Raw genomic sequence first — 226,438 nt, 5'->3', positions numbered from 1 at the left:
CATCGGCCAGGAGGCGCACCACAGCAAGGAGCACAAGGCGCTGAATGGCTTCCTCGAAGACCGCGGCATCGGCCTGGGTCGTCTGGAGCATGAAATCGCGATGTTCATGGACCGCCTGCGCAAGCTCAGCCCGGAACGCCAGCTGGCGCATACCGTCGCCGTGGAACACTTCACCGCGATGATGGCCGAGGAGTTCCTCTTGAAGTTCAATGCGCTGGAGGAAATGGACCCGCGCATGGCCCCGATCTGGGCCTGGCACGCCATCGAGGAAGCCGAGCACAAGGCGGTGGCCTTCGATGTCTACAAGGCCATCGGCGGCAGCGAATTCGTGCGTGTCACCGAGATGATGGCGGTGAGCGTGCTGTTCCCGCTGTTCTCCACCATCCATCTGGTGCAGCTGATGAAGGAAGCCGGGGAGCTGGGCAACCTGAAGGCGTGGGCGCAGGGCCTGAATTATTTCTACGGCACACCCGGCGTGTTCCGCAAGCTGCTGCCTGCCTACTTCAAGTTCTACAGCCCGAACTTCCACCCGTGGCACACCGATTCACGCGGGCTGCTGGCCAAGGCCAAGGCGAAGTGGCTGAGCCGTTTGCCGCTGTAAGGGCCGAAGAAGGCGGGGAGCATCAGGCGTCCCCGCCTACAACCGCTTCATGAACCCCGGCCCCACCAGTTCATCCCCCAGATCACGCCCCACCTCGGTCGCCACCAGCGCATTCAGCCGTGCGTTCAGGTCCAGCAGCAGCGGCTTCACGGCTTCCGGTTGATGCGCCAGATTGTTCAGTTCTCCCGGATCGGCGTGCGTGTCGTACAACTCCAGCTGGTTGTGGCGGGTCAGCGTTTCCCAGTCGGTCGGGACATGGTGTTCCGACGGCTTGAAATAGCGCGCGAACTTGTAGCGGCCGTCATGGAGGCCGCGAAACAGCGCCGGATGGTCGGTGCGCGGCATCGGCCACATGCCCTTCAGCAGCGCCCGGACCGGCAGGAAACGGTCAGCCAGCACTTCATGGTCAATCAGCGCGCCGATGAAGTCGTTGTCGATGTGGTGGGTGGTGTTGTAGTTGAACAGGTGGCCGCGCCGGTCGCGCTCCGAACGTCCTTCCGCCCGGCCGATCGACGACGCCAGGCTCACCCCGGCCAGTTGCGGATACAGCTCCGGCAGCCGTTTGCCCTCCACACCGGCCAGCTCCAGCAGCGTCGGCGTCAGGTCGATGGCGCTTCCCAGCGCGGTGCTCGTCACGCCTTTCGGGCCGTCCGGGTGGACGACGATCAGCGGCACGCGCACATTCTCCTGATACATGAACGGTCCCTTCTGGCGCAGGCCGTGCGCGCCCGCCATCTCGCCGTGGTCGGCGGTGAAAACCACGATGGTCCGGTCGGCCTGTCCGCTGGCTTCCAGCGCGTCCAGCACCGTCAGCAGGTGGCGGTCAGCATCGCGGATGCAATTGAAATAGTAATTGCGGTAGGCGCGCCAGCTGTCGTCGCCGTCGGGCAGGCGGCCGTAAGCCATGTCGCAGAATTTCACGTAGCTGGCGTGGGCTTCCGGCTTGCCGCGCAGGTCGTCCACGCGATTGGCGGGCAGCGGCAGCTCCCACAGGGCACGATAGAGCGGGTCATCCGGGGCTTGCGCCAGCGGAGCCAGATAGTCGCGCATGCGCCGCGAGGCGGTCTGGCGCTCGCCGGTGGTGAAATACATGATGTCGTGCGGATTGACGAAATTCACCGCCAGCAGCCACGGCTTGCCGTTGCCGGACGCCGCCCGGTCGCGCAGCCATTGCGAGGCCTCGGCGGCAATCGGGCCGTCGTATTTGAAGCCGGTCCAGGTGGAGCCGTGCGGGTCGCCGTCGGCATTGAAGTCCGAGAAGCCGAAGGGTTCCAGCGCATCGCGGGTGCTGGGGTAACGGCCGTAGGTCAGCTGGTGTCCCTCCGGCACGCCGCCCAGATGCCACTTGCCCTTGTAGGCGGTGTCGTAGCCGTTGGCGCGCAGGTAGTCGCCCAGGCTGGGCATGTCATCGGGGATGGAGGGTTCGGGGAAGACGCCGTAGTTCACCACCATCCGCGTTTTCTGCGTGTGCTGGCCGAAGTAGAGGTTGGAGCGCGAGGGCGAGCAGGGCGTGGTGTTGACGTGGAAGCGGGTGAAGGCGATGCCGCGTTCCCGCAGCCGTTCATGGCCGGGTAGCGGCAGGCCCGGCGGCAGGTCGGCATGTTCCTGGTCGGTGACCACCAGCAGGATGTTCAGCGGTCGCGCGCCGGGTTTGATGCCCGCAGGCAATGGAGAAACGTTCCGGGGCTCGGGTACGCGGGTGCGCATCAGCCGGGCGGTCAGGGTTGCGCCGCCGATGGCGCCGGTCAGTCCGGCAGCCAGCAGGGCTCTGCGATTCAGGGTCATGACGCCGTGTCCGTTCAGGAATGACCGGTTTTTACCGGTCAGGATATCCGTTCAGGGATAGCATGAATTCATGCCCGCCGGGAGCCCGGCGATCGGGAACCGGCGTAACGGCGGCGCTCAATCGTGCAGACGCGCCCGGGCCTCGGTGAAATCGACGTTGCAATCCCATACGACCGCCACCCCTTGTTTCAGGGCGATGCCCACCGCGCCGTAGCCGAATTCCACCCGCGCGCTGCCGGTCACCGCCAGCCCGGTCAGGTTGAAGCTGGCCGCGCAATTCTGCGCCGTCAGCCCCGGAAAATCGCGTTGCAGCCCCGCCAGCAGATCCTGCGTGATCACGCCCTTGGCGGCGGCGTCCAGCACCGGCAGCTGCGCGACCAGGCCGGCGGCGAAGGCCAGCGCTTCGTCCATCGACCCCTCGCCGCGATGGACCGTCAGTTCCACCCGCTGTTTTTCGTAGTCGATCCCGGTCACCAGCATATCCGGCAAGGAATCATGAACGCTCAACGCTCCCAGCGCCGGATGATGAATGACGGCCGGTTCCGTTACGGCGGCGTCGGCCACCGGGGCAGGGCGCGCCAGCAGCACATAGAGCCCGTAGAGGGTGATGCCCAGCAGTAGCGCGAAGACGGCCAGCAAGGCGACCAGCACCGGGCCGGACAGGGGTTCTCCCGACGGGGCCAGCAGGTCGGGCAGCACCGACAGCACCGCCCAGGCCGTGCAAACGCTGAGGAACAGGAACAACGGGGAGGCTTTGCCGGATTGCATGAGGAAGGCTCGCGTCAGGAAGGGGGCTATCGTACGCTATCCGGCGTCGCCGCGTGGTCATCCCACGGTTTTTGACCGACCACCAGCACATTAAAACTGCGGCCGTCCCATTCCCGCAGGCGGGTGAAGTCCCGTTCCAGCAAGGTTGTCGTGAAGCCGGATTCACGCATCAGCGTGTCCAGCCCGCTCCGCGAGATGGCGGTCATGCGGTGGCGGTCCTCCCAGTTGCGCACGCCGTCGGCATCCTCACGGCGGATCGCTACCTGCAATTCCAGGGTCTCGCTGTCGCCGTCATGGCGCCAGCCCGAGCGGAAGGTGAAATCCGCGCCGTCGCGGGTCAGCCGCGTCACCGCATCGCGGTTCTGGATACCGTCTTTATCGACCATGTCAAAAATGAAGAGGCCGCCCGGTTTCAGGGCGCGATAGGCGCGGCGCAGGGTTTCGGCCAGCGCCGCGACCGGGTGGCTGTAGTGCACGGAATAGAGCAGGCAGCTGATCAGGTCGAGGCGGCTGTCGATCTCGAAGGCGGCCAGATCGCTCAGGATCAGCGCGGCTTGCGGGCAGCGTTGCGCCGTGGCGGCCAGCATCTGCGGGCTGTTGTCCAGTCCGGCTACGCTAAAGCCTTTGCGCTGCATGACTTCCAGTAACTGTCCGGTGCCGCAGGCCAGATCCAGGTAATCCCGCCCGCCCGATGCGCCCAGACAGTCAAAGGCGCGTTGCAGGAAATCCGCCTGTCCGGCGTAGTCCACCTCATGGCAGAAACCGTCGTAGTAGGCGGACAGGTCGGTGTACAGGTTGCCGGGGGTGGGTGCGGGCATGGGGACGGTCCGGTGGTGATGTAGCGCAAGCCTCCCGCAAAATGGCCGGGAAGGAAAGGATTTCCTGCCCGGACTCAGGGCGCGGCCGGGCCGCAGGTTCCGACCGGTTGCCCGGCGGGCAGGTCGCAATGCTTGGCTGTACTCTCGCCGGGACACTCCGAGTCCTGCTGACAGTAATCCACCGGTCCGGTATGGCAGATGACCGGAATGTCGGTCTTGCGCGTGCGCTGGCCCTTGGCGGAATCTTTCAGGCGAACGGTACCGGTGGACGTGGTGGAGCCGTCGGTCAGCGGAAGGGTTTTCACCGACCCGACGCCCAGCCGGTACGTATGGCCGGCCTGAAAATCGGCCGTGAACGCGCAGGACAGATTGCCCTTGGGGGCGATCACGCCGCCGCCGCCATACCCGGCCAGGATGACGGCGGTGCCGGGAGTAAACGTCAGGCGGTGCCGTCCGGGTTCAAACAGGATCGTGGTCCCTTTCAGCGGCTTGTCGTCCAGTTGCTTCAGGCCGTAGCCGCTAATAAAGTTGACCAACAGCAACGGAATGACCCGTAAGGACGTCTTGGCGACGGCGATCTCGCGTTCCGGGCGTGCTTGGCCGTCATAGGCCTGAAAGGTGGAGCAGCCCGTGAGGAGGGCAATCGGTATTCCGGTCAAGACAAGGCGGCTGAGGCGCATGACGGCGGCTCTTGGGATGGGGGTATCTTTCTATCATACGCCCGGGAGGCGTGCTTCCGGCACGATCCTGAATGGGGATGACAAAGACGCCGTCGCGGCCGCCATTGACATCCCGCCAAGCGCTTGCTTTAGTCAGCCTCCCCTGCAATCACGTCCTGGCGAGGCCCATGTCCCCTGTTTTGCCCCCTGAAATCGTCACGCCCCGCCGTCGTCCGGCGCAACTGCGTCCCGCCGCGCCGTGGTGGCGCAACCTCGATCCGGAATTTCCCGCCTGGAAGGTGGTGAACCATATGGACCGCTTCACGCGGCTGCGCCTGCAGACCTCGTCGCTGACCGATCTGGGCCTGCGCGCGGGCATCATCGCCGCCACCACCGCCCTGTCGCTGCCGTGGAGCCTGCGGCCGGACACGCTGCTGCGCGACCGCAAGGAACGCGGCTTCTACCACGACCTCGCCACCGCCGGCGATGCCCACGCCTTCTTCCAGAAACCGAAGCCGGGCATCCGCGTGCGCGTGCGTCATTCCGGGCCGCTGGCGCATCAGCCCAAGGACGGCCAGTCCTACCTGCTCAGCTTCAGGAGCCCGTTCGAGGCGGTGAACCCGCGGGTGCGCGAGGACTACCACCGCCACGACAACAACGAAATCGCCTGGGCGCAGTACTGGAAGCACGGCGACAAGCCGCGCCCCACCATCGCCGTCATCCACGGCTTCATCATGGACAGCTACTGGGTCAACAGCAAATTCTTCGCGCTGGAATGGTTCTACGAACAGGGCTATGACGTGCTGCTCTACACCCTGCCGTTCCACGGTTACCGGCAGGGGCTGCTGTCGCCGTTTTCGGGGCACGGCTATTTCTCGCACGGGCCGCTGCACATGAACGAGGTGCACGCCCACGCCATCCACGATTTCCGGGTGTTCCTCGACTGGCTGCTGTCGCACGGGGTGCCGTCGGTGGGGGTGACCGGCATTTCGATGGGCGGCTACGCCACGGCGCTGCTGGCCAGTGTCGAGGAGCGGCTGGCCTTCGCCATTCCGGTGGTGCCGCCCGCCAGCCTGGTGGACATGGTCTTCGAATGGCCGGTGCTGGGGCACCTGATCCGCTCGGCGCTGGCCACGGCGGGCATCAGCATCCAGGAGGCGCGGCACACGCTGGCGGTGAACTCGCCGCTGACCTGGCAGCTGGCCATTCCCAAGGAGCGGGTGCTGCTGATCGGCGGCATGGACGACCGCATCACCTTCACCAAGCACACGATGCTGTTGTGGGAACACTGGGACCGGCCCGCCGTGCACTGGTTCCCCGGCGGCCATGTGCTGCACTGGGGGCAGGGCGATTACCTGAAGGCGATGCGCCGCTTTCTGGACGGCATCGGCTTCAAGCCCTGAGCGGACTCAGGCGCGCGCGGGCGGAATGGCGTAAGTGCCCGTCGCGTGCGCCACCGGCTCGTCCTGACCCTCCGAATACAGCCAGACTTCCCCCACCGCCAGCAGCTTGCCCAGCTTCATCAACCGGCACTCGCCAATGATGTCGCGGTCGGCCGCCGGCTTGCGCATGAAGTTGATGTTCAGGCTGGTGGTCACCGCCAGCGGCACCATGCCGATTTCACCGAGGATGGCGGCATAGAGCGCCAGATCGGCCGTGGTCATCAGCACCGGCCCCGACACCGTGCCGCCCGGCCGCAACTCGGCGTGTCCCACCGGATGCCGCACCGTCGCCGCGCGGTTGCCCACCGCCTCCACCACGCACTTGTTCTGCGGGAATTCCCCGGCCAGGAAGGTCATCAGGGCTTCTGCCGTTACCATGCGGTTGCTCCCGCCATGTTCAAAAAGACCCGCATCATGCCTGCACCGACGACAGCCGGTCCAGCACCGCCAAATATCCCGGCGGTTCATCCACCATCCCGCGCGCCCGCAGCAGCGCATGCGCCTCCGGCAGGCGGTAATAGGGCACCGACGCCATGGCGTGGTGCTCGATGTGGAAATTGACATGGCAGGGCGCGACGAAAGTCCGGGCGATCAGCCCGGCGCGGGTGGTGCGGGTGTTGCGGAACATGTCGGCGGATTTCTCGGTGCCCGCGTGCTCGGCCATGGCGCGGATGCGGATGAACAGCGGGTAGGGAATCAGGTAGGCCAGCACCCAGGCCAGATACAGTTCGCCATGCCCGGCCGCCGCCAGCGCCCCGAAGAGCAGCGCGTTCATCACCACCGCCTTCCAGGTGTTGCCTGCAAAGGTCTTCACCACATCCCACGCCGTGCGGCCGTCCTGCGGCAGCTTTTCCACCTGCGAGGCCACCGTCCACTTCAGGTAACCCGCGTCCATCAGCACCCGTCCCAGCAGGAATTTCAGCCCGGTGAGGCCGCTCAGGTCGCGGGCGAATTTGCGCAGCAGCGAGACGCGCGAGCAGGGCAGGCCCGCCACCAGCGAGATGTCGGTATCTTCCGGCGTACCGGTCTTGGTGTGGTGGATGAGGTGGTGCACCCGGTACTTGGCCAGGTCCAGCCCCAGCGGCCGCGCGCACAGCCAGTCGGCCAGCACGTCGTTGGCCCAGCCGGAGGCGAACAGCGTCTTGTGCGAGGCCTCGTGCGTCAGGATGGCCAGCGCCAGCTGCCGTCCGCCCAGCAGCGCCAGACCCAGCATCCCCACCGGAATCATCGCCGCCACCGGCAGCGTCAGCGCCCAGCCGCACAGCGCGAAGCCCGCGCCGACCAGTGCCCAGGTGGAGGCGATGCCCCACGCGCCCCACGCATCGGAGCGGGCGGTGAGGCGCTGGATTTCCTCGCGGCTGAACAGGTCGGTGACCTTGCGGCGGGTGACCGGGCTGTGTTCGTAGACGGCGTCGCTGGAAATGCCGTCGGTGAGCGGGGCGGTGGTGTTCATCAGGATTACCCGAAATGATATTGATTGGCGATAACGGTAATGTTACACATGATTTCGATCAATGCAAATTTCTGTATTGAATGGAGCGAGCATGGAAACCTTCAAGACCCTCACCTACCACATCACCGGCCGTATCGCCCGCATCACGCTGAACCGGCCCGAGCGCGGCAACGGCATCACCCTCGACCTGCCGCGCGAGCTGGCCGCCTGCGTCGAGCGCGCCAACCTCGATCCGGCCATCCACGTCATCGCCCTGTCCGGCAACGGCAGCGGCTTTTGCGGCGGCTATGACCTGGTGGAAAACGCCGAAGGGCTGCTGACCGGGCAGGAAAACCCCGATCGCCCGAAGGGATCGCCGCTCGATCCGCTGGTGCAGATGCAGAACCATATTCCGAATACGGCCTGGGACCCGATGGTTGACTACGCAATGATGAGCCGCAACGTGAAGGGCTTCATGAGCCTGTTCCACAGCGACAAGCCGGTGGTGTGCAAGGTGCACGGTTTCTGCGTCGCGGGCGGCACCGACATGGCGCTCTGTTCCGACCTGCTGGTGATCGCCGACAACGCCAAGATCGGCTATCCGCCGGCGCGGTTGTGGGGCTCGCCCACCACCTCGTTGTGGTTTTACCGTATCGGGCTGGAGAAGGCGAAGCGGCTGCTGTTTACCGGCGACTGCCTGTCGGGGAAGGAGGCCAAAGAGTGGGGGCTGGCGATCGAATCCGCGCCGCCGGAGCAGTTGGACGAACGTTTCGAGGTCCTGCTGGAGCGCATCGCGCGCATGCCGGTCAACCAGCTGGTGATGATGAAACTGTTGCTGAACCAGTCGGTGATGGCGCAGGGACTGCACTCGACGCAGGTGATCGGGACGATGCTGGACGGGATGACGCGGCATACCAAGGAGGGTTATGAATTCCAGCAGCGGGCGATGGCGGCGGGGTTCCGGCAGGCGGTGCGCGAGCGGGATGAGCCGTTCGGCGATGCGGGGTTGTCGACGTTCAAGGGGTGAGGCGCTAAGCTGGTGCCTACCGCCACCCAAGGATGAATGCCATGAGCCAGGGTTCCCGCTTCAAGGACTCCGCCCTCTACCTGTTCCTGCTCAGCCTGTTCTGTTTCTGGTGGGCCTACCAGACCGGCGTTATGCACGACTGTCATGACGGGCGCCGGTTGGTATCGCACTTGATGAGTGGCATCTGCGGTAGAGTGGGGAAGGGGGTGGCCGCGCTGGTCCCGCTCAGCCTGGGATTGTATCTGCTGTACGCGGCGTTTACGGCGCGAGAGGAAGACTGAGCAGCTCCCCCAACTCCCGCGCCACCAGCCCCGGATCCGACATCGGGAAGAAGTGATCCTGCTCCGGCAGCTGCCGGTCCGTCGCCTGCGGCAGCTTTGACGCCAGTTCCGCCCAGGTCGGCGACGGCCGGAAGTCATGCAGCCGGTCATCCGGCCGCCGACCGCGCGCGCGGATGATGCGCACCGGCACGGTCACGCGCGGCAGCAGTTCATATACCGTCTGCGCGCCGATGTTGCCATAGACCGCCGCCTCGCAATCCGGCGGGCAGGCCAGCCGGTAATGTTCTGCGCCTTCCTCTTTCACCAAGCCATATTGGCAATAGTCGCGCAGCACCGCCGCGTCCCAGGTGTCGTAGGGGATGCGCGTACGGAACGCCTCGGCCATCTCTTCCGGCGAGGCCCAGGCATTGCGGCGGCGCGACACCGGCTCGAAGGAACCGGCGGCCTGCCACAACGGCAGGAATTCGGGCGGCGGGATCACCGGGTCCAGCAGCAGCAGGCTGCGGAAGCGGGCGGTTTCGCGCGCCGCCGTCTGCACCAGGATATGACCGCCAAAGGAATGCCCTGCCGCCGTGATGTTCCGCAAATCCAGCTGCCGCACCACCTCGGTGATCATCTCGCTGGTCTCGTCCCAGCCGGGCGGCGGCCGTACGGCGTCACTGCCGCCGTGGCAGGGCAGGTCGACCGCGAACACCGGCCGTCCGGGCAGGCGGCGCACGATTTCATCCCAGCAGCGGGCGTGGAAGCCGGTGGCGTGCAGCAGCAGCAACGGATCGCCGTCGCCGGGCCAGAAGGCGACGTGCAGGTGCAGGCCGCGAATGTTCAGGTAGAGATGGGTGGGGGGCGTGCGTTCGCTCATCGGCAGGCTCAAGTCGGAATCGGGGGAGAAGAGGATCAGGTCGCCTTGACCTTGCGTTCACCGCAGCGCTCGCAGCGCCAGACGGTAACCAGCTTCCCCTGCTGCACGTCAAACTGCTTTTCCTGGAGGATCCGCCAGCGGTGGAAACCGTGCTGGCACATGCCCTTGGCCGGGGCGGCGGGTTTGCGGAAGGGCAGCACGTTCGACATGGCGGCAAGCCTCGCGGCGGAAAACGGAAAGTGGCGGCTATCTTAGCCCGGTTCTGGCTTCAGGTCATGGCCACGCGCAAGCGTTTTGCGCCCCAGTCGCCCGCCTGCGCCTCGAACACCCCGGGAAGGGCGGTTCCACAACGGCCGCAGGCCCCGTGCGCATCCAGTCCCCAGCGGCCCAGCCGGTACCCGTCGCGTTCGATCAGCAACTCCCCGCAATGATGACAGAAAGTGCTGCCGCCCCCGGTGTCCTGGATATTGCCGGTATAGGCATGACGAATGCCGTTCTCCCGGGCGATGCGCCGCGCCCGTTGCAGCGTCGCGGCGGGGGTGGCCGGAATGTCGCGCAGCTTGTGGTCCGGATGGAAGGCGGTGAAGTGCATCGGCACGTCCGGCCCCAGGTTTTCCCTCACCCATTGCGTCATCGCGTGCAGCTCGGCGTCGCTGTCGTTCAGGCCGGGAATCAGCAGGGTGGTCAGCTCCAGCCAGACCTGCGTTTCCTGTTTCAGCCACATCAGCGTGTCCAGCACCGGTTGCAGGTGCGCGCCGGTGGTCCGGTAATAGAAATCCTCGCTGAAGCCTTTCAGGTCGACGTTGGCGGCATCCATGTGGCGGAAGAATTCCTCGCGCGGCCCAGCACAAATATAGCCCGCCGTGACCGCCACGTTCTTGATGCCGCGTTCGCGGCAGGCCTGCGCGACATCGATGGCGTACTCGTGGAAAATGACGGGGTCGTTGTAGGTATAGGCCACGCTTTTCGCGCCGCTGCGCACGGCGGCGTCGGCAATGGCGCGCGGGCCGGCGCTTGCCATCAGTGTGTCCATGTCCCGCGATTTCGAGATGTCCCAGTTCTGGCAGAACTTGCAGGCCAGGTTGCAGCCCGCCGTGCCGAAGGACAGCACCGGCGTGCCGGGCAGGAAGTGGTTCAGCGGTTTTTTCTCGATGGGGTCGAGGGCGAAGCCGCTGGACCGGCCCCAGGTGGTCAGCACCACGGCGTCGTCCAGCCGGCCGCGCACGAAACACAGGCCGCGCTGGCCTTCCGCCAGCGTGCAGGCGCGCGGACACAGGTCGCATTGCACGCGGCCGTCGGGCAGGGCATGCCACCAGCGCGTCGGCGCCAGGCCGGGGTCACCGCGTTGGATCGGAGCATGGCGGCGGTCGGACATGGCACACCGGAGTTGAGTGAATTATGAACAATATGGGGCGCTGTAACCGCCTTTCAAGGCGGGCTTTACGTCCGGCGGACGATTCCCGTACATGACCGGTCTCGTCAGTTCGTCTTCTAAGGACTAAGCTGAAGGCCAGAATTTACCGTGATTGAGGATGTCATGTTGCGTATCCGGGAACCGGCGGTCGCCGGCCGGTTCTACCCTGCCGATCCCGCCGAACTGCGGGCGGCGCTGCAGGCCTGTTTTGAACGCGCCGGCCCGGTCCGCCCCGGCGCACCCTGTCCGCGCGCGCTGATCGTTCCGCATGCCGGGTATGCGTATTCCGGAGTGGCGGCCGCGACCGCGTTCGCCACCCTGCGTGAGCACCGGGCGCTGATCTGGCGGGTGGTGCTGCTGGGGCCGTCGCATCAGACGGCCTTCAAGGGCTTGGCGCTCAGCCGCGCCGAATCCTATCGCACGCCGTTGGGCGACATCCATCTGGATACCAGCTCCACCCGCCGCCTGCAGACGCTGCCGGGCGTCCACCTGCTGGAGGCGGCCCATCTCTACGAACACAGTCTGGAAGTGCAGCTGCCGTTCCTGCAAACCGTGCTGGGCGAATTCACCTTGCTGCCGATCGTGGTCGGCGATGCCGATCCGGCGGAGGTCGCGGCGGTGCTGGATGCCTTTGGGGATGATGAAGGGACCTTGTTCGTGATCAGTTCCGACCTGTCGCATTATCTGGATGATGCGGCGGCCAAAATCCTGGACCGCCTGACGTGCGACGCCGTCGAGCAGCTGGACGCCGCCGCCATTGGCGACAGGCAGGCCTGCGGCCGCATTGCCGTGAAGGGCCTGCTGCTGCATGCCGAACGCCGTCACTGGAAGCCGGTGACGCTGGCGCTGTGCAATTCCGGCGACAGCAGCGGCGACCACGACCGGGTGGTCGGTTACGGCGCGTGGGCGTTTTACCCCGAAACCTCGAAGCCGGACCGACTGTCCACCAGCGACCGCGATACACTGAAATCCATCGCCTGGGCGTCCATCCGGCAGGGACTGGACGGGGGCGGCCCGCTGCTGGTGCGGCCGGAGGTCTACCCGCCGCGCCTGTCGGCTAACGGGGCGGTTTTCGTGACGCTGCTGAAGGACGGCGACCTGCGCGGCTGCATCGGTTCGCTGGAAGCCCGCCGCCCGCTGGTGGAGGACGTATCGCACCACGCCTGGGACGCCGCCTTCAACGATACACGCTTTGCGCCGTTGCAGCCGCAGGAGCTGGAAGGCCTGACCATGCAGATCTCGATGCTGGTGCCGCCCGAGGTGCTGGAGGTGCATTCCGAGGAAGATCTGGTCAACCGGCTGCGGCCCGGCATTGACGGTCTCATTCTGGAGGAAGGCCATCGCCGCGCCACTTACCTGCCGTCGGTGTGGTCGCAGATTCCCGACCCGGTGCGCTTTGTGCGTTACCTGAAACGCAAGGGCGGTTGGCCGGAACGCTACTGGAGCCCGGACTTGCGGGTGTGGCGTTATGAGGTTGAAGAATTCTGACATTCGCGCTTGACCGCCTGTACGGTTCCCGGCAGTATCGGGTCATTATGACCTTCCAATCCGTTGTCTCCGTCCGTCGAGTCCATGCCCTGCGCAAAGCGGCAGCATGGCGCTCGTCCCTGTCCCGGCGGCCAGACAAGGACTGATCCAGCACCCTGTTCCCCCTGAAAAAGGCCGCTCTCCCAGCGGCCTTTTTTGTTTTTCCATCCCCCCAAAACCCTGAAGAAAAGGAGCCGATCATGGAACCCGAACCCCCGCAGATGCAGGTCGCCAGTCGTTACGCCCTGCTGGTTTTCATCTGGTCCACCACGCCGCTGGCGGTGGTCCTGAGCATTCGCGAGCTGCACCCGGTCTGGGCGCTGGCCTTGCGATTCGCCCTGGCGGCGCCGCTGGCGGCCCTGTGTCTGTGGATGTTGGGAGAACGCCTGCCGTTCCACCGTGAGGCTGTGAAAAGTTACGCGGCGGGCATGCTCAGCCTGCTGGGCGCGATGCTGTTCACCTACCTGGGGGCGGCCTACCTGCCCTCGGGGTTGATCTCGTTGCTGTTCGGGCTGGCGCCGCTGTTCGTCGGCCTGCTGGCGCACGGCGTCTTCCGCACCCAGCTGCTGCGCGCCGAGCAGTGGGTGGGCATGGGCATGGCCTTCGGCGGGCTGGTGCTGATCATGCAGGGCGGGCCGCACGTGGCGGCGCAGGGCAAGGGCGTTTTCCTGGTGCTGATGGGCGTGTTCTGTTACGTGGCGTCGGTCTTCCTGCTCAAGCATGACAAGGCGAAGCTGCATCCGCTGGCGCAGACCACCGGCTCGCTGCTGTTCTCGACCGCCGGCATGCTGCTGGTGCTGCCGTTCTTCATGGCCTCGATGCCGCGCGCCATGCCCGGCTGGGTGACGCTGACGGCGCTGGCCTACAGCGTGGTGATGGCGTCGGTGGTGGCGATGCTGTGCTACTTCTTCCTGGTGAAGGCGCTGCCGCCCGCGACGGTGTCGCTGACCACCTTCCTGACGCCCGCGTTCGCGCTGGTGTGGGGGGCGTGGATCAACGGTGAGCGCTTCACCACCGTGACGGTGGCGGGCATGGCGGTGATCATCGCCGGGTTGGGCACGTATTTCCTGCGCGACCTGCGGGCGATGCGCGTGGCCTGAGCGTTTATCCCGCCGGGATGACAGGTTGTCTTAATCCCGGGTCGCCGCCTTGCATTTGGGCGGCGGCCTTGATTTACTCCAGAAAGAGAGCAGGAGTTTTCTAATCATCAGCCTGTAAGTCAACAGTCATCATGTCCAAGGAAACGGAGCCCATGGAAGCATTCATCACAGCGGTCGGCCGTCTGGCCGTTTTGGCCGGTCTGGTTTTCCCGATCATGTTGCTGGCCCCCGCCGCCCGTGCGGAAAGCGGCAAGCAGTTCTATCAGCACATTTGCGCCACCTGCCATGCCGATGGCGGGCAGCTGGGCGCTCCCGTCATCGGCGATCGCCAGGCATGGGCGCCGCGTATCGCGCGTGGCAAGTCGGCGCTGTACGCCACGGCGCTGAAGGGCGGTCATGCCGCTGCCAAATCGGCGGCCATGCCGGGGAAGGACGACCTGGAGGGGCGGTATAGCGATCGGCAGATCAAGGCGGCGGTGGATTACATGATCCGCCGGTCGCAATAGCCGTGACCGGTCCGGCGGCCGCCAGATGAAACTGAAAGCCCTGGGTTTGCGCATCGCCTGGGCGCAGGCCTGCGTGCTGGCGGTCACGGGCGTGCTGATCCTGCTGACGTTCGCCGCCTCCCATCAGCGTCGCGATGTTCTGGTGCAACTGCATCAGGCCAGCGACGACCTCAGTCAGCTAAGCCTTGGCAATGACCTGCTCACCGATGCCGTCCGTTCCTATGCCGTGACGGGCGATGAGCGCTACCGGCAGACTTTCCTGGAGGAAAGGGATCACATACGTCATCGCGATCATGCCGTGGAAAGCCTGTTGATGATGGAGCTGGAGCCCGACGAGGCTGCCCTGATCCGCGCCGCCAAAAGCCGTTCCGACGCCATGCAGGACCTGGAGCGCCGCATGCTGGAAGCCGTGGCGGCGGGTAACCGCGAGCAGGCCCAGGCTCTGGCGTTCGGCCAGCCTTACCAGTCCGCCAAGAGCGATATCCGTCGCGATATCAGCCTGGCCGATGAATATATACACCAGCGGCTGATGCTCTCCACCGCCCGCCTGGATACGCGTGTCGACCGGTTGATGATGATGGCGGCGATCACCATGGCGCTGACCATCCTGATGATTGCGCTGATACAGCTGCGCTTCTATCACCGCCGCCTGTTGATGCCGCTGGCCGATCTGACCGAGACAACCAGCCGGCTACTGGCGGGCGAGCGCAAGGTGGTCATTCCGCATGCGGCCGAAGCCACCGAAATCGGGGATTTGTCGCGGGTGCTGGTGAACTATCAGCAGGCCATGGCGGATCTGGATCACCAGCGTCAGGCGCTGGCCATGGCCGAGTCCTGGTACCGCCACATCATCGAGAGCGCGCCGGACGCCATTCTGGTCACCAACCCCCAGGGCATGATCGTCCAGTCCAACCCGCAGGCGGATGAAACCTTTGGCCACGTCCGCGGCGGCATGGTCGGCTTGCCGGTCTCCGCACTGCTGCCCGACGGCGTCATCCCCGCCGGTTCCGGCGTGGAACGCCTCCCGGCCGAAGGTGCGGTGACGCACGAATATCCGGGCCTGACCCGGGATGGCCAGACGCTGCCGCTGGAAATCAGCTATACGCCGATGCCGTGGCATGAACATTACGGGATCTGCCTGTGCATCGTGGTGCGCAACCTGACCCAGCGCAAGCAGTACGAGCAGGCGATGGCGGATCAGCTGGCGTTCCGGCAGGTGCTGCTGGAGGCGCTGCCATACCCGGTCTTTTTCAAGGATGCGGCGGGGCGCTATCTCGGGTTCAACCGGGCGTTTCTGACCGCCTTCGGCATTGACCGCGAGGAGCTTCTGGGCAAGTCGGTCATGGACTTTTCCGCGTTGCCGGAAGAGGACCGGCTGGTTTACCAGCAGGCCAATCGGCGGATTCTCGCGGAAGGGGGCGTGTTTACCACCGAGATGACAGTGACCTTCGCGGACGGACGCAAACATCCCGTGCTGTACACCTTGGGCGGATTCGGCACGCCCGGTCGGCCGCAGGCGGGTTGTGTCGGCAGCCTGATCGACATTTCCATCCAGAAGGAATCGGAGCTGGTCATGCAGCACGCCAAGGCGCTGGCGGAAGAGGCGACGCGCTTGAAGTCCGATTTTCTCGCCAACATGAGCCATGAAATCCGGACGCCGATGAACGTCATTATCGGCATGTCGCAGCTGGCCCTGGAAAGCGGATTGAACGAGAAGCAGGGTAACTATATCCGGAAGGTCAACGCCGCTGCCCGCAACCTGCTGGTATTGATCAACGACATTCTCGATTTTTCCAAGATCGAGGCGGGCAAGATGACCTTCGAGCAAACCGGCTTCAGCCTGGACGAGGTCATGGACGCCCTCTCGGATCAGGAGGCCCTGAAGGCGAGGGAAAAAGGACTGGACCTCCGTTTTGCGATTGACGCGGATGTGCCCCGGCATCTGGTCGGCGATCCCTTCCGATTGGGGCAGGTGCTGGGCAACCTCGTCAACAACGCCATCAAATTCACCGAGTCCGGCTCCGTGACCCTGGCCGTGCATCCGGCCGGTGACGAAGACGAGGGGGTCTGGCTGCGTTTCGAGGTGCGCGATACGGGCATCGGATTGACCCGGGAGCAGAGCGGCAAGCTGTTCCAGCCTTTTACCCAGGCCGACTCGTCGACATCCCGCAAATACGGCGGCACTGGGCTGGGGTTGGTGATCTGCCAGCGTCTGGTTGAGTTGATGTCAGGCGAGATCGGCGTGGAGTCCGAGCCCGGCGTCGGCAGCCTGTTCTATTTTACCGCGCGCTTCAGCCGCGCGCCGGCCGCCGGCGCCGCTGATCCGGTTATCAGTGATGGACGGGTGTCGTCACAGCGGGATACGCGGGAGCGGCAGGCGCGCGCCTCGCTGGCGGGGGCATGGCTGCTGCTGGCCGAGGATAACGCCGATAATCAGGAAATGGCGGTTGAAATCCTGCAGCAGGCGGGCATTCGGGTGGATGTGGCCAATAACGGCGAGGAAGCCGTCGCCAAGGCGGCGCAGGCCACCTATGACGGGGTGCTGATGGATTGCCAGATGCCGGTCATGGACGGCTTCGAGGCGACCCGGCGCCTGCGCCGCCTGCCGGGCATGGCGGATTTGCCCATTTTGGCGATGACGGCCAATACCATGAGCGGCGACAAGGAAAAATGTCTGGCGGCCGGGATGAACGACTATATCGCCAAGCCGATCGATGTGGCGGAGCTGTTCCTCACGCTCAGCCGCTGGGTCCATCCTTCCGGTGCGGCGCCCGCCGAGACCGCCCGCCGTCCGGCGTCCGCGCCGTCGCCGCTGCCGGTCATCGAGGGGTTGCGCCTGGACTTCGCCCTGCGGCGGCTGGACGGAAATACCGCACTGCTTTTCCAGCTGCTGACCCGTTTCCGCGAGCATCAGGCGGATGCGGTTAGCCGCATCCGTCAGGCCATGGCGGCCGGGGATATGGAGTCCGCCATCCGCGCCGCCCATACCTTGAAAGGATTGGCCGCCAATATCGGGGCCGACGCGGTGGCTGCGCGGGCGGTGGAGGTTGAAACCGGATTGCGGCGGGCGGACGCGGGCGGTCAGGCGTCGGCCCTGGCGCTGCTGGATCGGGAGATGCAAGGCCTGCTGGCGCGGTTGACCCGCGCCCTGCCGTCCGGCGCGGGGGAGGCACGCACCGCTGCTGCCGCCGCGCCGGTGGACCGTCGGGCGTTGCTCGAAGAGCTGGGGCGTCTTGCCGAACTGCTGCGGGTCAATGACGCCCGCACCACCCGTCTGGCGCCCGCCCTGTGCGGTTTGCTGGAACAGCTGGGGCATGTCGCCCCGGCCGCCGAATTGCGCAAGTATACGGCCCTGTACGACTTCGACCGCGCCCAGGCCACGGTCGAGGCGCTGATCCGCCAACTGGAACCGGCCGCCCGTCACGGTGCTGACGCCGCCCCCTCTGTCCCTTCTTCGCCAGGAAATGCCGCATCATGACCGAACCGTCACTGCAACATACCGTGCTGATCGTCGATGACATGCCCGACAACATTGATATTCTCGTCAATGTGCTGTCGCCCTATTACCGGGTGCTTGCCGCCGCCGGCGGCGACAAGGCCTTGCAGATCGCCGCCGGCCCGGCGCGGCCGGATCTGATATTGCTGGATATCATGATGCCTGGCCTCAATGGCTATCAAGTGTGCGAGCGACTGAAGGCGGACCCGGAAACCCGGGGGATTCCGGTCATTTTTGTCACGGCCATGGGGGAGGTGGAGGATGAACGGCTGGGGCTGGAGCTGGGGGCGGTAGACTATCTGGTGAAGCCCGTCAGTCCGGCGCTGGTGCTGGCGCGGGTCAGGACGCATCTGGCGCTGTATGACCAGCATCGCGAGCTGGCGCGGCTGGTGGAGCAGCGCACCGCGGAATTGAACAAGACCCGCCACCTGCTGATCCGCCGTCTGGCCCGGGCCGCCGAATACCGCGACACGGAAACCGGCAACCATATTGTCCGTATCAGCCATTACGCGCGGCTGCTCGGCCGAACGCTGGGCATGAGCCCCGAGTCAGTGGATACCCTGTTTCACGCCGCGCCGCTGCACGATGTCGGCAAGATCGGCGTGCCCGACAGCATCATGCTCAAGCATGGCCCGCTGGACCCGGCCGAGCAGGAAATCCTCAACCAGCACACGACATTCGGCGCGGACATTATCGGCGAACAGCAGGATGAACTGTTGCGCGCGGCGCGCCTTATCGCCTTGTCGCACCACGAGCATTGGGACGGCAGCGGTTATCCGCACGGCCTGAAGGGGGTCGCCATTCCGTTGATGGCGCGTATCGTGGCGCTGGCGGACGCCTTTGACGACCTCACCTCCGATCGCCCTTTCCACAAGAGCATTCCCGTGGCGGAGGCGGTGCGGCGCATTGATCAGCAGGCCGGTTCGCATTTCGACCCCGGTCTGATGGAGGCCTTCCACAAGGCCCTGCCGCAACTGAAGCAGATCCGCGAGGAGTTTGCCGACGGTTACGGCCTGGTGGTCATCGACAGCGACCTGACCTGACAGCGGTACGTCTCACGAGACTGTCACCAGCGTCAGGCTGACCGGAGGTTGTGAGGTATCGCAGTCGCGCCGCAACGGGCAGTCCGCGCCCAGCGCCAGCCCGTCGAGGCGTTCGCGCAGGTTCTGCAATTCGGCGATCCGCCGGTCGATCACCGCGATTTTCTCCTGCACGAAGGCCTGCACCTGCTCCGGCGGCAGGCCGCCCTGCGTCAGCAGCGGCGCGATGCCGCGGATTTCCGCCAGCGAAAATCCCAGTTCCTGCGCCAGCTTCACGAATTGCAGCATTTCCACGGCGGCGGGCGGATAATCGCGATAGCCGTTGTCCAACCGCCGCCCCTGCAACAGTCCCAGCCGCTCGTAGAAGCGCACGGTGTCGCTGCTGACGCCGACCGTTTTCGCCAGTTGTCCGATTTTCATGAATACCGCCCCCGAAAGCGCTTGACCTTGGAGTATACTCCAGGGTTTAGGCTGCTTGAAACCTTCATTCATCGGGATAACGGACATGACACGCGTATTGGTGACCGGGGCCAGCGGCTATATCGGCCGTTATCTGGTCAAGGAATTGCTGGACAAGGGTGACGGTGTGACAGTGCTGCTGCGCCGTCCGGCGGCGCAATTGCCGGTCTTGCAGGACTGGCTGCGCGGCCAGGGGGCGGACATCAGCGCCCTGCAGGCGGTGGCGGGCGATCTGGCGCGGCCGGAGGCCGGGATTGACGCTGACGGCTGGCGCGCGCTGGCGGCGGTGACGGTCGTCTATCACAGCGGCGCGCTGTTCGGCTGGAACCTGCCGGAGGCGCAGGTGCGGGCGGTGAACGTGACCGGCGCGACGGGCCTGCTGGAGGCGGCGGCGTCACGACTGGCGCTGCACCGCTTTGTGCAGGTATCGGGCTACATGCTGACTTTCCCCGGTCATCTGGCGTCATTGGGCATTCACGGCGATGGTGGCGGTGTCGATTGGCCCGCCGTTTACCGGCGCACCGGATCCTATGAGGCGTCGAAGCTGGAAGGCCATTTTGCCGTCAAGCGCGCCGCCGCGCGGCTGGGCGTGCCGCTGACGGTGATCCATCCGGCGACGCTGGCCGGTCATGCCGGTACCGGCGAACTGCCGGACACGCAGGAAATGGCGCGCAGTCTCGATGACCTGCTGGCGGGCCGCCTGCCTGCTGTGCCGGGCGGCGGCGGTTACCGGCTGCCCTTGGTCAGCCTGGATTATCTGGCGGCGTTCATGGCGCGGGTGGCGGATTATCCGGAAGCGGTAGGGCGGGAATACCTGCTGGCCGATCCGGCCACGCCCGACCTGAAGACGGTGATGACGGCCTGCGCGCGCGAGGCCGGGGTCAAGCCGCCGAGGCTGACGGTGCCGGTGCCGGTGTTGCGACGGCTGGCCGGTTGCTCATGGCTGTCCGACCGCACCGGCCTGACCCGCGAGAAGCTGGATTTCCTGCGGCGGGAACCGCTGCTGACCGGGGAAACGGAGCAGTTGGGGCGGCGCATGGGCCTGACGCCGCCGCCGCTGGCGACGGTGCTGGCGGCGGCTAGCCGTTATCGTCTTCAGCAGCGGCTTCGTCCGGCGGGTGGCGCGGACCGCGTTTGACCACCTGCTGGCGGATGGCGCACGGGTCGAGCCGGTCCACCAGCACCTCCACGGCGAATTCGGGGGTCTGGCCGCCGGTCATGAACAGGTCGATGGCGGCGTAGCCAGAGTCCGGCCAGGTATGGATGCCCAGCCGCGAGTCGCCTTGCAGCAGGATGCCGATGACGCCGCCGTGTTCCCCGGCCGGTTCAAACCGCACGAAGCGGACTTCGATCCCGGCGGCCTGCGCGGCTTCCCGCAGCACCGCCTCCAGATGCGCCGCGTCGGCGAGCAGCGCCGGATCGACATCGTTGAAATCCAGCAGCAGGTGCATGCCGCGCGGGTTCATGGACGACGGCTCCGCAGGATGCGGTCGGTGTGGACCGGCGAGGCTTGTATCGGCGCGGGCGCAACGGGCGGGATGGCGGCGGCCATGGGCGGGTCCTGGAAAATGACGGCGGATAATGCCCCTGATTTTAGCATGGGATTTTCCCGCCGTCGCAATTTGGCCTCTTTACCCCTGTCATCCAAGCAGGAGTTGTGGGATTGTCCGACAAAGAAGACAGGCCTGACCGGGCCTGAATCGATTCCTTGGGTAATGCGGAGGCAAGCAACATGAATTTCCGGAACCGTGTGGTGTTTGTGGCGGGCGGCAGCAGCGGCATCAACCTGGGCATCGCCGAAGCCTTTGCCGAAGCGGGAGCGCAGGTGGCGATCTTCAGCCGGTCGGCGGAGAAGCTGGCGGCGGCGGCGGTGCAGTTGGCGCGGCACGGCGGCCGGGTGCTGTCGTTCAGCGGTGATGTCCGTGACTTCGAGGCCGTCAGCCAGGCGCTGGCGCAAACGGCGGCCGAACTCGGTCCGCTGGATGTGCTGGTGTCCGGGGCGGCGGGCAATTTCATCTGTCCGGCGGCGTCGTTGTCCGCCAACGGTTTCAAAACGGTGGTCGACATCGACCTGCTGGGCACCTTCAACGTGATGCGGGCCGCCTGGCCGCACCTGCGCAAGCCGGGCGCCAGCATCATCAACATCACCGCCGCGCAAAGCTGGCTGGCGGTGCCGGGTCAGGTGCATGTCTGCGCCGCCAAGGCGGGTATTGACCAGATCACGCGCACGCTGGCGCTGGAGTGGGGCGGGTCGGGGGTACGCATCAATTCGATTGCGCCGGGTCCGATCGCCGGTACCGAGGGCATGGCGCGGCTGGCGCCGTCGCCGGAGTCGGTGGATGCCTGGACGCGGGCGGTGCCCTTGCAGCGTTTCGGTCAGTTGAAGGACATCAGTGATGCGGCGCTGTGGCTGTGCTCGGAGCAGGCGGCCTTCATCACCGGCGTGGTGTTGCCGGTGGATGGCGGCCTGTCGTTGTCCGGCTCGGGGGCGATCGGGCGGGCGATGGTCGGTTGAATCTGTGATGCACCGGACAGAATGGGCTCACTGTCCTTGCCGCCGCCGGATTCAGCTGCTTTACTGCTAAAAGCCTGATGCTGGAGTTATCAGGAATCTTGTGGTTAGCAGGGAGGCATTCGCCATGCGCGTCAGTATTCCGTTTTTCTGTCGGACCGTGTCGGTGTTGTTCGTGATGGTGTTGGCGACGGCCGCTGCACCGGCCCGGGCCAGCAGCGGCAAGGCGTTCTACAACCAGATCTGCTCGCTGTGCCATGACGACGGCGGCGACTTGGGCGCGCCGGTGCTGGGCGATCGCCAGGCTTGGGCGCCGCGACTGGCCAAGGGCCGCCAACCGCTTTACCGCGCGGCCATTCTGGGCATGCCGGGATCACCGCGCATCATGCCGGGCAAGAATGATTACGAAGGGGTGTACAGCGACCGCCAGGTCAAGGCGGCCGTCGATTACATGATCCGGCAGTCGCGTTGAACGGGACGGGCGGGATCAGAGCCCCAGCGTCGCCCGGAACAGGATCTTCATCGATTCTTTCAGCTGCCCGATAATCCGGATGCGCTGGGATTCGGGCAGCGACAACGTCAGCTTGGTGATGGAGCTGGCCGCCTCGGTCAGCATCAGCGTCAGCCCTTCCATGCGCTCCCGGTCGGCTTCCGGACGAATGGCCATAACCGCTTCGGCGATCAGGGCCGCGCTGTTCAGCGTGTCCTGGTCGTTCAATACCCGCAGCTCCGGTGTGGCGGCGATGCAGCCCCACACTTCCACATAGGCCGGACTGGATAATTGCAGTTCGGTGATCAGGTCCACCATCCGCTCGATCAGTTCCTCTCCGCCCTCCAGCCGCCGCGCTTCCACAAACCGTTGCAGGTCTTCTGCCAGCGCCGCGCGCACGGCCTGACTGTAGCGCACCCAGATTTCCTTGACGATGGCCTGCTTGGTCGGAAAGTACTGATACACCGAAGCGATCGGGCACTCGGCCTCGCGTGCGATTTCCCGCATCGACACCGCCTCGTAACCGTGTTCCCCGAACAGCCGCAAGGCCACGGCGACAATCGTTTCAAAACGCTGCTGGCTGCGCTCCTGTCGCGGGACGCGCTTCAGGTGGGCATGCTGGACTTCCGGCTCGCTTGACAAGATGACTCTTCCCGGTTAAAAAGAATACAGATATGAGCGATGCTCATGTTGCTGGCGAATCCCGCCGCTGCAAGTTTACCCGCGCCGGACGGCTTGCGGGAGAGCAGGCGGGCGGAAAGCGCCATTTTCGCGACAGAACACCATCAGCATAACAACAACTGTTTCCAGGGGGAGAGCCCATGAATCGTACAAGGATATCCGCACCGTTATTGACCCGCCTGCTGGCGCTGGCCGCCCTGGGCGGCGCGCTGGCCGGTTGCGACGAATGGTCGAACGTGATGCAGACCGAGAAGGTGACGCCGCAATACCGCGCCCAGCCCGACAGCGCCAAGCAGCTGATGAGCTACATCAGCACCGCGTCCAGCAACGGCAAGCGCGTGCGCATGACCGGCTCCGGCCACTCGGCGTCGGACATCGCCATCACCAACGAGGTGCTGTTCACCCCGGAAAAGCTGAACCAGCCGCTGAACCTGGACCGCGCCCGCCTGAAAAACCCGGCGGATGACAAGCTGGTACGGGTGATGAGCGGCATGCGCATCCGCGAAATGAACACCTTCCTGGACAGCAAGGGGCTGGCCTTCACCAACCTGGGCGGTTATGACGGCCAGACCATCGCCGGGGTGATGATGACCGCCACCCATGGTTCCGGCCTGGCCTACGGCCCCATCGCCGACCAGGTGCAGAGCATCCAGATGGTGGTGGAGGGCGGCCGCATGGTGCAGATCGAGCCGACCAACGGCATCACCAACCCGCTGACCTTCCCGCGCAAGCTGGAGGAAGACTCCACCATTCCGGTCGAGCTGATCCAGGATGACAACGCCTTCAACGCCGCGCGGGTCTCGTTCGGTTCTATGGGCGTGATCTATTCGGTAGTGCTGAAAGCCGACACCAAATTCTGGCTGCGCGAAGTGCGCACCAAGGTGAAGTGGTCCGACATCAAGAAGCCGGGCGGCCCGCTGGAGCGCCTGCTGCAAGGCCTGCCGGTCAATGCGACCGGACCGTCGCCCGAGCACTGGGAGCTGCAATACACGCCCTATGCCGATGACAACGGCGACCATACCTTCCTGATCACCGAGCGCTTCCGTTCCTACACGCCGCTGCCCGAGCAGCCCGCCAGCGAGCGCGGCCAGCCCGGCACCGATTTCGTGTCCGGCCTGATCACGGTGATGGAAATGCCGCTGGCCGGCATCATCGATACCTTCCCGTCGCTGAGCAAGGTGATCCTGGAACAGACCATGACCTCGCAGGCCGACGACAACTACACCAACGTCAGCTATAAGGTATTCCATATCGGCGTGGTCAACGACACGCCGGCCATCGCCATCGAGGCGGCGTTTGATTACAACCAGACCGTGGCGGCCATCGAGCGCTCGTTCGCGTTGTCGGACAGCCTGTTCAGCCAGAACATCGTCCACACCTCGCCGATCGCGATCCGCTTCGTCAAGAAGACCGATGCCCTGGTGGCGATGCAGAACGGCCGCAACAGCATGTTCATGGAAGTGATCGGGCTGAAGGACAGCAAGAGCACCCAGCCGCTGCTGAAGACGTACCAGCGCACCATGTATCAGGAGCTCGGCGCCCGCCCGCACTGGGGTCTGGACCTGAACCTGCTGACCAGCGAGTCGCAACTGCGCGGCCTGTATCCGAAGTGGGATCTGTGGAAGACGCAACAGCGCCGCTTCAACGGCGGCACCTTTGACGGCAAGGTCACCGACCGGCTGGGGATTTCGGTGCGTCCCCGCTAAGCGATGACCCTCGCGCCCTCCCGGTCTGCCGGGAGGGCGTTTCCTATGGAGACAGCAACATGCAAGCCATGAATTTCACCAGCCGCCGCATCCTCATTACCGGCGCGTCATCCGGGCTGGGGCTGGCGATGGCGAAACTGCTGGCCAACCGCGACCAGGCTGATCTGGTGCTGGTGGCGCGGCGGCTGGACCGCCTCAATGAACTGAAGGCGGAGCTGGAAGGCAGCACCGGCATTTCCTGCCAGGTGATCGCCGCCGACCTGGCGAAGCCCCAGGATGTGGAACGCGTCTTCACCGAGGCCACGGCCGCCGGGGAGATCTTCGGCGTCATCCTCAATGCCGGGGTCACCCACTTTGGCAACCATCTGGACATGGAGTGGTCCGCCTTCGAGGCGATGCTGGCCACCAATGTCACCAGCGTCGTTCGTCTGGTCAGCCTGTTCACGCCCTACCTGCTGGAGAAGGGGCAGGGCGGCGGCGTCATGCTGGTCAGCAGCATGGCTGGCCTGCTGCCGGTGCCGTTCCAGTCGGCGTATGCAGGGACCAAGGCCTTCATCACCAATTTCGCGCAAAGCCTGGCGGAAGAGTTGCGCGGCCAGCCGGTGTCGATCACGGTGTTCTCGCCGGGGGGCATCGACACCGCCATGACCCGCGACAGCCAGTTGCGCTATTTCGAGAACACCGCGCTGTTGCAGGATGTGGACAGCTGCGCCCGTGACGGGCTGGAAGCGATGCGCCGTCGCGACGGCATCGCCGTGCCGGGCCTGCTGAACCGCGCGCAACTGTTCGCCACCCGGCTTGCCCCGCGCAAGCTGATCACCTTCATTACCGGGACCACCTACCGCAAGGCGTTGAAGGCCGGAAACGGCCAGGAGAAAACCGCATGAACAAGCGCAGGCAGGCCATCCTGGCCGTAGTGCTGGCCGTTCCCCTGATCGGCGGCGTGTTGTGGCTGGGCGCGTCCGGCGAGGGCGGGCACTGGTCGCTGGTCAGGGAAAATCCCGATTTCGGTCGTCAGATGGCGCAGGTCGCCACCCCGTCGGCCCCGGTCAGCGTCGATGCCGCCGCTCCGGCCGCCAAGCCGGCCGAACCTGCGGCCGCCCCCGCGCCGGTGCCGCTGACGCCCGAGCGTCGCCGTTTCATCCTGGGCGAATTCGTCAAGGCGGCGGAAAAGGATATCGCCCGCGTCGAGAGCGACCTGACGGCGGCGCGCAACGACGGCGCGCCGGCGGATCAGATCGCGGGCAAGGAGGAACAGCTGCGCAACATGAAACAGATCCTGCAACGCACGCTGGAACGCAACGCCGGGGTCTAAGCCGGTCAGTGCGAGGGCTGCACGAACCGGGCCTCGTGGTCCGGTGTCGGCAGCAGACAGACGTCAAAGCGCCCGAAGATCCGGTAGCGGTTTTGCGCCACCCGGTCATACAGCCAGTCGCGCAGCGCGCGCGGCAGCAGCCAACCCAGCGCCGCGAGACGGAACGGGTAATTCATGTGGCCGATCACCTTCAGGAACGCATCCGACTTGGTGTAGATGCGGCCATCCTCGATGTAAACCATGGTGTCGAACTGATCGGTGGGCAAAGCGGCCCAGCGCAGCAGGTCCTGTCCGGCCGGGGACTGCACCGTGCACAGGCGGAACTGGCGCTGGCGGTCGAAGCGGATCAGGAAGCGCGACCAGCCGTGGCAAAGCTTGCAGACGCCGTCGAACATGACGATGCGGTGTCGGGCGTCAACATGGGGCGGGAGGGACATGGACAACCTCCGGGTCAAAAGGGATTGTCTCCAGCATACGCCTGGCAGTTGCGGCCGCCAAGGTGTCAGGCGGTGGCCGCCGATCCCCCGTCCAGCCATTCCACCCGGTTGCGGCCGCTTTCCTTGGCGCGGTAGAGCCGCTCGTCCGCCAGTTTCAGCAGGGCTTCGCGGCCCTCGCGTTCATGCGGAATTTCCCCGGCCACGCCGATGCTCACCGTCAGTGTCACTTCGCGCTGGCCGTCGCTGACCACCGTCTCGGCAAAGGTGCGGTGGATCAGCCGTGCGACGGTCATCGCCCCTTCAGTGTCGGTATTGGGCAGCATGACGATGAATTCCTCGCCGCCGTAACGTGCCGCCAGGTCGGGCGGGCGTTTGATCGCCGACATGATGATGCCCGCCGCCTTTTGCAGGCAGAGGTCGCCGAAGGGGTGGCCGTAGGTGTCGTTGATACGCTTGAAGAAGTCGATGTCGATCATCAGGAACGACAGGCAGGTTTTCTCGCGGTAGGCGCGCTGGTATTCGGCGTGGCTGCTTTCATCAAAGAAGCGGCGGTTCTTCAAGCCGGTCAGGCCGTCGGTAATGCTGACCATCTGCAGGCGGCGGTTGGCCTCTTCCAGCGCCTCGGTGCGTTCGCGCACCTTGCGGTCGAGGTCGGCGTTGGTTTGCATCTGGATCTGCAACAACTCGTTCTGCGCGGTCAGGCGCTTGTCCTTTTCCTCGTTCATCTTGTCGGCAAAGGCGATCGAGAGCAGCGCCAGCTCCAGCGTCGCGCCTATCGCCAGTGCGTTGCGGGTGAACAGGTTCGAGGGCAGGCGACCGGACAGTTCCAGCAGGTAGACCAGGATGAACACCAGGTAGCTGAACCAGGCCAGTGCGAAGATCCGCGCCGACTTCACGCCCTTCAGCCAGTATTTCACGCCGATGTAGAAGCCGGTCAGCACGCAGGCGAAGGTCAGCACCTTGGTGCCGGTGAAGGCGACGTGATAGGGCAGGGTCAGCCCGGCGGCCAGCAGCGCGGCGCAGGCGGCGAAGATGCCCTTGGCGATCCATTGTTCCCAGCGCGCGCCGTGGCGCTTCAGGTCGATGAAGCTGAAGACGAAGGCGATGGCGGTGGCCAGCGTCAGCGCGGGCAGCGTCATGGTCAGGGTGTTGTTGAGCGTCACCGACGTCGGCCACAGGTAACGGAAGCCCAGCCCGAACAGTACGAACTGCAAGGCCGCGCAGCTCAGTACGTACAGCACGTAGTAGAGATAGGCGGTCTGGCGCACGATCAGCAGGATGAAGGCGTTGTACAGCACCATGATGGCGATGATGCCGAAATAGAGGCCGATCCACAGCATCATTTCCTGTTCGTCGCGGTCGGCCTGATGGGCGTTGACCAGCGCCAGCGGTGCTTCCAGCGGTCCCTGTGATTCAACGCGCAGGTAGGCTTCCACCGGCCCGGCCACGGCGGGCACCGGGAACAGGTAATTGCGCTGGTCCACCGGCCGGGTCCGGAACGGCCGCCGGTCGCCGCCCTGATAGTGGGCCAGCACCCGGCCGTCACGCACGTACCAGAGGTCTAGGTAATCGGTATTGGGGTAGTCGTAGCGCACGAACAGTGGTTGCGACGTGTCCTGGCGATCCAGCCGGAAACGCAGCCACAGCGCGTGGTCGGCTGCGTAGCCGAAACTGTTCAGGCGACGGCTGTTGGCTTGCCAGGCACCGACGTTGTCGCCAATGATCACAGGCAAACCGGTGTCCAGCGGCGTCAGCCGCGTATCCAGGCTGGCGGCCAACGGCACGGCGGCGGTATCGGCGGTGATGCTGACGGGAGGAGAGGAGGCATACAGCGGCAGTGGCGACAGCAGCCCGGCCAGACACAGCAGGAAACGCAGGAAAACCAGAGCAGGCCTGATGACGACGTTGTGCATGGGCGCCGGTCCTTGTGGCTGCGGGGCAGTCACTTTGATGTTTTTGTAGACAACCGTACTCATCATAGCACGACGTTCCGGGGTGTGTAATACAGGATGCCGGCGTGGCCGTGGCCGGGTAGAATGCGCTCACCCCGAGATTCAGGAATGTTCCTCCATGAAAAAAGACGCTCCTTGCGCCTGCGGCTCCGGTTTGGGCTATCGCGACTGCTGCGGCCCGCGCCACTCCGGTCTGAAACCCGCTGAAACGGCCGAGCAACTGATGCGTTCCCGCTATTGCGCCTATGCGTTGGGGAACGCCAACTATCTGGTCGCCACCCGCCATCCCGAATGCCGCGAGGCCAATGAGCTGAACGGCATCAAGATGTCCTTGCGCGGCCTGCGCTGGAAGCAGCTCGAGATTGTCGCCACCGAGCAGGGCGGTGCTGAAGACAGCGAAGGCGTGGTCGAGTTCCGCGCCCGCTATACCGCCAACCTGGTCCTGCATGTGCTGCACGAGCGTTCAACGTTCCGCCGCGAAAACGGCCGCTGGTATTACTGCGACGGGCAGATACTGCCCGCCGCCTGACACCCCGCCCGTCGTCAACGGGCGCTCAGCACCTGGAAAGGCAGGTTGCCGCGCGGGCTGTTGTCGCGGGCATACTCCGGATTCAGCATCATCCGCTGCAGGCCCAGCATGATGCTGTACGGCGCGGAACGCTGGATGTAGTTGATCGCCCAGTTCGGCACATTGCCGCCCGGATCGACATAGCCTTCCGCTTCCAGCTGCACCTTGTTGCCGGGCAGCGGCGTCACCTTCACCGTCATGTCCTCGGCGGGCATGCGCACCAGCTTCGGTTTTTCCGGCAGATAGCCGGGTGCGGCATTGACGCGCATCACCAAAGTTTTGTTCTGGCCCGATTGCGGTTCGAAGACCGCATGCAGGATGACATCGCGGTTAGGCTGGCCAATGGGCGCGCGGTGTTTCAGGTAGATGTAGTATTCGGTGGCCGACACCCGTTTCAGCATCTTCGATTCCAGCACTTCCCAGTACCATTTCGAAAAGTTATCAGCGTCCAGCATGACCCGGGTGTAGGTTTCCACATCGCCATTCAGCGTGGCCTCTACCCGGAATGAGCGATACTGCTTGTCATCTTCCTGTTTGATCCAGGTCTTGATGCTGCGCAAGCGGTCATTCTTCAGCAGCACCCACTGGTTGCCCAGTTTGTCGCGCAATTCGTCCAGATCATCGTCGCCGGTGGCGGCCGCATGGGCCAGGCCGAGGGAAAAGCAGAGTGTCAGGCAAACGCCCAGCAGTCGTTGCAAGAATCGCATGAGGTACTCCCGGCATCCGGAGGAGGCCACAAGGCTGTTTTTGGAATTCTGTGCCGGTCAAGCCGGTGGCGGCTGTTATAGCAAATGCGGAGTGTTCAAAAAAGAAGCAGAATAAGAATCCGGCCTGTTTGGCTGGAATTGCAAAAGAAATGACCGTTTGCGGTTTTCGCGGAAAGGGAAGAGGTGATGCCTGGCATCAGTCGGCCGGCTGTAGCCGTTGGTCGGAAAAACCGCCCCGGAAACGGGGCGGCCGAGTTCCAGCGTGATTACGGGGCGGGGTGGCGGACGATGGCGGTGATCCGGCCCTGCTCGTCATGGTGCACGGTGCAGACGGATGCATCGTGGCCGCGCAAGACGTCGGCGACATCCAGTCCGAAGTGGCGGGCGTAATCCGACAAGCTGTTCCGGCGATGCGGGCGGGCCTGGCGGTGGCTGGGCAGCAGCGACCACAGCAGCAGCGTGGTCGCGGTGCCCAACAGCACGGTCGCCACGTGCTCGGCGGAAATGGCGGTGGCGCCGTCGACCAGGCGCACGGCGGCCAGGCTGTAGCTGCCGCAGCACTGCACCAGATAATGGTAGTTGTGGATGATGGGCAGCCATAGGGCGCACCACAGGCACCACAAGCCGAAGGTCACCATCCCGGAAAGGATTCGCCGCGGCATGCCCAGATGCTGCGGCACATTGATAATCAGACTGCTGGTCATGGTTGCATCACTCTCGCTTCTGGATTGTTACAGGCATCCTGCGAAGTCAGTGTTTCCAAATTGATCATATTTTAGCATCCGGCGGGCGAATTCCGCGATCCGGACTGACCCAACGCGCCCTTTTTCCCTCGTCGCGCCGAAGCACCCGCGGAAAGGCGGCTATAGTACACCCGATATTGATTACCCAGAAGATCAATGGGTACCAGATCATCCAGTAATAATTACGGCCCAGGCCCTGGTCATAGCGGCTGTCCAGCCATTTGCTGACGCCGAACTGCAGCAGGCAGGTGGCGCCGATCACCACGCCGCTCCATTGCGGGATCAGCGGCGAACTCACCACCGGCAGCCATCCGGCCGGGGTAACGTATCCCGCCAGCCAGACCAGCACCAGGATCAGCATGGCATAGGACCACAGCAGGCTGAGGCACAGTTCCAGCAGCAGCGGCCACAGGTGGTTCTGGCCGGGCTTGATGACGATATCGATATTCTTGAGCAGCACCTGCGCGCCGCCCATGGCCCAGCGCAACCGCTGCTTCCACAGGCCGCGCAGGGTTTCCGGCATCAGGATCCACACCAACGCGTTCGGCTCGAAACGGACATCCCAGCCGTGGCGCTGCAGCTTCCAGGTAATGTCGATGTCCTCGGTCAGCATGTCCGGACTCCAGTAGCCCACTTCATGCACCGCCGACTTGCGGAAGGCGGTAATGACGCCCGACACCGTGAACAGGCGGCCGAAGCTGCGCTGCGCGCGCTTGATCATGCCGACAATCGATGAAAACTCGCCGACCTGGATGCGGCCGAGCAGGGTGGAGCGGTTACGGATGCGCGGATTACCGGTCACCGCCGCCACTTCGGCGTCTTCCACGAAATGGCGCACCATCCAGTGCGCGGCGTTCGGATCCAGCAGCGCGTCGCCGTCAATGCACAGCAGGATTTCATGCTTGGCCAGCAGGCTGCCCGCCTGCAGCGCCATCGCCTTGCCCTGATTCTGCGCCAGGTGCACCACGCGCAGCCGGGGGTGCTTCGCCGCCAGGCGGTCCAGCACTTCCGCCGTGTTGTCGCGGCTGCCGTCGTTGATGGCGATCACTTCGAAATCCGGATAATCCAGGCCCAGTGCGTGGCCCAGGGTTTCCTCGGCGTTGTCGCCCTCGTTGAAGCAGGGGATCAGCACGCTGACCGGCGGTGTGGGCGACAGTTTCGGCGGGCGGCGGAAATCCTTGAATTGCCGTTCATGTCGCGCGAAGAACAGGATGGCCCCGGTCATCCACAGATAGGACATGAACAGCGGGTAGTAGAATGCAAACCCGAGGATCATCTGCCAGAACGCATGGAAAGACATGGACAGGTCTCCGGCTCAGGGCTGCGGACTGACGGGCGGAAGGTTGGGCTTGCTGTCCAGCACCGGGCGCAGCACGCTCGGGTCCGGATTGTTCACGAACAGGTTGTCCGGATAGTAAGCCACATTCTGGGCGCCCCAGCCGTAGAGCGCGCGCACGGCGTCCGCCAGCTCCTTGGTCGGAATCGGTTCGTCATCCTTGCGCCAGTTCACCGACTGCAATTCGAAGACGGTCTTGCTCAGGCCGTTCGGATACTGGCTGACCCTGTCCACCAGTTCATGCAGGAAGGCGACCGGGTCGGCGGCCTGTTCCATGTAAGGCATGGCCATGATGGCGGTGTAGTCGTAGTTGTTCAGCGAATTTTCCAGCGACTGCGAGTACCACACTTCCGAGCGCGGATTCAGCGCCACCTGCGCATACAGGTTGCGGGCGGTGCGCACATCCGGCTGTTCTTCGCGCACCACCTTGATCAGGTCGGCGGCGAAGTTGTCGAGGGCGTTGATCTTGAGGATGGTCCAGCGGCCCAGCAGATCGTCGCTGTCGTGGATGGTCTTCACTGACGGCGGCAGGCCCCATTCCTTGTAGGTGCGCAGCGCCATCGGGCTGGCGTCTTCGTAGTCGGACAGGGTGACGTCGTCGTGGAACAGGATGCCGTCCAGCGGCGTGGAGCGGGCCAGGTCCTGATACAGGTCACGGATCACCTGACGGACGCGCGGTGAAAACAGCGACAGGCGCGGGTAACCCATGCTGACGTGATCGGGATTGCCGTCGCTGGGCAGCGTGACGACCTTGTCGGCGGCGGCGGGATTATCCGCCGGCAGTTCCCAGGCCAGCATGGGCATCCAGGCATAGACGCGCTTGACCTGGGTTCGGGTGGAAATCTGCCAGGACACGCGGTTGAACAGGTCGGCCCGCATCGGCATGTGGCGGTTGGGGAAATAGACCGCATCGGCGGCGCCGTTGGCGTCCGGGTCGGCAAAGGCCTGCAGGTAAACCGTGTTCACGCCCATCGCCACGATGCGGTCCAGCAGGCGGCCCAGGTTCTTTTCCTGCTGGGCGGGATCGGGGTCATAGATGTAGTCAAGATCGACATGCATGATCTTGCCGGGCCGGCCGTCATCGAGCAGGTTGGCGTTGCGGCTTTCGATCTCGCGGTTCAGATCCCACAGCGCCATCGAGCGTTCGACGAGGATGCGGCGCAGGGCGTGCAAGGGCGTGTTCAGGGTGTTGGAGCCATCATCCAGCGTGAGGCTGATCGGCATGCCCAGTTTCTCGGCGATGGCGGTGGTTTCGACGTTGTAACGGCCATAGGGCCAGACGATGATGCGGGGCGCGCGGCCCAGTTGCTGCTTCAGCAGGTCGTTGTTGCGCTTCAGGTCGGCGGTCACGCGCTGGCGGTACGAGGCTTCATCTTCGTAGCGTTTCTGGTCCGGCAGCCAGCGGCGCGCGGTGGCGGCGGGCTGCATGTTGCCTTGGGGATTCGACAGGATGCCCTCATGCAGGGCGTAGCTGTGGCTGGCGACCTCGATCAGGCCGCTGCGGGTCATTTCCCGGATTTCATCCCAGGACAGCAGGTCGGAGCGGGGGATGCTCTTGCCGTCGAAGTTGACCTTGCCATCAGGCTTCTCCAGCCATCCGCCCACCAGCGCCACCACGGCGGGCGCATTGAACATCTTCAGGATCGGATAGGCGTGGGTATAAACCGAGTGATAGCCGTCATCAAAGGTGATCAGCACGGCTTTGTCCGGCAGCGGTTTCTTGCCGGCGCGCTCCGCCAGCAGATCGTTGACGCTGACAAAGTGGTAGCCGTTATTCTTCAACCAGTCCATCTGGCGAACGAAATTGGTGGGCGTGACAGTATATTCGGGCACCAGCGCGTCATTGCGTTCGGCGATTTCGTGATAGCTGAGAATGGTCAGCTCGGCCGTGGGGGCATCCGCCCGGACAGGCAGGGAGAACAGGGCGGTCAGGCCCAACAGGATAACCGGTAATAATCTGCGCATGGGGTTGCTCATGATGAGCCGTATCAACCAATGAAAAGGGGCTGGATAACATCATTGACGTTCGCCGAGTAAACGCCAATGCAATATTATAACATTATTTGTATCGGGTCGGTATCGTATCGTCTGACAAGCGGGCGATGATTGCCAGATGGGCGGCGACGATGCTATCAGTGTCATCTTTCAATCGTCCCCGCCGCCGGGCGTCGGGTATAGCCGGAATCCAGTCGTGACCCAGAATTGTAATGCGCTTTACGCCCAAGCCGGCGGCGTTACCGCCGTCATCAACAGCACCGCCGCCGGCCTGATCGCCGCCTGGCGACAGCAGGCGCCGGCCGGCGCCAGGCTGTTTGGCGCTCGCGACGGAATTGTCGGCTTGCTGGAAGAGCGCCTGGTGGATCTGTCGGCGCTGCACGAACCCGAGCTGGACATGCTGGGCTACAGCCCGTCGGCGGCGCTGGGCACCTGCCGTCATGTGCTGCAGCCGGAGGAGCATGCCCGTCTGGTGGCGGTGCTGCAGCGTCATCGCATCGGCACGGTGTTCTATAACGGCGGCGGCGGCGCGGCCCGCGCCTGCGGCGATATCCTGGCGATCGCCCAGGCTGCGGGCTATCCGCTCAACGTGGTGCATGTGCCCAAGACCATCGACAACGACATTCCCGATACCGATGCCTGTCCCGGCTTCGGGTCCGCCGCCAAGTACCTGGCCACGTCCCTGCGGGAGGCCAGCCTGGATCTGGCGGCGATGGCGGGTAGTTCCAGCAAGGTGTTCATCCTGGAAACCATGGGCCGCTACAGCGGCTGGCTGACCGCCGCCTGCGGTCTGGCGGCGCGGCATCCTGGCGAAGGGCCGCATATCCTGTTGCTGCCGGAGCGCCCGTTTGATGAGGAGAGATTCCTGCGGCGGGTCCGGGAAACGGTTGATCGTTATGGTCATTGCGCCGTGGCCGCTTCGGAAGGGTTGACCGGGGCGAATGGTGAACTGTTGCATGCCACGGGGCAGCGTGACGCAGCGGGAGACCGGCAGCTGGGCGGCGTCGCGCCCTGGCTGGCGGCGCGGGTGACGGCGCGTCTGGGCTATAAATGTCACTGGTCGGTGGCGGATTACCTGCAGCGGTCCGCCCGGCATCTGGTGTCCGCGACCGATGTCGCCCAGGCCCGCGCCACCGGGCAGGCCGCCGTGATGATCGCCTTGGCGGGTGAACGTCATTTCAGCCCGGTGATCCGCCGCCTGGCTGACGATCCCTATCGCTGGGATATTGTCGCCGCGCCGCTGGCGGTGGTGACCGCCCCGGAGCGCCGCGTTCCGGCGGATTTCCTGACGGCTGACGGCTATCAACTGAGCGCCGCCGGTCGCCGCTATCTGGCGCCGCTGATTGTCGGCGAGGATTACCCGCCGTTCAGGGACGGACTGCCGGATTACCGGATACCCGCGTTCACGGATATTTCCCTTAGCCCCTGATGCCTCATGGCCGTGCGCTGGGCGGAAGCATGATCCGGCCGTCGCGCATGGGCGGGCACCAGAAATAGCCGCCGGTGACCGGACGCGTGAACCGGAACAGGGCGTCGGCGATTCCGTCTTCCACGCCCGCCATGCGCCGCAATTGCGCGGCGAACGCCTGCGCCGTGTGTCCGAAGGCTACGAATACCAGACCCGCCTCCTGACCTTCCGCCCACGGCATCGACCGGCGCAGCACAAAGGCTTCCGGCGAGAAGCTTTCCTGGGCGGTGCGTTTCACATGCGCGGATTCCGGGGCGTCCGCCAGCTCCTCGTTGTCGCTGCGCCGCCGTCCGATCATGGCGTCCTGGGCCGCGCCGCTCATGGCGCGGAAGGCTGCCATGTCATGCCGCCAGTGCTGCACCGCCACCACGCTGCCCCCGTCCAATCCTTCACCCTGACCACGGACAATGGCCGCGGCTTCAGCATCCGCGCCCTCGGGATTTTCCGTGCCGTCTTCGTAGCCGGTCAGGTCCCGACCCTCCTGATGGCGGAATGCGTCGGTCACTTGCGTCAGTTCGAATCCGGGCGCCAGCGCCTCTTCCAGTAATTGCGCCAGCAACAGCAGCTCGCCGCGGTCCTCGCCGCGCAGCCAGCACCACAGATCGGCCGGGGTGGCGGGGATGCTGACGGCAGCCGTGGTATAGGCGGGAAATCCCGGCAGGGCGGGTCGTTCCACCCCCAGTTGCAGCAGCAGGGACTTGCCCAATCCGACCACAATGCGATCGCCGTCGGCCAGCGTTTGCAAGGCGTCCAGGGCGGCGCTCAGGTCAGGTTGATGGCGGATGCGGAAGGTGAGGTAGCGGGCGAGCGGCGGCACAGGGGCGAGAATGCCCGGTTGGGACAGGGACATGGCAATACCGGTGTCTGAATGCGGATGGGCCGATATTGCCTGTCCCCGTCGGGCGGCGCAATCAGTCCGCCGCGCCGGATTTGAACTGTTTCAGGGACTCGCGCACGCTCAGTCGCGCCTGGCGCCGCACTTCGGCGGCGGCAAAGCGTTTGCACTCGGTATCGGTTTCCGGCAGCAGGGCGGGCACGGGCAGCGGTTTGCCGTTTTCGTCCACCGCCACAAAAGTGAAGTAGGCCGACACGATGTGCTTGCGCGAGTTTTCATAGCTGTTTTCGGCATCGACACGCACGCCGATTTCCATCGACGATGTCCAGGCGCGGTTCACCGACACCGAGAACACCAGCGTATCGTTTTCCTTCGCCGGTGCGACAAAGTGCCAGGAGTCGACGCTGGCGGTGACGCAGACCGAGCCGCTATGACGCTCCGCCGCCACCACGGCGACGCGGTCGGCGATGCTCATGATCATGCCGCCGAAAGCCGTTTTGCGGGCATTCAGGTCGTTGGGGAAGATCTTGTAGACGTGGTTGTCGATGCGGGAAGCCGAGACGGGTTTGGCGTTCAGGGTCATGGTGGAGGCCGGTGATGGGAAACAGCTTGGAGACTAGCAGGTCAGGCCCCGGCGATGAAAGGGTGAAAACCGGAGAACCCGCTTGCGCGGGTTCTCCGGGGTGGGGTGGGGCGTCATACGGTTTAGGGTGAAGTCACGATGGTGTTGTTGCGTCCGACCACCAGGAACTGGTTTCCGGACCAAGTGACGCCGTTCAGGTCCTGCGTGGAGCCGGGTGCGCCGGCGGACCAGGTGACTCCCTTGCCGGAGGTGATCAGGGTTGCGCCGATCCCCACCGCCACAAACTGCGAGCCGGACCAGGACACACTATTCAGGGTGCTGGTGGTGCCCGAGGTTCGCGCCGTCCAGCTGACGCCGTCCGGTGAGGTCAGCACGGTGCCGCTGCCGCCCACCGCGACGTACAAATCGCTGGAGCGGGCCACGCTGCTCAGTTGCACCGTGGTTCCGGAGGTCCGAGCCGTCCAGTCCACGCCATTGGGGGAAGTCAGGATCGTGCCGCCGGCGCCGGTGGCGACAAACTGGTTGCCTGCCCAGGCCACCCCGGCCAGGTAACTGGTGGTTCCCGAGGTTCGCGGGGTCCAGGTCACACCGTCCGGGGAGGTCAGGATCAGGCCCTTGTCGCCCACCACCACAAACAGCGAGCCGGACGAGGCCGCCGATGACAGGTAGTTGGCGGTGCCGGAGCTTTGCAGCGTCCAGGCTGCGCCATCCGCTGACGTGCGGATACCGCCGGCGCTGTCAACAGCGACAATCAGGGAGCTTGTTCCGGCAACCCCGTTCAGCGCCGTGGTGGTGCCTGAGGAACGGAACGTCCACACCGCGCCGGTCGGTGAGGTATAAATCCTGCCGCCGCCGCCAATCGCGACAAACCGATCGCCCGTCCAGGTGACGCCCAGGAAATGGACGCTGGAGACCAGCCCGATATGATTGGTCCAGGTCATCGGCGTGGCGGCGCTGACTTCGGCGGACGCCGTCGTCACGGTTGCCGCATCCACCACGGCCAGCACTTTGTAATAATAGGTTGTGGAGCCGGTCAGGCCGCTGTCGGTCAGGCTGGTGGCGGTTCCGCCCGAGGCGATTTTGGTCATCGCATTCACGGACAATCCCGGGGTGGTGGCGCGATAGACGTCGTAACCGGCGGCGCCGCTGACGGCGTTCCAGGACACGGTAATGCTGTTGCCGGAAGCGAGGGCCGAGACGCCATCCGGGGCGGGCAGGGTTGCGACGACGGCTGCGGACGGCTCGTCATGCAGCACGAACAGCGCTTTCGATGCGGGGGTGACGTACATGCCGGAGATGGCGAACTGTCCCGTCACCACCGTGCGCTTCAAGGTCGGCGAATAGGCCAGGGAGGCATTCACCAACTGGATGCCGTTGGGCAGGGGCAGCGTCTTCTCCACCCAGTGCAAGCCGTCCGTGGAGGTGTGGATTTTCGTGTTGCTGGCTCCGGCGGTCACGTTTTCCAGCCCGATGAACTGGGTGCCCGTCCAGAGGATTTGCGACAGGACCGGGGCGGCGATGGGGGATTTGATCCAGGTGTTCCGGTCGACGGATGTCTGGATGCCGGTAGCCGTGCTGGCCACGTATTTCGTGCCGTTCCAGGCGTAGACATCCGACGGCGGTACGCCGGCAGCTTCCGTGGCCCAGGTGATGCCGTCTGTTGAGGTACACATGCTGACCGGGGCAAAACTGGTGCCCTGCATCCGGAACTGGTATTTCAAGCCGGTCCAGAGAATGTTGGCGGCGTTACCCGCATACAACGGACTGGAGGACGCGCCCCCGCACAGTCCACGTGCGGTTTCGGTCCAGCTCAGGCCGTCGGTCGAGGTCAGGAAATTGCCGTTGTTGGTGCTGACAAAGAAGCGACCGTTGGCGACATGAATATCGGTCAATTCGCCCGGGTTCGACAGGGTGAAATTCGTGGTGTTCCAGGCGGTGGGCGTGGTGTCAGTGGATGAAATCAGCCGGATGGTCGAGGTATTGGTCTTGATGCCGACCCAGCGCACGCCATTGAAGGCGATCCGGTCCACTACCGTTCCGGTATCGGTCCAGAGGTAGCCGTCGCTGGAACTCTTGGTGACGCCGCCGCCAACCGCCACATAGCTGTTGTTCAGCCAGACAACTTTTTGCCCGTCGGGTGCCTGCTTGGTGCAGTCAGAGAAGCTGGTTGCTGCCGCGCCTGTGACCGGCAACGGGGTTTCCGTATTGCTGTATGAAATGCACCTGGAAGCCAGCACCGGCAGCACAATGTCGAAATCGGAGGTCGCCGAGGCATTGGTGCGGGTATTCTTGACGGTGATCTTGCCGCTTTGCGCACCGATGGGGATGACGACAGTAATGGTATTGGCGGTCGTCTGCGTGGTATTCGCGGTGGCGCCCCCGGCAAACGTGACGGTGACCGGATCGCCGGTGACGCCCAGGTTGGCGCCCAGGATGTACAACTCGTTGCCGATACCGATGACGCCGCCAAAGCCATTGGCGGAACTGAGGGTGAACCCCGAGGTGCCGCTGGTCGTCGCCGTGTAGGCTTGCGTCCACGCGGCCGCGAGGCCGGACGGCGCGGTAAAGGCCGATCCGAGGGCGGTATGCGCGGCGGCAACGAGATCGGCCTGGGTGACTCCGGCATCGGTCATGGCGGTTTTCAGCGCTGACAGCGTATCGTCCATCAGGTTGCCGCTGGTGGGCGTGAACGCGCCGGTCAGCGGATTGATCGCATTCAGCGTGGTCAGCCCCAGTGCGGCCCGCACATTATTGATGGCGGTAGTGACGTTGGCGGCGGCAATCGCCGATAGCGCGGTTCCGTTCAGGCCGTTGAAGTCGGTCGCGGTCAGGTTGGCCATCACCAGATCGGTCACGGGCGTCACGTTGACGGTTCCCGCACTGGTGGCGATGGATTCATAGGCGTTGGGATTGGCGACGCCGTTGATCGTTCCGCCACTGGCCTGTACGGCGCAGGGCAGGGTTTGTCCGGTCGCCGTCATGGTCCAGGATCCATCCGTACCGGTCGTGACCGGTAATACGGCGGGCCCGGCGGCGCATTTGGTGTTGATGCTGCCGCCAACAATCGGCGCACCGACCGCCGCCGTGCCGCTGAGCGTCAGTGACGTTGTTGCCGTCCCTGCGCCGCCGCCATTTCCACCGCCGCCACAGGCCGCCAGTACAGACGCTGCCAGGGTGGTCAGACAAAGTTTTTTCATGATGGATGCCCGCCGCCAGTCCGTGAGAGTAAGACGTCACGCTAGCATGCGCCCGGCGGTCAAAATAACCCTCCCGTGGTGGGGTAGGCACAAAAAAATTATGGTCTTTACGGCAAAAGAAAGCCCCTGATGGCGCATGTCATCAGGGGCTTTTATGGGGAGCAAGCCGGAAAGGGGTTTACTTTTTCATCCCGGCCTTCAGCAACAAGTCGCCCAGCGTGCCGCCCTTCACCGGGGCCGAGCCCTGGATCTTCGCGGCCGGGGTCTTGCCGCCACCGGAGCCGCCGCGTCCCTGACCCGGGCCGCGTGTTTCCGGCTTACCGCCCGCGCCCGCCGGGGCGGGTTTCTCGTTCAGGCGGCGGGAGAGGGCGATGCGCTTGCGCGCCACATCCACCTCCAGCACCTTGACCTTGACGATGTCCCCGGCCTTGACCACGGCGTGCGGGTCCTTGACGAAGGTGTCGGCCAGCATCGAGATGTGCACCAGGCCGTCCTGATGCACGCCGATGTCGACAAAGGCGCCGAAGTTGGTGACGTTGGTGACGACGCCTTCCAGCACCATGCCTTCCTTCAGGTCCTTGATCTCGGTAACGCCGTCCAGGAACTGCGGCGCGACAAAGGCCGGGCGCGGGTCGCGGCCAGGCTTTTCCAGCTCGGCGAGGATGTCCTGCACCGTCGGCAGGCCGAAGCGTTCATCGGTGAATTCGGCGGGTTTGACGCCGCGCAGTTTTTCGCCGTTGCCCATCAGTTCCTTCAGGCTCAGGGCCTTGGCGCGCAGGATTTTCTCCACCACCGGATAGGCTTCCGGGTGCACGCCGGAAGCATCCAGCGGGTTGTCGCCGTTCGGCACGCGCAGGAAGCCCGCTGCCTGCTCGAAAGTCTTGGCTCCCAGCCGCGGCACCTTCTTCAGGTCGTCGCGGCTGCGGAACGCGCCGTGTTCATTGCGGAAATTGACCAGATTCTGGGCGATGGTCTTGTTCAGGCCGGCGATGTGCGTCAGCAGCGCCACCGAAGCGGTATTGGCGTCAACACCCACGGCGTTGACGCAATCTTCGACCACGCCTTCCAGCGCCCGCACCAACTGCGCCTGGTTGACATCATGCTGGTACTGGCCGACGCCGATCGCCTTCGGCTCGATCTTCACCAGTTCGGCCAACGGGTCCTGCAAACGGCGGGCGATCGACACCGCGCCGCGATAGGACACATCCAGGTCGGGGAATTCTTCCGCCGCCAGCGCCGAGGCGGAATAGACCGATGCCCCGGCTTCGCTGACCACGATCTTGGTCATGTTCAGCTCGGGGTGCTTCTTGATCAGCTCCCCGGCCAGCTTGTCGGTCTCGCGGGAGGCGGTGCCGTTGCCGATGGCGATCAGCTCGACATTATGCGCGGCGCACAGCTTGGCCAGCGTCGCCAGCGAACTGTCCCAGTCGCGGCGCGGTTCGTGCGGGAAGATGGCGGTATGCGCCACCAGCTTGCCGGTGTGGTCGACCACCGCCACCTTGACGCCGGTACGCAGGCCGGGGTCCAGGCCCATGGTGGCGCGCAGCCCGGCGGGGGCGGCCATCAGCAGGCTCTTCAGGTTCTGGCCGAAGACACGAATCGCTTCCTCGTCCGCCTTCTGCTTCAACTCGGTCAGCACATTGCTTTCCAGGTGCGGCTGCAGCTTGATGCGCCAGGTCCAGCGCACTACTTCCTGCAGCCACTTGTCGGCGGGACGGCCCTGATCGCTGATGCCGTTGTGTCCGGCCACCATGCCTTCACCGGGATGTGAGGTCCCCGGCTCGATGTCCGGCAGGTTTGCGCCGATGGATAGAATGCCTTCATTACGGCCGCGGAACATGGCCAGCGCCCGGTGCGAGGGCAGGTCGAGGATGTTCTCGTGGCTCTCAAAATAGTCGCGGAACTTCGCCCCTTCTGCTTCCTTGCCTTCCACCACCTTGCTGAACAGGTGCGATTCCTGCTGGAACCACGGCCGCACTTTGCCCAGCAGGTCGGGGTCTTCGGCGAAACGCTCCATCAGGATGTATTTCGCGCCGTCCAGCACCGCCTTGGCGTCGGCATAGCCTTCGCAGACAAAGCCGGCGGCCAGTTCTTCCGGCGATTTTGTCGGGTCGGCCAGCAGGCTGTCGGCCAGCGGCTGGATGCCGGCGGCGATGGCCAGCTGGCCCTTGGTGGTGCGTTTCGGCTTGTAGGGCAGGTAGAGGTCTTCCAGCACCGCCTTGGTGTCAGCGGCCTGGATTTTCTTTTTCAGGTCGTCGGTCAGCTTGCCCTGCTCGCCGATGCTGTCGAGGATGGTGGCGCGGCGGTCTTCCAGCTCGCGCAGGTAGAGCAGGCGCTCCTGCAGGTTGCGCAGCTGGGTGTCGTCCAGCCCTTGCGTCACTTCCTTGCGGTATCGTGCGATGAAGGGCACCGTGGCGCCGCCGTCCAGCAGGTCGACCGCCGCCTGTACCTGTTCGGGGCGGACGGTCAGTTCGCGGGCAATCTGTTGTGTCAGCATATTCATGGTTGTGATCCGGCGGAGCCTGAAATGGCGGGCATTATAGCCATCCCGGCATGATTTTCTATGTCATTGCGGACCTGCCGCGCCGGGCCGGTTCAGGTTTTCCCGCAAAAGTGGTAGCTTAGGCTGAAAAGACGCCCCCGACGGCCGAGAGAATCCCATGGAAAAAAGCCCCGAAACCGCCGAACACAAAGATGCGCACAAGATTCTGGTCGTGGATGACGACATCCGCCTGCGCACCCTGCTGCAGCGTTTTCTTGAAGAACAGGGATTCGTGGTCAAGGCGGTGCCGGATGCCTCGCAAATGGACCGCCTGCTGGCGCGCGAGCTGTTCTCGCTGATGGTGCTCGACTTCATGCTGCCCGGCGAGGACGGTCTGGCCATCTGCCGCCGCCTGCGCAACGGCAACAACCAGGTGCCGATCATCATGCTGACCGCGCGCGGCGCCGATTCCGACCGCATCAGCGGTCTGGAAGCGGGCGCGGACGATTACCTGCCCAAACCCTTCAACCCGCAGGAACTGCTGGCCCGCATCAAGGCGGTGCTGCGCCGCCAGGTGCGCGAGCTGCCCGGCGCGCCGTCACAGCAGGTGGAAGTGGTGCGCTTCGGCCCGTGGGAGCTGGACCTGTCCACCCGCGAATTCCGCAAGGACGGCCAGGCTGTGTCGCTGACCACCGGCGAATTCGCTGTGCTGAAGGCGCTGGTGCAGCACCCGCGCGAACCGCTGACCCGCGACAAGCTGATGAACCTGGCGCGCGGCCGCGAGTGGGGGGCGATGGAGCGGTCGATCGACGTGCAGGTGTCGCGCCTGCGCCGCCTGATCGAGGAAAACCCGACTAAGGCCCGCTACATCCAGACCGTTTGGGGTGTCGGCTATGTGTTTGTTCCGGATGGCAAGGCCGGCTGATTTCATGCGCCGCTTATGGCATCGCCTGAAGCCCAAAAGCTCGGTATGGCGCACGACCCTGGTCATCAGTGTGGTGCTGGTGGTCAGCCAGTACCTGTCGCTGGCCTTCTTCTGGTGGAACCTCTATCTGCCGGAAATGCGCCAGCATGCCCATTATGCGGCGGTGAACCTGTCCCTGCTGCGCGACGCCGAGCAGCAGCTGGTGCGCAACCCGCAAGCCCAGGAAATGCATGACTGGATCATGAAATCCACCGGCATCGAAGTGGTGCGCAATCCCGAGGACTTTCCGTTCATCAAGGACAAGCCGTTGGCCGAGGTCTTTACCCAGGAACTTGCGCAGCAGCTTTCGGTGGAGCTGAACGAACCGATTGACGTGTATTTCGAGTTCAAGCCAAAACCGGTGCTGTGGGTTTACATCCCGTCCATGAAGGATGTCTGGGTCCGCGAGCCGTTGCTGTTCTTCGGCCAGTACAATGCCTTCATCATCATCGCCTGGGTCATTGGCGTGCCCTTGCTGGCGATGACGGCGATCGTCATTCTGGTCAAGCAGCTGAACCGTCCGCTGAAACGGTTGCAGTATGCGGCATTACAGGTGGCGCAGGGCAGTTATGATACCCGGCTGGAAACCGGCCGCGGTCCGTCCGAGATTCGCGCCGTCAATGGCGCCTTCAACCAGATGAGCCAGGACATCCAGCAAGCCGCCAGGGATCGCACGGTTATGCTGGCCGGCATTTCCCATGACTTGCGCACACCGCTGACGCGGCTGCGCTTGACGGCTGAAATCATGTCCGACAAGGAGCTGGCGGAAGGCATGATCCTGGATATCGAAGACATGGACGCCATCCTGGACCAGTTCATCAGCTTCATGCGCGACGGCTCCGAGGAGCATTTCGAATCGGCCGACGTCAACCAGATCCTGTCCGAGGTCGCCGCACAATTCGCCAGCCAGACAACCATCGTCTTTGATCCGTCCCCACTGCCGGAGATTCCGCTGAAACGGCTCGCCATCAAGCGTCTGGTTGGCAATCTGGTGAATAACGCCCTGCGTTACGGGCAGCCGCCGGTCGAGTTGTCGGCGGTGGAAGGGCGCAACGAGGTGCGCATCCTGGTGCGCGACCATGGGGCGGGCATTGATGAAAGCCGTATTCCGGATCTGCTCCAGCCGTTCGTGCGAGGCGAGAGCGCCAGGACCTCGCAGGGGTCGGGGCTGGGTCTGGCGATCGTGGCGCGGATTGTCACCCTGCACCACGGCGCGCTGGAGTTGCGCAATCATCCCGACGGAGGCTTGGAGGCCACGGTCCGCCTGCCGATGCGCGGCCGCCTGGAAGCGGCGGCCGGTTCAGTGCAGTGATTGCCGGAAGAGGGCGCGCACATCCTGCGGGGTGAACAGGTATTCGGTCTGGCAGAACTGGCAGATCAGCCTGATTTCACCCTGTTCGGCCAGAATGTCTTCCGCCTCGGCCAAGCCGATGCTGGCCAGTCCTTCCGCCGTCCGCTCCCGCGAGCAGGAGCACGCAAAGCGGACTTCTTCCGACGGCGGCAACGTCACTTCTTCTTCATGATAAAGCCGGTAGAGCACCTCTTCCGGGGACAATTCCAGCAATTCGCCGGACCGCAGGGTGTCGGCCAGGCCGGTGGCGCGCGGCCAGAGATCATCGTCATCGCCGCCGGCGCCCGGCATCACCTGCAGCAACAGGCCGGCGGCATTCCCGGCGGATGACTGCAACCACAGCCGTGTCGGAATCTGTTCCGAGCGGGCGAAGTACTCTTCCAGGCATTCCGCCAGGCTGGCTTTTTCCAGCGGCACGATGCCTTGGTAACGCTCGCCGACTTCGGGTTCCAGGGTAATGGCCAGCGTGCCCTGTCCCAGCAGTTCCTTCAGCGAGGCCGTATCGGGCCATGCCTCGGATGATTCATCAAGTTGCGCCAGGGCGCGGATATCGTGGTTATGGGTGCATTCCGCCATGATCATGCGCAGGCGCCCGTTGCCGCGCGCCAGCAGCGAAACCCGGCCTTCGATCTTCAGTGTCGCGGTCAGCAGCACGCTGGCCGCCGCCAGTTGCGCCAGCAGGCGACGGATCACGTCCGGATAGTCGTGGCGGCTGAATACGTCGGTCAGGGACTGTTCCAGATGCACGATTTCACCGCGGACGGCGCCTTCCTGGAAATAGAAACGTTGTCGGAGATCGGTCATGGTTTTCGGGGTCGGGATTTCAGTTGATGAGCGCATTTTACCTGCCGTCGGCGGGCAAGGTTGCAGCATTCACGGGTTTTTACGAAATTTCGGTGTTTATGGTGTAACTGTCTGACATATGGCTTGACCTTGGCGTGATGCTGTCGTTATGGTTGCGATAACAGGGAAGAACCGTCTCGTCTCCATTTCCCGCTTTTGTTGTTTTTTGCCAATCTTGCTTGGCGCATTTGTGAACTGCATCTAGAATAGGTGCCAGCAAATGACATCCGAATCCCAGGAGGACCTCGATGAAACTGAACCGGACTGCTCTCGCTGTCATTCTGGCAGCCCCCATGGCCATGGCCCATGCTGCTGCTTTAACCGTCACCCCGCTGGTTGGCATGTACACTGCTGACGAACCCTCCGGCGCGAAGATTGATGATGGCGTCTATGCCGGTCTGGCTGCCGGTGTCAAGTTCACCGACTCCCTGGCGCTGGAAGCCGAATATGGCAAAAGCGGCGATACCAAGCTTCTCGGCGGCCATGTGCTGTTCTCGCCCGAGAGCTTTCAGGGCGCCACGCTGTCCCCGTACGTTCTGGGCGGTTTTTCGCGTAGCAAAATCAGCTCCACGCCTTATGTTTCCCAAGATACCACCATGGATCTTGGCGCCGGCGCCTTCTACAGCCTGACCGACAGACTCTCCCTGCGCGGAGAGCTGCGCGCGGTGCACAACTCTGACAAGAGCCTGACCAATTACCTGGCTGTGGTGGGTCTGCAACTGGCGTTCGGTGAAATCAACGAGCCCACGTACGCCCCCGAGCAGCCCGCGCCGGTGAAGCCGGAAGCCTACATTCCCGCCGATACCGACGGTGACGGCGTGGTCGATGCCAACGATCGTTGCGTCAATACCCCGGCCGGCTGGGAAGTCGGTACCGACGGTTGCCCGCTCGACTCTGACAAGGACAAGGTGCCGAACAGCATTGATGAATGCCCGAACACTCCGCTGGGTCAACCGGTCGGCGCCAATGGCTGCCCGATGGATGATGACAAGGATGGCGTGATCAACGTCAACGACAAGTGCCCGGCTACCCCGGCGAACGAAGTGGTTGATGACAAGGGCTGCACCAAGACCGTGACCATCGCCAAGACCGAGAAGATTGAAGAGAAGATCAATATCGTCTTCGATTCCGGCCAGGCCGTGATCAAGCCCGCCTTCGAGAAGGAAGTGGCCAAGATCGCCGATATGGCCAAGGCCAACGGCAATGCCTTCATCACCATCGAGGGTCATACCGATTCTTCAGGCAACCCGGCGAAGAACAAGCAACTGTCGCAACAACGCGCTGACGCTGTACGCATGAAGCTGATCAATGACTTCAAGGTTGATCCGGCCCGTGTTACCGCGATTGGTTTCGGTTCCTCCAAGCCTGTGGCCGACAACAAGACGGCTGAAGGCAAGGCGCAGAACCGCCGCGTGATCGCCGTCCTGACCGCCGAGAAGCAAACCTCGGAAGTCCAGAAGGTGACCAAGCCGGCTGCCAAGAAGGCCGCGGTGAAAGGCAAGAAGAAAGGCAAGAAAGCTGCCAAGAAGAAGTAATTCTTCGCGGTGACTGAAGCCTGCAACGGCCACCCAAGGGTGGCCGTTGCGCTTTTTGTCAGCAATTCATCCCGTCGTCATGCGTCTTGCGCTATACTGCGCGCCCTTTCCTCTCCGCAAGTGCTTCGTGACTGTTATGTCTATCCAGAATCTCCGCAACATCGCCATCATCGCCCACGTTGACCACGGTAAAACGACCCTGGTGGACAAGCTGCTGCAGCAATCCGGAACTTTCGGCGAGCGTGCGGGTGAAATCGAACGCGTCATGGACTCGAATGCACTGGAAAAGGAACGCGGGATCACCATTCTGGCCAAGAATACCGCCATCAAGTGGCGCGACTACCGCATCAATATCGTGGATACCCCGGGTCACGCCGACTTCGGCGGTGAAGTCGAGCGCGTGCTGAGCATGGTCGACTCCGTGCTGCTGCTGGTGGACGCCGTGGACGGCCCGATGCCGCAAACCCGCTTCGTGACCATGAAGGCGTTTGCCCAAGGCCTGAAGCCGATCGTCGTCATCAACAAGGTTGACCGCCCGGGCGCCCGTCCCGACTGGGTCATCGACCAGGTCTTCGACCTGTTCGACAAGCTGGGCGCCACCGAAGAGCAGCTGGACTTCCCGATTGTCTACGCCTCGGCCCTGAACGGCGTTGCCGGTCTGTCGCTGGACACCATGGCCGAAGACATGACGCCGCTGTTCCAGTCGATCATCGACCGCGTCAACCCGCCGGAAGTGGATGCCGAAGGCCCGTTCCGCATGCAGATTTCCTCGCTGGATTATTCCAGCTATGTCGGTGTTATCGGCATCGGCCGCATCCAGCGCGGCAAGGTCAAGACCAACACCAACGTCGTCATCGTCGACAAGGACGGCAAGCGCCGTAACGGCCGCATCCTGCAAATCATGGGTCACCACGGCCTGCAGCGCGTGGAAGTTCCCGAAGCCCAGGCCGGCGACATCATTTGCGTCACCGGCATGGAAGGCCTGAACATTTCCGACACCCTGTGCGATCCGATGAATGTCGAAGCGCTGCCGGCGCTGAGCGTGGACGAACCGACGGTGTCCATGACCTTCCAGGTCAACACCTCGCCGTTCGCCGGAAAGGAAGGCAAGTACGTGACTTCCCGCGTCATCCGCGACCGTCTGGACCGCGAGCTGATCCACAACGTCGCCCTGCGTGTCGAAAACACCGACAGCGCCGACCGCTTCAAGGTCTCCGGCCGTGGCGAACTACACCTGTCGGTGCTGATCGAAAACATGCGCCGCGAAGGTTTCGAGCTGGGCGTGTCGCGTCCGGAAGTGATCATGAAGGAAATCGACGGCGTGATTAACGAGCCGTACGAAACCGTCATGTTCGACGTCGAAGAGCAGCATCAGGGCGCGGTGATGGAGCAACTGGGCCTGCGCAAGGGCGAGATGACCGACATGGTCGTCGACGGCAAGGGCCGTATCCGCATCGAGGCCACCGTGCCGTCGCGCGGTCTGATCGGCTTCCGTTCCGAGTTCCTGACCATGACCTCCGGCACCGGCATCATGACATCGAGCTTCTCGCACTATGCCCCGGCCAAGCCGGGCGCGGTCGCCAAGCGCCAGAACGGCGTGCTGGTGTCGATGGTGCAGGGCACGGTATTGGGCTACGCCTTGTTCACCTTGCAGGAACGCGGCCGCCTGTTTGCCTATCCCGGCCTGGAAGTGTATGAAGGCATGGTCGTCGGTATCAACTCGCGCGGCGACGACATGGTGGTGAACCCCACCAAGGCCAAGCAGCTGACCAACATCCGCGCCGCCGGCACCGATGAAAACATCATCCTGACCCCGCCGATCCGCTTCACGCTGGAACAGGCGCTGGAGTTCATCGAGGATGACGAACTGGTTGAAGTGACGCCGAAGTCGATCCGCGTGCGCAAGAAGTACCTGACCGAAAACGAGCGCAAGCGCGCCGGTCGCGGTGGCTAACCGCCTGTCTGGCGTTTGATACCGTTTACCCCGTCAAATCGCCCGGAAATCTGGGCGATTTGCGTTTTGTGGGGTATACCACTATTGTTGAAATATTTATGACCGCCGCTAAAACCATTCCGATGGTGAGGAGAGGTGCGGTATAAACCCACGTTAAGGATGCTGTCCATGCCCACCCATAATTTTGCCATCGCCATGATTGCCGAAGAGCACCAGAAAGCTCTGGTCAAGTCCTTGCTGGTTTCATTCGGGGATCGGGGCGATAACCAGTGGCGTTTTACCGAAAATGAAGCGGAAGCGGATGTGGTGGTGGTCGACCTGGATTTGTATGCGCAGCGTCTGCCGCTGAAGAACGCGAAGTTCGGCAGTCTGGTGGTCAGTTATGCCGCCCAGATGCCGCCCAGCCCGCCGTCGCCGTTCCTGATGACCAAACCGGTTCGCGGCCGTGAGTTCGTCAAGTTGCTGGAGCGTCTGGAAGACGTGTTCAAGGCGGATGATGAAGATGAATTCGCCCAGACCCAGCGCCGGATCGTGCTGTAAGCGCTGCGAAAACCCAATGAAAAAGGGCTGCCAATGGCAGCCCTTTTTCATATGTACCGATCCTGAAGCGTTTGGTCAGGGTTGTGCGGCGGTATCGGTCGCGCCAGCCGGGGCGGGTTCAGCGGCCGGTTTTTTCTTGAACATGCCGCCCAACCCCTTCACCAGTCCTCCCGCTACATTTCCCGCCACCCCGGCGCCGGGAACGCCGCTTTTCGCCAGGGCGTTGGTGGTGGCTTGCGAGGCAGCGTCGGAGGCGACCTCGGTAACGACGCCGCCTGCGGTAGCCGGAGCTGCCTCGGACGGTGTGCCGGTTGCGGCCGGAGCTTTGTTGCCGCCGTTCACCGCATTCGTGACGGTGGTTTCGGCTCCCTTGCGCAAGATTTGGCCGCCGATATCACCCAAACCCCAGGCCAAGGCCTGACTTGATGCGGCTCCGGTGATCAGGGCCGCCAAAATCCAGCGTTTCATGATGGTTCTCCATACGTGAGGCAAAGCATCAGTGAGACCCGGCAGCCGCCGCGGCGTCATCCGGTCGAAACCGACCGTGGCGGCTTTGGAGTCTTGATGGATATTTGCACTGGCTGTATGGGGCGACAACCCTACCGTGGTGGGGGATCAGCGGCTGAGGAAGGACGCCAGCACGGCGTTCAGGTGGTTGTAGCCGATGCCGGAGCAGGCCCAGCGGTTCCCGTCGCGGGTCAGCAGTCCGCGCGCCTGCAGGTCGCAAATGACAGGCTCCACCCGTTCCAGCGCCAGCCCGGTGCGCTCGTGGAACAGGCGGCTGTCGACGCCATGTTTCAGGCGCAGCGCGTTCATCATGAACTCAAAGGCCAGCTCATCCTCGGCCACGCGATCCGGCCCCACCCGCGCCAGCCCCTGCGGGGCAGCGGCCAGATAGTCCTTGGGCAACCGCGTCTTGCGATAGCGCAGGATGCCGTCCGCTGTCGTCACCTTGCCGTGCGCGCCCGCGCCGATGCCCAGATAGTCGCCAAATTCCCAGTAATTGAGGTTGTGGCGCGACGGCCGCTCGGCGCTGTAGGCGGAAACTTCGTACTGCGCCAGCCCGTGCGCCGCCAGCAGCGCCTGCCCTGCCTCCTGGATGGCCCAGAGTGCGTCGTCTTCCGGCAGCACCGGCGGCTGGCGGTAGAAGGCGGTGTTCGGTTCGATGGTCAGTTGGTACCACGACAGGTGCGGCGGCGCGAACGCCAGCGCCTGGCGCAGGTCGTCCAGCGCGCCTTCCACGGTCTGGCCGGGCAGGCCGTGCATCAGGTCAAGGTTGAAGTTGTCGAAACCGGCATCCTTCACGGCCTGGATGGCGCGATGGGCTTCGTCGCGGCCGTGGATGCGGCCCAGCTTCCGCAACTGTTCCGGATCAAAACTCTGGATGCCCAGCGAGATGCGGTTGATGCCCGCCTCGCGGTAGCCCTCGAAACGGCCGTGTTCCACCGTGCCGGGGTTGGCTTCCAGCGTGATCTCGACGTCGGGGGCGAATGCCAGGCGTGCCTTCAGCCCAGCCATCAACGTCTGATAGGCTTCCGGCGAAAACAGCGACGGCGTGCCGCCGCCGACAAACATCGAGCGGATTGGCCGGTCCGCCACCCAACACAGGTCTTCGTCCAGATCGCGCAGCAGTGCCGAAACGTACTCGGCTTCGGGTAAACTCGCCGGGCTGGCGTGCGAGTTGAAGTCGCAGTAGGGGCATTTGCGCACGCACCAGGGCACATGCACATACAGACTGAGCGGCGGAAGCGGGAGAGGCATAAATGGCGTACTGGCTGATGAAATCGGAACCGTCGGTGTTCGGGATCGACCACCTGATCGATCGCAAGGTGGCGCTGTGGGACGGGGTGCGCAATTATCAGGCACGCAACTTCCTGCGGCAAATGCAAAAGGGCGATCTGGCCTTTTTTTATCACTCCAATTGCGAGGTGCCGGGCATTGTCGGGTTGATGCGCATTGCGAAGGAGGGCTATCCCGACCCGACGCAGTTCGATCCGGAGCACAAATACTTCGACCCCAAGTCGCCCGCCGACAACCCGCGCTGGACCGGCGTCGATGTCGAATTCGTGGAGAAGTTCAGCGGCACGCTGTCGCTGGCCGACCTGAAAACCCTGCCGGAACTGGCCGAGCTGGCGTTGGTGCGCAAGGGTAACCGGCTGTCGCTGATGCCGGTCAGCGAGGAACAGTGGCAGGTGATGCTGGCGTTGTGCCAACGCGCGTAATCGCGATTCCGCCGGGCGGCGCGTTTCGTTGCCCGGCGGTAACGCTCTGTCGCCGTCGTAAGCGGCTTCTGTAAAGACATGTCATCCTTAAGGTTATTTTAAGGTTCACCGGCCACTGGCCCGCTAGGCTCGCCCCCAATCCGGATTTCCCCCGATAGAACGGGAAACCGGCAACCTACTGGTGGCCGCCATGACGCATGTTCCTCCCCGTCGTTCCCCGATTTCCATCCTGTTGCACTGGCTGACCCTGTTGCTGCTGGCGGTGCTGGTCGCGGCCATCCTGGTTCGCGACGATATGGAAGGTAAGCCCCTCAAGCTGTTGTTGCTCAATGCTCACCGTTCGCTGGGCCTGCTGGTGCTGGGCGTACTGATTCCCCGTTTCCTGTTATGGCTGAACCATGAAATACGCCATGGCAAGTCGGCCGAACCCAACCTCTGGCTGCGCCTGTCCGCCTTCGGGGCGCATTTCGCCATTTTCGGCTTCCTGTTTGTATTACCCGTGCTGGGCTGGATGGCCTCCAGCGCCCGTGGCCAGACCGTATCGGTGTTTGGCCTGATTCCGCTGCCGCCGCTCACGGGCATGGACACGGATTACGCGGACGACCTGGTGCACTACCACGAAGTCGGCGCCTGGATACTGGGCGGGCTGGTAACCCTGCATGTCGCCGCCGCGCTCTGGCACCACTTCATTCGCGGGGATCATGTCCTGGTCAACATGTTGCCCAAGCGCTTCGTCAAGACTTCAAAACAAGAACTTTCCCAACTCTCTCAAGGAGAATCCTGATGTCCCTGTTCCCTGCGGGCAAGCACTTGCTTGCCCGGCTGGCCTGTGTTGCCCTGCCGGTGCTGGCTGCCGCCAATGCTCATGCCCTGCCGTCCTTCGCCCGCCAGACCGGTGAAGAGTGCGCTGCCTGCCATATCGGCGCGTATGGCCCGCAACTCACCCCGCACGGTATCGCCTTCAAGCTGAACGGTTACACGGACGGGAATGGCAAGGCTTCCCTGCCGTTCTCGGGCATGGTGGTGGCGTCGTTAGCGCATACTTCCAAGGATCTGTCCGCTCCCCCGACCGATCATACCTCGCTGAACGACAATGCCTTGCTGCAGGAAATTTCCGGCTTCGCCGCCGGCAAGCTCAGCGATCATGTCGGCGGTTTTGCCCAAGTGACCTACTCGGGCGCCGAGCACAAGGTCTCGATGGATAATCTGGATGTGCGCTATGCCACAACGCTGCAAAATAATGCGATTGTGGGCGTCAGCGTCAACAACAACCCCGGTTTGCAGGACCCGTTCAACACGTTGCCGGCCTGGCGATTTCCCTATACCTCGACGGAGCTGGTTCCGGGTGCGGCCGGGACGATTCTGGACGGCGGTCTGGCGCAGCAGGTGGTGGGTGCGACGGCTTATGGCCTGTTCGCCAACCATATTTATGCGGAAGCCGGTTTGTACAAGTCGATGTCGCGGAATGTGCTCGACAAGCTGATGAACATCCAGCCGGAGGGCAAGCTGGCCAGCGCCGCGCCCTATGCGCGACTGGCCTATTACCGTGACATGCACAAACAGGCGTTCTCCGCCGGAGTGGTGGCTTTCAACGCCAATATCCAGCCTGATCCGGCTTCGGACCTGACCAACAAGTATCGTGATCTGGGTGTGGATGCGGCCTGGCAGTTCCTCGGCACCCGCCGTCATATCTGCACCATCAGCGGCAGTTATATCCACGAAAAGCAGACGCTGGACGCCAGCTTCGCCGCCGGGGATTCCGCCAATCCGACGGCGACCCTCAACCAGCTCAACATCAATACTTCGTACACCTTTGACCAGACCTATGGCCTGACGCTGGGCGCATTCCGCACCACCGGCAGCGAGGATACCGGCCTGTATGCTCCCGCCGCTGATACCGGCAGCAACAACGGCAAGCCGGACACGCAGGGCTATACCGTCCAGACTGACTGGACGCCGTGGGGCAAGGAGTCGTCCTGGGGGTCGCCGTGGGCCAATGTCCGGGTCGGCCTGCAATACACCAACTACACCAAGTTCAATGGCGGCAGCACCAACTATGACGGTTCCGGTCGCGACGCCAAGGACAACAACACCCTGTTCGGTTTTGTCTGGACATCATTTTGAGGAATGCGCCGATGAAGGCTGACAACGTTTTTCACCAAGGCTTGCTGGCGTTGGGCGTGCTGCTGGCGTTTACCGCGCCGGTGCATGCGGCCAACAACCCGGCCAACGGCCAGAAGGTTTTTGCCGAAGAATGCTCCGAGTGTCACAGCGCCAAGCAGGGCAAGAACAAGAAGGGACCGTCATTGTTCGGCGTTGCCGGGCTGGCGGCGGCGCGGACGCCCGATTTCGAGTATTCGGACGCGATGAAGAAGAGCGGCCTCGTCTGGAGCAGCGACAAGCTGGACCGGTATCTGACTAATCCGAAGTCGCTGGTGCCGGGCGGAAAGATGAAGTATGACGGTCTGGACAACGCGGATAGCCGCAGCGACCTGATCGCTTATCTGCTGACCCTCAAGTAACTTTGGGAGAACAAAAACGGCCCCGCTTGGGGCCGTTTTTGTTGAGTCGCCGATCAGGGACTGCCCAGCAGGTTGGCCAATTCATCGGCGGCTTCCGACCACTCGGCGTCGTCGGCCAGCGCTTCGCGCAGGAAAGCGGCTTGCGACGGGTTCCAGAAGCCCGCATCCGCCAGGGAGGTGTCGGGCGGCAAGCAGTGTGTCCCGGTAAACCGGGCAATCGACGATGCGTCAGCCGGCAGGCCCAATTGGGCGAAGAGGGCGGGCAGGGTATGTTTTCCGGTGTCCATGATCAGTGCTCCGGTGGAGTGGGCCTGAGGTCAGTATAGGCCCCGCCCGTCATTTTTCCTGTCGGGAGCACGCGGTTCTCAGTTTTCCCGCAACACATCCATCGGCGATACTGTCCACACCCGGCGCATGCCCGCCAACCCCACCGCCAGCGTCAGCATGGCGCTGGTCCCCGGCACCGCCAGCCACCACAACGGATGCATGGTCGGCGTGCCTTCCAGCAGTTGCACGGTCAGCACCGCCAGCAGGATTTCATTGAGCAGCACGGCCAATAATCCCGCCATGCCGCCCAGCACCAGCAACTCCATACCGGCGCGGCGCTGCAACTGCCCCCGCTTCGCCCCCAGCGCCCGCAACAGCGCCGCCTCCTGCCGCCGCCCGTCCAGCCCGGCGGCGATGCCGGTCAGCAGCACCAGCACGCCCGCCAGCACCACGAACACCAGTACCGCCTGCACCGCGTCCGCCAGCTGGTCCATCAGCTTCTGCAGTTCCGCCATGATCTGGCCGATATCCGCGAACACCACGGTGGGGAAGCCGCGCACCAGGGTGCTCATCGCCGTCTTGTCGGCGTCCGGGACATGAAAGCTGGCCAGATAGCTGGCCGGATAGCTTTCCAGCAACTGCCGGGGAAAGACCAGATAGAAGTTGGGGCGGAAGTTGTTCCAGTCGACCGTGCGCAGGCTGGTGATACGCGCCTCGACACTGCCTTCCGCCATTTGCAGGCGCAGGCTGTCGCCCAGCTTCAGGTCGAGGCGTTTCGCCAGTTCGGCCTCCACCGAGACTTCGGCGGCGTCGGGCTTGAACCATGCGCCTTCGGTCAGGGTGTTTTCCTCGGGCAGGATGTCGCTCCAGGTCAGGTTCAGCTCGCGGTCCAAGGCATTGTCGCGGTTGCCGGAATCCGGTTCAGCCTCGGCCGGTTTCTGCACCGCCTTGCCGTTGATCGCCACCAGCCGTCCGCGCACCACCGGATAGAAGGGGGAGGATCGCCAGTGATGTTGTTGAATGACCGCCTGTAACGGCTGCACCTGATCGGCGGGAATGGCGATGGCGAACTGGTTGGGGGTGTCGGCGGGCAGGTCGGCGCGCCATTGCGCCAGCAGCTCGCTGCGCAGGCTGAAGACCAGCAGCATGGCGGTGAGGCCCAGACCCAGCGCCAGCACCTGGCTGATGGTGGCCGCTGGTTGGCGCGCCAGTCCGTCCAGCGCCTGCGCCAGCCGGGACTGACCGCCGCCGCGCTGCCGCCAGCGCCGCAGCGCCAGCCACAACAGGCCGCCGCAGAGGGCCGCCAGCCCCAGGCCGCCCAGCAGCACCAGCGAGGTCAGCCAGAGTTTGCCGGTTTCCAGCGTCATAAGCAGGAACAGGGCGGCCAGCGCCAGCGCGGTCAGGCGCAGCGTCGACCAGTCCGCCGGTTGCAGTTCGCGGCGCATCACCCGCAGCGGCGGCACCTGTGCCAGCTTGAGGAAGGCGGGCAGGGCAAACCCGGCCAGCGTCAGCGTGGCGGTGGCGACGCCGGTCAGCAGCGGCCGGGCAATGGCGAATTCCAGCGTGGTTACCGGCAGCAGTCCGGCCAGCAGCCGGTGCAGCCCCTGCGCGGCGAGAAAACCGGCCAGGCCACCCGCCAGCATCGCCGTCAGCCACAGGAACAGCAGCTGCCAGCCGAACAGCGTCAGCAGTTGCCGGCGGGTGCCGCCCAGACAGCGCATCAGCGCCAACGCATCCAGATGGCGGTCGGCATAGCGGCGGGTGGCCAGGGCGACGGCAATGCCCGACAGCAGCACGGCGGCGATGGCGGCCAGGCTGAGATAGCTGCCCGCGTTATTGATCGGGTCGCTGACGCGCTTGTTACCGCTGCTCACGTCCCGCAGGCGTTCGTGCGGCTCGAGCCGCGGTTTGCCCCAGGCCTGGTAGGTTTGCAGGGCGGAAGGCGGTCCGGCCAGCAGCAGCCGGTAGTTGACGCGACTGCCCGGTTGCAGGATGCCGGTGGCGGGTACATCGGCCAGGTTCATGATCAGGCGGGGCGACAGGGCGGCGAAGCCGTTGCTGCGGTCGGCGTCGCGATCGAGGATGGCGGTGATGCGCAGCGTCGATTCGCCGATTTGCAGGGTATCCCCGTCTTGCGCCTGCAACAGGCCCAGCAGGCGTTCCTCCACCCAGACCGTCCCGGCTGCCGGAATACCGGTCAGGCCGTTGCGCAGCTTCAGTTCGCCGCGCAGGGGGTAGCCGGGGCTGACGGCTTTCACGGTCACCAGCTGGAACTGCTCGCCATGCTGCGCCATGCTGCCGAATTCCAGTGTTTGAGCCTGACGCAGCTGCAGGCGCTGCGCTTCGTCCACCCACATCGGCCGGAGGCCGCGCGTGCTGCTCAGCACCAGATCCGCGCCCAGCAGTTGCGCGGCCTGCTGGCGCATCGCCTGTTCCAGGCTGGTGCTGAAGAAACGCAGGCTGGTGGTGGCGGCGACGGCTAGCGCCAGCGCCGCCAGCAGCAGCGTCAGTTCCCCGGCGCGCCAGTCGCGGCGCAGCAGCCGCCAGGCCAGCGCCCTCATGCTTCCGGCTCCCGCAGGCGGCCGCTGTCCAGGCGCAGGCTGCGGCCGCAGCGTTGCGCCAGCGCCGGGTCGTGCGTCACCAGCACCAGCGTCGCGCCCTGTTCGCGGTTCATGGCGAACAGCAGCTCGATGATCTGCTGGCCGGTGCGGGCGTCAAGGTTGCCGGTAGGTTCGTCAGCAAAGAGGATTTGCGGGCGGCAGGCAAAGGCGCGGGCGATGGCCACCCGTTGCTGTTCGCCGCCGGAGAGCTGGCGCGGCGTGTGTTGCAGCCGTTCGCCCAGTCCCACCCGTTGCAGGCAGTCGATGGCCAGCGCCCGGTCCTCGCGCCCCGCCAGCGGCAGCAGCACGTTTTCCAGCGCCGACAGGTGCGGCAGCAGGTGGAAGGACTGGAAGACGAAGCCGACATGCCGCTGGCGCACTGCCGCGCGGCCGTCTTCATCCAGCCGGCTCAGGTCGTGGCCCAGCAGCGTCACCGAGCCGCCGGACGGCGTATCCAGCCCGGCCAGCAGGCCCAGCAGCGTCGATTTGCCGGAGCCGGACGCACCGACAATGGCGACACTTTCCCCGGCGCGCACCGTGAAATCGGTCTGTTGCAGAATGGTGAGCGGGCCGTCCGGACCGGCGACGCTTTTGCTAAGGTGGCTGACAACCAGAGCATTTTCGGGAACTGTAGTCATGATGCGAGTGAAGGCTGTCCTGCTGGCGGGGCTGCTGGCGTCGACCCTGTCGGCGCAGGCGGCCACGGTGGTGGTTTTCGGCGATAGTATCAGCGCCGCCTATGGTCTGGAGGTCAACAAAGGCTGGGTTGCAAAACTGCAACAGAGGCTGGACCGCGAGCAGCCGGGCAAGCACCAGGTGATCAACGCCAGCGTCAGCGGCGAAACAACGCAGGGCGGGCTGCTGCGCCTGCCCAAGGTCCTGAAGCAATACCAACCCGATGTGCTGGTGCTGGAACTGGGCGGCAACGACGGCCTGCGCGGCCAGCCGCTGCCGCTGATGGCCAAGAACCTGACGGCGATGATCACCCAGGCGCGGCAGCAGCACAGCCGGGTGCTGCTGGTCGGCATGCGTATTCCGCCCAATTACGGCAAGGCCTACACCGAAGCCTTTGCCGCCACCTTCCCCCAAGTCGCCAAGGCGACGAAGACGCCGTTGCTGCCCTTCCTGCTGGAGGGCGTCGGCGGCCGTCCGGAACTGATGCAGGACGACGGCATCCATCCCAATGCGCAGGCGCAGGACCGGCTGGCGGACAACGTCTGGCCGTACCTGAAGCCGCTGCTCAAGCCCTGAAGTGACCGTCGGGTTTCGTTTTCCGCTTCCCCTGCGGCCTCCGGCTTGCTAAATTGATAGTTCCAAAAAAGAACTTGAGTAAAGGCGATGTCGTTTGCAACGATGATGGCTGACGCGAAGGCGTCGGCGCAGGTGGAAATCGAGGCGGGCTGGGGACAGGGACGCGCCAGTTTCGGCGGGCTGGTGGCGGCGGTGCTGCTGGCGCGCCTGTCAGCGGAAGTGCCGTCGGACCGGCGGCTGCGCTCGCTGTCGGTTTCCTTTGTCGGGCCGGTGGCGCCGGGTCCGGCAACGCTGGAAGCGACCGTGTTCCGCAGCGGCAAGTCGGTGACGCAGGCCGAGGCGCGCCTGTTGCAGAACGGTGAAGTGCAGGCGGTGCTGCTGGCCAGTTACGGCACGCACCGCGAATCAACCGTGCGCGTTCCCTCCGTGGAGTTGACGGACATTCCGATCCCGGCGAACGGCCGCACCATGCCCTTCCTGCCGGGCCGCATGCCGGACTTCCTGCAGCAGTTCGAGATGGCCTGGGCGGAAGGCGGCTTCCCGTTCACGGGTCAGGACAAGCCTGACTTCAGCGGCAGTGTCCGTTTTCGCGACACCTCCGCCCCGTTTACGCTCGAACATTTCGTGGCCTTGGTGGACGCCTGGCCGCCGTCGGTGTTGCCGATGCTGAGCACGTTGGCCCCCGCCAGCACGCTGTGCTGGACGCTGGAACTGCTGGAGGAGGCGCTGGACCCGGACCCGACGGCCTGGTGGCATTACCGTGTCCGTACCGACCTCGCCGCTGACGGCTACGGCCACGCCGAGGCGCGGCTGTGGGCGGCCGACGGGCGTCTGGTCGCCGTCAGCCGCCAGACGGTCACGGTGTTTGCCTGACCCTTACTGCAAGGTTGTCCCGGCGGGAACGACGGTCTGGCGGCGTTGCTCCAGCTGCCGCTCCAGCCGGTTGTAGGCCTGCTGCATCTGGCTGTCGCGGGTCTGCTGCTTCTTGGCCTGCAAGGCCTGGTTGAAGGCCTCGTACGGCATCTTCAGCAGGATGTAGGTCTGGAAACGGCCGTTGATGGCCACGGTTTCCCGCTTCACTTCCTCGCAGCCCACCACCGACACGTAATCCACCAGCGAGGTGATGACGCTGTCGTACTGGCCGCTGGCGCTGCCGTTGTTGTCCTGCTGGATCATGCGCTCGTTCCCGGCCAGTTCCTGCTGCAGGTTCTTGGCCAGCGCGTATTCCGCCTGCAATTGCGCCTTCTTCAATGCCAGCGGCAGCTTGTCGCTTTCGCCGATGCCCAGCGCGAAGATGCCGGTGCTGTCCGGGCGGGGCGTCGCCTGCGCCCAGGCGGGCATGGCGTCGATGGCCTTTTCGGCCTGAAGCTGGGCGGACTCGCGACGTTTCTGGTCGAGATGGGCTTCTGCCTTGGCCAGTCCGGCGGCGCTGGGGGAGGAGCTGCAACCTTGCAGCAGGACGATGCTGAATGCCGAGGCGGCGAAAAGGGGTTTGAGCAGCGTGTTCATGGTCTTTTTTCCTGGGTCAGGCATCGGATGATGCTGTCAGGGGAAAAGCAAGGGGAGTGCCAGAACGGGAATTGGTGATAAACCCTTTTAAAACAACGATATTTCAGGTGGTGTGAATCGTTCAAGCGGGAGTGATCCGGCATTTTCCGGCAGGTCACCTGCAAAAAATGCCGGTCAAGTTCAGCCCGAATGCGCCAGCCACTCCCGCAGTTCCTGCTCGAAACAGGCGGTAAACACCTCCGGATGCGGAATCATGCCCTTGTCGGCGGAAATGCCCATCGTCAGCGTGTCCTGATAGCTGAACACGCTCAGGCCGACGCCCATCTTGCCCGACTGCGGCCCGAAGAACACCATGTTGCGGATCGCTTCCCCGGCGAAAAACAGCTGCTCGCGCGGGCCGGGCACGTTGGTCATGGTCGAGGAGGCGTTGTCGTTGAAAGCGTCCATCAGTGCGTGCTGCACGCCGCGCGGCAGCGTGCCCATCACCGACAGCGAGAAATAGGCCAGCACCGCTTCCTTACCGCTCTTGATTGCGTCCATGCCCGCCTTCACCGCGCGCAGGCGGCCGACCGGATCGGCGACGCCCACCGGCAGCGGCAGGTAGATGAACCCGACCTGGTTGCCCAGCACGATCGGTCCGTCCAGCGGCCGCACGTTCACCGGCACCAGCACGCGGAAGGTAATGCCGTCCACCGGCTCGTTGCTCTGCTGGAAGTAGCGGCGCACCGCTCCGGCAGTGGCGGCCAGCACCACGTCGTTGATCTTGCCGCCGTGGGCGTGCGCCAACTTCTTGATGTCCTGCAAGGGCAATTGTCCAGACCAGGCGGTGCCGCGCTGCCCGGTCAGCGGGTGTTTGAAGCTGGTGCGGCTGTCGGGCAGCATCAGCATGCGCGGAAAGGCGACGATCAACTCCCACAACAGTTTCAGTGGGTGATGCTTGGGACGGGAAGCACGCGGGGCCTCGGTGGTATTCTCGACGGCGGCCGCAGCCTTGTCGGTCAGCGACAGCAGTACCCGTACCAGCGCGATGCCGTCGGCGTTGCAGTGATGGATGCGGACGATGATCGCCGCGCCGTCCGGGTGGTTCGGCACCACTTCCAGATCCCACAGCGGATGCTCGAAGTCCAGCTTCTGCCCGGACAGCGTGTCCACGTGCGCCTGAAAGGTTTGCAGCGACGGCTCGGGCAGCGGACGGAAATGCAGGTGGCGATCCAGTTGGAAGTCTTCGTCATCTTCCCAATAGCGGTGGCCGTTGCGCAGGCGCGGCACCTGGCGGAAGCGGTCGAATTTCAGCAGCCGCTCCGTAATCAGCTGTTCCAGCGCCGCCTTTTCCGGCGCGCGGTCGAAGAACAGGATGCCGACCACGATCATGTGGTTCACGTCCCGCTCCATGCTGTACCAGCAGTTGTCGCCCGCCGTCATCGCGTCAGGGGTGTTTTCCGGGCGGAAGGTCAGCCAGGTGCTGGTGATGAACGGCAGGATCAAGGCACCCAGTCCCCAGCCGGGCACCGAGCGCTTCAGGTGGAAAGCGAGCAGCAGCGTCCCCAGCGTCGCGGTCAGGTGGCAGGCCAGGAAGCCGGGCAGGGCGTGCGGCAGGTTCATGAACAGGCCGAGCAGGCCCAGCCCGTTGGCGGCGCGGATGGCGAACTTCAGCGTGGCCACGATTCCGGTTGTTGTCATTATCGGCGGTCCCTGAGGATGGGCTTTGACTCAGTATATCGGGGGCGGGTGGGGAGTAAAGCGGGATTCAATCGTCGTCGCCGGAACGCGGGGCGACAAGCCGCGCCACCGCTTCGCCGATGGCCGCATAACCTTCCGCCGAGGGGTGATAGCCGTCCGCCGCCAGATAGCGCGGGTGCATGTCCATGCCGTAGTCCAGCACCCGGCATCCGGGCAGTCCGGCCAGCGCCCGGCGCAGATGGTGATCCATCAGTCCGGCGCGATGACCGATCACGCCGCGCAGCGGTTGCGGCAGGGCGGTGAAGTGGTGCATCGGCGGCAAGGCCAGGAAGGCGACCGGCGCGGGCGTCTGTCGCCGGATGTCGGCGACCAGATGCCGTAGTTGTTCCCGCCAGTGGCGCGGCGAACTGAAGCCGGTGGTGTCGTTGACGCCGATGCTGACCAGCACCAGATCCGCCGCCTGCAGGTCATCCGGCAGCAGGTCGCGGCGCACGTCGCGGATGCGCGCGCCGTTGCGGCCATGCGCCCGCCAGTGCGCCGGGCGGCCGGTCCGGGCGGCAAAGGCTCTGGCGACGGCCAGTCCGTCCGCCTGGTGCGCCACGCCGACTCCGGCCACCGTCGATTCACCGATCACCACCAGCCGCCACGGCGCGCCTTCACCGGCAAAGGCCCCGTGCTGCGGCCCTGCCGCCTCCGGCAGTCGCAGCGCCGTGCGCCGGGTATGCAGCGCCTGCGGCACCGCCACCGGCATCAGCGCGCCGAAATGCAGCCAGAACCGCAGCGAGCGCCACATGGTTCAGCCCAGTTTCCGGGCGTCTTCACTTAGCACCAGGTCGCCGGGCCGCACGTTCATGGTGATTTTTGCGCTGAAGACTTTGACGCCGTGGGTGTCGAACACGTCCACCGGCACCTCGATGTCGCCGCCCGCCGCCCAGTCCAGGCCTTCGCCGCTGGAGACGGCGCGCAGGTCGGTCTTGGCCTTGGCCAGGTATTGCACGCTCATCGCCTTGGGAATCCAGCGGCAACCGGCGGGAATCGAGGCGTCGGTCATGGTTCCGGCCACCAGCTCCGCCATGTTGCACATGGCGATGGCGTGCACGGTGCCGAGGTGGTTGGTGACCTCGCGGCGGAAGGGCATGGTAATTTCGGCGAAATTGGGACGAAGTTCGGTGAACTGGGCGTTAATGGTGCTGAAGAAAGGGGCGATCTGGCCGATCATGCCGCTGAACGCGGCATTGCCGACACTGTTGTACATGGTGAGCAGCTGACTCATGACACATACCTCACGGGACGGAAAAACGTAAGGCCGGATCAACCGGCCTTACGTGTATACGGCAATTCCTGCTTGTTTGCCCCGCGCGGGCGTGAACGGTCAGTTCACTTCTTTTCCGGCGTCCAGCCCTTGGGGCGTTCGTAGTCCGCGTTGCTCAGGAATTTTTCACGCTGCTCGGACAGGAAGGTTTGCGCCTCGGGCTGCATCACGTTGAGATGGTTCTCGTTGATCAGCATCGTCTGGTGCTTCAGCCATTCTTGCCAGGCCTGCTTCGACACGGTGTCGAACAGCGCCTGCCCCTTGGGGCCGGGGAAGGGCGGGAATGCCAGGCCTTCCAGTTCCTGCTGGTATTTGCGGCACATCACGGTACGGGTCATGGTTTTCCTCCTCAGCCGATACGGACGCGGGCGCGCGCCACGGCGGCCAGCACCTGGTTCGGGGCGGTACCGCCGATATGGTTGCGGGCGTTGACCGAACCTTCCAGCGACAGCACGTCAAACACGTCCTGTTGAATGGTATCGCTGAACTGGCGCAGTTCGTCCAGCGTCATCGCGCCGAGATCCTTGCCGGTCTGCACGCCATAGGCCACGGCCTTGCCGACGATTTCATGGGCGTCGCGGAAGGCGGTGCCACGCTTCACCAGATAATCGGCCAGGTCGGTGGCGGTGGCGAAACCGCGCAGTGCCGCTTCGCGCATCGATTCGCGGTTCGGCTTCAGCGCCGGCACCATGTCGGCGAAGGCGCGCAGGCAACCCTTCAGCGTGTCGATGGCGTCGAACAGCGGCTCCTTGTCTTCCTGGTTGTCCTTGTTGTAGGCCAGCGGCTGGCCCTTCATCAGCGTCAGCAGGCTGATCAGGTGGCCGTTGACGCGGCCGCTCTTGCCGCGCACCAGTTCCGGCACGTCCGGGTTCTTCTTCTGCGGCATGATGCTGGATCCGGTGCAGAAGCGGTCGGGAATGTCGACGAACTTGAACTGCTGCGAATTCCACAGGATCAGCTCTTCGCTCATGCGCGACAGGTGGGTGACGGTCAGTGCGGCGGCGGCGCAGAACTCGATGGCGAAATCACGGTCGGACACGGCGTCCAGCGAGTTCTCGCACACGGCCTCGAAGCCCAGCAGCTCGGCGGTATAGGCGCGGTCGATGGGGTAGGTGGTTCCGGCCAGCGCGGCCGAGCCCAGCGGCAGGCGGTTGACGCGCTTGCGGCAGTCGGCCAGGCGCTCGCCGTCGCGCACCATCATCTCGAACCAGGCCAGCAGGTGGTGGCCGAAGGTCACGGGCTGGGCGGTTTGCAAATGGGTGAAACCGGGCATGATGGTGTGGGCCTCGCGTTCGGCAAGGTCGAGCAGGCCGGTCTGCAGGCGGCGGACTTCGCCGAGCAGGAAGTCGATTTCATCGCGCAGGTAGAGGCGGATGTCGGTGGCGACCTGGTCGTTGCGGCTGCGGCCGGTGTGCAGTTTCTTGCCGGTGATGCCGATACGGTCGGTCAGGCGCGACTCGATGTTCATGTGCACGTCTTCCAGGTCGACGCGCCATTCGAAGTTGCCGGATTCGATGTCCGCGCGGATGGCGGTCAGCCCTTCGATGATGGCATCGCGCTCGGCTTCGGTCAGCACGCCGGCGCGGGCCAGCATGGTGGCGTGGGCGATGGAGCCCTGGATATCGTGACGGTACAGTCGCTTGTCAAAATTGACAGACGCGGTGAATTCGGCCACAAAGGCGTCTGTGGCTTCACTGAAGCGACCGCCCCACATGGAAGATGACGTAGTGCTCATAGGGAAATGGAGTCAGGGTGAAAAAATAACGATAACGAGTATATCAGGAATCATGTCCGAAACCCCCCGACCCGCGCCGGACGCCAATACCCCGGCCGGGGATGATTTTTTCCTGCCCGATTTCTGCAATATGGAGGCGGTGCTGAAGCTGCTGGTGGTCAGCCAGTTGCTGGCGGTTTTCCTGCTGATGACGGAAATGGTGACCTTGAGCCCCTTTCCGTGGGTGGCGCTGGGGCTGAAGTCGCTGCTGCTGTCCTGGGTGGCGATGAGTTCGGCCGGCCTGTTCTGCGCTTTGCGCCCGCAATTGATGAAAATGCGTCGCTCCTATGCCGCGTTCGTGATTTTTTTCCTGTTTCTGGCGCTGGTGGCGTTTTTTACCTTTCTGGCCGAAGGCGTGCTGCTGTTCCTGAACATCCGCCAGCCGGGCGAGGTCAAGTTGTTGCTGGCGCTGGTGCGTAATCTGGTCATGGGCGGCATTATCGCCGGGCTGGTGCTGCGGTACTTTTTCTTACAGGAACAGCTGCTGCGCCGTCAGCGCACGGAGCTGACCGCGCGCCTGCAGGCCTTGCAGGCGCGCATACGGCCGCATTTCCTGTTCAACTCGATGAATATTATCGCCAGCCTGATTTCGGTTGACCCGGATCTGGCGGAAGAGGTTGTGGAAGACCTCTCGACCCTGTTCCGCGCCAGCCTCAAGGCCGAAGGCGAGGTGCCGCTGGCGGATGAGCTGTCGTTGTGCGAGCGCTACCTGAATATCGAGAAACTGCGGCTGGGCAGCCGCCTGAACCTCGATTGGCGGGTGGAAAATTTGCCGTTGGGTCTCAGAATTCCCGCGTTGACCTTGCAACCGCTGCTGGAAAATGCCATTTATCACGGAGTGGAACCGGCATCGGGGCCCGCGACCGTAACCATTCTGGTGACATGGACCGGCCAGGAGGTGACGATCGTCATCACAAACCCGTATTATCCGGACAGGCGTAGTCAGCACAAAGGGAACCGTATGGCGCTGGGCAATATCCGGGAACGCTTGCGCGCGCATTACGGGGAAAAGGCTAAACTGCAATCACAAGCAACTGAAAACCTGTACACCACCTACCTGAGTTATCCCTTTGCTCTGGTGCCGCAGGTCGCGAAACCTCTCCAAGAATAGAGATAACAGTGGAGGCCCTATGAAAGTTCTGGTTTGTGACGACGAGGCGTTGGCCCGGGATCGTCTGGTGCGCATGTTGCGCGACGCCGCCAACTGCGAAGTGGTCGGCGAGGCCGAGAACGGCCTGGACGCCCTCAGCAAGGTGGCGACCCTGACCCCCGACCTCGTGCTGCTGGATATCCGCATGCCGGTCATGGACGGCATCGCCTGCGCCGAGGAGCTGGCCCGCTTGCCCAATCCGCCCGCCGTGATTTTCATCACCGCATTTGATGAGCATGCGCTGGCCGCCTTTCAGGTGGAGGCCATTGGCTACCTGTTGAAACCGGTGCGCCGCGACCAGTTGAACGAAGCCCTGTCCCGCGCCACCCGCGTCAACCGCGCCCAGCTGCAGCATATTCGCGAGCAGGCCAACGATGACGGCAAGCCCGGCGCCACCCGTAACCACATCACCGCCCGCACCCACCGCGGCCTGGAACTGGTGCCGCTGGACGAAATCTACTATTTTCTGGCCGACCAGAAGTATGTCACCGTGCGCCATACCAAGGGGCAGGTGCTGATCGACGAAACCCTCAAGGAGCTGGAAACCGAATTCGGCGACCGCTTCATCCGCGTCCACCGCAACGCCCTGATGTCCGCCACCTATCTGGAAGGGTTGGAGCTGCTGCCTTCGGGCCAATACCAGGTCCGGCTCAAGGGGATTCCTGACAAGCTGCTGGTCAGCCGGCGTCATTTGGCGGATATCCGCGATAAAATGCATAATTTGTGATAAAAAGGGTGGCTGCCGCCACCGCCCGCGGACGGCAAACAGAATAACGTCATCACAAAAAGAAGAGCCGCATGCCTTGCGGCTGGGGTTGTTTTATGGGTAAGTGGATGTTTTTCCGCCACATTTTCGCGCTGTTTGCCCTTGTTGTGACCTTGGCCGGTTGTAGCAGCCTGTCCACCATCAAATCCGATGAGCCCGAAAAATACGTCCTCGCGCCCAGCGCCAACGAGGCGCGGCATTTCTTTACGCGCAGCGGCCTGCATCTGTTCGGGCAATGGTGGATGCCCTCCGGCAGCCCCAAGGCCATCGTGCTGCTGGTGCATGGCACGGCGGTTCATTCCGGTTTCTATGATCCTTGGGCGAAAGACCTGACCTCGCGCGGCTATGCCGTTTTCGGGATTGACCTGCGCGGTTGGGGGCAATCCCAGGGCTATGGCGCCCGTCGCGGCTCCGTCGGCAAGATTGATGAATATGTCGAGGATGTGGAAATCGCCCGCCGCGAGGTCCGCCGCCGCTTCCCCGGCAAGCCGGTCTATCTTCAGGGCGAGTCCCTGGGCGGCGCGGTGGTGCTGATGGCCAGCATCTCCGGCCGTGTGGCGAGTGACGGCCTGATCCTGAATGCTCCGGCGATCCAGCTGAATCCCGGACACATCCTGCCCGCCAGCGTCGGTAATTTCGGGTTGTGGACCGCGGCGCAAAGCGCCCGCCATATGGCGCAGACGCCGCTGTTGCCGGTCTGGAAGAGCCTGACCTGGACCATCGTCAAGGATCCCGCGGTCAAGCAGCGTTACTGGGAAGATCCGTTCACCGCCCACAAGGCCCTGCCGGGCAGCTTTCTGGTGGCGATGCAGGATGTGACCCAGCGGCTCCAGCTCAACATCAATAACGTACGCGTGCCGTTCCTGGTGATGCACGGCACCCGTGATGCCCTGGTGGCGAAGGAAGGCAGCGAGTTGCTGATGGCCAAGGCGGTCAGCACCGACAAAACGATCAAGATCTACGAAGGCATGCGTCACGCCACCCTGCACGATGTCGACAAGGACAAGGTATGGAGCGACGTGACCTCCTGGCTGGACACCCACGCGGATAAAGCGATCGCCGCCAAGGCATTGAACCCGGATCCCACCGAGATTTCCGATTCCGGAGAGGACGACGACAGTCAGAAGACCGCCTTCCGTTCCCGTTACCAACAACTGACCATGACCACGAGGAATTGATCCATGAAGAAACTGATCGGTGCGGCGCTGCTGGCAGCGGCCCTGACAGGATGTGCCACGGGGATGAGCCCGGTCAACGGCACCTTCTACACCAACGTGACCGGCCCGCTGGCTGCGACGGATAACCCCGAGAAGCCGACCAAGATCGGTCGTTCGACCGCGCGTTCCATCCTGGGCGTTTATGCCGTGGGTAACGCCAGCATCGAGCAGGCGGCGAAGAATGCCGGCATCACCCGCATTCACCATGTGGATTATGAAACCCAGAGCATCATGGGTGTCATCGCCGACGTGACTATCGTCGTTTACGGCAACTGATCGTCCTGTCGCACCCGGGCGGAAGCTATCCGCCCGGGTGCCGTGCTCTGGTGTTTCCCCTTTCTCTTGCTTCTTCCAGCCTTCATAATCCGCTTCAGTTCTTTCCCATTTTCAGGCGTCATTCATGAAAACCCTCCGCATCGCCACCCGCAAGAGCCCGCTCGCCCTGTGGCAGGCCGAATATGTCCGTTCCTTGCTGATGCACCACCACCCCGGCCTGACGGTAGAGCTGGTGACCTTCACGACGCAGGGCGACCGTATCCTGGATGCGCCGCTGGCCAAGATCGGCGGCAAGGGCCTGTTCGTGAAGGAACTGGAAACCGCGATGCTGGAAGGGCAGGCCGATATCGCCGTCCATTCGATGAAGGATGTGCCGATGGAGTGCCCGGGCGGTCTGGGCATTGTCACCATCTGCCCGCGTGAAAATCCGCTGGACGCGCTGGTATCCAATCGTTACGCCTCGCTGGAGCAGTTGCCGCAAGGCGCGGTTGTCGGCACCTCCAGCCTGCGTCGCCAGTGCCAGTTGCGCGCGCTGCGTCCGGATCTGGTGCTTAAGGATCTGCGCGGCAATGTCGGTACGCGCCTGGGCAAGCTGGATGCCGGGGAGTATGACGCGATCGTTTTGGCCAGCGCCGGGTTGCTGCGGCTGGGTATGCCGGAGCGGATCACCCAGTATCTGGGCGATGAATTGCTGCTGCCGGCCGTGGGCCAGGGCGCGGTGGGCATTGAGGCGCGTCAGGACGATGCTGAAACCCTGAAACTGCTGGCGCCGCTGCATCATGCCGCCACCGCCACCTGCGTGCTGGCCGAGCGGGCCATGAACCGCCGCCTGCATGGCGGTTGCCAGGTGCCGATCGCCGGTCATGCCGTATTGCGCGGCGACCAGCTCAGCCTGCGCGGGCTGGTCGGCAGTCTGGACGGCAAGACCCTGTTGCGTTCGGCAGCCGACGCGGCGACACCCGCCGAAGCGGAGGCGCTGGGTATTGAAGTGGCGGAAGCCCTGTTGGTGCAGGGCGCGGCCGAGCTGCTGGCGGCGCCGGCTTTGCACGGATGACAATCCCCGAGGCGGCCGACCGGCCATTGACTGGCCTGAGCGTCGTCAATACCCGGCCTGCCGGCCGCGCCACGGTGCTCGATGCGGCCCTGCGTGCAGTCGGTGCGACTGTTCACGCCTTGCCCCTGCTGGAAACTGAGCCGTTACCGTTATCTCCCGTTCAGCGGCAGATGGTTCAGGATCTGGACCGGTATCGCGTCGTGTTCGTCGTGAGTCCCACGGCGGCGGCGCTGGGTCTGGACTCCTTGCGGGATTACTGGCCGCAATGGCCGGTCGGTCAGGTCTGGATCGCGGTCGGAGCCGCGACCGCCCGTGAATTGGCCGGGGCCGGGCTGTCGCCGCTGACTCCGACGATTGAAACCAGTGAAGGCGTGCTTTCCCTGCCGCCGATACAGACGTTACAGCCTGGCGACCGCGTACTGGTGCTGCGCGGCGAGGGCGGCCGCAATCTGGTGCGCGATTGGCTGCAGGCCAAGGCCGTGCAGGTGGACTATCTGGATCTCTATCGCCGCCGCCTGCCCGCCGCTGCCGCCGGGCAGTGGCGATCGTTGCGCCAGGACCGGAAGCCGGATGCCATCGTCCTCACCAGCGGGGAGTCGCTCCGTCACTGGCTGGCGCTGGGTGGGGATGAAGCCCGCCTGCTGCCGGCCGTGGTGATCAGCGAGCGTCTGGGCGCCGAGGCCATGCGGCTGGGTGTCGCGGTGGTGCTGGTTGCGGCCAGTACGCGTCCGGAAGACGTGATTGCCGCGCTCCGGGCTTGGCGGGAGGCGTCAGCGCGTGGTATTGATTAGCCCTTCCATTTTTCAGCCGCAGCAGGGTTACTTGCCATGACAGACATCCGCCGGTCCCTGGGCTATGCCGCCCCGGTCAAGACGCGATTCCGTCAGGCATTCATCCGGGTGCTGCTGCTGGCAGCAGTCATTGCGGCCGGTTTCATGGCGTGGCAGCTCCGGCAACAGGATCTGGCGGCGCAACAGCAGCGTCAACAGGCGCTGGAACACCAGCTGGCCCAGTTGCAGCAATCCCGGGATCTGCTGTCCGGCGAACTGGCCGCCGTGCGTCGCCAGCAGGGAGATCTGGCCGCCCGTCTGGACGCCATGACCAAGACCTTGTCGCCGGAACAGCGCCGCCAGTGGCTGACGGACGAAGTGGCGTACTACCTGGATATGGCGGAACAGCACTTGCAGCTGCAGCAGGATGTGACTCCCGCCTTGCGCCTGGTAGAGCTGGCGGACAGCCTGTTGTCCCGGCAAGCCGATCCGGGGCTGGCCTTGCTGCGTGAAGGCCTGGCGGCTGACCGCCTGAGCCTGCTGGCCGCGCAACAGGTCGATCGCGCCGGATTATCCGTACGGCTTGATGCGCTCAAGCAACAGGCGGCGCGCATGGCCCTGCCGATGCATGTCGGCAGCCCGCAAGCCAGCCGTGTCGACCCGGCCCGCGTTGCGGCGTCTTCAGTCTGGGAAAAGGGTTGGCAATCTTTCCGTCAGTTGATCACCATCCGGCGTTACGATGCCCCGGTGCGACCCCTCTTGGGTGATGACCAGCGCTGGCTGTTGCAGCAGTCCGTCTATCTGGAGCTGACGCAGGCGCAGTTGGCGCTCTGGCGGAACCAGAATGCCCGCTATCACCAAAGCCTGGAGGATGTGCGCGTCCTGTTGAAGGATTACACCGCGCTCAGTCCCGGCATTGCCGTCGTCCAGCAGGAGCTGTCGGCCTTGTCGGCGGAAACCCTGCCCGATATTCCCTTAGCACTGACGCAATCGCGCCACGCCTTGTCGGCCTTGCGTGAGCTCCATCCCGCCATCGCCATTCCGGCTGAAGGGACCCGTTCATGACCCTGTTCCTGGCGCTGATTGCCGCCCTGGTTCTGGGGGGCGGGCTTGGCTGGCTGTTCCTGAACGATCCCGGTTATGTCCTGATCGCCTGGCACCAGACGTCCGTCGAGGTGTCGTTATCCCTGGCGGTGCTGATGCTGGTGCTGGTATCCGTGGTCGGTCTGGTAGGGCTGGAGTTGCTGTTGGGTGTGTTCGGCCTGCGCCGCATCATCCTGCAATGGTCCGACCAGCGCAAGGTTCGCCGCGCCGGGGCGTTGCTGGCCGAAGGCGTCGGCTTGTTGCAGCGCGGCGAAGCTGCTCGTGGTGAAAAGCGTCTGATGCAGGCGGTCAAATTGTCGCCTCACCCCTTCGCCGCGGCATCGATAGCCAGCGACTCCGCCCGCCGCCGCCATGAATTCCGTCTGGCCGAAGATTATCTCGATATGGCGACAGGCGCCGCCGATCATCTGCCCTTGGAACTGGCGCGTGTACGCATCTGGATTGACGGCGGCCAGTGGGAGGCCGCCGCCGCGCGCCTGAAGAGCCTGCACAGCCATTACCGTAGGGAACCGGCGCTGGCCGAATTACTGGTGGATGTCCTGATCCGTCTGCAGGCCTGGGAGGATCTGGCGGGCTGGATGCCAAAGCTGTCCGGGATGCTGGGCCATGAACGGGCAGTGGCATTGGCGGTGGATGCGCACCGGCAGATTATGGGCTGGATGGCACAGACCGGGAGCCGGGTGGAGCGTGCCGCGTCGCTCAGGCGGCTCAAGGCCTATTGGGAGGCCGTGCCCGCCGCCCTGAAGCAACAGCCCGATCTGGTGGAGGCCTATGCCGAAGCCATGGTGCGGCAGGGCTTTGATGATGAGGCCGAGCCGGTGGTGCGGGAAGCTCTCGGACATCACTGGCATAACGGCCTGATCGCCCTGTACGGCCGCATTCGTTCGTCCTATCCGGATGAAGCATTGCAGCAGGCGCGCGCCTGGCAGTCGAAACGCCCGCAAAGCCCCTTGCTGCTGTTGACCCTGGGGCGGCTGTACCTGCAAAACCGCGATTGGGATGCCGCCCGCGCCAGCTTTGAGCAAAGCCTCAGCCTGGGCAAAAGCACCGAAACCTATGCCGAGTATGTCCGCCTGCTGCAACATCTCAATGATCCCGAGTCCGCCCACTACCTGGTAGCCGGGTTGCAGCAACTGACGCAGCGCCCCTTGCCTCACTTTCCGATGCCCTAAGGTTCCGTGATGTCCCAGTCCCCGCTCCAAGATTTTCCGATGATCCAGAAGCAGGTGGTTGCTTGGGGCGATATGGACGCCTTCGGACACGTCAATAACGCCAATTACTACCGTTATTTTGAAAGCGTCCGCATCAGCTACCTGCAAGCCATCGGCGCGTTGGATCAGTTGGAAGCCTGCAATCCGGTGGTATCGGCGAACAGTTGCCGTTTCCTGAAGCCGGTCACGTATCCGGATACCCTGGAACTGGGCGCGCGGGTCGTTGAATTGCGAGGCTCGGGTTTCCGCATGGAGTATGTGCTGGTCAGCAGTCGTCAGCAGGCTGTGGTTGCGACAGGCGAAGCGGTAGTGGTCATGGTGGCGGCCGGAGGCGGTAAGCTGGCGCTGTCCGATGTTCTGCGCCAGTCCATTTTCCGCCTGGAGGCGACCGTCGGCCACACCCCGGCCAGTTGAACGACGCGCCTTAGCGGTCTGCGGACGGTTTCAGGGTCGCCGTATCAAGCTTTCGCAAAAAGCCGGGATTGCCGCGCCAGATGCGGTTGAAGCGGAAATCGAACATTTCTGCAATGGCCTGATCCGCCGTCCAGCCCTCCATCACCATCCGGTATGCCGCTACCGAATAGCCGGTTCGATCCCTCCCTTGCTGACAGTGCACGAAAACGGCCCCATGCCCTTGACGGCGGACATTCTCCACTTCCTGCAGGAACTGTTTCAGCTGCCCGGCATCCGGACTCCAGGCCTTCATCGGGATCTGGATATAGCGAAGCCCCGTTCCCGCCAGCAGCGGTTCATCGCTATTGTCCTCGCCGATCCGGAGATTGATGACGGTCGTTACACCGGCTTTTTCCAGGGCTTGAAAACCTTCACGGCTGGGCTGGGCGCCACGCCACAGCGTCGGCGAGACCTTGGCAAAGTTGATGACGCCCGGAAGGCAGGTGTCGCACGGGTGTGTGGTGGCCGGTCGGGGCAGGGGAGGCGGAGCGGTTGCGCAACCGGCCGCGGTCAGGGCGGCCAACGTCAGACCAATGTCCCGCAGGTGTCGCATCCCAATATGCCTGAGAGAGCCTGGAACAAATTTCTGCACAAAAAATATCCGATAAACGGTTCTTCCAGAAAATACTGTAAGACTTGCCAAGCCAGAACGCAATCTATACAATTCGCGGCGCTGAAAGTGGCAATCCCCGCATTGCCGCTCATTGTCACCTGCGTGGAACCATTGTGAGCCGACCCCAGCCGCTCGTCGATGCGACACCAGCCTGGCGCCTTCTGAAGGGGCAGGTGGTGGTTGCAATTGTACTGACCTTGCTGGTCATGTTGTCGGGTGTTCACTCCGGGATGTCCGCAGGTATCGGCGCGGGAATCGCAGTCGCCGGCAGCGCCTATTTCGCTGTGCAGGCCTTTCGTCATGCCGGCGCAGCATCGGCCAGGCAGATCGTGAAAAGTTTCTACAAGGGAGCGGCAGGCAAGTTTGCCTTGACTGTCCTCCTCTTCGCCGCCGCCTTTGGCATGGTTCCGAACCTGCAGGCGGGCTGGGTGCTGACCGGTTTCTTTTTGGTGCAGCTTGTGGCGTGGCTGAGTCCCTTGCGGGACGCGTTGCGCGACAGGTCCTAACGGGTGCAGTTATGGCTGGAAATTCCGCAGAATATATTAAGCATCACCTTACCAATCTGACCTACGGCGAATTGCCGGCAGGCTATGTGCGTCATGGCGAGCATGGTGAGGAAGTCCTCTCGGCGGCAACCTGGACTATCGCGCACAATGGTGACGAAGCTCATGCCATGGGGTTCAAGGCGATTCATCTGGATTCCATGGGCTGGTCCATTGGTCTGGGCCTGATTTTCTGCCTGATTTTCCGCATGGTCGCCAAGAGCGCCACCAGTGGCGTGCCCGGCGGTCTGCAGAATTTCATTGAAACGATCGTCGAATTTGTCGACACGAACGTCCGTGATACTTTTCACGGCAAGTCTTCACTGATCGCCCCGCTGGCCCTGACGATTTTCTGCTGGATCTTCCTGATGAATTTCATGGACTTGATTCCGGTTGACTTTATTCCGTCCGCCGCGCAGGCGTTGGGTTTCCATTACATGAAAGTGGTGCCGTCCACCGACCCCAACATTACGCTGGGCATGTCGATCTCGGTATTCCTGCTGGTCCTGTTCTACAGCATCAAGATGAAGGGTGTGAGCGGTTTTGCCGGTGAGCTGGCACTGAATCCGTTCAATCCGAGCAATCCCGTGCTCAAGGCGTTTTTCATTCCCATCAACCTGATTCTGGAAGGTGTGACCCTGATTGCCAAGCCGGTATCCCTGGGCCTGCGACTGTTCGGCAACATGTATGCCGGCGAGCTGATCTTCATCCTGATTGCGCTGCTGCCGTTCGGTTTGCAGTGGATGCTGTCGGTGCCCTGGGCCATCTTCCACATTCTGGTCATCACGCTGCAGGCATTCATCTTCATGATGCTGACCATCGTGTACCTGAGTATGGCCAGTGAGCATCACTGATAACCCTTTTTCCCTTTAAACACTACGACGCAGAGGTAATTACAATGGAAACCGTGATTGGCTTGACCGCTATCGCCGCCGCTATCCTGATCGCTTTCGGTGCCCTGGGTACCGCCGTTGGCTTCGGCCTGCTGGGTGGCAAGTTCCTGGAAGGCGTTGCCCGTCAGCCCGAACTGGCTCCGCAATTGCAGGTCAAGATGTTCATCGTCGCCGGTCTGCTCGATGCCGTCCCCATGATCGGCGTGGGTATTGGTCTGTTCTTCGTGTTCGCCAACCCGTTCATCGGCATGCTGAAGTAATTCGTCAGACGCAATTTTTCCCGCAACTGCCGAATGAGGTGTTAGTGTGAACATTAATCTGACCCTGTTGGGGCAGGCCATTTCGTTTGCGCTCTTCGTGTTCTTCTGCATGAAGTTCGTCTGGCCGCCGCTGACGGCTGCCTTGGCTGAACGGCAGAAGCGCATTGCAGACGGCCTCAGCGCCGCTGACAAGGCGCAACGTGATCTGGCTTCCGCCCAAGACCAGGTGGCTAATGAGATGAAGGCCGTGAAGGATCAGGCAGCCCAGCTGCTCGATCAGGCTCACCGCCGTGCCACTCAGATGGTCGAAGAAGCCCGCGCCCAGGCCCAGGCTGAAGGCGAGCGCATCAAGGCCCAAGCCCGCGAAGAGATCGAGCAGGAAATCAACCGCGCCCGTGACGCGCTGCGCGCCCAGGTGGCGGCGCTGGCTATCGCTGGCGCCGAGAAGATCCTGCAAGCCCAGGTTGACGCCCAGGCCCATGCAGCAATGCTCAACCAGTTGGCGACTGAGCTCTAAACAGTAGGCGGTGAAACATGGCTGAACTAACCACTGTGGCGCGCCCCTACGCCAAGGCTGCCTTTGCCCATGCACAGGAAAAGGGCCAGCTGGCCGAGTGGTCCGCCCAACTCGCTCTCGCTGCAGCGCTGGCCGGGGATGCCGAATTTACGGCCTACCTGACCCGTCCCAGCATGACGGTGGAGCAGCAAACCGGCGCATTCTTTACTGCTGCCGGTGACCAGTTGAGCGCAGACGGTCGTAATTTCGTGGCTTTCGTCGCCCAGAACAAGCGTTTGGCCGCCCTGCCTGCCATTGCCGAGATTTTCGAGCAAATGAAGGCGGATGCCGAGCGTACCGCCGATGTCCAGGTGACCAGTGCTTTCGAGATGACGGATGTCCAGCAGCAGGCCCTTGCCGGCCAGCTTGCCGCCCGTCTCGGCCGCAAGGTGACCGTCAATGCGCAGGTGGATTCGTCGTTGATCGGCGGCGCCATCATTCGCACCGGCGATCTGGTGATTGATGCCTCCGTGCGCGGCAAACTGGCGAAACTGAGCGCCACCCTGAATTCATAATTTTTGAGGAACTGCGCATCATGCAGCAACTGAATCCTTCCGAGATCAGTGCGCTGATCAAACAGCGTATCAGCGATCTCAACGCCACCTCCGAGGCCCGTAATGAAGGCACGGTGGTGAAGGTGTCTGACGGTATCGTCCGCATTCACGGCCTCGCCGATGTCATGTACGGCGAAATGATCGAGTTCGAAGGCGGCCTCTTCGGCATGGCCCTGAACCTGGAACAGGATTCAGTCGGTGCTGTGGTGCTGGGTGGCTACCTCGACCTGCAGGAAGGCCAGAAGGTGCGTTGCACCGGCCGCATCCTGGAAGTGCCGGTGGGTCCGGAAATGCTGGGTCGCGTCGTTGACGCCCTCGGCAAGCCGATCGACGGCAAGGGCCCGATCAACGCCAAGATGACCGACGCGGTCGAAAAAGTGGCCCCGGGCGTGATCTGGCGTAAGTCGGTCGACCAGCCGGTGCAAACCGGCTACAAGGCCGTCGACTCCATGATCCCCATCGGCCGTGGCCAGCGCGAGCTGATCATTGGCGACCGTCAGACCGGCAAGACCGCGATGGCGATCGACACGATCATTGCGCAGAAGGGTTCCGGCATCAAGTGCGTGTACGTCGCCGTGGGTCAGAAGCAATCGACCATCGCCAACGTTGTGCGCAAGCTGGAAGAATACGGTGCGATGGAATACACCACCGTGGTTGCCGCCGCCGCCGCCGATCCTGCTTCCATGCAGTTCCTGGCGCCGTACTCCGGTTGCACCATGGGCGAATACTTCCGTGACCGCGGCGAAGACGCCCTGATCATTTATGATGATCTGTCCAAGCAGGCCGTGGCTTATCGCCAGATCTCGCTGCTGCTGCGCCGTCCGCCCGGACGTGAAGCTTACCCCGGCGACGTGTTCTATCTCCACAGCCGTCTGCTGGAGCGCGCTTCCCGCGTGTCCGAAGAGTATGTCGAGAAGTTCACCAACGGTGAAGTGAAGGGCAAGACCGGCTCGCTGACCGCGCTGCCGATCATCGAAACGCAAGCCGGCGACGTGTCCGCTTTCGTTCCGACCAACGTGATCTCGATCACCGACGGCCAGATCTTCCTCGAAACCTCGCTGTTCAACTCGGGTATCCGTCCGGCCGTCAACGCCGGTATCTCGGTGTCCCGCGTCGGTGGCGCCGCCCAGACCAAGATCATCAAGAAGCTGTCCGGCGGTATCCGTACCGCGCTGGCCCAGTATCGTGAACTGGCGGCATTCGCCCAGTTCGCGTCCGATCTGGACGAAGCGACCCGCAAACAGCTGGAACATGGTCAGCGTGTGACAGAACTGATGAAGCAGAAGCAGTTCGCACCGCTGAACATCGCCGACATGTCCGTTTCCATCTTTGCCGCTAACGAAGGTTATCTGCAGGATGTGGCGGTCGCCAAGGTCGGGGCTTTCGAAGCCGGTCTGCACAGCTATATGAACAGTCAGCACAAGGCCTTGATGGACAACATCAACGCCACCGCTAACTACAACGGCGAGATCGAAGCCGAGCTGTGCAAGGGTATCGAAACCTTCAAGGCTACCCAGACCTGGTAAGTCGTAACTTGCCGGTCGGACCTTGTCCGATCGGCATAACAACTCGGTGAGACTATGGCCGGCTTAAAAGAGATTCGCAGCAAGGTCGCCAGCATCAAGAGCACGCAGAAGATTACGAAAGCGATGCAATTGGTGGCAGCCTCCAAAATGCGCAAGGCGCAAGAGCGCATGGTATCGGGTCGCCCCTATGCCCAGAAGATGCGCCGTGTGATCGCCCATCTGGTACAGGCCAATCCGGAATACAAGCACCCCTACATGGTGGAGCGTCCGGTCAAGCGTGTCGGATATATTGTCGTGTCTTCGGATCGCGGCCTGTGCGGCGGCCTGAACATCAACGTGTTCAAGCGGGTTGTACAGTCGGTGAAGTCCTGGCGCGAGCAGGGCGTGGAAGTGGAATTCTGCCTGATCGGGCAAAAGGCCACCACCTTCTTCAAGTCGGTGGGCGGCAAGGTTGTGGCGGTGAAGACCCATATGGGTGATGCACCGGCCATTGATCAACTGATCGGCACAGTCAAGGTCATGCTGGACTCCTTCAATGAAGGCCATCTTGACCGGATTTACCTGGTGCACAACCAGTTTGTGAACACCATGACCCAGAAGCCTGTCATGGAACAACTGGTGCCGCTGCCCACGGATGAAAACAGCAACCTGAAGCGCGAACACGGCTGGGATTACCTGTATGAGCCGGAAGCAGCGCCGCTGCTGGACGCCCTGATGGTGCGTTTCATTGAATCCCAGGTGTATCAAGGGGTTGTGGAGAACATCGCCTGCGAGCAGGCCGCCCGTATGGTTGCCATGAAGGCGGCGACCGATAATGCCGGCAGTCTGATCAAGAGTTTGCAGCTGGTGTACAACAAGCTGCGTCAGGCAGCCATTACCCGCGAAATTTCCGAAATCGTCGGCGGCGCCGCCGCGGTTTAAGCGCAGTATTCAGTTTAAGAGGAAAATCCGATGAGCAGCGGTCAAATCGTTCAGATTATCGGTGCAGTTATCGACGTCGAGTTTCCGCGTGACAGCGTGCCGAAGGTCTATGACGCCCTGAAAGTGGATGGCACCGCCACCACTCTCGAAGTGCAACAACAGCTGGGCGACGGTGTGGTTCGCACCATCGCCATGGGTTCCACCGAAGGCCTGAAGCGTGGTCTGCCGGTCAGCAACACCAATGCCCCCATCTCCGTGCCGGTCGGCGTCAAGACCCTCGGCCGCATCATGGACGTGTTGGGTGCTCCGATTGACGAAGCCGGCCCGATCGGCGAAGAAATCCAGTGGTCGATCCACCGCAAGGCGCCGTCTTATGACGAACAGTCCGGCGGCACCGAGCTGCTGGAAACCGGCATCAAGGTTATCGACCTGCTGTGCCCGTTCGCCAAGGGCGGTAAAGTCGGCCTGTTCGGCGGTGCCGGTGTCGGCAAGACCGTGAACATGATGGAACTGATCAACAACATCGCCAAGGCGCACAGCGGTCTGTCCGTGTTCGCCGGCGTGGGTGAGCGTACCCGTGAAGGGAACGACTTCTACCACGAAATGAAGGATTCCGGTGTGGTTGACAAGGTCGCGATGGTATACGGCCAGATGAACGAGCCTCCCGGAAACCGTCTGCGCGTGGCGCTGACCGGCCTGACCATGGCGGAATACTTCCGTGATGAAAAGGACGAAAGCGGCAAGGGTCGTGACGTGCTGTTGTTCGTGGACAACATCTACCGTTACACGCTGGCCGGTACCGAAGTGTCCGCGCTGCTGGGCCGTATGCCCTCCGCCGTGGGTTACCAGCCGACGCTGGCCGAGGAAATGGGCGTGTTGCAAGAGCGCATCACCTCCACCAAGTCCGGTTCCATCACCTCCGTGCAGGCCGTTTACGTCCCTGCCGATGACTTGACCGACCCGTCCCCGGCGACCACCTTCGCCCACTTGGACGCCACCGTCGTGCTGAGCCGTGACATCGCCTCGCTGGGTATTTACCCAGCCGTGGACCCGCTGGATTCCACCAGCCGTCAGCTGGACCCGCTGGTTGTCGGTGAAGAGCACTACAACGTGGCTCGCGGCGTGCAGACCGTGCTGCAGCGCTACAAGGAACTCAAGGACATCATCGCGATTCTGGGTATGGACGAACTGTCTGAAGAAGACAAGCTCGTGGTGTACCGTGCGCGTAAGATCCAGCGTTTCCTGTCGCAGCCCTTCCATGTGGCCGAAGTGTTCACCGGTTCTCCCGGCAAGTACGTTCCGCTGAAGGAAACCATTCGCGGCTTCAAGGGCATTCTCGCCGGTGAGTATGACCACATGCCCGAACAGGCTTTCTACATGGTTGGCGGCATCGAAGAAGCCATCGAAAAAGCCAAGAAACTGTAATCCAGCAGGGGACAAGGCGTCCGGGCCTTTAAGCGTCCGGGCGGCCTCCAGAGGTGAATATTATGGCGAACAGTTTGCACTGCGACATCGTAAGCGTGAAGGAATCTATCTTTACCGGTAGCGTCCAGATGCTGATTGCGCACGGCAAGGTGGGCGACCTGGGCATCCTGCCCGGCCACGCTCCGCTGCTGACCCAGTTGCATCCCGGCCCCGTGCGTGTCATCAAGGAAAACGGCGAAGAGGAACTCTTCTACGTCTCCGGCGGCGTGCTGGAAGTTCAGCCTCATGTGGTCACCGTGCTGGCGGATACCGCCGTTCGTGCGGCTGACATTGACGAGGCTGCTGCGATTGAGGCCCGCAACGCCGCCATGGCGGCCCTGCAGAACCAGAAGTCCGAAATGGACACGGGCGCTGCATTGGCAGCGCTGGCGGAAGTCGCCGGCCAGTTGCGAACTCTGCAGAAGCTCAAAAACCGCGCGTGATTCCGTGGTTGGTCAAGCTCAAGATGCAGTCAAAAAGGGTAGCTTATGCTACCCTTTCTGCTTTTCCACACCCGATAATTCTTAACAGACAGGTACCAATCAGATGGAGTTGAGCGTCCTCATCCTTGCTGCCGGCAAAGGCACCCGCATGAAGTCGGTTCTGCCCAAGGTCATGCAGCCGTTGGCCAGTCGCCCCTTGTTGGCGCATGTCCTGAAAACCGCCCATGATCTGGAGTCCGCCAATACGCTGGTGGTCTACGGCCATGGCGGTGATGTTGTGCGTAATCATTTCGCCGGTGAAAACCTGGGATGGGTTTTGCAAGCAGAGCAGAAGGGAACCGGGCATGCCGTCCAGGTGGCTCTCCCGCAGTTGCCCGCGACCGGGAAAACCCTGATTCTCTATGGCGATGTGCCATTGACCTCGGTTCAAACCTTGCAGTTGTTGATGGACCAGGTTCGTGACGACAACTCGCTGGGGCTGCTTTCCGTGCATCTGGATAACCCGACGGGGTACGGACGCATTGTCCGGGATGCCGCCGGAAAGGTGCAGCGTATTGTCGAGCAGAAAGATGCGAGCGATACGGAAAAGTTGATCCGGGAAGTCAATACCGGGATTCTGTGCGTGCCAAACCGCCATCTGCATGACTGGCTGCCCAATCTGGGGAATAGCAATGCCCAAGGGGAGTATTACCTGACGGATATCATCGCCATGGCTGTCGCGGCCGGAGTTGCTGTTCGTACGACCCATCCAGCGCATGCCTGGGAGGTTGAGGGCGTCAATGACAAGTTGCAGCTGGCGACATTGGAGCGCGTATACCAGCGTCAGCAAGCCGAGACACTGATGCGCGCCGGTGTCACGTTGCTGGACCCGGCAAGGCTGGATGTCCGCGGGGTATTGTCTTGCGGGCTGGATGTCGAGATTGACGTCAATTCGGTTTTTGAGGGCACGGTCACTCTGGGTGATAATGTCCGTATCGGGCCCAATTGTGTCCTGAAAGACTGTACGATCGGAGCAGGCAGCGTTATCCGCGCCAATTCCGTTATCGAGGAGTCCGTGATTGGACAGCGCGTCCAGGCAGGGCCTTTTGCCCGTATTCGTCCGGGCAGCACGCTTGCCGACGATGTGCATATCGGTAATTTTGTGGAAGTCAAGAATAGCCGGTTTGATCAGGGCGCCAAGGCGAATCATTTGGCATACATCGGAGATGCCGATATCGGTGCGCGGGCCAATATCGGAGCCGGCACCATTACCTGCAATTATGATGGCGCCTTCAAGCATCGCACCGTGGTTGGCGAGGACGCCTTTATAGGCTCCAACTCATCGTTGATCGCGCCGGTGAAAATCGGTCAAGGCGCGACAACCGGCGCTGGATCCGCCATCAGCAAGGATGTGCCTCCGGCGGCCTTGGCGGTCGCTCGGGGATTGCAGCGTAATATTGAAAACTGGGATCGCCCGCGTAAGCCGGGCAAGTAAATTAGTGGCAGTCGGGTGACCGGCGCTGGTGGAACGAAGACGGGAGTGGGTTTATGTGCGGGATTGTTGGCGCGATTGCTGAACGCAATGTGACGGGTATTCTGGTGGAGGGCTTGAAGCGACTGGAATATCGCGGCTATGACTCGTCCGGTATAGCGGTCTTGGACAGTGGCGCGATTCATCGAGTCCGCCGGGTAGGCCGTGTTGCGGCCATGGAAGAGGCGGCTTTGGCTGAAAACACCAATGGTCAGTTGGGTATCGGCCACACCCGTTGGGCGACTCATGGCGGCGTAACCGAACCGAATGCTCACCCGCATGTGTCGGGTGAGCTGATCGCCGTCGTCCATAACGGCATCATTGAAAATCATGATCACAAGCGCGATGAGCTGAAAGGACAGGGTTATGCCTTCACCTCGCAAACCGATACCGAAGTCATCGCGCATCTGGTGCACCGTCACTATGTCCAGGATCAGGACCTGTTTGCCGCCGTGCAGCGGGCGGTGAAAGAGCTGGAAGGCGCCTATGCCATTGCCGTTATTGCCCGCGACAATCCGGATCTGCTGGTCGTGGCCCGAATGGGTTGCCCGCTGTTGATCGGGGTCGGCGAGGGTGAGAATTTTGTCGCCTCGGATGTCTCGGCGGTGCTGTCCTCCACCCGTCGTGTCATGTACCTCGAAGAAGGGGATGTCGCCCGGATTACCCGCGAGTCCGTCCAGGTATTTGACGGCACCGGCGCCGCCGTGGAGCGCAAGCTGCACCTCTCCGATGTATCCCTGGCCTCGCTGGAGCTCGGTCCTTACAGTCATTTCATGCAGAAGGAAATCCACGAGCAGCCGCGCGCCCTGTCCGATACCATCGAACAGATTCTGGCCCAAGGGTTTGGCGCCAGCTTGTTTGACGGAGACGCCTCCATTCTTCAAGGTGTCAAAAGTGTACAGATCATCGCCTGCGGCACCAGTTTCTACGCCGGCTCCGTGGCGCGTTACTGGGTTGAAAGCCTGACCGGATTGCCTTGTGCGGTCGAAATCGCCAGCGAATACCGTTACCGCGAGGCCGTGGCATCGCCGGACAACCTGATCGTGACCATTTCCCAGTCCGGTGAAACCCTTGACACCATGGAGGCACTGAAATACGCCAAATCCCTGGGTCAAAACCGAACCCTGTCCATTTGCAATGTGCGTGAATCCGCGCTGCCGCGTTTCTCGGCCGCCGTCTTCTACACCAAGGCGGGCGCGGAAATCGGAGTGGCCTCGACCAAGGCCTTCACGACGCAGCTGGTAGCGCTGTTTGCCCTGACGGTGACGCTGGCCAAGCTGAACGGACGCCTGACGCCCGAGGCTGAGGCCGGCTATCTCGATGCTTTGCGTCACCTGCCTGGCAGTGTGCAGCATGCGTTGAATCTGGAGCCGCAGATCAAGGCCTGGTCTGATCGTTTCGCCGCAAAGGATCATGCCCTGTTCCTGGGTCGCGGCGTCCACTACCCGATCGCTATGGAAGGGGCCTTGAAGCTCAAGGAAATCACCTATATCCATGCCGAGGCCTATCCGGCCGGCGAGTTGAAGCATGGCCCGCTGGCGCTGGTGGATGAGAACATGCCGGTAGTGGTGATCGCCCCGAACGATGCCCTGCTGGAGAAGGTGAAGTCGAACATGCAGGAAGTCAGGGCTCGCGGCGGTGAAATCTTTGTCTTTGCCGATCTGGATTCCCATTTCCATGATTCGGAAGGCGTTCATGTGATTCGCACACCGCGTCATGTCGGCATCCTGTCCCCGATCGTGCATGCGGTGCCGGTGCAGTTGCTGGCCTACCATACGGCGCTGTCGCGCGGTACGGATGTGGACAAGCCTCGTAATCTGGCGAAATCGGTGACGGTGGAGTAATCCGCCGCCCATAAAAAAGCCCGCGATCGCGGGCTTTTTTATGGGCGGCTTTCAGCCCGCCGAAGCGGATAGCGGCTGGGCTTGGCGTTGGCGCTCCAGCAGCAGGTTGATATCCTCGGCGGGCACCGGACGGCTGATGTAGAAGCCCTGGACCAGATCGCACGATTCAGCGCGCAGGAACTCCATGTGCTCCTCGGTCTCCACCCCTTCGGCCACAACCTTCAGCCCCAGGCTTTGCGCCATCGCGAAAATGGCGCGGACAATGGCTTCATCGTTCTCGTTATGGCCGATTTCATAAATGAAGGATTGGTCGATCTTGAGGATGTCGATCGGGAAGCGTTTCAGGTAGGACAAGGATGAATAACCGGTGCCGAAATCGTCCAGGGCGATCTTGATGCCGCGCTGGCGGACATCCTCCAGCATCTGCTTGACGTGTTCCCGGTCTTCCATCAGTGAAGATTCGGTGATTTCCAGTTCCAGCAGGGTAGGGTCAAGGCCGGTGTTGACCAGCACCCGGTCGAGGATTTCCAGCAGGTTGCCGCGATGCAATTGCTGGGCGACGACATTGACCGAGGTGGATATCCGGCCAAGGCCCATATCCTGCCAGATGCGGGTCTGGCGGCAGGCCTTGTCCAGCACGATCTCGCCAATGGCGGAGATCAGGCCGGCCTCTTCGGCAAGCGGGATGAACTGACCCGGCCCCAGCAGGCCCATGGAGGGATGCATCCAGCGCACCAGCGCCTCCATTCCCACAATCAGGCCGGTCGCGAGGCATACCTTCGGTTGGTAGTACACGACAAATTCGTCGCGGAAGATGGCCTTGCGCAGCGCGCTTTCGAGGTTGACCTGTTCCACGGACACAACATGCACATCTTCGCTGAAGAAGCGCATGGAATTACCGCCCATGCGCTTGGCCTGGTGCAAGGCGAGGTCGGCGTGGTTCATCAGGACTTGCAGCTCGCGGCCGTGCTCCGGGAACAGGCTGACGCCGATGGAGACGCCCAGCAGCAACTCATGCTCGCCAATCCGGAAGGGACGGCGAAGCTCATCGATAATGCGCTCGCAATAGCTCTCAAGATTGTGGCGGGTGACCTGCTGGTCGAGGATGACCGTGAATTCGTCACTGCCAAGGCGCGCCAGCGTATCCGCCGAGACAGCGGTATTGATCAGGCGTTCCGCCACCTTCTTCAGCAATTCGTCGCCCAGTTCGTGGCCCAGGCTGTCGTTGATGGTGCGGAAGCGATCCATGTCGATGTACAGCACCGCCAGCCCCTTGTTGTGGTCGCGGGCGCGCAGGATGGCGGCGTGCAGGCGGTCGCGGAAGAGGTTGCGGTTGGCCAGTCCGGTCAGGCGGTCGTAGTTGGACAGATAGCGCAGCTTTTCCTCGGCCTCCTTGCGCTGGCTGAGATCGGAAATGATGCCGACATAATGGGTCAGGTCATTGTGTCCGTCATGCACGGCAGCGATATGCAGCCACTCCGGGAAAGATTGTCCGTTTTTGCGTGTTTCGGTGATTTCGCCCTGCCATTCCCCTTCGTGATTCAGGCCCTGCATGATGGTGGGGTAGTGCAGTTGCTTGCCGGGCTGGGATTGGCCTTCATCAAAAATATGACGACCGTGCAGCTCCGCATCGGTATAGCCGGTGATCTGCGTGAAGCGCGGGTTGACCGACAGGTAGCGCATTTCATTGTCGAGGATATAAATGCCCTCGGCGGCGTGTTCGAATACCGAGGCGGAAAGGCGCAGCTTTTCTTCGGTTTCGCGTTCCGGCGTAATATCGCGGCGGGTTCCGATCAGGCGGATCGGGAGGCCTTTTTCGTTCCAGGCGACCACCCGCCCGCTGTCCTCCACCCAGATCCAGTGGCCCAGGCGGTGGCGGATGCGGTAGGAGGCCTCGTACAGCGGACGGCGTTTGCGCAGGTGGTTGAGCAATGCCCGGCGTACTTGCGCGTAATCGTCCGGGTGGATGATCTTTTGCATCTGCCCCATGAAGCCTTTCAGCTCCAGGCGGGAGTAGCCCAGCAATTGCTCGAAATTGGAGTGATAAATCTCGTTGGTGACGAGATTCCAGTCCCACAAGCCGATACCCGAGGCGTCAATGGCCAGGGTCAAGCGCTCCTGGCTGCTGCGCAGGGCGCGGTTGATGTCGGACAACGCCAGCGTGCGCTCCCGCACCTTTTGTTCCAGGTTGAGATTGATCTCCTGCAATTGCGCTTCCGCATTGCGGCGCTCCTGGATTTCCGCGCCCAGTTGACGATTGACATCCTCGACGGTGTTTTTCGAGCTTTCGAGGAAGCGGATCAGGTCCTCGTTACGCAACTGGAGCCATTGTGAGCGGAAACTGATTTCGCCCAGCCGTCGCCCGGCCAGCACCAGAAAACAGTAGAACAGGCTGCCCACGCCGGCCATGCTGTTATTGATGAGTGAGGGGGTCATGGCCAGATAGAGCAGGCCGGGAGCGAAGGCGAAGCTGACAAAAAGCAGGAAGCTCTTGAAGCGGGTGATATAGGTGGACAAGGCGGTAATCGCCTGCCAGCTGATCAGGACGGCGAAGAGCGTCGGGCGATAGAATTCGGAAAAGGCCTGACGGACATCCGGAATGGCCTTGACGAAAAGGATGCCGGCGAAGCCCCAGATGCTGCCCAGCAGGGCGGCGCTCAGGGGAATGATCCACGGGCGCAGTTTCACCGGAATCTGTTCGGGGTGATGACCCAACTGGCGTATGCCTGTCAGGCTGGCGGTGACGGCGGTCAGCGCCCATCCCAACCAGCCATAGACGGCCAGGGGGCGTTCATCCAGCTCACTGGAATAGAGAAAGGCCACGGCGATGATGGCAACGAGGGAAACCAGTCCGAAAAAAGGCATTTGCTGGATGACCTGCTGAACCTGCAAGTTATCCATGCGATCGCATATCGGTCCGGACGCCGTCATCTCCCGGGGCGGCTCTCCGGAATGCGGAAGGTCCTGATCGGTCATACTATGCAAGCTCCAGTTCACCCAACCGGTTCAGGGAGGCTGAAGGCCGGGTGCTGAGTGCGGATTAGTCGTTGTTCTTGTCAGCCCGAAACGGGTTCGCGGCCTGATTTTTCTGGGGGTGACCGGAGGCGTGCGCCATGGCTGACGACCGGTTATCCCATTGACTCTTTTGAAAGTATAACACCAACCCGCGAAATGAAAATGCCTGCAGCAACAGGCTTTCGCCGGTTATTGGGAGGCGGGTGCGACCGGCAGCGGGCGGGTGCGTCCCTGGCCGTCAATCGCGACAAAGGTAAAGCGGCCCTCCGTCAGTTTGCTGGTCTGCCCAGCGACCGGATGCAGCCAGACCTCCACCTGGATACTGACCGAGCTGGACCCGGTTTGCAGCACTTCCGTATGAAAGCTCATCAGGTCGCCAACGCGGACAGGGCGCAGGAAGACCATGCTGTCGATAGCGACCGTGGCGACGCGGCCCTGCGCCAGCCGGCGGGCGGTGATGCTGCCGGCGATATCCATCTGCATGACCAGCCAGCCGCCGAACATGTCTCCTTGCACATTGGTGTCGCCCGGCTGCGCCTGCAGTTGCAGGACCGCGGCATTACGGGGGTGGGGGGCGGAATCCTGACGGTAGGGAGGCATGGGAGTGATGTCATCATGGGTTCAAGCCATGATAAGTGCATTGCCGGGAATTGCAAGAATCGGCGATTGTGACAGGCTGTCATAATTCTGTCATGGAGCGTCCCTACTATGCGCAACATGCAAAAAGACATGCGTGATCCCTCGGAGACGACTATGAAGATGCTGCAACTGGTGCTGGCCATGGGCCTGACCGTCGGTATGACCGCGGCGAATGCTGCTGTGGATGCCGGTATCCCCGCGTACCAAAAGACCTCCGGAATCTCCGGCAACCTGTCCAGCGTCGGTTCTGACACGCTGGCCAATGTCATGACTTTCTGGGCGGAAGATTTCAAGAAGCAGTATCCGAACGTCAATATCCAGATCCAGGCGGCCGGTTCCTCCACCGCACCTCCCGCGCTGACCCAGGGTACCTCCAACTTCGGTCCGATGTCCCGTACCATGAAGGACAATGAAATCGCCGATTTCGAAAAGAAATACGGTTACAAGCCGACCGCTGTCCCCGTGGCCGTGGATGCGCTGGCTGTTTTCGTGCACAAGGACAACCCGATCAAGGGCCTGTCCATGCCGGTTGTCGACGCCATCTTCTCCAGCACCCGCAAGTGCGGCTTTGAGAAGGAAGTGAAGAAGTGGGGCGACGCTGGCCTGACCGGCGCCTGGGCTGGTCGTGATTTCCAGTTGTTCGGCCGTAACTCGGTTTCGGGCACCTACGGTTACTTCAAGGAACACGCCCTGTGCAAGGGTGACTTCAAGACCAACGTGAACGAGCAACCGGGTTCCGCGTCGGTGGTGCAATCGGTTTCCAACTCGATCAATGGCATTGGTTACTCCGGCATTGGCTACGTGACCTCCGGCGTCAAGGCTGTGCCGCTGAAGAATGATAACGGCGAATTCGTGCAGCCGACCGCGCAGAACGCCCTGAGCGGCAAGTACCCGCTGGCTCGTTACCTGTACGTCTACGTCAACAAGAACCCGAAGAAGCCGCTGTCGCCGCTGGAAGCGGAGTTCATCAAGCTGGTGCTGTCAAAGCAGGGTCAGGAACTGGTCGAGAAGGATGGTTACATCCCGCTGCCGGCCGCTGACGTCAAGAAGGCGCGCGCCAAGCTCGGCCTGTAAGGACGACGACAGGTCAGGAAATGAGAAAGGGGCTGAAAGGCCCCTTTTGCGTCGATACGTCGGACAGGCGACGTAGGTTTCCGTTGCAAACTCGACGATAATGCCGCCCCCTCCGGAGCTCCGAGAGAACCATGAGTCAATCAGAACGCGCCCAACCTGATGCCGCCTATCTGGCGTCGCTGGATCGCCGCCGCCGCATCAAGGATCGCTTCGCCAATGTGACGATCGCTTTTGGCGGTGTCTTCGTCATCGTGGCTATCGCCTTGATTTTCTTCTATCTGCTGTTTGAAAGCTGGCCTTTGTTCCGTAAAACGGAGCTGGCCCCGGCCCATCAGTATTCCGCCATGACGCCAGCCAGCTGGGTCGATATGGATGAATATAATGAAACCGGCATCCGTCTGCAGCCGAACGGAGAAATCCGCTTCTTCCGGGTCAGTGACGGGCAGGTGACGGGAACGCGATCATTGAACCTGCCGGAAGGCGTGACGGTCTCGGCGGTGATGCCGGGCCCGGTGCTGCAGGGCGTCGTGGGCGTCGGCTTGTCCAACGGACAGCTGGTGGTGCTGAAACCGGATTATACGGTCGATCATCAGGGTGAAACCCGTGTGGTGACGCCCAACGTGGCGTTCCCGTTTGGCGAGGCGCCGTTGACGGTGATGCCGTCGCCGCAGGCCTTGACCAATTTTTCGGTGCGCGATGACGACGGCCGGCTGGAAGTGCTGGCGGTTGCCGGCAACCAGCTGCTCTGGGAGGAGTTTACGGAGCAGAAGCCCGCGACGGCCGGAGCCGCCGAAGGCGAGGGGTTCAGCCTGGGCGGTCTGCATGATGACACGGACCAGTCCGGCGCCGACCAGCCCAAGACCTATGCCCTGGGCAAGAGCGAAGCGTTGCCGCTGCCGGCCGCCGGTATCCGCCAGGTGCTGATCGGTCAGGGTTCCCGCTGGCTGTATGCCTTTACCGCGGATGACAAGGTCGCCGTGTTCAAGCGCGGTGATGAGGGTGTTTCCCTGTATCAGGAGGCCGCGCTGGGTCTGAATAACGCCCATGTCACCAGCGTGTCCGCCCTTCAGGGCGAAATTTCCTTGTTGATCGGCGACAGCGCCGGTGAAATCAGCCAGTGGTTCCTGGTTCGCGATACCAAGAGCGCGGAAGACAAATTCAGCCTGCAGCGCATCCGCAGCTTCCGTCTGGGGGATGCCCCGGTGACGGCGATTACGCCGGAGTTGAAGCGCAAGGGATTTGTCGCCGGCGACGCCAAGGGCCGCGTCGGGTATTTCTATACAACCTCGGAACGGACCCTGAGCATCCAGCAGGCGGCCAAGTCCGCCGTGACGTCATTGAGCCTGTCGCAGCGCTCCGACGGCGTGTTTGTGCAGGCAGGCGACTCTTCCAGCTTCTGGCGGCTGCACAGCGAACATCCTGATATTTCCATGAGCTCGATGTGGGGCAAGGTCTGGTACGAGTCCTACCCCGAACCGACCTATACCTGGCAGTCCTCTTCCGGCAATGCCGATTTCGAATCGAAGCTGTCGCTGGTGCCGCTGGCCTTCGGGACGCTGAAGGCCGCCTTCTTCGCCATGCTGCTCGCTGCGCCGCTGGCTATCTGCGGCGCCATGTATACCGCCGTCTTCATGTCGCCCGGTCTGCGCACCAAGGTCAAGCCGGCAGTGGAGCTGATGCAGGCGCTGCCGACAGTGATTCTGGGCTTCCTGGCCGGGTTGTGGCTGGCGCCGCTGGTGGAGGCAAGTTTACCGGGGATTGTCACCCTGTTGATCGTGACACCGATCGTGATCCTGCTCTGCGGTTTCGCCTGGGTGCAGATCCCGCTGGAAAAGCGTAGCCGGATTCCTGACGGCTGGGCGCCGGTGCTGCTGATTCTGCCGGTGGTGCTGGCGGGCGGCCTGTCGATGCATTTCTCGCAGTCGATGGAGCTGGCGCTCTTCAATGGTGATGTCCGTCACTGGATGTCCGAGCATGTCGGCCTGAAATTCGACCAGCGTAACGCCCTGATTGTCGGACTGGTGATGGGCTTTGCCGTGATCGCGCCGATCTTCTCGATCGCCGAGGATGCCCTGTTCGCGGTCCCGCGCCATCTGACCAACGGTTCGCTGGCGCTGGGCGCCACGCAATGGCAGACGCTGGTGCGCGTGGTGCTGCCGACGGCGTCGCCGGGTATCTTCTCGGCGGTGATGATCGGTTTTGGCCGCGCGATCGGTGAAACGATGATCGTGCTGATGGCGACCGGCAACACGGCGGTGATGAACTGGAACATGTTCGAGGGCATGCGCACGCTGTCCGCCAACGTCGCGGTGGAAATGGCCGAGGCTGAAGTCGGGTCAACCCACTTCCGGGTGCTGTTCCTGTCGGCGCTGGTGCTGTTCGTGCTGACCTTCGTGCTGAATACGGTGGCGGAAGTGGTGCGTACGCGCCTCCGCAAGAAATACGGTTCCCTGTGAGGCCATGTCGATGAAAGTGCGTGAGTATTTCAAGTCCGGCGAAGCCTGGGTGTGGATGAATGCCGGGGCGGTCACCATTTGTCTGATCATGGTTGTCGGCCTGCTGGGATTGGTGGCGGTGCGTGGCCTGGGGCATTTCTGGCCCGCCAACATCCTGCAGGCCCAGTACACCGACAACGGTGCGGTGCAGACGGTGATCGGCGAGGTTTATGACGAGAAGGTGGATACCGCCCAGCGCTTGCGTGAGGCGGGTGTCGCCATTCCGGAAGGGCAGGAGACGGTGACCCGTTACTCCATCAAGCAGGGTAACCGTGACCTGACCGGCCAAGACTTTCGCTGGGTCATGGCGACCGGTCTCAGCAAGCAGGAATACCCGGCCGATCTGGTGCGCCTGGAACGGTATGAGTGGGGCAATCTTTATGGCCGTCTGAAATCGGTCAAGGAAAGCGGCGCCGAAGTCGCCAGCGGCCCGGCGGCGTGGGCGGAATTGCAGAAGCGTCTGGAGCGCAGCAACGGCATCCATGAGCAGGTGATCGCGATTGAGAAGGGCGATATCGGCCGGATCAATTACGCGCTGGAGAACCTGCGTCTGGATGAGCGGCGGCTGGAGCTTAAGGGGAAATTGACCGATCAGGCGCGCGCCGATCTGACGGCCCGCCGCGATGCGCTGAACAAGCAATATGAAGTGCTGAACCAGAAGTTGCAGACCCTGAATCAGGATGTGTCCCGTGACAGCGCGGTCTTTACCGTCGCCGACGGCAGCGAGAAGGAGTTGCCGCTGGGCAAGATTGTCAGCGCCCTGCGCCCCAATGAAATGGGCGTCCTGGCCAAGGCAGCCGCATACTGCCGCAATGTCTGGGCTTTCCTGACGGACGATCCGCGTGAAGCCAATACCGAAGGCGGCGTGTTTCCGGCCATTTTCGGCACCGTATTGATGGTGTTGCTGATGACCGTGCTGGTAACGCCGCTGGGCGTGATTGCCGCCGTTTACCTGCGCGAATACGCCAGCCAAGGCATCGTGACGCAGACGGTGCGTATCGCCGTGAACAATCTGGCCGGCGTGCCGTCGATTGTCTACGGGGTCTTCGGTCTGGGCTTCTTTGTGTACTTCCTGGGCGGCAGTATTGACCGCCTGTTCTATCCGGAAGCCGCGCCTGCGCCGGTCTTCGGAACCCCGGGGCTGCTCTGGGCCTCGATTACCCTGGCGCTGTTGACGTTGCCGGTGGTGATTGTCTCGACGGAAGAGGGCTTGTCCCGCATTCCCCGCGCCCTGAAGGAAGGTTCGCTGGCGTTGGGCGCTACCAAGGCTGAAACCCTGTGGCGTGTGGTGCTGCCGATGGCCACCCCCAGCATCATGACCGGTGTGATCCTGGCGATCGCCCGCGCCGCCGGTGAAGTGGCGCCGCTGATGCTGGTCGGCGTGGTCAAGCTGGCTCCAACCCTGCCGCTGGACGGGAACGCCCCGTTCCTGCACATGGAGCGGAAGTTCATGCACCTCGGCTTTCATATTTATGATGTGGGCTTCCAGAGCCCCAACGTCGAAGCGGCGCGGCCCCTGGTCTACGCGACGGCGTTCCTGCTGGTGCTGGTGGTGGCGGCGCTGAACCTGTCCGCCGTCGCGCTGCGCAACCGGTTGCGCGAAAAATACAAGGCGCTGGAAAGCTGATTTCCGCGCCCTGCTGTACACTTTCGAGGCATAGCACATGAATCACGTAGTGGAAAATACCGCCATGAATGCGAACACCAACGCCGGCAGCGCTGTCACCATGGATCTGGAAGCCATGGGCCGGGAAAGCCGCAGCCTGAGCCTGAGCAATGAAGACATCTGCCTGGAAGCCAAGGGACTGAACCTGTTCTATGGCCAGAAGCAGGCGTTGTTCGATATCAACATGCTGGTGCCGCGCAAGCGCGTGACCGCCTTCATCGGCCCGTCCGGCTGCGGCAAGTCGACGCTGCTGCGCACCTTCAACCGCATGAACGATCTGGTGGACGGCTGCCGCATTGACGGCAAGATCCTGCTGGACGGCAACGACATCTTCGATCGCGGCATGGATATCACCAGCTTGCGCCGCCGCGTCGGCATGGTCTTCCAGAAGCCGAACCCTTTCCCCAAGTCCATTTACGAGAACGTCGCTTACGGCTTGCGCTTGCAAGGCATCAACAAGAAGCGTGTGCTGGACGAAGTGGTGGAGAAGTCGCTGAAGGGCGCGGCGTTGTGGGATGAAGTGAAGGACCGCCTGCACGATTCCGCCCTGGGCCTGTCCGGCGGCCAGCAGCAGCGTCTGGTCATTGCACGCGCCATCGCCATCGAGCCGGAAGTGCTGTTGCTGGACGAACCGGCCTCGGCGCTGGACCCGATTTCGACCCTGAAGATCGAAGAGCTGATCCACGAGCTGAAGGATCGCTTCACCATCCTGATCGTGACCCACAACATGCAGCAGGCGGCCCGTGTCTCCGACTACACCGCCTTCATGTACCTGGGCAAGCTGATCGAGCATGGCGACACCGATACGCTGTTCACCAACCCGTCGAACAAGCAGACGGAAGATTACATCACCGGCCGTTACGGCTAAGCACGGGAGTATGCCGCCATGAACAAAGAAGACTACGGCCACCATATTTCGCAGCAGTTCAATGCCGAGCTGGAAGAGGTTCGCACCCGCTTCCTCGCCATGGGCGGACTGGTGGAAAAGCAGGTAGGCGACGCTATCCACGCCTTGCTGGACGCCGATTCGGCGCTGGCGGTGGCGGTGATGGACAACGACCAGAAAATCAACCTGATGGAAACCCGCATCGATGAAGAGTTGGTGCGGATTCTGGCCCGTCGCCAGCCGGCAGCCTCGGACTTGCGGATGATCATCGCCGTCAGCAAGTCGATCACCGATCTGGAGCGCATTGGTGATGAGGCGGCCAAGATCGCCCGTTACGCCAAGGCCTTGTGCGAGGAAGGGGAGTCGCCGCGCGGGTATGTCGAAACCCGCCACATCGGCAACCAGGTGCGGTTGATGATCCACGAAACGCTAGACGCCTTCGCGCGCATGGATGCCGACCAGGCCTTCAAGGTGATGCGCGAGGACAGCAATATCGATGTCGAATACAAGACCGCGACGCGCGCGCTGATGACCTACATGATGGAAGATCCGCGTTACATCACGCGGGTGCTGAACGTGTTGTGGGTGCTGCGCTGCCTGGAGCGGATCGGCGATCACGCCCGCAATATTTCCGAACAGCTGATCTACATGGTGAAGGGGGCGGATGTGCGCCATACCAGCTATGAAGTGATCGAGAAAAAGCTGAGCGGATCGGCCTGAGCCGGTTGCGTCGTGCGCATAAAAAAACCTCCCGTGTGGAGGTTTTTTTATGCGCACATGCTGGGGAAGGGGAGGCCTAGTGCGGGCCGGCTTTCGGAAAAACACAACTGAAGGTGGAACCCTTGCCCGGCGCGGAGTCGATGTTCAGGGTAGCGCCGTGCTGCAGCAGCACGTGCTTGACGATGGCCAGCCCCAGGCCGGTGCCGCCGGTAGCCGAGCTGCGGGCGGCGTCAACACGGTAAAAGCGTTCGGTGAGGCGGGGAATGTGGCGAGCCTCGATGCCGATGCCGCTGTCCTTGACGCTGAAATAGAGGTTGCGTTCATCTTCGTACCAGCGGATCACCACCTCGCCGCGCGGCGGGGTGTACTTGATGGCGTTGGTGACCAGGTTGCTGAAGGCGCTGCGCAGGTCGGCTTCGGTTCCGACGAGATTGGCCTCGGTTTCGGCCTGCACCACGATGCGGTGCTCCTTGTCGGGATCGTAGGCCTGGGCTTCGGTGCGCAGCTGTTCCAGCAAGGGGGGCATGGCCACCGTTTTGGGTTCGGCTTTGTGACTGTCGCCTTCCAGTCGTGACAGTAACAGCAGGTCGTTGACCAGATTGGTCATCCGCGTAGCCTGCTGTTGCATCTGCTTCAGGGCGCGTCCCCAGCGCGGCGGAATGTCTTCCTGATGATCCGACAGCGTTTCCAGGTAGCCGCTGAGCACCGTCAGCGGTGTGCGCAGTTCGTGGGACACGTTGGCGACGAAATCGGTGCGGATCTGTTCCAGCTGTTGCAGCCGGGTGATGTCGTAGGCGATCAGCAGGCGGTCATTGTGGCCGAAACGCGTCAGCTCGAATTGCAGGAAGCGGTTGGCGTGTACCCAGGACGGCAGTTTCAGGCCATCCGGGGTCGGGTTCTGGTATTGGCGGATGAACGCCGGGTCCCGGATCAGGTTGACCACCGGCTTGCCCGCGTCAATATCCTTGAAGCCCAGCAGGCGTTCGGCGGCGGGATTCCACCATTCCAGGTTGCCCTGGCTGTCGATCATCACTACCGCTTCATCCAGTGCGGAGATGGACGTGCGGGCGCGGGCGATGATGCCCAGCAGGTTGGCGCGGGCGGTATCTTCGTTGCGGCGCAGGCGATAGACCGTGTCGGCGATATCTTCCCAAATACCGGTCAGGTCTTCGGGCGGCGGCTCGCCCGGTGGCTGCTTCAGCCAGACGTGCAGGTGATGCAGGCCTTGCAGGTGGATGACCACGAACACCAGCAGGCCGATGAACAGGCCGACGCCGGTCTGGTGCATGAAATAGGCGGGAACGGCAAAGACGGTCAGCAGTTGCAGCAAACGGAAGAGTTGTCGGCGCAGAAGCAGGGTCATGGAGTAACTTTTCCGGGGTCGGCCTTTACCGAGAATCGGTATCCGGTGCCGCGCACGGTCTGGATGAAACGTTCAAAGCCGAAAGGTTCCAGCGCCTTGCGCAAGCGGCGTATATGCACATCAATTGTACGGTCTTCCACATAGACATTGCCACCCCAGACCTGATCCAGCATCTGGGCGCGGGTGTAGGCGCGTTCCTGATGGCTCATGAAGAAGGCCAGCAAACGGTACTCCGTGGGACCCATTTCCACCGGTTCGCCGTTGGCGGTGATGCGGTGGCTGACGGGGTCGAGCTTTAGGCCTTCCACTTCGATCGCCTTTTCCGCGCTGAGGGCGGAGGACCGGCGCAGCACGGCGCGGATGCGGGATACCAGCTCACGGGTGGAGAAAGGCTTGGTGATGTAATCGTCCGCGCCGGCGTCCAGGCCCTGGACCATGTTGTCCTCTTCGCCCCGGGCGGTCAGCATGATCACCGGAATCTCGCTCAGGCTTTCGTCGCGCTTGAGCCGACGGCACAGTTCGATCCCGGTCATGCCGGGCAGCATCCAGTCCAGCAGCACCAGCGACGGGCGTTCATCAACGATCTTGTGATGGGCCTGCAGGGCATCTTCGGCTTCCAGACAGTCGAAACCGGCCAGGTCCAGGGCGATGCCGATCATCTCCCGGATGGCGGCTTCATCGTCAACAATCAAGATGCGTTCATTCTTCACGACCGGCTCCTGCGCCATAGTTCTGCAATATCCCTATTAGATGTCAATGATATTGCAGAATTATTGCAGGACATAGCTTATCGCCAATCCGGCGAACAAGGCCATGCCGACACTATGGTTGTTGAGGAAGGCCTCGGTGCAATGTACCGGCACGCGGTCGCGGCAATGCCGGTACTGCCACACAAACAGTCCGCCGGTAACCCCCAGGGCCACCGGCCAGACCGGGCCCAGATGCAGCATCAGTCCCAGCACGGTCATCATCGCCAGAAAAACCGCCTGCAAGGCCGCAATGACGCCCAGTTCGTGATGCCCGAACAGGATGGCGGTGGACTTGATGCCCGCCATCAGGTCGTCGTCACGGTCCGCCATGGCGTACTGGGTGTCATAGGCCACGGTCCAGACCAGATTGGCGGTATAGAGCAGCCAGCACTCCGCGTCGGGCATTTGTCCCTGCGCGACATAGGCCATCGGAATGGCCCACGAGAAGGCCGCGCCCAGCACTACCTGTGGCAGGTAGGTGAAGCGCTTCATGAAAGGATAAAGGCTGGCCAGCGCCAGCGCCCCGAAGGACCAGAAAAAGGTTTGCAGATTCAGGAAGGGGAGCAGCGCAGCGGAACAGGCGATCAGGAACAGGAACAGGTATAGCGCCTCCCGCGAGGGCAGGCGGCCGTCGGCAATCGGGCGACCTTTGGTGCGGCTGACCTGGCCGTCAAAGTCACGGTCGGCCCAGTCGTTGATGACGCAGCCCGCCGAGCGCATCAGCACCACGCCGAGCGTAAAGATCAGCACGATAGGCCACGCCGGGCGGCCGTTGCCGGCGATCCACACCGCCCACCAGGTCGGCCACATCAAAAGCCAGATGCCGATCGGGCGGTGCAGGCGCATGACTTCGGCGTACAGGGGCAAGCGCTGGCGCAGGGAAAATGATGTCATGGGCGGCTGGAGGGGTAATCGGGGAAGTGCGCCGATTCTAGCGCAACTTGGCGGCCTGCGCCGCTGCAAACAGGGCAGGCAGGAAGCGTTCCTGCACCAGCAGCGGGCGGCCGTGGAAGCGGAAGCAGGAGCGTCGCTGCCAGCCGCCATCCTGTTGCCGGATGTCCAGGGGCTCGCGGCGGGCGCGCTCCCTGAACAGTACCGTGCCCAGTGATCGCGACCCGAGGTAACGCAGGCGGCGTCCGCGTCCGTGCAGGGTGGTTTGCGGAATGATGCTGCGGGCGGTGACCCAGACCTGATCGTGGCCCAGCAATTCGACCTCGCGGATGCGGGCGAAATGGCGTGGTGACAGCCGCAGCGCCTGCCGCTCGTCCGGGCGGGGACGGTGCCAGCCTTCATGCGTTACCCGCACGCGGAACGCGCCGTGGCTGAGCGCCACCAGCGCGGCGGTCAGCGAGCCCTCGCACAACAGCCAGTCACGTTGCGCGCGCGGCGGACGGGCTTGCCAGTAGCGTTGCGGCGGTAACCAGGGTGAAGGTTTGGGCATGGGGTCGGACTGTGGGTTGGTGCGCAGAAGGATGCCGAGAGCTCCGGGGGAATGCAAGACTTCAATCCATAGCAAAAAACTATTGAAGATCATGAAGTGTTTAATTGGATTGAAGTTCGGCAGGGCCGTAATCTGGCGTCAACAGGGCGCACCGCCCGATGCCTGACCCAAGGAGACATCCATGAACACCCACAATTCCAAGACCGTCACCGCCCAGAACCTGGAAGGCGCATTCGCCGGGGAGTCGATGGCCTTCATGAAGTACAGCTACTTCGCCAAGCTGGCCCGCGCCATGGGCGACGAGGAAACCGCCAGGGCTTTCGAGGCCACCGCCGCCCAGGAAGTCCAGCACGCCTTCGGCCACCTCGATCTGCTGTATCCCGCCGCCGGCCTGACCCCGGCGAAGATGCTGGAGATTGCGATCGCCGGGGAAACCTACGAATACACCGAGATGTACCCGAAATTCCGCGACACGGCTGTGGCAGAATCGCAGCCCGACGCCGTCCGCGAATTCGACGAACAGATTGCCGAATCGAAGGAACATGCCGAGGCGTTCCGCCTGGTGCTGGAGAAGGCCGCCAAGCGCTTCGCCGCGCTGGCCAAGGTGGAAGAGCGGCATGCCAACCACTATCGCCAGCGTCTGGAAGCGGTGCAGGCCCGCTAAAGCGGAGGATGGCAACGGATTGCCGGACAATCAAAACATCGCGCAATGTGACAGTGTGATAAATTAATCTTGTCTGACAGGATGAAACTTGCCAAGATTCCGCCCCATGCCGGAAGCTGGCGCCAACCCCTTTATTCCTGAGGTGCAACATGAAGAAGTGGCAATGTATCGTGTGTGGTTTTGTGTATGACGAAGCGGTGGGCATTCCCCACGAAGGCATTCCCGCCGGCACCAAGTGGGAAGACGTGCCTGACGACTGGGTTTGCCCGGACTGCGGCGTCGGCAAGGAAGACTTCGAGATGGTCGCGCTGTAATCATCGGCTTCAACCCTCTCCCCGCGGGAGAGGGTGTTTCTCCCCCTCCACAGGTAATTCCCATGTCGCTCGTCATCATCGGCACCGGTCTGGCCGGTTACAACCTCGCCCGCGAATGGCGGAAACTCAATCCCGACGCGCCGCTGGTCATCCTGACCCGGGACGACGGCCGCAACTATTCCAAGCCGATGCTGTCCACCGGCTACACCAAGGGCAAGACCGCCGACCAGCTGGCGATGCAGACCGCCGCGCAAATGGCCGAGCAGCTGAAGGCGGACATCCGCACCCAGGTCAGCGTCACCGCGATTGATCCGGTGGCGAAGACCGTGACGGTCGATGGCGAAACCGTGGCCTATGACAAGCTCGTGCTGGCGCAGGGAGCCGATCCCTTCCAGCCGCCGATGGGCGGCGATGGCCTGGACCGCGTGCTGACCGTCAATGACCTGGAAGACTATGCCCGTTTCCAGGCGGCGGCGACCGGCAAGAAGCACGTGATTGTCATCGGCGGCGGCCTGATCGGCAGCGAATACGCCAACGACCTGAGCAACGGCGGTTATGCCGTGCAGCTGGTGGAGCCGGTGGGGCGGGTGCTGCCCGCGCTGTTGCCGCCGGTGGCGTCGGAAGCGGTGGGCGCGGCGCTGGCCGGGCTGGGCGTGACCTTCCATTTCGGCGTCAGCGTGCAGGCGGTGCATCAGGATGGCGAGGGCGTGCGCGCCACCTTGTCCGACGGTCGTGAGATCCAGGGCGATCTGGTGCTGTCCGCGATCGGCCTGCGGCCGCGCGTGGCGCTGGCGAAGGACGCCGGACTGGCGGTGAATCGCGGCATTGTCGTCAACCGTGAGCTGCAAACCAGCCATCCGGACATTTACGCGCTGGGTGACTGCGCGGAAGTGGAGGGGCTGGTGCTGCCCTACGTGCTGCCGCTGATGGCGGGTGCGCGGGCGCTGGCCAAGACGCTCAGCGGCCAGCCGACCGCCGTGGTCTATCCGGCGATGCCGGTGCAGGTGAAGACCCCGGTTTGTCCGGTGGTGGTGTCGCCGGTGGCGCCGGGCGTGGCCGGTGCGTGGACGGTGGACGCGCAGGACGGCCCCAATGTCCGCGCCTCGTTCCGGAATGGCGATGGTCAATTGCTGGGCTTTGCCCTGACCGGCAGTTTTGCCGGGGATGCGGCGCTGAAGGCGCAGCTGGCCAAGGAAGTGCCGGCGATGCTGGCCTGATGGCTCGCGCCCGGCCATAAAAAAACGCTCCCCCGGGAGCGTTTTTTATGGCGCTGTTTCAGGCCTTGCGGAGGGCGGGGACGCTGAAACCAGGACCGATCACCGGCATCACCTGCCGGGGCGACAGTGGTTCGCCGCATTCGGAACAGACGGTCACCGGCCTGAATTTGTGACCGCAGGGCTGGTGGACAAACTCCAGCGGCGCGCCCTGACCTTCATCCAGCCATTTGTCCCCCCACGACACCAGCGCCAGCAGCACCGGATAGAGGTCGCGGCCCTTGTCGGTCAGGCGGTATTCGAAGCGCTCCGGCTTTTGCTGGTAGGGCACCTTTTGCAGCACGCCGGCGTCCACCAGCCGCAGCAGGCGCTCGGCCAGCACGTGGCGGGTGACGCCCAGATTGGTCTGGAAATCGTCAAAGCGCTTGATGCCGAGGAAGCAGTTGCGCAGCACCATCAAGGTCCAGCGGTCACCCAGCACCGCCAGGCTGCGCGCGATGGAGCAGGGGATATCCCCGATGTCTTGCCACTTCATGGGCATCTACCGTTGTACGTGATTTGAACCATTATACGCCGTCGCCGCGACCCCCGCACCGCCGCAGTTCTCTTTCGGAACGGATAATGGCGTCAAAGGTCCAATGCCGGTTCCAGCACTTCCACCGCCTTGCCGAAACCGCGCAGCCACCACAGCAGTTGCGCGGTGTTGCGCACCGTGGCTTCCACCAGCAGGCGGCCGTCTTCCTGCTCGGTGATGGCCTGGTCGGTGCTGAGCTGGCATTCGTAGAGGTGCTCGCCCGCCTTGGCTTCGAACAGGGCGCGCAGCCGTACCGGTTCGCCCTGGCCGAAACCCATCGCGCCGCTGTCGAGGTAGTCGTCGACATGGAAGCCGGGCGGGCTGATTGCGGCGGTTTTCAGCACCTCGGCGCGCACGAAACGGTGCAGCGCAAACAGGCGGATCTTTTCCAGGCTGTCGGCGCGCGTGGCGACCAGATAGATGACCGGTCCGCGCTGGACGATGGCCAGCGGGTTCAGCACGTATTCGGCGGCGGTCTTGTCATAGCGGCGCTGGTAACTGGCCTGCAACTGCCGGGTGGCCAGCAGCGCCTCGTAGACCGCCTGTTGCGCGTCGCGCGGCACGGCGGGGGGAATCAGCGGCTGCGTCGGCGGCATGATGCGCACGCAGTCCAGCCAGTGGCGGCCCTGGTTGCCGTCGCTGAGGTTGATGGTGCGCCGCGCCATGTCGAACCACGGCCGCAGCTCATCCAGCAGGCTGGGCGGCAGCAGGTGCCGCAGGTGGTCTTCCACCATCAGGAAGGTGACGGCCTGGCTGGTGGTGATGTGCGGCAGGCTGGAAATCTGCGCGTCGGCACGCCAGCGCCAGCCCTGCGGCGAGGCGTTGTTGTGTTCCAGCGGGAAACGCTCGGCCAGCTGGTTGAGGTCGCGCTGGACAGTGCGCAGGGTGACCTCGACGCCGTCCTGCACCAGCCCCTTCATCAGGTCGGTGGTGCCGATCCACTTGCCTTGGGGGAGTCGTTGCAGAATCAGCCACTGGCGGTGCAGGCTGCTGGCTTTTTCCTTGCTCATCATGATGTCGGTCTTCAATAAAACGCGTGAAAGTGGCTGGAAATTACCCTGCCCGCCGGCCGAACTCAAGGGATTATCCGGCTGACGCGACAATTCATGACGCTCAAAATCCGCGCGACACAGACGGTCGCTGAACGGGTTTTGAGCCCTGCCGCCGCCTGTCATCGTTTTGCATAATGAAATTGCTCAAATACGAAGCAGGAGAAAAGCTCATGTTGCTGACGATGATGATTCTGGGAAGCTCCCTGATGCTGATGTCGCGCTACCGCGTCTGGCTGGTCTTTGCCGCCGGGGGCGTGGTCTTTACGGCCGCAATCTGGGCGATGATGCAGTTGGTTGTGCAGATTTTGCCCGACGAACTGACGGTTTTGGCGGGTGTGCTGTCTTTCCTGATTGTGACGGGTTTCATATTCTCGCTGGTATCGGAACCGGAAACGTTGACGGTTCGTTAATGCGCAAATGCGCAAGCCAGTGTTTCAGGGAGAAGCAAGATGACCGGTGCCGGTGAAGTGATTCTGGTGGAAGAGGACGCGGTTTGTTTTACCCAGGCCGATCCCTGTCCGCGCAGCTGGAATGCCTTGCGCCCCACGGCGGATGACACCGTGCGCATCTGCGGCACCTGCGGCCGTACCGTCCATTTCTGCAGCACGCCGGAAGAGGCGCTGGCCAAGGCTTCCGACCAGCAGGCTGTGGCCACCCCGTTGTTCCGCGCGGCTGCCGCCCCCGCCCCCCGTTTCCGCGCTGCCTGATTCGATTGCCTTGGTAACGGGCCGGACTTCCGGCCTGTCACGTCGCTGCTCCGCCCGGTTCTGACATGGGCTTTTGGCCGGGCTTCGCTATAATCGCCGACTGACTCCCTGCCTGCGGATTTATCCCTTCATGAAACGGCTTTCCCTGCTGTTGCTTGCCCTTGCCTGTTGCCAGCCCGTGATGGCGGCCGAGCGTCCGAAGGTGGCGCTGGTGCTGTCGGGCGGCGGTGCGCGCGGCATCGCCCATATCGGCGTGCTGAAGGTGCTGGAGGAGGCGCGGGTGCCGGTGGACTGCGTGGTCGGCACCAGCATGGGCGCCATTGTCGGCGGCGCGGCGGCCACCGGCATGCAGGCGGAGGAAATGCAGCGCCGCGTGGAAGGCGCGGACTGGGACTACCTGTTCGGCGACAAGCCGCACCGCCGCGACATGCCCTATATCCGCAAGCGCGATGACGGCCAGGATTACTTCGACTTTACCCTGACGTTGCGCAACTACTGGCCGGTGCCGCCGCGCAACCTGGTCGGCGTGCATTACATCACCCAGTTCTTCCGCGAGCTGACCGGCGGGCTGGAAGTCGACCGCTTCGACCAGCTGCCGATTCCTTACCGCGCCATCGCCGCCAACATCGAGAACGGCCAGACCGTGATCATGGACCAGGGCGACCTGCCGCTGGTGATGCGCGCCAGCATGAGTGTTCCCGGCGTTTTTCCGCCAGTCTCCTACAAGGAGCAGATGGTGGTGGACGGCGGCATCGTCAAGAACATGGGCATTGATGAAGGCCGCAAGCTGTGCGGTGATGCAGTAGTGGCGGTGAACGTGTCGTCGCCCAACGCCGCCCGCGACAAGCTGGAGTCCTTGTTCGCAGTCAGCGAGCAGACCATCAATATCGCCGTGCAGAAGGACATGCAGGCGCAGATCGCTACGCTGGGCCAGCGCGATGTGCTGATCACTCCGGACCTGACCGGCCTCACTTCTACCGATTTCAATGAATCGCGCCGCATGATAGCTGCCGGGGAACAAGCGGCCCGCGCGGCCTTGCCGGGACTGCGCGCGCTGTCGCTGTCGCCCGAGGATTATGCCGCGTGGCGCAGCGGCGTCGAGGCGCGGCGGCCGAAGCACCGGCAGATTGGCCGGGTGGAAATCACGCCGACGCGCTGGGTCAGCCGCGACGTGCTGAAGTCCCTGCTGGATGTGCGCAAGGGGCAGCCGCTGGATCAGGCCGAATTGCACCGCAATATCGACCGCATCTATGCGCGCGGCGATTTTGTGCGCCTGACTTACCAGTTGCTGCCGGAACCGGACGGCTCGTTGCTGCGCATTATTCCCATCGAAAAGGATGGCCGCGATTTCCTGCGGGTCGGCCTGAAACTGAACAGCGATTTCTCCGGCGATTCGTCGTTCGGCTTGCAGGCAGGCCTGCGCCGCACCTGGCTCAACCGTCTGGGTGCGGAGTGGCTGACGCAGGCCGAAATCGGTGAAACCCGGGCGCTGCGCACGGAATTCTTCCAGCCGACGGTGTTGAACGGCGCTTTCTTCGTCGCGCCCTGGGCCGAACTGCGCGATGATCCGCGCGACGTGGTGATCAACCATGAAAAGGTAGTCGGAAACCGGGTGAAGCGGATAGGCGGCGGTCTCGACTTCGGTTCCGAACTGGACAAGTGGGGCGAGGTGCGCGCCTATCTGCGCGGCGAGCACGTGAAATGGTCTTCCGCCCTGCAAACCGCGGTGCCGCAGGTGGGTGAAAGCTACACCCAGGCCGGATACGGTCTGAAGCTGATCTATGACCAGCTCGACAATCCCCGTTTTCCGCGTCGCGGCGACTGGGTGAAACTGGACGCCTTCGCCACGACCGATGCGCTGGGCAGCGAGCGTGACTACCGCAAGGCGCTGCTCGACTGGCGGCATGCCTATACCCGGGGGCCCTATACGCTGTTCCTGACCGGTCGCGGCGGCAGCGCGCTGGGCACCACCTTGCCGTATGCCGAGCAATTCCAGCTGGGCGGTCCGATGAACCTGTCCGCCTACCGTCCTTCCGAACTGGCGGGCAATACCTTCTTCCTGACGCGCGTGCTGGGTTACCGGCAGGTGAAGGAAATGCCGCCGGCGCTGGGCGGCGGCGTCTATCTGGGTCTGCTGGCGGAAGCGGGGCAGGCCTCGATGGACACGGAGTGGCGTAACGCCCTGTTCAGTCATCCGGCCTGGAGCGTCGGCGGCGTGCTGGCGGCCGATACCCGGCTGGGGCCGCTGTACCTGACGCTGGCGCAGGGCGACGGCAACCGGCGTACCGCCAGCCTGACGCTGGGCATCAGTTATTAATGGCCCGCGCGGCCCCTTGGGCTTCGGCGCGCGACCTGCTACATTCGGGAATTCCTGATCCTCGCGACGATAAGTAGAAAGGTCCCGGCATGAACCAGTTCCAATTGATGTTGCTTTTTATGGCGGCGCGCATGCGCTTCCTCGCCACCCATCATTCCGGTTTCATGGCGTTGCTGCACAACCGCAAATTCGTGATCCAGATGCAGACCATGGACGGCCAGACCGTCCGTTATTTCTCGATCAAGAACCGCCGCGTCTATTCCCGCGCCAAGGCGCACGCCAAGCCGGACTTCCTGCTGACGTTCAAGGATGCCGAATACGCCGTCAAGACGCTGGCCAAGGCCTCGCCAATGGCCTTCATGAAGGGCATGCAGGCGGGCGACATCAAGATGGAAGGCGATTTCAGCCTGCTGATGTGGTTCAACAGCGCCGCCAAATTCCTGCAGCCGAAGCTGCCCAAGCCGGTGCGGCAGGTGGTGAAGTGGGTGAAGGTGCAGCAGAAGCGGGGCAAGGAACCGCGCAAGGCGGCCTGACGATTTCCGGTCCCCCGGCGGGCGCGTGCCGCCGGGGAACCGGGTTTCAGTGGCTTTCTTTTCCCCCGTTGGCGATGCGGTCCATCACCGCAAACAGTACGCCCGAAATCAGGAACATGCCATGCAGCCCCATCAGCCAGGCAATTTCCTCGTGGCTGGTGGACTTGATGTTGACGAAGGCCTTCAGCAATTCAATGGCCGAAATGGCAACAATGGAACCGATCAGTTTCAGTTTCAGGTCGGAGTAGGTCACCTTGCCCATCCAGCTGGGCTTGTCTTCGGATTCGTGCGCCACGTCCAGTCGCGACACAAAATTCTCGTAGCCGCTGAAAATCACGATGACCATCAGGTTGGCGACCATGGTGACATCGACCACATTCAGCACCCCGATGATCAGGTTTCCTTCTCCCGCCATCAGGTGGTGAAAAATTTCCCCGATTTCCTGAAAAAGGCCGACCAGCAGGATCAGGATGCAGCCGATCAGGCTCAGATAGAAGGGCGCCAGCAACCAGCGGCTGTGGAACATCACATTTTCCAGCAGAGTTTCAAGTTTTCCGGACATGGACAGCTTCCTGGGAACAGGGGTTGGACAAACACATGGAGGGCTGACTATGCACAGCCCGCGCCGGGGATACAAGTCCTGTCCGGGCGGTACGATCGTTCCATGGTCGCGCGCGCGTTTTCTTGCGCCGCCGTTGGACTTTTCGCCCGTCTTTGCGTAAAATCCGCGGCATTTGCAAGCGAGAAGATTCAGGGACAGCGGCGATCACCATCACCGTTGAGTCTAGGTCTGTCTCGCTTTTTTGCAGGCGTCGCCCGACACGGCCCTGCAAACGCCTGCGTCTGTCCCAGTTCCGTGCGGAGGTTCTTTTGCGTAAGCCCGCCATTCTCGCCCTTGCCGATGGCAGCATCTTCCGGGGTATTTCCATTGGTGCCGATAGCAGCACCAGCGGTGAAGTGGTTTTCAACACGGCCCTGACCGGCTATCAGGAAATTCTCACCGACCCCTCCTATTGCCAGCAAATCGTCACCCTGACGTATCCCCATATCGGCAACACCGGCATCAACAGCGAAGATGAGGAAGCCGCCAAGCTCTGGGCGGCCGGTCTGATCATCCGCGATCTGTCGATGATTCCCAGCAGCTTCCGCAACGAGGAATCGCTCAGCGATTACCTGCGCCGCCACGGCATTGTCGGCATCGCCGATATCGACACCCGCCGCCTGACCCGCATCTTGCGTGAAAAGGGCGCGCAGAACGGCTGCATCATGGCCGGTGACGACCTCAGCGAGGAAGCCGCGCTGGCCAAGGCCCGTGAGTTCCCCGGCCTGAAGGGCGCTGATCTGGCCAAGGTGGTGTCCGTGAGCGAAAGCTACCGTTGGACCGAAGGCAGCTGGCAGCTGGGCAAGGGCCATGTTACCCCGGCCGCCGCTCCAAAATTCAAGGTTGTCGCCTATGACTTCGGCGTCAAGCGCAACATCCTGCGCATGCTGGTCGATCGCGGCTGCGACGTGACCGTGGTGCCTGCCCAGACCCCGGCCAAGGACGTGCTGGCGCTGAACCCGGACGGCATCTTCCTGTCCAACGGCCCCGGCGACCCCGAGCCCTGCACCTACGCCATCGAGGCGATCCGCGCTTTCCTGGAAACCGACATCCCCGTCTTTGGCATCTGCCTGGGCCACCAGCTGCTGGCGCTGGCCTCCGGCGCCAAGACGCTGAAGATGAAGTTCGGCCACCACGGCGCCAACCATCCGGTGCAGGACCTGGAAACTGGCCGCGTGATGATCACCAGCCAGAACCACGGTTTTGCCGCCGATGAGGCGACCTTGCCCGCCAACCTGCGCGCCACGCACAAGTCGCTGTTCGACGGTTCGCTGCAGGGCATCCACCGCACCGACAAGCCGGCGTTCAGTTTCCAGGGTCACCCCGAAGCCAGCCCCGGCCCGCACGATGCGGACGGCCTGTTCGATCACTTCATCGAACTGATGCAGGCGCGGAAGTAAAGTTTATACCCCTCTCCCCAGCCCTCTCCCACACCGGGGGAGGGAGTTCCCGGCGAGAGGGTGGCGTTAAAAAATCTTAGGGCGGAATCATGCCAAAGCGTACCGATCTCAAAAGCATCCTCATCATTGGCGCGGGCCCGATCGTCATCGGCCAGGCCTGTGAATTCGACTACTCCGGCGCACAGGCCTGCAAGGCGCTGCGCGAGGAAGGCTACCGCGTCATCCTGGTGAACTCGAACCCGGCCACCATCATGACCGACCCGGCGATGGCCGATTCGACCTACATCGAGCCGATCACCTGGCAGACCGTCGCCAAGATCATCGAGAAGGAACGTCCGGATGCGGTGCTGCCGACCATGGGCGGCCAGACCGCGCTCAACTGCGCGCTCGACCTTGACAAGCACGGCGTGCTGGAAAAATTCGGCGTCGAGCTGATCGGCGCGTCCAAGGACGCGATCAAGAAGGCGGAAGACCGCAAGCTGTTCGATCAGGCGATGCGCAAGATCGGCCTGGAGTGCCCGCGCGCTGCCGTCGCCGGCAATATGGAAGAGGCTTTCAGCATCCAGGCCCAGGTCGGCTTCCCCTGCATCATCCGTCCGTCCTTCACCATGGGCGGCTCGGGCGGCGGCATCGCCTACAACCGCGAAGAGTTCGTGGAGATCTGCGAGCGCGGTTTCGACCTGTCGCCGACCAAGGAACTGCTGATCGACGAATCGCTGATCGGCTGGAAGGAATACGAGATGGAAGTCGTTCGTGACAAGAACGACAACTGCATCATCGTCTGCTCCATCGAAAACTTCGACGCCATGGGCGTGCACACCGGCGACTCCATCACCGTTGCCCCGGCGCAGACCCTGACCGACAAGGAATACCAGATCATGCGCAACGCCAGCATCGCGGTGCTGCGCGAGATCGGCGTCGAGACCGGCGGTTCCAACGTCCAGTTCGGCATCAGCCCGACCACCGGCCGCATGGTGGTGATCGAGATGAACCCGCGCGTGTCGCGTTCGTCGGCGCTGGCCTCCAAGGCCACCGGTTTCCCGATCGCCAAGGTCGCCGCCAAGCTGGCCGTCGGCTACACGCTGGACGAACTGAAGAACGACATCACCGGCGGCAAGACCCCGGCTTCGTTCGAACCGTCGATCGACTATGTCGTCACCAAGATTCCCCGTTTCAACTTCGAGAAGTTCCCGCAGGCCGACGCCCGCCTCACCACCCAGATGAAGTCGGTGGGTGAAGTGATGGCCATCGGCCGCACCTTCCAGGAATCGGTGCAGAAGGCGCTGCGCGGCCTGGAAGTCGGTTCCGACGGCTTCAACCCGAAGATCCAGCCCGGCCAGAAGGACGCCATCGACAAGCTGCGCCACGAGCTGAAGAACCCCGGCCCCGAACGTATCTGGTACATCGGCGACGCCTTCCGCATGGGCCTCAGCGTCGAGCAGGTGTATGAGTACACTGCCGTCGACCGCTGGTTCCTGGTGCAGATCGAGGACATCATCAAGGCCGAGGACAAGGTCAAGCAGCTCGGCTTTGCCGGTTGCACCCGCGACGTGCTGTGGCAGCTGAAGCGCAAGGGCTTCGCCGACAGCCGCCTGGCCGGCCTGCTGGGCGTCAGCGAGAAGCAGCTGCGGAAGAAGCGCTGGGAGCTGGGTGTCTACCCGGTCTACAAGCGTGTTGACACTTGCGCCGCCGAGTTCGCCACCGGCACCGCCTACATGTACTCCACCTACGAGGAAGAGTGCGAAGCCAACCCGAGCGGCCGTGACAAGATCATGGTGCTGGGCGGTGGTCCGAACCGCATCGGCCAGGGCATCGAATTCGACTATTGCTGCGTCCATGCCGCCCTCGCCATGCGCGAAGACGGTTATGAAACCATCATGGTCAACTGCAACCCGGAAACGGTTTCCACCGATTACGACACCTCCGACCGCCTGTTCTTCGAACCGGTGACGCTGGAAGACGTGCTGGAAATCGTCCGTGTCGAGAAGCCGAAGGGCGTGATCGTGCAGTACGGCGGCCAGACCCCGCTGAAGCTGGCGCGCGACCTCGAAGCCGCCGGCGTGCCGATCATCGGCACCAGCCCGGACGCCATTGACCGCGCCGAAGACCGCGAGCGTTTCCAGCAGATGGTGGAACGCCTGAACCTGAAGCAGCCCCCCAACCGTACCGCCCGCAACGCGGAAGACGGCGTGCGCCTGGCCGCCGAGATCGGTTACCCGCTGGTGGTGCGCCCGTCCTACGTGCTGGGCGGCCGCGCCATGGAAATCGTCTTCAACGAAGACGAGCTGCGCCACTACATGCGCACCGCAGTGCAGGTCTCCAACGATTCGCCGGTGCTGTTGGACCGTTTCCTCGATGATGCCATCGAAGTCGACGTCGACTGCGTCTCCGACGGCCAGGAAGTGGTGATCGGCGGCATCATGCAGCATATCGAACAGGCCGGCATCCACTCCGGCGATTCCGCCTGCTCGCTGCCGCCGTATGCGCTGGGCCAGGACGTGCAGGACGTGATGCGCGCCCAGACCGTTGCGATGGCGCTGGAGCTGGGTGTGGTCGGTCTGATGAACGTGCAGTTCGCGGTCAAGGCCAACGAAGTCTATGTGCTGGAAGTGAACCCGCGCGCCTCGCGTACCGTGCCCTTCGTGTCGAAGTGCATCGGCGCGTCGCTGGCCAAGGTCGCCGCCCGCTGCATGGCCGGCCAGACACTGGCCAGCCAGCAGTTCCAGACGGAAATCATTCCCCCGTACTACAGTGTCAAGGAAGCGGTGTTCCCCTTCGCCAAGTTCCCGGGCGTCGACCCGATCCTGTCGCCGGAAATGAAGTCCACCGGCGAAGTGATGGGCGTGGGCGTCACCTTCGGCGAAGCCTTCCACAAGGCGGTGCTCGGCTCCAACGAAAAGCTGCCCACCGGCGGCCGCGCCTTCATCTCGGTGCGCGATTCCGACAAGGCCCTGCTGCCGCAGATTGGTCGCGACCTGATCGAACTGGGTTTCGAGCTGGTGGCCACCGGCGGTTCGCAGCGCGTGCTGGAAGAGGCCGGGGTGCCGTGCCGCCGCGTCAACAAGGTGACCGAAGGCCGTCCGCACATTGTCGACATGTTGAAGAACGGTGAAATCAGCCTGATCATCAACACCACCGAAGGCAAGCAGGCGCAGCAGGATTCGTTCTCGATCCGCCGCAGCGCGCTGCAAGGCAAGGTCTATTACACCACCACCATCAGCGGCGCCAACGCGGTCTGCCAGGCCTTGAAGTCCGGCACCGACCTGTCGGTGTGCCGTCTGCAGGATCTGCACAAGGAGCTGGCATAATGGTACGCGTCCCGATGACGGTTGGCGGGGCGGAAGCCCTGCGCAAGGAGCTGGATAACCTGAAGAACGTGGTGCGTCCGCGCATCACGGCAGCCATTGCCGAGGCGCGCGCCCACGGCGATCTCAAGGAAAACGCCGAGTACCATGCCGCCCGCGAGCAGCAGAGCTTTGCCGAAGGCCGTATCCAGGAAATCGAGGGCAAGCTGTCCAATGCCCAGATCATTGATATTTCCAAGATGCCGCAAACCGGCAAGGTGATCTTCGGCGTCACCGTCGACATCGAGAATGTCGCCAACGGTGAAACCAAGACCTACCAGATCGTCGGCGATGACGAGGCGGACCTGAAGATCGGCAAGATCTCGGTGAATTCACCGATTGCGCGCGGTCTGATCGGCAAGGAGGAAGGCGATACCGTCGTCATCCAGACGCCCGCCGGCCAGGTGGAGTACGAGATCGCGGAAGTGCGTTACGAGTAATTCCGCAATCGCGTGTCAATCCGGCAAAGGGCAGGGCGGCAATCCTGCCCTTTGGCTTTTTTGCTACCGTCATAGGGGCGGCGTATAGTAGCCGGACCCCTGAAACCGAGGATGACGCCCCCGGCGTTGCATGCTCCCATGAGCCTCTTCCAGAACCTGCTGGTGATCGCCTTCCTGGTCATTGTCAGCGCCTTCTTCTCTTTCGCCGAAATCGGCCTGGCTTCCGCCCGCCGCATCCGCCTGCAGCAAATGATCGAGGCGGGAGATGCCCGGGCAGGAAGGGTGCTGGCCTTGCAGGAACAGCCGGGCATCTTTTTCACGGTGGTGCAGGTGGCGCTGAACGCCATCGCCATTCTGGGCGGTATCGTCGGCGAACAGGCGCTGTCGCCGTTCCTGGCGTCGGGATTGCACAGCCTGTTCGGCCCCGCGCCGTGGATAGATACCGCCGGGTTGTTGCTGTCCTTCCTGCTGGTGACCTCGCTGTTCATCATCTTTGCCGACCTGATGCCGAAGCGGCTGGCGATGACCTGGCCGGAGCAGGTGGCGGTGCTGGTGGTGAAGCCGATCGGCTTCTGCCTGGCGGTGCTGAAGCCGGTGGTGTTGATGTATGACGGCATCGCCACCGGCTTGTTCGGGTTGCTGGGTATCCAGATCAATCGCGAGGACCGCATCACCTTTGATGATGTTTCGGCGATGGTGGATGCCGGAACCGCGTCCGGAGCGCTGCACAAACAGGAACAGCACCTGATCGAGAATGTGTTCGAACTGGACACCCGCACCGTTACTTTTGCCATGACCCCGCGCGACAGCGTGGTGTTCCTGCGCTTGCAGGATGATGATCAGCAGCTGAAAGCCAAGATTTCTGACCACCCGCACTCCAAATTCCTGGTCTGCGATGACCATATTGATTCAGTGGTGGGCTTCGTGGAGTCGAAAGATATCCTGAAGCGCACCCTGAACCAGCAGGCGATTTCCCTTAACCGCGAACTGGTGGTGAAGAATATTCTCGCCATTCCTGACACCCTGACGCTGTCCGAACTGCTGGAGCGTTTCAAGGTCACCAACCAGGATCTGGCGCTCATCCTGAATGAATATGCGCTGGTGGTGGGCATTGTCACGCTCAACGATGTGATGAAGACGCTGATGGGCGATCTGGTCAGTCCGTTTACCGAAGAGCAGATTGTGCGACGCGATGAGCATTCCTGGCTGGTTGACGGCGTGACGCCGGTGGAGGACCTGAAACGGGCGTTGGATCTTGATGCGTTGCCGCATGAGGAGCAGTACCAGACCGTAGCGGGGTTCCTGATGTTCCAGCTGAAGAAAATTCCCAAGCGCACCGACAGCGTCGAATTTGCGGGGTACAAATTCGAAGTGGTGGATATCGACAACTACCGGATTGATCAGGTGCTGGTGACCCGCTTGAGTGGTCAGTCTGATTAAATCGGAAAAATTCATGATTATTTTGAGGGAAAACTTTGATGTCGCGCTCTCCACGGATTACTTCGTTTACAACGGCAATGGTTTTGACAGTGATGGCTGGATATGGTGTTTGGGAACTTTGGCGGTATTACGTGGCGAGGACTGTGTATTTGCCGCGAATTCAAGCAGCTTATGATTCGCTTCTTTCGGATAACTTTTTCGTATGTGTCAGCGCAGGCGATTTCCCCGCCGGCAATCGAATTCCTGTAACTCATTGGGTCAAGCAAACCAATGGCTTGTCGTCCTGTGAGCGCTCTGAGGCTGATAGCGAGTGTATCCATTGCGATGCATTCAAGGCGGCCGGATTAATCACGGAAAATGAAGAATACCGATTTGATACTGGTCAGCGAACGACCGTCTATCATCTTTCCGAACTGGGTAAAAAGCTTTATTTTGCTAACTATCTGGATCGTACACCCGGACATGAAATTGGTTGTTTCCCAGGACAGGTAAGATATATATCGTCTGACTCCGAGTCTGATAATTCTCACCGGCCGGGCTTCTGTCTGGCCAAGGGTGTACGGGTATTGCCAATTAAGGAGTTTGCAGGTCCAGGTTATCTCGATGGGATGCAACAGATAACGGTCAGGATTCAGTTGGAGCCCATTGATCCGGAGCCACCATTATTCCATCCGGAAATCATCAAGTTGCTGCCCCGTCCACTGACCTCGATAAATCCTCCGCTATTTAAGCCAGGATTGACGACAGCCGCATTTTCATCGGATATGAAGTCCATCGAGGGCTTTAATGATGATTTACGTTATGGTTACTGGCCTCCCGAGCAACAATGACGCTGCTTGTCAATTTAGCACCCGGCGGAGCAGAATCCGTCATTTTCGATTTCCGGAGTCCGACATGCATTGCCCCTTTTGCCGCGCCGCGGATACCAAGGTGATTGACTCCCGTCTGGTTGCCGAAGGCGAGCAAGTGCGCCGCCGCCGCGAGTGCCCGGTCTGCAATGAACGCTTCACCACCTTTGAAACCGCCGAGCTGGTCACGCCGCGCGTGATCAAGTCCGATGGCAGCCGCGTGCCCTTTGATGAAGAGAAGCTGCGCCGCAGCATGCTGCACGCCTTGCAGAAACGCCCGGTCAGCATCGAGCAGATCGACAGCGCCATCCAGCACATCCTGCACCAGCTGCGCGCGACCGGCGAGCGGGAAGTGAAGTCCCGGCTGATCGGGGAGCTGGTCATGGAGGCCCTGCGCCGTCTGGATCAGGTGGCCTATGTCCGCTTTGCGTCGGTCTATCGCGACTTTCAGGATGTGGCGGCATTCAAGGCGGAAATCGACCGTTTGAATGCGCCGGACGGGGACAAGTCCCGTGACTGACCACCGCTGGATGGCGCGCGCGCTGCAACTGGCGCGCGAAGGGCTGTATACCACCCAGCCGAATCCCCGGGTCGGGTGTGTCATCGTGCGCGACGGAGAGGTCGTGGGCGAGGGCTTTCACCCCCGCACCGGGCAGCCGCATGCCGAGGTGTTTGCGCTCCGGCAGGCCGGAGAGCGGGCGCGCGGAGCCACGGCCTTTGTCACGCTGGAGCCCTGCGCGCATTTTGGCCGCACCCCGCCGTGCGCGGAGGCGCTGATCGCTGCCGGAGTTGCGCGGGTGGTCATGGCCGGTCTGGATTCCAATCCCCTCGTCGGCGGCAAGGGACGGCAAATGCTGGAGGCGGCGGGCATCGCTACCGCGACCGGAGTTCTGGAGGCGGAAGCACAGGTGCTCAACCCCGGTTTCTTGCGCCGTATGGCCGGGGGCATACCCTGGGTGCGGTTGAAAATGGCGGGGAGCCTGGATGGCCGCACCGGCATGCCCTCCGGGGAGTCGAAATGGATTACCGGCCCGGACGCGCGTCGCGATGTCCAGAAATGGCGGGCGATGAGCAGCGCCATCATTACCGGCATTGGCACAGTGCTGGCCGACGATCCGGCGCTTGATATTCGCCCGGAGGAGTGGACCGGGTGGCATTACGGAGAGCCGGTGCAGCCTTGGCGGGTCATTCTGGATTCGCGGTTACGGACTCCGTTGACCGCAAAAGTACTGAAGGCAAACACCAAGGTCATCGTCGTGGCGTCTCCGGACGCGGATGACGGCCGGGCGCAGGCGCTGACGGCGTTGGGTGCGGAAGTCTGGCGATTACCCCACGGAGATCTTCCGGGACTGTTGCAGCGGCTGGCGGCGCAGGGGGCCAATGAGGTGCTGGTGGAAGCCGGAGCGACCCTGGCCGGGGCATTCCTGCAGGCGGGAGTGGTGGACGAACTGGTGCTTTATCTGGCGCCGACGTTGCTGGGCAGTCTGGGCAGGCCGCTGATGGCCTTGCCGATTGAACACATGGCGGGACAAAAACGCCTGGATATCCGCGATGTCCGAAATATCGGCGCGGATATCCGTATATTGGCGCGTCCCGCCGCGCAAGCATGAAGGGGGGCTGCCCCTTCGGCTAGCAGGTCAGTCGCGATCGTGGTGGTGATGCTTGTGGTGTCCGCGATGGCGGCCATTGTCATGATGATCATCGTCATAATAATCACGATCCCGCCCGTCGCGGACATAAACCACGGTCTTTTGCGGAACCTGATCGTGAACCACGACAGTGCGGGTGGAGCTTTGCTTTGGCTTGCTGTTGGAGCCTAATGCCGCGCCGGTCGCGCCGCCAATGGCTCCGCCGATGACGGCGCCGTCCTTGCCGCCGGTTTGCTGGCCGATGGCCGCGCCGACCGCACCGCCGACCGCCGCACCGACGATGGCGCCGTTGTCACCGGCCAGGGCGGCCTGGGATGCCAGCAGTGCGGTCAGGGCCAGCAGGGGAAAAGTTCGGTTGTTCATGGCTTTCATCCTTTGTTCAGGGAAACGTGTGTTGCATGATAATTATGCATCCTGTTTCCAAATGTTTCCGTGACGTCGTCGTTGGCTAACGATATCCCAACTGTGTTTGCCCGTATGAGTTTTGTAGAACTGTGAAGCGCCGGACATACCGTCCCGAAAGTGCCGGGACGGCATGCCGGTTTCGGCTCACAGCACGGGCGTGAGCAATTGCTGCGGGCTGCCGGCCTTGTAGCCGTAAACCTGCAGGGCGATCTGGGTGGCCGGTCCCTGGAAATATTCAATCCGCAAGGTATGCACGCCCTTGCTCAGGGCGATGGTGTTGACGCCGGATGAGCTTGGCGCATGCTGCCCGTCATTGTTGATGATCAACTGGTCATCAATGTAGAGCTTGGAGCCGTCGTCGCTAAGGGTGCTGAAACTGTAATCCCCGGTGGCCTGGATCGTCAGCGGCCCCTGGTAGCGTACGCCGAACCATTCGAAGCGATTGCTGGGGACGCCGGGGAAAGGGTCGGTAAACGAACGCGGCGTGATATTGATCTCGCTGGTATAGAGCGCGCCGATCGGGGTGAGCAGCGAAAAATCCGGCAGTTGCGGGGTTCCGATGGGCAGCAGATAGATTTCGCCCTTCCACTTGCCCGCATTGCTGCCGAAGTCGGTGTCATCGGTTACGACCGGTCCGGTCGTGACATCCTGGACCTCGGCGGCGTCGACCACATCCGTGCGCAGCTGATTCTTCAGATCACCTTCAGGCATGGCGTCAAGGGCGTCTTCCATGCCGAATTTCCACGCTTCCGCAAACACCAGGGGTAAGGTCGGGTAGGGCGGGCTGGCGATGACGGCAGCTCCCGCCTTACCGTCCACCTGGCCGTCGCTGAGGTCTTTGGCCAGGGAATTGACCAGCTCCAGGGCCGGTGTCAGCGATGCGGTGTGCTCCGCAGCGGCTTTGACCAGCCCGGCCAGTTGCAACGCGTACTGGTCCGCCGGGGTGTTTTTCAATGCGGCGTAGTCGCTGTCGGCGCTGATCGGCGTTGGCGGCAGGTTGATGTTGTCGATGCCGACGGCCTTGCCCACCTTGTCCAGCGCGCTGTCGATGTTGGCCGGTTTGGTCAGGCCGTCCGGCAAGGCTTCGGCCAGTTGCACGGCGGCTTCGGTCAGTACGGTTACGCCCAGCGGGGTATTGCCGTTGATGCGGCCCGCGGTACGCATACGGAAGTCGGCGGGCAACGGCTGGATGCCCTTGGCTTCGTCGAAATACTGACTGCCGGTATCCGTCTTGATTTCCACAACAACGGCATCCACCGATTTGGGAATCTGCATTTGCACCGAGCCGTTGCTTCCAAGCAGGCGATTGGCCAGTTCGACGCCGGTGCGGGCATTCCGGATGATTGCCCGGGCGTTCTGGATGCGGCCCAGCGACGGGGTAATGGTGACCGTGTTGACGGCGAGGGCGGTCGGAGTCGGGGAGGCTCCGGCGATGTCGTGGTCATTGCCGTTGCAACCGGCCAGCATGATGGCCATGGTCAGGACGGTGAGTGATCCAAAGCGGCGTACTGTAACCATGACAGCCTCCGGAATGCCGATTGATGCTCAGGAATTGTCTGAATTCTAGCTGGTCGTGGCCGTTCAGCCAGTTGGAATGCGGTTTTGGCCGGGGCTTCCGACAGGCGGCGAGGCTGGCTGATTGCCCCTGCGATTGGGTATGCTTGCCGCCTCACTACCGGAGTCCTTTCCATGTTTACCGGCATTATCGAAGCGGTTGGCGTTGTCCAGCAGATCATCCCCCGCAACGGCGACGTGCGCCTGGTCATCCGCAGCGGCGGTCTGGACCTGGCGGATGTGAAGCTGGGTGACTCCATCGCCACCAACGGCATCTGCCTGACCGTCATTGAGCTGACCGGGCAGGGCTATGCCGCCGACGTCTCCAACGAGACGCTGCGCCACACCACGCTGGGCGGCTGGAAGACCGGCACCCGCGTCAACCTGGAAAAGGCGTTGATGCCGACCAGCCGTCTGGGCGGCCATATCGTCAGCGGTCATGTCGACGGCGTCGGCGAAATCGTGGAGTTCAAGCGCGACGCCCGTTCGCTGCAATACCGGGTGCGCGCGCCCGCCGAACTGGCGAAGTACATCGCCCACAAGGGCTCGATCACCGTTGACGGCACCAGCCTGACCGTCAATGCCGTGGATGGCGATGCGTTTGACCTGAACATTGTGCCGCACACCGCCGACCACACCAACGTCGGTGACTGGCAGCCCGGCGTGCGCGTCAACCTGGAGGTGGATGTGCTGGCCCGTTATCTGGAAAGGCTGATGCTGGGCGAGAAGGCCGCGCAAGGCTCCGGCGGCGGCATCAGCATGGCCTTCCTGGCGGAAAATGGCTTCCTGAAGCGCTAGATTTTTGTCGGCTTCCCGGGCGGGGGCGGGTGCAGCCCCGGCCCCTGTGCTATTATCCGCGGTTAATTTTGTACGCATCCCGTGCGGTCCCGCGTCAGCTGAGAGCTCCCCATGCCCCTGAATACCGTTGAAGAACTCATTAACGACATCCGCCTCGGCAAGATGGTCATCCTGATGGACGACGAAGACCGCGAGAACGAAGGCGATATCGTGATGGCGGCCAGCCATGTCCGCCCCGAAGACATCAACTTCATGGCCAAGCATGCGCGCGGCCTGATCTGCCTGACGCTGAGCCCGGAACGCTGCCGCCAGCTGGACCTGCCGCTGATGGTCAACCGTAACGGCTCCAGCCACGGCACCAATTTCACGCTGTCGATCGAGGCCGCCGCCGGCGTCACCACCGGCATTTCCGCGCATGACCGCGCCCACACCGTGCAAGTGGCCGTGGCCCGCGACGCCAAGCCCGCCGACATTGTCCAGCCCGGTCACATCTTTCCGCTGATGGCCAAGCCCGGCGGCGTGCTGCACCGCGCCGGCCACACCGAAGCCGGTTGCGACCTGGCCCGACTGGCCGGTCTGGAAGCCGCTTCCGTCATTGTCGAGATCATGAACGAGGACGGCACCATGGCCCGCCGTCCCGACCTGGAAAAGTTCGCCGCCGAGCACAACCTGAAGATCGGCACCATCGCCGACCTGATCCATTACCGCATGGTCAACGAGCAGACCGTCAAGCGCACCAGCGAGAACATGCTGGAAACCGAATACGGCAATTTCAAGCTGATGACCTATCAGGAGCATGCCAGCACCGAGACGCATCTGGCGCTGGTCAAGGGCGATGTCACCCGCGATACCCCGGTGGTGCGCGTGCATGCGCTGAACCCGCTGCGCGACCTGCTGCACGCCAAGTACCAGGGCCGCATCGGCTGGAACCTGCAAAAGAGCCTGGCCGAAATCGCCCGCCACGACGCCGGAGTGCTGGTGCTGCTGGGGCAGGATTTCGCCTCGGAAGAGCTGGTCGACCATATCCAGGGCTTCTTCAACCAGCGTCCGCGCGCGACGGTGGACGGCGCGGGCATGTACCGCACCATCGGCGCCGGTTCGCAGATCCTGCGTGACCTGGGCATTACCCGCATGAAACTGCTCAGCTCGCCGATGCGCTTCAATGCGCTGTCCGGTTTCGGGCTGGAAATCGTGGAATACCTGGGCACGGAATGACCCGATAGGTGTGGCCGGGCGCCAGCCCGACACCGTCTGCCGCCAGAAATGTAACCGTATATCGAACAACCGTGATTGTCGGGCTGAAGCCCGACCTACAGACAAGTTGGAGAGATTCATGAAAGTGATCGAAGGCGATTTCCGCAATGCCGATGGCAAGTACGCCATCCTCGTCGGCCGTTTCAACAGCTTCGTGGTCGAAGCCCTGCTGGACGGCGCGCTGGACACGCTGAAGCGTCACGGCGTCAGCGACGACAACATCACCCTCGTCCGCGCTCCGGGCGCGTGGGAACTGCCGCTGGCCGCCAAGAAGCTGGTCGAAAAGAAGCAGTATGACGCCGTCATCGCCCTGGGTGCGGTCATCCGCGGCGGCACCCCGCATTTCGACTTCGTGGCCGGTGAATGTGCCAAGGGTCTGGGCGTGGTCGGTCTGGAAGCCGGTATTCCGGTGGTGTTCGGCGTGCTGACCACCGACAGCATCGAACAAGCGATCGAGCGCTCCGGCACCAAGGCCGGCAACAAGGGTTCGGACGCCGCCATGACCGCCATCGAGATGGTTTCGCTGCTGAAGGCCCTCTAATGCACCAGCAACAAGCCAACACCCCCGCCGCGCGCCGCAAGGCGCGCCGTTTCGCCATGCAGGGCCTCTACGAGTGGCAGCTGTCGGGCAATGCGCCTTTCGAGATCGAGGCCCGCTATCGCGTCGAGAATGCGATGCACAAGGTCGACCTGGCCTATTTCCACGAGCTGCTGCATCAGGTGGTGCGCCGCGTCGACGAACTGGACGAGGCCTACAAGCCTTTCCTGGATCGCCAGATGAGCCAGATCGATCCGGTCGAGCGCAGCATCCTGCGCCTGGGCAGCTACGAGCTGCTGCACCATCCGGAAGTGCCCTACAAGGTGGTGCTGAACGAGGCCGTGGAACTGGCCAAGGATTTCGGCGCGACCGACTCCTACAAGTACGTCAACGGCGTGCTGGACGAACTGTCCAAGACCGCGCGCCAGGCAGAACGGCAGGCGGGCTGATGCCCTCCGAGTTCGGCCTGATCCGGCAGTATTTCACGCGTCCGTCCGCGGACAGCGGTGTGCTGCTGGGCGTGGGGGACGATGCGGCGCTGCTGGCGCCTCCCGTCGGGGAGGTGCTGGCGGCGACCGTCGACACCCTGGTCGCCGGACGCCATTTTCCCGAAGCCACCTCGCCTGCCGCCATCGCCCACAAGGCGTTGGCCGTCAACCTGTCCGATCTGGCCGCCATGGGCGCGACGCCGCGCTGGTTCCTGCTGGCGTTGACCCTGCCTGAAGCCTCCGAGGCCTTCCTGAGCGAATTCGCGGCCGCGCTGTTCGCGCTGGCCGATGCCGCCGGTATCGCGCTGGTTGGCGGCGACACCACGCGCGGACCCCTCGCCATCAGCATTACCGCCCTGGGCAGCGTGCCGCCCGCACAGGCGCTGCGCCGCAGCGGCGCGCGGCCGGGCGACGGCATCTATGTCTCGGGGACGGTCGGCGATGCCGGGCTGGGGTTGCGCGAGGCGCTGACGCCGGGTGAAACCGGGTTGTCGGCGGCACAGGCCGCGTATGTCCGCAATCGCCTGGATTATCCGCAGCCGCGTTTGGCGCTGGGGACGGCGCTGCGCGGCCGGGCGACGGCCTGTCTGGACATCTCCGACGGGCTGGCGCAGGATCTGGGTCATATCCTGACCGCGTCCGGCGTCGGGGCCGTGCTGGATCTGGAGGCGCTGCCGCTGTCGCCCGCCCTGCGCGCCTTGCCCGAGCGCGAGGCCTGGCGGCTGGCGCTGACGGCTGGTGACGACTACGAATTGTGTTTCACCCTGCCGGACGGCCTGACGCCGCCGGTATCGCCCGACGGGGTTGCCGTCACCCGCATCGGCACGGTCACGGCCGCGCCGGGGCTGGCGCTGCGCTGCCGTGGCGAACGGGTGGAGGAAGAACTGTCCGGCTACCGGCATTTTTGAGTAAACCGATGTCCCCTTATCCCATTCGCCATCCGGTGATCTTCCTGGCCTTCGGTCTGGGTTCCGGCCTGTCGCCCAAGGCTCCCGGTACCGCCGGGTCGGCGCTGGCGTTGCTGTTCTTCCCGGTGCTGGTGGCGCTGGGCCTGTGGGGCAGCGTTGCCCTGATCGCCGTCGCCGGAGTTTTCGGCATCTGGCTATGCGGCCGCGCGGCGGAAATCCTGAAGGTCCATGACCATTCCGGCATAGTCTGGGATGAATTCGTCGGGCAGTGGCTGACACTGCTGCCGTTGCTGGGCGGCGCGGTCTGGGATTTGGCGACCGTATTGAATGTGCTGGTCGGTTTTGTGCTGTTCCGGATTTTTGATATCGCCAAGCCCTGGCCAATCTCCTGGTGCGACAAGCATCTGGAAGGCGGCCTGGGCATCATGATTGATGATGTGCTGGCCGGAGCGGCCGCTGGAGGGGTGCTATGGTTGCTGGTCGCCAATCACTGGCTGTTCTGACACTGTTGCTGGCGGCCACGGCTGTCCATGCCCGGGATATCGTGGTGGTCGGCCTGATGGCCGATCGGGCGATTCTGAAAGTGGACGGGGAAACCCGCTTGATCCGCTTGGGCGAAACACTGGATGACATGACGCTGGTGGGGGTGAACGCCAGCGAAGCCAAGCTGCGTATCGGCAAACGCGAGGAGCGCTTTACGCTGGGGCAGGACCGTGGCGGCGTTCGCGCCGATACCAGCGCGGCGGCGACCGTCATTATCAGCTCCAATGCCATGGGCCAATTCCTGACGACCGGCATGATCAATGGCCGTACTGTGGAAATGCTGGTCGATACCGGCGCCAATCAGGTGTCCATGACGCGAGGCCAGGCCAACAAGCTGGGCATTGACTACCGCACGCGCGGCCAACCCTGCACCAGCCAGACCGCCAACGGTTCGGTGGCCTGCTGGATTGTGTTGTTGCCGAGGGTCAAGGTGGGCGGCATTGTGGTCGAAGGCGTGGACGCCACGGTGCGGGACGTTGATGACGGTGCGCCGGTGCTGCTGGGCATGTCCTTCCTGGGCCGCCTGCGCATGGAGCATGAAGACAACCGCTTGAAGCTGATGACCCGGCAGTAGCGGTTGCGGATTTCCCCAAAGCCGCCCTGACTTGCTACAATCGCCCACCTCCGGTTTTCCCAGCGAGATCCAGCGCGTGTCCGTCGATTTTGTTGCGTCCTCCCGGTTGCCCACCCGCCACGGGCAATTCACCATCCATGCCTTTGAAGAACCGCAGACCCGTCAGGAGCATGTGGCGCTAAGCATGGGCGATGTCGGCAATGGCGAGCCGGTGCTGATGCGTATCCATTCCGAATGCCTGACTGGTGACGGTTTTGGTTCCCTGCGCTGTGATTGCGGCCCGCAACTGGAGGCGGCCATGGCCAAGGTGGCCGCCGAAGGCCGTGGCGTCATCCTGTACCTGCGTCAGGAAGGCCGGGGTATCGGTCTGGTCAACAAGGTGCGCGCCTACCAGTTGCAGGACCAGGGCGCCGATACCGTCGAAGCCAACGAGCAATTGGGTTTCGCGCCGGACCTTCGCGAATACTCGATGTGTGAAGACATGCTGCGCCATCTGGGCGTCAGCTGTGTCCGCCTGATGACGAACAATCCGCTCAAGGTCGAGGCGCTGGAAAAACACGGCATCCGCGTCGTGGAGCGGGTGCCGCTGATGACCGGCCGCAATCCCCATAACGACCAGTACCTGGATACCAAGCAGGAAAAGATGGGGCATCTGCTCTAGACGCCCCTGGCGGGTCAGCGCATGGCGACCCGCTGCATTTCCACCTCATACAGCTTGGTGATCGCCTGCATCTGTTTCAGCAGGTTTTCGGTAGCGCCGCAGATCGCGGTCGGCACATACAGTTCGTCTTTCGACAAGGCGAATCCCGCCCGCGAAAACTTCCAGACGCCCTGCACCCGGATCAGCCCTTGCGTGATTTCGGCGGTGTTTTGCGGGTTTTCGCTCAGCGTTTTCAGTCCGGCATCGTATTCCGCCAGGGCGGTGCTGAAGTCCTTGTCCAGCCCCTCATAATCCAGTCCCCAGCTTTTGGTCAGGTACAGTCGCGCAATGCGCTGGCTGAGCATGCGTTGCCGTCCGGAGACATTGACCATCCGCGCCGAGGCCACGCCGGAGTGATCCTGGATCTGCTTGACGGCGGCTTCGCTCAGTTTCAGCAGTTCGTCGCTCTGGCGCAGCAGCTTCAGGGCTTCCGCCTTGTCCGGCGCGGCCATGATCCGGTTGCGGTAGCCGGTCCAGACCGCTTCAACCTTGGCCAAGGCCTCGCGGATTTCCGGGGTGGGCGCATACGTTTTCAGGGCTTGCAGATTGCTGTCGAACAGGGCCACGCTCTTGGCGCGCTGTTCACGCGCCTCGAGAACCTTCACTCCTTGGCCAAGCATCAGCCAGCTCTTGGCGGTGCGCTGGCTGAGCATGCGCTGCAGGCCGGACATGTTGACGGCTTCGGCGTCCGTCAGCGCGAAAACGGGGGAGCAGACGATCAGCGCCAACAGGGTGATCAGGCTGTTGCGGAACAGGATGGGGATGCGCATGGGCGTTCTCCGAACGTGGACTTTTGACGTCGTTGTCAAAATGGCGGTGGCGGGCTCGCACGCGGGGGCCGGGTCTCGGCATTGAGCGCACCGGCAGGCGATGCCTGAATCAAGGCAAGAATTGCGCCATGCGGTATGAAAGGCGTCAGAAATGTGATGCAGTTGGGGAAATGCGGAGAATAACGGCGCGGGACGGCCAGATCAGGGGCGGGACGGGCGCAGGATCAGGCCCATCCCGGTGCAGCGCGGCGGCTTAGACGCCCATATTGCCCAGCAGACGGACCAGATTGCCCAGCACGCCGGCCAGCAGCGGATGCTCGGCTTCCACCCGCGCTTCCAGCCCGCGCAGGGTGTCCAGGAATTCCTCGGTCTTGGCGGGTTCCGGCACTTGCAGGTGCAGTTCCATGTCCGCCAGGGTGCGGGTCAGCTCGTCCTGGTGGGCGGGCGGCAGGGGTTGCTGCTGCAGGTGGCTGCGGGCGCGGGCGATTTCGTCGCCGATCAGTTGCTTGCTCATGATGTTCTCCGGTAATCAGGACAGGGCGGCCAGGCGTCGACGGACCGCCTGTTCGATGCCCGCGGCGTCCAGGCCGCAGGCGGCCAGCATTTCACCGTGGGCGGCATGTTCGATGAAGGCATCGGGGATGCCCAGGTTCAGCACGGGCCGGGTGATGCCTGCCTGCGCCAGCCATTCGTTGACCGCACTGCCCGCACCACCCATGACGGCGTGTTCCTCAAGGGTCACCAGCAGATCGTGCGTGGCGGCCAGTTCACGCACCAGTTCCCCGTCCAGCGGTTTTACCCAGCGCATGTTGGCGACGGTGGCGTCCAGGGCGTCAGCCGCTTTTAACGCCGCAGCCAGCAGGCTGCCGAAGCTGAGCAAGGCCACGCGTTGTCCCTGACGGCGGACTTCCCCCCGACCGAAGGGCAGGGCGGTCATGGCGTTCTCGATGGCGACGCCGGGGCCGGTGCCGCGCGGGTAGCGCACAGCGGCGGGGCCGGGATGCTGGTAAGCGGTGTAGAGCATCTGCCGGCATTCGTTTTCGTCGGCGGGCGCCAGGATCACCATGTTCGGGATGGTGCGCATGTAAGCGTAGTCATAGGCGCCGGCATGCGTGGGGCCGTCCTCGCCCACCAATCCGGCGCGGTCGATGCCGAAGGTGACATCCAGGTTCTGCAGCGCGACATCATGCACCAACTGGTCGTAACCGCGCTGCAGGAACGTGGAGTAGATGGCCACTACCGGTTTCAGGCCTTCACAGGCCATGCCCGCCGCCAGCGTCACCGCATGTTGTTCGGCGATGGCGACATCGTGGTAGCGGTCGGGAAACTGGCGGGCGAAACGGACCATGCCCGAGCCTTCGCACATGGCGGGGGTGATGCCGATCAGACGGTGGTCGGCGGCGGCCATGTCGCACAGCCAGTCGCCGAAGATATCCGAATATTTGGGCAGCTTTGGCGCCGGACTTTGGCCGCGCTGGTTGGCCGGGGCGATCTTGGTGATGGCGTGATAGCCGATCGGGTCGGCTTCCGCCGGGGAAAAGCCCTTGCCCTTGGTGGTGTAGACATGCAGCAATTGCGGGCCGGGAGCGTGCTTCAGGTTGCGGATCACCTGCACCAGCTCTTCCAGGTTGTGGCCGTCAATGGGGCCGACATAGTTGAAGCCGATGGCCTCGAACAGCGCTCCTGGCGAGGAGACCAGGTGTTTCATGCTCTCTTCGGTGCGGCGGGCGAAGTTCCAGGCGGAGGGCATCGAGGCCAGGACTTTCTTGCCGCCTTCGCGCAGGGCGATGTAGCTGCGGCTGGACCAGATGCGGGCCAGGTAGTTCGAGAGCCCGCCGACATTGTGCGAGATCGACATGGCGTTGTCGTTGAGGATTACCAGCATGTCGGCGGCATGGTGCGCCGCATCGTTGAGCGCCTCGAAAGCCATGCCCGCAGTCATGGCGCCGTCGCCGATGACGGCGGCGACCTTGCGGCCGGACAACTGGCGGCGGGCGGCCAGCGCCATGCCCAGCGCCGCCGAGATCGAGGTCGAGGAGTGGCCGACGCCGAAGGTGTCGTAGGGCGATTCTTCACGCCGGGGGAAGGCGGCCAGCCCGTCCTTGTGGCGCATGGTCAGCATCTGCTCCTTGCGCCCGGTCAGGATCTTGTGCGGGTAGGCCTGATGGCCGACGTCCCAGACCAGCCGGTCTTCCGGCGTGTTGTAGACGTAGTGCAGCGCAATGGTCAGTTCGATCACGCCGAGCCCGGCGCCGAAGTGCCCGCCGGTCTGCCCGGTGCACCACAGCAGGTACTCGCGCAGCTCGCGCGCCAGCGCCGGCAACGCCGTCTCCGGCAGTCGACGCAACTGGTCGGGCGTCCCGGCCTGGTCGAGCAGCGGGGTCAGGGGGCGGGTCAGGGGAATGCTGTGGAACATTGTCAGCGGACATCCTCGGCGGCAGTCGGGCGATTATAGCCCAAACCGTGTCATCGTCTGGTCATACAATTCGTCAGTGGTCGCGGTCGACCAGAAAATCGGCCAGCCAGCGCAATGCCTCGGCCCGCGCACCCAGCGGCGCGAGCGCCGCCACGGCCTCGTCATGCAGGCGCGAGGCGAGATCGCGGGCGGCGTCGAGGCCCAGCAGCGCCGGATAGGTGGCCTTTTCATGCTCGGCATCCGCTCCGGCTTTCTTGCCCAGCGTCGAGGTGTCGCCAATCACATCCAGCACGTCATCATGCACCTGGAAAGCCAGGCCCAGCCTGTCCGCATAGGTTTCCAGCGCGGCCAGGGTCTGTTCATCCTCGCAGCCGGCGGCAACCGCGCCCAGGAAAACCGCGGCGCGGATCAGCGCCCCGGTCTTGTGACGATGCACCGCTTCCAGTTCGGCCAGCGACAGGGCCTTGCCCTCGGCGGCAAGATCCAGCGCCTGTCCCACCGCCATGTCGGCGCTGGCGTGCGCCAGCCGTTGCACCTGCCGCGCCAGTTGCGCGCCGGACAGACGCCCGTCGGTCAGCGCCACGAACGCCAGCGTTTGCAAGGTGTCGCCCGCCAGCAGCGCCGTGGCTTCGCCATAAACCTTGTGGCAGGTCGGGACGCCGCGCCGCAGGTCGTCGTCGTCCATGCAGGGCAGGTCGTCATGCACCAGCGAATAGCAATGCACCAGTTCCACCGCGCCTGCTGCGGCATCAGCCTGTTCCGGCAGGCCGCCGCAGGCTTGGGCGGCGGCATAGGCCAGCGCCGGGCGCACGCGCTTGCCGCCATTCAGCACCGCATGACGCATGGCGGCGGTCAAGGGCGCGGAAAGCGAATTCTGCTGCTCCAGGAAACGGGACAGCCAGTCCTGGATGCGGTGCTGGCTGAGCGTGAGGAAATTGTCGGCGGACATGGAGGATCCAACGGGCGAAAGCCTTGCGGCGGGCGTGGCAAGGCTATGCCGGAGCGAAGGCAGGGTCAAGCCGGACGGTCGGTTTCCGGCGGGAATTCCCCGTATGGCGTCCGGACGAGAGGGTTAGCGGTGAACCAGGGCGTGACCGCCGCGCAGCAGGACCGCCATCGCGAGCAATACGGCAACCTGCACCGGTGCAAACGGCTGGTCATAGTGCAGTGACAGCACGAACGCGCCCAGATAGCTGCAAACGCCGACCACGGCCGCCGCCGCCAGCGCCCAGCGCCAGCTGTGCACCCACACAAAGACTGACCAGGCAGGCAACACCACCAGCGCAAAGCTGGCCATCAGGCCGAGGGAAGCGGTGCCGAAGGCCAGCAGCACGGCGGCGATCAGGTCGAAGGACAAGTGCCAGCGCCAGGCCGGCAGCCCGTTGGCCTGCTCAAAACCGGGGAAGAAGCGCGCCCGCAGCAAGCGGTGCGCCAGCCAGGGCAAAGCGATCAGGAACGGGATGCCGGCCGCCAGCAGCATGATCAGCTGGTCCTTGCCGACCAGGAAAATCTGGCCCTCGCTCATGGCGTGCGCCAGTGACTCGCCCAGCGTGCTGTTGGCGGCCACCAGATAAAGCGCGGCCCAACCGGCAAACATCAGCAGCGCATAGCCCAGATTGCCCTGTTGCGTCACGAATTGCTTGGCGATCACCGCCACGACCGCGCCCAGCGCGCCGCTGGCGGCGAGCGGCAGGCCCAGCGCGGCACCAGCCAGCTGGGCGGCGGCGGTGACGTGGGCCACGCCCAGCGCCGCCAGCCATTCCTCGCGGGCGTGGAGCAAGGCGCCCAGCAGCGGTAGCAGCAGGCTGGCGACCAGCCCGGTGTAAAGGGGAATACGGAAAAGCGGGTCGAGGAGCTGGTCCATGGTCAGAATTCAGGTCGGTGCAGGGTGGAGACATCCAGCTGGCGCGTGGTGACGCCGGCCATAAAGTCCTGTTCGTGACTGACCAGCACCACGGCCTGGTCGTGTCGGCGGTTGACCAGCAGTTCCAGCAACAGTTGTACCCCGGCGGGGTCCAGATTGTTGGTGGGTTCGTCCAGCAGCACCAGCTGCGCGGGCGAGGCCAGGCAGGCCCAGATGCTCAGCAGCTGGAACTGGCCGCCCGACAGGCTGTCCACCCGCTGGCGGCGCAGGCTTTGCAGCCGGGCGGGCAGGCCGGTGTTGTCGGCGCCGGTCAGGCGGAGATATTCCTCGGTGGAGAGCGGAAAGCCGAACAGCCGCGCCGGGTGCTGTTTCTGCAGGCCGATTTGCAGGCCCGGGGCCTTGCGCAGGCTGCCGCTGAACAGCCGGGATTCGCCGCTCAGCGATTTCAGCAGGGTGCTCTTGCCGCAACCGTTGCTGCCGCTAAGCCCCAGCACTTCACCGGCGTGAACCTTCAACGACACGGGCCCGAGCACCGGCTTGCGGTATCCGACCGTCACCTCGTCCAGCGTCAGCAGCGGCGTCATGGCCAGGCTCCTAGTACTTGTTCTGGGCGACGGCGGCGACCCACTGGTCGATCAGCGCGAACCAGCCATCCTGGGTGCTGTTGGCGGGCGGATCCAGCGGCAGCGCCATCTCCTTCCAGCCCAGTTGCGAGGCCAGCTGGGCAATTCCGGCGTTGCCCTGATACACCGTGTGCAGGATGACGCCCTTGCGGCCGCGCAGTTCCTGCACCAGTTTCAGGATATGGCTGGCGGACGGCGGAATGCCCGGCAGCGGTTCAATGTAGCCCAGCGAGGGGATGTTGAAGCGCGCCAGCAGGTAATTGGCGTCATGGTGATAGAGCAGCACGCCGGGACTGCCCGCCGTCGCCTGCTGCCAGCGCGTCATGCGTTGCGTCGTGGCCTGCTTGAAGGCGATGGCGGCGGCCAGATAACCGGGCGCATTGGTGCTGTCGAGCTTGCCCATGCGGTTGGCCAGCGCGATGGCCACATCGCCCATGCGCACCGGGTCCAGTTGCACGTGCGGGTTGCCCATGGGATGGACATCGCCCTGGCTGCGGTCCGCGCCCGCCGCGCCGCGCACGTCCAGCAGCGGCACCTGGGCGGCGGCCTCGAAATAGCCGCTGCCGCCGGGCTGGATACGGGGGTTGGCCGCGCCATCGATCGCGGCGGGCAGCCAGCCCTGTTCCAGTTCCGCGCCGACCGACACCACCAGGTTGGCCTGACGCAGCGACTGCATCATCGACGGCCGCACCTGCAGGGTATGGGCGTCGCGGTCCGGCAGCGCCAGTTCGGTCACTTTCACATGCGCGCCGCCGACGGTGCGCGCCAGCATGCCCATGCTGCTGGTGGTGGCGACGATGTTGATGTCCGCCAGGGCCAGCGACTGCATCAGGCAGAGGCCGAGGGCCAGGGTAAGGCGTTTGATCATGGAGGCTCTCCGTTAGAAGCTGTGGGCGCCGTGCGGGCCCAGGCTGTGCGTATATTGCAGGAAGACCTGATTCAGACGGGTCGTATTTCCTGCGGCGGCGGCAATCTCGCCTTGCGAAACTTGCAGGCGCACGCGGGAGAATTCGCTGGGCAGGAAGGCCAGCGACAGGCTCTGCCGGTGCGAGGACGTCAGGGAGATGTCCGCTCCCGCCTCGGTGAGGCGATTGACGCCGCCGTTGACGTCGTAGCGCGCCGCCAGTTGCCAGCGCGGGGCGATGCCGTAGGCCGCCTGCAGGTAATACCCGTCCTGCACGCCCGTCACACTGTCGCCGGTTTGCAGCGGCGCGGCGGCATCGCGCGCCGCCACGGTCATGTGCTTGCGCAGCCGCAGGTATTCGCCGCTGATCTTGACGTCGCCCGCGCCGTACTCGCCGGTGCTGTCCCATTTGTAGACCCAGTCCAGGCCATAGAGTTGCTGGTTGCCGTCGAGGGCGTATTCATCATGGCTCAGCGCCGCGCCGTCCGGGTCGATCAGTTGTTGGTACTGGCTGGCCCGCGCCCAGGAGAGACCCAGTTGCAACGCCTGCGCGTCGCCCAGGTCCGGCGCGAATTTCGCGAAGAGCGTGGTCAGCCGGGGGCCGGAGCGGGTATCGGGAAACGGCGTGGCGATGCTGGTGACGGCGGCGGCGTCCGCGTTGCTGACCAGTGCGCCGAATTTTTCCTGATCATTGCCCTGCAAGGCTTCCGCACCCAGTTGCAGGTAATAGGGGGTCGGCGCGATCCACGTCAGCTGCACGCCGGTATCCTTCAGGCTTTCCCCGCCCAAGGCGCCCAGATAGGCCAGATTCTGGTCGGCAAAGTCCCAGGCGTGCTTGTGGCGGCTGTTCTGGTAGCCGATCCCGCTGAGGAATTTGCCCATTTTCAGTTTCAGGCCGTTCGGCAGCAACCGGGTCTGCAGCCACGACTCTTCCAGCGAAGTATTGCCATTGACGCCGATGGCCAGCGTCACCTGGCCGTCAAAATAGGGGTCGACGATCGCCGACATCACCAGCTCGCTCTCGCCGAGGTTGAAGCCGTTCTGTAATCCGTCCCCGCCCGGACCGGTGGGGGCCGAGTTGCCGATCGACGCCATGTCTTCCAGCAGCGCACTGCCGCCGCCGTGGCGGATGTTGTCGTGGTAAAGATTGCCGTCCAGGATCAGCGAGATGCGCGGATTGAACGCCCCGGCGGAGGATACGGCCTGGCTGGAGTCCTCGGCGTGCGCCCACGGCATCAGGGTGGCGGAGGTGAGGGCCAGCAGGGTCATTTTCCGGATCATGAACGAGGCTCCGTGGTGGGTATTGTTATAATATAACATAACGGATTTACCGCAGACTTGACCTTGCCCGTCTGTTTTGTTGTTGATTCGTGCTTTTTGGCGTTCTTTCGGGTAGTTTTGAATTTCCCTTCAGAAACAGGAGTCCCGACCATGGCCAGCCGTCATCCCGAACTGGATCGTATCCGCGCCGACTGCGAGGCGCTGGTGCGGCGTCGGGCGCTGGTCTCGGCCGGGGCAGCCGTGGTGCCCGTGCCGTTCCTGGACGTGGTGGTGGATGCCAGCATCCTCACCGCACTGATCCCCGAGATCAGCCGCCGCTTCGGGCTGGCTCCGGAGCAGATCGCCGCCTTCGACCCGGAAACCCGCGAGGTGGCCTGGGGGGAGATCGCCCGGCGCGGCTCGCAGTTCCTGGGGCTGGTCGTCACCCGGACGCTGGTGCGCCAGAGTATCCAGGGCATGGCCACCAAGATCATTTCCCGGCAGGTGGCGAAGTTCGTGCCGCTGGGCGGGCAGATGGTCGCCGCCGGTTTGGGTTATTTCGTGATGCGCAAGATCGCCTACAACCACATCGACGATTGCTACGCCGTCGCCAAGGTCACTCTTCGCTAGGCCGGTACTGCTGCAGCAGCTTGTACAGCACATCCTGCTTCAGCGGCTTGGCCAGGAAATCGCTCATCCCCGAGGCGATGCACTGCTCGCGGTCCCCTTCCAGCGCATTGGCGGTCAGGGCGATGATCGGCAGTTTCGGGTCGTTGACGCCGCTCTCGCAGGCGCGCATGGCGCGGGTGGCGTCGTAACCGTCCATTTCTGGCATCTGGCAATCCATCAGCACCAGATCGTACTTGCGCAGGCCGAACAGGCGCACCGCCTCCTTGCCGTTGGGCGCGACATCCACCGCCGCACCGGCCTTTTCCAGCATCTTCACCGCGACCTTCTGATTCACGGCATTGTCTTCGGCCAGCAGCACGCGCAGGCCGCCGGATTTGCTGCGTGAGGACGAGTCCGACTTGGGATTCAGCATCGGGATGACCGGCAGCTCCTTCTGGTATTCGTGCGGCTGGATGATGGTTTTCTTGCCCGCAAAGATGGAGGCGATCTCGTTGATCACGGCGTAGAAGCGCAGCGGTTTGTTGATGTAGCCGTTGAAGGGCAGGTAGAAGCCGGGATCCATTTGCCGCAGCGGCGTCTGGCTCATCAGGATCAGGTGGCTGTCCGCCAGTTGCGGGTTTTGCCGCACCGACTGGGCGAAGCTGGCGCCGCCTGCAGTCTTCACCAGCGTACTGTCGATCAGCACGAAGGGGATGCGGTGCGTGCTCTGGCGGATGGTCTTCAGGTGCGCCAGTCCTTCCTCAGCGGTGGCGGCCAGTTCAACGCGCATGCCGTAGCGCTGCAGGCTTTCGTTCAGGTACTGGCGGTTGATTTCCAGCGCGTCGATCACAATGATCGGCGAGAAATACAGTTCCGGGTAGTGGGGGAGGGTGCGTTCGACCGCCGTCTGCCGGTGCAACGGCACCTCGACGCGGAAAGAAGATCCCTCCTGCTGGCTGCTCTTCAGCTCGATGCTGCCGCCCATCAGTTCGGCCAGGCCCTTACAGATGGCCAGTCCCAGGCCGGTGCCGCCAAAGCGCCGGGTAGTCGAGGCGTCCGCCTGCGAGAACAGCTGGAACAGCTTTCCCTGTTTTTCCTGTGGGATGCCGATTCCGGTGTCGATCACTTCCAGCGCGATGTTGACCGTGGCCGGGGTAATCACCGGCGCGGTGATGCGCAGGGCGATGTAGCCGGTGTGGGTGAACTTGATGGCGTTGCCCAGCAGGTTCAGCAGGATCTGGCGGATGCGGTTGGGGTCGCCGATCAGCAGGCGCGGGCAGTTGATGTGGTAGCACAGCACCATCTCCAGCCCCTTGGCCTGGATCTGCGCCTGCAACAGGTCGCAGACTTCTTCCGCCAGCCGCTGCAGGTTGAAGGGAATGCGCTCGATGCCCAGCTTGCCCGCCTCGATCTTCGAGAAGTCGAGGATGTCGTTGATGATGGTGAGCAGCGCCTGGCCCGAATGGTAGAGGGTGCTGGCGTATTCCTTCTGCTCGTTGTTCATCGGCGTTTCCAGCAGCAGCTGCGCCATGCCCAGCACGCCGTTCATGGGCGTGCGGATCTCGTGGCTCATCGTCGCCAGGAATTCGCTCTTGGCGCGGGTGGCGGCTTCGGCGGCCTCCTTGGCGGAGATCAGCGCGCCTTCGGTCTGCTTGCGGATGGTGATGTCGTTGATGGTGCCGGTGGTGCCGTTCATGATGTGGTTTTCGTCGTACAGCAGGCTGATCCACAAGTGCACCCAGCGGAAATCATGGTCCGAGGTCAGCAGCCGCGTATCGCAGCGCACCTGTTCGGCTTCGCCCAGAAACAGCTTTTGCAGGGAGCGGTACAGTTCTTCCTGGTCGTCCGGGTGGATGAAGTCGGTCATCAGCTTGCCCAGCGTCGCTTCGGCGGGCAGGCCGGTCACTTCATGCCATGCCGGGTTCAGGAAGGTAAAGGCGGTCTGGTTATCGGTCTGGAAGATGACTTCGTGCACGTGGTTGACGACGTGACGGTAGCGCGCTTCCGACTGGATCACCTGCTGGCTCTGTTCGTAGAGGCGGATGGCGGACTGGTTCAGCGCGGAATTCAGGTCGCGGATTTCGTCGAGATGCGAGGTGATGTGGATCTGGCGGCTGCCGCGATACACGTCCAGCTCCTTGGCGAAGCGGATCAGCTGGTGCAAGTCGTGCACCGGGCTGCGCAGCACATAGAAGAACGCCAGCGAGGCCAGGATGGCCAGCACGATGCCGCTGATCAGCGACTTGACCAGCACCTGCTGCTGGTCGTGAGACTGGGCGGAATAGTCATAGACGATGTAGACCCAGCCGTTGTTGTCGATGGGCTGCCAGACCTCGACCGTGTCATTGGTGTTGCTGCGGTAATACTGGCCCTGCGAAGCGCCGGAAGGCGGCGGTTCCAGCCGCTTGCGGTTTTCCACCTCCTGCGGGTCCGCGTCCGGGGCATGCGCCAGCGCCACCAGCACATTGCCGTTCCAGTCGGTCACCACCAGTTCCCGTACCTCCGGGAAAATGGCAGTACTGGCCATCAGGCTGCGAATGCCTTTGCGGTCGGATGCCAGGACATCCTGGGCCACGACCGTGCCGAGGTTGCGCACAATCAGCGCCGCCTGGCCAATGGCGTTCTGCTGGTTGATGTGTCGTTGCTGCTGGTAGACGCTGAGGGCGAACAGGCCCAGGGCGGCCAGCAGCGAGGCGGCGGAAAGCACGGCCAGCAGCCGCACCAGACTTCGCGGCAGCAACGAGCGTAACCATTGGGGCAGTTGCGGCTTTCCGGCCATGTCCTGTGTTAATCCAGTTTGTTATTTATTAAGGGTGTCCGCCAATGCCATATCCAGCGCCCAGAGCCTGTCCGCGCCGCATAAGGCGATTCCCGCACCGCTATTCAGCACCAGCCCCGGCAGGGAGGGAAGCTCCAGGCTTTGCCAGGCCGCGCCGTGGCGCTCCACAATATTCGCCGGCAATGAGGTCAGCACATTGTCCGGATCAGTCTTGTCAAAACCGGCTTCCCGGAGCGCGGCCAGCAGGTGCGGCCGGTAACTCAGGTCGCGTCCGCGCGCCCAGATGCTGGCCAGCAGGCTTTCGGCCATTTCACGGTCGCGCCCCAAGCGCTCGGCATGCGCCATCAGGGCATGACAATAGCGCAATCCGGCCGCGTCGGGCAGGCATACATCACCGAACTCCCGTTGCCTGAGGGAGGCATGCCGCGCGCTTTGCCAAAGCAGGCCTGCCGGCGGTAATGGCCGCGCCGCCACCCGGCCGGTGCGCGGAATCGTGACCGGGAACAGCCGCAGGCGCAGGGAGTAATGATCCGCCAGGGCGAACAAGCCTTCCAGGTTCAGGTAAGAGTATGGATCACAGAAGCAGAAATAGAAATCCAGGCGGTATCGTTGCGCCCGCACCGTCGCCAGCATCTCGGAGTCGGTGATCAGGAAGCCGGTATCCGGGAAAACAGCCGGGCCGACCCCGGGCGTGTGTTCCAGCCGGTTGAGGTTGGCGGCTTCAAGCCTGGAAACCAGTTCCGGCAGGTCGTCCAACCCCTGGAAATACTCATTTCCGAAAGCGAGGGCGCCGCTGGCGACGCCCGGTGTCCGGCTGCATTCTTCCTGTTCGGCCGCCATGCGCTCCAGCGCCGACTCTTCATCTTCCGGGGGGAAGCGTAATGCCAACGTCGCCAGCTTGCTGTGCTGGTGTTCCCAGACGCAGGCAAATAATTGGCGAAGCAGGACCAGTCGTTCTTCCTGCGACAGGTTTGTCGTCGCCAGGAGGATGCGGCAACCCAGCCAGCAGTCTTCGGGAGCGGGCGGCGTCAGCGAGTGGAAGCGTAACTGGTAGAACTGGGCCAGATGCCAAGCATCGATGGTGGCGTGCGGGTCGTGCTCGCTCAGCGGGGGCAGCACCCGCAGATCCAGTTCCAGCGGATAGTGGTCCAGCAGTTGCGGCAGCATTTGCGCCAGCAGTGCGCATTGCGGGTCATCCAGCCGCAGCCAGACGGTCAGGCGCAACGGACGGCGGGATATCCGGCCCAGCCAGTCCTGCATGGAACGCCATGCGCGGCGGGTGGCGGGGCTGGTCAGAACGCGCGAGTAGAGTGGTTGTAATAGGCGGCGTTGCAGGGGCATAGATGTACCTCAATGCATGCCACACTATAGCGTCATGTTTTTCATCCGCCTAGATGAGCGTTGCCATCAACGCGCCCGCCCCAGACCGGTTGTGACGCCAAAAGATGATGTAAGCCTTTAAAATATTACAAATATATTTAGTTGTGATTTGTATCACAATACGGATCGAAATTTTTGACGAATATGGTGGCTGTGCCATGCTGTAGTCATGTTTGCGTCGATGCTTGGCGCTTCCCTCGTGGCGGAAGCGGATGTCTGGATCGGGGAGGGATAAAGGCCATGGATGCGGCGACCGGAAACCGTTGCTGTCAGGTATTGCTGGTCAAGGTTCAGGGGCGGAGTTTTGCGATGGATCTGTCCTGTATCGAGCGGGTATTCCTGCTGATGGATTTGCAAACCGTGCCGGCCTGCCCTGACTACATGGCGGGATTGATGAATTATCACGGGCAGGGTCTGGCGGTTATCGATCTGGGGTTATGGCTGGGCTTGCCGGATGCCTCGTTCTATGACGAGACCACCCCGGTCGTTCTCTGCCGGCACGACAACCGTCGTGCGGCTTTCGTCGTCGGTGACGTGGTGGGTGTCGAAAGCGCCCCTGCCGCCGCCATGCAGACCGGGGGTGGTCTGGATACCGGTCGGATGCCCTTTTGCGGGGTGCTGGATCTGGCTGGCGGCATGGCGTTATGCCTCGACATGGAGCGGATTCTGGAATCGGTGTCCAGAGTGGGACAGGGAGTGGCAAATGGACATGCGGCTTGATGAGTCGGCCAGGATCAGCTTGGTGAGCCCGGAGCACTCCGGGAGTCTTGAACGCAATATTTGCCGTCTGCTGGTCTCCCGCGCCGGCATTTGTTTGATGGATCACCAGATTGCCGGTATTCGGGAAATCTGCGCGGAGGCTGCCAGGGCACTGGGTTACCCCTCCATTGACTATTACTGGCAGTCCCTTTCCAGCGGCGGGCGTCCGCGCGATTTTGACTTTCTGGTGGCAGGCCTGACCGTGGGCGAGAGCTATTTCTTCCGCGATACCGCCCAGATGGAGTGGCTCCGCGACAGCCTACTTCCCGACTTGATCGAAGCCCGCCGATCCCTGGGCAAGCTCGAATTACGCATCTGGAGCGCCGGCTGCGCGGGCGGTCAGGAAATATACAGCCTGGCGATGATGTTGAGGGAAATGCTGCCGGATTACAGCGATTGGCATGTTCATCTGCTGGCGACGGATATCAATACGGTTGCGCTTGAGACGGCCGGCAAGGGTTTTTATCGGAAATGGTCTTTCCGGGTCACGCCGCCCTCCATGATCGCCAAATATTTCAGCGCGACCGGCGACGGATTCGTCTTGAACGACGCCATACGCCAGTCGGTCCGGTGGGGCAATCTGAATCTGGCGGATGAGGTCTATCCCTCGGCAGCGAACGGTACCGCCAATCTGGACATCATTCTCTGCCGCAATGTGCTGCTTTATATCGAGCCGGGCATTGCGCTGGGCATGTTATGCCGGTTGGCGGGTTGTCTGGCGCCCGAGGGCGTCTTGCTGACCGGTTTGTCCGATCCCAGCCCCATCCGGGCGGGTTTTCAGCGCGGGGAGGCCGGCGATGCGGTCTATTGGCGTCGTCCCTCGCGGGTTCCGGCGCTGTCGGGACAGGGCGGCAGGGTTCCGGAGGGTCTCGGCGATGGACGATGGTTCGGATAATGCCGGCGGAACGGCTTCGCACGGCCGGATTCAAGCGTCAACGCTGATGCCGGAGGGACGTCGGCGGGAAATCCTGCGGGAAAGAGCCCGCTTGCTGGCCCGCCGTCCCGAGCCGCTTCGGGAAGAGATGGAGTCCGAATCCTTTATCGCCGTGCGTATCGGACCGGCCGGCCGCTATGGCGTGCCCTATCGCTGCATCGAGGAAATCGTGGTCATGCCGGAGGTGACGCCGGTTCCCTGCACCCCGCCGGCGTTTGCGGGCGTCGTGAACTACCGGGGGGAACTGTTGAGCGTGCTCAATCTCAAGGCGTTTTTTCACCGGGATCCGGAACCGCCCGGCCGGAATATCGGGATTGTGGTGCTGCGAAGCGGCCGGGGAATGGCGGGGCTTTGGGTCGACGAGGTATTGGGCAACGACACCTTTGAGCCGGGAAGGCTGGCGTCATTTCAGGCGGGACCGGGGCACGCCGGTCATCATCTGATTCTGGGCGTTCATGCCGGACATGTCTGCATGCTGAATGTGGTCGCCATGCTGGAGTCACCGTTGTTGCAGGTGAATGAGGTGCTGGAGAGTTGAGCGGCAGGATGGCGCATTTCAGAAAAAACAGGAATGGAATGGTGAAGGTAAATGGGTAATGCCAATGAGGGCGGTGTGCGGGCCGGCCGTAGCGCGCAGATAGAAGAAGGCGACATACTGGCTATCAAGCGATTCGCCTCGTTCAGCGAGGAGGACGCGGCGGCGCTGAAAGCGCTGTTGCCGATCGTGACGCGCCATATAGACCAGGTCGTGGACATGGTGGTTGCCCGGATCAAGCTGCAACCCGGCCTGCTGGATGCGGTTTGCCGCTCGGAAGGAGGAGCGGAGCAGATCCGGGAATACCAGAAGCAATGCGTCCTGCAATGTTTCCAGGGCGACTATGGCCCCGCCTATTTCAACGACCGTCTCCGCTGCGGAGAGGTCCATCATCGCCTGGGCATGCCGCCATATTGGTATGTGGCCTGTTTCGGGGCTTATGTCGAGGCGGTCACGCCGCTGATCCTGGCGCATTACCCGTTCAACTGGCGTCAGCGCGAGCGGGCGTTGCAGGCGTTCAACCGTATTGCCTCCATTGACCTGCAACTGGCGGTGCGCTCCTTCCAGCGCACCGGCCTGGAGGAAAAATTCGCCGATTACCAGGGGCAGATCGAAGCGATCAGCATGTCGCAGGCGGTCATCGAATTCAACCTTGACGGCATCATCCTCACCGCCAACGCCAATGCCCTCGGCATGTTCGGCTACAGCCTCGATGAAATTTGCGGTCGCCACCATCGCGCGCTGGTGGATTCCGAATATTCGGGCAGCACGGATTACCGGATTTTCTGGGAACGGCTCAACCGCGGTGAATTCGATGCCGGTGAGTACCGGCTGACCGCCAAAGGCGGCAAGGATGTCTGGAGCCAGGCGACTTACAACCCGATCCTCGACAGTCACGGCAAGCCGTTCAAGGTCGTGATGTATGCCAACGACATCACCAGCCAGAAAACCCAGAACACCGTCTACCAGTCGCGGGTGAAGAGCTACAGCGCCTTCATCGACGAAGTGGCGCACGGCAACCTGCGGCAACGGGTCAACGCGGTCGGTACGGATGAGCTCAGTCTCATCGGCGGCAACCTCAACGCCATGACCGAGAGCCTGGCGCGGATGGCCGGGGAGGTCGGCGAGGCCAGCAATGAAATCTTCAGCACCCTGTCGCAGTTGCAGGTGGCGGTCGAGGCGCAGTCCAACGGCGCATCCGAACAGGCGGCGGCGGTCAACGAGACCACCGTGACGCTGGAGGAAATCATGGCCACCTCGGTGCAGACCCTCAGCAAGGCGCAGCATCTGGGCGAATCAGCCGAACGCACGCGCCGGGAGGGCGAGCAGGGCCTGCTGACGGTCAAGGAAACCGTGCGCGGCATGGAGGCGATCCGGGCGCGGGTGGAGAACATCGCACATACCATCCTGGCGTTATCGGAGCAGACCCAGCAGATCGGGGAAATCACGGCCGTGGTCACCAATCTGGCGCAGCAGTCGAAAATGCTGGCGTTCAATGCCTCGATCGAGGCCGCCAAGGCCGGGGATGCCGGTCGCGGTTTTGCCGTGGTGGCGGCCGAGGTCAAGGATCTGGCCGAGCAGTCGCAGCAGTCCACCGCGCAGGTTCAGAAGATTCTGCAGGACATCCGCCGTGCCACCGATCGGGCGGTGATGGCCACCGAGGAAGGCAGCAAGGGCGTGGATGCCGGGGTGTTGCTCGTCCAGAAGAGCGGCGAGGTCATGAAGCAGCTGAGCGAGGTGATTCACGAAACCGCCCTAGGCAGCCAGCAGATCGTGGCGGCGGTGCGCCAGGAGGTAACCGGTATCAAGCAGGTGACAACGGCCATGAGCGAGATCAACAAGGTGACCACCCAGTTCGTGGCGGGCACCCATGAGGTCAAGCGGGCCTCCACCCGGCTGGGTGATGTGGCGGGCAAGCTTCGGGACAGTGTCAGCGTTTACAAGATCTAGCGGCGGAAGATCCCGGCATTGGTGGATGGCATGGCGGCAGGAGCTGGCAAATGGCGGAAGCGCTGAACCCGGAGTTCATGAAGCAACTGGTGCTGATGTTCCAGGCCGAGCTGGATGAGCACATGCAGGTCATGACGGGCGAGCTGTTGCGGCTGGAAAGCCTGCCGCCCGGTAACGACCGCGATGACTGCCTGAATACCCTGTTCCGCAGCGCCCACAACATCAAAGGCGCGGCCCGGGGTGTGGATGCGCGGGATATTGAACGCATCGCGCACGGCCTCGAATCCCTGTTGGCCGCCGTCAGGACAATGGCGTACGGGTCGGGTGCGCGGGTGGTGGATCTGTGCCTGTCGGCTCTGGACGGCATGAAGTTGTCCGTGGAGTCGCTGGAGGATCCGGACAGTCCCGCTGTCAATGTCAGCGGGTTACTGCAACGGCTGGAACATTGGCAAGAGGAGGAAAGCCCGGTCGTCGCGCCGGACCCGTCCGCATCGCGGATCGTGACGGAGCCGCCCGTTGCGGCCCCGGCCGACGGTTCCCGCGAGCCGGCGCTGACCCGGATCGCCTTGCATCGTTTGGAGACGGTGACGGCCCTGGTCGAGGAGCTGATGGCTTCCCGTATTGAAATGGAAGACCAATTGCAGGAATTGCAAGCGCAGCAGGGCCTCTATTCTCCCGCCGGGCGATTGGTCAAGGGTTTGCGCGGCTGCGGTAACCGGATCGGGTTGATGGCCGGCAAGTTGCAGGACCAGATCCGGCTGATGCGCATGATGCCGGTGTCCACCCTGCTGTTGCCGCTGGCCCGATCGGTTCGGGATATCGCCCAGGAGTTGGGAAAAAAAGTCGACTACGAAGTGATTGGCGATGATCTCGAGGTTGATCGGCCGGTGCTGGAGGGCATCAAGGATCCGTTGGTGCACTTGCTGCGTAACGCCATAGACCACGGCATCGAGCCGCCCGACGAGCGTCTGGCCAAGGGCAAGCCCGCCACCGGTCATATCACGGTGACCGTCAAGGCGTCCGGCTCGCGCATACAGGTGATCGTGCGGGATGACGGGCGCGGCATCAGTCCCGGCCGGATTGTCGAGGCGGCGCTGCGCAAGCGCCTGCTGACGCAGGAAGAAGCCCAAGGGTTGACGCCCGAAGAGGCCATGGATTTGATCTTCCGCCCCGGATTTTCCAGCCATGAGATCATCACGCATGTGTCAGGCCGGGGGGTCGGGCTGGATGTGGTCCTGTCCGTCATCCGGAAAATGAAAGGGGATGTCCTGGTTGACTCGGTGGAGGGTAAAGGGGCGGTTTTCACCCTGGACCTGCCCCTGACATTGTCGGTGGAGCGGGGGCTGGTCGTCCGCTCGGGCGGCGGTCTGTATGTGATTCCCAGCACCGCGATCGTGCGGGTTCTGGAATTGTCCTCGGCGGACCTGGTCGAGATTGGCGGCGGTCAGGCCATCAACTTTCAGGGCCGGGCCATTCCGGTATGCGAGCTGGCTTTGGTGCTGGAGCTGGCGGCAACCGCCGTCGCGGACAAGCCGGACAAATGGCTGATCGTTGTCGTGGAAAAGGGGTGGCAGCGCGTCGCATTTCTGGTGGAAGACATTCTCGGGGAGCGCGAGATTGTGATCAAGCGCCTGCGGCCGCCACTTCTGGCGGTGCGTAATGTGATTGGCGGCACCCTGTTGGGCAGCGGGCGGATATTGATGGTGCTGAATCCGGCGGATCTGGTGCTGTCGGCGGTGCGCGGAGGAGCCCGGCGCACCGTCGGCCTGAACGGGCATGCTGAAAAAACCGTACCGCATGTGCTGGTGGTTGACGACTCGATCACCACGCGCTCCCTGGAAAAAAGCCTGCTGGAGAGTCAGGGGTATCGCGTCACTACCGCCACGGATGGGAGCCTGGCGTGGGAGGCCCTGCAGTCAGCCGCGTTCGATCTGGTCGTCACCGATGTCGAGATGCCGGTCATGGATGGTTTTGAACTGGTCCGCCGCATCAAGTCGGATGAACGTTTTTCACGAATTCCGGTCGTCATGGTGACCTCGCTGGCCGGGGAAGCGGATCGATGGCGGGGAGTTGCCGTGGGGGCGGATGCCTATGTGGTCAAGAGCCGTTTTGAAAGTGAAGCCCTGTTGAAAGTCATTAACCACCTGATTTGAACGAACGTTACAACGGCTAGGAGCGGAAGCAGATGATAAGAATTCTGATTGCAGAGGATTCCCGGGTTGTCAGCGTATTGCTGAAGACCATTTTCGAGCAGGAGCCGGACATGCAGGTCGTTGGACAGGCCATGAACGGTGAAGAAGCGGTCCGGATGGCCCGTGAGCTGAAGCCTGATATTGTCACCATGGACATCCGCATGCCGGTCATGGACGGATTCGAGGCCACGCACCATATCATGCGGGAAACACCGCTGCCGATCGTGGTGATCAGCATCAGCATCAATGACGAGGAAATGAACACCACCTTCCGGGCGTTGGAGGAAGGGGCTCTGGCGGTCATCGAGAAGCCGGTCGGCATTTCTCACCCGGACTTCGAGGACAACCGTCGCGATCTGGTCAACACCGTTCGCGCCATGTCGGAAATCCGTGTCGTCCGGCGTCGTCCTGACACGGACGGCCACTCGCCGTCGTTCCGGTCAGGACTGGCGGGCCGTCGCCCGGAAGTGATTGCGATCGGCTGCTCCACCGGCGGTCCGCAGGCCTTGCTGGCCGTGCTGAAGGGGTTGCGCGCCGATTTTCCGGTTCCGATCGTGGTCACCCAACACATGACGAAGGGATTTGTGGGCGGGCTGATCGCCTGGCTGCAAAAGCATACCCCGCTGACGCTCCGTCTGGCCGGCGACCGGCAACTGCTGGAGGCCGGCGCGGTCTATTTTGCGCCGGATGAGCACCACCTGCTGGTCGAGCGCGGCGCGGACGGCTGGCTTTACACCCGGTTGGACCAGGGCGCCCCGACGAATGCCCTGCGCCCCTCGGTCACCCGTCTGTTTCATTCTGTCGCCCACGCGGCTCATGGAGCCGCCGTCGGTGTTCTGCTGACGGGGATGGGGGAAGACGGCGCCGAAGGCTTGCTGGCGATGCGCAAGGCCGGATGCCACACCATCGTTCAGGATAACGCCAGTTCGGTCGTCTACGGGATGCCGGGGGCTGCCCTGGCGATAGAGGCGGTCGATGAGGTTGTCGGGCTTGGCAAAATGGCGGCCTACCTTACGGACGCGGTTTTGCGGCCGATACCGGTGTAAGGCGTTTCAGGGTTGACGGCGGCGTGAGGAACGCCGCCCCTGCAAAGAAGCGGACAAAACAAAACCCCCACGCCAGGAATGGATGGAGGTGGGCAAGGCTGCCGGTCACAAAATCAGTTCCAAGCAGGCCTTTGGGGGAAGCCGTATAAAACGCATCTGCTTCCGTACAGCCCTAGCCCAATATCGAGAAGGAGAACTCTTCCTTGTCCGACATAAACAGCATACGAATTATTAAAATACGAATCAATCGAACCGTATCACTCAATTGTACAATCTTGTTGAAATGTGATCTGTTTCTCAATACGGCTAATTTGTATACTCACTATACACGTTAACGCCTGATGCATCCTGTGAAGTAATTCACAGATGTGTTATCGGCCAAATAATGTACAAAAATAACATGCCGGCGCCATGCGCAAACGTTTCTGCCTGCGTGGGTCGTCCGCAAAAACCGGGTGGCGCCGATGAGCGAGCCTAGCGATCAATCCGGCGATACCGGATCTGCCGAGTTCTTCTCCATTCAGGATGTGGAGCGTGAAACCGGCATCACCAAAGAGCTGTTGCGGATGTGGGAGCGGCGATATGGATTTCCCGCCCCGTCGCGGAACAGCAAGGGTGATCGTGTGTATCCGCGCGATCAGGTCGCCAAGCTCCGACTGATGCGGCGGTTGGTGAATAACGGCTATCGTCCCGCCAAGCTGTCGGCATTGGAGCCTTCCGCGCTGGAAGCCCTGTGTGTGGTGGGCGGGGCGGGTTCTCGCCACGTTCGTGTGGATGAACTGGCGAGCGGATTACTGGCGGCCCTGCGACCGGACTCCGCCGTGGTGCTGGAAAACTATCTTGCTGAGCTGTTATCACAGCGCGGTCTGTATTCCTTCATCATGGATTTCATGTCTTTCGCCAATGTCATTGTCGGCGATGCCTGGATGAAGGGGGAAATCACCATCGCTCAGGAGCATCGTTATTCCGATGCGGTCATCCGGTTGGTTGGTCAGAGTCTGAAGACGGTGCAATCCGGTGTTCACAAACCGCGGATCCTGCTGGCCACCCTGCCCGAAGAGCAACATACCCTGGGTTTGCTGATGGTCGAGGCCTTGCTGCGCCTGGATGGCATGGACGTGCTCAATCTGGGGGCCGAGGTTCCGGTCCAGAGTCTGGTCGATGCGGTCTCCCGGTGTGATGCGGACGTGGTGGCGTTGTCCTTCAGCGCCTCGTTTCCGGGGAGTAAAGCGGTACAACAGCTGGAAAACCTGCGTTTCCGGCTACCGCGGGAGGTTGATATCTGGGTTGGCGGGGAAGGGATTGTCTCAACGCGGCGGTCGGTGGAGAACGTCGATGTCATCAAGGAACTGGATGGTATCCGGCTGCACACGGTGCGCTGGCGGCAGGGACGCAGTCGGCCATAACAGTGCGGCCCGGGTCCGGAGGGGAAACCCTGCGGACACGGGCCGTACGGATGGCGCTCAGATCTTCTTGCTGTAGACCTGCGAATTCCGCTGATAGTTGTACATGTTCTTGCGTTCCTTGGGCAGGTCGTCCACCGAGGCGGGCTCGAAGCCTTGCTCGATGAACCACAGACCGGTGCGCGTCGTCAGCACAAACAGCTTCTTCAGGCCCTTGTTGCGGGCGCGGGCTTCCAGATAGTCCAGCAGCTCGGAACCGCGATCGGAATTGCGGTAGCTGGGATGCACCGCCACACAGGCGATTTCCCCGGCCGGATCCGTTCCGGCATCCACCTGCAGCGGGTACAGCGCCGCGCAGCCGACAATCATGCCGTCGCGCTCGATCACGCAGAACTGGCTGATTTCCGTTTCCAGGCGCTCGCGCGAGCGGCGCACCAGGATGCCTTCCTCTTCCAGCGGCCGCATCAGCTCCAGCATGCCCGCCACATCTTCAATTTCGGCGGTGCGGATTTCTTCGTACGGGTCCTGGGTAATCAGCGTGCCGGAGCCGTCGCGGGTGAACAGTTCCTGCAGCAGCGCGCCGTCGCGGGCGTAAGAAATCATGTGCACGCGGCGCACGCCGCCGCGACAGGCTTCGCGGGCCGCGTTCATGTAGCGCAGGATTTCGGTGTCGAAGGTCTTGCCGCGCAGGTACTGGTCCACTTCGTTGGGAATCAGCTCGCGCAGCAGCCGGTCGTCGGTATCGGCAATGCCTTCCTTCTCGCCCAGCAGAATCAGCTTGTCGGCCTTCAGCGCCATCGCCGTGCGTACCGCCACGTCTTCCGCGCGCAGGTTGAACACTTCGCCGGTGGTGGAGTAGCCGGTGGGGCCGAGGATGACGATGTGGCGGTTGACCAGGTTCTTGTTGATGGCCTCGGTGTCGATCGAGCGCACTTCGCCGGTCAGCTGGTAATCGACGCCGTCGCGGATGCCGTAGGGCTTGGCGGTGACGAAGTTGCCGGAGACGGCGTCGATGCGCGCGCCGTACATCGGCGAGTTCGCCAGGCCCATGCTCAGCAGCGCCTCGATTTCCAGACGGATGGAGCCGACGGCGTCCATCACGCAACGCAGCGATTCGCGCGTGGTGACGCGGATGCCTTGATGGAAAGGCGTGGTCAGGCCGTATTCCACCAGGTTCTCGTCAATTTGCGGGCGAGCGCCGTGCACCAGCACCAGGCTGATGCCCAGGCTGTGCAGCAGGGCGATGTCATGGATGATGTTGCGGAAGTTGTCGTGATTGACCGCCTCGCCGCCAAACATCAGTACAAAGGTCTTGCCCCGGTGGGCATTGATATACGGAGCCGAATTCCGGAACCAGTGCACATACTGTTCCGTCATCGCGTCCGGAGAGAGAAATTCGTCGGTCACGCTGGGTTTCCTGGATCAAAGGGCCGCATGGCCCTGTACGCAGTAATGATGTATCAATTGCTTAAGCCACAACAAGAGCGGGGAGATATTTTTGATCTCCAGGTATTCGTCGGGCTGATGGGCGGTCTCGATGCTGCCGGCGCCAAGAATGACCGTGTCCATGCCCAGTTGGCGGAAATACGGGGCCTCGGTGCCAAACGCGACTGACCCGGCCTCACTCTGGGTCAGCTTTTCGACCATCTGCACCAGCGGCGAGTCCGCCGGCGTTTCGGCGGCGGGGGTGCCTTCAAAAATCGGTTCGTACAGCAGCGTCACGCCGAATTGCTCCGGAATGTCGCGGATACGGTCGCGGATGCGGCGGCGCAGGTCGTCGGTATCCATGCCCGGCAGCGGCCGCAGGTCGAACTGCATTTCACACTGGCCGCAGATGCGGTTGGGATTGTCGCCGCCGTGGATGCAGCCCAGGTTCAGGGTGGGGGAGGGGATGCCAAAGGCCGGGTTGCGGTACTGCGCCGCCAGTTCGCGACGGAATTCCATCAGCCGCGCCATGACCACGGTCATGGCGTCCAGCGCATTGTTGCCCAGCGAGGGATCGCTGGAGTGCCCGGAATGCCCGGTAATGCGCACCCGCTCCATCATCACGCCCTTGTGCAGGCGGATCGGTTTCAGGCTGGTCGGCTCGCCGATCACCGCAAAGCGGCCGTGCGGCCGTCCGGCTTCCACCAGCGCTTTCGCGCCGGCCATCGACGATTCTTCATCGCAGGTGGCGACGATGATTAGCGGCGCTTTCAGCGGTGTCTTGCTGTAGGCGCGTGCGGCGTTGATGGCGGCGGGAAAGAAGCCTTTCATGTCGGCGATGCCCAGCCCGTAAAGTTTTCCCTGGCGTTCGGTGACGGTAAAAGGATCGCTTTTCCAAAGCTGACGGTCATAGGGGACCGTATCGGTGTGGCCGGCCAGCACCAGTCCGCCCGCGCCCTGGCCCAGCGTGGCCACCACATTGGCCTTTCCCGGCGCTATGGGCATGATTTCACAGGAAAAACCGGCATCCTCCAGCCATTCGGCCAGCAGGGAGACCACCGGCAGATTGCCCTGGTCCAGCGCTGCGTCGGTGCAGGAAACGCTGGGCTGGGCCACCAGTTGGCTCAGTTGCTGGAAAAAAGTTTTATCCATGGTTGGCAGATGTCGGTAAAGGTCTGATGGCAAAGGATACGCAAGCCCTTGAGAGGATGCAAAATATCCCCGTTGTCAACGTTCGTTTTTCGTTGAAATGCGTACTTCGTCGCAAAATTTCCGCCGTCCGTCCATACCGTCAATTTTATGCCAAGCAGGTCACAAAAAATCCTGATAGTATTTTTTCCAAGTGGACTCAAGCGCTCGCTATACCGACCGTGGATACATAGCAAACCAAGGATAAGGAGACTAATCGTAAAACTTAACATTTCCTGAACATGACCTCGGTTAGCCTACGTGTAGAGACAGGCAAAAGCGGTAAGTCGCCCGGTCCCGAACTTAACTGGTTACAGAGGTTTCTATGCGTCTAGGTATTGCTCTGGTGGAACTGATGCTTGGCGGCGTGCTGTTGGTTGGCATGCAGGCACAAGCCGCTCCGTCTGCGGATCCCGTCAAGGTCAGCCTGCAGGCGTTCAAGGTGACCGTGGTGAACGGCGCGGAATCACTGGCGGAGAGCAAAACGGCCAAGCCGGGTGAAACACTGGAGTACCGCGCGACCTACACCAATGTCAGCAAGAAGAACATTTCCAATCTGGCGGCGACCCTGCCGGTGCCCAAGGGCATGGAGTATGTGGCGCAGTCTGTCAAGCCGGCTTCCGCGGAGGCCTCGGTGGATGGCAAGGCTTTCGGAGCCTTGCCGTTAATGCGCAAGAAGGCCGGCGGCGTGGGTGAAGAGCCTGTGCCGGTCACGGAATACCGGGCTTTGCGCTGGAAGGCGGTTGAGTTGCCGCCGGGCAAATCCTACGAAGTCTCAGCCCGCATGCGGGTCAGCGCCTCGAATTAACTGTTTTTCACGGATGGGTTTGGGCTGGTTGCGAAGGGAGATCGCAAATAACCGGTCTTTTGGCATGTTCGCGACGCGGGTGAAAACCTGCTCCGGGCCTGCCGGTAATGTCAAAAAGAACATCCAAGCAAACTCTTTGGGGGAGTTTCATGATGAATAGCCATTTCATGAGAGGGGGGACGGCCTTGACGCCGCCACCCTGGCATCCTAGGCCGGCGTACTGCGCCGGCATCCCTGACGGCCTGACCGGTCCCATGCGACAGACCGGGTAAGCGCCATCCATCAGAGCCTGTCGGCTCAATTATCAAGAATTGCTGATGTGGCCCAAAGCCGCATCACAGTGGGGTTTTGTCTGCGTTTTGCGGGCAAGGCCTGTTACAGGGGCAGGACGCCCACTGTTTTCTGGCACAGGGAAACTGTGGGCGATGCCGGTTCCTGTCGGGCTGGCACAGTTAACGAAATAATCCAAGCAAACTCTTTGGGGGAGTTATCCTATGAGCAACACTACTACTCGCCGGGCCGGGCCTACGCGGTCACCCTGGCGCTTCAATCAACTGGCGCTGTCTGTCGCCATGGTGCTGGGCGGCGTCGCTGCCCTGCCGGGAACGGCTTTTGCGGCCGCGCCCAACGCCGGCCAGTCAATCAGCAACATCGCAACCGCGTCGTACAACGACGGTTCCGGTACGCCCCGCAGCGCCACCTCCAACCCGGTCAGCACGACGGTGCTGCAAGTGGCCAGCTTCACGCTGGACGCCACGCAGTCCAAGTATGTGACCTTGGGCGGCCAGGTCGTCTATCCGCATACCCTGACCAACACCGGTAACGGCACCGATACCTTCCTGCTGAATGCAACGAACCAGGCGGGCGACAACTTCAACCTGGGTACGCTGGCGATCTATGCCGATGCGGACGGCAACGGCGTCGCGGATAATGCGACCAACCTCGCCGGCACCACGGTCAGCTTGCCCCGTAATGGCGTGTTCACCTTCGTGGTGGTGGGTTATGCCCCGGCCAGCGGCCTGCTGGACGGCAACACGGCCGTCGTTCACGTGACCGCCGATTCGCAGGTTTTCAACGCTGTTCCGGCAGACGATCCCGCGGTTCAAACCAATGTGGATACGGCGATCGTGACGGCTGATGCGGTCATCAACGTGACCAAGTCCGCCAACGTGACCCAGGGCCCCACCGGCACCCAGATCACCTACACCCTGACCTATACCAACGTCGGCAGCAACACCGCCACCGGCGTGACCCTGACGGACGCCATTCCGGCGGGCGCCACCTACGTGGGCGGTACCGGTCTGTGGAACGGCGCGGGCCAGACCGATGGCGTTGACGGCGACGTCTTCTCCATCACCGGCTCCACCGTGACCGCCAGCGTCGGCTCCGTGGCTCCCAACGTCACCGGCCAGATCAAGTTCACCGTGCAGGTGGATGCGACCACTCCGCCGAGCATCCTGACCAACACCGCCAAGTGGACCTATGATCCGGACGGCGCCGGCGTGAAGACGCCGATCGGCCCCGCCGATACCAACGATGTCCAGTTCCAGGTCCTGCAGACCCGTAACGTCGGCGCCAACGACAGCTCCACCATCAACACCGATACCGGTGTGAATGACATCGTTGAGCACGGCGCTGTCAATCAGGGCTCCACCTTCACCTTCGCCAACGAAATCTGGAACCAGGGCAACGGTACCGATTCGTTCAATATCGACTACTCCAACCTGAACTTCCCGGCCGGCACCTCCATCCGCCTGCTGAAGTCGGACGGCGTGAACCAGCTGGTCGATACCAACGGCGACTTCATCGTCGATACCGGTCCGGTGGCTGCCGGCGCCCGTTACACCGTTTACCTGGAAGTGACCCTGCCGGGCACCGCCAGCGGTAACAACGGCGGCCTGGGCTACGACATCCTGGTGACCGCGACTTCGACCGCAAGCGGCACGATCGTGACCGCAGGCGATCAGGACGATACCGTCACCGATCACCTCGATGCGATCACCGGCAGCACGGTTGACTTGAGCAACGGTCCCGGCCTGGGCGTGGGCACCGGCGTCGTCAACGAAACCAACGGCGGCGCGGCGTTCACCACCAAGACCGTGAATCCGGGCAGCTCGGCGACCTTCCGTCTGGACGTGAACAACACCTCCCCGACGGCGGACAGCTACAACTTCCTGGCGGACAAGGACGGCACCTTCGGCGCGACCGACGACCTGCCTTCCGGCTGGACTGTGGCCTACTATGCTGACGGCGGCGCAGGCAACTGCTCCACCTTGGGCGCGTCTTCCTCCAACACCGGCACCCTGAACGCGGGCGCTTCGGCCACCTATTGCGCCGTGGTTTCCGTTCCTGCCGGCAATGCCCCGGTGACCTCGCAGGCGATCTGGTTCAAGACCACCTCGCCGACCACCCTGGCCACCGACCGCAAGCTGGACGCCGTAACCGTGAACACGGTTCGCAGCCTGCAAATCACCTCCAACAACAGCAACACGGTTTATCCGGGTGGTACGGTGGATTATGTCCACATCATCACCAACAACGGTAACGTGACTGAAGGCGATGCCGTGGGTGAAGTGGTGCTGTCCGCCGCCAACTCGACCGGTGCTCCGAATCCCTGGGCTACCCAGCTGTTCTATGACGCCAACAACAACGGCGTGCTGGATGTCAGTGAAGCCGCGACACCGATCACCGACCTCAGCACCTTTGTTTCCGGCGCTTCCGCCGGTCTGGATGCCGGTGAGTCGATCCGCATCTTCGCCCGTGTGCTGTCCAACGCCAGCGCCAACCCGGGTGATACCGATGTGGCGACGGTGACCCTGACCACCACCGGCACGGTGAACTCCGTGGCGGCTCCGGCAGCGGTCTTCAACACCGACACCACCAGCGTCATCGGCGGTCAGGTGCGTCTGACCAAGACCCAGGCCCTGGATGCCAACTGCGACGGTACGGAAGACGGCGGCGGCTTTGTGCTGACCACCCTGTCGGCCAAGCCGGGCGCTTGCATCATCTACCGCATCAGCGTGCAGAACCAGGGCGTGTCCCCGGCGACCGGCGTGGTGGTCAGTGACGCCACCCCGTCCTTCACGTCCCTGAGCGTGGCCGGCGGCCGTCCGAGCGTCAGCGGTGCGGGTAATACCATTACTACCCCGGCAGCTCCCGCCAACGGCTACACCGGTAACGTGCAGGCGACGATCCCCACCCTGAACGGCGGTGCTTCCGAAACCGTCGAAATCGGTGTGAAGATCGACAACTAAGCCGTTTGATGGATCAGACCAGGGATGGTCATTGCAGCACCGGAGCCGGCTTAGGCCGGCTCCTTTCTGTATCACTCAGAATTCTTAATAATTACGGTACTTTCCATGCATGTATCCCTCCTTGGCCGCCTCGCACATCACACCGTCATGGTGTGGGTGTGCCTGTTGGCCATGGCGGGGTCGGCCCTGGCCGCGCTTCCGCCGGCCGGCACCCGTATCCTGAATACGGCAACGGCCGAATACGATAATCCCATCAACGCAACGCAAAAGAAGAAGACAGCATCCAATACCACGGTCGTTGAAATCACGGCGGCTTTCCTGACGGCTGACCAGCTCGTCACCACCTCGCCCGGCAGCACGGTAACCTGGCAGCATGTGCTTTCCAACAATGGCAGCGCAGCGGACAACTACACGCTGAGCGTGTCGGATCTGGGCGGCGACAGCGGGGTCTTGTCCGGCCTGCATCTGGTGTTCGACGCCAACGGCAATGGTCAGGAGGACCCGGGTGAGGCCCTGCCGGATGGAACGGTCATCACCCTGAATTCCGGAGCGACCGCCAGTCTCCTGATCCGGGGGATCGTTCCGGTCAACGCGGACGAGGGCTTTCACTACAAAACGCGGCTGACGGTCGCTTCCAAGCTGGACCCGGCCGGGACGATGGTGCGGGATGATGATTCCGTGGTCTCCGGGCCGTTGATCCAGTTGACCAAGACCGTCAGCACCGCCGCCGCCAAGCGCGGCGACTCCCTGGTTTATACCCTGTCGATGATCAACCGCAACGCGTATCCGGCCTTGCCCGCCCTGGTCAGCATCAACGGCGCCATTGTGCCCCGGATGGTGGTGGATGATCCCATTCCGGCCAATGTCCGGCTCAAGGAAGCCCCGGTATACGCAGGGCCCGGTCAGGTGATCTACCATCTGGCCGAGTCCTCGGCCGGTTTGTACGTCACCACGCCGCCGACTGATTTCGCGCGGGTCGACCGCATCGGTCTGGCCTATACCAGCTTCAACGGGAATCAGTCGGACGAATTGCGTTTTACGGCGATCGTTCCCGACGATGTGGTCCAGAATACGGTCGCCAACCAGTTTACGTTCCTGCACCGCCTGGCCGACATTGACCGCACGGTCTTTTCCAATCCGGTGACGACGCTGGTGGAGTCCGGGCTGTCTCCCCGGATTGTCAACAAGGAAAAGCAGTATCTGGACCTGGCGCTGCGTATCCGGCAGGGCGATGACCTGTATCTGGAGGCAACCTGCTCGGCGTGTAATACCCAGTCCGGGCGACGCGATTACCTGGTGATTCAGGTTACTTCGGGCAATAACCCGAAAAATGACGGGGTGCTGAACAGCCCGTTGCCTGCATTCTATGACGCGCAAGGCAAGGATGCCGTGACGGTCACGGCGCTGGAAACCGGCCCGAACACGGGGGTTTTCCGGGTGGTGCACTTCGGCGAATGGACCGCCGCGCCCGGCGTCGATCCGGCCACCATCCCGACGATCGGTATCCCGACGCATGTGTATGGCGGCGGCGCCATTGATACGGCGGATGAATCCCTCGAAACGATCCGTCACGATATCCTGCAGGCGAAGATCCTCTTTTGCCTCAATCCCGATCTGAGCCACGGCCAAACCGTGAAAATCAGCAGTCAGGTACTGGTTGATCCGTTCGGCGTTGTTTTCGACAGCCAGACCAATCAGGAAATCAGCGGCGCGCAGGTCCGTCTTGTTTATGTGGATGGAGCCGGCAATGTGCTTCCCGATGCGGTCGATGTCTGGGATGACAACGGTGTTGCCTGTACTCCCGGCACCGCCAATCTTCCCGGAACGCCTGTCCCCGCGCCGGCCAAGGATCCTGATTGTGTCGGTAATGTCCTGACGACCACCGCCCAGGCCGGTAAAGAGGGGCAGTACCGCTTCCCCTTGGTCCAGCCCAGTATCCCGGGCGTGAAAGAGTATGCATTGCAGGTGACGCCGCCCGCCGGCTATGCCTTCCCCAGCACCTTCACCATCCCCGCCGGCTTCATGCGGGTGGTGGTCGCCGGTTCGCGCGGCGAGCGTTTTCAGGTAACGCCGGGATTGGGCCCGGTCGAAATCGACATCCCGCTTGATCCCCAGGCCTTGAAGGCCAGCCTTTTTGTCCGCAAGTCCAGCGACCGTACGGCCGTGGAGTTGGGTGAATTCGTGGACTACAAGCTGGAAGTCAGCAACGTCGGCAGCAAAAAGGCGATCGATGTGCAGGTTCAGGATCGACTGCCGGCCGGTTTCACCTATGTCGCCAATTCCGCCCGGGTCGACGGGGTGGCGAAGGAGCCGGACACCGGCAGCGGCATCATTCACTTCGACCTGGATGACATGGACATCAAGGCGGTCCGCACCATTACCTATCGTCTGCGGGTCGGCGCGGTAAGCCGTAACGGCGCCGCCATCAACATTGCCACCGCGACGGAAAATACGCCCGGCGGCGTTACCTCCAATGTGGCGTCCTACAAGGTGCGGGTCACGCCGGGCGTGTTTTCGACCGAAGGCTTCATTACCGGCAAGATCTATACGGACTGCAATCGCGACGGCGTTCAGGGCGTGGAGGAAGTGGGCGTTCCCGGAGTCCGGATGTATCTGGAGGACGGCACCTATGTCGTTTCGGATGTCGAGGGCAAATTCGACTTCTATGGCGTCCGCGCCAAGACCCACGTGCTGAAGCTCGACCGGACGACGCTGCCCCGCGATATCGAGGTGATTGAGCAGAGCGTCCGTAACGGCGGCGATCCCTTCAGCCGTTTCGTGGACCTCAAGCCTTCCGAGCTGCACCGCGCCGACTTTGCCGTAACCTCCGGTTCGGGAACCTGCGACGGTCCGGGCATGGAAGAGATCTTCCAGCGCCGCGCCGATGGCGACAAGGTGATCGGCGAGCTTGAGCGCAACCTGAAGGCCGATCTCCCGGTGGTGCCGGTCGTGTTGAGTGATGTGCGTTCGCTGCCCGCCTCCGGCTGCCTGCAAGGCGCGGACCAGACCTGCGGCGTGCACGGCAAGGCGAAAATGCCCGAGCTGGTCGAACAGATCAAGAGCCGGAAAGGCAAGAAGGCGCGCAAGGTCCAGTCCGACCTGGAAGGCTATCTGACCACCACGGACCGCAGCGCCGCCATCCTGAACCTGAAGGGCGGGGAAATCCTGCCCTCGCGTCAAACCGTCATTCAGGTCAAGGGTCAACTGGGGGCGACCTTCCAGTTGACGGTCAATGGTCGCGAAGTGCCGTTTACCCGGGTCGGCAAACGCATCACGGTGCAGGACACCCGGCTGGAAGGGCGGGAATACATCGGGGTGGATCTCGACGCGGGCCAGAACCTGATCGAGCTCAAACTGAAGGACCCGATGGGCAATTCGCGCGGCGAGGCCTCGGTGTCGGTCGTGGCGCCGGGCGAACTGGTGGCGTTGAAGCTGTTTGCACCCGGCGCCAGCCTGTCCGCCGATGGCGAAAGCATCCTGACCCTGAGCCTGATCCTGCATGACAAGGATGGCGTCCCGGTCACGTCGCGCACCCAGGTGACGGTGGAGGCCAACGCCGGTCAGATACTGGAAGAAGATCTGGACCCGAAGCAACCCGGCACCCAACTGTTTGTCGAGGGTGGGGAAACCACGCTGCACCTGCAGTCGCCGACCCAGCCCGGAGCCGGGGAGGTGGTGGTGCGTTCCGGCGTCCTGAAGGAAACCATGGCCGTGCGTTTCGTGCCGGAATTGCGGCCGATGATCGCCACCGGTATCGCCGAAGGCATGGTCAGCTTCAGGAATTTTGATACCGCCAAGGTCTCGCCGGCGATGGCCGCCGACGGCTTCGAGGAAGAGCTCACCAGCCTGTCCAGCAGTGACAACGGCCAGTTGAACACCACCGGACGGCTGGCCTTCTTCCTCAAGGGCAAGGTCAAGGGCGAATATCTGCTGACCATGGCCTACGATTCCGACAAGCCGTCGAGCCAGGCCCTGTTCCGCGATATCCGTCCCGAGGAGTATTACCCGGTTTATGGCGATGCCGCCGCCAAGGGTTTTGACGCGCAGTCGACCGGCAAGCTGTATGTCCGGGTTGACAAGGGCCGTTCCTATGCCTTGTTCGGCGACTACAACACCCGCATCGAGAATGCGCCCGCCATGGAGCTGGGCCAGTACAGCCGTTCGCTGACCGGTGTCCGGGCGCATCATGAAACGGCGACCGCCTCGACCACCGTCTTTGTCGCCCAGACCAACAGCAACCAGCAGACGCTGGAAATTCCCGCGCTGGGGGTTTCCGGGCCGTATGCGCTGGCCGGTGTCAACGGGCTGCTGGTCAACAGTGAAAAGGTCGAAATCATTCTGCGTGACCGCAACAATCCCGGCCTGATCCTGTCAACGCAGGCGCAGACCCGCTTCATCGACTACGAATTCGAACCGCTGACCGGCAGCCTGATCTTCAAGGCTCCGGTGCCCAGCCTGGACGCCAACCTCAATCCCTACTTCATCCGCGTCACCCTTGAAGTCGGTGACAATGGCCCGGAATACTGGGTTGGCGGCGTGCAAGGCCAGCAACAGCTCTCGGAGCGTTTGACCGTGGGCGCTGCGGCCGTTTCCGAGGATAACCCCGCCGACGCTTACAAACTGGGCAGCGTCAACGCCACCTACAAGCTGGATGCCGACACCCGCGTGACCGTCGAAGGTGCGGCTTCCGACCGCGAAAGCAAGGGCGTCGGCGCGGCCGGTAGGGTGGAAGTGGTCCATGAAAAGGGAACGGCCTACTGGCGTTTGTTCCATGCCCAGAGCGAATCGTCATTTGACAATACCGCCGCTTCCGTCAGCGCCGGTCGCGCCGAAAGCGGCGCCCGTCTGCGGGTCAACCTGCCGCAATGGGGCTTGTTCCGTGTCGAGGCCACTCGCACCGAAGATGCGTCCACAAACGGTGTGCGTCAGGGGCTGAAGGTCAGTCTGGAACGGAAGATCAATGAGCATCTGGGGCTGGAAGTCGGATCGCGCATTTATGACGAATCGCGTGCGGCGGCTTCTGTCAGCAGCCTGGGCGTTACGCCCTACGAAGGGGTGACGGCCTGGATGAAGCTGAACGCCCAGTTCGCGCGTCTGCCGGGCGCTTCGGCGTTCCTGGAGTACGAGCAGGATGTCAACGATCCCGAATTGCGCGTGGCTGCCATTGGCGGCGATTACCGACTGGGAACCCAGGGCCGTCTTTATGCCCGCCATGAACTGATTTCCAGCCTCTCGGGCGGCAATGCCCTCAACGACCAGCAAAAACGGAACACCACCGTCGTCGGGATTGAGGACGAATACATGAAGGATGGCCGCGTGTTCAGCGAATATCGCGTCCGCGATGCCATTACCGCCACCGAGTCGGAAGCGGCGGTGGGCTTGCGCAACCGCTGGTATCTGGCCAAGGATGTGCGCTTCAACACCAACCTGGAACGGACTACCACCCTCAAGGGTGCCGATGCCAACGACGCCACGGCCGTCAGCCTGGGCCTGGAATATCTGCCCAGCGAGCTGTGGAAGGCCACCGGCAAGCTGGATCTGCGCTGGGCCAAGGCTTCCAACACCATTCTCAACCAGCTGGGCCTGGCCTGGAAGCTGAGTCGTGACTGGACCTTGCTGACCCGCAATACCTTTAACCTGACCGACAACAAGACCACCGGCGACAAGGTGCTGGACCGCTTCCAGACCGGCCTGGCCTGGCGTCAGGTCGACAGCAACCGTTGGGATGCCCTGACCAAGCTGGAATATCGTCTGGAAGATGATCGCAGCAACAAGCTGGCCCTGATCGATCGCCGCTCGGTGATCGTGTCCGGTCACGTCAACTATCACCCGGTGCGCCGCCTGACGCTGGCCGGGAATGTTGCCGCCAAGAAAGTACAGGATGATTCCAACGGATTGCAGTCCGACAGCCTGACGCGCATGGCCGGTGTGCGCGTCATCCGGGACATCACGGAGCGCTGGGAGGCGAGTGTCCAGGGCGGACAGGTCTGGGATGACGGCGGGCAAAAGCGCTATGTCCTGGGTGTCGAAACCGGTTATCTGGCGATGGCGAATCTGTGGCTGTCTGCCGGTTACAACTTCCTGAGCTACAAGGATGCCGATCTGGTGGGGAACGATTACACGGTCAACGGCTTCTACCTCCGTTTCCGTTTCAAGTTTGATGAAGACCTCTTCAACGCCCGCAAACCCGGCATCAACAAGACCCTGGAGCCTGAAGAAAATGTCAGCCCGTAATCCGCGTCGTCTGGCGACATTGAGCCTGTGTTCCGCCCTGTGGCTGGCTGCCGGAGCGCATGCCGCCGAAGCCCTGAACCCGCAGGAGCAACGCATTACCGATCAGGCCGTCCAAGCGGATCTGAAGGGGCTGCAGGCTTTGCAGGACCGTATCGCCCGCGTCAACGCCGGCGGCATGGCCGCCGACAATTACTACTTGGTCAAGGCGCAGGCCTGGCTGGACTTCGCCACGCATGAGTATCATGAAAACGACCGCAGCCAGGTCATCGAGCAGGCGCTGGAACAGTCCTCGTGGCTGGTCGGGCAACTGGAGGGCGGCATCAGCGGCATTACGCTGGACACCCCGGTCATTCCCGAGTCACAGCGGCTGCGTGAGGATCTGTGGAAGATCGCCGCGGAATTGAAGCAGCATCAGGGGTTCTCCTGTGCCGCCGCGCCGCTGGCGGAAATGGAAGTCCGTCTGGTCTGGGCCGGTCACGAGAACAAGGAACTGGGCTGGCGTCATGCCCGCGAGCATTTCGCCGCCGCCGAGCGCCTGGCGAAGCGGGCGCAGAAGCTGGCGGATAACTGCATCTGCCCGCCGGAAGCGCCCAAGCCCTGCGCCAATATTGAAACGCCGGTCGTGGTTACGCCGCCGCCGGTTGTCCCGGCGGTTCCGGAACCGGTGAAACCGCCGCCCGCGCCCAGCCTGCTGGCGAACGTGCCCCGCAATATCCACTTCGGCCTGGACAAGTCCGATATCAACGCCATGTCGGCGAAGGTGCTGGAGCGCGTGGCGAAGATCCTGAAGACGTATCCGGCGATGAACATCACCCTGGAAGGCCATACCGATGCTCGCGCCAGCCAGGCCTATAACCTGAAGCTGTCGAAACGGCGCGTGGATGCGGTCAGCGCCTACCTGATCAAGCTGGGTGTAGCACCCGAGCGGATTTCCACCTATGCCCGCGGCATGGAGAACACCTTGAATGACGGGCAGGATGCGCTGGTGAACCATGCGCTGAGCCGTCGCGTCGAAATTCACTATCAAGGCGTGGAAATCGAGTCTTACGCCCAGCGCGATGATCTGCAGGTGGAAACCGCCAAGGTCAAACCGGCCGCCAAGGCCCGCAAGGCTAAAGCGAAGTCCGGCAAGTCCCCGCGCAAAACGCGCTGAGGCGGGGCCATCAAGAGAAAGAAAGGCCGCTCAGGGATGGGCGGCTTTTTCTTTGGCCTTGACTTTCAAGCGCAGGAAAACATCCCCGGCCGCCTGTGCCGCCACATCATGCACCAGCCAGCGCACATGCGTCACCGCCGGCGGGTAAATGCCTTCTTCGTTGCGATAATTGGCGCCGCCATCGACCGACACCAGGGTTTCCGCATTTTCACCGGACATGCCGCCCGGCTGGAAAACCATGCCCGGCGGCACCGGGTTGTCGATCGTGACGGTCGCGGCCGTCCCCTCTCCGGTGTTGACGTAATGAATGGTCACCAGCAAGGTGTCGCCCTCACGCAAGTGCGAGGCGGGCTCCAGGCGGACGCCGGTGCTGCCGTCGGCCAGCGCCTGCAACACTTCCTTCTGGGCGCTCATGCTCAGCTCGACATCGGCATGCGCCGCCGGAATGACGAGAAGACCCGGCAGGGCGGGGGACAGCAGGGACAAAATCAGGCGAAGCGCGTATTTCTTCATGGCGGGTGTAACGATCGGGCGGAATGGTCGTCTAACTATAGAAGGGTGTTGTCAGGCTGTCATCCCGCCCTCTATGCTTGTGCCACAAGAAAAGGGCCGGATTTCCCCCATGCAGGAAGATGAGGCATTCATTCGCCGTCTGGTTGCCCGTGACCAGGCGGCCTGCCGGCAACTGGTGCGGCAACACCATGGCCGTCTGGTGGCGGTTGCCCGCAGCCTGGTCGGACAAGCCGCCGAGGACGTGGTGCAGGACGCCTGGCTGCAGGCTTTCCGGGCGCTGCCGCGTTTCGAGGGACGCTCGACGCTGAATACCTGGCTGACCCGGATCGTATTGAACGCGGCGTACAGCCATCATCGCTATGATCGCTCCCGTCTGACCCAGTCGCTGGATGCCGTGCTGGAAGAGGGTATGCCGATGGCGGAGCGCTTTGACCGTTGGGGCCACTGGAACGACCCGCTGGCCTCCTGGACCGCCGATACCCCGGAAGACATCCTGGGACGGGAACAGCTGGCCCGGCGTCTGCAGCAGAAGGTGCAGGAGCTGCCCGAAGCCCAGCGTTTGGCCTGGCTGCTGCGTGACCAGTCCGGTCTGGAATTCGCCGAAATTGCGGAAACCCTGGGAACGACGCCGGCCAATGTCCGGGTCCTGTTGCACCGCGCGCGGTTGCGGCTGATGGAGATCATCAACCAGTTTGAAGAGGGCGCCTCATGTTGAGATGTCGCGATATCGTCCGTCATGGCGAAGCCTTCGTATCCGGCGAGATGCGCGGCTGGCGTCGCGCCGGCTTCTGGTTGCACCTGTTGTTCTGCCGCTACTGCCGCCGCTATATCCGGCAGTTGCGCACCACCCGGGCGGTTTCGCAGGCGCTGCCATTGGCGGAAGCGCCGGCGCCGGATGAACTGGATGTGCTGCTGGCCCGAATCCTGGAGGGCGCGCCCGCCCAGCCGTCCGCCGCTGAAAAGAAAGAGGGCGGCCTGTAAGCCGCCCCCTGTCCTCCCGATCGGGCTTTGCTGTCCGGTTCAGTTGTCGCTGTTCTGCAGGCTGAGTCCGCGCGTGGCCTGATCGAGGTAGCGGCTGTCGTTGGTGTTGCCCAGCTTGATCATCAGGCGCAGGTCGTTTGGCGCATCGGCGTGCTTGAGCGCGTCCTCGTAGGTGATTTCCCCGGCGGTATACAGGTCGAACAGCGCCTGGTCGAAGGTCTGCATGCCCAGTTCCCGCGACTTCTTCATCAGTTCCTTCAGGTTGTGCACTTCGCCCTTGCGGATGTAGTCGCTGGCCAGCGGCGTGTTCAGCAGCACTTCGATACAGGCGCGACGGGCTTTCCCGTCCGGCGTCGGCACCAGCTGCTGGGCGACGATGCCGCGCAGGTTCAGCGACAGGTCCATGAACAGCTGTTCGTGGCGGTCGGCGGGGAAGAAGTGGATGATGCGGTCCAGCGCCTGGTTGGCGTTGTTGGCGTGCAGGGTCGCCAGCACCAGGTGGCCGGTCTCGGCGAAGGCGATGGCGAAGTCCATGACCTCACGGGTCCGGATTTCACCGATCAGGATGACGTCGGGCGCCTGGCGCAGCGTGTTCTTCAGCGCCACTTCAAAGCTTTCCGTATCCAGGCCGACTTCCCGCTGCGAAACCACGCAACCCTGATGCTGGTGCAGGAATTCGATCGGGTCCTCGATGGTGATGATGTGACCGCGCGAGTTGGTGTTGCGGTGGCCGATCATGGCCGCCAGCGACGTGGATTTACCCGTGCCGGTCGCCCCGACGAACATGATGATGCCGCGCTTGGTCATCGCCAGTTCCTTGATGATCTCCGGCAGCTTCAGGTCGTCGACTTTCGGGATATTGGTCTCGATGCGGCGCAACACCATGCTCGCCATGTTGCGCTGATAGTAGGCGCTGACCCGGAAACGGCCGATGCCGCGCGCCGAGATGGCGAAGTTGCATTCCTTGGTGCGCTGGAATTCCAGGCGCTGGTCCTCGGACATGATGCTCAGCACCACCTCGCGGGCCACGTCCGGGGTCAGCGGGTTCTTGGTGATGGGGACCATCTTGCCGTTCAGCTTGATGGAAGGAGGAATCCCGGCGGAGATGAACATGTCGGAACCGCCTTTTTCGACCATCAGCTTCAACAGGTCATCAAAATCCATGATTCAGCTCCACATCAGAAATTATCGGGGATCTTCGCGGCCGACTTGGCGACGGCCGGAGAAATGACCCCCTTGGCGACCAGGTTTTTCAGGCACTGGTCGAGGGTTTGCATGCCCTGCGAGGCGCCGGTCTGGATGGCCGAGTACATCTGGGCAACCTTGTTTTCCCGGATCAGGTTACGGATCGCGGGAGTGCCGATCATGATTTCATGCGCTGCGACGCGGCCGCCGCCGTTCTTCTTCAGCAGTGTCTGGGAAATAACAGCCTGCAGCGATTCCGACAACATGGCGCGCACCATGTCCTTTTCTTCCGCCGGGAACACGTCGACCACGCGGTCGATGGTCTTGGCGGCGGAGGTGGTGTGCAGGGTGCCGAACACCAGGTGGCCCGTTTCCGCAGCGGTCAGCGCCAGGCGGATGGTTTCCAGGTCGCGCATTTCGCCGACGAGGATGATGTCCGGGTCTTCCCGCAGGGCGGAGCGCAGCGCTTCGTTGAAGCCGTGGGTGTCGCGGTGGACTTCGCGCTGGTTGATCAGGCACTTCTTCGACTGGTGCACGAATTCGATCGGATCCTCGATGGTGAGGATGTGGTCGAAGCGGGTGCCGTTGATGTAGTCCAGCATCGCCGCCAGCGTCGTCGACTTGCCGGAACCGGTGGGGCCGGTCACCAGCACCACGCCGCGCGGGTATTCGCTGATGTCCTTGAAGATCTGGCCCATGCCCAGGTCTTCCATGCTCAGCACCTTCGAGGGAATGGTCCGCAGCACGGCGCCGGCGCCGCGGTTGTGGTTGAAGGCGTTGACGCGGAAGCGGGACACGCCCGGCACTTCGAACGAGAAGTCGGTTTCGAGGAATTCTTCGTAATCGCGGCGCTGCTTGTCGTTCATGATGTCGTAGACAAGGCGGTGGACTTCCTTGTGTTCCAGCGGCGGCAGGTTGATGCGGCGCACTTCGCCGTCAACGCGGATCATCGGGGGCAGACCGGCCGAGAGGTGCAAGTCAGAGGCGCCGTTTTTGGCGGAGAACGCCAGCAGTTCCGTGATATCCATGGGGGCTCCAGAATTTGCGGGGCGAAATGTCAGCACCCGTCAGGTTTTTTTATAGAATAGGCTAACTTAATGCTTTCATCAGGTCGCTTCAAGCATGACAGACATTCCTTTTCAACTCGAGGCCGTTCGTAACCGGATTACCGCCGCTTGCAGGCTTTCCGGCCGGCCGCCGGAGAGTGTCCGGCTGCTGGCGGTCAGCAAGACGCGAACCGCGGCGGAGGTGGAGCGGGCCATGGCGGCCGGGCAGTTGGCCTTTGGTGAGAATTATGTGCAGGAAGCCGTCGACAAAATACGGACCCTGTCACATTTGCCGCTGGAATGGCACTTGATCGGGCCGTTGCAGAGCAACAAGACCGCCGAGGTCGCGGCGCATTTCGCCTGGGTGCACAGCGTCGACCGGCTGAAGATCGCCCGGCGCCTGTCGGAGCAGCGTCCGGCGGGCCTGCCGCCGTTGAATATTTGCCTGCAGGTGAATATTGATGATGAGGACAGCAAGTCGGGTTGTGCGCCCGAGGACGTCGAGGCGCTGGCCCGCGCGGTGTTGTCCTTGCCGAATGTGCGCCTGCGCGGCCTGATGACGATTCCCCGTCCGGGCAATACGCCGGCGTTTGCCGCGCTTTCCGCGCTGCGCGACCGGCTGCTGGCAAACATTCCTGCCCTTGCGGCGTCTGGCTTTGATACACTCTCCATGGGCATGTCCGACGATCTGGAGCCGGCCATCGCCGCCGGCAGCACGCTGGTGCGGGTCGGGACAGCCATCTTCGGTGAACGCGCAACACGAAAGCAGGAAACCCAGGCAACATGACTATCACGATCGGATTCATTGGCGCGGGCAACATGGCCGGCGCACTGGCGGGCGGTTTGCTGGCCCGCGGCCACGCCCCGGAACGGCTGGCGCTGTCGGATACCAGCGAGCAGCAGTTGCAGGCCTTCCGAAGCCAGGGCGTCTGGACCACGCAGGACAACCAGGCGCTGGCCGCCCGCGCCGATGTGCTGGTGCTGGCCGTCAAGCCGCAGGTGTTGAAGGACGTGCTGAAGCCGCTGGCCGGTATCGTGCAGGCGCGCCGGCCCCTGATCGTCTCCATCGCCGCCGGCATTCCGGCCGCCAGCATCGAGCGCTGGCTGGGCGGCAACCTCGCCATCGTCCGCGCCATGCCCAATACCCCGGCGCTGGTGCAGGCGGGCGCTACCGGCCTGTATGCCAACCCCCGCGTTGACGAGACCTTGCGCGCCCGGGCGGCGGAAATCCTCGGGGCGGTCGGCATCACGGTCTGGGTGGAGGATGAGGCGCTGATTGACAGTGTGACGGCCGTTTCCGGTTCCGGTCCCGCCTACTTCTTCTACGTGATGGAAGCGATGGTCGCCGCCGGGCGCAGCCTGGGCCTGGATGAAGCCACCGCCCGTTCGCTGACCCTGCAGACCGCTCTCGGCGCCGCCCAGATGGCCATTACCGCCGATGCCGGGCCGGAAGAACTGCGCCGCCGCGTGACGTCTCCCGGCGGCACCACCGAGCGCGCCATTGCCGCCCTGGACGCCGGCAAAGTCCGTGAAGCATTCGCCAACGCCTTGCAGGCCTGCGCCGCCCGCGGCGCCGAACTGGCGGACGTACTGGGAGGGCAGGACTGACCATGAACGCCATGAGCCAGTTGCTGAACCTGTTGCTGGGCACCGCCGGGCATATCCTGCTGCTGCTGATGTGGTTGCGCTACCTGATGCAGTTGGTGCAGGCCGATTTCTACAACCCGGTGGCGCAAGGCATTGTCCGCGCCACCGATCCCTTGCTGAGACCGTTGCGCGCCTCGCTGCCGCGTTCGCGCTTCCATGACTGGGCCGCCTTGCTGGCCATTGTCCTGGTGCAGTTGCTGCTGCTGACGGGCCTGAGCCTGGTCAATACCGGGGCCACCCTGCCGCCCTTGCTGCTGGTGTTCCAGGCGGTGTTCGGCCTGTTGTGGATGATGACCGAATTCTTTTTCTGGCTGCTGCTGGTCAGTGTTGTCCTCAGCTGGATCGCGCAGGGGTATCACCCGGTAACGGCGATGATCAACCAGTTGGCGCAGCCGGTGATGGCGCCGTTCCGCCGTCTGCTGCCGTCCATGGGCGGGCTGGACCTGTCGCCGATCTTTGCCTTCCTGGCGATCCAGGTGGTGCAGATCCTGCTGAAAAGCGTGGCGGCCCCTCTGGCGGGAATGCTGCTCTGAGCATCGCCGGTCCGGTGCGTCGGGACGGGGAGGACTATATCCTGTCCCTGCATGTGCAGCCCGGGGCGCGCCGTTCCGGACTGGACGGCCTGCATGGCGACGCCATCAAGGTGCGGCTGCAGGCCCCGCCGGTGGACGGAAAGGCCAATGATGAACTTTGCCGTTTTATTGCCGGACTTTTTCAGGTAAAACGACAGGATGTTTCTTTGATCAGCGGGGAAACCAGCCGTCAGAAGCGGATCCGCATAGCACGGGCCGCCGGCTTGCCCGACGCAATAAAAACAATGGTACAGGGGACGGAAACGTGACTCAGGCAGTTCAGGTCGGAGACCGGTTGCTGACCGGCATCCAGGCGTTCAGCGCGTGGAAGTTGTCGATCGCCACGGAAATCAAGCGCTACCGCATGTGGCTGCACCAGCAGGGGCTCAGCACGGTCGATCTTGACGACAAGCTGGCGCGCTGCCTGCGCGCCTTTACCACGGACCGCATCCTGCTGGCTTTCGTCGGCGAATTTTCCCGCGGCAAGACCGAACTGATCAATGCCTTGCTCGGCAGACACTTCAAATCCCGGCTTTTCCCTACCCGTATCGGCCGCACCACCATGTGTCCGACGGAAGTGTTCTACGATCCGCAATCCAACTCGCCCTACATCAAGCTGTTGCCGATCCAGACCCGCAACAGCGGCACGCCGCTGTCGTCCTATCGCCGCCAGCTGGAACACTGGGCGCATCTGGACATCGACCTGAACAGCCCGCAGTCCATGCAGCGCGCCTTCGAGGAGGTCGCCAAGACCCGCGAAGTGCCGACCCAGGTGGCGGAAAGCCTGGGTTTCGAAGTGGAATTCCTGGAGTCGTCGTCGAAGAAGGAGGGCTATGTCCATATCCCGTCCTGGCGTCACGCCCTGATCAACCTCGATCACCCCCTGCTGCGGCTGGGCCTGTCGATCATCGACACCCCCGGCCTGAACGCCCTGGGCCTGGAGCCGGAACTGACGCTGAGCTTCCTGCCCGACGCGCATGCGCTGCTGTTCGTGCTGTCCGCCGAATGCGGCGTCACCGCCAGCGACTTCGCGATCTGGAACAACCACGTCCGCGACCTGGCGGCGCGCAGCAATACCGCGCTGTACGCGATCATCAACAAGATCGACCTGCTGGAGGAGGAAGACGTTGACTACCTGCCCGTCAACGCCGAGGAAAGCCTGCGCCGCATGGTCCGCCTTTCCGCCCGCCAGTTGCACCTGCCTGACCACAACGTCATGCCGCTCAGCGCCAAGCAGGCGATGCGCGCCCATATCCATGACGACCCCGACCGCCTGGACAAGAGCCATATCACCGATCTGGAAATGGCGCTGGCCGGTTCCGTGATTTCCGCGCGCGAGCAGTCGTTGCGCAACACCACGCTCAAGGAGGTGATCGAGATGGTCGACACCAGCCTGAACTCGCTGGTGGCGCAACGCGAATCGCTGAAGGAAGAGCACAGCATTTTCAGCCGCAACGAGAAGGATGTCGAAGTCGAGCTGGTCGGCCTGACCCGTCTGGTGCGCCGCGACCAGGAAAAGCACAGCCAGCGGCTGGTGATCCTGCAGGAAGGCAAGGTGCAGCTGGAGCAGCATCTGGCGCGTATCGGCGAGGTCGTGGGTGACGACAAGCTGGAGTGGCATTTCAATCGCGCCCGCGAGGCCACCAAGAACACCCTGAATTTCGGGGTGGCGACAGCGGTGGGGATTTTCTTCCAGGGGCTGAAGCTGGACATGCGCCGGTTGCGCGACGAACTGGACGGTTCGCGGCAAACGGTCGACAAGATCTACCAGCGCTACTTCCAGGAGGTCGGCGCTACCGGCGTGCAATATCCCGATATCAATATCGACCCCTTTATCGACGAGTTCGGCGAGCTGGAAAAACAGGCTGCGCCTTACAAGAACCGTTTCGGCAATCTGCTGGCCAGTCAGGAGAAGGTCTTCGACCACTTCTTCGAAACCCTGGCCCGCGAAGCCAAGAATCTCTACGAGAAGGCCCGCGAAGAAGCGCTGCGCTGGTGCAAGCAGTCGCTGGCGCCGCTGATGCAGCAGACGCTGGAGGCCAAGAAGCGCATTGACGAACAATTGCAGCGGCTGGAACATCTGCAGATGATCGACGCCACCCGCGACCAGCGGCTGGTCAGCATCCAGCACCAGTTGGAGCTGCTGGACGAACAGGAAAAATTCCTGATCGAGGTTTCCTTCCGTCTGCAGCCGGTCGAACTGGTCTGACGAAACGGTCATCCCGCGCGTGATCATGCCGGGTGGCCGTTCACCTCTTGAGCCTGTCCCCGTAATCCCCGACAATGCGGGCCGAATCCCCTGATCCCCGGTTTCAACCATGAAGCTTGCCTTTCCCGAATGCGGGGCCGCGCTGCTGCTGCCCCTGACCCTGCCGGCGGTATTCCCGGCGCCTGAAGGCAACACCCCGCTGGGCCTGTCGCTGGCCTGGCTGGTATGTATGCTGGCGTTGGCGTTACCCGCCGCCTTCCTGGAGTTTGCGCTGGTGCGCCGCAGCCGTCAGTGGCCGCTGGCGGGCATCGCCGCCATCACCCGCGACAGTGACGCCCGGACCGCCTGGCGCGGGCTCGTCCCCTTCGGCATGGGACTGTTGGCCGTGCTGGCGGCCTTGTCGGTCGGCGCCGGCGCGGACTTTGTGCCCGACGAACCATCCTGGCTGGCGGACGCCACACCCTGGGCGCTGCTGGCGGTGGCGGCCGGAATCGCCTGGGTGGGCGCATCACGGGTGCTGGGCGTCGGCGGTGTGCTGGCGGCCGGTGCGGTGATGACCGCCGTGGTCTTGGGCGGGCCGAATGTCCATTTTGCGCTGCCGACCGCCGAGGGCTGGCGTTATGCGGCTTTGCTGGCCTTGTTGTCCGGCGGGGCCGGAGCCGGCGTCCAGGCCTGGCTGGCGCAGCGCCGTCCGGGTGATGACTCCGCCGCTGCATCAATCCTGCCGTTTTGGGGGCTGCAGGTGCTGGCCGGTATCCTGGCGCTGATGGCCGGGGATATCCGGCACCAGCCCGCCGTCTGCGCCTACCTGGTCCCGGCCTTGTTTGCGACGGCGCTGATGCTGGATGTGCTGATGCAGCAGTTGCAGTCCCGCGGTCGTTCGAAGCCGGTCGCGCTGGCGATCGCGGCCGGGGGCGTCGGGGCGTTGGTCATCCCGGCGGGCGTCCCCACTTTCCTGACGCTGGTGCAGTTGGGCGGGTTGCTGCCCTTGCTGGTCCTGGCGGTTTTTGTGGGCTGGGTGATGAAGATCAGTCATGTCCGCAAGGCGCTGAACCTGCCGTCCGAAGGGGTCTATAACCTGTGGCGGGTCGCCGTGCGCCTGCTGGTGCCCGGCGTCTGCCTGTGGGTCATGGCCGGTGTGTTCCTGTGAGCGATGACCGCCTGATTGCCGTCGAGGTGGCCTATGCGCTGCCGGAACGGCAATGGGTGATCGCCTTGCAGGTGCCGGAAGGCGCGACGCTTTATGATGCGGCGGTCCGGTCGCGGATCGTCGAGAAAGTCCCGGGGCTGGACCTGGATAACGCCAGCCTGGGCGTTTTTGGCAAGATTGAGAAAAATCCCCGGGAGCGGGTGTTGCGCGAGGGGGAGCGGGTCGAAATTTACCGGCCACTGCTGGTCGACCCCAAGGATGCCCGCAGGGAGCGCGCCGCCAAGGCGCGCGAGGCCCGGTCGGGCGGGGCCTAGAGCGGCTCGGCGTTCAGGCCGCGGTCACGGCTGGGCAGGGCGCCCTGACTTTTTTCCGGCAGCGTTTCGAGTCCTTCAATGGCCGAAACCTTGCCGTTCGTGAAGCGCACCACCAGATGCTGGTTGGTGACCGGCTTCAGCCCGGCCTGACGGGCATAGGTGCCCGGTTGGAAGGTATAGACGTAATCCCAGCGGTCGGTGGTCAGCGGATCGTCCACCATCGGGGTGCCCAGGATGTAGCGCACCTGTGCGGGCGTCATGCCGGTCTTGAGGCGGGACGCGGTCTCACGCGTCACCGGGTTGCCTTGCGGCAGGTCAATGGTATAGACATGCAGGGCGTTGCAACCACCCAGCAGGCTCAGGGAACAGAACAGGGCCACCTTCAGCTTTTGCCGCACAATCGACCATCCTCACTTGTTTGACGCGAAGCATAAGCTGATAATCCTACATCATTCTAGCGTTATTCTGTTATGAGGCCCGTTCCCATGCCATTGAGTAATCAGGACCTGCGCAAGGCAGGACTGAAAGTCACCCTGCCGCGCATCAAGATTCTGGAGTTGCTGGAAAGCTCGCCGGTGCACCACCTGAGCGCCGAAGATGTCTACAAGGCATTGCTGGAGCAGGGTGAGGATGTCGGGCTGGCGACCGTCTACCGCGTGCTGACCCAGTTCGAGGCCGCCGGCATTGTCGAGCGCCACCACTTCGAGGGCGGGCATTCCGTGTTCGAAATCAGCCAGGGCGAGCATCACGACCATATCGTCTGCGTTACCTGCGGCAAGGTGCTGGAATTCCATGACGAGGTGATCGAGGAGCAGCAACGCAAGGTGGCGGATTCGATGGGCTTCGTGTTGACCGGGCATGCCCTGCATCTTTACGGCGTCTGCAACCGCCCCGAGTGTCGCGAACAGTACGGCGCCAAGCGCTGAGCCGCGTGACCGCCGCCGGTATTCACCGGCGGTTTCCGTTTTACTCCCCGAAGCGTTCGTTGACCTGATTGAAAACCCAGGTCGCCAATCCCACGATCAGCAGGGTCGAAAACGCCCGCCAGACCAGATCGTCGCGTTCGATAAAATCCCATACCGCCAGAATGCTGATGACCGTGCAGAACAGCAGGCACAGCGAAATCACGGCAAACGACAGGCTGCGCACCAACGCCGGGTTGATGAAACCGCGCCGGGGCGGTTCGGGCGGGCGTGCGCGCCGGGTGTCGGGATCGGGAAACTCCATCGCTCAGGCTCCGGGTGAAGGGGGAATCCGGATGGTGCGCTGAAAACCCGGCCTTGCCAAGGCGAGGCGACGGCGTTTGTCGTATGGCTTGTGTCATCAATCGCCCGGATTCTGGCGCAAAGAAGAGCGGGCGGTCATACTCCGGGGTGTTCCCCTTTTTCGGCATCCGGATGACCCATGAGCGTTCCTTCTTCCAGCCGGCCGTTGGCCGACCGCATGCGTCCCCAGACCCTCGACGAGGTGTTCGGTCAGGAGCATTTGCTGGGGCCGGGCGCACCGCTGCGCATCCTGCTGGATAACGGCCAGTGCCCGTCGCTGGTGTTCTGGGGGCCGCCCGGCGTCGGCAAGACGACGCTGGCGCGGCTGGTGGCGCGCTATGTCGATGCCGATTTCATTGCGCTGTCGGCGGTGCTGGCCGGGGTGAAGGAGTTGCGCGAGGCGGTGGCGCGCGCCCAGCAGCAGGCGCAAGGCCTGCTGGCCCGCCGCACCGTGCTGTTTGTCGATGAAATCCACCGCTTCAACAAGTCGCAACAGGATGCGTTGCTGCCTTATGTCGAAGACGGCACCATCACCCTGATCGGCGCCACCACCGAAAACCCTTCCTTTGAACTTAATTCGGCCCTCTTGTCCCGGTTGCGGGTGATGGTGCTGAAGCCGCTGACCGCGGACAGCCTGCTGGGACTGCTGCAGCGCGCCCTGACACTGCCCGAGCGCGGCTTGGGCGCGGCGGCGGACAGCCTGCCGCCTGAGTGGTTGGAGCGGGTTGCGGGCATGGCCGACGGCGACGCCCGCAAGGCGCTGGTGCTGCTGGAAACGGTCTACGAACTGGCCCGCGCCGAAGGCGGCGCCGATGACGCCGTGCTGGAGCGCTTCCTGGGCAAGGGCCTGCGTCGCTTCGACAAGGGCGGCGAGCAGTTCTATGACCAGATTTCGGCGCTGCACAAATCGGTGCGCGGCTCGGATCCGGATGGCGCGCTGTACTGGCTGGCGCGGATGCTGGACGGCGGCTGCGATCCCGGCTATGTCGCCCGCCGCCTGTTGCGCATGGCGGTGGAAGATATCGGCGTCGCGGATCCGCGCGCCTTGCAGGTGGCGCTGGAAGGGTGGCAGGCGTTCGACCGGCTGGGCAGCCCCGAAGGCGAACTGGCGCTGGCGAATGTGGCGGTTTACCTGGCCTGCTGCTCCAAGAGCAACGCGGTCTATACCGCCTGGAAGGCTGTCCGCGCCGCCATCGAGCAGACCGGCAGCCTGGAGGTGCCGATGCATATCCGCAACGCTCCGACCAAGCTGATGAAGGAGCTGGGTTACGGCACCGGTTATCGCTATGACCATGATGAGCCGGGCGGGCATGCCGTGGGGCAGCAGTTCCTGCCGGATCGGTTGCACGGCCGAGTTTTCTACGAACCGACCGATCGTGGTCTGGAAGCGCGGATTGGCGAGCGGCTGCGGCAGTTGCGGGGGCAAACGTGATTGACGCCGGTACGCTCCATCTCGACCAGTGCGGCCCGCAGGCAGGCCTTCCTCCGTTCTGGCGGTTGGGCGTTCTCACGGCCAATGCCCAACCGGTGATCTGGCCGATGGACTATCGACGCGGCCTGCTGTTGCAGGCCGGTCCGAAGGCGGCGGCGAATACCGACCGGCTGTTGGAGAACTGCCTCCTGCAAGTGCTGCTGCAAAGCCCGTCGTCCGGATGCCGGATTACCGTCTGTGATTCCGGTCTTTCCGCGCGCTTCCCCGCGCTGGATGAACTGCAACGGCAGACAGGCGATCAAGCCGTCCGCCGGATCTCCGATCGCCGTCAGATCACCGCCCACGTCGCCGCCCAGGTGGACAAGGCCCGTAACCGGCGGGTGCAGCTGGCGCGCGAGCGCTTGCCGGACTGGATCAGCTGTCTGGCGGCGCGTCGTGTGACGGAACCGGTCGAGTTTCTGGTCTTGCCGGGGTTGTGGGGCGATTTCGAATTGCTGGACAACCTGCGTGAGTTGTTCCGGTCCGGCGGCGTACTGGGCATCATCCCGATAGTCGTGCTTGGCTGTCCGCCTGTCCGTTATCAGGACAACGCCCAACAGGCGGAAGCGGAGGCCGTGCTGGAAGACATTCGTCAGGCGGCCCTGCAGTTGCTGGTGGATAAGGATGGCGGGCTGGATGTGCGTGATCCCGCATTGGGGTTGCTGGCGGATCTGTACCGTTTTTTTGCCCCGGTCGTCGACTCGCCGGAGGAGGAGGCGCGCCAGCGGGCGACCAGCCGTATCGTCGCAGCCTTGAAGCAGACGCCGCCAATGGCGGTCGGCGGCGAAGAAGGGGTGGTGATTCCGGTGGGAAGCCTGCGGGGCAGTCCCTTCAGCCTGTCGCTGGGCGGTGCGGCGCACGTGCACCATGCGTTGGTTGCCGGGATTACCCGCAGCGGCAAGACGTCGCTCCTGCAGTTGCTGGCGACCCGGTTGTGCCAGGCATATCCGCCGTCGCAGGTCAGGTTGTTCCTTCTGGACGACAAGGACGGTTTCAGTTTCAGCTTGTTCGGCGAGCTGCCGCATGTTGAGTGGCTGCATCAGGGGCTGCGCGGTTCCGGGGCGCTGCAGCCCGTATTGGCGGTGTTTGCCGCCGAAGCGGACAGGCGCACCCGTCTGCTGCGCGAGGCTGGGCCAGGCATCAGCAGCCTTGAGGCTTACAATCGATGGGCACCGATGCCGATACCCCGCTGGTTCCTGCTGGTTGACGATATTGATGCCGCCCTGATGGCGGCGGAAGACGGCGTCCGGTTACGGGAAGACCTGCGGATGTTGTTGCGGTCGGGGGCATCGCTGGGCTTGCATGCGGTCTTCAGCGCCCAGTCATGCTCGGACAGCCTGCTGGACGCGGCCTGCCGGGCCCAGATGCGGCTCAAGATTGCGTTACGGATGGGCAACAGCGCCGAGAGCGAGGCATTGTTCGGTCGCTTGAATGAGGCGGCGCTGGCGATGCCGCCGTTCCAGGCGCTGGTGAACACTAGCGATGGCGACCCTGAAGGCAACCTGCGCGTTGAACTCGACCACCTGCCCGAGATCCCCGATCTGGCCCGCGCCCTGGATGCCTTGCGGGAGCGTTATCCCCTGAAACCTGTCGCTGCGGAGGCTTGGTCATGAAATTGTTGACGGCGCATGATTTCACGCAATACCTGCAGGCGTTGACACAAGCCCGGGCCAGTCAGCAACTGGAACCGATCCGGATGCTGATGGCGCAGTACCGCAGCGTACTGGTGCATTTTCCGCATCTGCAGGAAGAACTGGCCGCGTTCACCGAGCCGGATGCCGATCGGGATTACGGTATTGTCGGGCTGTCGCTGAAACAGGGCCTGAGCGCGCTGGAAAAGCTGTTGGAAGCCGTCGAGAAGGCGCGTGGCGAATGGGGCGAGGAGCTGGCGACCGACGAAATCATGGCGGCGGCCGAACTCTACAGCACGCGGGTTGCCCAACAATCCTTGCAGCGCAGTCTGGCGGCGCTGCGTCAGCGCCGCGAGCGCGAGCGCCGGGCCGCTCAGGAACTGGCGCGTCGTCATGCCGAGGAACAGGCGGAGCTGCGCCGGAATATCCCGGAAGCGCAGGAGTCACAGATCCGGATTCTGTCCGAGGCCCGCCGCGAGGCCGAGGAGCGTGCGCAGGAGGAACAGGCGGCCCGTGACCGCAAGCGCCTGGAAATTGCCGAAGGGCAGTTCACCGGCTGGCGGAAAATAAGCCGCGAGGGTGTGCCGGTTCCGGCTTCCGAGGCGCGCTGGGCTGCGGTGACGGACCGTCGCAGCGGCCTGATGTGGGCGGTGAACTGGGAACCGCAGGATAATTTCCCCAATCGCGGGGAGCTGACCTGGTACAACCCTGACCGCGCCGCCAATGGCGGCAGCCCGGGCAACCCCAATCGCGGCAACAATATCCACGCCTGGTTGCACCGGGTCAACGCGGAAGGGTGGTGCGGCTATCAGGACTGGCGCATTCCGACCCTGGATGAACTGTCGACCCTGATCACCGGCGGCATTCACACCTACTACCACATCCGTGAGGATATCTTCCACGACATGGGAGGACTGGGCAGCCGCTTCTGGACGGCAACCCCGGACCCGGACTCCCGCAGTTCGGCCTATGCCGTCTACTTCGGCTATGGGCATGCCGGCGTGACGATGAAAACCCATCCCCTGTTCCTGCGTCTGGTGCGCACCGCCGCGCCCGAGAACCTGACATGACCTGTTCCTTCGATACGCCCCCCGACCGCCGGGGTTCCGACAGCCTGAAATGGCAGAAATACGCCGGTCGCGACATCCTGCCGATGTGGGTGGCTGACATGGATTTCGCCGCGCCGCCCGCGGTGCTGGCGGCCTTGCAGGCACGGCTGGCGCACGGGGTGTTCGGCTATGGCGCGCCACCGGAATTCGCGCCGGTGATTGCCGACGCCCTGCAACGCGATTACGATTGGACCGTGCAACCGGACTGGATCGTGCCGCTGCCGGGGCTGGTGTGCGGCCTCAATGTCGCCGCCCGCGCCATTGGCGAAGCCGGTGATGCGTTGCTGACGGCGACACCGGTCTATCCGCACCTGTTCACCAGCGCTGCCAATCAGGATCGGGCAAGTCTCCGTATCGGTCTGGACCCCGCACACGACTGGACCTGGGACATCGCGGCCCTGCGTGCCGCTACTACGGCGCGGACACGGGGGCTGATGCTGTGCCATCCGCACAATCCGATCGGCCGGGTATGGAATGCCGGGGAGTTGCAGGCAATCGCCGAACATGCCGCCACGCATGACCTGATCGTGGTCAGCGATGAAATCCATTGCGACCTGATCCTGGAGCCGGGCTTGCGGCATCGCCCCTTCGCCCTGCAATCCGCCGACGCGGCGTCCCGCTCGATCACGCTGATGGCCCCGTCCAAGACCTATAACATTCCCGGCCTGGGCGCAGCCGTTGCCGTGATCCCCTCGGACAGCCTGCGCCGCCGATTCGGGAAGGCGATGGCGGGCATCGTTCCGCATGTGAATATCCTGGGCTACGCCGCCACCGTGGCCGCCTACCGGGACTGCACGGCCTGGCGGGCGGAACTGCTGGATTACCTGCGTGGCAACCGTGAGCGGGTGATGACGCTGGACGGTGTCGGCGGCTTGCGCGTGGTAAAGCCGGAGGCGACCTATCTGGCGTGGATCGATTGCCGGGCGCTGGGCGTGGATGATCCCCAGCGGTTTTTCGAGGAAGCCGGCGTCGGCTTGTCGCCGGGGCGCGATTTCGGGGCGGAAGGCTTTGTGCGGCTGAATTTCGGCTGTTCGCGGGCATTGCTGGAGGAAGCCTTGCAGCGGATGCGGGCGGCGGTCTCCGGCTGACGCCGGTCAGCCGGGTTTCTTCAACAATCCCTGCAACGCCGCGAACGGCTTGTGCGTAGCCGGGGCCGGGCCTTCGTCCCGCGTCGTGATCGTGGCATTGCCGTCCTGATGCACATACTTGGCGTGTTCATGGTCGTGGCAGTACAGGCACAGCAACTCCCAGTTGCTGCCGTCGGGCGGATTGTTGTCGTGGTTGTGGTCGCGGTGATGCACGGTCAGCTGCGACAGGTTGGCGCGGGTGAACTCCCGCGTGCAGCGTCCGCACACCCAGGGGTACATCTTCAGCGCCTGCTCGCGGTAGCCCTGCTCACGGGCGGCGATGGCGCGGCGGGCTTCAGCGACGGTTTTGTCTTCAGTGCCGGACATGCGACAAGCTCCTTGGGTGCGGTTTGATCAGAACCGGCCCAGACTGTACCGGGGCGCGGTTCCCGGATTGCGGTAGGCATCCAGCTTCACCATGCGCCGGATGCCGGCGGCGATGGCATAGGGCGCGCTGCGTTGCACGAAGTTCGTGGCCCAGATCGGCGCGGAGCCGCCCGGATCGACATAGCCTTCCACCTCCATGAGTATGCCCCCGTCCGGCATGGGTGAAAAGCGCACCAGCGTTTCTTCCGCCAGCATGCGCACCAGCGGCGGCTTGGCTGGCAGGTAATTGACGGCGGAATGGGTCTTGACCAGCGCCAGCGGGCGCGAGGGCGTGGCCGGTTCGATGGTGGTGTGCAGGATCACGTCGCGGTCGGGCAGGCCCAGCGGGGCGTTGTGGACGATGTAGGTGAAATGCTCGGTGGAGGAGACGGTCTTCAGCAACTTGGCTTCCCGGACTTCCCAGAACCACTTCGGATAGTTGTCGAAATCGAACAGCACGCGCGCGATGGTATCGAGGTCGGCGTCCAGCTGGACTTCAATCTTGAACGAGCGGTAGCGCTTGCCGTCTTCCAGCTTGGCCCAGGTGCGGATGTCCCGACTTTGGTCATTCTTCACCAGCCGCCATTCCGAGCCCAGCCGGACAGTCAGCTCCTCGTCGTCCGGGTTGGCGGCCAGGGTGTGGCCGGTCAGGGCCAGGGTCATAAACGCGCAGCAACCGGCCGCTCGCCAGGAAATGGGCATGTCAAAGTCTCGATTATTGTTTTGGGGGCGACCGGCGTGACCGGCAGGTTCGGCGAGTATAGTGCATCACGCACTGTGACGGTGGGGGCTGGTGGTGTTGAATTCGGTCAGATGACCGCTTCCGCGCGGAATTCAGGCGGAAGCGGCCGGGTGGTCAGGCCTGATACAGGGACAGCTCGTGCATTTCCCGGATTTCCGGGGCCTGCTCCGACGGCCAGTCCACCACGGATAGGTGGATGCCGTTTTCCAGATGGTCGACATGCAAGGTATTCAGGTTGTGGATGCCCAGGCAGTGGTAGGCGACATCATCGCGGCCGGTGGCTTCGCGGTGGGCGGCGCGCAGCTTTTCCCCCAGCGCCAGCTCCAGGTTCTTGGCGTTGATGTAGGCGATTTCGACGGTATGGGCCCAGACCAGATAGGCATGGATGGTGAAGCGCGGCGGCTGGCCGTCGCGGGTTTCGGAAACGACAAACTCGGCGACGTACCAAGGCCAGTGAACGGCGGATTCGGGCATGACAGTAGGGCCTTTGATCGGGGCGCTGCCGGAAGGGCCGGGCGCACCGGCACGGCCAGTCGTTGGCAAGCTGCTGATTTGGAATGATTTTACGGTAGCATGACCGGCCGTGCCGGGCAATGGAGCGTGCTCGGGCCTTGCGCGCGAGTTGTTACAAGCTGTGACCACAATAATTTTATGGTTATTGCCTGTCCCGGCTCGCGGGTGTTACCGGGAAAATCATCCGGCCAGCATGCTTTCGGCGTGGCGCAGGGTTTCCGGGGTAATCGTCACACCGCCCGACATGCGCGCAATCTCGCGGATGCGCTCATCGCGCGTCAGCGCCACGATGCGGCTGTGCGTGCGGTCCTCGGTGCTGAATTTCTCCACCCGCCAGTGGTGATGGCCCTTCGCCGCCACTTGCGGCTGGTGGGTGATGCAGAGGATCTGCGCCCGTTCGCCCAGGCTGCGCAGCAACTCGCCCACCACCTCGGCCGTGCCGCCGCTGATACCCACGTCCACTTCGTCAAAGACCAGCACCGGCACGGCGCTGTGCTGGGCCTGAATTACCTGCACCGCCAGCGCAAAGCGCGACAGCTCGCCGCCGGACACCACTTTCGCCAGCGGCTGCGGCGCTTGCCCCTTGTTGGCGCTGAACAGCAATTCCACATCGTCCAAGCCGTGCGCGGCGGGTTTGGCCAGCGTGATGAAGGCAAATTCGACCTGGGTGTCCGGCATGCCCAGATTACGCAGGTGCCCGGCAATACTGGGCGACAGTGAACCGGCCACCTGCTGCCGTTGCTCGCGCAAGGTTTGCGCCTGTGCCTGATACCGGGTGGCGGTGGTTTCGACGGCGGCTTGCAGGGCCTCCACATCCTGCGCTTCCTGACAGCGGCTGTGCTCAGCCTGCAGGCGTTCCTGCAAATCCGGCAGCTCGGCGGGCAGCACCTTGTGCTTGCGCGCCAGCCGGTGCGCTTCGGAAAGACGGCCTTCCAGCCATTGCAGCCGGGCCGGGTCCAGTTCCTGGTCTTCGAGGAAATGACGCAGTTCGCCCGCGCTTTCCTTCACTTCGATCAGCGCCGAGTCGAGGCTGGCGCAGAGGTTGGTCAGGGTGTCGTCGCGGTTGCGGTGCGGTTCCAGCGTCTTCATCGCCAGTTGCAGCGCGCGCAGCACCGGGCTTTCGCCCTCGCTGAGCAGGTCGAGCGCGGCGCGGCCGTCCTGCATCAGGCTTTCAAAGTTGGCGAGGCGGTCGTATTCCTGCTCCAGCGCCTCGTATTCGCCGGGCTTCAGGCCCAGCTTCTGCAATTCGTCGAGATGGGAATCCAGCAGTTCCAGCCGCGCCGCCTGCGCCGCCTGGTTGGCCTGACTGTCTGCCAGCGCGCGCGCGGCCTGCTGCCATTGCTGGTGGGTGAGGGAGACCTCGGCCGCCAGCGCGTGCAGGTCGCCGACATTGTCGATCAGCTGGCGGTGGCTGGCGCGTTGCAGCAGGCTTTGCGGCGCATGCTGGCCGTGGATGTGGATCAGCATTTCGCCCAGCGTGCGCAGCTCGCCCAGCGTTACCGGCGTACCGTTGATCCACGCCTTGGAGCGGCCTTCCTTGTGGATGACGCGGCGCAGGCTGCATTCCTCACCGTTGCTGAGGTCGCGTTCGGCCAGCCAGTCGCAGGCATCCTTCAGCCGGGAGACGTCGAAGAGGGCGGTCAGCTCGGCCTTATCCGCGCCGTGCCGCACCACTGCGCCGTCGGCTTTGTCGCCCAGGCACAGGCCCAGCGCGTCCAGCAGGATTGACTTGCCTGCGCCGGTCTCGCCGGTGATGACGGAGAACCCGGTCGGGATTTCCAGTTCCAGGTGTTCGACCAGGGTGAAATGACGGATGGAGAGCGAGCTGAGCATGGCGTTGGCGGACGGGTTGTTTTTGGTGTGGGCCGATAATAGCGCGTCGCCCGGCGGAGGCAAGCGCCGCCCGGCATTTCGGCGTCAGGGAATGACAAACACCGGCGCAAAGCCTCCTCCCGGCGTGCGGAAGTTGGTGGTTTGCCCCTGATACAGCCGAGCCGCCATCAGCTGGATACGCCCGCCGTAGGTATAGCAGCGCAGGTCGAATTTCAGGGCCTCCGGCTTGCCGTCGCGCAGGATCATCCGCTCCGATGGAGGAATGCGCGCCTGCGCCACATAGCCGCCCGCGAGGATTTCTTCCCAGACCCGTTTCGTCAGCTTGTCGCCGCGATAGGCGGCCTTGCCGCCGTAGCCTGCCACCGGCTTGAAGAACAGCTCGCGCCGGGCCTGCCAGAGAGCATCGGCGTTATCCGGCGTCACCAGCCGGGTGGCCGGGATACCGTCCGCCAGTTGCGCGATGTCCGCCGCCGTGATCCCGATGTTCTCTAACCAGTCCGCGTCGCCCAGCCGGACCAGATTGGCCTTGTGCGCGAACAGCGCGTGATGGCGTGGATTCGGGCTGAGCACCACATCATCCGCCAGCCAAACGGCGCGCAGGGCGGCGGAGGCGGGTTCCCGCAGGTCGAAGTCGGTGAGGCGGTTGTAGACCAGGTCGATGGCCGTTTCGCCCAGCCATAGCCCGCCTGCGGTGTGCCGCAGTTCGGCCGGGTCGGCGATGACCACCCGGTAGCCCCGGCTCTCCAGCAGACAGCGTGCCAGCAGGAATTCAGGGTACAGGTATTGGCTTTCGGGTGCGGTGTCGACAATCGCGATGGTGCGCAACGGTGTTTCGCCGCGTTCGCGCTGCCATTCCTCGGCGAACATGTCCACCAGCGCGTCCTGTAACGCGGCGTGGGAATCGGGGGAGGGCGTCAACGGATTCATCACCTCGCAACAGGCCTGTTGCGCCTTGCGCAGGATCAGGTTCAGCCACGCGCCGCCGGCATTGGTGTTGATCTCGATCAGCTTCGGGCCGCTGTCGCCCAGATGGAAGTCGTAGCCCATGAACATGCCCAGCGCGTTCGAGTGGCGCCGGGCGCTATCCGGCGCGGCGGCCAGCACCGCGTCGGCCCAGGAGGGATGCGCGATGACGGTCTCGATGGCGGTGATCAGACCTTGCATCCGCGCCTGCTGCGCGGCGGTCACGAAGACGGTGACATCGGCGAACAGGTGCGGGTGGGTGTCCAGCAATTGCCGGAACAGTGGACGGAATGCCGGGGCGCAGTCCAGCTCCTGCTGCAAGCGGTCGCGATTGACGCTGAGGCAGTAACAGTCGCGGTTCATCAGGTCGGCAAGGGACGGCAGGTTTTCGGAGGTCATGGGGAACCGTCGGGCAGGATCAGGTGTTTTCCAACAGTAGCGCAGAATGACTTGCGACCCAATCCCTTGAAACTTCCAAGGGCATCCCCATAACACCCCCATCTTCATTCAGACCATCCACATTGAGGTGCTGTCATGGCCGACCAACAAACTCCCGAGACTGAAAACCCTGCCGCCGACGAAGGCCATATCGAGATCATGGAAACCGATGTCGAGGTGCTGAGCGCCCGTGTCGCCGAGCTGGAGGCCCAGCTCAAGGACGCGCAGCTGCGCGCCCAGGCCGAGATCCGCAACATCCAGATGCGCGCCGAGCGCGAAGTCTCCAACGCCCACAAATTCGGCGTCGAGAAGTTCGCCGCCAGCCTGCTGGACGTGATCGACAACTTCGAGCGCGCGCTGGCCGCCGCTCCGCAGGATGACGCCACCAAGTCGTTGGTGGAGGGACTGCAACTGACCCACCGCGTCTTCCTGGATGCGCTGAAGAAGTTCCAGGTGGAACAGGTCGACCCCGCCGGCCAGCCGTTCAACGCCGAGCATCATCAGGCCGTGGCCACCCAGCCCGCCGGTAACGGAACAGCCGCGAACACCGTGGTCAACGTGTTCCAGAAGGGCTACACCCTGTCCGGCCGCCTGCTGCGTCCGGCGATGGTGGTGGTGGCGCAATAAATTGTCCTTGAAAAAGCTGAGGGCATCGCCATATCAGCTTCAAGCCAAACGCTAACGAAACACCGGTTCCCCCGCAGGGCGGGTTGAACCGCAGATTCAAACCAAATTCTTCGGAGACATGACATGGGCAAGATCATCGGTATCGACCTGGGCACCACCAACTCCTGCGTCGCCATTATGGAAGGCGATCAGGTCAAGGTTCTGGAAAACGCGGAAGGCGCGCGCACCACGCCGTCCATCGTTGCTTACACCGAAAATGAAATCCTGGTCGGCGCGGGCGCCAAGCGCCAGGCCGTCACCAACCCCAAGAACACGCTGTTCGCGGTGAAGCGCCTGATCGGCCGCAAGTTCAAGGACGACGTGGTGCAGAAGGACATCAGCATGGTGCCCTACGCCATTGTCGGCGCCGATAACGGCGACGCCTGGGTGGAAGCACGCGGCAACCGCATGGCCCCGCCGCAAATCTCGGCCGAAGTGCTGAAGAAGATGAAGAAGACCGCCGAAGACTACCTCGGCGAGCCGGTGACCGAAGCCGTGATCACCGTGCCGGCCTACTTCAACGACAGCCAGCGCCAGGCGACCAAGGACGCCGGCCGCATCGCCGGTCTGGACGTGAAGCGCATCATCAACGAACCGACGGCCGCCGCGCTGGCCTTCGGCATGGACAAGAAGGAAGGCGACCGCAAGATTGCCGTGTATGACCTCGGCGGCGGCACCTTCGACATCTCGATCATCGACATCGCCGACGTGGACGGCGAGCAGTCCTTTGAAGTGCTGGCCACCAATGGCGACACTTTCCTGGGCGGCGAAGACTTCGACATGCTGCTGATCGATTACCTGGCCGAAGAGTTCAAGAAGGAACAGAGCGTCAATCTGAAGGGTGATCCGCTGGCCATGCAGCGTCTGAAGGAAGCCGCTGAAAAGGCCAAGATCGAGCTGTCCTCGGCGCAACAGACCGAAGTGAACCTGCCGTACATCACGGCCGACGCCACCGGTCCGAAGCACCTGAATATCAAGGTGACCCGCGCCAAGCTGGAATCGCTGGTGGAAGGCCTGGTGGCCCGCACCATCGAGCCCTGCAAGATTGCACTGAAGGACGCCGGTCTGAGCGTGTCGCAAATCGGCGACGTGATCCTGGTCGGCGGCCAGACCCGCATGCCGCTGGTGCAGCAGAAGGTCAAGGAATTCTTCGGTAAGGAACCGCGCAAGGACGTGAACCCTGACGAAGCCGTGGCCGTGGGTGCAGCCATCCAGGGCGCCGTGCTGTCGGGCGACAAGAAGGACGTGCTGCTGCTGGACGTGACCCCGCTGACGCTGGGTATCGAAACCATGGGCGGCGTGATGACCGCGCTGATCGAGAAGAACACCACCATCCCGACCAAGAAGTCGCAGGTGTTCTCGACCGCCGACGACAACCAGACCGCCGTGACCATCCAGGTGTTCCAGGGCGAACGTCGTCAGGCGCAGCAGAACAAGCTGCTGGGCCGCTTCGACCTCAGCGACATTCCGCCGGCCCCGCGCGGCATGCCGCAGATCGAAGTCACCTTCGATATCGACGCCAACGGCATCCTGAACGTGTCCGCCAAGGACAAGGGCACCGGCAAGGCGCAAAGCATCGTCATCAAGGCCAACTCGGGTCTGTCCGAGGAAGAAATCCAGGCCATGGTGCGTGACGCCGAGGCCAACGCCGAGGAAGACAAGAAGTTCGCCGAGCTGGTGGAAGCGCGCAATCAGGCCGATGGCCTGGTGCACGCCACCCGCAAGACGCTGAAGGACGTGGGCGACAAGGCGACCGACGCCGAGAAGGAAGCCATCGAAGCCGCCGTCAAGGAACTGGAAGAAGCCATCAAGGGCAACGACAAGGCCGCCATCGACGCCAAATCCGAAGCCCTGAGCAACGCCTCCATGCCGCTGATGCAGAAACTCTACGCCGAGCAGCAGCAGGCGGGCGGCACCCAGCCGGGTCCGGGCCATGAAAAGGCCGACGACGGCGTGGTGGACGCGGAGTTTGAAGACGTCAGCGACAAGAAGTAAGAACGGGCCTTTACTCCCCCTGTGGAACAGGGGGAGTGGCCGAAGGCCGAGGGGGTAACGGCCGTGGACGAACAGGCCCATTTTTGAAGCCGTGTTCCGGATGCTGTCCGCAACCCCCCTGTCCCTCCGGGACATCCCCCCTACTGCGTAGGAGGGAAAGAATTCTGATAACGCCAACACCCGTTTGGCGTTTGTTGTTTCAGCGGAGACTGCCAGATGGCAAAACGTGACTTCTATGAAGTGCTGGGCGTCGCCAAGGACGCCAACGACGAGGACATCAAGAAGGCTTATCGCCGCCTGGCCATGAAGTTCCATCCGGACCGCAATCCGGATGACAAGCAGGCCGAGGAAAAGTTCAAGGAAGCCAACGAGGCTTACGAGATACTCTCCAATGCCGACAAGCGCGCGGCCTATGACCGTCACGGCCATGCCGGGGTCGATCCCAACATGGCTGGCGGCTTTGGCGGCGGCTTCGGCGGCGGTGGTGGGTTCTCCGATATTTTCGAGGCCTTCGGCGATATTTTCGGGGGCGGCGGACGCGGCGGCGGTGGTCGCCAGCGCGGTGGCGCCGACCTGCAATACACGCTGGAGCTGTCGCTGGAAGAGGCGGTGAAGGGCTGCAAGAAGCAGATCCGTTTCACCACCGCCGCGCCGTGCGATGTTTGCGACGGTTCCGGCGCCAAGAAGGGCTCGGGCAAGACTACCTGCCGCACCTGCGGCGGCGCCGGTCAGGTGCGCATGCAGCAGGGTTTCTTTACCGTGCAGCAGACCTGCCCCACCTGTAAGGGTCGCGGCCAGATCATCAAGGATCCCTGCGATGCCTGCCACGGTGAAGGCCGCAGCAACAAGCAGAAGACGCTGGAAGTAACCATTCCGGCCGGTGTCGATACCGGTGACAAGGTGCGGCTGGCGGGCGAGGGCGAAGCCGGAGCCAACGGCATGCCCGCAGGCAACCTGTATGTGCAGGTCGTGGTCAAGGATCACGCCATCTTCAAGCGCGATGGTGCCGACCTGTTCTGCGAAGTGCCGATCAGCTTTGTGGAAGCAACGCTGGGTGGCGAGATCGAAGTGCCGACGCTGGACGGCCGTGTCAAGCTGAAGATTCCCGAAGGCACGCAGACCGGCAAGCTGTTCCGCCTGCGCGGCAAGGGCATCAAGCCGGTGCGCGGTTACGAGCCGGGCGACATGCTCTGCCAGATCAAGGTGGAAACGCCGGTCAACCTGACCAGCCGCCAGAAGGAGTTGCTGCGTGAATTCCAGGAGTCGCTGGATGGCAACGAGAAGCACACGCCGAACAAGAAGTCCTTCCTGGACGGCCTGAAAGACCTGTTCTCCTGATGCACCCTGCGGGGCCGGACGCCCGTCCGGCCCCGATTTCCTCTTCCTGCCCGCTGTATCCGCTCAAAACCCGCCCCGCCGGGATCTTTCCCGCTTGCCTGCCCGCGCCAACACTGGCACGCTAACCACTTCACGGAATTCCTGCTGGAGAAAGGCATCATGACCACCCCCACCCGTATCGCCATTTGCGGCGCCGCCGGCCGGATGGGCCGCGCATTGATTCATGCGGTCAACAACCGTCCGGATGTCAAGCTCACCGCCGCCATCGAGCGTCCCGAGAGCTCCCTGATCGGTGCGGATGCCGGGGAAATGGCCGCTTTGGACCGTCTGGGCGTTTTCCTGAACGGGTCCCTGGCCAGCCAGATTGACCTGGTGGATGTCGCCATCGACTTTTCCACCCCGTCGGCCACTATCGCCGAAGTGGCGTTGTGCCGTCAGGAAGGGAAGGGCATCGTTATCGGCACCACCGGCCTCAACGAAGAGCAGAAGGAATACCTGGTCGAGGCCAGCCAGGACATTCCCATTGTCTATTCCGGCAATTACTCGGTGGGCGTCAACGTCTCGCTGAAGCTGCTGGAGCTGGCGGCCAAGGCCTTTGGCGATACCGTGGATATTGAAATCCTGGAAGCGCACCACCGCTACAAGGTCGACGCGCCTTCCGGCACGGCGCTGATGCTGGGCGAGGCGGTGGCCGGTGCCCTGGGGCGTAATCTGAAGGATGTGGCGGTTTATGAGCGTTTCGGTCATACCGGCCAGCGCGAACGCCAGTCCATCGGTTTCCAGACTATTCGCGGCGGCGACGTGGTAGGCGACCATACGGTGATGTTCATGGGCGAAGGCGAACGGGTGGAAATCCGGCATATCGCCACCAGCCGCATGAACTTTGCGAATGGGGCGGTGCGGGCGGCGGCCTGGATCGGCAGCCGCAATGCCGGGCTGTACGATATGCGTGATGTGCTGGGACTGCGCTGATTACCCCAAAAAAATCGGGGCGTCGGTGACAGCCGACGCCCCAGGGGTGACATGTTTCATCTTGTTGTGTGGTACGCCGCTATATTGCACAGTTGTGCAGATTTCAACTTGACTTGGTGCGCCATCCGTTTTGACCGTTTGCGCCAACTCCCTTATCCATTCTGACGTTCCGTACCAAGCTTTTGCCTGTTCATCCGGTATGCTGGCAGGGTCTATTGACTCTCTCCGGCGGCATTCCAACACTGTTGGCAACGACGTTAACGTTGACCCTGCGCCGACCTGATACGGTCTGAATAAGAATAAGGGGATATCCATGTTTGGGGGCCTGTTCATAACCGCATCCATGTTGGGGATGCTGCGTGATTTCATCGAGCGCAATCACATCCATGCGCCCGAATGCCTGAAAGCCATGGAAAAATATTCCCCGACCAGTCGCCTGGGCCTGGACGAGTGGTCGCAACTGCTGCAGCTGATTGCCCAGCGTTACCCGCAGCCGGGGCTGGGACTGGCCATCGGCGCGTGCGTGGCGCCGAAGCATGTGGGTATCCTGGGTTACATGGCGCTGTCGTGCAGTACGCTGGGCGAGGCGTTGCTGCGTTATGCGCGCTATCAGCGGCTGGTATATGACGGCAACCCCGGCAGCGTGGTGGCCGACGGCGACGCCATCGAGATCCGCTGGGGCATCGAGCGCGGCACACCCGGCCAGTTGGTGGATGAAACGGCCATATCCCTGTTCATCAGCTATGTGCGCTTCCTGGTGGAAGAGCCGATGAAGCCGATGCTGATTACCTTCGTCAATGCGCCGCCCGCCGATATCACGCCCTACACTGAATTCTTCGGCTGTCCGGTGCATTTCAATGACACGGTGACGCGGGTGCGATTCCCGCTGTCGCACATGACGCGCGAGCTGAAGCAGCGTGATCCGGCGCTGATGGATTTGCTGTCGCAGCAGGCCGAAGCCCTGTTGGTGGCGCTGCCCGCCGCCGATTCCTTTTATGATCGCCTGCGGTCATCGATCGTCCGCTGCATTCACGACGGCACGCCCGATCTGCCGTCGGTGGCGGGGCTGATGACGATGTCGACCCGTACATTGCAGCGGCGCTTGCAGGAAAAGGACCTGGAGTTCAACCTGGTGCTGGACAAGATCCGCAGCGAGCTGGCGCAGCGCTATCTCGCCGACAAGCACCTGTCCTTCACCGATATTGCCTTGTTGCTGGGTTATTCCGAGCAGAGCGCCTTCACCCGCGCCTTCAAGCGTTGGTTCGGCGTGACGCCGCGCGATTTCAAGCGGGGGATCGGGCGTTAGGCGTCCGGTTCGGCTTCGGCCTGGAGCGGGGAGCGCAGCAGATAGCCTTCCGCCGTCTTGACGAAGACCAGTTCGTTGCATTTCTTCTTCTTGGGTTTGCCGTCACGCGCCAGCGTGATGACCAGCTCGTCGCTGACATATTCTTCACTGGCGACCATGTCGTCGCCGCTGGTCAGCAGTTGCACCATGTCGAACAGTTCGGGGTGCTGATGCAGGACTTCCCGCAGGGATTTCTTCTTGCCCATGATCGTGCTTCACCGGTTAAAAATGGCAGCATCAAGGTAACATAGTTGCCTTGGGCCAAGGTTTCACTTTGATGACAAAGTGGGCGTCTGTCACCGCGCTGTCATCAAACCGTCAGAAAATGTCCTGTCCCCCGCCGGGATTCCAGACAGGAGCACGCCCCATGAATTCGCCGGCCCTCACGTATGGCTCCGACGCCTCCGGTGTCATTTGCGCCTACCGCTTTGATTCCTCGGGGCGTGTCCTCTCGCTGGACTCTGGTGAGGCCGAAGCCTGGCTGGCCGGAAATGCCGCTGATGCCGGCGGCGGATTTCTCTGGCTGCACGTCAACCTGAGCCATTCTTCCTGCGAAAAATGGCTGAAGCGCCATGCCGGGTTGTCATCGTTGTTTCATGAAACCCTGCATGAAGGCACCCGTTCCACCCGCATTGAATACGTCGATGACAGCCTGATCGCGGTGATCAACGACGTGCTGTTCGACTTCGCCTATGACGCCTCCGATATTTCAACGTTGTACCTGCACGTCGGCCCGCAACTGGTGGTCAGCGCCCGCAGCAAGCCGCTGCGCTCGGTGGACCGGTTGCGGGCGGCGGTAAAGCGCGGGCTGGTGCTGGAGTCGCCGGTGGACCTGCTGGTGCATCTGCTGCGGGATCAGGCGGATGTGTTGACCCAGATCGTGCGGGACATCGCCGACAAGGTGGACGGGGTGGAGGACCGGCTGCTGGCCAACCGTCCGGAGCGCAATCGCGCCAGCCTGGGCGCTTGGCGGCGGTTGCTGGTGCGTTTGCAACGCCTGATGGCCCCGGAGCCGGCGGCGCTGTTCCGGCTGTTGAACCGGCCGCCGGAATGGGTACCGGAGCGGGACCTGCTCGATTTGCGCCAATCCACGGAAGAATTCTCGACGGTGTTGCAGGAAACCGCGTCCTTGCAGGAACGGATCAAGCTGTTGCAGGAAGAGATCGCCAGCCAGGTCAACGAGCAGACCAACCGCAGCCTGTTCGTGCTGACGGTGGTGTCGGTGCTGGTGCTGCCGATCAACATCATTTCCGGTCTGTTCGGCATGAACGTTGGCGGCATTCCGTTGGCGGGCGCGGGCGACGGCTTCTGGGATGTCGTGGCGATTGTGGCGACCTTTACCTTGCTGGCGGCCTGGTTCGCCTTCCGCGAGCGGGACTGAACCGCCGCGCATTCGCTTTCCGGGCGGGGGGATGGTATCCTGCTGCCGCTTTTTCTTCTCTTGCTGCTTTTGCCCCGTGAAAGGCCGTCCGGCCTGCATGACGCTTTCCGCCCCGCCGGAAGTCTTGTGTCCTGTTCCCTCCCGAACTTTTTCCCGCCGCACGAGACGCCTCCGCGTGAGCGTTGCCATGCCCGGTTACCTGGTCAAATTCGAGGCGGTTTCCCTGAACGGGGCCGCCGACCTGCAAATCCGTTCCCTGCTGGATCACCAGCAATACGCCGACCCGCTGGGCGTGGCGGCGGCGATGGGCATTTCCCCCGCCAGCTGGTCATTGTTCGGCATGGTCTGGCCCTCGGCGCGGATGCTGGCCGGGCTGATGGAAAACTTTGAGCTGCAGGGCAAGCGCATCCTGGAAGTGGGTTGCGGCCTGGGGCTGGCCAGTCTGGTCTGCCAGCGTCGGGACATGGATATCACCGCCAGTGACTGCCATCCGCTGGCCGGGGACTTCCTGACGCAGAATGCCGGACTGAACGGCATGGGCCTGCCCAAATACCGGAACGGCAACTGGGAAACCGAGAATCCGGCGCTGGGGCGTTTTGACATCATCATCGGTAGCGACCTGTTGTATGAACGAGACCAGCCCGCGCGCTTGTCCGCCTTTATCGAGCGTCATGCCGAACAAGCCGTGCAAGTGCTGATTGTTGATCCCAATCGCGGTAACCGCCCCGGTTTCAGCCGCTGCATGACGGCGCTGGGCTACAGCTGTGAAGAGTCCAGCCTGGACGGTTTACAGGCCTGCGGCGAGGCCTACAAGGGCAAGCTGCTGCATTACACCCGTCACTGAGTCTCCTCCGGCCACGCGCTGACCACGTCCTGCATGACGCCGCGCAGCCAGCGGTTGGCGGGGTCGTGGTCGGCGGTGGCGTGCCAGTAGAGGTGGGCGTCCAGCGCCTGCGTCTGCAAGGGGAAGGGGTAAATGCGGTTGCCGAACTGCATGTTGGCGATACGGGCATACTGTTCCGGCATGGTCAGCAATAGGTCGGTGCGGCTGGCGACGCGGCTAGCGGCGAAATAATGCTGGCAGCGCAGTACGATGCGCCGCCGCCGTCCTTCCCGGTTCAGTTCAAAATCCTCCAGCCCCCAGCCCTTGCGCCGCGACGACACCAGCACGTGCGCCTGCGCCAGATAGGTGTCCAGATCCAGCGTCTCACCAATGCCCGGATGGTCCTGTCGCGCCACGACCACCAGCCGGTCGCGGGAAATCCGTTGCTGGCGGATGCTTTCACCCATCGCCAGCGGCACGTCCAGCGCCAGGTCCAGCGTGCCAGCGGCCAGTTCGCCTTCGACATCGCGGCGGTCGATGCGCACGCTGGCCAGTTCGATGCCGGGCGCCAGCGCCTGCAGGCGCGCCGCCAGCGGCGGCAGGGCGGTGGCCTCGAAGACGTCGCGCAGGCCGAGGTTGAAGGTGCGGCGGGCGCTGGCGGGGTCGAAGGCCGGTTCGTCGGCGACGCTGCGTTCCAGCAACTGCAAGGCTTCGCGCACCGGCCCGATCAGATTGCGGGTGTAGGGTGTCGGCTGCATCAGCGTGCCTTGGCGCACGAACAGCGGGTCGCCCAGCTGCTCGCGCAGGCGGCCGAGGGCATGGCTGACGGCGGGCTGGGTCAGGTGCAGCTTCTGGCTGGCGCGGGTGATGTTGCCTTCGCTATAGATGGCGTCGAGCACCAGCAGCAGATTGAGGTCAAGGCGATAAATATGCATATGGTTTATGATGTCGGTGAGGTTGTATAAGAAATATTATGGTCGGACAACCAGCCATGGCAATGATGTGACGGGAAGTTATACTCAGCCTCGCTGATGCCGCATTGGCTGATGTCTCAGTGGGGGTTATGGATGCAGGGCATAGAAGCCGGCCGGGTGGCTGACGCTGCAGTTACGGTGTTACTGGTGGACGATCAGGCGATTATTGGCGAGGCAGTGCGTCGCCTGCTGAGCGCCCAGTCGGGCTTCGCCTTTCATTTTTGTGCTGACGCCGCCCTGGCGCTTGAGACGGCCATCCGGGCGCGCCCGACCGTCATTCTTCAGGATTTGGTCATGCCGCAGACAGACGGCCTGACACTGGTGCAGGCCTATCGCGCCGATCCGGTGACGGCCGCCATTCCTATCATCGTGCTCTCCACCAAGGAAGACCCCAAGGTCAAAAGCGCGGCCTTCGCTGCCGGCGCGAATGACTATCTGGTCAAGCTCCCTGACGCCCTGGAGCTGGTCGCGCGCATCCGTTACCACTCCCGATCCTATCTGGCGCTGCGTGAGCGCGACGAAGCCGCGCGGGCACTGCAGCAAAGCCAGAAACAGTTACTGGAAACCCACCAGGAGCTTCGGGTGCTGCTGGATACCGTGCCGACCGGCATCCTGAAACTGGACGGAACCGGTCGTATCCTGCAGGGAAATTATGCCGCCCAGGCCTTGTTGAAACTGGTCGGCGGGCAGCTGGACGGCCGATCCTTCACCGATATGCTGACGCCGGGGTCGCAAACGGGATTCAGCGAGCGTTTGGCGGAGGCATTGCAGGGGCAGGGCAACAGCACCCGGTACACCGAAGCCGATTTGCGTCAACCGCACGGCGGCAATCTGCCGATTGAATACCTGGTGACGCCGCTGCCCTCTGCCCGGGGCATCGAGTTGAGTCTGGTGATCCGTGACATCACGGAACGCAAGGCGGCAGACCTCGCCAAGAATGAGTTCATCGCCACGGTCAGCCATGAGTTGCGCACACCGCTCACGTCCATCCGCGGCGCTCTTGGTCTGATTCTGGGCGGAAAACTGGGCGAGCTGCCAGAGAAGGCGATGCGCATGCTGGATGTCGCCAACCGTAACAGCGAACGGTTGACCCAGCTGATCAATGACATTCTCGACCTGGAAAAGATCACCACGCGCGGCATGGATTTCAACGTGGTCATGCTAACGGCCGATGGCGCGATGGAAACAGCGGTCGCCGCCAACGAAGGTTACGGTTTGCGCCACGATGTCCGCCTGCGGATTGTGCGTCAGGCGGAAGGCGTGCGGATCCTGGCCGATGAGTTGCGGCTGCAGCAGGTGTTTGCCAACCTGATTTCGAACGCGGTCAAGTACAGCCCGGCCGGGAAAAGCGTGGAACTGGCGGCCGACCTTGAGGGCGACCGGATCCGCTTCAGGATCCGGGATTACGGCCCCGGCATTCCCGAGGAGTTCCGGGAGCGGATTTTCAACCGGTTTTCGCAGGCCAACAGTTCTGATGCCCGCGCCAGGGGCGGAACCGGGCTGGGTTTGAATATTGCGCGCAGTATTGTGGAACAGTTGGGCGGTGAAGTTGGTTTTACCACCTCGGCCGCTGGGACGGAGTTCTCATTCCTGTTGCCGGTCGCCGGGGGTTAGGGGGAGGCTTCTTGCCGTTGCCGAGCCGGGTTTGATAGCCTCATCCGCCATAACGATAAACGTGATAAAACGATAAATTGACAGGGATTGTTGAATCATCCGCAGGCATCCGCCGTGGCGGATTTCAACAACCTTGATAACCCTAACGCTTTCCGACCAATACCGGGCGCCATCGTGAAGAACCTGACCCTGAAACACCGTATTCTGGCCAGCTTTGCCATCATCATTGTGATTCTGGCGGCCGCCGTCCTGTTTATCAGCGTTCGCATGAGCAATGTCGAGCATGACACTGTCCGGGTGAATAACGAGGCCATGCCGGGCCTCTATTACAGCACCCTGATGCGCCAATCGCTGGTGGACAGCTTTATCATGACCCAGGACATGTTTCTGGATATGTCCGTCATGACGCCGGCCCAGGCGGCCGAGTTGCGGGCGCGGTTGAACGACAGCCTCAGGCAACTGGACGAAAACAGCCGTCACTATGAAGTCCTGATTCTCCGTCCGGAGGATCGGCGGCAATTTACAGACTTTCAGCAGACCCGCGAGCGCTATCGCGAAGTCCTTGGCAAGGTGCTGGCCGAGGTGGATGCCGGTCATCCGGCCGATGCCCGGCGGGTGATGGACGAGCGGTTGCATGATGCCTGGAAGACCTGTCGTACCTCGATCAATGGTCTGATCGAAAATAACCGGCTGGAGACAGAGTCGGCGGCCAAGGACATTGCCGGGGCGGTTTACGACACGAAAATGGCGTTGATGGCGGCAGTCGGCGCGGCCATTCTGGCAGCGCTGACATTGGGGTTGCTGCTGATGCGCGCCATTATGGCGCCTATGCAGCAACTGGCGGAGGGACTGGAACGGCTCCGTGACGGTGATCTCACCGTGTGTCTCGAGCTGGGCCGCCGCGATGAATTCCAGGTTCTGGAGGCTGGTTTCAACAGCACGGCCGAGGCGCTGAAGGCCTTGGTGGGCCAAGCGCAGCATTCGGCCATCCAAGTAACGACCTCAGTGACCGAAATAGCCGCCACCGCGCAGGAGCAACAGGCGACCGCTACCGAGACGGCGGCCACCACTTCCGAGATCGGCGCGACTTCCCGCGAAATTGCGGCCACCTCACGGGATCTGGTCCGTACCATGGGCGAGGTGTCCGACGCCGCCGATCAGGCGGCGACGCTGGCCGGTGCAGGGCAGTTGGGGCTGAACCGGATGGAAGACACCATGCAGCAGGTCATTGGCGCGGCGGATCTGGTCAATACCAAGCTGGCCATCCTTAATGAGAAGGCGGGCAACATCAACCAGATGGTGGTGACCATCGTCAAGGTGGCGGATCAGACCAACCTGCTGTCGCTGAATGCCGCCATCGAGGCGGAAAAGGCCGGGGAGTACGGACGGGGCTTTGCGGTGGTGGCGACGGAAGTGCGCCGTCTGGCGGACCAGACCGCCATCGCCACCTACGACATTGAATTGATGGTGCGGGAAATCCAGTCGGCGGTATCGGCGGGCGTCATGGGCATGGACAAGTTCTCCGAGGATGTTCGCCGGGGCATCGCCGAAGTGCAGCAGATTGGCGAACAGCTGAGCCAGATCATCCACCAGGTGCAGGCGCTGGCTCCGCGTGTGCAGATGGTCAACGAAGGCATGCATGCCCAGGCTACCGGCGCGGAACAGATCAACCTGGCCTTGACGCAGCTGAGCGAAGCCACCGGCCAGACCGTGGAGTCGCTGCGTCAGACCAGCTTGTCGATCGAAGAACTCAACCTGATAGCCAATGGCCTGCGTCATGGCGTTGCCCGATTCACCGTCTGACGCCGCGCGGCGTCCGCGACTGTTCCTGCTGTTTTGCCTGGGACAGGACCGCTATGCTCTGGAGGCCGCCGAAGTGGCGGAGGTGCTGCGCCTGTCTCCGCTGAAGCAGTTGCCCGGCGCGCCATCCTGGGTGGCGGGGGTGCTGGCCCATGGCGGCGCGTTGGTGCCTGTCGTGGATCTGACCGCGCGGGTGGGGCTGGGTGACGGCCAGCGCCGGACCAGTACGCGGCTGGCGCTGGTGCACTATCCGTGTGCGGGCGGTGCGGCGCGACTGGGGCTGATTCTGGAGCAGGCGACCGAGACCCTTTACGCCCATCCGGAAGACTTCCAGCCTTATGGCATGGATAACCAGGGCGCGCCCTATCTGGGACCGGTCCTGGCGCATGCGCAGGGCCTGATCCAGCGGGTTACGGTGGATGCCTTGCTGCCCGCGGATGTCCACGCCTTGCTCTTTCCGGACGGAGCGGCGACATCATGAACGTTGATGCCCGGATTACCGGTTTCCTGAAACAGCAGATTGGGCTGGAAGCGGCTTCAATCGGGGCGTCGGCCATCGAGCGCGCCCTGCGGCAGCGCCATGCCGCGACAGCGCTGACCGGCGAGTCCTACGGGCGACGCCTGCAGGACTCCGGAGAGGAGCGGCAAGCCTTGATTGAGGCAGTGGTGGTGCCGGAAACCTGGTTTTTCCGCTATCCCGAATCCTTTACCGCCCTGGCCGGGTTGGCCCGGACACAGCAGGCGGTCCTGGGCCGTCCCCTGCGACTGCTGAGCGCGCCCTGCGCCTCCGGCGAGGAACCCTATTCCATCGCCATGGCGTTGCTGGACGCCGGGCTGGCGCCGTCGCAATTCACGATTGATGCGGTGGACATCAGCCCGCAATTGCTTGCCCGCGCCGAGACGGGTTGTTACGGTCGCAATTCATTCCGGGGTGACGTCGAATCGTTCCGCAGCCGCTATTTTCAGGAAGGGCCGGACGGATTTCATCTGCTGCCGCAGGTGCGGGAACGGGTCCGGTTTCGCCCCGCCAATCTGATGCAGGCCGAGACCCTGGCTGCTGACGTTCCGTATGATTTCGTGTTCTGCCGCAACGTATTGATCTATTTTGACGTGCCCACCCAGGAAGCGGTGCTGCGGACCCTGATCACGTTGCTGCATCACAATGGCAGCCTGTTCGTGGGGCCGGCCGAGGCCAGTCTGCTCAGTCGTCAGGGGTTGCAGCCGCTGGGCGTACCTTTGTCCTTTGCCTTTCGCTTGCCGCCGGATCGTCCGGCGGCGAAGGCAGCCGATCCGGTCCCGAAGCCACAGCGGACGCGACCCTCCATAGCTGCGCCTTCACTCCGCCCGGTCGTGACACCGCTCAAGCGGCCGACAGTTGCGCCGGTGACAGCGGTGGCCCCCGCAGAGGATGCACTGGCTCGCATCGCCGCCCTGGCCAACGCCGGACAGATCAAGGAGGCGCTGGCCGCCTGCCGTGCGCAACTGGAGCGTCAAGGTCCCGGTGCGGCCATTTTCTACTGGTTCGGCCTGTTGCATGACACAGCCGGACGGCAGGCGGAGGCCATGACCTATTACCGCAAGGCGCTCTATCTCGATCCCCGTCATCCGGAAACCTTGGCGCATCTGTCCGCTCTGCTGGCGTCGCAGGGTGACGCTGCCGGCGCCAGACGCCTGCAACAGCGCGCCGCGCGCGGAGGAAATTCATGATGCCGCGCCTGCCGGTCGCGGCCGCGACGGAGATGGCGTCCCTGGACGACTGCTGGAACCGGATCGGCATTCGCGGTGACCGCAGCTGTCCGCAACTGGAGCGTCATGTCCATTGCCATCATTGCGACGTACATGCCGAAGCCGCCAAGCGCATTCTGGACTTGTACCCGCTTTACGGACTGAGCGAAGCGGAGGCGGGCGCAGAGTCTGCCAGGGTGGCTCCGGATGCCGCCGTTGCCAAGGTGCTGATCTTCCGGCTGGGTGAGGAATGGCTGGCGCTGCCGCTGGCCTTGCTGAGCGAAGTCATTCCGGCGGAGGCCATCCATGCCCTGCCACACCGCCGCTCCAGCACTTTGCTGGGAGTGACGAATGTGCATGGTGTGCTGGCGGCTTGCCTGTCGCTGGCGGATATTTTGGGAATCGACCGCCCGGCCACGCCCGTCCCCGGGCGGCGCGGCATTGCCCGCCTGCTGGTGCTGGCTCAGAACGGCGAGGGAGGGGTGGTCTGCCCGGTAGATGAGGTCGACAGCATTCAGGGCATGCCCGTCACCGGACTGGAAGCGTCGGGCGACGGCAAATGCACCCGGGCCTTGTTCCGCTGGAAGGAGCACGGAGTGCGGTTGCTGGATGAGTCACTGCTGTGGCAGGCCATGCGCCGGAGCCTGACATGAATCCGGACCTGATGCGCGATGAGACGATGATGGCGCTGTTCCGGCAGGAGGCGGAAGCGCAGACCGCCGTGCTGGCCCGCGACCTGCTGTTGCTGGAGCGCAATCCGCAACTGGCCGCCGAGTTGGAAGCGTGCATGCGGGCCGCCCACTCCCTCAAGGGGGCGGCGCGGATTGTCGGTCTGGATGCGGGCGTGCGGGTGGCGCACGTGATGGAAGACTGTCTGGTCGCCGCCCAGTCCGGCCGTTTGCGATTGGGCTCCGAGCATATTGATGCCTTGCTGCATGGCGCGGACCTGCTGCTGCATATTGCGGATCCCGTGATGGCCGATGATGCCGGGGGGCAGACCATTGACCGATTTGTGGAGCGGCTGGAGCGCTTCCTGACCGGGGAAGAACCGGTATTGCCTGATAGTGCACGGCCCCTTCCGCCACCGCTTCCAGAGGCTGACCCGGAAAAGGACGAAGCTGCTGAAGCGCGTCTGCCGGAAGTGGGGGAGCGGGTGCTGCGAGTCAGCGCCGAGCATCTGAACCTGTTGCTGGACCTGTCGAGCAAGTCGTTGGTCGAGCTGCGCCAGATCAGGCCGCTGGTGGATGCCCTGGAGCGCTTGCGGCGTCAGCAGGCGACCACCGGGCGTGCGCTGGCGGCGTTACAGGAGGGTTTGCAATCCGACGGATTCGACGCGGCGGGGCAGGCTCGCTTGGCCGATATCCGCCGCCACTGGAGCGAACAGCAGGAGATTTTCACCCGGTCGCTGCAAACGCTGGACGAGTTCAGCTGGCAGGCCGGGCAACGCACCCGCCGCCTGTACGATACTGTCCTTGCCTGCCGCATGCGGCCCTTTGCCGATGTCACGGTCGGGCTGGCGCGCATGGTGCGGGATCTGGGGCGCAGCCTGGGCAAGCAGGTGCGTCTGGAGATCGACGGGGAGTCAACGCCGGTAGACCGGGATGTGCTCACGCGTCTGGAAGCGCCGTTGATGCACCTGCTGCGCAACGCCGTTGACCATGGCATTGAGGGTCCCGACGTCCGTCTGGGGACGGGCAAACCACCCGAGGGGCTGATTGTGCTGCGCGCCAGCCATCGCGCCGACAAGCTGCGCATCGAGCTGGAGGACGATGGCGGCGGTGTCGATCTGAAGGCCTTGCGCCGCACCATTGTCGAGCGGCGGCTGACCAACGCCGACACCGCCGACCGCCTGACCGAAGCGGAGCTGCTGGCGTTCCTGTTCCTGCCGGGGTTCAGCTTGCGCGATGCCGTGACCGAGGTATCGGGACGCGGTGTCGGTCTGGACGCCGTGCATCACGAAATGCGCGAACTGCATGGCTCGGTTCAGGTTTCGCAGCAATCGAACCGGGGTACCCGCTTCGTGCTGGAAATGCCGCTGACCTTGTCGATCGTCCGCAGCTTGGTGGTCGAGATCAGCGGCGAAGCATATGCCTTTCCGCTGGCGCATATCGAACGCATGCAGGATGTGCCCCGTGCCGATATTGTCCAGCTGGACAGCCGCCAGCACTTCTGGCTGCGCGAGACCCCGGTCGGGCTGATTTCCGCGTGCCAGATACTGCAGCGTCCTGATGTCGATCCTGACCGGGACAGTGTGCCGGTGGTTGTGCTTCGTGACCGCGACACCCTGCACGGGCTGGCGGTGGATAAGCTGCTGGGCGAACAGACGCTGGTGGTGGTGCCCCTGGACCCCCGACTGGGCAAGATCCAGGATATTTCCGCGGGCGCGGTGCTGGACAGCGGTGCGCCGGTGCTGATCCTGGATGTGGAAGACCTGCTGCGGTCGGTGGAAAAGCTGGTCAGCGACGGCGGTCTGCATCGGGTGGACCGGCGCGCCGGCGCCTCCGGTCCGGCGGCGCGCAAACGCATCCTGGTCGTCGATGACTCGTTGACGGTGCGCGAACTGGAGCGGAAATTGCTGCAGAACAGGGGGTACCAGGTCAGCGTCGCCGTTGACGGCATGGATGGCTGGAACATGCTGCGCGCCGAGCCGTTTGACCTGCTGGTAACCGATATCGACATGCCGCGCATGAACGGCATCGAGCTGGTAACGCTGGTGCGCCGCGACAGTCGCCTGCAGGCGCTGCCGGTGATGGTGGTGTCATACAAGGACCGCGAAGAGGACCGTCGTCGCGGACTGGATGCCGGAGCGGATTATTATCTGGCCAAGGCCAGTTTTCACGATGAGGCGCTATTGGATGCGGTAGTCGATCTGATCGGGGAGGCCCAGGGATGAAGATTGCAATCGTCAACGACCAGACCATCGCCGTGGAGGCGCTGCGCCGTGCGTTGGCTTTCGATAACGCCCATGAAATCCTGTGGGTGGCCGCCAACGGTGCTCAAGCCGTCGAGAATGCTGTGCGACAGCGCCCCGACATCATCCTGATGGACCTGATGATGCCGGTGATGGACGGGGTCGAGGCCACCCGCCAGATCATGCAGCGCGCACCGTGCGCCATCATCATTGTCACCAGCGACACCAACCGGCAGGTCAGCCGGGTGTTCGAGGCCATGGGGCATGGCGCGCTGGATGCGGTCAACACGCCTGTCGTCGGCGGGGATCGCGCCGCCATCGAACCGCTGCTGCGCAAGATCGGTAATGTCGGCCTGCTGATCGGCCAACTGGAAAAGCGGTCGTCCCCGTCCCCGCTGCGGCGGCGACCCGCGAATATGCTGATTGCAATCGGAGCATCCGCCGGGGGGCCTGCAGCGGTAGCGGCGGTGCTGAAAGGTCTGCCTGCCGGATTTCCGGCGGCGCTGGTGCTGGTACAGCATGTCGATGAAGTGTTCGCGGGCAGCTTGGCGGCCTGGCTGGCCACCCAGTGCGTACTGCCTGTCCGGCTGGCTCGTGAGGGTGAAATCCCCCAGGCCGGAACCGTGCTGGTGGCAGGCACCAATCATCATATCCGACTGACCCTGGGCGGCCGTCTGGCGTATACCCCGGAGCCGGTTCAACAGGTTTATCGCCCGTCCGTGGACGTCTTTTTTGAAAGCGTCGCCCGGTACTGGGAGGGGCCGGCGGTCGGCGTGCTGTTGACCGGTATGGGCCGCGATGGCGCCAAAGGCCTGAAAATGATGCGGCAGTCGGGTTTGCTGACCCTGACCCAGGATGAAAAAACCAGTGCGGTGTATGGCATGCCCAAGGCCGCCGTCGCCATCGATGCGGCCATGGAGGTGTTGCCGTTGGAGCAGATGGCCCCCCGTCTGAACCGCGCCGCCGCCCAGCCCTGAGTGAGTCCGGCTGCCGGGCGCGGGTTTGGTCATGCAAGTTTTTTATAGTATGGAATGCAAACTATTCATTTGATCAATGCTATCGCCGGGGCTTACTCTCGCGGCATCCCTTCACCGCCGCGAGCCTCTGGATCATGGATTTTGCCTACTCCGCCAAAGCGCAGGACTACATCGCCCGCCTGACCGCGTTCATGAATGAACACGTCTATCCCGCCGAAGAAACCTATTTCAAGAGCCTGACCCTCAGCCCCGACCACGGGCAATGGCAACAGCCCGCGATCATGGAAGAGCTGAAGGCCAAGGCGAAGGAAGCCGGTCTGTGGAACCTCTTTCTGCCCAACGAAACCTATGGCGCGGGCCTCAGCAACGCCGACTATGCGCCACTGGCGGAAATCACCGGTACCAGCTTCATCGCCCCGGAAGTATTCAATTGCAGCGCGCCGGACACGGGCAACATGGAAGTGCTGGTGCACTACGGCAACGAGGCGCAAAAGCAGAAGTGGCTGCTGCCGCTGCTGCGCGGCGAGATCCGCTCCGCCTTCTGCATGACCGAGCCGGGCGTGGCCTCCAGCGACGCCACCAACATGCAGGCCACCGCCGTGGTCGATGGCGACGAGGTGGTGTTGAACGGCCGCAAGTGGTGGAGCACCGGCATCGGTCACCCCAACTGCCGGATCCTGATCTTCATGGGCCTGACCGACCCGACCGCCGACAAGCACCGCCAGCATTCGATGGTGCTGGTGCCGCTGGATACGCCGGGCGTCAAGGTCGAGCGAATGCTCACGGTCTTCAACACCTACGACGAGCCTTCTGGCCACGGCGAAGTCAGCTTTACCAATGTGCGCGTGCCGGTGGCCAACATCATCGCCGGGCCGGGGCGCGGTTTTGAAATCGCGCAGGGCCGTCTCGGTCCGGGCCGTATCCACCACTGCATGCGCGCCATCGGCGCGGCCGAGCGGGCGCTGGAACTGTTGTGCCGTCGCGCCGGCACCCGTGTTGCCTTCGGCAAGCCGCTGGCGAAGCTGGGTGGCAATCCCGATATCGTCGCCAACTGCCGCATGGCCATTGAACAGGCGCGGCTGCTGACGCTGAAGGCGGCGTGGATGATGGATACCGTCGGCGTGAAGGGGGCGATGAGCGAGATTTCGCAGATCAAGGTGATTGCCCCGAATGTGGCGCAACAGGTAATCGATGCCGCCATCCAGATCCACGGCGGCGCGGGCCTCAGCGAAGACTTCCCGCTGGCCGCGCTTTACGGCTATGCTCGGGTGCTGCGGCTGGCGGATGGACCGGACGAGGTGCACCGCATGCTGATTGCCAAGCTCGAATACAAGAAACAAATGGCGAAGCTGGGACTGAAATAAGATGGAAGCCAATCTGCTCGACAAGGCCGTGGCGGTGCGCCACGGTGAAGAACTCGATCTCGCCCGTGTGGACGCCTTCCTCAAGGCGAAGATTCCCGGTTTGTCGGGAACGCCGGAACTGGAACAGTTTCCCGGCGGCGCGTCCAACCTGACCTACCTGCTGCGTTACCCCGACCGCGACCTGATTTTGCGGCGGCCGCCCTTTGGCCATCGCGCCAAGTCGGCGCACGACATGCTGCGCGAGGCGAAGATCATGGCGGCGCTGAAGCCGGTCTATCCCTACGTGCCGGACGTGCTGGCCATTTGCGACGACCCCGCCGTGATGGATGCCGATTTCTATGTGATGCAACGCATTCCCGGCATCATCCCGCGCAGCAACCTGCCCAAGGGCATGACCCTGACGCCGGCAGAAACGCGGGCGCTGTGCCTCAGCGTTATCGACAAGCTGATCGAACTGCATCTGGTGGACTACCAGGCGGCCGGGCTGGACACGCTGGGCAAGGGCGGCGGCTATGTGAAGCGCCAGATTGACGGCTGGAGCGACCGCTACCGCAAGGCGCGCACCCCGGACGTCAACGACTTCGAGGCCGTGATGGCCTGGCTGCAGGCGAAAATGCCCGCGCAGGACATCGCCACGACGCTGATCCACAACGATTTCCGCTTCGACAACGTCATCCTCAATCCTGACAACCCGCAGGAAGTGATCGGTGTGCTGGACTGGGAAATGGCGACGCTGGGCGACCCGTTGATGGACCTGGGCAACACCCTGGCCTACTGGGCGCAGGCCGACGACGACGCCACCATGCAACTGATGCGCCGCCAGCCGACGCACCTGCCGGGCATGCTGACCCGCGACGAAGTGGTGGCCTATTACGGCGAAAAGACCGGCTTCAAGGTCGATAATTTCGACTTCTACACCATCTATGGCCTGTTCCGGCTGGCGGCGATTTTGCAGCAGATCTATTACCGTTTCTACCACGGCCAGACCAAGAACCCCGCCTTCGCGCCGTTCGGGCAGATGGTGAATTATCTGGAAAGCCGTTGCCTGCGCCTGATGCAGGAGTCGGCGCTGTAATGGGCGCCATCTATCTCGTCCGCCACGGCCAGGCCAGTTTCGGCGCGGAAAATTACGACCAGCTGTCGCCGTTGGGCATGGAGCAGACCCGCTTGCTGGGTGAATGGCAGCGCGCCTGCGAACTGCCGCTGTCGAAGGTGGTGATCGGTCCGGCGCGGCGGCATGCGCAAAGCGCCGAGCATTTCCAGTCCGGCAGCCAGACCCGCCACGCACCGCTGCTGATCCCCGGCCTCAACGAATTCGACCACGAACAGGTGCTGTACCGTTACCGCCCCGACCTGCGGGAAAAGGCGGCGCTGGCGGCGTATCTGGCGACCACGGCCAACCCGCGCCGCGCCTTCCAGGACCTGTTCGCGGTGGCGGTGGAGCGCTGGCTGAGCGGCGAATTCGACGAGGAATACGCCGAAAGCTGGCCCAGCTTCCAGCAACGCTGCTGGAAGGGCCTGCACCAGATCATCGAGCAGGCGGGGCCGTCGCAGGATATCTGGGTCTTCACCTCCGGCGGGCCGATCACCGCCATCGCCCAGCAATTGCTGACGATTCCCGACAGCCACATCTTCAACCTGAACTGGTCGCTGGTGAACGCGGGCGTCACCCGGCTGCTTTACAGCGGCAATCGCCTCAGCCTCAGCTATCTTAATAACCACGCCCACCTGGAGCAGCATCGCCGGGCGGAACTCGTGACCTATCGCTAAAGGAATGAACCCATGAGTGCAAGCAATCCGTTTGACCTGACCGGCAAGATCGCGCTGGTCACCGGCGCCAGTCGCGGCATCGGCGAAGGCATCGCCCAGATCCTCGCCGCCAACGGCGCGCATGTCATTGTCTCCAGCCGCAAGGTCGAGGCCTGCCAGATGGTGGTGGACGGCATCGTCGCCGCCGGCGGTTCCGCCGAAGCCATGGCGCTGCATATCGGCGAAATGGACCAGATCGAGCACATCTTCAAAGCCATCGAGGCCAAGCACGGCCGCCTTGACATCCTGGTCAACAACGCCGCCACCAATCCGCATTTCGGCCCCATTATCGATACCGATCTGTCCGCCTTCCAGAAGACGGTGGACGTGAATATCCGCGGGTACTTCTTCATGTCGGCGGCGGGCGCGAAGCTGATGGCCAAGCACGGCGGCGGCGCAATCGTCAACGTCGCCTCGGTCAACGGCGTCATTCCCGGCATGTACCAGGGCATCTATTCCATCACCAAGGCTGCCGTCATCTCCATGACGCAGTGCTTCGCCAAGGAATGCGCCAGCATCGGCGTGCGGGTCAACGCCTTGCTGCCCGGCTTCACCGACACCAAATTCGCCTCGGCGCTGGTGAAGAACCCGGTGATCGTGGAAAAGGTGCTGGAACATGTGCCGATGCGCCGCATCGCCGAACCCGAGGAAATGGCCGGATCGGTTCTCTATCTGGTGTCGCCGGCGGGGAGTTATACGACCGGTGTGGCGCTGAATGTCGATGGCGGCTATCTGATCGGCTAAAGAAACCCCCTCTCCCTAACCCTCTCCCCTAAGGGGAGAGGGGACCGACCCTCATGTACGCAAAAGGGCAACTATGCAGAACCTTTCCGGAAAAACCGCCGTCATCACCGGTGCCGCCGAAGGCATCGGCCAGGCCATCGCCAGCCGCGCCGCCGCCGAGGGCATGAACCTCGTCCTCGCCGATATCAATGCCGACAAGTTGCAGGCGACCGTCGCCGAATTCGAGGCCCGGGGCGTGCCGGTCATCGGCCACCGTGTTGATGTCAGCGACGCCGCGCAGGTCGAGGCGCTGGCCGACGCCGCCTTCGCCCGTTTCGGCAACGTGCACCTGCTGGTCAACAACGCCGGGGTCGCCATTTCCCGCCCGGTGTGGGAAACCACGCCCGAGGACTGGCAGTGGGTGATGGGCGTCAACCTCTACGGCGTCACCCACGGCCTGCGCAGCTTCATCCCGCGCATGCTGGCCAACGACGAGGAAGGCTACATCATCAACACCGCCTCGGTGGCGGGGCTGTTCTCGCAGCCCGGTTCGGCGGCGTACAACGCCAGCAAGCACGCGGTGGTGGCCATTTCCGAGGGCCTGCACTTCGACCTGCAACTGCGCCAGAGCAAGTTGCACGTGGCGGTGCTGTGTCCGGCCTGGGTGAAGACCGGCATCGCCAACGCCGAGCGCAACCGCACGGTGGGCGAGCATATCGACTGGAGCAAGGCCGACCGCGTCAACCAGTACACGGCGAAGTTCATGCAGCAGTCGGTGGAAAACGGCATCCCGGTGGAGAAGGTGGCGGATGATGTGTTCAAGGCCATCGCCGAAGACCGTTTCTACATACTGACGCACCAGAAGATCAAGCCGCTGATCCATACCCGGATGGAAGACATCCTGCAGGAACGCCTGCCGACGCTGGCCGGGATGTAATTTTCAAGAGGAAACCGCCATGCCCCTGATGCGTCTCAACGGTGTCGATCTCAACGTCGAAATCACCGGCAACGGCCCGGAAACCATCGTCTTCGGTCACGGCCTGCTGTGGAGCGGCCGCATGTTCGAGGCGCAGATCGCCGTGCTGGCCAACCGCTACCGCTGCATCACCATTGACTGGCGGGGGCAGGGGAAAAGCTCCGCGCCGCCCGACGGTTACGACATGGATACCCTGACCGAAGACGCGCTGGCGCTGATCCGCGAGGTGGCGGGCGGGCCGGTGCATTATGTCGGGCTGTCGATGGGCGGTTTTGTCGGCATGCGGCTGGCAATCCGCCACCGCGAGTGGCTGAAGTCGCTGACGCTGCTGGAAACCTCGGCCGACCCCGAGCCGTTGGCGAAGCGCCCAAAGTACAGCCTGCTGACGGCGGTGACGCGCCTGACCGGCGTCTGGGCGGTGGCGCCGTCGGTGATGAAGGTGATGTTCGGCAAGACCTTCCTGAAAGATCCCTTCCGCCGCGCCGACCGCGAGGAAATGCGCCGCCGCCTGCTGGAAAACGACCGGCAGCGCATCGTCCCCGCAATTCAGGGTGTCTTCACCCGTGAAGGCGTCTACGAATATCTGCACTGCCTCACCACGCCGACGCTGATCATCGTCGGCGACGAGGATGCCGCCACCGTGCCCGCCAAGTCGCAACGGATGTTCAACGCCATTCCCGGCAGCCGCCTGGTGGTCATTCCCGGCGCCGGCCATACCTCGACGGTGGAAACGCCCGGCGCGGTGACGGCAGCGATCACGGATTTTCTGGCGCAACTGGGCTAAACTCGCCGTTTGCATTTTCGGCGGGAATTTCAGCATGACTTTGGCGGATGTGACGCCCCAGATCGCGGGCGGCGTCTTGATCGGATTGGCGGCGGCGCTGCTGATCCTGGTGAACGGCCGCGTGGCCGGAATCAGCGGTATTTTCGGCATGGTGCTGGACGGCGGCGTGGGTGAGCGGTTCTGGCGCACCGCCTTTCTGGCCGGTCTGGTGCTGCCCGCGTTGTGGCTGATCACCTCCGGCGCGACGGTGACGATGGAGGGCGGCTGGCCGCTGTATGCCGTCGCGGGTGCATTGGTCGGGGCGGGAACGCGCCTTGGCTCGGGATGCACCAGCGGTCACGGTGTCTGCGGCATCGCCAACCTGTCGCCGCGTTCGCTGGTCGCCACGCTCACGTTCATGCTCATGGGCATGCTGACGGTTTGGCTGGTGCGGCACGGAGGTCTGGCATGAAGACCCTGTTCGCGTTCCTGTCCGGTCTGCTGTTCGGCAGCGGCCTGATCCTGTCCGGCATGACCGACCCGGCCAAGGTGCTGGCCTTCCTCGATATCGCCGGGAACTGGAATCCGGCGCTGATGCTGGTGATGGGCAGCGCCGTGCTGGTGGCGGCCCCGGCCTATGCGCTGGCCCGCCGCCGTGGCGTGACGCTGGCCGGCGAGCCGGTGCACCTGCCGCTGCGCCGTCAGCTCGACGCCCGCCTGCTGGGCGGCAGCGCTGTCTTCGGCATCGGCTGGGGGCTGTCGGGCATCTGCCCCGGTCCCGGCCTGGTGATAGCTGCCAGCGGCCTGCCGAAGGCGCTGGTGTTCGTGGCGGCGATGATCGCTGCCGCTCAGCTGGTGCGTTGGGTGGAAAGCCGCCTGAAGAGCCCGCAAGAAGATATCGGGGTCTGACCGGCCCCGTCGCCAACCTAGAGGAAGACCGCCATGAAAGCCGTACTCTGCAAACAACACGGACTGCCGGAAACGCTGGTGCTGGAAGAGGTGCCTTCGCCGGAGCCGGGGCCGAAGCAGGTGGTGATCACGGTCAAGGCCTGCGGCGTCAACTTCCCCGACACCCTGATCATCCAGGACAAGTACCAGTTCAAGCCCGCCCTGCCGTTTTCGCCGGGCGGCGAGATAGCCGGGGTGGTGAAGTCGGTGGGCGAGGGCGTCACGCATCTCAAACCGGGCGATACCGTGATCGCGCTGACCGGCTGGGGCGGTTTCGCCGAGGAAGTGCTGACCGAGGCCGCCAAGGTCTTCCCCGTGCCGCCGCTGTTTGACGCCAAAATCGCCGCCACCTTCGCCTACGCCTACGGCACCTCCTTTCATGCGCTGAAGGACCGCGCGCAGCTGAAGGCCGGGGAAACGCTGCTGGTGCTGGGCGCGTCCGGCGGCGTCGGGCTGGCGGCGGTGCAACTGGGCAAGCTGATGGGCGCGCGCGTCATCGCCGCCGCCTCGACGGCGGAAAAGCTTGAAGTCTGCCGCCGATTCGGTGCGGATGAGCTGGTCAACTACAGTGAGCCGGACTGGCGGGAAAAGGTCAAGGCGCTGACCGGCGGCAACGGCGTGGACGTGGTCTACGATGCCGTCGGCGGCGATTATGCCGAACCGGCGCTGCGCAGCATGGCCTGGTGCGGCCGCTATCTGGTGGTCGGCTTCGCCGCCGGCGACATTCCGAAGATTCCGCTGAACCTGCCCTTGCTGAAGGGCTGCGCGGTGCTGGGCGTGTTCTGGGGCGATTTCGCGCGTCGCCAGCCCAAGGACAACATGGCCAACATGATGCAGCTGTTCGGCTGGCTGGCGCAGGGACAGCTGAAACCGCACATCTCGGCCGAATATCCGCTGGAGCAGGCGGCGCAGGCGCTGAACGACCTGTTGCAGCGCAAGGCCACCGGCAAGGTGGTGCTGGTGGTGTGACGCCGGATTTCCATTGACGTCGTCGGCTGGCTTGTCCATAGTTCGGGAGACGCTATCCTTTCCCGTTGCCATGGCAGTCGGAAAGCCCCTGTTTGCCCGGAGAATTCATGGACCCTCGCACCGCCCGTCTGGAAGCGCGCATTCAGCAAGTCAAAGCCGGCTTTCTTGCCTCCCTCCCTGAAACCGTCAGCCGCATCCGCGATCTGTGGAATTCCCTTCGCCACGCTGAATGGACCGATGCCCAGGCTCGCGAATTGCAGATTATCGCCCATCGTCTGGCCGGTTCCGGGGGTACGTTCGGTTTTCCAGAAGTTACCCGTCTGGGGGCGGGTCTGGACGCTGCGCTGGGCGCGGCGATGGTGGGCGGCACGGTGCTGCCGGAAACCATTCTGGCGATGGATGGCCAGGTTGAAGGCCTGATCCGTGTTGTCCGGGACGCCTTGATCACTGCCCCGGAAGCCTCCGGGGATCCGGTGCCGCTGCTGACCCAGCCGGTGGCGCGCGCGCTCAAGCTGGTGGTGGTGATCGACGATGACGAATTCCTGCGCGAGCGCCTTTCCATCCTGCTGGAAGGGGCGGGTTACCGCGTGGTGGCCTTTGAGGGGCCGGCGCAGGCCATGCCCTTCCTGCAAGAGCACCAGCCCGCCATGGTGGTGCTGGATCTGATGTTCCCCGGCCGCCGGGGACCCGCCTTCGATGTGGTGGCCGATATCCGCGGCGAGACAGGCCAGCGGACCCCGGTGGTGGTATTGAGCGGTCAGGTTGATTTCCGTTCCCGCCTGGACGCCACCCGCGCCGGTGCGGACGCGTATCTGGTCAAGCCGGTCGATGACGCCCAGTTGCTTGAGACGGCCGCTTCCCTGACCTCGCGCAAGCTGGACGACAGCTGGCGCTGTCTGGTCATTGACGATGACGAGCATCTGGCCCGGCAGGTCACCGAGTGGCTGGAGCATTCCGACATGGTGGCGGATTGGGCACCCTCGGCCCGCGACAGCTGGTTGAAGGTCCGCGAGTTCCGTCCGGACGTGCTGGTGCTGGACATCAACATGCCCGAGTGCAATGGCATCGAATACGCCCAGTTGCTGCGTCAGGACGCCAACACCGCGCACCTGCCGATCGTCTTCATGACCGCTGATGCCGCCGATATCACCCGCCGCAAGGCGATGGCCGCCGGGGCCGATGACTATATCCTGAAGCCGATTGACCGGTCGGCGCTGACCCGCGCCGTCCTGGCCCGTGCCCGGCTGGGCCGCCGCGTCCACGACAAGGTGGCCCGTCTCACCCGCCAGTCGTCCCAGGGCGGCGGCGTCTCCCGCCATTACTTCTTCAATGAACTGGAACGGGTCATGGATCACGGCGATGACAGCCCGGTGCAGCCCGCGCTGCTGTTGCTGGCCTTGAACGCCTCGGCCGCCATTGCCGAGCGTCACGGGGTGGTGGGGCTGGCGGCGCTGCAAGAGCAGTTCCAGACCCGGCTGGCGTCCGCCGGCGCCGAGCCCTGGACGCTGCTGGGCGAGAATATCGTCGGCATCCTGCTGCCCCGCGATACCATGACCGGGCACCAGCCCAAGGCGCGCAGCCTGATCTCCCGGTTGTCGGCGGTGCCCTATCGCGTTTCCGGAGAGGCCGTGCCCTCGGGCGTCGCCGCCGCGCTGCTGCAGCTGCGGCAGGGGCATGCCGTGGCGACCGTGCTTTCGCAGGCCGGGCAAATGCTGAATCTGGCGCTGGACGGCGAACCTGGAGTCCTGATTGACGGCTTTGTCGGCGAGGCCGAGTCGGTGGAAGTCAGCGGAAGCCTGCCGCAGGACCGCCTGCGACTGGTTTATCAGGCGGTGGCCACGATCGATGAAGAGGCGCAGCCGGTCTATACCGTGCTGGCGCGTCTGGTCGATAGCGGCGAGAACCTGCTGCCCGCCGGGCGCTTCCTGGAGGAACTGGAAAAGAAGGGCCTGCTGCCGGAACTGGATGCCTGGGTTTTCCGCTCCGCCCATCGCACCCTGACCGAGCGCATTGCCGAGAATACGGCGCTGACCCTGATGGTCCACGTCAGCGCGCAAAGCCTGGGCAACGCCATTTACATGGAAACCGTGGCGTCGTTGCTGGCGGATCAGCCGATGCGGCATGCCGAGCAGAAACTGGTGGTGGCGGTGCCGGAGTCGGTAGCCGTGACCCATCGGCATATGGTGGAGCGGCTGTCGCAGATGTTGGCGGCCGGAGGCGGCGGCTTGATGCTCACCGCTTACGGAAGTTCGGCGATGGCCGCGCGTCTGGTGGCAGAGCTTAAGCCCCTTTATGTCCGTCTGGATGATGCGCTGGTGCAGCGCCTGTCCGCGTCGACACCCAAGCCGGCCGATCGCAGCCTGCTGGCCGCCGCGGTGGCCGATGGTGCCATGGTGGTGGCGGGCGGCATCGAAAGCGCCGCCAGCCTGTCCGGCTTGTGGGCGCAGGGCGTGCGCTGGTTCCAGGGCTATTACATTCAGGAGCCGGCGCTGGAACTGCCGGTACGCTAGGGACCGGTGTTGAGGGTGACGCGGTTGCGGCCTTGCCGCTTTGAGGCATACAGCGCGTCATCCGCCAGTTTCAGCATCGTCTCGGGGCTGTTGTCGCCGCCGGTCAGCGTCGCGATGCCGGCGCTGAACGAGCAGTGGAACTCCGTCCCGGCGCCGTTGTGCATCAACTGGGTGAATTCTTCCCGCAAGCGGTCCATGACCGCCCAGGCGTCCGCCGCTGCGGTATCGGGCATGATGACGCCAAATTCCTCGCCGCCGTAGCGGCCGACAATGTCTGTCTTGCGCAGGCGTTGCGTCAGCAGCCGCGCCAGGCTGCGGATCACCCGGTCGCCGACCGGGTGGCCGTGCGTGTCGTTGACGCGCTTGAAATGGTCGATATCCAGCATCACCACGCTGAGCGGGCCGCCGGTGCGTAATTGCCGGGCCATCTCGAACTCGAGCTGCAACCGGAAGGCGATGTGGTTGAGCAGGCCGGTCATGCGGTCCTGCCGGATCAGCTCGCGCAGGCCGCGGAAGCGCGCCGCGCGCAGGCTGACGGCGCTGATCAGTTCCGGGTCTGAAATCGGTTTTTGCAGGAAGTCGTCGGCCCCGGTGTGCAGCGCCGCCAGTTGCTGCAGCCGCGCGGTTTCGGTGGACAGGAAGATGATCGGCAGGTCGGCGAAGCGGCTGTCATGACGGATGACCTGGGCCACCTCGCGACCGTTGCAGGCCGGCATGTACAGGTCCAGCAGGATCAGGTCCGGCGAGAAATGCTCCAGTGTTTCCAGCACCCGCGTCGGGTCTTCCAGCGTTTCCACCCGCATGCCCGCCGTGCGCAGCACCAGCGCATAGTGTCCGGCCAGCAGCGCGCTGTCCTCGATGATCAGCACCTCGAACGGGGGATGCTGGGTATGATGGGTCAGGGCGTCCAGCCGTTCGTTCAACGCCACATAATCCACCGGCTTGGGCAAGTAGGCGTCAGCCTTGGCTCGCACCGCACTCAGCCGGCTTTCCCAGTCCCAGCGCGAGGAGACTACAATGGTGGGGATCTTGCTGCCGGACGGATGGATCAGCGTCATCCCCGCCATGCTGCCTTCTGGCAACATGATGTCGACAATCAGCGCCGACGATTGTTGGCGTTCGAGCGCTGCCTGTGCCGATACGGCGTCATGGAAGACCAGGGTATGCCAGCCGTAAATGCCCATCTGAGCCGCCATTTCTGCTGCAAGCAGCGGATCATCCTCGACAATATAGACCAGGCGCTCCCCTGGTGACGCCCCGGGGGCCGCCGGCACGGCAGGCGGCTGATACGGTTCGGGTTCTTCCCGTGAGGCTTCTTCCAGCATGTCCAGCCGTTCGTGCAGGGTCGATACAAAGTCCGCTGCCTGAAGCCCGGCAGCAGTGACCCTTGCCAGCTGTTCTTCCAGTCGGCGGGCCTCCGCGCCCAGCCGGGCATAACCGAACGTGCCGGCGGAACCCGCCAGGGTGTGCACCCGCCGCAGCAAGGTTTCCAGATTTTCCGGTGACAGCGTGTCGCCAAGGATGCGCAGTTCACCCAGGCGTTTCGGCAACTCCTCACCGTAGGCCTGTTGCAGGGCGCGCAGCCGCGCGGGCTTGTCCGGGCGACCCTGTTCAGCCATGGCCGTCCTTCCCGAGATTGCGCACCTGTTCAGCCAGCGTCATCGGATCAAAGGGCTTGGCGATAACCGCCACCGCGCCCAGCGAGCGCAGGTGCGCCACTTCCTGGGCCTGCACCTTGGCGGTGACGAAGGCGAACCGGGCGTCCGCCAGCTCGGGCAGGGTGCGCAGTTGTTGCAGCGTCGAGGGACCGTCCATACCGGGCATCATCACGTCGAGCAACACCACTTCCGGTCGGAAGGCGGGGGCGGCGGCGATGGCGGCGGGGCCGCCGTCGCAGACCAGCAGCGTCATGTCGGGTTCGTCTTCCAGGGAGAACTCGACAATCATCCGGATGTCCGGTTCATCGTCCACATACATTACCCGCAAGGCGTCATTCATGTTTCCGGTTCCGTTTCAGGGTTTCAGGAGAGTCTTGATCGTGGATAACAGGTGCTCATTGGTCGTGCGCGACTTGGTCAGCGCCTCACCGATGCGATCCCCCAGATCCCGCGAGGTTTCGCGACCGGAAAACACCAGCACCCGGCTGAGCGGATCCAGCCCTTCCAGCAGGTCCAGACCGTTGCCGTCCGGCAGGCTCAGGTCCAGCATCACCAGATCGTAGTGGCCGCCGGCCAGGCATTGCCGCGCTTCCGCCAGGGTTGTCGCCATGGTGTAGTCGGCGGTGTCCTCAACCAGCTCGCGGGTAATCTGCACGACGTCCGGATCATCCTCTACATGCAGTATACGCGGCCTTCCGCCGGCGTGAAGCGCCTGACGCAGGGCAGCCGATAAATGTTCGGGATCTACCGGTTTGTCCAGCCACTGGGTCACGTTCAGGCTTTCCAGTTCCTCGGTGTTGCCACCGTTGCGGATGAGGATGACCGGGATGCCCGCCAGGTCGGGCTGCTGGCGCAATTCCCGCAGCAGGCTGAGGCCGTCGCCGTCCTTCAGCAGCAGGTTGAGGATGATGACGTCGTAATGCTGGATGGCCAGCATCCGCCGCGCCTTGGCGGTGGTGAAGGCGATATCGTTGGCGAAGCCGTCCTGGCGCAGCAGGCCGCTGAGCGTAACGGCGGCTTCCGGACTGTGTTCGCAGATCAGCAGCCGGTAGCGCACGTCGCCACCCTGCCGGGTCTGCTCTTCGCCCGGCCGCACCGGCAGGGTGAAGAAAAAGGTGGTGCCGGAGCTGGAGGACAGGTAGTCGATATGGCCGTCATGGCGCTCGACAATAGCCTTGGTGATGCTGAGGCCGAGACCGGTGCCGCCCTTTTCGCGGGTGTCGGACGCATCCGCTTGGGCGAAGCGCTGGAAGATACGGTTACGGAAGGCCTCCGGGATGCCCTTGCCGAGGTCGCTGACGCTGACCCGCCATTGCCCGCCCTGACGGGTTATGTCCACCGAAACCGTCTGGCCTGTAGGCGAGTATTTCACGGCATTGGACAGCAGGTTGGCGAAGACCTGCGCCAGCCGGTGTTCATCGCCCATGACCGGGGCGGACTCGGGCGCGGTTTCCAGGCGCAGCCGCACATTATGCCGGTCGGCATAGCCTTCGTTGGCGGTAATTGCCTGACGGGCCGCCTGCACCAGGTCCATCGGCGCGAAGACGAACTCCATGCGGCCGGACTCAATGCGTTCCAGATCCAGGATGTCATTGATCAGCAGCGTTAGCCGTTCGCTGTTGCGGCTGGCGGTTTCCAGCAGCTGCCGCGCCTTGGGCGTCAGGCCGTCGGAGGCCTTGCCCAGCACCAGACCCAGCGCCCCGCGGATGGAGGTCAGGGGCGTGCGCAGTTCATGGCTGACGGTGGAGATGAACTCGTTTTTCATCCGCTCCATCTGACGGCGCTCGCTGACATCATTAAGCACCACGGTGAAACGGGAACGGTTGTCGATGGACATGCGGCTGGCGCTGATTTCCAGCGGGAACACTTCTCCGCTGCGGCGGCGGCCTTCGTGATGATTGTCCTTCAAACGGTCGCCGGGTTGTTCCAGCACCGAGTGCTCGCTGAGAAAGCCGGGGATCAGCACTTCCGCCGACTGCCCCGGCAACTCGACGGCGTTATACCCGAACATTTCCAGCAGCGCCGGGTTGAAGTTTTCGATAATGCCGCGGTCATCGATAATCATGATGCCTTCCGCCACGCTCTCGAAAATGGCGTAGAGGCGGACGCGCTGCTCGTTGAGTTCGCGGACGGCGTCCAGGGCGTGTTGCAGCTCCATCTGCTGTTCCACCACGGCGGCCAGTTCGTGCAGCAGCGACATTTCGCTGGGGGTCAGGGTCCGGGGGACGGTGTCCATCACGCACAGGGTGCCGACCGGCAGTCCCCGGTCGCCGGCATGGAGGGGAACCCCGGCATAAAAACGGATCCCCTCGTGTACAACGGCGGGCAGGGCGGCAAAAGCCGGGTCGCCCGCCGCGTCGCGCACCACCAGTTCGGCGTTGTCCTGGATGACCAGGTCGCAGAAAGTGGCTTCACGCGGGCCCTCGCGGGCGTCAAAGCCCAGGCAGGCCTTGGCCTGATAACGCTCGGCATCAATCAGGGCGATCAATACGATCGGCATGCGGAGGCTGTCGCGGGCGATCCTGGCCAGCCGGTCGAAACGTTCCTCGGGAGGGGTGTCGAGGATCTGCAAGGCATGCAGCGCCTCCAGCCGGTCGATTTCGTAGTAAGTCTCCGCCTTGTCCATGGGGGTGTGCCTCACTTCTGCAACAGGTTTTTAATGGTATCCCGCAGAAACTCGTTACTTGTTCTGGATTTGGTCAGCGCGGCCGCCACTTGCTGCGACATTTGGCCGGTCGGTTCCTGCCCGGAAAAGACCAGGATGCGGCTGCCGGGCGGAATCTGGTCCAGCAGGTCCAATCCGTTGCCATCGGGCAGGGTGATGTCCAGCAACACCAGATCATAGCGGTTTTCCCGCAGTTTTCCCCGGGCTTCGCTCAGCCGGGAGGCGTGATCATAGTCGGCCAGGTCTTCAACCAGCATCCGCGTGATTTGCAGGATGTCGGGCTCGTCTTCCACATGCAGGATGCGGGCCCGGCTGTCCGGCGGAATCACGCGGTGCAGCGCCGCAGCCAGCCGCTCGCGGTCGACCGGCTTTTGCAGCCAGTCCAGCACATACATGCCTTCGCCGCGCCAGCCCTGATCCTCATCGGCGCGCCCGGTGACGATAATCACCGGCAGTTCCCGCGTGGCCGGGTCGGCGCGCAGTTCCGCCAGCAGCAAAAGGCCGTCGCGATCAGGCAGGGTCAGATCCAGCAGCAAGGCGGAATAGGGCGATGCGGCCACCCGCGCCGCAGCATCCGTGGCGGTGCCGACCACATCCGAGGGAATGCCTTCCTCGGCCAGGATGGCGGCGAGGATGCCCGCAACATCGGGGTTGTCCTCGCAAATCAGCACGCGGCTGCGTACGCCGAACATGACGCCGCCCGAAGCCGGAGGCAGCGGCAACTCGAAATAGAAGAGGGTGCCTTCGCCCGGGGCGGACTCGTAATCCACATGGCCGGCGTGCCGGTCGATAATGGCCTTGACGATGCTGAGGCCCAGGCCGGTTCCGCCTTTTTCCCGGGTGTCCGAACTGTCAGCCTGGGCGAAGCGCTGGAAAGCCGTCTGCCGGAAAGCGGCGGGAATGCCCCGGCCGTGGTCGCGGATACTGACGCGGACACGCCCCTCGTGTTCGGTCACGGCGATGTTGACCGCGCCGTCGGCCGGGGAATATTTGATGGCGTTGGACAGCAGGTTGGCGTAGACCTGCATCAGCCGGTTCTCGTCGGCTGACACGGTCAGGGACGGCGGGCAGACGCCCAGCTGCAGCCGCACCCGGTGCTGGGCGGCGTATCCTTCGTGCGCCTGCAGCGCCTGGCGGGTCAGTGCGACGATGTCGATGGGACGCATGGCGAATTCCATGCGTCCGGAGGCGATTTTCTCCAGATCGAGAATGTCGTTGATCAGCAAGGTCAGCCGCTCGGCGTTGCGGCTGGCGGTTTCCAGCAATTGCCGCGCCTTGGGCGTCAGGCTGTCGGCGGCCTTGCCCAGCACCAGGCCCAGCGCTCCGCGGATGGAGGTCAGGGGCGTGCGCAATTCATGGCTGACGGTGGAGACAAATTCGTCCTTCATCTTTTCCAGTTGCTTGCGTTCGGTAATGTCGTTGACGATGCCGATAAAGCCGCCCAAGCCGCCGTGCTCCTGGGGAATGGCGCTGATGGTGACTTCGCCGTAAAAGCGGGTTCCGTCCTTGCGCATGTACAGCCATTCCGTCTGTGTCGGCGCATCGCCCAGACGGACTTTCTGGGTGTAGGTGCGGAAGCCGGGCGGCACTTCGGTGTTCAGTTCCCGCGACAGTTCCGACGTGCGTTCCAGTGTCTCGCCGGGATCATGCAGGATGGCGGTGGTATGGATGCCGATCACTTCATCGGCCGCATAGCCGAACATCTGTTCGGCGCCCTTGCTGAACGTCTGGATGATGCCGTTGGCATCGGTGGAAACGATGGCGGCGGCGGCGCTGTCAAGGATGGCTTCCTGCCGCCGGCGCAATTCATGCAGTTTTTCTTCGGCGGACTTGCGGGTGGTGATGTCGCGCGCGATGACGGTCAGCATCGACGTATCGTCAATGGGCATGCGTGAAACGGTCAATTCCAGCGGAAAGCTTTCGCCATTCCCGCGCAATCCCCGGATTTCAAAGCTGATGCGGCCCGGGCAGCCGTCCGTGCCAAGCCTTTCGATCTGGGTCGAGAATTCCGGTTGGGAAGGCGGAGTAAACAGGTGCAGCGCCGCCTGCTGCCGCAACTGTTCCGGCGGACAGCCGAAAAGCTGGCCCGCCGCCGGATTGGCGCTGCTGATGACGCCCTGGTCGTCGATGATGAGCAAGCCGTCCGGAACGGTGCGGAATACCGCATCCAGACGAAGCTGGTGGCGGTTGATCTGGCGGGCGGCCTCGAAGGCGTCCTGCAGGGTGAACTGGTGTTCGATGGCGTCTGCGATGTCGCGCAATTGCCCGCGCTCCTCGTCGCTCAGCCGGCGGGGGTTGCGGTCGATCAGGCACAGCGTGCCGATGCGGTGGCCGCCCGTACGCAGCGGCGCTCCGGCATAGAACCGGATATGCGGCGCGCCGGTCACCAGCGGATTATCTGCGAAGCGGTTGTCCGCCAGGGCGTCCGGGATATGCAGGATGTCATCGTGCAGGATGGCGTGGCCGCAGAAGGAAATATCGCGCGGCGTGGAGTCCACCTCCAGTCCGATGCAGGACTTGAACCACTGCCGGTTGGCGTCGATCAGGCTGATCAGCACGATCGGCGTCTTGAACAGGGCGCGGGCGGTGCGCACCAACCGGTCGAAACGCTCTTCGGGCGCGGTATCCAGGATATGAAGATCACGCAGGGCCTGCAGTCGTTGGTCTTCATTGAGGGGCAGGTCTGGAGCCAGCATGATCAGTTTCCGAGGAGGGAATCGATTCGATTGTAGGGGGGGCGGGCCGTTTTTACCATGCGCCCGCTCACGGAAAATAACGGCCTTGACGCCGGTTGCTAAGGCGCGGCCAGATAGCGGATGAGACTGCCGCTCTCGTCCTCGGGCAGTTCCAGGATCCGGGTGTAAAGGTCGATGGTGACATTGCAGATCAGGTGCTTGTCGACGTCCGGCGCACGGGGATTCTGCATCTGCATCACCGGCGGGCCGTATTTTTCCCGCAGATCGGCCATGATGGGCTCCAGGTAAGGGGTCACATCCCGCGCTTGCGGCGGGGTGCGGGGCGCGACCGCCGCCGAGCGGATCACCTGCGCGATCGACTCCATGACCTCTTTCTGGGTGGCCGGATCCAGCTGCCGGTGCGGCATGCGAACGGTTCCCGGCGATGGAAACATATAGTCATAGCAGAGCTCGCCGGAGGGGGCGCGCAACTGCTGCAGGCTGCTCACCATGGCGTGCATGAAGCGTACAACGGCCTCGTTGGAAGCATTCGGCACATATTTGCTGAATACCGGCAGGAGCCGGGCCACGATCGGCTCGATCATGTCCTCCGGCTTTTGCCCGGACTGCAAGCCGGTTTTGAATTCGTTTTTGATCTCTGCATAGAGGGCGGGTTCGTACTGCTTGATGGCGACGTAGACTGGGTTATTGGCAAAGGCACGATCCATCTGTTCCGACAGTTCGCTGTCGGTTTGACGGTGGGGAGCGGCCAGTTTGATGGCGCTGAAACAGATGGCCAGCGTCAGCACGAAAATCATTTGATACAGCCGGCGATGGTTCTGCCTGTCCCGAACCACGGCCCTGGCCAGAACAGCGGCCGCAATGCCGCTGATCACGCCGATCAGAATATTGTTCAACGCTGTTATCCCTGTTGACGGCGCTGCTTGGCCGAAGCTGGATTTCACCCCAATTCGCCATCGCCCCACAAGCATGTCGCTTTGATATTTGCCGGTCTGACGGGAAATCTGTGCGTGTGTATGCACAAGTGTATGATTTTTATTGTTTTATCTATGTGCGCCACGTTCGTCGGGGATGGCCGGAATTCCCAGTGATGTTGTCAGAATTTATCAATCGTTTAAAAAATGCCCTGCTATATTGTCCGACAATCCGGTTGGATAGGGGCCGGATTCTTCAAGAGGCATTTTCCTCTGTTCTGCTTTGGGTGACATGACAATGAAACAACATCTGCTGGCCGCCGGCATTGCGCTGGCTTCCGCCTCCGGAATGGCACAGGCGGCGCTCTCGGACGGGCTGCCGTACAACGTGAGCGTGGACGCCAAGGGCTACCTGATCGACGGGCAGTACAAACTGCTGCGCGGCGGCACCGTACAATGGTTCCGCATTCCGCAGAGCGAATGGCGCGACCGCCTGCAACGCTTCAAGGCCGCCGGTTTCAACACCGTTGACCTGTACGTGGCCTGGAACGCCGTGGAGCCGCGCAACAACCAGTTCAACTTCGGCAACCTGCGCGCCTTCGTGCAGCTGTGCAAGGACATGGGCCTCTATGTCTACCTGCGTCCCGGTCCCTACATCACCAACGAGATGGACGGCGGCGGCATTCCCGGCTGGCTGACGGCCATGTCCACCAAGAAGGACATTGCCGCCGACGGCAAACCGAACATCCGCACCGCCGACCCGGACTACCTGAATTACGCCGGTCGCTACCTGCGCCGCCTGCATGCCGAAATCCGCGATTACTTCGCCGACCGCGGCGGCCCGGTCATCCTCTACGCGCTGGAAAACGAGTACAACTGGTTCCAGCCCTTCCACGAGGCCGACAAGCTGTTCGGCTATGAAGGCGGCCCCGAGCGCGGCCTGTGGCAGACCTATAACCCCAACGCCTATTTCAGCGCGCTGCGCGACATCGTCCGCAACGACGGCATCACCATTCCGTTGACTACCTGCCCGGGCGACGGCAAGGCCTCGGCCACCGGCGACACCACCGGCGTCATTCCCGTGCCGAACATCTACAACGGCCTGGGCGGCGACCTGCCGGAACGCACCGCCATCGATCTGCTGAATGACATGCACAACCCCGCCAACCACGGCGGCGCCTATGTGAACATGCCCAGCGGCACTACCGAGACCGACCGCGACCCGGTGAAGATCAAGCGCCTGCTGATGGGCGGCCTGGACGCAGCCTTCGCCTTCAACGCCGTGGGCATGATGACGCCCGGCTATCGCAACGCCATCGTGCTGAATACCCGCAGCGTCAACAACGCCTTCGATTTCAGCAGCATCAACAACATCATGAACGGCTTCGTGTCGCCGCAGATCGCCTACTTCCACGGCGTGGTGGACTACTACGGCCCGATCTCGCCGTCCGGCATCCTGCGGCCGTCGTTCCACGGCTTCCGCCGCGACAACCTGTTCTTTGACAGCGTTGAGCCGTATTTCGCCCCGGCCGGAACGGCCACCAGCGCCGGATACAGCATCGCCAACGCCAGCCTTGGTTCGGTGGAAAACAACGTCAAGGTCAATTACTGGCTGCAAGGCGCGCAGGGCGTGCGCTTCCTCAGCGTGGTCAACCAGTCGGGCAGCGCCCAGACCGTCGGCCTGAACGGTATTACCCTGAACGGGCAGAGCTTCCCCAAATACGTGCCGATGACCGTGCCGGTGAATCCCGATGCGCCGCCCAGCCAGTTCGGCGCCAGCAACAATGACAATGCCCTGATCCTGGTGCAGGACCTGCCCATCGCCAACGCCGGGAAACTGGCCTGGACCACCAGCGAATTGCTGACCCTGCGCGACTACAATGGTGATGCGCTGCTGATCGTGCACGGGGCGGCCAATGCCCAAGGCGAACTGGTGCTGGACGGCCTGGGCGCGGGCGCGCAAATCCTGGCCCGCGACAGCGGCGTCAACATCGCCGAATTCGCCAACGGCAAGCTGGCCGTGACCTACACCCACATTCCGCATCTGGAACTGGTGGTGCAAGCCGCCGGCGGTCGTAAAGTGCGTGTCGTCGTCACCACGGATGACGAAGCCGGACGTTTCTGGTTTCCGAAAGCCAACGGCCAGGATCTGGTCGTGGCCGGTCCGGACTACCTGAACGAAGCCGCCACCGTCAGCAGCTACAGCTTCAGCAGCGGCGCGGAATATGACGCCACCGCGCGCCCGCTGTTCGTGATGTCGCCGCGCCGGATGCAGATTGCCGGTCTGCCGCTGCAATTCGCCTGGGACGCCGCGACCCAGAGCGCCACCTACAGCAAGCCGACTTCCATTCCCGCGCTGACGCCGCTGCCCAGCCTGATGAGCGGCAAGGCCGCCAGCGACATGGGCGAAGCCAACCCGTCCTATGACAACAGCGCCTGGACGCAGTGGACCGGCCAGCCGCAGTCGCTGGAAAGCAAGGGCATTTACACCGGCCATGCCTGGTACCGCGCCGAGATCAACTTCGACCACGCGCCTTACTGGTATGAAGACGCCTCGCTGTATGTCGAACATGCCTCGGACATCGTCGGCATCTACGTCAACGGCACCTACCTCAGCACGCAGTTGCCGCTGGGCACCGAGCTGGATTCCGATTCGTGGAACGGCAACTACCAGTTCCCGTCGCTGAAGCCCTACCTGAAGGCGGGCAAGAACGTGATCGCCTTCCGCACCGAGATCTGGGGTCATGGCAGCTTCATGTTCCCGCGCGGCACGCTGGCCGCCACCAACATGAAGATGCCGGGCCTGGGTTTTGACAGCGTCAAGGGCCTGTTCGGCACCGCACGCATTGGCGGCAACGACCTGACCAACTGGTCGGTGCGGGCTGATCTGGGCGGCGAGCGCACGGGTCTGATGAACGCCGGTTACAACGACAGCGGCTGGGCCAGCTACAGCCTGCCGATGACGCTGGCCAAGGGTGAAGTGCGCTGGTACCGCACCAAGTTCGACGCCTCGCAGCTTCCCAGCGCGCTGAACCAGTACGCGCCGCTGTCGCTGCGCTTCAATGGCGAGCGGGTGAAGGCGACGGTGTGGCTGAACGGCCAGCTGGTGGGCCGCTGGATGAGCGGTGACGGCTGGATCGGTCGCGGTTTCTGGGGCCGCGCCATCCGCGACATGTGGATGAACACCGATCCGGATTATTTCCCGATCAGCCGCGCCGGGCTGAATCCGGCGGGCACGCCGAACACGATCGCGGTGGCTTTCGAGGATGTGTCCGGCGGCAGCGATGCGGCGGGCAAGGTGAGCGAAGTGGCGCTGGCCTACAGCCCGGAAATCCGCGGCCAGCTGAACGGGCAGACGGTGCTGTTGCCGCAGCCGCGCGGGAAGATGCAGTTGACGCTGGACTTCCTGGAGTAAGCGGGGAGTCAGGTGAAGGGAAGGGGCGGCCGGGAGGTCGCCCCTTTTCTTTTCAGGCTGCACTACAATCGCACCAGCCCCTTTGACCGGATTCCCCCCATGCCCCGTAAAACCCTCCTCTCCTGGAGCAGCGGCAAGGACAGCGCCTGGGCGCTGCACCTCCTGCGCCAGAACCCCGATGTGGATGTCACCGGCCTGTTCTGCACCGTCAACGCCGCCTTCGACCGCGTGGCCATGCACGGCGTGCGCCGCGAACTGCTGCTGCAACAGGCCGAGGCCGTCGGCCTGCCGGTGCAGGTGCTGGAAATTCCCTGGCCGTGCAGCAACGACGACTACGCCGCCGTCATGTCCGCTTTTGTGGATCAGGCGCGGCGGGACGGGGTGGAGTGCTTCGCTTTCGGCGACCTGTTCCTGGAAGACATCCGCCGTTACCGTGAGGAGCGGCTGGCCGGAACCGGCATTGAAGCCGTGTTTCCCTTATGGGGCATTCCCACCGCCGAACTGGCGCAAACGATGGTGACCGGCGGCCTGCAAGCTCGCGTGACCTGCCTCGATCCCCGGCAATTGCCCACGGTCTTCGCGGGCCGGGCCTTCGATGCGGAATTCCTGCGCGACCTGCCGTCGGGCGTCGATCCCTGCGGCGAAAACGGCGAATTCCACACCTTCGCCCATAACGGCCCCATGTTTCATCAGCCGGTGCCGCTGACGGTGGGGGAGACCGTGGAGCGCGACGGATTTGTGTTTACGGATTTGCGACCCTTACCCAAGAGCGATGACCGCCATGACTGATCTCGACACGGCATCCCTGCTGTGGGGCCTGTTTTTCGGCTCCATCGGGCTGGCCTACTTCCTGTATGGCAAGAAGCAGGGCGCGACCGTGCCGCTGGTGTCGGGCATCGCGCTGATGGTCTATCCATATCTGGTGACCAATACGACACTGCTCGTGATTATCGGCTCTCTGCTGACGACCGCGCCGTATTTCATCCGGCTTTAGGGTCGGGACAATTGTCCGCCTACCGACTTTTGGCTTGCAGCCGGAGTCGGGCCATTCACTGTCGTTACAGCACAATCACCAGCAACAACATCACCCACGCCATCAGTCCCGCGCTGATCACCGCATGCACCACGCTGGCCGCCACCACCTGTTCCCGCGTGTGGCACAGTCCGGCGATCCCGTTATAGATAATCCCGCACGACAGCGCGAACGCCGTCACTGACAATGCCGCGTTGAACATCAGGTTGGGCACCAGCAGTCCCAGCGACGACAGCCACAACGGAATCGGGGCGATCGAGGCGAGCAGATAGGCGTCGTGGTCGGTGATCGACAGTTCGTCCATCTCCGCCGCCGTGCGAATGAACCAGCCCATGATGATCAGCGTCACCATTTCCGTCAGGAAGAAAGCGGCCCCCAATACCACCCAGTCCTTGGCGGCGGCGTCCGGCAGCCACAGGCCGAAGAAGGCTGCGCCTTTCAGGTACAGCATCACCGGCGGCAACAGCGACAGCGGCAGGATGATCCCGGCAAACAGCGGCAGCAGCCGGGGGCGGGTCTGTTCGATTTCGCTCCAGCCGGGTGTTGCCGCGAACGGCAGGCTGGAAAGGACAGTCAGTTTCATGATCGTTCTCCCTGAGGGTTAACCCGGACCGGCAGGCCCGGCGTTACCCACCATATATATCACGTTGTGATATATATGGTATAGAAAATGATCGTGGAAAAAGCAAGTCTTCTGTCCTAAATGCAACACTGACATCCCTGACCTCGGCGGATGCGCCGTCCAGTCCTCGCTGTCACAAGATGGTGACCATCGAGATCCGTGACGGCCAGGTCCATTCAAAGGACAGGCACTGGCGATAGCCCTCCGTTCCAGGAGACAAACGGTCTTTTTTCCGGTGCAGGCCGTCATCTAGCATGTGTTTTGGCTATTTACCCCTGACTTCCGGAGTTTCTCATGATCCGCAAATTGCTTTGCCTGCCCCTGCTGCTGCTCATCCAGAACGCCCAGGCCCTGGACGTGCTCGGGCTGACGCCCGGCGCGGGCCGGGCGGAAGTGGCCAAGGTGCTGGCGCCGCTCTTCCCGGCGGAAAAGGCGCTGAAGCCTTCCGCTCCCGGAACGGCCTTCTACAACGTGGCGGCCTATGATAGCGCCTGCCAGTTCAAGAGCTGTGCGGGCACGTATTCCGAACGCAATCCCCAGACCCGCAATACCGTGCGCAGTGAGAACGTGGGCGCGAACTTCACCCGCAAAGACCGGCTGGAAAGCATCCGCTACGAGCGCATGATCGTGGCGGCTGACGGCAAGTGCCCGACCGAGCTGGCCTCACAGGTGGCTGCGATTGTGGCCAAGGCCGGCAAGCCCGCCCATGAGTCCACGATGCGTCGTGGCGGGACCGAGATCGCCATGGCGCAATGGGTGGGCTGCGCCAGCGGCGGCGAGTGCTTCATGCTAGAGTCCAGTTGCAACAACAAGGGCGAGGCCACGGTGGTCCAGACTCTGTCTAACCTGGCTTTGGGGCGTTAGGACCGCTAATCGGTCATGAGCGACACATGACCTTTAGCCGAACAGCAATCCCGCCCCCAGCGCCGATACCATCACCGCGCCGCCCAGGCCCAGCGCCAGCTTCCATTGGCCGGTGGAGCGCGCCAGCAGCCACAGGCTGGCCAGGTTGACGGCGGGCAGCGCCACCAGCACCGCCGCCGCCGGACCGTGCAGCCCTTGCTCCAGCATTTGCAGCGCCAGCGGGATCTCGCTCCAGGTGGATACCATCAGCAGCGTCCCCAGTACCGAGGCCAGCAAGACCGCGGCCGGACCGTCTGTAAGGTCTTTCGGCCAGAAACCCCACAGCAGCGAAGCGACCAGCGTGCCGATGATCATGCTGGGGATCAGGATGACCGCCACCCGCCCGCTCAGGCGAAGCCATGCATTAAGCAGGTCGGCGGGCCGATCGCTGTACGGCATGCTGAAGGCGATACTCAGGCTTTGCGCCTTGCGGTCGGATACCTGGCGCTGCTCGCCGACCAGCCGCGCCAGCAGGGAGCTCAGCCCCAGTGTCAGCAGGATGCCCGCACCGATGCGCAGTGCGGCGTAGGGGCCGGGCAGTAGCTGAGCGGCCAGGAACAAGGTGCTCAGGTTCAGCAGCGGCGCGCCCAGCAGCACCGCCACGCCAAAGCGGACGGAACGACCCGAGCCCAGCACCGCCGGCGACAGCATGGCGGCGCAGCAGGAGCAGAAGGGTTGGGTCAGCGCCATCAGGCCTCCGGCCAGCGAGGCGCGCCAGCCCTGCTGCCGTTGCAGGGTTTGCAGGTAGCGCGGCATCACGACCAGCGCCAGTCCCGCCATCAGGCAGCTGAGGAAGGTGGCGTGCCACACCGTCAGCAGGTAACTGCAGGTCAACGCCACCGGCTCCTGCCAGCCTTCCACGCCGAAGGCCTTCAGCCAGTCCAGCCCCACCTTGCCTTTTTCCAGCGCCCGCGAAGCCGCCACGCCGCGATACAGCAGCAGGTCCACGAGCAGCAAGCCGAATATGCCGCCCAGCAGCCACCCCCCCGAGCGGACAGAGTCGCCGGTCTGGCGCAGGGCCTTCAGCATGACCGCCAGCAGGACCGCGCCGCCTCCCAGCAGCAACAGTTGCCAGGGGCTGAAGAAGCAGAAGGGCGAGAGATAGGCGTAGTCGGCCTTGTCCAGCAGGAAACCGCGCCGGAAGTCGACAATGGCCAGCAGGATCAGGGCAATGGCGGCCAGGGAGCCGCCGACAGCGGGAGCCGGACTGCGACCGGACAGGGCGACAGGGGTATCGGTCATCATGGTCGTCGTCCGGTTCAGTCCGCGCGCGCTTGCGAGGTGCGGTCCACCCGTGCCATCCATGCTTGCACCCCGGCATGGCGTTGCAGCAGGTCCTGGCCTTCCAGCGCTCCGGCAATGCAGAACAGCTGCGCGTACACCGCCAGATCGGCCAGCGACAGGCGGTCGCCCACCAGCCAATCGCGGCCGTCCAGCCACTGTTCCAGCATTTGCAGGTGACGGTCCAGGTCGCGCAGCAGCGCCGCCAGCGGCTTGCGGCCGGTGCCCTGCGCTTCGGTGGTCTTGCGCATGGTGAGCGGCACCGCCACCCTGGCAATGTTCTTGATGATCAGATTGTCGTGCGCCGTGACTTCCGCTACCCAGCGCCGGGCGTTGTGCGGCAGGGTGAAGCGCAGGTGCATTTCGTGGAAATACAGCGACTCGTCGGCCCAGTCTTCCAGGAAGTGCACCAGCGCCTGCTCCTTGGCATTGGCGGGAATCAGCCGGGGCTCGGGATAGCGCGCTTCCAGCCAGTGGATGATGTCGGTGGAGTCGGACAGCGTCTCGCCGTCAATCACCAGCACCGGCACCTTGGCGGCGGGAGACAGCTGCTTCAAGCGGCCGCGCAGCGTGTCCAGCACGCTGATGTCCTCGGTGCGGTAGGCGATGCCCTTCAGGTTGAGGGCGCGGCGCACCTTGTCGCAGAAGGGGGAAAGTTCGTACTGGTAAAGAATGGCGGTCATGGTGGGTTCCTGGGTCAAGTGTTTCAAGGGACGATATCAATCACCGGCGCGCCCGCTTTCAGGCGGCCAATGGTGCTGGCGGCGGTAAAACCTTCCACCTGCATCACCGCCAGCACGGCGGCTGCGGCTTCCGGCGCGCAGGCGACCAGCAGGCCGCCGCTGGTTTGCGGGTCCAGCATCAACCGCACCTGCCAGTCGGGCACCTCTGCCGCGACGTTGACGGATTCGCCGAAGCTGGTCCAGTTGCGTTCAATGGCCCCCGGGCCGTAACCGGCGCGTGCGAAGGGCAGGGCGTGTTCCAGCACCGGCAGGCTGTCCGCCTCCAGCGTCGCGGTCAGGTTCGCGCCGCGACACATTTCCAGCGTATGCCCCAGCAGACCGAAGCCGGTGACATCGGTCAGCGCATGCACGCCGGGCATGGTCGCCAGCGTCGCACCCACGGTATTGAGCTGCGTGGTGGTGGCGATCATTTCCGCATATCCGGCGTCGGACAGTTCGCCCTTCTTCAATGCCGCCGAGAGGATGCCCACGCCCAGCGCCTTGCCCAGGATCAGCACATCGCCGTCGCGGGCGTCGCGGTTGCGCTTGATGCGGTCCGGGTGCGCCAGTCCCAGCGCCACCAGCCCGTAGATGGGTTCCGGCGAGTCGATGGAATGCCCCCCGGCAATGGGAATGCCCGCCGCCTGGCACACCGAGGCCCCACCGGCGAGGATCTGCTGCATGGTTTCGACCGGCAGCATGTTGATGGGCATGCCGACAATGGCCAGCGCCAGGATGGGCGTGCCGCCCATGGCGTAGACATCGGAAATGGCGTTGGTGGCGGCGATGCGGCCGAAGTCGAAGGCGTCGTCGACAATGGGCATGAAGAAATCGGTGGTGGCGATCAGCGCCTGCTGGTCGTTGAGGCGGTAGACGGCGGCGTCGTCGCTGGTCTCCACACCCACCATCAGGTTGGGGAACAGGCCGTTGACGCCGGAGGTCGCCAGCAGTTCCGACAGCAGCTTCGGCGCGATTTTGCAGCCGCAGCCGCCGCCGTGCGAGAATCGCGTCAGTTTGACGGTTTCCAGAGCTTGAGTATCCACGTGAGTTTCCCCCCGAATTTTGTCGCGACGCTAGCACAGCTCCCGGATTTTGACGAGGTGATCGACGTGCGTTCGCCCGCCGAATTTGCCGAAGACCACATTCCCGGCGCCATCAATTGCCCGGTGCTGGACGATGCCGAGCGGGCGCGGGTGGGTACGATCTACAAACAGGTGTCGCCGTTCGAGGCGCGAAAGACCGGCGGGGCGCTGGTGGCGCGCAACATCGCCCGGCATCTGGAAGAACAATTCCAGGACCGGCCCAAGTCGTGGAAGCCGCTGATCTATTGCTGGCGCGGCGGCCAGCGCAGCGGCGCGATGACGCTGGTGCTGCAGCAGGTGGGCTGGGCGGCGCGACAGCTGGAGGGCGGCTACAAGGGCTACCGGCGCGAGGTGCTGCAACGACTGGAAACCGAACCGGGCCGCTTCCGTTACCGCCTGCTGTGCGGCCCCACCGGCAGCGGCAAGACAGCGCTGCTGCACGCTCTGGCGGCGCAAGGCGGCCAGGTGCTTGACCTGGAAGGGCTGGCGCGGCACAAGGGTTCGGTGCTGGGCGTGCTGCCCGGCGAGCGCCAGCCGTCGCAGAAGGCGTTTGAAAGCGCGCTGGCCGTGCAACTGGCGGCGTTCGATCCGCTCCGGCCGGTGTTTGTCGAGGCGGAAAGCAAGACGGTGGGCGGTCTGCGCCTGCCGCCCGCGTTGTTCGCGGCGATGCGCGCCGCCGAGCCGGTGTGGCTGGAAGCGCCCTTCGCGGCGCGGGTGGAATTCCTGCTGCGCGACTACGATTATTTCCTCAAGGCCCCGGCCTGGCTGGGGCAGCGGCTGGACCGGCTGGTGGAGCTGCACGGCAAGGAACAGGTGGCGCGCTGGCGGGCGCAGGTGGATGCCGGGGCGTGGGAAGAACTGGTCAGCAGCCTGCTGGCGGATCATTACGATCCGGCCTACCGCAAGGCGGCGCAGCGCGATTTCGCGCGGCGGGGAGAAGGGATGACGGTGGCGTTGGAGCGGCTGACGGGCGACGCGTTGACGGAAGCGGCGCGAGGATTGCTGGCCGTCTGACGGGCCTTTTCCGGGCGCATCAGACGGCGGGCGGTGTTTACTGGTTGTTGTACTTCGACAGGTACAGCTTCATCTTGCCTTGGCTGTCGAACGCCCCGGCACCGACATAGATGGCGCTGCCGTACAGCGCCAGCCCGCCGCTGGTGATGTCCACCGCGTTCATTGTTCCCGAGGCCAGCAGCGCCGCCTTGCTGTCGAACTTCTGCGGCGTGTTGTTGCCCGCCACATAGATATTGCCGGCAGTATCCGTTTCCAGCTCGTTGATGATCCCCGACTTCTGCGTGGTGCTGTACAGCGCGCTGCCGTTGGCCGGATTGATGATGTTGAGGATGCGTGTCGGCTGTTGCGACAGGCCCAGCACCAGGTTGCCGGTGGCCAGCAGCTTCACCTTCGGCACGCCGCCCAGTTGGAAGGACTGGCTGTCCGGGTCGTTGAAGAACTTCGTCCACACCTGCGCGCCGCTGCTGCTGATGCGCGTCAGGTAGGAACTGTCCTGCGGTTCGTCGTTGTAGGTGGCGACGTAGACAGTGCCGTCAGCGGCCACCGCCAGTTCGGCGGGCGGGTTCTGGGCGTCGGCGTGCGCCCAGTGCCATACCGGTTGCAGGTTGGCGTCGAAGCGTTGCACATGGCCGTAACCGGCGGTGTAGAGGCCGGTGGCCGTGACCGCCACATCCCATAGCGGCGCGGCGGGGGTGACGGTGGTCACCGGG

Annotated in this window: 210 protein-coding genes (2 of these 210 running past the window's edge); 130 read left to right on the top strand and 80 right to left on the bottom strand. The window is 63.3% G+C overall.

Annotation, left to right across the window (positions count from 1 at the left end):
- Positions 1-601: the 3' portion of a metal-dependent hydrolase gene (locus tag EV700_RS04160; RefSeq protein ID WP_207224569.1), read on the top strand. 359 nt of this gene lie to the left of the window's left edge; 601 of the gene's 960 nt are visible here — the last part of the coding sequence; the start codon falls outside the window, past its left edge; its stop codon occupies positions 599-601.
- A 36-nt stretch (positions 602-637) separates the two neighbouring features.
- Here the strand turns inward: EV700_RS04160 and EV700_RS04155 are convergent, their stop codons facing one another.
- The 4 genes from EV700_RS04155 to EV700_RS04140 all read right to left on the bottom strand — a co-directional run bounded on the left by EV700_RS04155 (position 638) and on the right by EV700_RS04140 (position 4,652).
- A complete protein-coding gene (locus tag EV700_RS04155; protein ID WP_130411078.1) occupies positions 638-2,386 on the bottom strand; it encodes a sulfatase family protein in 1,749 nt (582 codons plus the stop codon).
- A 117-nt stretch (positions 2,387-2,503) separates the two neighbouring features.
- On the bottom strand, positions 2,504-3,154 hold the full coding sequence (locus EV700_RS04150) for a hypothetical protein (RefSeq protein WP_130411077.1): 651 nt from the start codon (positions 3,152-3,154) through the stop codon (positions 2,504-2,506).
- A 26-nt stretch (positions 3,155-3,180) separates the two neighbouring features.
- Entirely contained in the window at positions 3,181-3,972 is a 792-nt protein-coding gene (locus EV700_RS04145) for a class I SAM-dependent DNA methyltransferase (RefSeq protein ID WP_130411076.1), read from the bottom strand.
- A gap of 74 nt (positions 3,973-4,046) precedes the next feature.
- Positions 4,047-4,652 carry a hypothetical protein gene (locus EV700_RS04140; RefSeq protein WP_130411075.1) on the bottom strand — a complete coding sequence of 202 codons (606 nt, stop codon included), beginning with the start codon at positions 4,650-4,652 and terminating at the stop codon, positions 4,047-4,049.
- A 167-nt stretch (positions 4,653-4,819) separates the two neighbouring features.
- Between EV700_RS04140 and EV700_RS04135 the strand changes: the two genes are divergently transcribed.
- Positions 4,820-6,034 (top strand): alpha/beta hydrolase family protein, encoded by a 1,215-nt coding sequence (locus EV700_RS04135; RefSeq protein WP_165391327.1) that lies wholly within the window; start codon positions 4,820-4,822, stop codon positions 6,032-6,034.
- A gap of 6 nt (positions 6,035-6,040) precedes the next feature.
- On the opposite strand, the gene EV700_RS04130 is transcribed toward EV700_RS04135, so the two are convergent.
- Together EV700_RS04130 and EV700_RS04125 are read right to left on the bottom strand one after the other, a co-directional pair.
- A complete protein-coding gene (locus EV700_RS04130) occupies positions 6,041-6,451 on the bottom strand; it encodes a PaaI family thioesterase (protein WP_130411073.1) in 411 nt (136 codons plus the stop codon).
- A 34-nt stretch (positions 6,452-6,485) separates the two neighbouring features.
- A complete protein-coding gene (locus EV700_RS04125) occupies positions 6,486-7,526 on the bottom strand; it encodes a fatty acid desaturase family protein (RefSeq protein WP_130411072.1) in 1,041 nt (346 codons plus the stop codon).
- Between the two features lie 91 nt (positions 7,527-7,617).
- Here EV700_RS04125 and EV700_RS04120 point away from each other — a divergent pair, with 91 nt between their 5' ends.
- A complete protein-coding gene (locus tag EV700_RS04120) occupies positions 7,618-8,532 on the top strand; it encodes a crotonase/enoyl-CoA hydratase family protein (RefSeq protein ID WP_207224568.1) in 915 nt (304 codons plus the stop codon).
- 41 nt (positions 8,533-8,573) lie between these two features.
- Positions 8,574-8,813 carry a hypothetical protein gene (locus EV700_RS04115; RefSeq protein ID WP_130411070.1) on the top strand — a complete coding sequence of 80 codons (240 nt, stop codon included), beginning with the start codon at positions 8,574-8,576 and terminating at the stop codon, positions 8,811-8,813.
- Here EV700_RS04115 and EV700_RS04110 read toward each other — a convergent pair.
- From EV700_RS04110 to amrS, 3 genes are read right to left on the bottom strand one after another with little or no spacing between them, the layout of a single operon-like run.
- Complete coding sequence (locus EV700_RS04110; RefSeq protein ID WP_130411069.1) at positions 8,791-9,684, bottom strand: alpha/beta fold hydrolase; 894 nt, start codon at positions 9,682-9,684, stop codon at positions 8,791-8,793. The genes EV700_RS04115 and EV700_RS04110 overlap by 23 nt on opposite strands.
- A gap of 23 nt (positions 9,685-9,707) precedes the next feature.
- Positions 9,708-9,881: a hypothetical protein gene (locus EV700_RS16765; RefSeq protein ID WP_165391326.1), complete on the bottom strand. Its 174-nt coding sequence runs from the start codon at positions 9,879-9,881 to the stop codon at positions 9,708-9,710.
- A 59-nt stretch (positions 9,882-9,940) separates the two neighbouring features.
- Positions 9,941-11,047 carry an AmmeMemoRadiSam system radical SAM enzyme gene (gene amrS, locus EV700_RS04105; RefSeq protein WP_130411068.1) on the bottom strand — a complete coding sequence of 369 codons (1,107 nt, stop codon included), beginning with the start codon at positions 11,045-11,047 and terminating at the stop codon, positions 9,941-9,943.
- A 162-nt stretch (positions 11,048-11,209) separates the two neighbouring features.
- Between amrS and amrB the strand changes: the two genes are divergently transcribed.
- The 5 genes from amrB (at position 11,210) to EV700_RS04080 (ending at position 18,758) form a co-directional block, all read left to right on the top strand.
- Complete coding sequence (gene amrB, locus EV700_RS04100) at positions 11,210-12,574, top strand: AmmeMemoRadiSam system protein B (RefSeq protein ID WP_130411067.1); 1,365 nt, start codon at positions 11,210-11,212, stop codon at positions 12,572-12,574.
- Positions 12,575-12,813: 239 nt separating this feature from the next.
- Positions 12,814-13,713 carry a DMT family transporter gene (locus tag EV700_RS04095; protein WP_130411066.1) on the top strand — a complete coding sequence of 300 codons (900 nt, stop codon included), beginning with the start codon at positions 12,814-12,816 and terminating at the stop codon, positions 13,711-13,713.
- A 152-nt stretch (positions 13,714-13,865) separates the two neighbouring features.
- A complete protein-coding gene (locus EV700_RS04090) occupies positions 13,866-14,219 on the top strand; it encodes a c-type cytochrome (RefSeq protein ID WP_207224567.1) in 354 nt (117 codons plus the stop codon).
- Between the two features lie 25 nt (positions 14,220-14,244).
- Entirely contained in the window at positions 14,245-17,697 is a 3,453-nt protein-coding gene (locus tag EV700_RS04085) for a PAS domain-containing hybrid sensor histidine kinase/response regulator (protein WP_130411064.1), read from the top strand.
- On the top strand, positions 17,694-18,758 hold the full coding sequence (locus EV700_RS04080) for an HD-GYP domain-containing protein (RefSeq protein ID WP_207224566.1): 1,065 nt from the start codon (positions 17,694-17,696) through the stop codon (positions 18,756-18,758). The genes EV700_RS04085 and EV700_RS04080 overlap by 4 nt, the downstream gene beginning before the upstream one ends.
- A gap of 12 nt (positions 18,759-18,770) precedes the next feature.
- Here EV700_RS04080 and EV700_RS04075 read toward each other — a convergent pair whose 3' ends face one another.
- The gene (locus EV700_RS04075) at positions 18,771-19,175 is read right to left on the bottom strand and encodes a heavy metal-responsive transcriptional regulator (RefSeq protein WP_130411063.1); all 405 of its coding nucleotides are present in this window, start codon (positions 19,173-19,175) and stop codon (positions 18,771-18,773) included.
- An 85-nt stretch (positions 19,176-19,260) separates the two neighbouring features.
- Between EV700_RS04075 and EV700_RS04070 the strand changes: the two genes are divergently transcribed.
- The gene (locus EV700_RS04070) at positions 19,261-20,352 is read left to right on the top strand and encodes an SDR family oxidoreductase (RefSeq protein WP_130411062.1); all 1,092 of its coding nucleotides are present in this window, start codon (positions 19,261-19,263) and stop codon (positions 20,350-20,352) included.
- On the opposite strand, the gene speD is transcribed toward EV700_RS04070, so the two are convergent.
- Positions 20,294-20,680, bottom strand: coding sequence for an adenosylmethionine decarboxylase (speD, locus tag EV700_RS04065; protein ID WP_130411061.1), 387 nt, complete (start codon positions 20,678-20,680; stop codon positions 20,294-20,296). The two genes, EV700_RS04070 and speD, sit on opposite strands and share 59 nt — an antisense overlap.
- Positions 20,681-20,946: 266 nt before the next feature.
- Between speD and EV700_RS04060 the strand changes: the two genes are divergently transcribed.
- The gene (locus EV700_RS04060) at positions 20,947-21,729 is read left to right on the top strand and encodes an SDR family oxidoreductase (RefSeq protein WP_130411060.1); all 783 of its coding nucleotides are present in this window, start codon (positions 20,947-20,949) and stop codon (positions 21,727-21,729) included.
- Positions 21,730-21,853: 124 nt separating this feature from the next.
- Positions 21,854-22,198: a c-type cytochrome gene (locus EV700_RS04055; protein WP_130411059.1), complete on the top strand. Its 345-nt coding sequence runs from the start codon at positions 21,854-21,856 to the stop codon at positions 22,196-22,198.
- 15 nt (positions 22,199-22,213) lie between these two features.
- Here the strand turns inward: EV700_RS04055 and EV700_RS04050 are convergent, their stop codons facing one another.
- Positions 22,214-22,858, bottom strand: coding sequence for a TetR/AcrR family transcriptional regulator (locus EV700_RS04050; protein WP_165391325.1), 645 nt, complete (start codon positions 22,856-22,858; stop codon positions 22,214-22,216).
- A gap of 179 nt (positions 22,859-23,037) precedes the next feature.
- On the opposite strand from EV700_RS04050, the gene EV700_RS04045 reads away from it, so the two are divergent.
- Genes EV700_RS04045 through EV700_RS16905 form a run of 3 tightly spaced genes read left to right on the top strand, consistent with a single transcriptional unit; the run spans position 23,038 to position 25,918 of the window.
- Complete coding sequence (locus EV700_RS04045; RefSeq protein WP_130411057.1) at positions 23,038-24,603, top strand: FAD-binding protein; 1,566 nt, start codon at positions 23,038-23,040, stop codon at positions 24,601-24,603.
- 59 nt (positions 24,604-24,662) lie between these two features.
- Positions 24,663-25,490, top strand: coding sequence for an SDR family NAD(P)-dependent oxidoreductase (locus tag EV700_RS04040; RefSeq protein WP_130411056.1), 828 nt, complete (start codon positions 24,663-24,665; stop codon positions 25,488-25,490).
- Positions 25,487-25,918: a hypothetical protein gene (locus tag EV700_RS16905; RefSeq protein WP_207224565.1), complete on the top strand. Its 432-nt coding sequence runs from the start codon at positions 25,487-25,489 to the stop codon at positions 25,916-25,918. Before EV700_RS04040 ends, EV700_RS16905 begins: the two co-directional genes overlap by 4 nt.
- A gap of 5 nt (positions 25,919-25,923) precedes the next feature.
- Here EV700_RS16905 and EV700_RS04030 read toward each other — a convergent pair whose 3' ends face one another.
- Both EV700_RS04030 and EV700_RS04025 read right to left on the bottom strand, forming a co-directional pair.
- Positions 25,924-26,355 (bottom strand): thiol-disulfide oxidoreductase DCC family protein, encoded by a 432-nt coding sequence (locus EV700_RS04030; protein WP_130411055.1) that lies wholly within the window; start codon positions 26,353-26,355, stop codon positions 25,924-25,926.
- Between the two features lie 65 nt (positions 26,356-26,420).
- A complete protein-coding gene (locus EV700_RS04025; RefSeq protein WP_165391324.1) occupies positions 26,421-28,268 on the bottom strand; it encodes a sensor domain-containing diguanylate cyclase in 1,848 nt (615 codons plus the stop codon).
- 157 nt (positions 28,269-28,425) lie between these two features.
- Between EV700_RS04025 and EV700_RS04020 the strand changes: the two genes are divergently transcribed.
- The gene (locus tag EV700_RS04020; RefSeq protein WP_130411053.1) at positions 28,426-28,836 is read left to right on the top strand and encodes a YchJ family protein; all 411 of its coding nucleotides are present in this window, start codon (positions 28,426-28,428) and stop codon (positions 28,834-28,836) included.
- A 14-nt stretch (positions 28,837-28,850) separates the two neighbouring features.
- Here EV700_RS04020 and EV700_RS04015 read toward each other — a convergent pair whose 3' ends face one another.
- The 4 genes from EV700_RS04015 to pgaB form a co-directional block, all read right to left on the bottom strand.
- Positions 28,851-29,582, bottom strand: coding sequence for an SRPBCC family protein (locus EV700_RS04015; RefSeq protein ID WP_130411052.1), 732 nt, complete (start codon positions 29,580-29,582; stop codon positions 28,851-28,853).
- Positions 29,583-29,848: 266 nt separating this feature from the next.
- Positions 29,849-30,286: a poly-beta-1,6-N-acetyl-D-glucosamine biosynthesis protein PgaD gene (gene pgaD / locus EV700_RS04010; RefSeq protein WP_130411051.1), complete on the bottom strand. Its 438-nt coding sequence runs from the start codon at positions 30,284-30,286 to the stop codon at positions 29,849-29,851.
- A 64-nt stretch (positions 30,287-30,350) separates the two neighbouring features.
- The gene (gene pgaC, locus EV700_RS04005; protein ID WP_130411050.1) at positions 30,351-31,625 is read right to left on the bottom strand and encodes a poly-beta-1,6-N-acetyl-D-glucosamine synthase; all 1,275 of its coding nucleotides are present in this window, start codon (positions 31,623-31,625) and stop codon (positions 30,351-30,353) included.
- Positions 31,626-31,640: 15 nt separating this feature from the next.
- Positions 31,641-33,626 carry a poly-beta-1,6-N-acetyl-D-glucosamine N-deacetylase PgaB gene (gene pgaB / locus EV700_RS04000; protein ID WP_130411049.1) on the bottom strand — a complete coding sequence of 662 codons (1,986 nt, stop codon included), beginning with the start codon at positions 33,624-33,626 and terminating at the stop codon, positions 31,641-31,643.
- Positions 33,627-33,852: 226 nt separating this feature from the next.
- Between pgaB and EV700_RS03995 the strand changes: the two genes are divergently transcribed.
- Positions 33,853-35,085: a 6-phosphofructokinase gene (locus tag EV700_RS03995; RefSeq protein ID WP_207224563.1), complete on the top strand. Its 1,233-nt coding sequence runs from the start codon at positions 33,853-33,855 to the stop codon at positions 35,083-35,085.
- A gap of 4 nt (positions 35,086-35,089) precedes the next feature.
- On the opposite strand, the gene EV700_RS03990 is transcribed toward EV700_RS03995, so the two are convergent.
- The 4 genes from EV700_RS03990 to EV700_RS03975 form a co-directional block, all read right to left on the bottom strand.
- Positions 35,090-35,974 carry a Dyp-type peroxidase gene (locus EV700_RS03990; RefSeq protein ID WP_130411047.1) on the bottom strand — a complete coding sequence of 295 codons (885 nt, stop codon included), beginning with the start codon at positions 35,972-35,974 and terminating at the stop codon, positions 35,090-35,092.
- Positions 35,975-36,035: 61 nt separating this feature from the next.
- Positions 36,036-36,542 (bottom strand): acyl-CoA thioesterase, encoded by a 507-nt coding sequence (locus EV700_RS03985; protein ID WP_130411046.1) that lies wholly within the window; start codon positions 36,540-36,542, stop codon positions 36,036-36,038.
- Positions 36,543-36,664: 122 nt separating this feature from the next.
- Entirely contained in the window at positions 36,665-39,739 is a 3,075-nt protein-coding gene (locus EV700_RS03980; protein ID WP_130411045.1) for a DUF6242 domain-containing protein, read from the bottom strand.
- Positions 39,740-39,917: 178 nt separating this feature from the next.
- Positions 39,918-42,242, bottom strand: a complete 2,325-nt coding sequence (locus EV700_RS03975; RefSeq protein ID WP_130411044.1) for a Tex family protein — start codon at positions 42,240-42,242, stop codon at positions 39,918-39,920.
- 157 nt (positions 42,243-42,399) lie between these two features.
- Between EV700_RS03975 and ompR the strand changes: the two genes are divergently transcribed.
- Positions 42,400-43,146 (top strand): osmolarity response regulator transcription factor OmpR, encoded by a 747-nt coding sequence (gene ompR, locus EV700_RS03970; protein WP_130411043.1) that lies wholly within the window; start codon positions 42,400-42,402, stop codon positions 43,144-43,146.
- Positions 43,147-43,150: 4 nt separating this feature from the next.
- Positions 43,151-44,497, top strand: a complete 1,347-nt coding sequence (locus EV700_RS03965; protein WP_165391323.1) for an ATP-binding protein — start codon at positions 43,151-43,153, stop codon at positions 44,495-44,497.
- Here the strand turns inward: EV700_RS03965 and hslO are convergent.
- Positions 44,486-45,340, bottom strand: a complete 855-nt coding sequence (gene hslO, locus EV700_RS03960) for an Hsp33 family molecular chaperone HslO (RefSeq protein ID WP_130411041.1) — start codon at positions 45,338-45,340, stop codon at positions 44,486-44,488. The genes EV700_RS03965 and hslO overlap by 12 nt on opposite strands.
- Before the next feature lie 287 nt (positions 45,341-45,627).
- Here hslO and EV700_RS03955 point away from each other — a divergent pair, with 287 nt between their 5' ends.
- From EV700_RS03955 to EV700_RS03945, 3 genes are all read left to right on the top strand, one after another.
- Entirely contained in the window at positions 45,628-46,914 is a 1,287-nt protein-coding gene (locus EV700_RS03955; RefSeq protein ID WP_130411040.1) for an OmpA family protein, read from the top strand.
- Between the two features lie 136 nt (positions 46,915-47,050).
- The gene (gene typA / locus EV700_RS03950; RefSeq protein WP_242610178.1) at positions 47,051-48,868 is read left to right on the top strand and encodes a translational GTPase TypA; all 1,818 of its coding nucleotides are present in this window, start codon (positions 47,051-47,053) and stop codon (positions 48,866-48,868) included.
- A 168-nt stretch (positions 48,869-49,036) separates the two neighbouring features.
- Positions 49,037-49,408: a hypothetical protein gene (locus tag EV700_RS03945; protein ID WP_130411038.1), complete on the top strand. Its 372-nt coding sequence runs from the start codon at positions 49,037-49,039 to the stop codon at positions 49,406-49,408.
- Positions 49,409-49,483: 75 nt separating this feature from the next.
- On the opposite strand, the gene EV700_RS03940 is transcribed toward EV700_RS03945, so the two are convergent.
- On the bottom strand, positions 49,484-49,876 hold the full coding sequence (locus EV700_RS03940; protein ID WP_130411037.1) for a hypothetical protein: 393 nt from the start codon (positions 49,874-49,876) through the stop codon (positions 49,484-49,486).
- Positions 49,877-50,023: 147 nt separating this feature from the next.
- Positions 50,024-51,169 (bottom strand): radical SAM family heme chaperone HemW, encoded by a 1,146-nt coding sequence (hemW, locus tag EV700_RS03935; protein WP_130411036.1) that lies wholly within the window; start codon positions 51,167-51,169, stop codon positions 50,024-50,026.
- Between the two features lie 2 nt (positions 51,170-51,171).
- Between hemW and EV700_RS03930 the strand changes: the two genes are divergently transcribed.
- The 4 genes from EV700_RS03930 to EV700_RS03915 all read left to right on the top strand — a co-directional run bounded on the left by EV700_RS03930 (position 51,172) and on the right by EV700_RS03915 (position 54,152).
- Complete coding sequence (locus EV700_RS03930; RefSeq protein ID WP_130411035.1) at positions 51,172-51,630, top strand: EVE domain-containing protein; 459 nt, start codon at positions 51,172-51,174, stop codon at positions 51,628-51,630.
- Between the two features lie 190 nt (positions 51,631-51,820).
- The gene (locus tag EV700_RS03925; RefSeq protein ID WP_130411034.1) at positions 51,821-52,414 is read left to right on the top strand and encodes a cytochrome b; all 594 of its coding nucleotides are present in this window, start codon (positions 51,821-51,823) and stop codon (positions 52,412-52,414) included.
- Complete coding sequence (locus EV700_RS03920) at positions 52,414-53,754, top strand: TonB-dependent receptor (protein WP_207224562.1); 1,341 nt, start codon at positions 52,414-52,416, stop codon at positions 53,752-53,754. The genes EV700_RS03925 and EV700_RS03920 overlap by 1 nt, the downstream gene beginning before the upstream one ends.
- 11 nt (positions 53,755-53,765) lie before the next feature.
- A complete protein-coding gene (locus EV700_RS03915) occupies positions 53,766-54,152 on the top strand; it encodes a c-type cytochrome (RefSeq protein ID WP_130411033.1) in 387 nt (128 codons plus the stop codon).
- Between the two features lie 53 nt (positions 54,153-54,205).
- Here EV700_RS03915 and EV700_RS03910 read toward each other — a convergent pair whose 3' ends face one another.
- The 3 genes from EV700_RS03910 to EV700_RS03900 all read right to left on the bottom strand — a co-directional run bounded on the left by EV700_RS03910 (position 54,206) and on the right by EV700_RS03900 (position 57,657).
- Positions 54,206-54,439 (bottom strand): DUF2789 domain-containing protein, encoded by a 234-nt coding sequence (locus EV700_RS03910; protein WP_130411032.1) that lies wholly within the window; start codon positions 54,437-54,439, stop codon positions 54,206-54,208.
- Between the two features lie 78 nt (positions 54,440-54,517).
- Positions 54,518-56,980, bottom strand: coding sequence for an ABC transporter permease (locus EV700_RS03905; protein ID WP_130411031.1), 2,463 nt, complete (start codon positions 56,978-56,980; stop codon positions 54,518-54,520).
- The gene (locus EV700_RS03900; RefSeq protein WP_130411030.1) at positions 56,977-57,657 is read right to left on the bottom strand and encodes an ABC transporter ATP-binding protein; all 681 of its coding nucleotides are present in this window, start codon (positions 57,655-57,657) and stop codon (positions 56,977-56,979) included. Before EV700_RS03900 ends, EV700_RS03905 begins: the two co-directional genes overlap by 4 nt.
- Between EV700_RS03900 and EV700_RS03895 the strand changes: the two genes are divergently transcribed.
- On the top strand, positions 57,656-58,270 hold the full coding sequence (locus EV700_RS03895) for an arylesterase (protein WP_278044893.1): 615 nt from the start codon (positions 57,656-57,658) through the stop codon (positions 58,268-58,270). The two genes, EV700_RS03900 and EV700_RS03895, sit on opposite strands and share 2 nt — an antisense overlap.
- Before the next feature lie 87 nt (positions 58,271-58,357).
- Complete coding sequence (locus EV700_RS03890; RefSeq protein WP_130411029.1) at positions 58,358-59,143, top strand: thioesterase family protein; 786 nt, start codon at positions 58,358-58,360, stop codon at positions 59,141-59,143.
- Positions 59,144-59,146: 3 nt separating this feature from the next.
- Here the strand turns inward: EV700_RS03890 and EV700_RS03885 are convergent, their stop codons facing one another.
- The 6 genes from EV700_RS03885 to argH all read right to left on the bottom strand — a co-directional run bounded on the left by EV700_RS03885 (position 59,147) and on the right by argH (position 64,506).
- The gene (locus EV700_RS03885) at positions 59,147-59,779 is read right to left on the bottom strand and encodes a hypothetical protein (RefSeq protein WP_130411028.1); all 633 of its coding nucleotides are present in this window, start codon (positions 59,777-59,779) and stop codon (positions 59,147-59,149) included.
- Positions 59,780-59,959: 180 nt separating this feature from the next.
- Positions 59,960-61,459, bottom strand: coding sequence for a WS/DGAT domain-containing protein (locus tag EV700_RS03880; protein WP_130411027.1), 1,500 nt, complete (start codon positions 61,457-61,459; stop codon positions 59,960-59,962).
- 67 nt (positions 61,460-61,526) lie between these two features.
- On the bottom strand, positions 61,527-62,252 hold the full coding sequence (locus EV700_RS03875) for an SGNH/GDSL hydrolase family protein (protein ID WP_130411026.1): 726 nt from the start codon (positions 62,250-62,252) through the stop codon (positions 61,527-61,529).
- Positions 62,253-62,255: 3 nt separating this feature from the next.
- Complete coding sequence (locus EV700_RS03870) at positions 62,256-62,732, bottom strand: hotdog fold domain-containing protein (RefSeq protein ID WP_130411025.1); 477 nt, start codon at positions 62,730-62,732, stop codon at positions 62,256-62,258.
- Between the two features lie 104 nt (positions 62,733-62,836).
- Positions 62,837-63,109, bottom strand: coding sequence for an oxidative damage protection protein (locus tag EV700_RS03865; RefSeq protein WP_130411024.1), 273 nt, complete (start codon positions 63,107-63,109; stop codon positions 62,837-62,839).
- Between the two features lie 11 nt (positions 63,110-63,120).
- Positions 63,121-64,506, bottom strand: a complete 1,386-nt coding sequence (gene argH, locus EV700_RS03860; RefSeq protein WP_207224561.1) for an argininosuccinate lyase — start codon at positions 64,504-64,506, stop codon at positions 63,121-63,123.
- Positions 64,507-64,558: 52 nt separating this feature from the next.
- Between argH and EV700_RS03855 the strand changes: the two genes are divergently transcribed.
- The 9 genes from EV700_RS03855 to EV700_RS03815 all read left to right on the top strand — a co-directional run bounded on the left by EV700_RS03855 (position 64,559) and on the right by EV700_RS03815 (position 72,507).
- Positions 64,559-65,656, top strand: coding sequence for a sensor histidine kinase (locus EV700_RS03855; protein WP_165391322.1), 1,098 nt, complete (start codon positions 64,559-64,561; stop codon positions 65,654-65,656).
- 19 nt (positions 65,657-65,675) lie between these two features.
- Positions 65,676-66,422: a LytR/AlgR family response regulator transcription factor gene (locus tag EV700_RS03850; RefSeq protein WP_130411021.1), complete on the top strand. Its 747-nt coding sequence runs from the start codon at positions 65,676-65,678 to the stop codon at positions 66,420-66,422.
- A gap of 95 nt (positions 66,423-66,517) precedes the next feature.
- Positions 66,518-67,639, top strand: a complete 1,122-nt coding sequence (locus EV700_RS03845) for an alpha/beta hydrolase (RefSeq protein WP_165391321.1) — start codon at positions 66,518-66,520, stop codon at positions 67,637-67,639.
- 3 nt (positions 67,640-67,642) lie between these two features.
- On the top strand, positions 67,643-67,954 hold the full coding sequence (locus tag EV700_RS03840; protein WP_130411019.1) for a TRL-like family protein: 312 nt from the start codon (positions 67,643-67,645) through the stop codon (positions 67,952-67,954).
- Positions 67,955-68,078: 124 nt separating this feature from the next.
- Positions 68,079-69,008, top strand: coding sequence for a hydroxymethylbilane synthase (gene hemC / locus EV700_RS03835; protein WP_130411018.1), 930 nt, complete (start codon positions 68,079-68,081; stop codon positions 69,006-69,008).
- The gene (locus EV700_RS03830; protein WP_130411017.1) at positions 69,005-69,799 is read left to right on the top strand and encodes a uroporphyrinogen-III synthase; all 795 of its coding nucleotides are present in this window, start codon (positions 69,005-69,007) and stop codon (positions 69,797-69,799) included. Before hemC ends, EV700_RS03830 begins: the two co-directional genes overlap by 4 nt.
- A 36-nt stretch (positions 69,800-69,835) precedes the next feature.
- A complete protein-coding gene (locus EV700_RS03825) occupies positions 69,836-70,843 on the top strand; it encodes a uroporphyrinogen-III C-methyltransferase (protein ID WP_130411016.1) in 1,008 nt (335 codons plus the stop codon).
- The gene (locus EV700_RS03820) at positions 70,840-72,054 is read left to right on the top strand and encodes a heme biosynthesis HemY N-terminal domain-containing protein (RefSeq protein WP_130411015.1); all 1,215 of its coding nucleotides are present in this window, start codon (positions 70,840-70,842) and stop codon (positions 72,052-72,054) included. Before EV700_RS03825 ends, EV700_RS03820 begins: the two co-directional genes overlap by 4 nt.
- A 39-nt stretch (positions 72,055-72,093) precedes the next feature.
- Positions 72,094-72,507, top strand: coding sequence for an acyl-CoA thioesterase (locus EV700_RS03815; protein WP_242610177.1), 414 nt, complete (start codon positions 72,094-72,096; stop codon positions 72,505-72,507).
- 10 nt (positions 72,508-72,517) lie between these two features.
- On the opposite strand, the gene EV700_RS03810 is transcribed toward EV700_RS03815, so the two are convergent.
- The gene (locus tag EV700_RS03810) at positions 72,518-73,138 is read right to left on the bottom strand and encodes a fused DSP-PTPase phosphatase/NAD kinase-like protein (protein ID WP_130411013.1); all 621 of its coding nucleotides are present in this window, start codon (positions 73,136-73,138) and stop codon (positions 72,518-72,520) included.
- Between the two features lie 134 nt (positions 73,139-73,272).
- Between EV700_RS03810 and EV700_RS03805 the strand changes: the two genes are divergently transcribed.
- The 11 genes from EV700_RS03805 to glmS all read left to right on the top strand — a co-directional run bounded on the left by EV700_RS03805 (position 73,273) and on the right by glmS (position 83,672).
- On the top strand, positions 73,273-73,665 hold the full coding sequence (locus EV700_RS03805) for an ATP synthase subunit I (RefSeq protein WP_165391320.1): 393 nt from the start codon (positions 73,273-73,275) through the stop codon (positions 73,663-73,665).
- Between the two features lie 11 nt (positions 73,666-73,676).
- On the top strand, positions 73,677-74,555 hold the full coding sequence (atpB, locus tag EV700_RS03800; protein ID WP_130411011.1) for a F0F1 ATP synthase subunit A: 879 nt from the start codon (positions 73,677-73,679) through the stop codon (positions 74,553-74,555).
- A 44-nt stretch (positions 74,556-74,599) separates the two neighbouring features.
- Positions 74,600-74,854, top strand: a complete 255-nt coding sequence (atpE, locus tag EV700_RS03795) for a F0F1 ATP synthase subunit C (RefSeq protein ID WP_130411010.1) — start codon at positions 74,600-74,602, stop codon at positions 74,852-74,854.
- Positions 74,855-74,900: 46 nt separating this feature from the next.
- A complete protein-coding gene (locus tag EV700_RS03790) occupies positions 74,901-75,371 on the top strand; it encodes a F0F1 ATP synthase subunit B (protein WP_130411009.1) in 471 nt (156 codons plus the stop codon).
- Between the two features lie 17 nt (positions 75,372-75,388).
- A complete protein-coding gene (locus tag EV700_RS03785) occupies positions 75,389-75,925 on the top strand; it encodes a F0F1 ATP synthase subunit delta (protein WP_130411008.1) in 537 nt (178 codons plus the stop codon).
- A gap of 20 nt (positions 75,926-75,945) precedes the next feature.
- Entirely contained in the window at positions 75,946-77,490 is a 1,545-nt protein-coding gene (atpA, locus tag EV700_RS03780; RefSeq protein WP_130411007.1) for a F0F1 ATP synthase subunit alpha, read from the top strand.
- A gap of 54 nt (positions 77,491-77,544) precedes the next feature.
- Complete coding sequence (gene atpG, locus EV700_RS03775; RefSeq protein WP_130411006.1) at positions 77,545-78,411, top strand: F0F1 ATP synthase subunit gamma; 867 nt, start codon at positions 77,545-77,547, stop codon at positions 78,409-78,411.
- Positions 78,412-78,441: 30 nt separating this feature from the next.
- Entirely contained in the window at positions 78,442-79,836 is a 1,395-nt protein-coding gene (atpD, locus tag EV700_RS03770) for a F0F1 ATP synthase subunit beta (RefSeq protein WP_130411005.1), read from the top strand.
- A gap of 62 nt (positions 79,837-79,898) precedes the next feature.
- Positions 79,899-80,318, top strand: coding sequence for a F0F1 ATP synthase subunit epsilon (locus EV700_RS03765; protein WP_130411004.1), 420 nt, complete (start codon positions 79,899-79,901; stop codon positions 80,316-80,318).
- A 103-nt stretch (positions 80,319-80,421) separates the two neighbouring features.
- Positions 80,422-81,792, top strand: coding sequence for a bifunctional UDP-N-acetylglucosamine diphosphorylase/glucosamine-1-phosphate N-acetyltransferase GlmU (gene glmU / locus EV700_RS03760; RefSeq protein WP_130411003.1), 1,371 nt, complete (start codon positions 80,422-80,424; stop codon positions 81,790-81,792).
- Positions 81,793-81,845: 53 nt separating this feature from the next.
- A complete protein-coding gene (glmS, locus tag EV700_RS03755; protein ID WP_130411002.1) occupies positions 81,846-83,672 on the top strand; it encodes a glutamine--fructose-6-phosphate transaminase (isomerizing) in 1,827 nt (608 codons plus the stop codon).
- A gap of 51 nt (positions 83,673-83,723) precedes the next feature.
- Here the strand turns inward: glmS and EV700_RS03750 are convergent, their stop codons facing one another.
- Together EV700_RS03750 and EV700_RS03745 are read right to left on the bottom strand one after the other, a co-directional pair.
- Positions 83,724-86,573: a putative bifunctional diguanylate cyclase/phosphodiesterase gene (locus tag EV700_RS03750; protein ID WP_165391319.1), complete on the bottom strand. Its 2,850-nt coding sequence runs from the start codon at positions 86,571-86,573 to the stop codon at positions 83,724-83,726.
- A 303-nt stretch (positions 86,574-86,876) separates the two neighbouring features.
- On the bottom strand, positions 86,877-87,287 hold the full coding sequence (locus tag EV700_RS03745) for an acyl-CoA thioesterase (protein ID WP_130411000.1): 411 nt from the start codon (positions 87,285-87,287) through the stop codon (positions 86,877-86,879).
- Between the two features lie 153 nt (positions 87,288-87,440).
- Here EV700_RS03745 and EV700_RS03740 point away from each other — a divergent pair, with 153 nt between their 5' ends.
- From EV700_RS03740 to phoU, 5 genes are all read left to right on the top strand, one after another.
- The gene (locus tag EV700_RS03740) at positions 87,441-88,400 is read left to right on the top strand and encodes a PstS family phosphate ABC transporter substrate-binding protein (protein ID WP_130410999.1); all 960 of its coding nucleotides are present in this window, start codon (positions 87,441-87,443) and stop codon (positions 88,398-88,400) included.
- A 131-nt stretch (positions 88,401-88,531) separates the two neighbouring features.
- Positions 88,532-90,856 carry an ABC transporter permease subunit gene (locus tag EV700_RS03735; protein WP_165391318.1) on the top strand — a complete coding sequence of 775 codons (2,325 nt, stop codon included), beginning with the start codon at positions 88,532-88,534 and terminating at the stop codon, positions 90,854-90,856.
- 4 nt (positions 90,857-90,860) lie between these two features.
- Positions 90,861-92,522, top strand: a complete 1,662-nt coding sequence (pstA, locus tag EV700_RS03730; protein WP_130410998.1) for a phosphate ABC transporter permease PstA — start codon at positions 90,861-90,863, stop codon at positions 92,520-92,522.
- Positions 92,523-92,637: 115 nt separating this feature from the next.
- Complete coding sequence (pstB, locus tag EV700_RS03725; protein ID WP_242610191.1) at positions 92,638-93,429, top strand: phosphate ABC transporter ATP-binding protein PstB; 792 nt, start codon at positions 92,638-92,640, stop codon at positions 93,427-93,429.
- Positions 93,430-93,447: 18 nt separating this feature from the next.
- Positions 93,448-94,167 (top strand): phosphate signaling complex protein PhoU, encoded by a 720-nt coding sequence (phoU, locus tag EV700_RS03720; protein ID WP_130410997.1) that lies wholly within the window; start codon positions 93,448-93,450, stop codon positions 94,165-94,167.
- Positions 94,168-94,243: 76 nt separating this feature from the next.
- On the opposite strand, the gene phoR is transcribed toward phoU, so the two are convergent.
- From phoR to EV700_RS03700, 4 genes are read right to left on the bottom strand one after another with little or no spacing between them, the layout of a single operon-like run.
- Positions 94,244-95,530: a phosphate regulon sensor histidine kinase PhoR gene (gene phoR, locus EV700_RS03715; protein WP_130410996.1), complete on the bottom strand. Its 1,287-nt coding sequence runs from the start codon at positions 95,528-95,530 to the stop codon at positions 94,244-94,246.
- A complete protein-coding gene (gene phoB / locus EV700_RS03710) occupies positions 95,527-96,240 on the bottom strand; it encodes a phosphate regulon transcriptional regulator PhoB (protein ID WP_130410995.1) in 714 nt (237 codons plus the stop codon). Before phoB ends, phoR begins: the two co-directional genes overlap by 4 nt.
- 60 nt (positions 96,241-96,300) lie before the next feature.
- Positions 96,301-97,173 (bottom strand): 4-hydroxybenzoate octaprenyltransferase, encoded by an 873-nt coding sequence (gene ubiA / locus EV700_RS03705; RefSeq protein ID WP_130410994.1) that lies wholly within the window; start codon positions 97,171-97,173, stop codon positions 96,301-96,303.
- A gap of 37 nt (positions 97,174-97,210) precedes the next feature.
- Complete coding sequence (locus EV700_RS03700) at positions 97,211-97,720, bottom strand: chorismate--pyruvate lyase family protein (RefSeq protein WP_165391317.1); 510 nt, start codon at positions 97,718-97,720, stop codon at positions 97,211-97,213.
- Between the two features lie 181 nt (positions 97,721-97,901).
- Between EV700_RS03700 and EV700_RS03695 the strand changes: the two genes are divergently transcribed.
- The 3 genes from EV700_RS03695 to EV700_RS03685 all read left to right on the top strand — a co-directional run bounded on the left by EV700_RS03695 (position 97,902) and on the right by EV700_RS03685 (position 99,915).
- Complete coding sequence (locus tag EV700_RS03695) at positions 97,902-98,384, top strand: rubrerythrin family protein (RefSeq protein ID WP_130410992.1); 483 nt, start codon at positions 97,902-97,904, stop codon at positions 98,382-98,384.
- Positions 98,385-98,533: 149 nt separating this feature from the next.
- A complete protein-coding gene (locus tag EV700_RS03690) occupies positions 98,534-98,698 on the top strand; it encodes a rubredoxin (protein WP_130410991.1) in 165 nt (54 codons plus the stop codon).
- 62 nt (positions 98,699-98,760) lie between these two features.
- The gene (locus tag EV700_RS03685) at positions 98,761-99,915 is read left to right on the top strand and encodes an NAD(P)/FAD-dependent oxidoreductase (protein WP_130410990.1); all 1,155 of its coding nucleotides are present in this window, start codon (positions 98,761-98,763) and stop codon (positions 99,913-99,915) included.
- Between the two features lie 58 nt (positions 99,916-99,973).
- Here EV700_RS03685 and EV700_RS03680 read toward each other — a convergent pair whose 3' ends face one another.
- Together EV700_RS03680 and EV700_RS03675 are read right to left on the bottom strand one after the other, a co-directional pair.
- A complete protein-coding gene (locus tag EV700_RS03680; RefSeq protein ID WP_130410989.1) occupies positions 99,974-100,447 on the bottom strand; it encodes a winged helix-turn-helix transcriptional regulator in 474 nt (157 codons plus the stop codon).
- Positions 100,448-100,539: 92 nt separating this feature from the next.
- The gene (locus tag EV700_RS03675) at positions 100,540-101,499 is read right to left on the bottom strand and encodes a helix-turn-helix transcriptional regulator (RefSeq protein WP_423201207.1); all 960 of its coding nucleotides are present in this window, start codon (positions 101,497-101,499) and stop codon (positions 100,540-100,542) included.
- Positions 101,500-101,708: 209 nt separating this feature from the next.
- On the opposite strand from EV700_RS03675, the gene EV700_RS03670 reads away from it, so the two are divergent.
- The 4 genes from EV700_RS03670 (at position 101,709) to EV700_RS03655 (ending at position 105,095) form a co-directional block, all read left to right on the top strand.
- Positions 101,709-101,948, top strand: a complete 240-nt coding sequence (locus tag EV700_RS03670; RefSeq protein WP_130410988.1) for a hypothetical protein — start codon at positions 101,709-101,711, stop codon at positions 101,946-101,948.
- 39 nt (positions 101,949-101,987) lie between these two features.
- Entirely contained in the window at positions 101,988-102,245 is a 258-nt protein-coding gene (locus EV700_RS03665; protein WP_130410987.1) for a hypothetical protein, read from the top strand.
- Between the two features lie 130 nt (positions 102,246-102,375).
- A complete protein-coding gene (locus EV700_RS03660) occupies positions 102,376-104,562 on the top strand; it encodes a patatin-like phospholipase family protein (protein ID WP_130410986.1) in 2,187 nt (728 codons plus the stop codon).
- A gap of 89 nt (positions 104,563-104,651) precedes the next feature.
- Entirely contained in the window at positions 104,652-105,095 is a 444-nt protein-coding gene (locus EV700_RS03655; protein ID WP_130410985.1) for an SCP2 sterol-binding domain-containing protein, read from the top strand.
- A 46-nt stretch (positions 105,096-105,141) separates the two neighbouring features.
- On the opposite strand, the gene EV700_RS03650 is transcribed toward EV700_RS03655, so the two are convergent.
- Complete coding sequence (locus tag EV700_RS03650) at positions 105,142-105,657, bottom strand: TIGR00645 family protein (protein ID WP_130410984.1); 516 nt, start codon at positions 105,655-105,657, stop codon at positions 105,142-105,144.
- Positions 105,658-105,965: 308 nt separating this feature from the next.
- On the opposite strand from EV700_RS03650, the gene carA reads away from it, so the two are divergent.
- The 7 genes from carA (at position 105,966) to ribD (ending at position 114,778) form a co-directional block, all read left to right on the top strand.
- Complete coding sequence (carA, locus tag EV700_RS03645) at positions 105,966-107,096, top strand: glutamine-hydrolyzing carbamoyl-phosphate synthase small subunit (RefSeq protein WP_130410983.1); 1,131 nt, start codon at positions 105,966-105,968, stop codon at positions 107,094-107,096.
- 89 nt (positions 107,097-107,185) lie between these two features.
- Positions 107,186-110,404 carry a carbamoyl-phosphate synthase large subunit gene (gene carB, locus EV700_RS03640; protein WP_130410982.1) on the top strand — a complete coding sequence of 1,073 codons (3,219 nt, stop codon included), beginning with the start codon at positions 107,186-107,188 and terminating at the stop codon, positions 110,402-110,404.
- Entirely contained in the window at positions 110,404-110,880 is a 477-nt protein-coding gene (gene greA, locus EV700_RS03635) for a transcription elongation factor GreA (RefSeq protein WP_130410981.1), read from the top strand. The genes carB and greA overlap by 1 nt, the downstream gene beginning before the upstream one ends.
- A 138-nt stretch (positions 110,881-111,018) precedes the next feature.
- Positions 111,019-112,320, top strand: a complete 1,302-nt coding sequence (gene paeA, locus EV700_RS03630; RefSeq protein ID WP_130410980.1) for a polyamine export protein PaeA — start codon at positions 111,019-111,021, stop codon at positions 112,318-112,320.
- Positions 112,321-112,358: 38 nt separating this feature from the next.
- On the top strand, positions 112,359-113,150 hold the full coding sequence (locus EV700_RS03625; protein ID WP_130410979.1) for a hypothetical protein: 792 nt from the start codon (positions 112,359-112,361) through the stop codon (positions 113,148-113,150).
- 64 nt (positions 113,151-113,214) lie between these two features.
- Entirely contained in the window at positions 113,215-113,688 is a 474-nt protein-coding gene (gene nrdR, locus EV700_RS03620; protein ID WP_130410978.1) for a transcriptional regulator NrdR, read from the top strand.
- Positions 113,657-114,778, top strand: coding sequence for a bifunctional diaminohydroxyphosphoribosylaminopyrimidine deaminase/5-amino-6-(5-phosphoribosylamino)uracil reductase RibD (gene ribD / locus EV700_RS03615; protein WP_207224560.1), 1,122 nt, complete (start codon positions 113,657-113,659; stop codon positions 114,776-114,778). The genes nrdR and ribD overlap by 32 nt, the downstream gene beginning before the upstream one ends.
- 27 nt (positions 114,779-114,805) lie before the next feature.
- Here the strand turns inward: ribD and EV700_RS03610 are convergent, their stop codons facing one another.
- Both EV700_RS03610 and EV700_RS03605 read right to left on the bottom strand, forming a co-directional pair.
- On the bottom strand, positions 114,806-115,180 hold the full coding sequence (locus EV700_RS03610; protein WP_165391316.1) for a glycine zipper domain-containing protein: 375 nt from the start codon (positions 115,178-115,180) through the stop codon (positions 114,806-114,808).
- A 186-nt stretch (positions 115,181-115,366) separates the two neighbouring features.
- Entirely contained in the window at positions 115,367-116,740 is a 1,374-nt protein-coding gene (locus tag EV700_RS03605) for a PA14 domain-containing protein (protein WP_130410976.1), read from the bottom strand.
- A gap of 171 nt (positions 116,741-116,911) precedes the next feature.
- On the opposite strand from EV700_RS03605, the gene EV700_RS03600 reads away from it, so the two are divergent.
- The 8 genes from EV700_RS03600 (at position 116,912) to ribA (ending at position 122,540) form a co-directional block, all read left to right on the top strand.
- Positions 116,912-117,574: a riboflavin synthase gene (locus tag EV700_RS03600; protein WP_130410975.1), complete on the top strand. Its 663-nt coding sequence runs from the start codon at positions 116,912-116,914 to the stop codon at positions 117,572-117,574.
- Between the two features lie 111 nt (positions 117,575-117,685).
- Complete coding sequence (ribBA, locus tag EV700_RS03595) at positions 117,686-118,789, top strand: bifunctional 3,4-dihydroxy-2-butanone-4-phosphate synthase/GTP cyclohydrolase II (RefSeq protein WP_130410974.1); 1,104 nt, start codon at positions 117,686-117,688, stop codon at positions 118,787-118,789.
- A gap of 118 nt (positions 118,790-118,907) precedes the next feature.
- A complete protein-coding gene (gene ribH, locus EV700_RS03590) occupies positions 118,908-119,369 on the top strand; it encodes a 6,7-dimethyl-8-ribityllumazine synthase (RefSeq protein WP_130410973.1) in 462 nt (153 codons plus the stop codon).
- Entirely contained in the window at positions 119,369-119,815 is a 447-nt protein-coding gene (nusB, locus tag EV700_RS03585; RefSeq protein WP_130410972.1) for a transcription antitermination factor NusB, read from the top strand. The genes ribH and nusB overlap by 1 nt, the downstream gene beginning before the upstream one ends.
- Positions 119,815-120,762 carry a thiamine-phosphate kinase gene (gene thiL, locus EV700_RS03580; RefSeq protein WP_130410971.1) on the top strand — a complete coding sequence of 316 codons (948 nt, stop codon included), beginning with the start codon at positions 119,815-119,817 and terminating at the stop codon, positions 120,760-120,762. Before nusB ends, thiL begins: the two co-directional genes overlap by 1 nt.
- 8 nt (positions 120,763-120,770) lie before the next feature.
- Positions 120,771-121,265, top strand: a complete 495-nt coding sequence (locus EV700_RS03575) for a phosphatidylglycerophosphatase A family protein (protein ID WP_130410970.1) — start codon at positions 120,771-120,773, stop codon at positions 121,263-121,265.
- The gene (locus EV700_RS03570) at positions 121,232-121,879 is read left to right on the top strand and encodes a retropepsin-like aspartic protease family protein (protein ID WP_130410969.1); all 648 of its coding nucleotides are present in this window, start codon (positions 121,232-121,234) and stop codon (positions 121,877-121,879) included. Before EV700_RS03575 ends, EV700_RS03570 begins: the two co-directional genes overlap by 34 nt.
- A gap of 76 nt (positions 121,880-121,955) precedes the next feature.
- Positions 121,956-122,540: a GTP cyclohydrolase II gene (gene ribA / locus EV700_RS03565; protein WP_130410968.1), complete on the top strand. Its 585-nt coding sequence runs from the start codon at positions 121,956-121,958 to the stop codon at positions 122,538-122,540.
- A gap of 14 nt (positions 122,541-122,554) precedes the next feature.
- Here the strand turns inward: ribA and EV700_RS03560 are convergent, their stop codons facing one another.
- The 8 genes from EV700_RS03560 to EV700_RS03525 all read right to left on the bottom strand — a co-directional run bounded on the left by EV700_RS03560 (position 122,555) and on the right by EV700_RS03525 (position 130,437).
- Positions 122,555-123,349: a type IV pili methyl-accepting chemotaxis transducer N-terminal domain-containing protein gene (locus EV700_RS03560; protein ID WP_130410967.1), complete on the bottom strand. Its 795-nt coding sequence runs from the start codon at positions 123,347-123,349 to the stop codon at positions 122,555-122,557.
- A 253-nt stretch (positions 123,350-123,602) separates the two neighbouring features.
- The gene (locus EV700_RS03555; RefSeq protein WP_130410966.1) at positions 123,603-123,863 is read right to left on the bottom strand and encodes a DUF4404 family protein; all 261 of its coding nucleotides are present in this window, start codon (positions 123,861-123,863) and stop codon (positions 123,603-123,605) included.
- Positions 123,864-123,878: 15 nt separating this feature from the next.
- Entirely contained in the window at positions 123,879-125,765 is a 1,887-nt protein-coding gene (dxs, locus tag EV700_RS03550; RefSeq protein WP_130410965.1) for a 1-deoxy-D-xylulose-5-phosphate synthase, read from the bottom strand.
- Positions 125,766-125,838: 73 nt separating this feature from the next.
- Positions 125,839-126,714: a polyprenyl synthetase family protein gene (locus EV700_RS03545; RefSeq protein ID WP_130410964.1), complete on the bottom strand. Its 876-nt coding sequence runs from the start codon at positions 126,712-126,714 to the stop codon at positions 125,839-125,841.
- A gap of 123 nt (positions 126,715-126,837) precedes the next feature.
- Positions 126,838-127,629, bottom strand: coding sequence for a metal ABC transporter permease (locus EV700_RS03540; RefSeq protein ID WP_130410963.1), 792 nt, complete (start codon positions 127,627-127,629; stop codon positions 126,838-126,840).
- A 2-nt stretch (positions 127,630-127,631) separates the two neighbouring features.
- Positions 127,632-128,213 carry an ATP-binding cassette domain-containing protein gene (locus EV700_RS03535; RefSeq protein WP_130410962.1) on the bottom strand — a complete coding sequence of 194 codons (582 nt, stop codon included), beginning with the start codon at positions 128,211-128,213 and terminating at the stop codon, positions 127,632-127,634.
- A 10-nt stretch (positions 128,214-128,223) separates the two neighbouring features.
- Entirely contained in the window at positions 128,224-129,120 is an 897-nt protein-coding gene (locus EV700_RS03530) for a metal ABC transporter substrate-binding protein (protein ID WP_130410961.1), read from the bottom strand.
- Positions 129,121-129,132: 12 nt separating this feature from the next.
- Entirely contained in the window at positions 129,133-130,437 is a 1,305-nt protein-coding gene (locus tag EV700_RS03525) for a TonB-dependent receptor (protein ID WP_130410960.1), read from the bottom strand.
- Positions 130,438-130,587: 150 nt separating this feature from the next.
- Here EV700_RS03525 and EV700_RS03520 point away from each other — a divergent pair, with 150 nt between their 5' ends.
- Entirely contained in the window at positions 130,588-131,046 is a 459-nt protein-coding gene (locus tag EV700_RS03520) for a hypothetical protein (RefSeq protein ID WP_130410959.1), read from the top strand.
- Here the strand turns inward: EV700_RS03520 and EV700_RS03515 are convergent.
- Both EV700_RS03515 and EV700_RS03510 read right to left on the bottom strand, forming a co-directional pair.
- The gene (locus tag EV700_RS03515) at positions 131,033-133,804 is read right to left on the bottom strand and encodes a response regulator (RefSeq protein ID WP_130410958.1); all 2,772 of its coding nucleotides are present in this window, start codon (positions 133,802-133,804) and stop codon (positions 131,033-131,035) included. The genes EV700_RS03520 and EV700_RS03515 overlap by 14 nt on opposite strands.
- 21 nt (positions 133,805-133,825) lie before the next feature.
- A complete protein-coding gene (locus EV700_RS03510; protein WP_130410957.1) occupies positions 133,826-135,145 on the bottom strand; it encodes a DsbA family protein in 1,320 nt (439 codons plus the stop codon).
- A 183-nt stretch (positions 135,146-135,328) separates the two neighbouring features.
- On the opposite strand from EV700_RS03510, the gene EV700_RS03505 reads away from it, so the two are divergent.
- From EV700_RS03505 to EV700_RS03475, 7 genes are all read left to right on the top strand, one after another.
- Positions 135,329-135,904 (top strand): chemotaxis protein CheW, encoded by a 576-nt coding sequence (locus EV700_RS03505; RefSeq protein WP_341272933.1) that lies wholly within the window; start codon positions 135,329-135,331, stop codon positions 135,902-135,904.
- The gene (locus tag EV700_RS03500; protein ID WP_130410955.1) at positions 135,888-136,838 is read left to right on the top strand and encodes a CheR family methyltransferase; all 951 of its coding nucleotides are present in this window, start codon (positions 135,888-135,890) and stop codon (positions 136,836-136,838) included. Before EV700_RS03505 ends, EV700_RS03500 begins: the two co-directional genes overlap by 17 nt.
- Positions 136,819-137,415 (top strand): chemotaxis protein CheW, encoded by a 597-nt coding sequence (locus EV700_RS03495; protein WP_165391314.1) that lies wholly within the window; start codon positions 136,819-136,821, stop codon positions 137,413-137,415. Before EV700_RS03500 ends, EV700_RS03495 begins: the two co-directional genes overlap by 20 nt.
- A 51-nt stretch (positions 137,416-137,466) precedes the next feature.
- Positions 137,467-139,362: a methyl-accepting chemotaxis protein gene (locus EV700_RS03490; RefSeq protein WP_130410953.1), complete on the top strand. Its 1,896-nt coding sequence runs from the start codon at positions 137,467-137,469 to the stop codon at positions 139,360-139,362.
- Positions 139,363-139,412: 50 nt separating this feature from the next.
- A complete protein-coding gene (locus tag EV700_RS03485) occupies positions 139,413-141,515 on the top strand; it encodes a hybrid sensor histidine kinase/response regulator (protein ID WP_130410952.1) in 2,103 nt (700 codons plus the stop codon).
- A 32-nt stretch (positions 141,516-141,547) separates the two neighbouring features.
- A complete protein-coding gene (gene cheB / locus EV700_RS03480; RefSeq protein WP_130410951.1) occupies positions 141,548-142,600 on the top strand; it encodes a chemotaxis-specific protein-glutamate methyltransferase CheB in 1,053 nt (350 codons plus the stop codon).
- A 464-nt stretch (positions 142,601-143,064) separates the two neighbouring features.
- Positions 143,065-144,006 (top strand): MerR family transcriptional regulator, encoded by a 942-nt coding sequence (locus EV700_RS03475; protein ID WP_130410950.1) that lies wholly within the window; start codon positions 143,065-143,067, stop codon positions 144,004-144,006.
- Between the two features lie 57 nt (positions 144,007-144,063).
- On the opposite strand, the gene argA is transcribed toward EV700_RS03475, so the two are convergent.
- Both argA and argE read right to left on the bottom strand, forming a co-directional pair.
- Positions 144,064-145,380, bottom strand: coding sequence for an amino-acid N-acetyltransferase (gene argA / locus EV700_RS03470; RefSeq protein ID WP_130411500.1), 1,317 nt, complete (start codon positions 145,378-145,380; stop codon positions 144,064-144,066).
- Positions 145,381-145,425: 45 nt separating this feature from the next.
- Entirely contained in the window at positions 145,426-146,580 is a 1,155-nt protein-coding gene (gene argE, locus EV700_RS03465; RefSeq protein ID WP_130410949.1) for an acetylornithine deacetylase, read from the bottom strand.
- A 361-nt stretch (positions 146,581-146,941) separates the two neighbouring features.
- On the opposite strand from argE, the gene EV700_RS03460 reads away from it, so the two are divergent.
- The 4 genes from EV700_RS03460 to EV700_RS03445 all read left to right on the top strand — a co-directional run bounded on the left by EV700_RS03460 (position 146,942) and on the right by EV700_RS03445 (position 158,065).
- Positions 146,942-147,424: a DUF11 domain-containing protein gene (locus tag EV700_RS03460; protein ID WP_130410948.1), complete on the top strand. Its 483-nt coding sequence runs from the start codon at positions 146,942-146,944 to the stop codon at positions 147,422-147,424.
- A gap of 494 nt (positions 147,425-147,918) precedes the next feature.
- A complete protein-coding gene (locus tag EV700_RS03455) occupies positions 147,919-150,678 on the top strand; it encodes a beta strand repeat-containing protein (protein ID WP_130410947.1) in 2,760 nt (919 codons plus the stop codon).
- Between the two features lie 105 nt (positions 150,679-150,783).
- A complete protein-coding gene (locus EV700_RS03450; protein ID WP_130410946.1) occupies positions 150,784-156,912 on the top strand; it encodes a DUF11 domain-containing protein in 6,129 nt (2,042 codons plus the stop codon).
- Positions 156,899-158,065 carry an OmpA family protein gene (locus tag EV700_RS03445; protein WP_165391313.1) on the top strand — a complete coding sequence of 389 codons (1,167 nt, stop codon included), beginning with the start codon at positions 156,899-156,901 and terminating at the stop codon, positions 158,063-158,065. Before EV700_RS03450 ends, EV700_RS03445 begins: the two co-directional genes overlap by 14 nt.
- Before the next feature lie 30 nt (positions 158,066-158,095).
- Here EV700_RS03445 and EV700_RS03440 read toward each other — a convergent pair whose 3' ends face one another.
- Complete coding sequence (locus EV700_RS03440; RefSeq protein ID WP_130410944.1) at positions 158,096-158,578, bottom strand: DUF11 domain-containing protein; 483 nt, start codon at positions 158,576-158,578, stop codon at positions 158,096-158,098.
- Between the two features lie 109 nt (positions 158,579-158,687).
- Here EV700_RS03440 and EV700_RS03435 point away from each other — a divergent pair, with 109 nt between their 5' ends.
- Complete coding sequence (locus tag EV700_RS03435) at positions 158,688-159,293, top strand: RNA polymerase sigma factor (protein ID WP_165391312.1); 606 nt, start codon at positions 158,688-158,690, stop codon at positions 159,291-159,293.
- Positions 159,287-159,559: an anti-sigma factor gene (locus tag EV700_RS03430; RefSeq protein WP_130410942.1), complete on the top strand. Its 273-nt coding sequence runs from the start codon at positions 159,287-159,289 to the stop codon at positions 159,557-159,559. The genes EV700_RS03435 and EV700_RS03430 overlap by 7 nt, the downstream gene beginning before the upstream one ends.
- Before the next feature lie 39 nt (positions 159,560-159,598).
- Here EV700_RS03430 and EV700_RS03425 read toward each other — a convergent pair whose 3' ends face one another.
- Together EV700_RS03425 and EV700_RS03420 are read right to left on the bottom strand one after the other, a co-directional pair.
- Positions 159,599-160,723: a PilT/PilU family type 4a pilus ATPase gene (locus EV700_RS03425; protein WP_130410941.1), complete on the bottom strand. Its 1,125-nt coding sequence runs from the start codon at positions 160,721-160,723 to the stop codon at positions 159,599-159,601.
- A gap of 14 nt (positions 160,724-160,737) precedes the next feature.
- The gene (locus EV700_RS03420) at positions 160,738-161,772 is read right to left on the bottom strand and encodes a type IV pilus twitching motility protein PilT (RefSeq protein WP_130410940.1); all 1,035 of its coding nucleotides are present in this window, start codon (positions 161,770-161,772) and stop codon (positions 160,738-160,740) included.
- 94 nt (positions 161,773-161,866) lie between these two features.
- Between EV700_RS03420 and EV700_RS03415 the strand changes: the two genes are divergently transcribed.
- The 7 genes from EV700_RS03415 (at position 161,867) to EV700_RS03385 (ending at position 167,682) form a co-directional block, all read left to right on the top strand.
- Positions 161,867-162,577 carry a YggS family pyridoxal phosphate-dependent enzyme gene (locus EV700_RS03415; protein ID WP_130410939.1) on the top strand — a complete coding sequence of 237 codons (711 nt, stop codon included), beginning with the start codon at positions 161,867-161,869 and terminating at the stop codon, positions 162,575-162,577.
- Positions 162,574-163,398 carry a pyrroline-5-carboxylate reductase gene (gene proC / locus EV700_RS03410; RefSeq protein ID WP_130410938.1) on the top strand — a complete coding sequence of 275 codons (825 nt, stop codon included), beginning with the start codon at positions 162,574-162,576 and terminating at the stop codon, positions 163,396-163,398. The genes EV700_RS03415 and proC overlap by 4 nt, the downstream gene beginning before the upstream one ends.
- A gap of 2 nt (positions 163,399-163,400) precedes the next feature.
- Positions 163,401-163,970, top strand: coding sequence for a YggT family protein (locus EV700_RS03405; RefSeq protein ID WP_130410937.1), 570 nt, complete (start codon positions 163,401-163,403; stop codon positions 163,968-163,970).
- 14 nt (positions 163,971-163,984) lie between these two features.
- Positions 163,985-164,278: a DUF167 domain-containing protein gene (locus EV700_RS17290; protein WP_130410936.1), complete on the top strand. Its 294-nt coding sequence runs from the start codon at positions 163,985-163,987 to the stop codon at positions 164,276-164,278.
- Entirely contained in the window at positions 164,275-166,218 is a 1,944-nt protein-coding gene (locus EV700_RS03395; protein WP_130410935.1) for a dynamin family protein, read from the top strand. Before EV700_RS17290 ends, EV700_RS03395 begins: the two co-directional genes overlap by 4 nt.
- 109 nt (positions 166,219-166,327) lie before the next feature.
- Complete coding sequence (locus EV700_RS03390; protein WP_130410934.1) at positions 166,328-167,368, top strand: hypothetical protein; 1,041 nt, start codon at positions 166,328-166,330, stop codon at positions 167,366-167,368.
- The gene (locus EV700_RS03385) at positions 167,365-167,682 is read left to right on the top strand and encodes an RnfH family protein (RefSeq protein ID WP_207224559.1); all 318 of its coding nucleotides are present in this window, start codon (positions 167,365-167,367) and stop codon (positions 167,680-167,682) included. Before EV700_RS03390 ends, EV700_RS03385 begins: the two co-directional genes overlap by 4 nt.
- Here EV700_RS03385 and EV700_RS03380 read toward each other — a convergent pair.
- Positions 167,679-168,080, bottom strand: a complete 402-nt coding sequence (locus EV700_RS03380; RefSeq protein WP_130410933.1) for an outer membrane protein assembly factor BamE — start codon at positions 168,078-168,080, stop codon at positions 167,679-167,681. The two genes, EV700_RS03385 and EV700_RS03380, sit on opposite strands and share 4 nt — an antisense overlap.
- An 87-nt stretch (positions 168,081-168,167) precedes the next feature.
- On the opposite strand from EV700_RS03380, the gene fur reads away from it, so the two are divergent.
- Entirely contained in the window at positions 168,168-168,608 is a 441-nt protein-coding gene (gene fur / locus EV700_RS03375; protein WP_130410932.1) for a ferric iron uptake transcriptional regulator, read from the top strand.
- Between the two features lie 40 nt (positions 168,609-168,648).
- Here the strand turns inward: fur and EV700_RS03370 are convergent, their stop codons facing one another.
- Positions 168,649-168,909 (bottom strand): hypothetical protein, encoded by a 261-nt coding sequence (locus EV700_RS03370; protein ID WP_130410931.1) that lies wholly within the window; start codon positions 168,907-168,909, stop codon positions 168,649-168,651.
- A 177-nt stretch (positions 168,910-169,086) separates the two neighbouring features.
- Here EV700_RS03370 and EV700_RS03365 point away from each other — a divergent pair, with 177 nt between their 5' ends.
- From EV700_RS03365 to EV700_RS03350, 4 genes are read left to right on the top strand one after another with little or no spacing between them, the layout of a single operon-like run.
- Positions 169,087-170,379, top strand: coding sequence for a replication-associated recombination protein A (locus EV700_RS03365; RefSeq protein WP_130410930.1), 1,293 nt, complete (start codon positions 169,087-169,089; stop codon positions 170,377-170,379).
- Positions 170,376-172,031 carry an FtsK/SpoIIIE domain-containing protein gene (locus EV700_RS03360; RefSeq protein ID WP_130410929.1) on the top strand — a complete coding sequence of 552 codons (1,656 nt, stop codon included), beginning with the start codon at positions 170,376-170,378 and terminating at the stop codon, positions 172,029-172,031. The genes EV700_RS03365 and EV700_RS03360 overlap by 4 nt, the downstream gene beginning before the upstream one ends.
- Positions 172,028-173,119, top strand: coding sequence for an Lcl C-terminal domain-containing protein (locus EV700_RS03355; protein ID WP_130410928.1), 1,092 nt, complete (start codon positions 172,028-172,030; stop codon positions 173,117-173,119). The genes EV700_RS03360 and EV700_RS03355 overlap by 4 nt, the downstream gene beginning before the upstream one ends.
- Positions 173,116-174,246 carry a MalY/PatB family protein gene (locus tag EV700_RS03350; RefSeq protein ID WP_130410927.1) on the top strand — a complete coding sequence of 377 codons (1,131 nt, stop codon included), beginning with the start codon at positions 173,116-173,118 and terminating at the stop codon, positions 174,244-174,246. The genes EV700_RS03355 and EV700_RS03350 overlap by 4 nt, the downstream gene beginning before the upstream one ends.
- A gap of 6 nt (positions 174,247-174,252) precedes the next feature.
- Here EV700_RS03350 and EV700_RS03345 read toward each other — a convergent pair whose 3' ends face one another.
- From EV700_RS03345 to EV700_RS03325, 5 genes are all read right to left on the bottom strand, one after another.
- Complete coding sequence (locus EV700_RS03345) at positions 174,253-174,612, bottom strand: YajD family HNH nuclease (RefSeq protein ID WP_130410926.1); 360 nt, start codon at positions 174,610-174,612, stop codon at positions 174,253-174,255.
- Between the two features lie 27 nt (positions 174,613-174,639).
- Entirely contained in the window at positions 174,640-175,314 is a 675-nt protein-coding gene (locus EV700_RS03340; protein WP_130410925.1) for an SRPBCC family protein, read from the bottom strand.
- A gap of 193 nt (positions 175,315-175,507) precedes the next feature.
- Positions 175,508-175,867 (bottom strand): hypothetical protein, encoded by a 360-nt coding sequence (locus EV700_RS03335; protein WP_130410924.1) that lies wholly within the window; start codon positions 175,865-175,867, stop codon positions 175,508-175,510.
- A 219-nt stretch (positions 175,868-176,086) separates the two neighbouring features.
- Positions 176,087-177,739: a DNA repair protein RecN gene (recN, locus tag EV700_RS03330; RefSeq protein ID WP_130410923.1), complete on the bottom strand. Its 1,653-nt coding sequence runs from the start codon at positions 177,737-177,739 to the stop codon at positions 176,087-176,089.
- 84 nt (positions 177,740-177,823) lie between these two features.
- Positions 177,824-179,101, bottom strand: a complete 1,278-nt coding sequence (locus EV700_RS03325; RefSeq protein WP_130410922.1) for a hypothetical protein — start codon at positions 179,099-179,101, stop codon at positions 177,824-177,826.
- 135 nt (positions 179,102-179,236) lie between these two features.
- Between EV700_RS03325 and grpE the strand changes: the two genes are divergently transcribed.
- The 5 genes from grpE (at position 179,237) to EV700_RS03300 (ending at position 185,417) form a co-directional block, all read left to right on the top strand.
- Positions 179,237-179,767: a nucleotide exchange factor GrpE gene (grpE, locus tag EV700_RS03320; protein ID WP_130410921.1), complete on the top strand. Its 531-nt coding sequence runs from the start codon at positions 179,237-179,239 to the stop codon at positions 179,765-179,767.
- Between the two features lie 105 nt (positions 179,768-179,872).
- On the top strand, positions 179,873-181,801 hold the full coding sequence (dnaK, locus tag EV700_RS03315; protein ID WP_278044897.1) for a molecular chaperone DnaK: 1,929 nt from the start codon (positions 179,873-179,875) through the stop codon (positions 181,799-181,801).
- A 216-nt stretch (positions 181,802-182,017) separates the two neighbouring features.
- Complete coding sequence (dnaJ, locus tag EV700_RS03310; RefSeq protein WP_130410919.1) at positions 182,018-183,139, top strand: molecular chaperone DnaJ; 1,122 nt, start codon at positions 182,018-182,020, stop codon at positions 183,137-183,139.
- A 159-nt stretch (positions 183,140-183,298) separates the two neighbouring features.
- Positions 183,299-184,111, top strand: coding sequence for a 4-hydroxy-tetrahydrodipicolinate reductase (dapB, locus tag EV700_RS03305; RefSeq protein WP_130410918.1), 813 nt, complete (start codon positions 183,299-183,301; stop codon positions 184,109-184,111).
- Between the two features lie 313 nt (positions 184,112-184,424).
- Positions 184,425-185,417 (top strand): AraC family transcriptional regulator, encoded by a 993-nt coding sequence (locus EV700_RS03300; protein ID WP_130410917.1) that lies wholly within the window; start codon positions 184,425-184,427, stop codon positions 185,415-185,417.
- On the opposite strand, the gene EV700_RS03295 is transcribed toward EV700_RS03300, so the two are convergent.
- Entirely contained in the window at positions 185,414-185,662 is a 249-nt protein-coding gene (locus EV700_RS03295; RefSeq protein WP_130410916.1) for a hypothetical protein, read from the bottom strand. The genes EV700_RS03300 and EV700_RS03295 overlap by 4 nt on opposite strands.
- A gap of 161 nt (positions 185,663-185,823) precedes the next feature.
- Between EV700_RS03295 and EV700_RS03290 the strand changes: the two genes are divergently transcribed.
- Both EV700_RS03290 and EV700_RS03285 read left to right on the top strand, forming a co-directional pair.
- The gene (locus tag EV700_RS03290; RefSeq protein ID WP_130410915.1) at positions 185,824-186,837 is read left to right on the top strand and encodes a transporter; all 1,014 of its coding nucleotides are present in this window, start codon (positions 185,824-185,826) and stop codon (positions 186,835-186,837) included.
- Positions 186,838-187,012: 175 nt separating this feature from the next.
- Entirely contained in the window at positions 187,013-187,681 is a 669-nt protein-coding gene (locus EV700_RS03285; RefSeq protein ID WP_242610176.1) for a class I SAM-dependent methyltransferase, read from the top strand.
- On the opposite strand, the gene EV700_RS03280 is transcribed toward EV700_RS03285, so the two are convergent.
- Positions 187,675-188,595, bottom strand: coding sequence for a LysR family transcriptional regulator (locus EV700_RS03280; protein ID WP_130410914.1), 921 nt, complete (start codon positions 188,593-188,595; stop codon positions 187,675-187,677). The two genes, EV700_RS03285 and EV700_RS03280, sit on opposite strands and share 7 nt — an antisense overlap.
- A gap of 96 nt (positions 188,596-188,691) precedes the next feature.
- Here EV700_RS03280 and EV700_RS03275 point away from each other — a divergent pair, with 96 nt between their 5' ends.
- From EV700_RS03275 to EV700_RS03195, 17 genes are all read left to right on the top strand, one after another.
- Entirely contained in the window at positions 188,692-190,248 is a 1,557-nt protein-coding gene (locus EV700_RS03275) for an ATP-binding response regulator (protein ID WP_130410913.1), read from the top strand.
- Positions 190,249-190,422: 174 nt separating this feature from the next.
- Positions 190,423-192,051 (top strand): methyl-accepting chemotaxis protein, encoded by a 1,629-nt coding sequence (locus EV700_RS03270; RefSeq protein ID WP_130410912.1) that lies wholly within the window; start codon positions 190,423-190,425, stop codon positions 192,049-192,051.
- Entirely contained in the window at positions 192,026-192,529 is a 504-nt protein-coding gene (locus EV700_RS03265; RefSeq protein WP_242610175.1) for a chemotaxis protein CheW, read from the top strand. Before EV700_RS03270 ends, EV700_RS03265 begins: the two co-directional genes overlap by 26 nt.
- Positions 192,526-193,755, top strand: a complete 1,230-nt coding sequence (locus tag EV700_RS03260; protein WP_130410910.1) for a CheR family methyltransferase — start codon at positions 192,526-192,528, stop codon at positions 193,753-193,755. The genes EV700_RS03265 and EV700_RS03260 overlap by 4 nt, the downstream gene beginning before the upstream one ends.
- Positions 193,752-194,426: a chemotaxis protein CheW gene (locus tag EV700_RS03255; protein WP_130410909.1), complete on the top strand. Its 675-nt coding sequence runs from the start codon at positions 193,752-193,754 to the stop codon at positions 194,424-194,426. The genes EV700_RS03260 and EV700_RS03255 overlap by 4 nt, the downstream gene beginning before the upstream one ends.
- Positions 194,423-196,666, top strand: a complete 2,244-nt coding sequence (locus EV700_RS03250; protein ID WP_130410908.1) for a hybrid sensor histidine kinase/response regulator — start codon at positions 194,423-194,425, stop codon at positions 196,664-196,666. Before EV700_RS03255 ends, EV700_RS03250 begins: the two co-directional genes overlap by 4 nt.
- Complete coding sequence (gene cheB, locus EV700_RS03245; protein WP_130410907.1) at positions 196,663-197,661, top strand: chemotaxis response regulator protein-glutamate methylesterase; 999 nt, start codon at positions 196,663-196,665, stop codon at positions 197,659-197,661. The genes EV700_RS03250 and cheB (EV700_RS03245) overlap by 4 nt, the downstream gene beginning before the upstream one ends.
- A gap of 134 nt (positions 197,662-197,795) precedes the next feature.
- On the top strand, positions 197,796-199,025 hold the full coding sequence (locus EV700_RS03240; RefSeq protein ID WP_130410906.1) for an acyl-CoA dehydrogenase family protein: 1,230 nt from the start codon (positions 197,796-197,798) through the stop codon (positions 199,023-199,025).
- 1 nt (position 199,026) lies between these two features.
- The gene (locus EV700_RS03235; protein WP_130410905.1) at positions 199,027-200,100 is read left to right on the top strand and encodes a phosphotransferase family protein; all 1,074 of its coding nucleotides are present in this window, start codon (positions 199,027-199,029) and stop codon (positions 200,098-200,100) included.
- Entirely contained in the window at positions 200,100-200,795 is a 696-nt protein-coding gene (locus EV700_RS03230; RefSeq protein WP_130410904.1) for a histidine phosphatase family protein, read from the top strand. Before EV700_RS03235 ends, EV700_RS03230 begins: the two co-directional genes overlap by 1 nt.
- Positions 200,796-200,807: 12 nt before the next feature.
- A complete protein-coding gene (locus EV700_RS03225) occupies positions 200,808-201,578 on the top strand; it encodes an SDR family oxidoreductase (protein WP_130410903.1) in 771 nt (256 codons plus the stop codon).
- 73 nt (positions 201,579-201,651) lie between these two features.
- Positions 201,652-202,494, top strand: coding sequence for an SDR family NAD(P)-dependent oxidoreductase (locus EV700_RS03220; RefSeq protein ID WP_130410902.1), 843 nt, complete (start codon positions 201,652-201,654; stop codon positions 202,492-202,494).
- A 19-nt stretch (positions 202,495-202,513) separates the two neighbouring features.
- Positions 202,514-203,317, top strand: coding sequence for an alpha/beta fold hydrolase (locus EV700_RS03215; RefSeq protein WP_130410901.1), 804 nt, complete (start codon positions 202,514-202,516; stop codon positions 203,315-203,317).
- 34 nt (positions 203,318-203,351) lie between these two features.
- Entirely contained in the window at positions 203,352-203,768 is a 417-nt protein-coding gene (locus tag EV700_RS03210) for a YeeE/YedE family protein (RefSeq protein WP_130410900.1), read from the top strand.
- Positions 203,765-204,205 carry a YeeE/YedE family protein gene (locus EV700_RS03205; RefSeq protein ID WP_242610174.1) on the top strand — a complete coding sequence of 147 codons (441 nt, stop codon included), beginning with the start codon at positions 203,765-203,767 and terminating at the stop codon, positions 204,203-204,205. The genes EV700_RS03210 and EV700_RS03205 overlap by 4 nt, the downstream gene beginning before the upstream one ends.
- A gap of 33 nt (positions 204,206-204,238) precedes the next feature.
- Positions 204,239-205,213, top strand: coding sequence for an NADPH:quinone oxidoreductase family protein (locus EV700_RS03200; RefSeq protein ID WP_130410899.1), 975 nt, complete (start codon positions 204,239-204,241; stop codon positions 205,211-205,213).
- Between the two features lie 107 nt (positions 205,214-205,320).
- Entirely contained in the window at positions 205,321-207,723 is a 2,403-nt protein-coding gene (locus tag EV700_RS03195) for a response regulator (protein ID WP_130410898.1), read from the top strand.
- Here EV700_RS03195 and EV700_RS03190 read toward each other — a convergent pair.
- From EV700_RS03190 to EV700_RS03170, 5 genes are all read right to left on the bottom strand, one after another.
- Positions 207,720-209,342, bottom strand: coding sequence for a diguanylate cyclase (locus EV700_RS03190; protein ID WP_130410897.1), 1,623 nt, complete (start codon positions 209,340-209,342; stop codon positions 207,720-207,722). The genes EV700_RS03195 and EV700_RS03190 overlap by 4 nt on opposite strands.
- Positions 209,335-209,721, bottom strand: a complete 387-nt coding sequence (locus EV700_RS03185) for a response regulator (RefSeq protein WP_130410896.1) — start codon at positions 209,719-209,721, stop codon at positions 209,335-209,337. Before EV700_RS03185 ends, EV700_RS03190 begins: the two co-directional genes overlap by 8 nt.
- A gap of 15 nt (positions 209,722-209,736) precedes the next feature.
- Entirely contained in the window at positions 209,737-212,007 is a 2,271-nt protein-coding gene (locus tag EV700_RS03180; protein WP_130410895.1) for an ATP-binding protein, read from the bottom strand.
- Between the two features lie 11 nt (positions 212,008-212,018).
- Positions 212,019-214,742 carry a PAS domain S-box protein gene (locus tag EV700_RS03175; RefSeq protein ID WP_130410894.1) on the bottom strand — a complete coding sequence of 908 codons (2,724 nt, stop codon included), beginning with the start codon at positions 214,740-214,742 and terminating at the stop codon, positions 212,019-212,021.
- Positions 214,743-214,840: 98 nt separating this feature from the next.
- Complete coding sequence (locus EV700_RS03170) at positions 214,841-215,638, bottom strand: hypothetical protein (RefSeq protein ID WP_130410893.1); 798 nt, start codon at positions 215,636-215,638, stop codon at positions 214,841-214,843.
- 316 nt (positions 215,639-215,954) lie between these two features.
- On the opposite strand from EV700_RS03170, the gene EV700_RS03165 reads away from it, so the two are divergent.
- From EV700_RS03165 to EV700_RS03155, 3 genes are all read left to right on the top strand, one after another.
- On the top strand, positions 215,955-219,071 hold the full coding sequence (locus EV700_RS03165; protein ID WP_165391311.1) for a beta-galactosidase: 3,117 nt from the start codon (positions 215,955-215,957) through the stop codon (positions 219,069-219,071).
- A gap of 99 nt (positions 219,072-219,170) precedes the next feature.
- Positions 219,171-219,860 (top strand): adenine nucleotide alpha hydrolase, encoded by a 690-nt coding sequence (locus EV700_RS03160; protein ID WP_130410891.1) that lies wholly within the window; start codon positions 219,171-219,173, stop codon positions 219,858-219,860.
- Positions 219,853-220,065 (top strand): amino acid transport protein, encoded by a 213-nt coding sequence (locus EV700_RS03155; RefSeq protein WP_207224558.1) that lies wholly within the window; start codon positions 219,853-219,855, stop codon positions 220,063-220,065. The genes EV700_RS03160 and EV700_RS03155 overlap by 8 nt, the downstream gene beginning before the upstream one ends.
- Positions 220,066-220,129: 64 nt before the next feature.
- Here EV700_RS03155 and EV700_RS03150 read toward each other — a convergent pair whose 3' ends face one another.
- Positions 220,130-220,687 carry a DUF1282 domain-containing protein gene (locus EV700_RS03150; protein ID WP_130410889.1) on the bottom strand — a complete coding sequence of 186 codons (558 nt, stop codon included), beginning with the start codon at positions 220,685-220,687 and terminating at the stop codon, positions 220,130-220,132.
- Between the two features lie 333 nt (positions 220,688-221,020).
- Between EV700_RS03150 and EV700_RS03145 the strand changes: the two genes are divergently transcribed.
- The gene (locus EV700_RS03145) at positions 221,021-221,590 is read left to right on the top strand and encodes a hypothetical protein (protein WP_130410888.1); all 570 of its coding nucleotides are present in this window, start codon (positions 221,021-221,023) and stop codon (positions 221,588-221,590) included.
- 33 nt (positions 221,591-221,623) lie between these two features.
- Here EV700_RS03145 and EV700_RS03140 read toward each other — a convergent pair whose 3' ends face one another.
- The 3 genes from EV700_RS03140 to selD are packed head-to-tail and all read right to left on the bottom strand — an operon-like array spanning position 221,624 to position 224,675.
- Positions 221,624-222,874, bottom strand: a complete 1,251-nt coding sequence (locus tag EV700_RS03140) for a permease (protein WP_165391310.1) — start codon at positions 222,872-222,874, stop codon at positions 221,624-221,626.
- Between the two features lie 14 nt (positions 222,875-222,888).
- Entirely contained in the window at positions 222,889-223,593 is a 705-nt protein-coding gene (locus EV700_RS03135) for a glutathione S-transferase family protein (protein ID WP_130410886.1), read from the bottom strand.
- A 23-nt stretch (positions 223,594-223,616) separates the two neighbouring features.
- Positions 223,617-224,675, bottom strand: coding sequence for a selenide, water dikinase SelD (selD, locus tag EV700_RS03130; RefSeq protein ID WP_242610173.1), 1,059 nt, complete (start codon positions 224,673-224,675; stop codon positions 223,617-223,619).
- Here selD and mnmH point away from each other — a divergent pair, their 5' ends adjacent.
- Entirely contained in the window at positions 224,676-225,728 is a 1,053-nt protein-coding gene (gene mnmH / locus EV700_RS03125) for a tRNA 2-selenouridine(34) synthase MnmH (RefSeq protein ID WP_130410885.1), read from the top strand.
- Positions 225,729-225,765: 37 nt separating this feature from the next.
- On the opposite strand, the gene EV700_RS03120 is transcribed toward mnmH, so the two are convergent.
- A protein-coding gene (locus tag EV700_RS03120; RefSeq protein WP_130410884.1) for an NHL repeat-containing protein crosses the window boundary here: on the bottom strand, positions 225,766-226,438 show its 3' portion. 500 nt of this gene lie beyond the right edge of the window; only the last 673 of its 1,173 coding nucleotides appear in the window; the start codon falls outside the window, past its right edge; the stop codon is at positions 225,766-225,768.

It is taken from the genome of Fluviicoccus keumensis (assembly GCF_004217445.1).
Lineage (GTDB): Bacteria > Pseudomonadota > Gammaproteobacteria > Pseudomonadales > Moraxellaceae > Fluviicoccus > Fluviicoccus keumensis.
Note: the sequence above shows the minus strand (reverse complement) of the source record. Positions and strands in the feature narration are given on the sequence as shown.

What these genes read in the sequence shown, in the direction of transcription:
- EV700_RS03355 (WP_130410928.1), top strand. Translation starts at nt 172,028, where the DNA reads ATGAAATTGTTGACGGCGCATGATTTCACGCAATACCTGCAGGCGTTG.
- EV700_RS03415 (WP_130410939.1), top strand. Translation starts at nt 161,867, where the DNA reads ATGACAGACATTCCTTTTCAACTCGAGGCCGTTCGTAACCGGATTACC.
- EV700_RS03905 (WP_130411031.1), bottom strand. Translation starts at nt 56,980, where the DNA reads ATGAGGGCGCTGGCCTGGCGGCTGCTGCGCCGCGACTGGCGCGCCGGG.
- atpE (WP_130411010.1), top strand. Translation starts at nt 74,600, where the DNA reads ATGGAAACCGTGATTGGCTTGACCGCTATCGCCGCCGCTATCCTGATC.
- fur (WP_130410932.1), top strand. Translation starts at nt 168,168, where the DNA reads ATGCCATTGAGTAATCAGGACCTGCGCAAGGCAGGACTGAAAGTCACC.
- EV700_RS03900 (WP_130411030.1), bottom strand. Translation starts at nt 57,657, where the DNA reads ATGACTACAGTTCCCGAAAATGCTCTGGTTGTCAGCCACCTTAGCAAA.
- EV700_RS03280 (WP_130410914.1), bottom strand. Translation starts at nt 188,595, where the DNA reads ATGCATATTTATCGCCTTGACCTCAATCTGCTGCTGGTGCTCGACGCC.
- pgaD (WP_130411051.1), bottom strand. Translation starts at nt 30,286, where the DNA reads ATGACCAGCAGTCTGATTATCAATGTGCCGCAGCATCTGGGCATGCCG.
- EV700_RS04120 (WP_207224568.1), top strand. Translation starts at nt 7,618, where the DNA reads ATGGAAACCTTCAAGACCCTCACCTACCACATCACCGGCCGTATCGCC.
- EV700_RS04095 (WP_130411066.1), top strand. Translation starts at nt 12,814, where the DNA reads ATGGAACCCGAACCCCCGCAGATGCAGGTCGCCAGTCGTTACGCCCTG.
- EV700_RS04045 (WP_130411057.1), top strand. Translation starts at nt 23,038, where the DNA reads ATGAATCGTACAAGGATATCCGCACCGTTATTGACCCGCCTGCTGGCG.
- EV700_RS03140 (WP_165391310.1), bottom strand. Translation starts at nt 222,874, where the DNA reads ATGATGACCGATACCCCTGTCGCCCTGTCCGGTCGCAGTCCGGCTCCC.
- EV700_RS03205 (WP_242610174.1), top strand. Translation starts at nt 203,765, where the DNA reads ATGAAGACCCTGTTCGCGTTCCTGTCCGGTCTGCTGTTCGGCAGCGGC.
- hemC (WP_130411018.1), top strand. Translation starts at nt 68,079, where the DNA reads ATGAAAACCCTCCGCATCGCCACCCGCAAGAGCCCGCTCGCCCTGTGG.
- EV700_RS03195 (WP_130410898.1), top strand. Translation starts at nt 205,321, where the DNA reads ATGGACCCTCGCACCGCCCGTCTGGAAGCGCGCATTCAGCAAGTCAAA.
- EV700_RS03955 (WP_130411040.1), top strand. Translation starts at nt 45,628, where the DNA reads ATGAAACTGAACCGGACTGCTCTCGCTGTCATTCTGGCAGCCCCCATG.
- EV700_RS03855 (WP_165391322.1), top strand. Translation starts at nt 64,559, where the DNA reads ATGTCCGAAACCCCCCGACCCGCGCCGGACGCCAATACCCCGGCCGGG.
- EV700_RS04075 (WP_130411063.1), bottom strand. Translation starts at nt 19,175, where the DNA reads ATGAAAATCGGACAACTGGCGAAAACGGTCGGCGTCAGCAGCGACACC.
- EV700_RS03915 (WP_130411033.1), top strand. Translation starts at nt 53,766, where the DNA reads ATGAAGGCTGACAACGTTTTTCACCAAGGCTTGCTGGCGTTGGGCGTG.
- EV700_RS03895 (WP_278044893.1), top strand. Translation starts at nt 57,656, where the DNA reads ATGATGCGAGTGAAGGCTGTCCTGCTGGCGGGGCTGCTGGCGTCGACC.
- EV700_RS03405 (WP_130410937.1), top strand. Translation starts at nt 163,401, where the DNA reads ATGAACGCCATGAGCCAGTTGCTGAACCTGTTGCTGGGCACCGCCGGG.
- EV700_RS03455 (WP_130410947.1), top strand. Translation starts at nt 147,919, where the DNA reads ATGAGCAACACTACTACTCGCCGGGCCGGGCCTACGCGGTCACCCTGG.
- EV700_RS04020 (WP_130411053.1), top strand. Translation starts at nt 28,426, where the DNA reads ATGAAAAAAGACGCTCCTTGCGCCTGCGGCTCCGGTTTGGGCTATCGC.
- glmU (WP_130411003.1), top strand. Translation starts at nt 80,422, where the DNA reads ATGGAGTTGAGCGTCCTCATCCTTGCTGCCGGCAAAGGCACCCGCATG.
- EV700_RS03350 (WP_130410927.1), top strand. Translation starts at nt 173,116, where the DNA reads ATGACCTGTTCCTTCGATACGCCCCCCGACCGCCGGGGTTCCGACAGC.
- EV700_RS04040 (WP_130411056.1), top strand. Translation starts at nt 24,663, where the DNA reads ATGCAAGCCATGAATTTCACCAGCCGCCGCATCCTCATTACCGGCGCG.
- EV700_RS03265 (WP_242610175.1), top strand. Translation starts at nt 192,026, where the DNA reads ATGGCGTTGCCCGATTCACCGTCTGACGCCGCGCGGCGTCCGCGACTG.
- EV700_RS03240 (WP_130410906.1), top strand. Translation starts at nt 197,796, where the DNA reads ATGGATTTTGCCTACTCCGCCAAAGCGCAGGACTACATCGCCCGCCTG.
- nrdR (WP_130410978.1), top strand. Translation starts at nt 113,215, where the DNA reads ATGCATTGCCCCTTTTGCCGCGCCGCGGATACCAAGGTGATTGACTCC.
- EV700_RS04135 (WP_165391327.1), top strand. Translation starts at nt 4,820, where the DNA reads ATGTCCCCTGTTTTGCCCCCTGAAATCGTCACGCCCCGCCGTCGTCCG.
- EV700_RS03325 (WP_130410922.1), bottom strand. Translation starts at nt 179,101, where the DNA reads ATGACCTCCGAAAACCTGCCGTCCCTTGCCGACCTGATGAACCGCGAC.
- EV700_RS03160 (WP_130410891.1), top strand. Translation starts at nt 219,171, where the DNA reads ATGCCCCGTAAAACCCTCCTCTCCTGGAGCAGCGGCAAGGACAGCGCC.
- EV700_RS03665 (WP_130410987.1), top strand. Translation starts at nt 101,988, where the DNA reads ATGACCGGTGCCGGTGAAGTGATTCTGGTGGAAGAGGACGCGGTTTGT.
- EV700_RS03515 (WP_130410958.1), bottom strand. Translation starts at nt 133,804, where the DNA reads ATGGCCGGAAAGCCGCAACTGCCCCAATGGTTACGCTCGTTGCTGCCG.
- EV700_RS03765 (WP_130411004.1), top strand. Translation starts at nt 79,899, where the DNA reads ATGGCGAACAGTTTGCACTGCGACATCGTAAGCGTGAAGGAATCTATC.
- EV700_RS03495 (WP_165391314.1), top strand. Translation starts at nt 136,819, where the DNA reads ATGGACGATGGTTCGGATAATGCCGGCGGAACGGCTTCGCACGGCCGG.
- EV700_RS04115 (WP_130411070.1), top strand. Translation starts at nt 8,574, where the DNA reads ATGAGCCAGGGTTCCCGCTTCAAGGACTCCGCCCTCTACCTGTTCCTG.
- grpE (WP_130410921.1), top strand. Translation starts at nt 179,237, where the DNA reads ATGGCCGACCAACAAACTCCCGAGACTGAAAACCCTGCCGCCGACGAA.
- phoU (WP_130410997.1), top strand. Translation starts at nt 93,448, where the DNA reads ATGAACAAAGAAGACTACGGCCACCATATTTCGCAGCAGTTCAATGCC.
- pgaC (WP_130411050.1), bottom strand. Translation starts at nt 31,625, where the DNA reads ATGTCTTTCCATGCGTTCTGGCAGATGATCCTCGGGTTTGCATTCTAC.
- carB (WP_130410982.1), top strand. Translation starts at nt 107,186, where the DNA reads ATGCCAAAGCGTACCGATCTCAAAAGCATCCTCATCATTGGCGCGGGC.
- phoR (WP_130410996.1), bottom strand. Translation starts at nt 95,530, where the DNA reads ATGACCCTGCTTCTGCGCCGACAACTCTTCCGTTTGCTGCAACTGCTG.
- EV700_RS03145 (WP_130410888.1), top strand. Translation starts at nt 221,021, where the DNA reads ATGATCCGCAAATTGCTTTGCCTGCCCCTGCTGCTGCTCATCCAGAAC.
- EV700_RS03525 (WP_130410960.1), bottom strand. Translation starts at nt 130,437, where the DNA reads ATGATCCGGAAAATGACCCTGCTGGCCCTCACCTCCGCCACCCTGATG.
- EV700_RS03260 (WP_130410910.1), top strand. Translation starts at nt 192,526, where the DNA reads ATGAACGTTGATGCCCGGATTACCGGTTTCCTGAAACAGCAGATTGGG.
- ompR (WP_130411043.1), top strand. Translation starts at nt 42,400, where the DNA reads ATGGAAAAAAGCCCCGAAACCGCCGAACACAAAGATGCGCACAAGATT.
- EV700_RS03490 (WP_130410953.1), top strand. Translation starts at nt 137,467, where the DNA reads ATGGGTAATGCCAATGAGGGCGGTGTGCGGGCCGGCCGTAGCGCGCAG.
- EV700_RS03520 (WP_130410959.1), top strand. Translation starts at nt 130,588, where the DNA reads ATGGCCAGCCGTCATCCCGAACTGGATCGTATCCGCGCCGACTGCGAG.
- EV700_RS03450 (WP_130410946.1), top strand. Translation starts at nt 150,784, where the DNA reads ATGCATGTATCCCTCCTTGGCCGCCTCGCACATCACACCGTCATGGTG.
- EV700_RS04070 (WP_130411062.1), top strand. Translation starts at nt 19,261, where the DNA reads ATGACACGCGTATTGGTGACCGGGGCCAGCGGCTATATCGGCCGTTAT.
- EV700_RS03940 (WP_130411037.1), bottom strand. Translation starts at nt 49,876, where the DNA reads ATGAAACGCTGGATTTTGGCGGCCCTGATCACCGGAGCCGCATCAAGT.
- EV700_RS03745 (WP_130411000.1), bottom strand. Translation starts at nt 87,287, where the DNA reads ATGCCTCCCTACCGTCAGGATTCCGCCCCCCACCCCCGTAATGCCGCG.
- cheB (WP_130410951.1), top strand. Translation starts at nt 141,548, where the DNA reads ATGATAAGAATTCTGATTGCAGAGGATTCCCGGGTTGTCAGCGTATTG.
- EV700_RS03825 (WP_130411016.1), top strand. Translation starts at nt 69,836, where the DNA reads ATGACAGACATCCGCCGGTCCCTGGGCTATGCCGCCCCGGTCAAGACG.
- EV700_RS04090 (WP_207224567.1), top strand. Translation starts at nt 13,866, where the DNA reads ATGGAAGCATTCATCACAGCGGTCGGCCGTCTGGCCGTTTTGGCCGGT.
- EV700_RS03600 (WP_130410975.1), top strand. Translation starts at nt 116,912, where the DNA reads ATGTTTACCGGCATTATCGAAGCGGTTGGCGTTGTCCAGCAGATCATC.
- EV700_RS04085 (WP_130411064.1), top strand. Translation starts at nt 14,245, where the DNA reads ATGAAACTGAAAGCCCTGGGTTTGCGCATCGCCTGGGCGCAGGCCTGC.
- atpD (WP_130411005.1), top strand. Translation starts at nt 78,442, where the DNA reads ATGAGCAGCGGTCAAATCGTTCAGATTATCGGTGCAGTTATCGACGTC.
- EV700_RS03365 (WP_130410930.1), top strand. Translation starts at nt 169,087, where the DNA reads ATGAGCGTTCCTTCTTCCAGCCGGCCGTTGGCCGACCGCATGCGTCCC.
- EV700_RS03430 (WP_130410942.1), top strand. Translation starts at nt 159,287, where the DNA reads ATGTTGAGATGTCGCGATATCGTCCGTCATGGCGAAGCCTTCGTATCC.
- EV700_RS04060 (WP_130411060.1), top strand. Translation starts at nt 20,947, where the DNA reads ATGAATTTCCGGAACCGTGTGGTGTTTGTGGCGGGCGGCAGCAGCGGC.
- EV700_RS03570 (WP_130410969.1), top strand. Translation starts at nt 121,232, where the DNA reads ATGGTTGCTGGTCGCCAATCACTGGCTGTTCTGACACTGTTGCTGGCG.
- EV700_RS03555 (WP_130410966.1), bottom strand. Translation starts at nt 123,863, where the DNA reads ATGAGCAAGCAACTGATCGGCGACGAAATCGCCCGCGCCCGCAGCCAC.
- EV700_RS03660 (WP_130410986.1), top strand. Translation starts at nt 102,376, where the DNA reads ATGAAACGGCTTTCCCTGCTGTTGCTTGCCCTTGCCTGTTGCCAGCCC.
- dapB (WP_130410918.1), top strand. Translation starts at nt 183,299, where the DNA reads ATGACCACCCCCACCCGTATCGCCATTTGCGGCGCCGCCGGCCGGATG.
- EV700_RS03235 (WP_130410905.1), top strand. Translation starts at nt 199,027, where the DNA reads ATGGAAGCCAATCTGCTCGACAAGGCCGTGGCGGTGCGCCACGGTGAA.
- EV700_RS03610 (WP_165391316.1), bottom strand. Translation starts at nt 115,180, where the DNA reads ATGAACAACCGAACTTTTCCCCTGCTGGCCCTGACCGCACTGCTGGCA.
- EV700_RS03165 (WP_165391311.1), top strand. Translation starts at nt 215,955, where the DNA reads ATGAAACAACATCTGCTGGCCGCCGGCATTGCGCTGGCTTCCGCCTCC.
- amrB (WP_130411067.1), top strand. Translation starts at nt 11,210, where the DNA reads ATGTTGCGTATCCGGGAACCGGCGGTCGCCGGCCGGTTCTACCCTGCC.
- cheB (WP_130410907.1), top strand. Translation starts at nt 196,663, where the DNA reads ATGAAGATTGCAATCGTCAACGACCAGACCATCGCCGTGGAGGCGCTG.
- EV700_RS03880 (WP_130411027.1), bottom strand. Translation starts at nt 61,459, where the DNA reads ATGACAACAACCGGAATCGTGGCCACGCTGAAGTTCGCCATCCGCGCC.
- EV700_RS03425 (WP_130410941.1), bottom strand. Translation starts at nt 160,723, where the DNA reads ATGGATTTTGATGACCTGTTGAAGCTGATGGTCGAAAAAGGCGGTTCC.
- EV700_RS03965 (WP_165391323.1), top strand. Translation starts at nt 43,151, where the DNA reads ATGCGCCGCTTATGGCATCGCCTGAAGCCCAAAAGCTCGGTATGGCGC.
- EV700_RS03420 (WP_130410940.1), bottom strand. Translation starts at nt 161,772, where the DNA reads ATGGATATCACGGAACTGCTGGCGTTCTCCGCCAAAAACGGCGCCTCT.
- pstA (WP_130410998.1), top strand. Translation starts at nt 90,861, where the DNA reads ATGTCGATGAAAGTGCGTGAGTATTTCAAGTCCGGCGAAGCCTGGGTG.
- EV700_RS03850 (WP_130411021.1), top strand. Translation starts at nt 65,676, where the DNA reads ATGAAAGTTCTGGTTTGTGACGACGAGGCGTTGGCCCGGGATCGTCTG.
- EV700_RS03830 (WP_130411017.1), top strand. Translation starts at nt 69,005, where the DNA reads ATGACAATCCCCGAGGCGGCCGACCGGCCATTGACTGGCCTGAGCGTC.
- EV700_RS03695 (WP_130410992.1), top strand. Translation starts at nt 97,902, where the DNA reads ATGAACACCCACAATTCCAAGACCGTCACCGCCCAGAACCTGGAAGGC.
- EV700_RS03510 (WP_130410957.1), bottom strand. Translation starts at nt 135,145, where the DNA reads ATGCCCCTGCAACGCCGCCTATTACAACCACTCTACTCGCGCGTTCTG.
- EV700_RS03560 (WP_130410967.1), bottom strand. Translation starts at nt 123,349, where the DNA reads ATGCGCATCCCCATCCTGTTCCGCAACAGCCTGATCACCCTGTTGGCG.
- EV700_RS03290 (WP_130410915.1), top strand. Translation starts at nt 185,824, where the DNA reads ATGAATTCGCCGGCCCTCACGTATGGCTCCGACGCCTCCGGTGTCATT.
- EV700_RS03445 (WP_165391313.1), top strand. Translation starts at nt 156,899, where the DNA reads ATGTCAGCCCGTAATCCGCGTCGTCTGGCGACATTGAGCCTGTGTTCC.
- EV700_RS03845 (WP_165391321.1), top strand. Translation starts at nt 66,518, where the DNA reads ATGGGTAAGTGGATGTTTTTCCGCCACATTTTCGCGCTGTTTGCCCTT.
- paeA (WP_130410980.1), top strand. Translation starts at nt 111,019, where the DNA reads ATGAGCCTCTTCCAGAACCTGCTGGTGATCGCCTTCCTGGTCATTGTC.
- EV700_RS03545 (WP_130410964.1), bottom strand. Translation starts at nt 126,714, where the DNA reads ATGTCCGCCGACAATTTCCTCACGCTCAGCCAGCACCGCATCCAGGAC.
- EV700_RS03540 (WP_130410963.1), bottom strand. Translation starts at nt 127,629, where the DNA reads ATGGACCAGCTCCTCGACCCGCTTTTCCGTATTCCCCTTTACACCGGG.
- EV700_RS03690 (WP_130410991.1), top strand. Translation starts at nt 98,534, where the DNA reads ATGAAGAAGTGGCAATGTATCGTGTGTGGTTTTGTGTATGACGAAGCG.
- EV700_RS03750 (WP_165391319.1), bottom strand. Translation starts at nt 86,573, where the DNA reads ATGGATAACTTGCAGGTTCAGCAGGTCATCCAGCAAATGCCTTTTTTC.
- EV700_RS03255 (WP_130410909.1), top strand. Translation starts at nt 193,752, where the DNA reads ATGATGCCGCGCCTGCCGGTCGCGGCCGCGACGGAGATGGCGTCCCTG.
- EV700_RS03655 (WP_130410985.1), top strand. Translation starts at nt 104,652, where the DNA reads ATGAACCAGTTCCAATTGATGTTGCTTTTTATGGCGGCGCGCATGCGC.
- amrS (WP_130411068.1), bottom strand. Translation starts at nt 11,047, where the DNA reads ATGTCCGACCGCCGCCATGCTCCGATCCAACGCGGTGACCCCGGCCTG.
- proC (WP_130410938.1), top strand. Translation starts at nt 162,574, where the DNA reads ATGACTATCACGATCGGATTCATTGGCGCGGGCAACATGGCCGGCGCA.
- EV700_RS03735 (WP_165391318.1), top strand. Translation starts at nt 88,532, where the DNA reads ATGAGTCAATCAGAACGCGCCCAACCTGATGCCGCCTATCTGGCGTCG.
- ubiA (WP_130410994.1), bottom strand. Translation starts at nt 97,173, where the DNA reads ATGACATCATTTTCCCTGCGCCAGCGCTTGCCCCTGTACGCCGAAGTC.
- EV700_RS03175 (WP_130410894.1), bottom strand. Translation starts at nt 214,742, where the DNA reads ATGCTGGCTCCAGACCTGCCCCTCAATGAAGACCAACGACTGCAGGCC.
- EV700_RS03815 (WP_242610177.1), top strand. Translation starts at nt 72,094, where the DNA reads ATGATCCAGAAGCAGGTGGTTGCTTGGGGCGATATGGACGCCTTCGGA.
- EV700_RS04130 (WP_130411073.1), bottom strand. Translation starts at nt 6,451, where the DNA reads ATGGTAACGGCAGAAGCCCTGATGACCTTCCTGGCCGGGGAATTCCCG.
- atpG (WP_130411006.1), top strand. Translation starts at nt 77,545, where the DNA reads ATGGCCGGCTTAAAAGAGATTCGCAGCAAGGTCGCCAGCATCAAGAGC.
- EV700_RS03340 (WP_130410925.1), bottom strand. Translation starts at nt 175,314, where the DNA reads ATGACCCTGGCCCTGACCGGCCACACCCTGGCCGCCAACCCGGACGAC.
- nusB (WP_130410972.1), top strand. Translation starts at nt 119,369, where the DNA reads ATGCACCAGCAACAAGCCAACACCCCCGCCGCGCGCCGCAAGGCGCGC.
- EV700_RS03335 (WP_130410924.1), bottom strand. Translation starts at nt 175,867, where the DNA reads ATGCCCGAATCCGCCGTTCACTGGCCTTGGTACGTCGCCGAGTTTGTC.
- EV700_RS03370 (WP_130410931.1), bottom strand. Translation starts at nt 168,909, where the DNA reads ATGGAGTTTCCCGATCCCGACACCCGGCGCGCACGCCCGCCCGAACCG.
- EV700_RS03460 (WP_130410948.1), top strand. Translation starts at nt 146,942, where the DNA reads ATGCGTCTAGGTATTGCTCTGGTGGAACTGATGCTTGGCGGCGTGCTG.
- EV700_RS04140 (WP_130411075.1), bottom strand. Translation starts at nt 4,652, where the DNA reads ATGCGCCTCAGCCGCCTTGTCTTGACCGGAATACCGATTGCCCTCCTC.
- EV700_RS03680 (WP_130410989.1), bottom strand. Translation starts at nt 100,447, where the DNA reads ATGAAGTGGCAAGACATCGGGGATATCCCCTGCTCCATCGCGCGCAGC.
- EV700_RS16765 (WP_165391326.1), bottom strand. Translation starts at nt 9,881, where the DNA reads ATGTCGAACGTGCTGCCCTTCCGCAAACCCGCCGCCCCGGCCAAGGGC.
- speD (WP_130411061.1), bottom strand. Translation starts at nt 20,680, where the DNA reads ATGAACCCGCGCGGCATGCACCTGCTGCTGGATTTCAACGATGTCGAT.
- EV700_RS04025 (WP_165391324.1), bottom strand. Translation starts at nt 28,268, where the DNA reads ATGCACAACGTCGTCATCAGGCCTGCTCTGGTTTTCCTGCGTTTCCTG.
- EV700_RS03220 (WP_130410902.1), top strand. Translation starts at nt 201,652, where the DNA reads ATGCAGAACCTTTCCGGAAAAACCGCCGTCATCACCGGTGCCGCCGAA.
- EV700_RS03485 (WP_130410952.1), top strand. Translation starts at nt 139,413, where the DNA reads ATGGCGGAAGCGCTGAACCCGGAGTTCATGAAGCAACTGGTGCTGATG.
- EV700_RS03785 (WP_130411008.1), top strand. Translation starts at nt 75,389, where the DNA reads ATGGCTGAACTAACCACTGTGGCGCGCCCCTACGCCAAGGCTGCCTTT.
- EV700_RS03675 (WP_423201207.1), bottom strand. Translation starts at nt 101,499, where the DNA reads ATGATGAGCAAGGAAAAAGCCAGCAGCCTGCACCGCCAGTGGCTGATT.
- EV700_RS04015 (WP_130411052.1), bottom strand. Translation starts at nt 29,582, where the DNA reads ATGCGATTCTTGCAACGACTGCTGGGCGTTTGCCTGACACTCTGCTTT.
- hslO (WP_130411041.1), bottom strand. Translation starts at nt 45,340, where the DNA reads ATGACCGATCTCCGACAACGTTTCTATTTCCAGGAAGGCGCCGTCCGC.
- dxs (WP_130410965.1), bottom strand. Translation starts at nt 125,765, where the DNA reads ATGTTCCACAGCATTCCCCTGACCCGCCCCCTGACCCCGCTGCTCGAC.
- EV700_RS03505 (WP_341272933.1), top strand. Translation starts at nt 135,329, where the DNA reads ATGGTGGCTGTGCCATGCTGTAGTCATGTTTGCGTCGATGCTTGGCGC.
- EV700_RS04125 (WP_130411072.1), bottom strand. Translation starts at nt 7,526, where the DNA reads ATGAACACCACCGCCCCGCTCACCGACGGCATTTCCAGCGACGCCGTC.
- EV700_RS03985 (WP_130411046.1), bottom strand. Translation starts at nt 36,542, where the DNA reads ATGACCCTGAACGCCAAACCCGTCTCGGCTTCCCGCATCGACAACCAC.
- EV700_RS03890 (WP_130411029.1), top strand. Translation starts at nt 58,358, where the DNA reads ATGTCGTTTGCAACGATGATGGCTGACGCGAAGGCGTCGGCGCAGGTG.
- glmS (WP_130411002.1), top strand. Translation starts at nt 81,846, where the DNA reads ATGTGCGGGATTGTTGGCGCGATTGCTGAACGCAATGTGACGGGTATT.
- EV700_RS03190 (WP_130410897.1), bottom strand. Translation starts at nt 209,342, where the DNA reads ATGGCTGAACAGGGTCGCCCGGACAAGCCCGCGCGGCTGCGCGCCCTG.
- EV700_RS03605 (WP_130410976.1), bottom strand. Translation starts at nt 116,740, where the DNA reads ATGGTTACAGTACGCCGCTTTGGATCACTCACCGTCCTGACCATGGCC.
- EV700_RS03870 (WP_130411025.1), bottom strand. Translation starts at nt 62,732, where the DNA reads ATGAGTCAGCTGCTCACCATGTACAACAGTGTCGGCAATGCCGCGTTC.
- EV700_RS03930 (WP_130411035.1), top strand. Translation starts at nt 51,172, where the DNA reads ATGGCGTACTGGCTGATGAAATCGGAACCGTCGGTGTTCGGGATCGAC.
- EV700_RS03200 (WP_130410899.1), top strand. Translation starts at nt 204,239, where the DNA reads ATGAAAGCCGTACTCTGCAAACAACACGGACTGCCGGAAACGCTGGTG.
- EV700_RS03840 (WP_130411019.1), top strand. Translation starts at nt 67,643, where the DNA reads ATGAAGAAACTGATCGGTGCGGCGCTGCTGGCAGCGGCCCTGACAGGA.
- EV700_RS03980 (WP_130411045.1), bottom strand. Translation starts at nt 39,739, where the DNA reads ATGAAAAAACTTTGTCTGACCACCCTGGCAGCGTCTGTACTGGCGGCC.
- EV700_RS03885 (WP_130411028.1), bottom strand. Translation starts at nt 59,779, where the DNA reads ATGAACACGCTGCTCAAACCCCTTTTCGCCGCCTCGGCATTCAGCATC.
- EV700_RS04055 (WP_130411059.1), top strand. Translation starts at nt 21,854, where the DNA reads ATGCGCGTCAGTATTCCGTTTTTCTGTCGGACCGTGTCGGTGTTGTTC.
- EV700_RS03670 (WP_130410988.1), top strand. Translation starts at nt 101,709, where the DNA reads ATGTTGCTGACGATGATGATTCTGGGAAGCTCCCTGATGCTGATGTCG.
- EV700_RS04155 (WP_130411078.1), bottom strand. Translation starts at nt 2,386, where the DNA reads ATGACCCTGAATCGCAGAGCCCTGCTGGCTGCCGGACTGACCGGCGCC.
- EV700_RS03820 (WP_130411015.1), top strand. Translation starts at nt 70,840, where the DNA reads ATGACCCTGTTCCTGGCGCTGATTGCCGCCCTGGTTCTGGGGGGCGGG.
- EV700_RS03295 (WP_130410916.1), bottom strand. Translation starts at nt 185,662, where the DNA reads ATGGGCAAGAAGAAATCCCTGCGGGAAGTCCTGCATCAGCACCCCGAA.
- EV700_RS04080 (WP_207224566.1), top strand. Translation starts at nt 17,694, where the DNA reads ATGACCGAACCGTCACTGCAACATACCGTGCTGATCGTCGATGACATG.
- EV700_RS03920 (WP_207224562.1), top strand. Translation starts at nt 52,414, where the DNA reads ATGTCCCTGTTCCCTGCGGGCAAGCACTTGCTTGCCCGGCTGGCCTGT.
- EV700_RS03215 (WP_130410901.1), top strand. Translation starts at nt 202,514, where the DNA reads ATGCCCCTGATGCGTCTCAACGGTGTCGATCTCAACGTCGAAATCACC.
- ribBA (WP_130410974.1), top strand. Translation starts at nt 117,686, where the DNA reads ATGCCCCTGAATACCGTTGAAGAACTCATTAACGACATCCGCCTCGGC.
- EV700_RS03685 (WP_130410990.1), top strand. Translation starts at nt 98,761, where the DNA reads ATGTCGCTCGTCATCATCGGCACCGGTCTGGCCGGTTACAACCTCGCC.
- EV700_RS03345 (WP_130410926.1), bottom strand. Translation starts at nt 174,612, where the DNA reads ATGTCCGGCACTGAAGACAAAACCGTCGCTGAAGCCCGCCGCGCCATC.
- thiL (WP_130410971.1), top strand. Translation starts at nt 119,815, where the DNA reads ATGCCCTCCGAGTTCGGCCTGATCCGGCAGTATTTCACGCGTCCGTCC.
- EV700_RS03440 (WP_130410944.1), bottom strand. Translation starts at nt 158,578, where the DNA reads ATGAAGAAATACGCGCTTCGCCTGATTTTGTCCCTGCTGTCCCCCGCC.
- EV700_RS04030 (WP_130411055.1), bottom strand. Translation starts at nt 26,355, where the DNA reads ATGTCCCTCCCGCCCCATGTTGACGCCCGACACCGCATCGTCATGTTC.
- EV700_RS03475 (WP_130410950.1), top strand. Translation starts at nt 143,065, where the DNA reads ATGAGCGAGCCTAGCGATCAATCCGGCGATACCGGATCTGCCGAGTTC.
- EV700_RS03390 (WP_130410934.1), top strand. Translation starts at nt 166,328, where the DNA reads ATGAAGCTTGCCTTTCCCGAATGCGGGGCCGCGCTGCTGCTGCCCCTG.
- recN (WP_130410923.1), bottom strand. Translation starts at nt 177,739, where the DNA reads ATGCTCAGCTCGCTCTCCATCCGTCATTTCACCCTGGTCGAACACCTG.
- EV700_RS03865 (WP_130411024.1), bottom strand. Translation starts at nt 63,109, where the DNA reads ATGACCCGTACCGTGATGTGCCGCAAATACCAGCAGGAACTGGAAGGC.
- greA (WP_130410981.1), top strand. Translation starts at nt 110,404, where the DNA reads ATGGTACGCGTCCCGATGACGGTTGGCGGGGCGGAAGCCCTGCGCAAG.
- EV700_RS03135 (WP_130410886.1), bottom strand. Translation starts at nt 223,593, where the DNA reads ATGACCGCCATTCTTTACCAGTACGAACTTTCCCCCTTCTGCGACAAG.
- pgaB (WP_130411049.1), bottom strand. Translation starts at nt 33,626, where the DNA reads ATGCGCAGATTATTACCGGTTATCCTGTTGGGCCTGACCGCCCTGTTC.
- EV700_RS03910 (WP_130411032.1), bottom strand. Translation starts at nt 54,439, where the DNA reads ATGGACACCGGAAAACATACCCTGCCCGCCCTCTTCGCCCAATTGGGC.
- EV700_RS03275 (WP_130410913.1), top strand. Translation starts at nt 188,692, where the DNA reads ATGCCGCATTGGCTGATGTCTCAGTGGGGGTTATGGATGCAGGGCATA.
- ribH (WP_130410973.1), top strand. Translation starts at nt 118,908, where the DNA reads ATGAAAGTGATCGAAGGCGATTTCCGCAATGCCGATGGCAAGTACGCC.
- EV700_RS03625 (WP_130410979.1), top strand. Translation starts at nt 112,359, where the DNA reads ATGTCGCGCTCTCCACGGATTACTTCGTTTACAACGGCAATGGTTTTG.
- EV700_RS03875 (WP_130411026.1), bottom strand. Translation starts at nt 62,252, where the DNA reads ATGTGGCGCTCGCTGCGGTTCTGGCTGCATTTCGGCGCGCTGATGCCG.
- EV700_RS03155 (WP_207224558.1), top strand. Translation starts at nt 219,853, where the DNA reads ATGACTGATCTCGACACGGCATCCCTGCTGTGGGGCCTGTTTTTCGGC.
- EV700_RS03210 (WP_130410900.1), top strand. Translation starts at nt 203,352, where the DNA reads ATGACTTTGGCGGATGTGACGCCCCAGATCGCGGGCGGCGTCTTGATC.
- argE (WP_130410949.1), bottom strand. Translation starts at nt 146,580, where the DNA reads ATGGATAAAACTTTTTTCCAGCAACTGAGCCAACTGGTGGCCCAGCCC.
- EV700_RS03990 (WP_130411047.1), bottom strand. Translation starts at nt 35,974, where the DNA reads ATGTCCCTGTCCCAACCGGGCATTCTCGCCCCTGTGCCGCCGCTCGCC.
- EV700_RS03650 (WP_130410984.1), bottom strand. Translation starts at nt 105,657, where the DNA reads ATGTCCGGAAAACTTGAAACTCTGCTGGAAAATGTGATGTTCCACAGC.
- typA (WP_242610178.1), top strand. Translation starts at nt 47,051, where the DNA reads ATGTCTATCCAGAATCTCCGCAACATCGCCATCATCGCCCACGTTGAC.
- EV700_RS03225 (WP_130410903.1), top strand. Translation starts at nt 200,808, where the DNA reads ATGAGTGCAAGCAATCCGTTTGACCTGACCGGCAAGATCGCGCTGGTC.
- pstB (WP_242610191.1), top strand. Translation starts at nt 92,638, where the DNA reads ATGGGCCGGGAAAGCCGCAGCCTGAGCCTGAGCAATGAAGACATCTGC.
- dnaJ (WP_130410919.1), top strand. Translation starts at nt 182,018, where the DNA reads ATGGCAAAACGTGACTTCTATGAAGTGCTGGGCGTCGCCAAGGACGCC.
- EV700_RS03180 (WP_130410895.1), bottom strand. Translation starts at nt 212,007, where the DNA reads ATGGACAAGGCGGAGACTTACTACGAAATCGACCGGCTGGAGGCGCTG.
- EV700_RS03700 (WP_165391317.1), bottom strand. Translation starts at nt 97,720, where the DNA reads ATGCCCAAACCTTCACCCTGGTTACCGCCGCAACGCTACTGGCAAGCC.
- EV700_RS03530 (WP_130410961.1), bottom strand. Translation starts at nt 129,120, where the DNA reads ATGATCAAACGCCTTACCCTGGCCCTCGGCCTCTGCCTGATGCAGTCG.
- EV700_RS03230 (WP_130410904.1), top strand. Translation starts at nt 200,100, where the DNA reads ATGGGCGCCATCTATCTCGTCCGCCACGGCCAGGCCAGTTTCGGCGCG.
- EV700_RS03945 (WP_130411038.1), top strand. Translation starts at nt 49,037, where the DNA reads ATGCCCACCCATAATTTTGCCATCGCCATGATTGCCGAAGAGCACCAG.
- EV700_RS03150 (WP_130410889.1), bottom strand. Translation starts at nt 220,687, where the DNA reads ATGAAACTGACTGTCCTTTCCAGCCTGCCGTTCGCGGCAACACCCGGC.
- EV700_RS03575 (WP_130410970.1), top strand. Translation starts at nt 120,771, where the DNA reads ATGTCCCCTTATCCCATTCGCCATCCGGTGATCTTCCTGGCCTTCGGT.
- argA (WP_130411500.1), bottom strand. Translation starts at nt 145,380, where the DNA reads ATGACGGAACAGTATGTGCACTGGTTCCGGAATTCGGCTCCGTATATC.
- atpB (WP_130411011.1), top strand. Translation starts at nt 73,677, where the DNA reads ATGGCTGGAAATTCCGCAGAATATATTAAGCATCACCTTACCAATCTG.
- EV700_RS04150 (WP_130411077.1), bottom strand. Translation starts at nt 3,154, where the DNA reads ATGCAATCCGGCAAAGCCTCCCCGTTGTTCCTGTTCCTCAGCGTTTGC.
- argH (WP_207224561.1), bottom strand. Translation starts at nt 64,506, where the DNA reads ATGAGCACTACGTCATCTTCCATGTGGGGCGGTCGCTTCAGTGAAGCC.
- EV700_RS04145 (WP_130411076.1), bottom strand. Translation starts at nt 3,972, where the DNA reads ATGCCCGCACCCACCCCCGGCAACCTGTACACCGACCTGTCCGCCTAC.
- EV700_RS03435 (WP_165391312.1), top strand. Translation starts at nt 158,688, where the DNA reads ATGCAGGAAGATGAGGCATTCATTCGCCGTCTGGTTGCCCGTGACCAG.
- hemW (WP_130411036.1), bottom strand. Translation starts at nt 51,169, where the DNA reads ATGCCTCTCCCGCTTCCGCCGCTCAGTCTGTATGTGCATGTGCCCTGG.
- ribD (WP_207224560.1), top strand. Translation starts at nt 113,657, where the DNA reads ATGCGCCGGACGGGGACAAGTCCCGTGACTGACCACCGCTGGATGGCG.
- EV700_RS03500 (WP_130410955.1), top strand. Translation starts at nt 135,888, where the DNA reads ATGGACATGCGGCTTGATGAGTCGGCCAGGATCAGCTTGGTGAGCCCG.
- EV700_RS03535 (WP_130410962.1), bottom strand. Translation starts at nt 128,213, where the DNA reads ATGACGCCGCTGCTGACGCTGGACGAGGTGACGGTCGGATACCGCAAG.
- EV700_RS03740 (WP_130410999.1), top strand. Translation starts at nt 87,441, where the DNA reads ATGAAGATGCTGCAACTGGTGCTGGCCATGGGCCTGACCGTCGGTATG.
- EV700_RS03975 (WP_130411044.1), bottom strand. Translation starts at nt 42,242, where the DNA reads ATGAATATGCTGACACAACAGATTGCCCGCGAACTGACCGTCCGCCCC.
- EV700_RS03925 (WP_130411034.1), top strand. Translation starts at nt 51,821, where the DNA reads ATGACGCATGTTCCTCCCCGTCGTTCCCCGATTTCCATCCTGTTGCAC.
- EV700_RS16905 (WP_207224565.1), top strand. Translation starts at nt 25,487, where the DNA reads ATGAACAAGCGCAGGCAGGCCATCCTGGCCGTAGTGCTGGCCGTTCCC.
- EV700_RS03250 (WP_130410908.1), top strand. Translation starts at nt 194,423, where the DNA reads ATGAATCCGGACCTGATGCGCGATGAGACGATGATGGCGCTGTTCCGG.
- EV700_RS03185 (WP_130410896.1), bottom strand. Translation starts at nt 209,721, where the DNA reads ATGAATGACGCCTTGCGGGTAATGTATGTGGACGATGAACCGGACATC.
- EV700_RS03300 (WP_130410917.1), top strand. Translation starts at nt 184,425, where the DNA reads ATGTTTGGGGGCCTGTTCATAACCGCATCCATGTTGGGGATGCTGCGT.
- atpA (WP_130411007.1), top strand. Translation starts at nt 75,946, where the DNA reads ATGCAGCAACTGAATCCTTCCGAGATCAGTGCGCTGATCAAACAGCGT.